This is a genomic window from Muriicola sp. SD30 (genome assembly GCF_041205185.1).
Classification (GTDB): domain Bacteria; phylum Bacteroidota; class Bacteroidia; order Flavobacteriales; family Flavobacteriaceae; genus Muriicola.
On record NZ_JBGEWB010000001.1, the window covers coordinates 230,483 to 461,168 of the forward strand.

The 230,686-nt window shown below is 42.5% G+C and carries 191 protein-coding genes, 4 tRNA genes and 2 riboswitches (2 of these 197 cut by a window edge); of the genes, 140 read left to right on the forward strand and 55 right to left on the reverse strand.

Going from position 1 to position 230,686, the window contains the following annotated elements; all coding sequences use genetic code 11:
* The 3 genes from AB8P51_RS01045 to AB8P51_RS01055 form a co-directional block, all read left to right on the forward strand.
* Positions 1-354 carry the 3' portion of an ExbD/TolR family protein gene (locus AB8P51_RS01045; protein ID WP_369746916.1) on the forward strand. The gene continues 255 nt to the left of window position 1, outside the view, so the window shows 354 of its 609 coding nt (coding positions 256-609); its start codon lies off the left edge, out of view; the stop codon is at positions 352-354.
* Between the two features lie 18 nt (positions 355-372).
* Entirely contained in the window at positions 373-855 is a 483-nt protein-coding gene (locus AB8P51_RS01050) for an ExbD/TolR family protein (RefSeq protein WP_369746917.1), read from the forward strand.
* Positions 856-951: 96 nt separating this feature from the next.
* A complete protein-coding gene (locus tag AB8P51_RS01055; RefSeq protein ID WP_369746918.1) occupies positions 952-1,638 on the forward strand; it encodes a porin family protein in 687 nt (228 codons plus the stop codon).
* Positions 1,639-1,657: 19 nt separating this feature from the next.
* On the opposite strand, the gene AB8P51_RS01060 is transcribed toward AB8P51_RS01055, so the two are convergent.
* From AB8P51_RS01060 to pyrH, 6 genes are all read right to left on the reverse strand, one after another.
* Positions 1,658-2,263: a hypothetical protein gene (locus tag AB8P51_RS01060; RefSeq protein WP_369746919.1), complete on the reverse strand. Its 606-nt coding sequence runs from the start codon at positions 2,261-2,263 to the stop codon at positions 1,658-1,660.
* Positions 2,263-3,720, reverse strand: coding sequence for an RNA polymerase factor sigma-54 (gene rpoN, locus AB8P51_RS01065; protein ID WP_369746920.1), 1,458 nt, complete (start codon positions 3,718-3,720; stop codon positions 2,263-2,265). Before rpoN ends, AB8P51_RS01060 begins: the two co-directional genes overlap by 1 nt.
* Positions 3,721-3,764: 44 nt before the next feature.
* Positions 3,765-5,192 (reverse strand): asparagine--tRNA ligase, encoded by a 1,428-nt coding sequence (gene asnS, locus AB8P51_RS01070; RefSeq protein ID WP_369746921.1) that lies wholly within the window; start codon positions 5,190-5,192, stop codon positions 3,765-3,767.
* Positions 5,193-5,286: 94 nt separating this feature from the next.
* Positions 5,287-7,686 carry an RND family transporter gene (locus AB8P51_RS01075; protein WP_369746922.1) on the reverse strand — a complete coding sequence of 800 codons (2,400 nt, stop codon included), beginning with the start codon at positions 7,684-7,686 and terminating at the stop codon, positions 5,287-5,289.
* A 363-nt stretch (positions 7,687-8,049) separates the two neighbouring features.
* Positions 8,050-8,604, reverse strand: coding sequence for a ribosome recycling factor (gene frr, locus AB8P51_RS01080; protein WP_369746923.1), 555 nt, complete (start codon positions 8,602-8,604; stop codon positions 8,050-8,052).
* A 41-nt stretch (positions 8,605-8,645) separates the two neighbouring features.
* Positions 8,646-9,353, reverse strand: a complete 708-nt coding sequence (gene pyrH, locus AB8P51_RS01085) for a UMP kinase (protein WP_369746924.1) — start codon at positions 9,351-9,353, stop codon at positions 8,646-8,648.
* Between the two features lie 101 nt (positions 9,354-9,454).
* Here pyrH and AB8P51_RS01090 point away from each other — a divergent pair, with 101 nt between their 5' ends.
* Positions 9,455-11,326: a peptidase M61 gene (locus tag AB8P51_RS01090; RefSeq protein ID WP_369746925.1), complete on the forward strand. Its 1,872-nt coding sequence runs from the start codon at positions 9,455-9,457 to the stop codon at positions 11,324-11,326.
* 49 nt (positions 11,327-11,375) lie between these two features.
* Here the strand turns inward: AB8P51_RS01090 and tsf are convergent, their stop codons facing one another.
* The 4 genes from tsf to rplM all read right to left on the reverse strand — a co-directional run bounded on the left by tsf (position 11,376) and on the right by rplM (position 14,429).
* The gene (gene tsf / locus AB8P51_RS01095; protein WP_369747678.1) at positions 11,376-12,200 is read right to left on the reverse strand and encodes a translation elongation factor Ts; all 825 of its coding nucleotides are present in this window, start codon (positions 12,198-12,200) and stop codon (positions 11,376-11,378) included.
* 56 nt (positions 12,201-12,256) lie between these two features.
* The gene (gene rpsB / locus AB8P51_RS01100; RefSeq protein ID WP_369746926.1) at positions 12,257-13,372 is read right to left on the reverse strand and encodes a 30S ribosomal protein S2; all 1,116 of its coding nucleotides are present in this window, start codon (positions 13,370-13,372) and stop codon (positions 12,257-12,259) included.
* Between the two features lie 215 nt (positions 13,373-13,587).
* Positions 13,588-13,974 (reverse strand): 30S ribosomal protein S9, encoded by a 387-nt coding sequence (gene rpsI, locus AB8P51_RS01105; protein WP_369746927.1) that lies wholly within the window; start codon positions 13,972-13,974, stop codon positions 13,588-13,590.
* A gap of 2 nt (positions 13,975-13,976) precedes the next feature.
* Entirely contained in the window at positions 13,977-14,429 is a 453-nt protein-coding gene (rplM, locus tag AB8P51_RS01110) for a 50S ribosomal protein L13 (RefSeq protein WP_369746928.1), read from the reverse strand.
* Positions 14,430-14,667: 238 nt separating this feature from the next.
* On the opposite strand from rplM, the gene AB8P51_RS01115 reads away from it, so the two are divergent.
* A complete protein-coding gene (locus AB8P51_RS01115) occupies positions 14,668-15,165 on the forward strand; it encodes a hypothetical protein (protein ID WP_369746929.1) in 498 nt (165 codons plus the stop codon).
* 72 nt (positions 15,166-15,237) lie between these two features.
* On the opposite strand, the gene polA is transcribed toward AB8P51_RS01115, so the two are convergent.
* Both polA and AB8P51_RS01125 read right to left on the reverse strand, forming a co-directional pair.
* Positions 15,238-18,072: a DNA polymerase I gene (gene polA, locus AB8P51_RS01120; RefSeq protein WP_369746930.1), complete on the reverse strand. Its 2,835-nt coding sequence runs from the start codon at positions 18,070-18,072 to the stop codon at positions 15,238-15,240.
* Positions 18,073-18,129: 57 nt separating this feature from the next.
* Positions 18,130-19,122: an isoaspartyl peptidase/L-asparaginase family protein gene (locus tag AB8P51_RS01125; RefSeq protein ID WP_369746931.1), complete on the reverse strand. Its 993-nt coding sequence runs from the start codon at positions 19,120-19,122 to the stop codon at positions 18,130-18,132.
* A 42-nt stretch (positions 19,123-19,164) separates the two neighbouring features.
* Between AB8P51_RS01125 and AB8P51_RS01130 the strand changes: the two genes are divergently transcribed.
* From AB8P51_RS01130 to AB8P51_RS01140, 3 genes are all read left to right on the forward strand, one after another.
* Positions 19,165-19,887 carry a copper homeostasis protein CutC gene (locus AB8P51_RS01130; protein WP_369746932.1) on the forward strand — a complete coding sequence of 241 codons (723 nt, stop codon included), beginning with the start codon at positions 19,165-19,167 and terminating at the stop codon, positions 19,885-19,887.
* Between the two features lie 55 nt (positions 19,888-19,942).
* Positions 19,943-21,172 (forward strand): metallophosphoesterase, encoded by a 1,230-nt coding sequence (locus AB8P51_RS01135; protein ID WP_369746933.1) that lies wholly within the window; start codon positions 19,943-19,945, stop codon positions 21,170-21,172.
* A 90-nt stretch (positions 21,173-21,262) separates the two neighbouring features.
* Positions 21,263-21,559, forward strand: coding sequence for a co-chaperone YbbN (locus AB8P51_RS01140; RefSeq protein ID WP_163691579.1), 297 nt, complete (start codon positions 21,263-21,265; stop codon positions 21,557-21,559).
* A gap of 47 nt (positions 21,560-21,606) precedes the next feature.
* Here AB8P51_RS01140 and AB8P51_RS01145 read toward each other — a convergent pair whose 3' ends face one another.
* Positions 21,607-24,933 (reverse strand): DUF2723 domain-containing protein, encoded by a 3,327-nt coding sequence (locus AB8P51_RS01145; protein ID WP_369746934.1) that lies wholly within the window; start codon positions 24,931-24,933, stop codon positions 21,607-21,609.
* Positions 24,934-25,102: 169 nt separating this feature from the next.
* Between AB8P51_RS01145 and AB8P51_RS01150 the strand changes: the two genes are divergently transcribed.
* A tRNA-Gln gene (locus tag AB8P51_RS01150) sits at positions 25,103-25,174 on the forward strand.
* Positions 25,175-25,213: 39 nt separating this feature from the next.
* Here AB8P51_RS01150 and AB8P51_RS01155 read toward each other — a convergent pair.
* Positions 25,214-26,533 (reverse strand): cation:proton antiporter, encoded by a 1,320-nt coding sequence (locus AB8P51_RS01155; RefSeq protein WP_369746935.1) that lies wholly within the window; start codon positions 26,531-26,533, stop codon positions 25,214-25,216.
* A 208-nt stretch (positions 26,534-26,741) separates the two neighbouring features.
* Between AB8P51_RS01155 and rimP the strand changes: the two genes are divergently transcribed.
* Genes rimP through infB form a run of 3 tightly spaced genes read left to right on the forward strand, consistent with a single transcriptional unit; the run spans position 26,742 to position 31,166 of the window.
* Positions 26,742-27,203: a ribosome assembly cofactor RimP gene (gene rimP, locus AB8P51_RS01160; RefSeq protein ID WP_369746936.1), complete on the forward strand. Its 462-nt coding sequence runs from the start codon at positions 26,742-26,744 to the stop codon at positions 27,201-27,203.
* Between the two features lie 12 nt (positions 27,204-27,215).
* Positions 27,216-28,448 (forward strand): transcription termination factor NusA, encoded by a 1,233-nt coding sequence (gene nusA / locus AB8P51_RS01165; RefSeq protein ID WP_369746937.1) that lies wholly within the window; start codon positions 27,216-27,218, stop codon positions 28,446-28,448.
* A 42-nt stretch (positions 28,449-28,490) separates the two neighbouring features.
* Positions 28,491-31,166, forward strand: a complete 2,676-nt coding sequence (gene infB / locus AB8P51_RS01170) for a translation initiation factor IF-2 (RefSeq protein WP_369746938.1) — start codon at positions 28,491-28,493, stop codon at positions 31,164-31,166.
* 72 nt (positions 31,167-31,238) lie between these two features.
* Here infB and AB8P51_RS01175 read toward each other — a convergent pair whose 3' ends face one another.
* Positions 31,239-31,607, reverse strand: a complete 369-nt coding sequence (locus AB8P51_RS01175) for an SPOR domain-containing protein (RefSeq protein WP_369746939.1) — start codon at positions 31,605-31,607, stop codon at positions 31,239-31,241.
* Positions 31,608-31,839: 232 nt separating this feature from the next.
* Between AB8P51_RS01175 and AB8P51_RS01180 the strand changes: the two genes are divergently transcribed.
* The 9 genes from AB8P51_RS01180 (at position 31,840) to AB8P51_RS01220 (ending at position 44,477) form a co-directional block, all read left to right on the forward strand.
* Entirely contained in the window at positions 31,840-33,216 is a 1,377-nt protein-coding gene (locus AB8P51_RS01180) for a c-type cytochrome (protein ID WP_369746940.1), read from the forward strand.
* Between the two features lie 34 nt (positions 33,217-33,250).
* A complete protein-coding gene (locus AB8P51_RS01185; protein WP_369746941.1) occupies positions 33,251-36,340 on the forward strand; it encodes a TAT-variant-translocated molybdopterin oxidoreductase in 3,090 nt (1,029 codons plus the stop codon).
* Positions 36,341-36,376: 36 nt separating this feature from the next.
* Positions 36,377-38,107, forward strand: coding sequence for an NrfD/PsrC family molybdoenzyme membrane anchor subunit (gene nrfD / locus AB8P51_RS01190; RefSeq protein WP_369746942.1), 1,731 nt, complete (start codon positions 36,377-36,379; stop codon positions 38,105-38,107).
* Between the two features lie 2 nt (positions 38,108-38,109).
* Positions 38,110-38,631 carry a DUF3341 domain-containing protein gene (locus AB8P51_RS01195; RefSeq protein WP_369746943.1) on the forward strand — a complete coding sequence of 174 codons (522 nt, stop codon included), beginning with the start codon at positions 38,110-38,112 and terminating at the stop codon, positions 38,629-38,631.
* Positions 38,632-38,641: 10 nt separating this feature from the next.
* Positions 38,642-39,202, forward strand: coding sequence for a cytochrome c (locus tag AB8P51_RS01200; RefSeq protein WP_369746944.1), 561 nt, complete (start codon positions 38,642-38,644; stop codon positions 39,200-39,202).
* Between the two features lie 16 nt (positions 39,203-39,218).
* Positions 39,219-40,541: a quinol:cytochrome C oxidoreductase gene (locus tag AB8P51_RS01205; protein WP_369746945.1), complete on the forward strand. Its 1,323-nt coding sequence runs from the start codon at positions 39,219-39,221 to the stop codon at positions 40,539-40,541.
* 28 nt (positions 40,542-40,569) lie between these two features.
* Positions 40,570-41,628 carry a cytochrome c oxidase subunit II gene (locus tag AB8P51_RS01210; RefSeq protein WP_369746946.1) on the forward strand — a complete coding sequence of 353 codons (1,059 nt, stop codon included), beginning with the start codon at positions 40,570-40,572 and terminating at the stop codon, positions 41,626-41,628.
* Between the two features lie 49 nt (positions 41,629-41,677).
* The gene (locus AB8P51_RS01215; RefSeq protein WP_369746947.1) at positions 41,678-43,498 is read left to right on the forward strand and encodes a cbb3-type cytochrome c oxidase subunit I; all 1,821 of its coding nucleotides are present in this window, start codon (positions 41,678-41,680) and stop codon (positions 43,496-43,498) included.
* Positions 43,499-43,637: 139 nt separating this feature from the next.
* Positions 43,638-44,477, forward strand: a complete 840-nt coding sequence (locus tag AB8P51_RS01220) for a GIN domain-containing protein (protein WP_369746948.1) — start codon at positions 43,638-43,640, stop codon at positions 44,475-44,477.
* Between the two features lie 61 nt (positions 44,478-44,538).
* Here the strand turns inward: AB8P51_RS01220 and pckA are convergent, their stop codons facing one another.
* Positions 44,539-46,140 carry a phosphoenolpyruvate carboxykinase (ATP) gene (gene pckA, locus AB8P51_RS01225; RefSeq protein WP_369746949.1) on the reverse strand — a complete coding sequence of 534 codons (1,602 nt, stop codon included), beginning with the start codon at positions 46,138-46,140 and terminating at the stop codon, positions 44,539-44,541.
* Between the two features lie 160 nt (positions 46,141-46,300).
* Here pckA and ruvB point away from each other — a divergent pair, with 160 nt between their 5' ends.
* From ruvB to tsaB, 27 genes are all read left to right on the forward strand, one after another.
* Entirely contained in the window at positions 46,301-47,323 is a 1,023-nt protein-coding gene (gene ruvB / locus AB8P51_RS01230) for a Holliday junction branch migration DNA helicase RuvB (RefSeq protein ID WP_369746950.1), read from the forward strand.
* Positions 47,324-48,652, forward strand: a complete 1,329-nt coding sequence (locus AB8P51_RS01235) for a cytochrome P450 (protein ID WP_369746951.1) — start codon at positions 47,324-47,326, stop codon at positions 48,650-48,652.
* Between the two features lie 3 nt (positions 48,653-48,655).
* Positions 48,656-49,576: a tRNA epoxyqueuosine(34) reductase QueG gene (gene queG, locus AB8P51_RS01240; protein WP_369746952.1), complete on the forward strand. Its 921-nt coding sequence runs from the start codon at positions 48,656-48,658 to the stop codon at positions 49,574-49,576.
* A gap of 145 nt (positions 49,577-49,721) precedes the next feature.
* Positions 49,722-51,035: an MFS transporter gene (locus tag AB8P51_RS01245; protein WP_369746953.1), complete on the forward strand. Its 1,314-nt coding sequence runs from the start codon at positions 49,722-49,724 to the stop codon at positions 51,033-51,035.
* A gap of 118 nt (positions 51,036-51,153) precedes the next feature.
* Entirely contained in the window at positions 51,154-53,457 is a 2,304-nt protein-coding gene (locus AB8P51_RS01250; protein ID WP_369746954.1) for an NADP-dependent malic enzyme, read from the forward strand.
* Positions 53,458-53,493: 36 nt separating this feature from the next.
* Positions 53,494-54,075 carry a Holliday junction branch migration protein RuvA gene (gene ruvA / locus AB8P51_RS01255; RefSeq protein ID WP_369746955.1) on the forward strand — a complete coding sequence of 194 codons (582 nt, stop codon included), beginning with the start codon at positions 53,494-53,496 and terminating at the stop codon, positions 54,073-54,075.
* A gap of 5 nt (positions 54,076-54,080) precedes the next feature.
* Positions 54,081-61,187 carry a cell surface protein SprA gene (gene sprA / locus AB8P51_RS01260; protein ID WP_369746956.1) on the forward strand — a complete coding sequence of 2,369 codons (7,107 nt, stop codon included), beginning with the start codon at positions 54,081-54,083 and terminating at the stop codon, positions 61,185-61,187.
* Positions 61,188-61,256: 69 nt separating this feature from the next.
* The gene (gene gcvH / locus AB8P51_RS01265) at positions 61,257-61,637 is read left to right on the forward strand and encodes a glycine cleavage system protein GcvH (RefSeq protein ID WP_369746957.1); all 381 of its coding nucleotides are present in this window, start codon (positions 61,257-61,259) and stop codon (positions 61,635-61,637) included.
* The gene (locus AB8P51_RS01270; protein ID WP_369746958.1) at positions 61,630-62,031 is read left to right on the forward strand and encodes a VanZ family protein; all 402 of its coding nucleotides are present in this window, start codon (positions 61,630-61,632) and stop codon (positions 62,029-62,031) included. Before gcvH ends, AB8P51_RS01270 begins: the two co-directional genes overlap by 8 nt.
* A 53-nt stretch (positions 62,032-62,084) precedes the next feature.
* Positions 62,085-62,789, forward strand: a complete 705-nt coding sequence (locus AB8P51_RS01275) for an energy transducer TonB (RefSeq protein WP_369746959.1) — start codon at positions 62,085-62,087, stop codon at positions 62,787-62,789.
* A 187-nt stretch (positions 62,790-62,976) separates the two neighbouring features.
* The gene (gene cyoE / locus AB8P51_RS01280) at positions 62,977-63,891 is read left to right on the forward strand and encodes a heme o synthase (protein ID WP_369747679.1); all 915 of its coding nucleotides are present in this window, start codon (positions 62,977-62,979) and stop codon (positions 63,889-63,891) included.
* Positions 63,882-64,460 (forward strand): heme-copper oxidase subunit III, encoded by a 579-nt coding sequence (locus tag AB8P51_RS01285; protein ID WP_369746960.1) that lies wholly within the window; start codon positions 63,882-63,884, stop codon positions 64,458-64,460. Before cyoE ends, AB8P51_RS01285 begins: the two co-directional genes overlap by 10 nt.
* Positions 64,461-64,559: 99 nt before the next feature.
* Complete coding sequence (locus AB8P51_RS01290; protein WP_369746961.1) at positions 64,560-65,537, forward strand: cytochrome c oxidase subunit 3; 978 nt, start codon at positions 64,560-64,562, stop codon at positions 65,535-65,537.
* Between the two features lie 32 nt (positions 65,538-65,569).
* Positions 65,570-65,953, forward strand: a complete 384-nt coding sequence (locus tag AB8P51_RS01295; RefSeq protein ID WP_369746962.1) for a cytochrome C oxidase subunit IV family protein — start codon at positions 65,570-65,572, stop codon at positions 65,951-65,953.
* A 71-nt stretch (positions 65,954-66,024) separates the two neighbouring features.
* Complete coding sequence (locus AB8P51_RS01300; RefSeq protein WP_369746963.1) at positions 66,025-66,657, forward strand: hypothetical protein; 633 nt, start codon at positions 66,025-66,027, stop codon at positions 66,655-66,657.
* Positions 66,657-67,385 (forward strand): SCO family protein, encoded by a 729-nt coding sequence (locus AB8P51_RS01305; protein ID WP_369746964.1) that lies wholly within the window; start codon positions 66,657-66,659, stop codon positions 67,383-67,385. The genes AB8P51_RS01300 and AB8P51_RS01305 overlap by 1 nt, the downstream gene beginning before the upstream one ends.
* Position 67,386: 1 nt before the next feature.
* Entirely contained in the window at positions 67,387-67,920 is a 534-nt protein-coding gene (locus AB8P51_RS01310; protein ID WP_369746965.1) for a DUF420 domain-containing protein, read from the forward strand.
* 8 nt (positions 67,921-67,928) lie between these two features.
* The gene (locus AB8P51_RS01315) at positions 67,929-68,168 is read left to right on the forward strand and encodes a hypothetical protein (RefSeq protein WP_369747702.1); all 240 of its coding nucleotides are present in this window, start codon (positions 67,929-67,931) and stop codon (positions 68,166-68,168) included.
* A gap of 95 nt (positions 68,169-68,263) precedes the next feature.
* Complete coding sequence (locus AB8P51_RS01320) at positions 68,264-69,508, forward strand: ABC transporter permease (protein WP_369746966.1); 1,245 nt, start codon at positions 68,264-68,266, stop codon at positions 69,506-69,508.
* A gap of 20 nt (positions 69,509-69,528) precedes the next feature.
* Positions 69,529-70,788 carry an ABC transporter permease gene (locus AB8P51_RS01325; RefSeq protein ID WP_369746967.1) on the forward strand — a complete coding sequence of 420 codons (1,260 nt, stop codon included), beginning with the start codon at positions 69,529-69,531 and terminating at the stop codon, positions 70,786-70,788.
* 26 nt (positions 70,789-70,814) lie between these two features.
* Positions 70,815-71,927 (forward strand): efflux RND transporter periplasmic adaptor subunit, encoded by a 1,113-nt coding sequence (locus tag AB8P51_RS01330; protein ID WP_369746968.1) that lies wholly within the window; start codon positions 70,815-70,817, stop codon positions 71,925-71,927.
* Between the two features lie 97 nt (positions 71,928-72,024).
* Complete coding sequence (locus AB8P51_RS01335; RefSeq protein WP_369746969.1) at positions 72,025-72,726, forward strand: ABC transporter ATP-binding protein; 702 nt, start codon at positions 72,025-72,027, stop codon at positions 72,724-72,726.
* Positions 72,719-73,951: an ABC transporter permease gene (locus AB8P51_RS01340; protein WP_369746970.1), complete on the forward strand. Its 1,233-nt coding sequence runs from the start codon at positions 72,719-72,721 to the stop codon at positions 73,949-73,951. The genes AB8P51_RS01335 and AB8P51_RS01340 overlap by 8 nt, the downstream gene beginning before the upstream one ends.
* A gap of 1 nt (position 73,952) precedes the next feature.
* Positions 73,953-75,215: an ABC transporter permease gene (locus tag AB8P51_RS01345; RefSeq protein ID WP_369746971.1), complete on the forward strand. Its 1,263-nt coding sequence runs from the start codon at positions 73,953-73,955 to the stop codon at positions 75,213-75,215.
* A 37-nt stretch (positions 75,216-75,252) separates the two neighbouring features.
* Positions 75,253-76,389, forward strand: coding sequence for an efflux RND transporter periplasmic adaptor subunit (locus AB8P51_RS01350; RefSeq protein ID WP_369746972.1), 1,137 nt, complete (start codon positions 75,253-75,255; stop codon positions 76,387-76,389).
* A 47-nt stretch (positions 76,390-76,436) separates the two neighbouring features.
* Positions 76,437-77,777, forward strand: a complete 1,341-nt coding sequence (locus AB8P51_RS01355) for a TolC family protein (protein WP_369746973.1) — start codon at positions 76,437-76,439, stop codon at positions 77,775-77,777.
* 17 nt (positions 77,778-77,794) lie between these two features.
* Positions 77,795-78,469, forward strand: a complete 675-nt coding sequence (tsaB, locus tag AB8P51_RS01360) for a tRNA (adenosine(37)-N6)-threonylcarbamoyltransferase complex dimerization subunit type 1 TsaB (RefSeq protein ID WP_369746974.1) — start codon at positions 77,795-77,797, stop codon at positions 78,467-78,469.
* A gap of 24 nt (positions 78,470-78,493) precedes the next feature.
* Here the strand turns inward: tsaB and AB8P51_RS01365 are convergent, their stop codons facing one another.
* From AB8P51_RS01365 to AB8P51_RS01380, 4 genes are all read right to left on the reverse strand, one after another.
* A complete protein-coding gene (locus tag AB8P51_RS01365; protein ID WP_369746975.1) occupies positions 78,494-79,315 on the reverse strand; it encodes a mechanosensitive ion channel family protein in 822 nt (273 codons plus the stop codon).
* A gap of 73 nt (positions 79,316-79,388) precedes the next feature.
* Positions 79,389-81,437, reverse strand: a complete 2,049-nt coding sequence (locus AB8P51_RS01370; protein ID WP_369746976.1) for a thioredoxin domain-containing protein — start codon at positions 81,435-81,437, stop codon at positions 79,389-79,391.
* A 70-nt stretch (positions 81,438-81,507) separates the two neighbouring features.
* On the reverse strand, positions 81,508-81,708 hold the full coding sequence (locus tag AB8P51_RS01375) for a dodecin family protein (RefSeq protein ID WP_369746977.1): 201 nt from the start codon (positions 81,706-81,708) through the stop codon (positions 81,508-81,510).
* 69 nt (positions 81,709-81,777) lie between these two features.
* A complete protein-coding gene (locus AB8P51_RS01380) occupies positions 81,778-82,677 on the reverse strand; it encodes a NifU family protein (protein WP_369746978.1) in 900 nt (299 codons plus the stop codon).
* Positions 82,678-82,798: 121 nt separating this feature from the next.
* Between AB8P51_RS01380 and AB8P51_RS01385 the strand changes: the two genes are divergently transcribed.
* Positions 82,799-83,794 carry a type IX secretion system membrane protein PorP/SprF gene (locus tag AB8P51_RS01385; RefSeq protein WP_369746979.1) on the forward strand — a complete coding sequence of 332 codons (996 nt, stop codon included), beginning with the start codon at positions 82,799-82,801 and terminating at the stop codon, positions 83,792-83,794.
* A 55-nt stretch (positions 83,795-83,849) separates the two neighbouring features.
* Here AB8P51_RS01385 and AB8P51_RS01390 read toward each other — a convergent pair whose 3' ends face one another.
* The gene (locus AB8P51_RS01390; RefSeq protein WP_369746980.1) at positions 83,850-85,025 is read right to left on the reverse strand and encodes a VWA domain-containing protein; all 1,176 of its coding nucleotides are present in this window, start codon (positions 85,023-85,025) and stop codon (positions 83,850-83,852) included.
* Between the two features lie 295 nt (positions 85,026-85,320).
* Here AB8P51_RS01390 and AB8P51_RS01395 point away from each other — a divergent pair, with 295 nt between their 5' ends.
* From AB8P51_RS01395 to AB8P51_RS01425, 7 genes are all read left to right on the forward strand, one after another.
* Positions 85,321-87,195, forward strand: coding sequence for a tetratricopeptide repeat protein (locus AB8P51_RS01395; RefSeq protein WP_369746981.1), 1,875 nt, complete (start codon positions 85,321-85,323; stop codon positions 87,193-87,195).
* Positions 87,192-87,923, forward strand: a complete 732-nt coding sequence (locus AB8P51_RS01400; protein WP_369746982.1) for a LytR/AlgR family response regulator transcription factor — start codon at positions 87,192-87,194, stop codon at positions 87,921-87,923. Before AB8P51_RS01395 ends, AB8P51_RS01400 begins: the two co-directional genes overlap by 4 nt.
* Positions 87,924-87,963: 40 nt before the next feature.
* The gene (locus AB8P51_RS01405; RefSeq protein ID WP_369746983.1) at positions 87,964-88,482 is read left to right on the forward strand and encodes a gamma carbonic anhydrase family protein; all 519 of its coding nucleotides are present in this window, start codon (positions 87,964-87,966) and stop codon (positions 88,480-88,482) included.
* Between the two features lie 46 nt (positions 88,483-88,528).
* The gene (gene fabD / locus AB8P51_RS01410; RefSeq protein WP_369746984.1) at positions 88,529-89,419 is read left to right on the forward strand and encodes an ACP S-malonyltransferase; all 891 of its coding nucleotides are present in this window, start codon (positions 88,529-88,531) and stop codon (positions 89,417-89,419) included.
* Positions 89,420-89,618: 199 nt separating this feature from the next.
* Entirely contained in the window at positions 89,619-92,354 is a 2,736-nt protein-coding gene (locus AB8P51_RS01415) for a gliding motility-associated C-terminal domain-containing protein (RefSeq protein WP_369746985.1), read from the forward strand.
* A complete protein-coding gene (locus tag AB8P51_RS01420; RefSeq protein WP_369746986.1) occupies positions 92,354-93,337 on the forward strand; it encodes a type IX secretion system membrane protein PorP/SprF in 984 nt (327 codons plus the stop codon). Before AB8P51_RS01415 ends, AB8P51_RS01420 begins: the two co-directional genes overlap by 1 nt.
* Positions 93,338-93,341: 4 nt before the next feature.
* Complete coding sequence (locus tag AB8P51_RS01425; protein WP_369746987.1) at positions 93,342-95,282, forward strand: OmpA family protein; 1,941 nt, start codon at positions 93,342-93,344, stop codon at positions 95,280-95,282.
* Here the strand turns inward: AB8P51_RS01425 and AB8P51_RS01430 are convergent.
* From AB8P51_RS01430 to AB8P51_RS01445, 4 genes are all read right to left on the reverse strand, one after another.
* Positions 95,279-96,532: an NRAMP family divalent metal transporter gene (locus AB8P51_RS01430; protein WP_369746988.1), complete on the reverse strand. Its 1,254-nt coding sequence runs from the start codon at positions 96,530-96,532 to the stop codon at positions 95,279-95,281. The genes AB8P51_RS01425 and AB8P51_RS01430 overlap by 4 nt on opposite strands.
* A 57-nt stretch (positions 96,533-96,589) precedes the next feature.
* Positions 96,590-97,210, reverse strand: coding sequence for a vancomycin high temperature exclusion protein (locus AB8P51_RS01435; RefSeq protein ID WP_369746989.1), 621 nt, complete (start codon positions 97,208-97,210; stop codon positions 96,590-96,592).
* 165 nt (positions 97,211-97,375) lie between these two features.
* Positions 97,376-98,584 carry an OmpP1/FadL family transporter gene (locus tag AB8P51_RS01440; RefSeq protein WP_369746990.1) on the reverse strand — a complete coding sequence of 403 codons (1,209 nt, stop codon included), beginning with the start codon at positions 98,582-98,584 and terminating at the stop codon, positions 97,376-97,378.
* Between the two features lie 303 nt (positions 98,585-98,887).
* Complete coding sequence (locus AB8P51_RS01445; protein WP_369746991.1) at positions 98,888-99,148, reverse strand: hypothetical protein; 261 nt, start codon at positions 99,146-99,148, stop codon at positions 98,888-98,890.
* A gap of 115 nt (positions 99,149-99,263) precedes the next feature.
* Between AB8P51_RS01445 and AB8P51_RS01450 the strand changes: the two genes are divergently transcribed.
* The 5 genes from AB8P51_RS01450 to AB8P51_RS01470 all read left to right on the forward strand — a co-directional run bounded on the left by AB8P51_RS01450 (position 99,264) and on the right by AB8P51_RS01470 (position 106,325).
* Positions 99,264-99,971: a DUF6090 family protein gene (locus AB8P51_RS01450; RefSeq protein WP_369746992.1), complete on the forward strand. Its 708-nt coding sequence runs from the start codon at positions 99,264-99,266 to the stop codon at positions 99,969-99,971.
* A 123-nt stretch (positions 99,972-100,094) separates the two neighbouring features.
* On the forward strand, positions 100,095-101,042 hold the full coding sequence (locus AB8P51_RS01455) for a DUF1080 domain-containing protein (protein WP_369746993.1): 948 nt from the start codon (positions 100,095-100,097) through the stop codon (positions 101,040-101,042).
* 53 nt (positions 101,043-101,095) lie between these two features.
* Positions 101,096-101,605, forward strand: coding sequence for a DUF3124 domain-containing protein (locus AB8P51_RS01460; RefSeq protein ID WP_369746994.1), 510 nt, complete (start codon positions 101,096-101,098; stop codon positions 101,603-101,605).
* A 96-nt stretch (positions 101,606-101,701) separates the two neighbouring features.
* The gene (locus AB8P51_RS01465; RefSeq protein WP_369746995.1) at positions 101,702-104,095 is read left to right on the forward strand and encodes a glycogen debranching protein; all 2,394 of its coding nucleotides are present in this window, start codon (positions 101,702-101,704) and stop codon (positions 104,093-104,095) included.
* A gap of 85 nt (positions 104,096-104,180) precedes the next feature.
* Positions 104,181-106,325, forward strand: coding sequence for a glycoside hydrolase family 97 protein (locus tag AB8P51_RS01470; RefSeq protein WP_369746996.1), 2,145 nt, complete (start codon positions 104,181-104,183; stop codon positions 106,323-106,325).
* Positions 106,326-106,658: 333 nt separating this feature from the next.
* Here AB8P51_RS01470 and AB8P51_RS01475 read toward each other — a convergent pair whose 3' ends face one another.
* Positions 106,659-108,548, reverse strand: a complete 1,890-nt coding sequence (locus tag AB8P51_RS01475; protein WP_369746997.1) for a restriction endonuclease — start codon at positions 108,546-108,548, stop codon at positions 106,659-106,661.
* Between the two features lie 377 nt (positions 108,549-108,925).
* Here AB8P51_RS01475 and AB8P51_RS01480 point away from each other — a divergent pair, with 377 nt between their 5' ends.
* Entirely contained in the window at positions 108,926-109,285 is a 360-nt protein-coding gene (locus tag AB8P51_RS01480; RefSeq protein ID WP_369746998.1) for a hypothetical protein, read from the forward strand.
* Positions 109,286-110,140: 855 nt separating this feature from the next.
* On the opposite strand, the gene AB8P51_RS01485 is transcribed toward AB8P51_RS01480, so the two are convergent.
* From AB8P51_RS01485 to mutS, 3 genes are all read right to left on the reverse strand, one after another.
* Positions 110,141-110,225: transfer RNA gene (locus AB8P51_RS01485), tRNA-Leu, on the reverse strand.
* Between the two features lie 62 nt (positions 110,226-110,287).
* Positions 110,288-110,360 (reverse strand) — tRNA-Gly (locus AB8P51_RS01490).
* 110 nt (positions 110,361-110,470) lie between these two features.
* Positions 110,471-113,083 (reverse strand): DNA mismatch repair protein MutS, encoded by a 2,613-nt coding sequence (gene mutS / locus AB8P51_RS01495; protein ID WP_369746999.1) that lies wholly within the window; start codon positions 113,081-113,083, stop codon positions 110,471-110,473.
* Positions 113,084-113,215: 132 nt separating this feature from the next.
* On the opposite strand from mutS, the gene AB8P51_RS01500 reads away from it, so the two are divergent.
* Positions 113,216-113,761 carry an RNA methyltransferase gene (locus AB8P51_RS01500; RefSeq protein WP_369747000.1) on the forward strand — a complete coding sequence of 182 codons (546 nt, stop codon included), beginning with the start codon at positions 113,216-113,218 and terminating at the stop codon, positions 113,759-113,761.
* Here the strand turns inward: AB8P51_RS01500 and folK are convergent.
* Positions 113,758-114,906, reverse strand: coding sequence for a 2-amino-4-hydroxy-6-hydroxymethyldihydropteridine diphosphokinase (gene folK, locus AB8P51_RS01505; protein ID WP_369747001.1), 1,149 nt, complete (start codon positions 114,904-114,906; stop codon positions 113,758-113,760). The two genes, AB8P51_RS01500 and folK, sit on opposite strands and share 4 nt — an antisense overlap.
* 191 nt (positions 114,907-115,097) lie before the next feature.
* Between folK and sppA the strand changes: the two genes are divergently transcribed.
* The 3 genes from sppA to AB8P51_RS01520 are packed head-to-tail and all read left to right on the forward strand — an operon-like array spanning position 115,098 to position 120,316.
* Positions 115,098-116,855, forward strand: a complete 1,758-nt coding sequence (sppA, locus tag AB8P51_RS01510; protein ID WP_369747002.1) for a signal peptide peptidase SppA — start codon at positions 115,098-115,100, stop codon at positions 116,853-116,855.
* A 4-nt stretch (positions 116,856-116,859) separates the two neighbouring features.
* Positions 116,860-117,570: a queuosine precursor transporter gene (locus AB8P51_RS01515; RefSeq protein ID WP_369747003.1), complete on the forward strand. Its 711-nt coding sequence runs from the start codon at positions 116,860-116,862 to the stop codon at positions 117,568-117,570.
* A 28-nt stretch (positions 117,571-117,598) separates the two neighbouring features.
* Positions 117,599-120,316: an AsmA-like C-terminal region-containing protein gene (locus AB8P51_RS01520; RefSeq protein WP_369747004.1), complete on the forward strand. Its 2,718-nt coding sequence runs from the start codon at positions 117,599-117,601 to the stop codon at positions 120,314-120,316.
* Here AB8P51_RS01520 and AB8P51_RS01525 read toward each other — a convergent pair.
* Positions 120,309-121,103, reverse strand: coding sequence for a DUF2797 domain-containing protein (locus AB8P51_RS01525; RefSeq protein WP_369747005.1), 795 nt, complete (start codon positions 121,101-121,103; stop codon positions 120,309-120,311). The two genes, AB8P51_RS01520 and AB8P51_RS01525, sit on opposite strands and share 8 nt — an antisense overlap.
* A 78-nt stretch (positions 121,104-121,181) precedes the next feature.
* Here AB8P51_RS01525 and AB8P51_RS01530 point away from each other — a divergent pair, with 78 nt between their 5' ends.
* Together AB8P51_RS01530 and AB8P51_RS01535 are read left to right on the forward strand one after the other, a co-directional pair.
* Positions 121,182-122,696 carry a GH3 auxin-responsive promoter family protein gene (locus AB8P51_RS01530; RefSeq protein ID WP_369747006.1) on the forward strand — a complete coding sequence of 505 codons (1,515 nt, stop codon included), beginning with the start codon at positions 121,182-121,184 and terminating at the stop codon, positions 122,694-122,696.
* Positions 122,697-122,829: 133 nt separating this feature from the next.
* Complete coding sequence (locus AB8P51_RS01535; RefSeq protein ID WP_369747007.1) at positions 122,830-123,375, forward strand: hypothetical protein; 546 nt, start codon at positions 122,830-122,832, stop codon at positions 123,373-123,375.
* On the opposite strand, the gene clpX is transcribed toward AB8P51_RS01535, so the two are convergent.
* The 7 genes from clpX to AB8P51_RS01570 form a co-directional block, all read right to left on the reverse strand.
* The gene (clpX, locus tag AB8P51_RS01540) at positions 123,372-124,607 is read right to left on the reverse strand and encodes an ATP-dependent Clp protease ATP-binding subunit ClpX (RefSeq protein WP_369747008.1); all 1,236 of its coding nucleotides are present in this window, start codon (positions 124,605-124,607) and stop codon (positions 123,372-123,374) included. The genes AB8P51_RS01535 and clpX overlap by 4 nt on opposite strands.
* Before the next feature lie 99 nt (positions 124,608-124,706).
* Positions 124,707-125,387, reverse strand: a complete 681-nt coding sequence (gene clpP, locus AB8P51_RS01545) for an ATP-dependent Clp endopeptidase proteolytic subunit ClpP (RefSeq protein WP_369747009.1) — start codon at positions 125,385-125,387, stop codon at positions 124,707-124,709.
* 171 nt (positions 125,388-125,558) lie between these two features.
* Positions 125,559-126,881, reverse strand: coding sequence for a trigger factor (gene tig, locus AB8P51_RS01550; protein ID WP_369747010.1), 1,323 nt, complete (start codon positions 126,879-126,881; stop codon positions 125,559-125,561).
* Between the two features lie 92 nt (positions 126,882-126,973).
* Positions 126,974-127,327 carry a phage holin family protein gene (locus AB8P51_RS01555; RefSeq protein WP_369747011.1) on the reverse strand — a complete coding sequence of 118 codons (354 nt, stop codon included), beginning with the start codon at positions 127,325-127,327 and terminating at the stop codon, positions 126,974-126,976.
* Positions 127,328-127,396: 69 nt separating this feature from the next.
* Positions 127,397-128,914, reverse strand: coding sequence for a G-D-S-L family lipolytic protein (locus tag AB8P51_RS01560; protein WP_369747012.1), 1,518 nt, complete (start codon positions 128,912-128,914; stop codon positions 127,397-127,399).
* Positions 128,915-129,036: 122 nt separating this feature from the next.
* Entirely contained in the window at positions 129,037-129,807 is a 771-nt protein-coding gene (locus tag AB8P51_RS01565; RefSeq protein ID WP_369747680.1) for an alpha/beta fold hydrolase, read from the reverse strand.
* Positions 129,807-130,520 carry a pyridoxine 5'-phosphate synthase gene (locus tag AB8P51_RS01570; RefSeq protein ID WP_369747681.1) on the reverse strand — a complete coding sequence of 238 codons (714 nt, stop codon included), beginning with the start codon at positions 130,518-130,520 and terminating at the stop codon, positions 129,807-129,809. The genes AB8P51_RS01565 and AB8P51_RS01570 overlap by 1 nt, the downstream gene beginning before the upstream one ends.
* Positions 130,521-130,612: 92 nt before the next feature.
* Between AB8P51_RS01570 and AB8P51_RS01575 the strand changes: the two genes are divergently transcribed.
* The 8 genes from AB8P51_RS01575 (at position 130,613) to murI (ending at position 138,671) form a co-directional block, all read left to right on the forward strand.
* On the forward strand, positions 130,613-131,269 hold the full coding sequence (locus AB8P51_RS01575) for an acetoin utilization protein acuB (RefSeq protein ID WP_369747013.1): 657 nt from the start codon (positions 130,613-130,615) through the stop codon (positions 131,267-131,269).
* The gene (locus AB8P51_RS01580; RefSeq protein ID WP_369747014.1) at positions 131,266-132,147 is read left to right on the forward strand and encodes an NAD kinase; all 882 of its coding nucleotides are present in this window, start codon (positions 131,266-131,268) and stop codon (positions 132,145-132,147) included. Before AB8P51_RS01575 ends, AB8P51_RS01580 begins: the two co-directional genes overlap by 4 nt.
* A gap of 110 nt (positions 132,148-132,257) precedes the next feature.
* Positions 132,258-132,944 carry a DUF6089 family protein gene (locus tag AB8P51_RS01585; RefSeq protein ID WP_369747015.1) on the forward strand — a complete coding sequence of 229 codons (687 nt, stop codon included), beginning with the start codon at positions 132,258-132,260 and terminating at the stop codon, positions 132,942-132,944.
* A gap of 8 nt (positions 132,945-132,952) precedes the next feature.
* Positions 132,953-133,693 (forward strand): isoprenyl transferase, encoded by a 741-nt coding sequence (locus AB8P51_RS01590; RefSeq protein WP_369747016.1) that lies wholly within the window; start codon positions 132,953-132,955, stop codon positions 133,691-133,693.
* A 4-nt stretch (positions 133,694-133,697) separates the two neighbouring features.
* Positions 133,698-136,319, forward strand: coding sequence for an outer membrane protein assembly factor (locus AB8P51_RS01595; RefSeq protein WP_369747017.1), 2,622 nt, complete (start codon positions 133,698-133,700; stop codon positions 136,317-136,319).
* 93 nt (positions 136,320-136,412) lie between these two features.
* Positions 136,413-137,246 (forward strand): OmpH family outer membrane protein, encoded by an 834-nt coding sequence (locus tag AB8P51_RS01600; protein WP_369747018.1) that lies wholly within the window; start codon positions 136,413-136,415, stop codon positions 137,244-137,246.
* Between the two features lie 42 nt (positions 137,247-137,288).
* On the forward strand, positions 137,289-137,798 hold the full coding sequence (locus AB8P51_RS01605) for an OmpH family outer membrane protein (protein ID WP_369747019.1): 510 nt from the start codon (positions 137,289-137,291) through the stop codon (positions 137,796-137,798).
* Between the two features lie 84 nt (positions 137,799-137,882).
* Complete coding sequence (gene murI, locus AB8P51_RS01610) at positions 137,883-138,671, forward strand: glutamate racemase (protein ID WP_369747020.1); 789 nt, start codon at positions 137,883-137,885, stop codon at positions 138,669-138,671.
* On the opposite strand, the gene AB8P51_RS01615 is transcribed toward murI, so the two are convergent.
* Positions 138,668-139,162, reverse strand: coding sequence for a dihydrofolate reductase (locus AB8P51_RS01615; RefSeq protein ID WP_369747021.1), 495 nt, complete (start codon positions 139,160-139,162; stop codon positions 138,668-138,670). The two genes, murI and AB8P51_RS01615, sit on opposite strands and share 4 nt — an antisense overlap.
* On the reverse strand, positions 139,159-139,548 hold the full coding sequence (locus AB8P51_RS01620; RefSeq protein ID WP_369747022.1) for a 2TM domain-containing protein: 390 nt from the start codon (positions 139,546-139,548) through the stop codon (positions 139,159-139,161). The genes AB8P51_RS01615 and AB8P51_RS01620 overlap by 4 nt, the downstream gene beginning before the upstream one ends.
* Positions 139,549-139,687: 139 nt before the next feature.
* Between AB8P51_RS01620 and AB8P51_RS01625 the strand changes: the two genes are divergently transcribed.
* Positions 139,688-140,803 (forward strand): aminotransferase class V-fold PLP-dependent enzyme, encoded by a 1,116-nt coding sequence (locus AB8P51_RS01625; protein WP_369747023.1) that lies wholly within the window; start codon positions 139,688-139,690, stop codon positions 140,801-140,803.
* Positions 140,804-140,928: 125 nt separating this feature from the next.
* Positions 140,929-141,225, forward strand: a complete 297-nt coding sequence (locus tag AB8P51_RS01630; RefSeq protein ID WP_369747024.1) for an isoamylase early set domain-containing protein — start codon at positions 140,929-140,931, stop codon at positions 141,223-141,225.
* 93 nt (positions 141,226-141,318) lie between these two features.
* On the opposite strand, the gene AB8P51_RS01635 is transcribed toward AB8P51_RS01630, so the two are convergent.
* From AB8P51_RS01635 to AB8P51_RS01660, 6 genes are all read right to left on the reverse strand, one after another.
* The gene (locus AB8P51_RS01635) at positions 141,319-142,176 is read right to left on the reverse strand and encodes an energy transducer TonB (RefSeq protein ID WP_369747025.1); all 858 of its coding nucleotides are present in this window, start codon (positions 142,174-142,176) and stop codon (positions 141,319-141,321) included.
* 64 nt (positions 142,177-142,240) lie between these two features.
* Positions 142,241-143,065 carry a thymidylate synthase gene (locus AB8P51_RS01640; RefSeq protein ID WP_369747026.1) on the reverse strand — a complete coding sequence of 275 codons (825 nt, stop codon included), beginning with the start codon at positions 143,063-143,065 and terminating at the stop codon, positions 142,241-142,243.
* A gap of 107 nt (positions 143,066-143,172) precedes the next feature.
* Positions 143,173-144,648 carry a NupC/NupG family nucleoside CNT transporter gene (locus tag AB8P51_RS01645; protein WP_369747027.1) on the reverse strand — a complete coding sequence of 492 codons (1,476 nt, stop codon included), beginning with the start codon at positions 144,646-144,648 and terminating at the stop codon, positions 143,173-143,175.
* Positions 144,649-144,666: 18 nt separating this feature from the next.
* Positions 144,667-145,296, reverse strand: a complete 630-nt coding sequence (locus tag AB8P51_RS01650; protein WP_369747028.1) for a bifunctional nuclease domain-containing protein — start codon at positions 145,294-145,296, stop codon at positions 144,667-144,669.
* Positions 145,297-145,385: 89 nt separating this feature from the next.
* The gene (locus AB8P51_RS01655; RefSeq protein ID WP_369747029.1) at positions 145,386-146,354 is read right to left on the reverse strand and encodes an electron transfer flavoprotein subunit alpha/FixB family protein; all 969 of its coding nucleotides are present in this window, start codon (positions 146,352-146,354) and stop codon (positions 145,386-145,388) included.
* 27 nt (positions 146,355-146,381) lie between these two features.
* Positions 146,382-147,128: an electron transfer flavoprotein beta subunit/FixA family protein gene (locus tag AB8P51_RS01660; protein ID WP_369747030.1), complete on the reverse strand. Its 747-nt coding sequence runs from the start codon at positions 147,126-147,128 to the stop codon at positions 146,382-146,384.
* A 175-nt stretch (positions 147,129-147,303) separates the two neighbouring features.
* Here AB8P51_RS01660 and AB8P51_RS01665 point away from each other — a divergent pair, with 175 nt between their 5' ends.
* From AB8P51_RS01665 to AB8P51_RS01675, 3 genes are all read left to right on the forward strand, one after another.
* Positions 147,304-148,281, forward strand: coding sequence for a pyruvate dehydrogenase complex E1 component subunit beta (locus tag AB8P51_RS01665; RefSeq protein WP_369747031.1), 978 nt, complete (start codon positions 147,304-147,306; stop codon positions 148,279-148,281).
* A 151-nt stretch (positions 148,282-148,432) separates the two neighbouring features.
* On the forward strand, positions 148,433-150,925 hold the full coding sequence (locus AB8P51_RS01670) for a DUF5686 family protein (RefSeq protein WP_369747032.1): 2,493 nt from the start codon (positions 148,433-148,435) through the stop codon (positions 150,923-150,925).
* A gap of 116 nt (positions 150,926-151,041) precedes the next feature.
* Positions 151,042-153,468, forward strand: coding sequence for a sodium-translocating pyrophosphatase (locus AB8P51_RS01675; protein ID WP_369747033.1), 2,427 nt, complete (start codon positions 151,042-151,044; stop codon positions 153,466-153,468).
* Between the two features lie 68 nt (positions 153,469-153,536).
* Here the strand turns inward: AB8P51_RS01675 and AB8P51_RS01680 are convergent, their stop codons facing one another.
* Positions 153,537-154,151, reverse strand: a complete 615-nt coding sequence (locus tag AB8P51_RS01680) for a deoxynucleoside kinase (protein ID WP_369747034.1) — start codon at positions 154,149-154,151, stop codon at positions 153,537-153,539.
* Positions 154,152-154,435: 284 nt separating this feature from the next.
* Between AB8P51_RS01680 and metK the strand changes: the two genes are divergently transcribed.
* From metK to AB8P51_RS01750, 14 genes are all read left to right on the forward strand, one after another.
* Complete coding sequence (gene metK, locus AB8P51_RS01685; RefSeq protein WP_369747035.1) at positions 154,436-155,692, forward strand: methionine adenosyltransferase; 1,257 nt, start codon at positions 154,436-154,438, stop codon at positions 155,690-155,692.
* Between the two features lie 75 nt (positions 155,693-155,767).
* Positions 155,768-155,879: riboswitch (SAM riboswitch) on the forward strand.
* Positions 155,880-156,003: 124 nt separating this feature from the next.
* Positions 156,004-157,296 (forward strand): O-acetylhomoserine aminocarboxypropyltransferase/cysteine synthase family protein, encoded by a 1,293-nt coding sequence (locus AB8P51_RS01690; protein WP_369747036.1) that lies wholly within the window; start codon positions 156,004-156,006, stop codon positions 157,294-157,296.
* A gap of 55 nt (positions 157,297-157,351) precedes the next feature.
* Positions 157,352-160,753: a bifunctional aspartate kinase/homoserine dehydrogenase I gene (gene thrA / locus AB8P51_RS01695; RefSeq protein WP_369747037.1), complete on the forward strand. Its 3,402-nt coding sequence runs from the start codon at positions 157,352-157,354 to the stop codon at positions 160,751-160,753.
* A gap of 18 nt (positions 160,754-160,771) precedes the next feature.
* The gene (locus AB8P51_RS01700) at positions 160,772-161,953 is read left to right on the forward strand and encodes a PLP-dependent aspartate aminotransferase family protein (protein WP_369747038.1); all 1,182 of its coding nucleotides are present in this window, start codon (positions 160,772-160,774) and stop codon (positions 161,951-161,953) included.
* 35 nt (positions 161,954-161,988) lie between these two features.
* Positions 161,989-162,399: an Rrf2 family transcriptional regulator gene (locus AB8P51_RS01705; RefSeq protein WP_369747039.1), complete on the forward strand. Its 411-nt coding sequence runs from the start codon at positions 161,989-161,991 to the stop codon at positions 162,397-162,399.
* A 196-nt stretch (positions 162,400-162,595) separates the two neighbouring features.
* On the forward strand, positions 162,596-163,219 hold the full coding sequence (locus AB8P51_RS01710) for a phosphoadenosine phosphosulfate reductase family protein (protein ID WP_369747040.1): 624 nt from the start codon (positions 162,596-162,598) through the stop codon (positions 163,217-163,219).
* Positions 163,220-163,315: 96 nt separating this feature from the next.
* Positions 163,316-163,423: riboswitch (SAM riboswitch) on the forward strand.
* A gap of 96 nt (positions 163,424-163,519) precedes the next feature.
* On the forward strand, positions 163,520-164,521 hold the full coding sequence (locus AB8P51_RS01715) for a homocysteine S-methyltransferase family protein (RefSeq protein WP_369747041.1): 1,002 nt from the start codon (positions 163,520-163,522) through the stop codon (positions 164,519-164,521).
* On the forward strand, positions 164,518-167,256 hold the full coding sequence (gene metH / locus AB8P51_RS01720) for a methionine synthase (protein WP_369747042.1): 2,739 nt from the start codon (positions 164,518-164,520) through the stop codon (positions 167,254-167,256). The genes AB8P51_RS01715 and metH overlap by 4 nt, the downstream gene beginning before the upstream one ends.
* A gap of 15 nt (positions 167,257-167,271) precedes the next feature.
* The gene (gene metF / locus AB8P51_RS01725; protein ID WP_369747043.1) at positions 167,272-168,225 is read left to right on the forward strand and encodes a methylenetetrahydrofolate reductase [NAD(P)H]; all 954 of its coding nucleotides are present in this window, start codon (positions 167,272-167,274) and stop codon (positions 168,223-168,225) included.
* Positions 168,226-168,282: 57 nt separating this feature from the next.
* Complete coding sequence (locus tag AB8P51_RS01730) at positions 168,283-169,380, forward strand: acyloxyacyl hydrolase (RefSeq protein WP_369747044.1); 1,098 nt, start codon at positions 168,283-168,285, stop codon at positions 169,378-169,380.
* The gene (locus AB8P51_RS01735) at positions 169,377-170,144 is read left to right on the forward strand and encodes a head GIN domain-containing protein (RefSeq protein WP_369747045.1); all 768 of its coding nucleotides are present in this window, start codon (positions 169,377-169,379) and stop codon (positions 170,142-170,144) included. Before AB8P51_RS01730 ends, AB8P51_RS01735 begins: the two co-directional genes overlap by 4 nt.
* A 2-nt stretch (positions 170,145-170,146) precedes the next feature.
* A complete protein-coding gene (locus AB8P51_RS01740; RefSeq protein WP_369747046.1) occupies positions 170,147-171,229 on the forward strand; it encodes a serine hydrolase domain-containing protein in 1,083 nt (360 codons plus the stop codon).
* Between the two features lie 109 nt (positions 171,230-171,338).
* Positions 171,339-172,676: a Gfo/Idh/MocA family protein gene (locus AB8P51_RS01745; RefSeq protein ID WP_369747047.1), complete on the forward strand. Its 1,338-nt coding sequence runs from the start codon at positions 171,339-171,341 to the stop codon at positions 172,674-172,676.
* Between the two features lie 54 nt (positions 172,677-172,730).
* Positions 172,731-173,108 (forward strand): hypothetical protein, encoded by a 378-nt coding sequence (locus tag AB8P51_RS01750; RefSeq protein ID WP_369747048.1) that lies wholly within the window; start codon positions 172,731-172,733, stop codon positions 173,106-173,108.
* A gap of 7 nt (positions 173,109-173,115) precedes the next feature.
* On the opposite strand, the gene AB8P51_RS01755 is transcribed toward AB8P51_RS01750, so the two are convergent.
* Positions 173,116-175,779, reverse strand: a complete 2,664-nt coding sequence (locus AB8P51_RS01755; protein ID WP_369747049.1) for a DUF5916 domain-containing protein — start codon at positions 175,777-175,779, stop codon at positions 173,116-173,118.
* 196 nt (positions 175,780-175,975) lie between these two features.
* Between AB8P51_RS01755 and AB8P51_RS01760 the strand changes: the two genes are divergently transcribed.
* From AB8P51_RS01760 to AB8P51_RS01800, 9 genes are all read left to right on the forward strand, one after another.
* Positions 175,976-176,773, forward strand: coding sequence for a hypothetical protein (locus tag AB8P51_RS01760; protein WP_369747050.1), 798 nt, complete (start codon positions 175,976-175,978; stop codon positions 176,771-176,773).
* 83 nt (positions 176,774-176,856) lie between these two features.
* On the forward strand, positions 176,857-177,207 hold the full coding sequence (locus AB8P51_RS01765; RefSeq protein WP_369747051.1) for a DUF3052 domain-containing protein: 351 nt from the start codon (positions 176,857-176,859) through the stop codon (positions 177,205-177,207).
* Positions 177,208-177,224: 17 nt separating this feature from the next.
* Positions 177,225-178,205: an NAD(P)-dependent alcohol dehydrogenase gene (locus AB8P51_RS01770; RefSeq protein WP_369747052.1), complete on the forward strand. Its 981-nt coding sequence runs from the start codon at positions 177,225-177,227 to the stop codon at positions 178,203-178,205.
* Complete coding sequence (locus AB8P51_RS01775) at positions 178,202-178,927, forward strand: sulfite exporter TauE/SafE family protein (RefSeq protein ID WP_369747053.1); 726 nt, start codon at positions 178,202-178,204, stop codon at positions 178,925-178,927. Before AB8P51_RS01770 ends, AB8P51_RS01775 begins: the two co-directional genes overlap by 4 nt.
* 80 nt (positions 178,928-179,007) lie before the next feature.
* Positions 179,008-180,864 carry a mucoidy inhibitor MuiA family protein gene (locus AB8P51_RS01780; RefSeq protein ID WP_369747054.1) on the forward strand — a complete coding sequence of 619 codons (1,857 nt, stop codon included), beginning with the start codon at positions 179,008-179,010 and terminating at the stop codon, positions 180,862-180,864.
* A 229-nt stretch (positions 180,865-181,093) separates the two neighbouring features.
* On the forward strand, positions 181,094-181,951 hold the full coding sequence (locus AB8P51_RS01785; protein ID WP_369747055.1) for a DPP IV N-terminal domain-containing protein: 858 nt from the start codon (positions 181,094-181,096) through the stop codon (positions 181,949-181,951).
* 238 nt (positions 181,952-182,189) lie between these two features.
* Positions 182,190-183,857, forward strand: coding sequence for a formate--tetrahydrofolate ligase (locus tag AB8P51_RS01790; protein ID WP_369747056.1), 1,668 nt, complete (start codon positions 182,190-182,192; stop codon positions 183,855-183,857).
* 13 nt (positions 183,858-183,870) lie between these two features.
* Positions 183,871-184,809, forward strand: coding sequence for an alpha/beta hydrolase (locus AB8P51_RS01795; protein ID WP_369747057.1), 939 nt, complete (start codon positions 183,871-183,873; stop codon positions 184,807-184,809).
* A gap of 92 nt (positions 184,810-184,901) precedes the next feature.
* Positions 184,902-187,340, forward strand: coding sequence for a penicillin acylase family protein (locus AB8P51_RS01800; protein ID WP_369747058.1), 2,439 nt, complete (start codon positions 184,902-184,904; stop codon positions 187,338-187,340).
* Positions 187,341-187,349: 9 nt separating this feature from the next.
* Here the strand turns inward: AB8P51_RS01800 and gldA are convergent, their stop codons facing one another.
* Positions 187,350-188,246 (reverse strand): gliding motility-associated ABC transporter ATP-binding subunit GldA, encoded by an 897-nt coding sequence (gene gldA, locus AB8P51_RS01805; protein WP_369747059.1) that lies wholly within the window; start codon positions 188,244-188,246, stop codon positions 187,350-187,352.
* Between the two features lie 400 nt (positions 188,247-188,646).
* Between gldA and AB8P51_RS01810 the strand changes: the two genes are divergently transcribed.
* The 5 genes from AB8P51_RS01810 (at position 188,647) to AB8P51_RS01830 (ending at position 193,315) form a co-directional block, all read left to right on the forward strand.
* Positions 188,647-189,474: a prephenate dehydratase gene (locus tag AB8P51_RS01810; RefSeq protein WP_369747060.1), complete on the forward strand. Its 828-nt coding sequence runs from the start codon at positions 188,647-188,649 to the stop codon at positions 189,472-189,474.
* Positions 189,471-190,628, forward strand: coding sequence for a pyridoxal phosphate-dependent aminotransferase (locus tag AB8P51_RS01815; RefSeq protein ID WP_369747061.1), 1,158 nt, complete (start codon positions 189,471-189,473; stop codon positions 190,626-190,628). The genes AB8P51_RS01810 and AB8P51_RS01815 overlap by 4 nt, the downstream gene beginning before the upstream one ends.
* Entirely contained in the window at positions 190,625-191,491 is an 867-nt protein-coding gene (locus tag AB8P51_RS01820) for a prephenate dehydrogenase (protein WP_369747062.1), read from the forward strand. Before AB8P51_RS01815 ends, AB8P51_RS01820 begins: the two co-directional genes overlap by 4 nt.
* 1 nt (position 191,492) lies before the next feature.
* Positions 191,493-192,575 carry a chorismate mutase gene (locus AB8P51_RS01825; RefSeq protein ID WP_369747063.1) on the forward strand — a complete coding sequence of 361 codons (1,083 nt, stop codon included), beginning with the start codon at positions 191,493-191,495 and terminating at the stop codon, positions 192,573-192,575.
* 65 nt (positions 192,576-192,640) lie between these two features.
* Complete coding sequence (locus tag AB8P51_RS01830; protein WP_369747064.1) at positions 192,641-193,315, forward strand: head GIN domain-containing protein; 675 nt, start codon at positions 192,641-192,643, stop codon at positions 193,313-193,315.
* A gap of 51 nt (positions 193,316-193,366) precedes the next feature.
* On the opposite strand, the gene AB8P51_RS01835 is transcribed toward AB8P51_RS01830, so the two are convergent.
* On the reverse strand, positions 193,367-194,179 hold the full coding sequence (locus tag AB8P51_RS01835) for a hypothetical protein (RefSeq protein ID WP_369747065.1): 813 nt from the start codon (positions 194,177-194,179) through the stop codon (positions 193,367-193,369).
* A 119-nt stretch (positions 194,180-194,298) separates the two neighbouring features.
* The gene (locus AB8P51_RS01840) at positions 194,299-194,739 is read right to left on the reverse strand and encodes a hypothetical protein (protein WP_369747066.1); all 441 of its coding nucleotides are present in this window, start codon (positions 194,737-194,739) and stop codon (positions 194,299-194,301) included.
* 97 nt (positions 194,740-194,836) lie between these two features.
* On the opposite strand from AB8P51_RS01840, the gene rsgA reads away from it, so the two are divergent.
* The 11 genes from rsgA to dnaG all read left to right on the forward strand — a co-directional run bounded on the left by rsgA (position 194,837) and on the right by dnaG (position 205,996).
* A complete protein-coding gene (rsgA, locus tag AB8P51_RS01845) occupies positions 194,837-195,784 on the forward strand; it encodes a ribosome small subunit-dependent GTPase A (protein ID WP_369747067.1) in 948 nt (315 codons plus the stop codon).
* Between the two features lie 31 nt (positions 195,785-195,815).
* Positions 195,816-196,271 carry a D-aminoacyl-tRNA deacylase gene (gene dtd / locus AB8P51_RS01850; RefSeq protein ID WP_369747068.1) on the forward strand — a complete coding sequence of 152 codons (456 nt, stop codon included), beginning with the start codon at positions 195,816-195,818 and terminating at the stop codon, positions 196,269-196,271.
* Positions 196,268-196,594 (forward strand): nucleotide pyrophosphohydrolase, encoded by a 327-nt coding sequence (locus tag AB8P51_RS01855; protein ID WP_369747069.1) that lies wholly within the window; start codon positions 196,268-196,270, stop codon positions 196,592-196,594. Before dtd ends, AB8P51_RS01855 begins: the two co-directional genes overlap by 4 nt.
* Before the next feature lie 65 nt (positions 196,595-196,659).
* Positions 196,660-197,913: a 3-phosphoshikimate 1-carboxyvinyltransferase gene (locus tag AB8P51_RS01860; RefSeq protein WP_369747070.1), complete on the forward strand. Its 1,254-nt coding sequence runs from the start codon at positions 196,660-196,662 to the stop codon at positions 197,911-197,913.
* A gap of 146 nt (positions 197,914-198,059) precedes the next feature.
* Positions 198,060-199,109, forward strand: a complete 1,050-nt coding sequence (gene queA, locus AB8P51_RS01865) for a tRNA preQ1(34) S-adenosylmethionine ribosyltransferase-isomerase QueA (RefSeq protein ID WP_369747071.1) — start codon at positions 198,060-198,062, stop codon at positions 199,107-199,109.
* A gap of 68 nt (positions 199,110-199,177) precedes the next feature.
* Entirely contained in the window at positions 199,178-200,221 is a 1,044-nt protein-coding gene (gene rlmN, locus AB8P51_RS01870; protein WP_369747072.1) for a 23S rRNA (adenine(2503)-C(2))-methyltransferase RlmN, read from the forward strand.
* A gap of 123 nt (positions 200,222-200,344) precedes the next feature.
* Complete coding sequence (locus AB8P51_RS01875; protein WP_369747073.1) at positions 200,345-201,322, forward strand: polyprenyl synthetase family protein; 978 nt, start codon at positions 200,345-200,347, stop codon at positions 201,320-201,322.
* A 95-nt stretch (positions 201,323-201,417) separates the two neighbouring features.
* Positions 201,418-201,981, forward strand: a complete 564-nt coding sequence (locus AB8P51_RS01880; protein WP_369747074.1) for an RNA polymerase sigma factor — start codon at positions 201,418-201,420, stop codon at positions 201,979-201,981.
* A gap of 10 nt (positions 201,982-201,991) precedes the next feature.
* Positions 201,992-202,720 (forward strand): hypothetical protein, encoded by a 729-nt coding sequence (locus tag AB8P51_RS01885; protein ID WP_369747075.1) that lies wholly within the window; start codon positions 201,992-201,994, stop codon positions 202,718-202,720.
* Positions 202,721-202,809: 89 nt separating this feature from the next.
* Complete coding sequence (locus tag AB8P51_RS01890) at positions 202,810-203,895, forward strand: hypothetical protein (protein WP_369747076.1); 1,086 nt, start codon at positions 202,810-202,812, stop codon at positions 203,893-203,895.
* A 121-nt stretch (positions 203,896-204,016) separates the two neighbouring features.
* Complete coding sequence (dnaG, locus tag AB8P51_RS01895) at positions 204,017-205,996, forward strand: DNA primase (RefSeq protein WP_369747077.1); 1,980 nt, start codon at positions 204,017-204,019, stop codon at positions 205,994-205,996.
* Between the two features lie 87 nt (positions 205,997-206,083).
* Here dnaG and AB8P51_RS01900 read toward each other — a convergent pair whose 3' ends face one another.
* Both AB8P51_RS01900 and nadE read right to left on the reverse strand, forming a co-directional pair.
* The gene (locus tag AB8P51_RS01900; RefSeq protein WP_369747078.1) at positions 206,084-206,713 is read right to left on the reverse strand and encodes a response regulator; all 630 of its coding nucleotides are present in this window, start codon (positions 206,711-206,713) and stop codon (positions 206,084-206,086) included.
* A gap of 152 nt (positions 206,714-206,865) precedes the next feature.
* Positions 206,866-207,666 carry an NAD(+) synthase gene (gene nadE, locus AB8P51_RS01905; RefSeq protein ID WP_369747079.1) on the reverse strand — a complete coding sequence of 267 codons (801 nt, stop codon included), beginning with the start codon at positions 207,664-207,666 and terminating at the stop codon, positions 206,866-206,868.
* A 92-nt stretch (positions 207,667-207,758) separates the two neighbouring features.
* Between nadE and gldB the strand changes: the two genes are divergently transcribed.
* From gldB to AB8P51_RS01920, 3 genes are all read left to right on the forward strand, one after another.
* Positions 207,759-208,721, forward strand: coding sequence for a gliding motility lipoprotein GldB (gldB, locus tag AB8P51_RS01910; RefSeq protein ID WP_369747080.1), 963 nt, complete (start codon positions 207,759-207,761; stop codon positions 208,719-208,721).
* A gap of 4 nt (positions 208,722-208,725) precedes the next feature.
* Positions 208,726-209,061, forward strand: coding sequence for a gliding motility protein GldC (gene gldC, locus AB8P51_RS01915; protein WP_369747081.1), 336 nt, complete (start codon positions 208,726-208,728; stop codon positions 209,059-209,061).
* 188 nt (positions 209,062-209,249) lie between these two features.
* Positions 209,250-209,627, forward strand: a complete 378-nt coding sequence (locus AB8P51_RS01920; RefSeq protein WP_369747082.1) for a GTPase — start codon at positions 209,250-209,252, stop codon at positions 209,625-209,627.
* A gap of 41 nt (positions 209,628-209,668) precedes the next feature.
* On the opposite strand, the gene yihA is transcribed toward AB8P51_RS01920, so the two are convergent.
* Both yihA and AB8P51_RS01930 read right to left on the reverse strand, forming a co-directional pair.
* Positions 209,669-210,283 carry a ribosome biogenesis GTP-binding protein YihA/YsxC gene (gene yihA / locus AB8P51_RS01925; protein WP_369747083.1) on the reverse strand — a complete coding sequence of 205 codons (615 nt, stop codon included), beginning with the start codon at positions 210,281-210,283 and terminating at the stop codon, positions 209,669-209,671.
* 11 nt (positions 210,284-210,294) lie between these two features.
* Complete coding sequence (locus tag AB8P51_RS01930; RefSeq protein WP_369747084.1) at positions 210,295-211,059, reverse strand: alpha/beta fold hydrolase; 765 nt, start codon at positions 211,057-211,059, stop codon at positions 210,295-210,297.
* Between the two features lie 262 nt (positions 211,060-211,321).
* On the opposite strand from AB8P51_RS01930, the gene mraZ reads away from it, so the two are divergent.
* The 17 genes from mraZ to AB8P51_RS02015 all read left to right on the forward strand — a co-directional run.
* A complete protein-coding gene (gene mraZ / locus AB8P51_RS01935; RefSeq protein ID WP_369747085.1) occupies positions 211,322-211,786 on the forward strand; it encodes a division/cell wall cluster transcriptional repressor MraZ in 465 nt (154 codons plus the stop codon).
* Complete coding sequence (gene rsmH, locus AB8P51_RS01940; RefSeq protein ID WP_369747086.1) at positions 211,773-212,669, forward strand: 16S rRNA (cytosine(1402)-N(4))-methyltransferase RsmH; 897 nt, start codon at positions 211,773-211,775, stop codon at positions 212,667-212,669. Before mraZ ends, rsmH begins: the two co-directional genes overlap by 14 nt.
* A 17-nt stretch (positions 212,670-212,686) precedes the next feature.
* Positions 212,687-213,007 carry an FtsL-like putative cell division protein gene (locus tag AB8P51_RS01945; RefSeq protein WP_369747087.1) on the forward strand — a complete coding sequence of 107 codons (321 nt, stop codon included), beginning with the start codon at positions 212,687-212,689 and terminating at the stop codon, positions 213,005-213,007.
* Entirely contained in the window at positions 213,008-215,014 is a 2,007-nt protein-coding gene (locus AB8P51_RS01950) for a penicillin-binding protein (protein ID WP_369747088.1), read from the forward strand.
* Positions 215,011-216,474, forward strand: coding sequence for a UDP-N-acetylmuramoyl-L-alanyl-D-glutamate--2,6-diaminopimelate ligase (locus AB8P51_RS01955; protein WP_369747089.1), 1,464 nt, complete (start codon positions 215,011-215,013; stop codon positions 216,472-216,474). Before AB8P51_RS01950 ends, AB8P51_RS01955 begins: the two co-directional genes overlap by 4 nt.
* A gap of 12 nt (positions 216,475-216,486) precedes the next feature.
* Complete coding sequence (gene mraY / locus AB8P51_RS01960; protein WP_369747090.1) at positions 216,487-217,707, forward strand: phospho-N-acetylmuramoyl-pentapeptide-transferase; 1,221 nt, start codon at positions 216,487-216,489, stop codon at positions 217,705-217,707.
* Positions 217,708-219,042, forward strand: coding sequence for a UDP-N-acetylmuramoyl-L-alanine--D-glutamate ligase (gene murD, locus AB8P51_RS01965; protein ID WP_369747091.1), 1,335 nt, complete (start codon positions 217,708-217,710; stop codon positions 219,040-219,042). It begins immediately after the preceding gene.
* Positions 219,043-220,239: an FtsW/RodA/SpoVE family cell cycle protein gene (locus AB8P51_RS01970; protein ID WP_369747682.1), complete on the forward strand. Its 1,197-nt coding sequence runs from the start codon at positions 219,043-219,045 to the stop codon at positions 220,237-220,239. It begins immediately after the preceding gene.
* Positions 220,226-221,323 (forward strand): undecaprenyldiphospho-muramoylpentapeptide beta-N-acetylglucosaminyltransferase, encoded by a 1,098-nt coding sequence (murG, locus tag AB8P51_RS01975; protein ID WP_369747092.1) that lies wholly within the window; start codon positions 220,226-220,228, stop codon positions 221,321-221,323. Before AB8P51_RS01970 ends, murG begins: the two co-directional genes overlap by 14 nt.
* Positions 221,320-222,672, forward strand: coding sequence for a UDP-N-acetylmuramate--L-alanine ligase (murC, locus tag AB8P51_RS01980; RefSeq protein WP_369747093.1), 1,353 nt, complete (start codon positions 221,320-221,322; stop codon positions 222,670-222,672). Before murG ends, murC begins: the two co-directional genes overlap by 4 nt.
* A 94-nt stretch (positions 222,673-222,766) precedes the next feature.
* Positions 222,767-223,381, forward strand: coding sequence for a cell division protein FtsQ/DivIB (locus AB8P51_RS01985; RefSeq protein ID WP_369747094.1), 615 nt, complete (start codon positions 222,767-222,769; stop codon positions 223,379-223,381).
* A gap of 4 nt (positions 223,382-223,385) precedes the next feature.
* Positions 223,386-224,708, forward strand: a complete 1,323-nt coding sequence (gene ftsA / locus AB8P51_RS01990) for a cell division protein FtsA (protein ID WP_369747095.1) — start codon at positions 223,386-223,388, stop codon at positions 224,706-224,708.
* A 36-nt stretch (positions 224,709-224,744) separates the two neighbouring features.
* Positions 224,745-226,673 carry a cell division protein FtsZ gene (ftsZ, locus tag AB8P51_RS01995; RefSeq protein ID WP_369747096.1) on the forward strand — a complete coding sequence of 643 codons (1,929 nt, stop codon included), beginning with the start codon at positions 224,745-224,747 and terminating at the stop codon, positions 226,671-226,673.
* Between the two features lie 98 nt (positions 226,674-226,771).
* Positions 226,772-227,221, forward strand: a complete 450-nt coding sequence (locus AB8P51_RS02000; protein WP_369747097.1) for a GatB/YqeY domain-containing protein — start codon at positions 226,772-226,774, stop codon at positions 227,219-227,221.
* A gap of 11 nt (positions 227,222-227,232) precedes the next feature.
* Positions 227,233-227,556 carry a TraR/DksA family transcriptional regulator gene (locus AB8P51_RS02005; protein ID WP_369747098.1) on the forward strand — a complete coding sequence of 108 codons (324 nt, stop codon included), beginning with the start codon at positions 227,233-227,235 and terminating at the stop codon, positions 227,554-227,556.
* Between the two features lie 16 nt (positions 227,557-227,572).
* Positions 227,573-227,646 (forward strand) — tRNA-Arg (locus AB8P51_RS02010).
* Positions 227,647-228,492: 846 nt separating this feature from the next.
* Positions 228,493-230,686 carry the 5' portion of a TonB-dependent receptor domain-containing protein gene (locus AB8P51_RS02015; RefSeq protein WP_369747099.1) on the forward strand. 185 nt of this gene lie beyond the right edge of the window, so 2,194 of the gene's 2,379 nt are visible here — the first part of the coding sequence; its start codon is at positions 228,493-228,495; the stop codon falls past the right edge of the window.

Consider the following 230,686-nt stretch of genomic DNA (forward strand, 5'->3'; position numbering starts at 1 on the left):
GCCATGGCCTTTCTTGACAATGGCGGAGACGGTAGTTGTAACTACTGCAAAGGACGTAGAGATGAGTCTTCTTCCGATAACCCTACTAAGGCTATTATTTCCCTTAAGAATGACCGGGAAACAAAATACGGCACATATATTACCGTACAGAATGAATTGGTAGGCGCTTATAACGAGTTGCGGAACAGGGAAGCTCAGCGTTTATTCGGCAGGGATTTTACCGATATGGAAGCTGAATTCCTCAATCCGGAAACACCATCCAGTATTCGGGATGAACTGAAGGAAAAAGTTCAGAAAATTCAGGAATTATTTCCACAAAAACTCTCGGAAGCAGAAACCTCTACTTCAAACTAATTTAAGGAACAACAGATTATGGCTAAATTCACAAAGAAAAAAGACGGGGATCTTCCGGCTGTATCAACAGCCTCCCTTCCTGATATTGTATTTATGCTCTTGTTCTTTTTCATGACTGTAACTACCATGAAAGACAGTTCGCTAATGGTAGAGAATGTTCTGCCAAATGCAAGTGAGGTAAAAAAGCTGGAGAAAAAAGACAGAGTATTGTATATCTATGTCGGGAAACCTACCAGAGATTATCAGAAAGTCTTCGGTACAGAGCCTAAGATCCAGCTCAATGATAAGTTTGCCAATGTTACTGATGTTGGTGATTTTATCCTGGAAGAAAGAGCAAAGAAACCACAGGAATTACAAAATGTACTTACTACCGCTTTAAAAGTTGATAAGGATGCCAGTATGGGACTTATCTCAGATATAAAGCAGGAGTTGAGAAAGGTAAACGCCCTAAAGGTAAATTATACAACTTATGAAGGGGATGCCTTCAGGAACGTACAGTAATATCCTAAAGAATATATTTTTAAAACGCTCCATAAAAAGGGGCGTTTTTTTATTTCTGTATATGTCTTTTTATGTAAATATTCTACCTTTAGGAATATGCGAATACGCCTGATTTTACTTGCTGCCTTCCTGTTTGCCTCTCCCTTGTTGGCACAGGAGATAATTCCGGATGGAGACCCGGATTATCTCGAGGATCAATTCTATGTAGGTCTTACGTACAATTTAATTCTGAATAAGCCTGAAAGTGTTAATCAGCAAAATCTGTCCTATGGTTTACAATTGGGATTTATTAAAGACCTCCCTTTAAATTCCAAAAGAAATATGGGACTGGGAATAGGATTGGGATATGCTGTTAATTCCTATTACAGTAACCTGCAAGTGAGCGAACTCGCCGACAGCTTTGAATACAGTCTGCTCAGCAGCGATCTTAATACAAAACGCAATAAGTTAGAAACACATCTGATTGAGCTACCTATTGAAATTCGCTTTCGGAATTCTACGCCCACAGAATATAAATTCTGGCGGTTTTACGCCGGGGCGAAATTAGGTTACGTCGTTGGTGCCAGATCTAAATTAGTTACCACGGAATACAAGGATTCATTTTACGTCACTGATATCGAGAACTTCAGATACGGACTTACGGCAAATTTTGGGTATAATACGTTTAATATCCACATTTATTATGCCCTCAACAACCTATTTAAAGACGGTTTGCAACTTGATTCCGGTGAAGACCTGACCTTTACTCCACTGAGGATCGGATTTATTTTCTATATCCTCTGACAAGGGCGGATATCCTTATTTACAGCCAGAATTTCAAGGTAAGCAGCTGGGAAACCATACCTACCATAAAACCAATTAAAAGCTCAGTACGGCTATGTGCTTTAAGGAAAAGCCTAGAAGAGGCCACCAGGCCGGAGGCAAAGATCATAAGACTTATCCCCACCACAATATTGCGTTCAAAATGTATGCTTAAAGCAATCAGGAACATCAGAATACTTCCCACGCCCATCATATGGAGACTGGTTTTAAAAGGGATCAGCAGCAATAAAAGGCTGGTGCTGGTTGCGGCGATCAGCCCTAAAAAGAAAAAGTACAACTCCAGGGTATAATGGTCCGGAATCACCTTTAGGAGGATCATCAGTAAGAGGATCAGGCTGATCATCAATGGGTACTTACGTTCCTCAGCTCGCGAAAGGAAAATCGTCTTGACGATTCCTAGATTTTTCAGGATAAAAAAACAAAGAATGGGAATTATTATTGTCAGGATAAATATGGGCAGAATATTCCCGCTTCTCATCTCCAGAGTAGTGTACTTGGGTGTTATCAGAAAATAAGATATAGTGCCAGCTAGGGGCACAAAAATAGGATGGAAGATATAAGACACCAATTGGGAGAGCAATCGCATCAGATCTCTTTTCTTAATCGGGCAACCGGAATTCCCAGCTGTTCCCTGTATTTCGCTACTGTCCGCCTGGCGATGGGATAGCCCTTTTCCTTGAGAATTTTAGCCAGTTTATCATCAGTAAGGGGTTTTCGTTTCGACTCATCCCTGATCACTGTTTCCAGAATCTTTTTTATTTCTCTGGTTGAGACATCTTCCCCCTGAACATTCTTCATAGATTCGGAAAAGAACTCCTTGATGAGCTTTGTGCCATAAGGCGTGTCAACATATTTGCTATTTGCCACCCTCGAAACAGTAGATACATCCATGTCGATGGTATCAGCAATATCCTTCAGGATCATCGGGCGTAATTTTCGCTCGTCCCCGCTTAAAAAATATTCCCTCTGGTACTCCATGATGGCGTTCATGGTTATAAAAAGCGTCTGTTGTCGTTGTCTTATGGCATCGATAAACCACTTGGCCGCATCGAGTTTTTGTTTGATAAAAAGAACGGCATCCTTTTGAGACTTAGAACGCTTTTTAGCACTCTTATAACCTGCCAGCATATTGCTGTATTCCTTGGAAACATGAAGTTCCGGTGCGTTCCTGCTGTTCAGGCTCAAATCGAGTTCCCCTTCGACGATACGTATGGAGAAATCCGGAACAATATGCTCAATGATTCTGTTATTTCCCGAATAAGAACCTCCGGGTTTGGGATTGAGTTTTTCAATTTCCGATATGGCTTCTCTCAGGTCCTCTTCTGAAATGTTGTGCTTCTGCAGGAGTTTTTTATAGTGCTTTTTGGTAAAATGATCAAAGGATTTTTCGAGAATAAGAATGGCCAGATCAATAGCCGGACTTGGTTCTTTTCTTCTCAGCTGAATGAGCAGGCATTCGTCCAGAGAACGAGCAGCCACACCGGGAGGATCGAGCTCCTGCACAATTTTTAGTACTTTTTCAATGGTCTTCTCATCGGTGTATATATTCTGAGTAAAAGCGAGGTCGTCCAAAATATCGCTCACCGGACGTCTTATATATCCACTTTCATCTACACTTCCTACCAAAAACTCGGCGATGGACCATTCTTCATCGCTTAAGTAAAAAGTATTAAGCTGATTGATCAGGTATTGGTTAAAGGAGATGCCGGCGGCGTAGGGTACAGATTTCTCCTCATCATCAGCACTGTAATTACTGGTTCTGGTACGGTATTCAGGAATCTCATCATCGCTCAGATAGTCATCAATATTGATATCTTCAGTATTGATGGTGTCATTGTCATTTTCCCCATCGTAAGCCTCTTCAAACTCATCTTCGTAGGTACTCGACTCCTCTTTTCCTGATTCCAGTGCCGGATTTTCCTCTAATTCCTGTTTTAGCCTTTGTTCAAAGGCCTGGGTGGGTAATTGAATAAGCTTCATCAGCTGAATCTGCTGAGGAGATAGCTTTTGCGAAAGTTTGAATTGTAAGTGTTGCTTTAGCATTAGGGGCACAAAATTCTCGTTACATAAAAGTAACGAATTTACCTTTAGAACTCCGCATTCTGCGGTGTTCTAGGAAACGGAATTACATCCCGAATGTTGCCCATTCCGGTAGCAAATTGAACAAGCCTTTCAAACCCAAGGCCAAATCCACTATGCACTGCTGTACCGTATTTTCTAAGGTCGAGATACCACCAGAGTTCCTTCTCATCTATACCCAGGGTTTTAATCTTCTCTAACAGTACATCTAAGCGCTCCTCTCTCTGAGAACCGCCTACGATCTCACCAATCCCAGGAAATAGGATGTCCATGGCCCTTACAGTTTTTCCATCCTCGTTCAGCCGCATGTAAAAAGCCTTTATTTTGGCCGGGTAATCGTAGAGAATGACAGGGCACTTGAAGTGCTTTTCGACAAGGAATCGCTCGTGTTCACTTTGAAGATCAGCCCCCCATTCCTCAATGAGATATTGAAATTTTTTCTTTTTGTTAGGTTTGCTGTTCTTTAATATCTCTATGGCTTCGGTATAGGTAATCCTCACGAATTCGTTGTCGATTACAAAACGCAACTTGTCAAGCAGGGAAAGTTCGCTTCGTTCAGCCTGGGGCTTTGTCTTTTCTTCATCGAGTAGTCGTTTTTCCAGAAAGTTGAGATCCTCGGCACAATGTGCTACAATATACTTCAGTACTTCTTTTATAAAGTCTTCCGCCAGGTCCATATTGTCTTTCAGATCGTAAAAGGCCATTTCCGGCTCTATCATCCAGAACTCAGCCAGGTGCCTTGAGGTATTCGAATTCTCAGCACGGAAAGTAGGACCAAAAGTGTAAACCTTTCCAAGACCCATGGCATAGGCTTCTGCCTCTAATTGACCTGAAACCGTAAGATTGGTCTCTTTGCCAAAAAAGTCTTCTTTAAAATCCACTTCGCCTTCTTCAGTGAGGGGTGGGTTCTTTAGATCCAAAGTAGTAACGCGAAATATTTCTCCCGCACCTTCCGCATCAGAACCGGTGATGATGGGCGCGTGCATGCAATAAAATCCATTTTGTGTAAAATACTGATGAACAGCAAATGACAGGGCAGATTGTACCCTCATTACAGCGGCAAAGGTGTTGGTTCGCACTCTTAAATGCGCTTGTTCGCGCAGAAATTCCATGGAGTGTTTCTTGGGTTGTATAGGATAAGTCTCGGCATCTGCCGTACCGTGGATATGGAGTTCGGTGACCTGGATCTCAACGGCCTGACCTCTGCCCTGACTGGCAACCAACTTCCCTTTCACCTTCAAAGCTGCCCCCGTGGCAACTTGTTTTAACAAAGCCTCGTCAAAATTTTCAAAATCAACTACACACTGAATATTGTGCAGTGTTGATCCATCATTCAAAGCGATAAATCTATTACTTCTAAAGGTTTTTACCCAACCATTGACTTCAACGATTTGTTCCTCAGGGGATTCTTTTAATAGCTCTTTGATATGCTTCATTACCAGGTAATTCTATTTCGACGCAAAGATAATCCTTTGGTGAAAACTATATACCCCGAACATTCGCTATTATTTACCAGTTTTGCTGTTAAACCTATATACTTTCACTCTCCGGCAATTCATCTTTAGGAAGGATATCAATCTGTGGTTTTTTCAATACCTCTTTGTTGGCAATGCTGCGTTCAAGAGAAAGTAATAAAGAGGGTAGGAGGATAAGATTGGCCAGCATGGCAAAAAGCAGGGTGGCCGAAACAAGAGCACCCAGGGCAACGGTCCCACCAAAGCTGGAGAGTACAAAGACAGAAAACCCAAAGAAAAGTACAATTGAGGTGTAGAACATACTTACCCCGGTTTCTCTGAGGGCGGCATAGACAGATTTTTGAATTCTCCAGTGGTTGGCTGTTAATTCCTGTCTGTACTTTGCCAGGAAATGTATAGTGTCATCCACGGAAATCCCAAATGCAATACTAAAGACCAGGATAGTAGAGGGCTTAATGGGTACCCCTACAAATCCCATCACTCCGGCAGTAATTACAAGGGGTAGCAGGTTGGGGATCAGTGAGATCACGATCATCCTGAACGAACGGAACAAATAGGCCATAAAAAGTGCAATAAGGCCAATGGCCAGGGTAAGGGATAGTATCAGGTTTTTTACCAGATATTTCGTTCCCTTTAGAAACAGTAGCGCCTTTCCTGTCATGGAAGTTTTATATCGCTCTTCGGGAAAGATCTTTTCAAGATTTTCCAGTAATCTGGCTTCAATCTCTTCCATCCTTTCGGTCTTTACATCTTTAATAAATGTTGTAATCCTTGCAACCTGCCCGGTACTGTCGACGAAATTCTTCAGTAAATCGCCATTACCTTCCGACTTCCTGGCTACTTCCATGATAAAAGTATTCTCCTGGGAAGTGGGCAACTGATAATACTTTGGTATCCCGTTGTAAAAGGCTTGTTTGGAATATTTAACCAGTTCAACTATAGATGTGGGATTTGACAATTCGGGGAACTCCCTTATCCTTTCGCCCAGCTCATCCATCTTTCGCAGGTTTACCGGTCTTAGAACCCCATTCTTCCTATCGGTATCGATCACAATCTCAACGGGCATAATGCCGTCGAACTCTTCTTCAAAAAACCGGATGTCTTTGTAAAACTGTGCACTTTTCGGCATATCCTCTATTGGACTGCCCGAAATCCGAATTTGATAAATACCAATGATACTTGTAACAAGCAATAGCACTGAAACCACGTATACACCTATTCTTCTTTCCCGAACAATCCGCTCCATCCAATTGACAAAGGCGTCTATCCATCGCTTGTTGAGATGTTTCAGATGCTTTGTTTTAGGAAGGGCCATAAAACTATATATGATAGGAATGATCAGCAGGGAAAGGATAAAAATACAGATGATATTTATTGAAGCTACGATACCAAACTCGGTCAGCAGTTTACTATCAGTTATGATAAAGGTTGCAAAACCGGAAGCTGTTGTGATATTGGTCATCAGGGTGGCATTCCCGATTTTGGAAATTACTCTTTGCAGTGAGAGCGCCTGGTTGCCGTGTTTTTTAACTTCCTGCTGGTATTTGTTGATCAGGAAGATGCAGTTGGGGATACCAATTACAATAATCAAAGGCGGGATCAGAGCCGTAAGCACTGTAATTTCATATTGCAGTAAGCCAAGTATACCAAACGCCCACATCACCCCAATGATCACCACACACATGGAAATTAGTGTGGCACGGAAACTCCTGAAAAAGAAAAAGAAAATCAGAGATGTAACTACCAGAGCTGCGGTGATAAACATCCCGATCTCATCGATAATGTTCTGGGCATTCATCGTTCGGATATAGGGCATGCCGGAAACCCGTACGTCTAATCCCGTTTCCATCTCGAAATTGTAAACCAGAGTAGTAAAATCGTTGAGGATAAAATCCTTCCTGACCGAAGTATTCACAATATCCTTATCGAGGTAGGCAATGGTTCTGATGGTTTCACTCTCCTTATTGAAAAGCAACTTATCGTAAAAAGGAAGATTGTTAAACAAGTGTTGTTTTAGGCTATCAATGGTCTGCTGGTCTTCAGGCTCCTCTTTGAGAAACGGGGTTAATAGAAACTCCTGACTCTCATTGTCCTTAACCAGCTCCTGTAGATTGTCGGTAGAAATAACGAATTCTACCTCAGGGAAAGCAACAAGCTGCTTGCTTAAGACATTCCAGCGATTAAAATTTTCGGGAGTAAAAAGGGTGGTATCTCTGATGGCTAGTACAATGGCGTTTCCTTCTTCTCCAAATTGTTTCAGAAATTCCTCGTATTCAAGATTGATGGGGTGGTCATCGGGAAGGAGATTGGCCTCCGTATTGGAAAAACGCATGTTTTGCCACTGAAAGCCAAAGAATACAGTAATGGAGGCAATAATCACCAAAATCAGGATCCGGTTTCTCAGGATGATCCTTGCGGTCCTCGGCCAAAAATTTTGTGAGAGCTTAGCTACCATATTGTATGTAAAAAGGCCCGGTACTGTTTGTGGAGTCTCTTGTATTGAATTCTAAATACGGGATAAATCCTATTCCTGACCTAGGCTTTTCAAACGCCGTCAAAGGTAGAAAATGCGTGGCAGTGTTCCTAGTTTCCCAATAGGAAATACCACTAAAGGGAATATGCCAAGAAGCTGTACATTTATAGATTTGAAAGGAAGTAATATAGCAGAAAAGAAATGTCGCAGCACAAAAAGTTCTGGAAGTTTGAACGGAAAATCTACAGGTTCCTAATTATACTTTGCACTATAGCCCTTGTGCTGGCTATTCTGGCTATGTACTTTTTTGAGGACGGGTCGAGTCTTTAATTGGGGATTCCGAACCTACACCTTCATGATCTCGACTTCTTTAAGGTCGAGGATCTCGTCGATTTTAGTTACGTAGCTATCGGTTAGTTCCTGAATATCGATGATGGCGTTTTTTTCCAAATCTTCTGAAACATCGAGATTTTTAATGTCCTTATTGGCTTCCTGTCTGGCACTCCTGACACTTACTTTGGCATCTTCTGCTTCGGCTTTTGCCTGTTTAACCAATTGAATCCTTCTCTCTTCTGTAAGGGGGGGAACATTGATAATCACAAAGTCGCCATTGTTCATAGGGTTAAATCCAAGATTCGCATTCATAATCGCCGTTTCGATTACCTGCAACATGCTTTTTTCCCAGGGCTGAACTGATATGGTACGTGCGTCCGGGGTATTGATATTGGAAACCTGTGAGAGCGGAGTCTGGGAGCCGTAATAGTCGACCATGACAGATGAGAGCATGGCAGGGCTTGCTTTTCCCGCCCGGATCTTTACCAGTTCTTTTTCAAGGTGGGAGATGGCACTATCCATACTTTCCTTGGCTGTATCTATGACAAAATTTACCTCTTCGTTCATAAAATCAATTTAAAAACAAAGTAACACAATTTTTTGAAAAATTAAAGATTTACGACTGTACCAATATTTTGTCCTGACACGATCTTTAAAAGATTGCCCTTTTTGTTCATGTCGAAGACTACGATCGGCAATTCGTTTTCCTGACTTAAAGTAAAAGCTGTGGTATCCATCACTTTCAGCCCTTTGCTCAGTACATCGTTAAACGAGATCGTATCGAACTTAGTAGCAGTCTTGTCCTTTTCCGGGTCGCTGGTATAAATCCCGTCTACCCGGGTTCCTTTTAGGATCACATCGGCCTCCACTTCAATAGCCCTTAAAACGGCCGCAGAGTCGGTAGTGAAATACGGGTTGCCTGTTCCTCCTCCAAAGATGACCACTCTTCCTTTTTCAAGGTGACGCATAGCGCGCCTGCGGATAAAAGGCTCGGCCACTTCATTGATTTTTATAGCCGATTGTAGTCGGGTTTGAACCCCTTTGTCCTCAAGAGCACTCTGAAGAGCAAGACCATTAATTACGGTGGCAAGCATCCCCATGTGATCTCCCTGAACCCGATCCATTCCGTTGCTGGCTCCTGCGAGACCTCTGAAGATATTTCCACCTCCTATTACTATGGCTACTTCAATTCCCTTATCTACAACCTCTTTAATTTCTTCGGCATAAGTTGCTAGTCGGGCGGGATCAATACCATATTGTTTATCGCCCATTAAGGCTTCCCCGCTAAGTTTGAGAAGAATCCGTTTGTATGCCATCCTTTTGTGTTGATTTGGAGACAAAAATAGTTAAAATATTCGAGGCGAATCTGTTGGCCTTCGTCGGATTTTCCAGAACTTGCACATTAAATAGTTATCAGATGTACAAAAACCTGTGTGTATTACCACTGTTAGCCTTGCTCCTGGGATGTGGAGCAGCAAAACTTCCTTCCCCCGAAGCGACAATGCCGATAAAAGCACAGATCGATCTTGTGGAAGTTGTGGATGATAAAGTAAAGGTAGTGGTTGATCCGGCCCAGATAACCGATGATGAAATTCTTTTTCTGATTCCCAGGATTATTCCGGGAACTTATAGTGAAGACAATTTTGGAACTTATGTGGAAGATTTTGTAGCTCTCGATTACGATGGTGAGCCTCTGAATATCAGCAGGAAAGATATCAATAGCTGGCTGATCTCAGACGCGAGAAAACTCGACAAGGTACAATACTATGTCAATGATACCTTTGATACCGAATTGGAAGTGGAGGAAGCCGTTTTTTCACCTGCCGGCACAAATATTGCTGCAGGAGAGAATTTCCTGCTCAACCTCCACGGATTTGTTGGGTATTTTGAAGGCCTTAAGGAAGTTCCTTATGAGCTCAATATTGTTTCCCCTTCTGCCCTGGAACCTGCAACTTCCCTGGATGAGATCAGTGCAGATATTACGGATAAAGGTCAATACAGCTTTTCAGCGAAAAGGTACTTCGATCTCGTTGATAACCCTATTTTATTCGCCAGGTCTAATTCAGAGACTTTTCAGGTTTCTGACATAAGCGTGACCCTGAGTGTATATTCCCCTACAGGGAGATACACTGCCAGGGACTTTCGACCTGAAATGGAGGCCATGATGAAGGCTCAGAAAGCCTTCCTGGGGGAAGTCAGTGGAACAAAAACCTATACCATACTTTTATACCTTGCTCAGATCTCCGATTCAGATGCTACCGGATACGGGGCCCTGGAACATCACACTTCAACTGTGGTGGTTCTGCCTGAAGCATTGCCAAAGCAAGTACTTGACGAATCTATGGTAGATGTTGTCTCTCATGAATTTTTTCACACCCTTACCCCCTTGTCTGTACATTCGAGAGAAATACAATTTTTTAACTTTAATGAACCCGATATGTCGATGCATTTGTGGATGTATGAGGGTACAACCGAATATTTTGCCAACCTTTTTCAAGTTCAGGAAGGACTTATTGAAATTGAAGAATTCTATGAAAGGATGGCAAAAAAAATATCGAATTCCAGGGTGTACGATGACACCATGTCCTTTACCACTATGAGTGAGAGGATTCTGGAGGCGCCTTTTAAGGAAAATTACCTGAATGTATATGAAAAAGGAGCTTTGATCAATATGTGTCTCGACATACTTCTTCGCGAACTAAGTAATGGTGAAAAAGGTGTATTATGGTTAATGAAAGAACTTTCGGCAATCTATAACGAAGATACCCCGTTTGATGATCCCGAATTGATTGGTGAGATTGTTGAGATGACTTACCCGGAAATAGGATCATTTTTTAAAAGGCACGTTCAGGGAAATGAGCCGATACCTTATCCGATCTACCTTGAAAAGGTAGGGTTAAAACTGGAAATGGGCCAAAAACCTGCCTCGTATTTCTTTTTGGGTCAGATACCTTACATAGATGCAGATCCCGGTGATCTGGATACTATATTTATACAAAAGGGTATGGAATTGAATTCCTTTTTTCAGGACCTGGGGGCAAAAGGAGGGGATATAATCGTAAAAATAAATGACACGAAAATCACGCTTGACAGCATGAGGACAATAGTTGGGGAGAGTTTTGGCTGGGATGCAGAGAAAGATATCCGGATGACCATAATGAGAGATGGAGAGCTCATTGAATTGAAGGGCAAAACAGGAACTCCTACTTATATAGAAAGAAAAATAGTTGAGATGGAAGAGGTTCCAGAGCAGGTAATTTCCTTAAGACGGGCCTGGTTAGGACAATAAAAAAACCGCCTTCGAAAAGAGAGGCGGTTTAAAATGTAAAATGTACTATTTATCCTAGTGCAACCCGCTCAAATCCGATTACCTCCAAGCTGGAGTCAACAGATTTCACATATTGAGCAACACTTTTTTTACTGTCTTTGATAAAGTCCTGATTTACCAGTGTATTGTCTTTAAAGAATCGCTTAAGTTTTCCTTGTGCGATCTTATCCAACATCTCTTCTGGCTTACCTTCCTGCCTTAATTGATCTTTGGCAATCTCAATCTCCTTATCAATTGTTTCCTGATCAACACCACTCTGATCCAGAGCAACAGGATTCATAGCCGCCGCCTGCATAGCAACGTCTTTGGCAGCTTCTTCAACTCCTTCTACAGCAGCAGACAGTCCAACCAGGGTTGCGATCTTGTTTCCTGCGTGGATGTAAGATCCAACGAATGGAGCAGATAACTTTCTGAATCCACCTATTTCAATCTTCTCCCCAATAACTCCGGTTTGTTCAGTAAGTTTCTCCTGTACTGTAATTCCATTGTAATTGGCCTGCAGGAAAGCTTCTTTGTTATCATACTGAAGTGCTAATTCTGCCAGCTCTGTTGCCAGACTAACAAAAGTCTCGTTCTTGGCTACAAAGTCGGTTTCACAATTCAGAGAGATGATTACTCCTGCTGTTTTGTCGTCATTAACTTTGGCAATTGCGGCACCTTCAGAAGAATCCCTGTCTGCTCTTTTAGCAGCCACTTTCTGTCCTTTTTTTCGAAGGATCTCGATTGCTTTGTCGAAATCACCTTCAGCTTCAACTAATGCATTTTTACAATCCATCATACCGGCTCCGGTAGTTTTTCTCAATGTATTTACATCAGCGGCGGTAATTTTTACCATCATAATATTATTTTTTTCAGATGCCGGAAATTGGCAATCTGCATGTTAATTTTAATTTATTCTACTCCTGCTTTGGTATTATCCTGCCATTCCTTTAGTTCGTCCCATTTTCCTTCAGCAGCCATCTTTGCCTGCTTTGGCCACGATGCGGGATTTTTTGAAGCATAGCGAGATCCTGCATCGGCCAGGATAGCTTTAAGGTCATCTTCCGACTTTCCAGCTAATTCAGCAAAAGAGTTGATGCCTGCTTTATTAAAAACCTCTGAAATTTTAGGGCCAATTCCTTCCACTTTGGTCAGGTCATCAGCGGCGGTTTTCTCAGCCTTCTTGGGCGCTTCTTTTTTAGCAACTGTTTCTTTTTCTTCTGCTTTTGGAGCTGCCTTGGCCTTTGGAGCTTTCTCTTCTTTTACTTCTTCAGTTTCTTTCTTTTTGGCTTTTGGTGCCTTTGCATCCTGTCCTTCTGTAGCGGCTTGTTTCTCAGATTTGCGCTCTGTTAATCCTTCAGCGACAGCATTGGTTACATGTGTCATGATGATTTCAATCGACTTTGATGCGTCGTCGTTCGAAGGAATGACAAAATCGATCGGACGTGGATCAGAATTTGTATCTACCATGGCGAAGATCGGAATGTTGAGCTTCTGGGCTTCTTTTACTGCGATATGCTCACGCATTGTATCGACAATAAAAAGCGCACCAGGCAGTCTGGTCATTTCCGAAATTGAGCCGAGGTTTTTTTCAAGCTTCGCACGTAAGCGATCAACCTGTAAACGTTCTTTCTTAGAGAGCGTAAGGAAGGTGCCATCTTTTTTCATCCGGTCAATGGAAGCCATTTTTTTAACAGCCTTACGGATAGTAACAAAGTTGGTTAACATTCCACCAGGCCACCGTTCTGTGATGTAAGGCATATTAACATTAGCTACTTTTTCCGCAACAATGTCTTTCGCCTGCTTTTTAGTTGCAACAAATAAGATTTTCCTTCCGGAAGCCGCAATTTTCTTCAAAGCCTCAGAGGCTTCTTCAAGTTTTGCTGCTGTTTTGTAGAGGTTGATAACGTGGATCCCGTTGCGCTCCATATAAATATACGGGGCCATATTGGGATTCCATTTTCTTGTGAGGTGACCGAAGTGTACACCTGCTTCTAAAAGATCTTTTACTTCTGCTTTTTTTGCCATTTTAATTAGTTTACGTTCTTATGAATTAGCAATGACCGAGTGGTATTCTGAAACAGAACGCCTCAACCATTTAGATGCTAAACTAAATTTTTCCAAATCTGCCCCGGTCTGATATAGACGTTGCTTCAATTCAGAATTTTAATTGTCCCATGACAAGGGACTTTCAATGAACCTGGGTTACTATATGTGTGCCCAAAAGAGCACGATTTAAAAAATTATCGTTTGGAGAACTGGAATTTCTTACGGGCTTTTTTCTGTCCGAATTTCTTACGCTCTACCATTCTTGGATCTCTGGTTAAGAGGCCTTCTGGTTTTAAGGTCAGTCTGTGCTCAGCATCAATTTCGCAAAGAGCTCTTGATAATGCCAGTCTGATAGCCTCTGCCTGCCCTGTAATTCCCCCACCATAGACATTTACATTAACGTCATAGCTGTCCTCATTGTTCGTAATAGCGAAAGGCTGCTTTACTTTGTATTGAAGAGTAGCGGTTGGGAAGTACTCGGCAAGTTCTCTTTTATTGATGGTAATGGCTCCTTTACCCTTAGAAAGATAAACACGGGCTACGGCTGTTTTCCTTCTGCCAATTTTATGAACTACTTCCATTATTAAAGATCGTTAAGATTAATAGTTTTTGGTTTCTGAGCTTCCTGCTGATGTTCTGCTCCTGCATACACTTTCAGGTTTCTGAACAATTCAGCACCTAATTTATTTTTAGGAAGCATTCCTTTTACAGCCCTTTCAACCACCGCAGCAGGATTTTTTGCTTTCAGTTCTTCAGCAGTAAGAGAACGCTGTCCACCGGGATATCCTGTGTGTCGGATATAGGTTTTGTCTTCCCATTTATTACCTGACAACTGTACTTTTTCAGCGTTTATAATAATTACATTATCCCCGCAATCCACATGAGGTGTGAAGTTAGGTTTGTTCTTCCCTCTCAGAATAATAGCCACTTTAGAGGCCATTCTTCCAAGTGTTTGTCCATCCGCATCTACAAGCAACCATTCTTTCTGAACAGTAGCTTTATTAGCTGAAACAGTCTTGTAGCTCAATGTATCCACTACGATTTTATTTAAGAATTATACTTTTCATTCCCGTTTAACGGGCTGCAAATGTACAATTATTAAGTTGAATTACAAATGGTTGTTTTCTACTTTTTCATTTTTTTCTCGACATTTTTTAAAGCTGGAAAGCAGGCGTAATCCCAACGGCATCACTCATTATATATATTGTCTGACACTATTCTTATACTTTTCCCGTTATTTGTGCGTTTTTAGAAATAGATAAATTAAAGTCATTATGAGAAATACGTATGTGCTTTTCCTTCTTATAGTTTTGCTTTTTAGCGCGTGTTCAACAGACAAAATGGACGATGGTTCTTCTGATAGTATCCTGGGAACCTGGGATCTGACAGCTCTTGATATTGACCAACAAACTGCGACTGATGAAGAAGAATTCGGACAGGTAATACTGAGTGAACTCACATCAGAAGATTGTTTTCTTGTGAGCCTGACTTTTAATCAGGACCTTAGTTTGGTTACGGAAGACGCATCTAACTACCTGGAGATTGGAGTCAACGCCGGAGGAACCGGATTGGAAGTGCCTTGTCCTGCCCAAAGGGATACACAAACAACTACTTATACCTATTCTGAAGGGGTATTAACTTTTGTGGATGAAAATCAGGTTACGGTATCACTAGATGTTCTTATAGAAGGAAATGAAATGGTTGTTTCTGCTCAGGAATTGGATGTTGAGAATTTTAATGCAGGAGGCGATCTGATTTTTACAAGAAGATAAAGTCAATAAAAACACTAATAAAAAGCCCTTCTCATTACTGAAGGGCTTTTTTTATTTCTGGATAGTACTTTTTTAATGGGCTTCGAGCCAGTTTTCACCTACTCCAAGTTCCACATCCAGTGGGACCTTTAGTTTATATGCCGATTCCATAGCAGCCTTGATCATCTTCTTTGCTTTTTCCAATTCCGGTTTGTAGACATCGAAAACCAATTCATCGTGTACCTGTAGCAGCATTTTCGTCCTGTATTCCCCTTCCTTTAATTTTTTATGGATGTCGATCATGGCAATCTTTATGATATCTGCTGCACTGCCCTGTATTGGAGCGTTGATGGCATTCCTTTCTGCTGCCCCACGAACCACTGCGTTGCTGCCATTGATATCCTTCAGATATCGGCGCCTGCCCAGTACGGTTTGTACATAGCCGTGTTCCCGGGCAAAATCAACCTGATCAGCCATATACCTGCGCAATTTAGGATAGGTCTTATAATAGGTATCGATAAGTTCCTTGGCTTCGGTTCTTGAAAGATCTGTCTGATTGCTCAAACCAAAAGCCGATACCCCGTAAATGATTCCAAAATTCACCGTTTTTGCATTTCCTCTCTGTTCCCGGGTCACCTGGTCTAATGGGATATTAAACACCCTTGAGGCAGTAGAAGCATGAATATCTTCTCCATTTTCAAAAGCTTCTATCATAGTATCCTCTTCACTGAGAGCAGCGATAATCCTCAATTCTATTTGGGAGTAATCCGCCGCAAGAAGCACATAGTCCTTGTCCCTCGAGACGAATGCCTTTCGGACTTGCCTCCCCCGTTCTGTACGGATCGGGATGTTCTGAAGATTAGGATTATTACTACTGAGTCTGCCGGTAGCTGCCACGGTCTGCATATAGTCTGTATGCACCCTTCCGGTACTTGGCTCTACCTGGTTCGGCAAAGCGTCTACATATGTGCTCTTTAATTTAGCAAGGCCGCGGTATTCCAGCACATCTTTGATGATCTGGTGATCTTTAGCCAGATAAGACAATACATCCTCAGCAGTAGAGTACTGCCCGGTTTTCGTCTTCTTTGGCTTATCAACCAATTTGAGTTTGTCAAAGAGGATCTCGCCTAACTGCTTGGGAGAACCAATATTAAATGTCTCCCCTGCCTCATCATAGATCTTTTCTTCCAGGGATTTAATATCTGAGTCGAGTTGCGCTGATAGACTATTGAGGAACTCATAATCCAGATTTATTCCTTCTAATTCCATATCGGCCAGAACCCTTAAAAGTGGGATCTCAATTTCGCGGAACAAGTCCATCGTTTTAGCCTCTTTCAATTCTTTTTCAAAATGCTCGGCCAGTTGCAGGGTGATATCAGCATCTTCTACAGCGTATTCTGTCTGCTGGTCAAGCGGGACCTCCCTCATGCTAAGCTGGTTTTTTCCTTTCTTACCAATAAGTTCAGTGATTGAAATGGGAGTGTAATTCAGATAGGTCTCTGAAAGCACGTCCATATTGTGACGCATATCGGGATTGATCAGATAGTGGGCAAGCATAGTATCAAAGAGCGACCCTTTAACTTCTACTCCGTATTTATTTAAGACTTTGATGTCATATTTGAGATTCTGCCCCACTTTTTCAATTTCTGTCGATGAAAAAAATGGGTGAAGTTTCTCCAGAAGAGAAGCCACTTCGGTTTTATCTTCCGGGAAAGGCAGATAAAACCCCTTCCCGGCTTCCCAGGAAAATGCAATACCGACTAATTCGGCCTGTAGCGGATTCAGAGAGGTAGTTTCTGTGTCGAAACACACCTTTTTTTGTTTGAGCAAATTTGTGAGAAACAAATCAAGTGCCATCCCGGGCTGAATGCTCTGGTAGACATGGGGCACATCTTTGATGGTTTTTCTCCCGGAAACCACTTCCAGCGTGGCTGGAGCTGCCCCATTGTTGCCAAAGAGAGAAAATTGCCCGCTACCTGCAGCCTGAGCTTCTTTTTTCCCAGTTTCGGTACTGGTAACCATGGTAGGTGTTCCTTCGGTCTCATCAGAGAAAATTTTAATGAATTGATCTCTGAGACGTCTGAATTCTAATTCTTCAAAAATCTCCTGTACCTTTTCATTGTCGGGAGGGGAAAGCTCGTAGTCAGTGGCGTCAAAATTGACGTTGCAGGTAATACAAATAGTAGCCAGTTGTTTGGAGAGTCGTCCGAGTTCTGCATTTTCCTCCACCTTCTCCTTCATTTTACCTTTGAGCTGGTCCGTGTTTTTCAGGAGGTCTTCCATTGATCCGAACTCTGCGATAAATTTCTTCGCTGTTTTTTCACCTACTCCTGGTAATCCCGGAATATTGTCACTGGCGTCTCCCATCATACCCAGGTAGTCTATGACCTGTTCAGGGCGCTCTACCCCAAATCTTTTCTGTACTTCGGGAATTCCCCAAATTTCAATGCCATTGCCCATCCTTGAAGGCTTGTACATAAAAATATTTTCAGAAACGAGCTGCCCGAAATCCTTATCAGGAGTAACCATAAAAACCTTGTATCCTTCCTTCTCAGCCTGTTTGGCAAGGGTGCCAATAATATCATCTGCTTCCAGGCCTGAGACTTCCACAACCGGGATATGCATGGCTTTGAGGATTTTCTGAATGTAGGGAATTGCAATCCTTATTGCATCGGGGGTTTCGTCCCTGTTGGCCTTATATTCCGGGAATAATTCAGTTCGTTCTGCACTACCGTCCTTATCAAAACACACGGCGAGATGATCCGGTTTTTCCCTTCTGATTACATCGAAAAGAGAATTCATAAAACCCATGATGGCAGAGGTGTCCATGCCTTTTGAGTTGATTCGTGGATTTTTGATCAAGGCGTAATAGCCACGAAAAATTAAGGCGTAGGCATCCAGTAAAAAAAGTCGTTTCTGATCAGACATACATCAATTATTTGACAAGAAATCAAAACTACAAAGAATCTAAGTCAACTTAAAGGATCAGCTTTTAATATAACTTGCAGCCGGGATATTTTCATGGCCCTCTCCTGTGTACTTTCGATAAGAAAATCCGGGATGGATACAATAAGCTCCGGTTTCACCAGCTTTGTTGATGGCAATAAAACCTATTTGGATATCCTTGTAATTCTCTTTTTTGGCAATAATTCTCTTTACCCCTTCCTCACAGGCTTGCTGTGGAGTCTTGCCCTGTCTCATTAATTCAACAATCAGGAAGCTACCAACGGTACGCACCACTTCTTCCCCCATCCCGGTAGCTGTTGCTCCGCCAATTTCATTATCCACAAAGAGTCCGGCACCAATAATTGGAGAATCACCCACTCTCCCGGCCATTTTGTATGCCATACCACTGGTTGTGCAGGCCCCGGCTATATCTCCATTTGAATCGATAGCAAGCATCCCGATGGTATCGTGATTTTCGATATTGATCACCGGTTCGTACTGGGAAGTTTTCTTCCATTCGAGCCATTCTTGTTTCGATTTTTCTGTCAGCAGATCGACTTCCTCAAACCCCATTTCCACAGCAAATTGCCTGGCACCTTCGCCGGCGAGCATCACATGGGGAGTTTCTTCCATCACCTTCCGGGCTACCGAAACGGCATGAACAATATTCTGAAGGTAGACTACGGCACCACATCTGCTATCTTTATCCATAATACAAGCATCGAGGGTTACATTGCCGTCCCTGTCTGGTCTGCCTCCTTTCCCAACAGATTGATTTGCCACATCGGCTTCTTCGACCATAACACCTTGTTCAACAGCATCAAGAGAATTTCCTTCCCTGGTAAGTACATCAAAGGCGCTTGCTGTGGCATTGGGGACGTCCCAGGTAGCAATTACTATAGGTTTTATGGATTCGGTATTCTCCCCGGCCTTTTCTGCAGTGTCTTTTTCGGCGCAGGCCGCCGCCAGAGAACCACCCAGAATGGCTGCGCTTCCCAGTCCGGAGTTTTTTATGAATTTTCTTCTTTCCATACTTTAAGGTTGATTATTTTTATAAGCTTAAAGATAGGGATTATGATAGTAGAAGCATGTGTAAATTCACTGGAGTCGGCCCTGAATGCAGAGCAGGCAGGAGCGCAGAGAATTGAACTTTGTGCAGAGCTAACTGCCGGCGGAATTACACCTTCTTACGGACTTATCAAAAGTGTAAGGGAAGCCCTTCAGATTCCCGTGCATGTCCTTATCAGGCCAAGGAGTGGTGACTTTACCTATTCAGACAAAGAATTTAAGACTATGCTTGAGGATATTAAAGCTTGCAGAGCTTTACAGGCAGACGGAATCGTGTCTGGTATTTTGGATGGTAACTTTGAAGTGGATTGGGAGCGGACACAGGAACTAATAAAACATTGTGGCGACTGTTCTTTTACATTTCACAGGGCATTCGATTGGGTGAAAGAACCCCTGGAGACCCATCTTAGATTACAGGAAATGGGGGTTAACACAATACTGTCATCAGGACAGGCTCCTACGGCAGTAGAAGGAATTGATCTATTGGATAAACTAAATCAAAAGGCAGGGCATTGTATAATTATGCCGGGTGCTGGAATACGTCATGACAATGTTCATTTGTTTAAATCGAAGGGATTTAAAGCGATCCACCTGTCTGCATCTAAAGTCATAAAGAATTCAGATTCTGAACCTCCTTTATCCATGCAGGCACCACGTCTAATGAAAGAGAATGAGGTACTGGTCACGGATGTGGAATTATTGAGAAAAGTTATTCAAATCGTTAATTAAGTCTAAAACAGGAACTCAGGGCTGGGTTAAAGAAATATATTTGTAAAAAAGAACTATGCTACGATGGATCGTATTTATCGCCATTTATATTATGCTGGGATATTATTCCCTGCAGGCTATAAAAACGGCATCGAGATTTCCCTGGGTCTATTATTCCTTTATGGCTTTGGGTTTGCTGGTGTTGGGAAATTTCATTTACCAGTTTACGTTCGGGGATAACGATGGCAGTGTACTTAACAGACCCAGGAGTTATGCTTTTGGCTTTCTCATTGCCATGCTCACCTTCGAAATAATCACCATAATTTTCCTGTTTTCTGAAGATATTTTCAGGCTGATCTCAGCCGGAATCCAGAAAGTCTTTGGTTCTTCTACCGAATTTAGTCTGCCAGCAAGAAGGAGATTTCTAAGTGTGATGGCCATGGGGATCGCTGCCATTCCATTTAGTGCTTTGCTATATGGGATGTATCGGGGGAAATACAATTTTCAGGTACTGACTTACGATCTGGAGTTTGAGGATCTGCCTGATGCTTTTCACAATTATCAGATCACACAGATTTCAGACATCCATAGTGGTAGTTTTGACAATCGGAAAAAAATTGAATATGCAGTCAATCTTATCAACGAGCAGGAAAGTGATGTAATACTTTTTACGGGCGATATGGTCAATAATATGGCTCTTGAAATGGAACCATGGAAAGCACTTTTCTCAACCCTCAGGGCTAAGGATGGCAAATTTTCAATCCTCGGGAATCATGACTACGGGGATTATGTTCAATGGGAGACACCCAGTCTTAAGGAGCAGAATCTGAATGATCTCAAGGATATGCAGGCAGAAATGGGTTTTGATCTGCTTCTTAACGAACATCGATATCTTCAGAAAGGAAAGGATAAACTGGCTTTGCTGGGAGTGGAGAACTGGGGTAGAGGTGGCTTTAAAAAGGCAGGAGACCTAAAAAAGGCAGTTGAAGGAATAGAAAAGAACGATTTTAAAATTCTGATGAGCCATGATCCTTCACATTGGGAAGATGTGGTGATTCATGATGATTATCATTATCATCTTACACTGAGTGGTCATACCCACGGGATGCAATTTGGAATTGAAATTCCGGGCTGGGTGAAATGGAGTCCGGTAAAATGGCGCTATAAATACTGGGCAGGAATTTATGAAGAACTCGGACAGTATATTAATGTAAACCGAGGTTTTGGCTTTTTAGGATATCCGGGAAGGGTTGGGATCTGGCCTGAAATTTCGGTAATCCGACTAAAAAAGAAAGGTCTGGTGTGAATGTTACGTTAAAGAATTCATACAAAACCTTTGTTTTCTTAGCTTTTTAACATTTTTTCTTACATTTGATTTGTAACCCAACTTGAAACTATGTCTAAATTCGGTGAACTGATAGACCTCAACGTGCCGGTGCTACTTGATTTCTATGCTGAATGGAACGAACAATCTACAGCTATGCATCCGGTTTTAAGGGATGTAGCCGCCGCTCTGGGCGACAAAGGCAAAGTCATTAAAATTGATGTAGATAAGAATAAAGAGCTATCCCAGGCCCTGAGGGTAAAAGGTTTACCCACCTTAATGATCTACAAAAAGGGAGAAATGGTCTGGCGCCAAAGTGGAGAGCAGGATGCGAATACACTGATTGGTATCCTAAACGAATATATTTAGCCTTCCTTTCTTGCTATAGTTAAGGCAATACTATTCCGTTTCGGGGATCAGTTTCCGACATTCTCTACCTCTGTAGCATCCTCTAAAATTGTATCGGATACCGGCATAGTGTCTATCAATTCATCCATCGGCATATCTTCATCAGGCAATTCCTCCAGAATGTCCTCCTGATAGAAATGACTAAACTGGTCAATATGATCATTAAAGATTTCGGTTTCCTTTTCTGCCATTTCCCTGTCGTTATTCTCGATCAGAATGTCAATGATCCTTCGGTAACCTTCCATATCTCCTATAATATCTTCTAAATTATTATACTGTTCATCCAGAGGAGTACCCTGGTAGTAGTTTAATCGACTTTGGTAGATCGATTTTAATTCCCCGAATAAATCCCTCGCTTTTTGCGTATCACCCACCTTGTAATATCCGTCAAGGAAAGGTTCCACAAAAGTATAGAAGCCGTAATAGGCCACTGGCAGGTTATCCATTGTAAGGTCTATGATCTCACGGGCTTTGTCTATTTTATTTTCATTAATGAGGGCCTCTACCAACCTGGCCAGGTTGCTTCTCAGGGATAATCCCTGGGTTCGGGTCTGGGTGTCGTGGTAGATATCCGAACTGCCTGAATTTCCCCATTCCCATCCTTTAACAATTCTGTACATCTCGTCAGTATCGATACGTCCCATTTCGTAGGAACTCGGATTCTGAGTTTTAATGGGCACCAATTTATAAGCCATTCCCTCCAGCTGTAAATAGTCTTTCATCCATATGTACTCTGCTTTGTCAAAGCTTCCCCCTGAGAAATAAATGGGTCTTTTCCAATCGTTGTTGGCCATGATATCCAACATCATAATGCGGTTTTTTGGCAAGGCTTGTGGCAGGTCAATATCGATGTAATCCACAATAAGGGCGGAGTCTTTTTCCTTCACCAGGCCGGATTCCAGAACATTCTTCTTATTTACCGGGATCCTGATCTTGTTGGTTGGGTAGTACACCAGATCAAGAGTGCTTTCCGAATACCCGCTGAGATCTGCCCCTTGCTTTTCGAGCAGAGAACCTAGTTTGGTCTGTGGGTTGTTACTGCCTACCCAGGTCATAAAATCTTTGATGTCCCAGCGTTTGTCAGTGATTCCCTGATAATAAATAACATCCCTGTTTCCGTAGCGATATAAATCGTGGGTGAGCTGTGAAGGAATAGGATCACTACGGTAAGCTTTCCTTTTCATTTGATCCACATACCAATCTGTGGCAAAAAGGCTGGTGCAGATGACTCTTACATCATTTCGGTATCCTTCTATTTCCTGTACATACCAGAGCGGGAAGGTGTCGTTATCTCCTATAGTAAACAACATGGCTCCTGCTTCTTCCTGACAGGAATCGAGATAGGCTTTTGCGGCTGCCCGCGCAGTGTATCTCCCAGATCGGTCATGGTCATCCCAGTTTTGATACGCCATAACTCCCGGAACACTGAGCAGGCATATCAGCGTGATGAGCGGAGCCCAGACTTTGGGTTTGATCAGCTTGCTGAATTCTTCGTAGAGGCCGTAAACCCCAATCCCAATCCAGATTGCGAAAATATAAAATGAGCCTACAAGGGAATAATCTCTTTCCCGGGGTTGAAAAATATAGGGGTTGGTGTAAAACTGAATGGCAATTCCCGTGAAAATAAAAAATACAAAAAGCACCCAGAATTGTTTGGGATCCTTGGAAATCTGAAATACCAGGCCGATGATTCCCAGTAATAGCGGCAGGAAAAAGTAGGTATTTCTCCCTTTGTTTTCCAATACATCCTTAGGAAGGTTTTCCTGACTGCCAAGTCGGAGGCTGTCTATAAACCCTATTCCACTTAACCATTCTCCGTTTCCGTTATAGCGTCCCTGAACATCGTCTTGTTTCCCGACAAAATTCCACATAAAATAACGCCAGTACATATATCCAAACTGGAATTGTACCATGTATTTGATGTTCTCCCAAACAGAGGGAGGCTGTACTTCGAGGTATTCTCCAAATTGTCTCAGGAAACTGATATACTGAGCTTCATCAATTTCCCCATTTGCATAACCTACCTTGATTTGTCTAACCGCTTTTTGCAATTCTTCATTGCTGGTAGTCATCCGAAAATCGAGCGGCCCAAAAAATTTCATGTAATTCTCCGCGTGCTGATCACTCCACATCCTGGGAAGTATGCCCTGATGATCCTCATTGGGACCCTGGATGGCGCCTTTGTATTTGTTGACAATAATGTATTTACCAAGGGCTTCATCCTTCTCGTATTTGGGTTTGTCGTCCCTGTCATCTCCGGGAGGCGCAAAGGCATCGGAATAATAGGTACCGTAAACAGGACTATCCACTCCAGGATATTGTTCCCTGTTGTAATATGCCAACAGGGACCTTGCGTCAGAAGGGTTATTCTCATTGATCACGACGTTGGCATTTGCCCTGATTGGGAGCATCAGCCAGGAAGAGAATCCAAGTAAGAGGAACATCCCGCATAAGACGAGTGTATTCGCCCTGATATAATTGTTCTTGCGTGTATACCTCAGGGCATAATAAAATACCCCGATAAAAATCAAGCCCATGATAATAGTACCCGAATTGAAAGGGAGTCCTATACTGTTGATAAAGAAAACTTCACTCCAGCCAAAAAGTTTAAGGACATAGGTAAGTGAGAATTTATAAACGAGCATCAGCACAGCTACTACGGCAAGGTTGGCTAAGAGAAAATTTTTGACAGTTGTCTTTTTGTATTTCTTAAAGTAATAAAGTAGTCCGATTGAGGGGATAGCCAGGAAACCCATGAATTGTATCCCGAAGGTGAGTCCGACTACAAAAGAAATGAGCACAAGGTATTTATTTCCACGGGGATGATCGAGATTGTCTGTCCATTTTAACCCTAACCACAGCAGGAGCGACATTATGAAACTCGCCATGGCATACACCTCGGTTTCCACAGCATTAAACCAGAAACTGTCTGCAAAAGTAAGTGCCATTGAGCCTACCAGGCCACTTCCCAGAATTGCGATCGCCTTTGCGTTAGACAAAGGTTCTGAATTAGAAAGCAGTTTTCTAGTGAGATTGGTAATGGTCCAGAACATAAATAGAATAGTAAATGCACTGGAAACGCCCGACATATAATTGACCATTCTGGCTACCTGATCTGCTTCAAAGGCAAACATGGCAAAAAATGCACCGATAATTTGAAATAGAGGAGCACCCGGGGGATGAGCTACCTGCAATTTGGCAGAAGTTGTTATGTATTCACCGGCATCCCACCAACTACCTGTAGGTTCTACCGTAAGGCCATATACAATAAGGGCTATAAAAAAGACCCCCCATCCTGTAAGGGAGTCCCATTTATTAAAGTTTTTCGCTATCATCAGGTCTTACTTTTACCAATAGAGGCGAAATTACTAATTAAAATATTTATTGGGATTATTAATTGTCAAACCTTTAACGCCAGACACTTTTGAGGATAGGGTATATTGTAATTAAAAATATTTGTGCAAACGAAACTTTGTCTTAAATTTGCACGCTCTTTAGCATCATTGGCCTATGGTGTAATTGGCAACACAGCTGGTTTTGGTCCAGTCGTTCTAGGTTCGAGTCCTAGTAGGCCAACAGCAGAGCTCTATAACCCATCGTGAAAGCGATGGGTTTTTATATTTCAGGATCTTCTGATTCCAGATTTTCTGAAGGATTTTCCAAGGGGGTTGCATCCAACCCCTCCACAGCAGCTTCTGTTTTCATTTCGAGATTTTCCTTTTCCTTATCAGCAAGGTCTAACAAGGTTTCCGTTTTCTTCTTGTCTTTGATCATAGCCCAGGTCATGACAAGACTGGTCCCTATGATGACAAACAACAGAATCCCGGGTTCAAAGGTGGCTATTTGTGCTTCTGCCGGGATAGCGTAAAAAAGCAACACAGTGATCAAGCCTCTTGGGGCGATAAAAAGTTGAGGCAGAATATCGCTGCCGTAAAATGTCCTGAGAAGCACAAAGCGCACTACATATATAGACAGGATGATCAGCAAGCTGATCAGCGCAACGGTAAAGCTGAATAAGGAAGCGATTGCAATGGTAAGTCCGAAAATGACAAAGAAAAATGTTCGGACCACAAAGGCTGTTTCCAATGTTACAATATGTAGTTCGTGATAAATGCGATGTGCCTTTTCATGATCCAGAAAAGTAGCGAGCTTTCCTTTAAAGAACAATTTCATATTGGCAATGACCAGACCAAAGATCAATATGATCAGGAGGGAGGATAAATGCAGTTGTTTCCCAATGGCATAGAGGAGGAGCAAAACGGCGATGAGCAGAAATAGCTTGGCCTGACTCTTAATAGTCTGGAATACGAGGATGATGGCATAACTCGCAATAATAGATATGACAATGGTAAGAACAATGTTGAGGGCAAAACCAACCGCACCTCCCTGTGAGGCCGGGTTCATTTCACCTACTAGAAAATAGAACATCATAATTCCCATGATATCCGAGAAAGTACTTTCGTAAATATGGAATTCTTTTTTAGAGGGAACCAGACTACTTACACTTGGTATGATGATCGCACTGGATAATATCGACAAGGGTGTTGCGTATAGCCAGGCAGACTGCATACTCATATCCGGAACAAATTGATGAAGAATAAGAGCCGCCAGATAGGCCGATCCGAGCAGTCCAATGAGAGCAACCGCCATTGACTTTAGAATGGGAACCAGCTTTTCTCTTTTAAGTTCAAGTTCAAGGGCTGCTTCCAGAACGATCATGATCAGACCAATGATTCCCAGTACTTCAAGAGCCGGAAAAAAATCAACTTCATCTGAAGAAAAGTAGGAGAGGACAAATTGTAGTACAACACCAAGAAAAATTAGCAAGAGAACAGAAGGGATATTTGTCCTCTTTGAAATTCCATTGAATATAAAAGATAGGATGAGGATCACCGACGCCTCAATTATAATATTATAAGAAGAGAATACATCCATGGGTGGAAGCTGATTAGGGAGTTTATAGGTGAAATAAAAGTACAATTTAATCTAGAATACAGATGCAACTTATGACTTAATTATAATTCTTGCCGACTTCCTTTTGGTGTATAAGGATTAAGAAAAATTATGTATATTTGCACCACTGAAAGGATATTAAAGTATTCATGAGGGGACAATTTAGTCCCCTCTTTTGTTACTTGTATTTATGTTGAAGGAACAGGCAGAGGTACTTTTAAACCAGGTATTGAAAGAGAACCCGGAACTATTTCTTATTGATTTTTCGGTTAGTCCGGCAAATCAGATAAGGATTATTATTGACGGAGACAAAGGGGTAACCCTCGAAGACTGTATGACTGTGAGCAGGGCAATTGAACATAATCTGGACAGGGAAACCACAGATTTTTCACTGGAGGTGACCTCTCCCGGTGCTACAGAACCCATGACGATGCCACGGCAGTATCAGAAGAATATAGGAAGAAAACTAAAAGTTAAGACCTCCGAGTCAACCTTAGAAGGTACATTAATTGAAGCCTCTGAAGAGGGAGTGACACTGGAGTGGAAAGCAAGGGAGCCTAAACCAGTTGGGAAGGGCAAGACCACAGTTGTAAAAACAAAAGCGGTCCCCTATTCAGAAATAATAAAAGCGAACGTAGTACTTAAATTTTAATTTTAGATCAGAATGGAAAATATCGCATTGATCGAATCGTTCTCGGAATTCAAAGATGATAAATTCATCGACCGGGTAACCCTGATGGCAATTTTGGAAGATGTATTCAGAAATGCCCTCAAGAAAAAATTTGGATCAGATGACAACTTTGATATCATTATCAATCCGGATAAAGGGGATTTGGAAATTTGGAGAAATCGCGTCGTTGTTGAAGATGGGGAGGTAGAAGAACCAAATGAACAAATATCGTTAACTGAAGCCAGGAAAATTGAACCCGATTTTGAAGTAGGGGAAGATGTTTCTGAAGAAGTAAAACTGATCGACCTGGGGAGAAGGGCTATTCTGGCACTTAGGCAAAATCTGATCTCTAAGATACACGAGCACGACAATACTACTATTTACAAGCAATTCAAAGATCTTGAAGGCGAGATTTACACTGCAGAGGTTCACCACATAAGGCATAAGGCCATCATCCTCCTGGACGATGAAGGAAATGAAATTATCCTGCCTAAGGACAAGCAGATTCCCTCTGATTTTTTCAGAAAAGGGGATAACGTAAGGGGAATCATTGAAAGTGTCGAGCTGAAAGGGAACAAGCCAATGATCATTATGTCTAGGACTTCTCCGATATTTCTTGAGCAGCTGTTCTTCCAGGAGATCCCTGAGGTTTTCGACGGCCTTATCACTATAAAGAAAGCTGTACGAATCCCTGGAGAGAAAGCAAAGGTTGCGGTTGATTCCTATGATGATAGAATTGATCCCGTTGGTGCGTGCGTTGGAATGAAAGGATCTCGTATTCACGGTATTGTAAGAGAACTGGGGAATGAGAATATAGATGTGATTAACTGGACGAATAATCCTCAGCTTATGGTTACCAGGTCACTGAGCCCTGCCCGTGTGTCGACAGTAAAGCTGAATGATGAAAACATGACGGCACAAGTATATCTGAAACCGGAAGAGGTTTCCAAGGCAATTGGTCGCGGAGGACACAATATTCGATTGGCAGGACAGCTCACTGGCTATGAGATCGATGTATTCAGAGAAGGTGTTGAAGAGGATGTGGAACTCACAGAATTTTCAGATGAAATTGAAAGCTGGGTCATTGAAGAATTAAAGAAAATAGGCCTGGATACGGCCAGAAGTGTTTTGGAACAGGATGTGGATGATTTGGTAAAAAGGACCGATCTTGAAGAAGAAACGATACTCGATGTGGTGCGTATCCTAAAGGCCGAGTTTGAAGATTAAGCTATATATTAGCGAAAAAAAATAAGAGAGTAAATAGTATTTATGGCAGACAATGCAAAAATAAGGCTTAATAAAGTTCTGAGAGAACTGAACATTTCCCTCGACAGGGCGGTCGATTTTCTTGCCACCAAAGGGCACAAAATCGATGCGCGTCCTACCACGAAGATTTCTGAGGAGGTGCACCAGGTTCTCTTAGATGAATTCCAGACTGATATGAGCAAAAAAGTTGCTTCTATCGAGGTCGGGGAGGAAAAGCGCAAGGAGAAGGAGGCTATAAGACTACAACTCGAACAAGAACAGGAAGAAAGGCGTCTGGCTCGCGAAAAAAGAGCCGCGGCTTCTGAAGTGGTAAAAGCTAAAGCAGATCTTTCCGGCCCCAAAATGGTGGGTAAGATCGATCTTGAAAGCGACAAAAAACCGAAAGAGGAAGAAAAAGTTGTTGAGCCCGAGGCTGCTGCTGAACCTGAAGTAAAAAAAGAAGCTGCTCCCGCTGCAAAACCTGTAAAAAAGAAAGAGAAAGTAGTAAAAGCTACTGAGAAAAAAACTAAAGAAGAGCCGAAAGAAGAAGAAGAGCCTGAGGCCATCGAGACAAAGTATCAGAAACTATCCGGGCCCAAGATTATGGGCGATAAGATAGATCTTACCAAGTTTGAAAAGCCCAAGAAGAAAAAAGAGGCAGCTGCTAAGCCTGATCCAAAAGACAGAAAGAAAAGAAGAAAACGTATTATTAGTGACTCCGGTCCCCGTGGAGGTAGACGTGGAAGGACAGACGATAAAAGAGGGTCAAGAGCTGGGGTAAGCTCTAAAGTAGAGCCCACAGAGGAAGAAGTACAAAAACAGGTTAGAGAAACCCTTGAAAAATTACAGGGTAAGTCAAAAAAAGGCAAAGGCGCAAAATACCGAAGAGACAAAAGAGATCAGCACAGGCAACAATCTGAAAAGGACCTGGAACAACAGGAATTGGATAACAAAGTCCTTAAGGTTACGGAGTTTGTTACAGTGGGGGAGGTGGCAACCATGATGGATGTGCCCACCACCCAGATCATCTCCGCATGTATGTCACTGGGGATCATGGTAACCATGAATCAGCGACTCGATGCAGAAACCTTATCAATTGTAGCCGACGAATTCGGTTATGAAGTGGAATTCGTTACTGCTGATATAGAAGAATCTATAGAAGAAGAAGTAGATGCGCCCGAAGATCTTCAGCCAAGGGCACCTATCGTCACAGTTATGGGACATGTCGATCACGGTAAGACATCGCTTCTGGATTACATCCGACAGGAAAATGTAATTGCCGGAGAGAGTGGTGGAATCACCCAGCATATTGGTGCTTATGGTGTCGAATTGGAGAATGGACAAAAAATAGCCTTCCTCGATACACCGGGTCACGAAGCCTTTACGGCGATGAGGGCAAGAGGTGCTCAGGTGACCGATATTGCCATCATCGTAATTGCTGCTGACGACGATATCATGCCCCAGACCAAGGAAGCAATTAGTCATGCCCAGGCAGCAGGAGTACCTATTGTTTTTGCGATCAATAAAATAGACAGACCCAGTGCTAACCCTGATAAAATTAAGGAAGGACTGGCAGCTATGAATCTCCTGGTTGAAGACTGGGGAGGGAAAATACAATCGCATGATATTTCCGCCAAAACCGGAGAAGGGGTTAAAGAATTACTGGAGAAGGTTATTCTGGAAGCGGAATTACTCGAATTGAAAGCTAATCCGGACAAATTAGCTACCGGAACGGTGGTGGAAGCTTTTCTCGACAAGGGAAGGGGTTATGTTTCTACTGTTTTGGTCCTGGCAGGAACACTGAAAATTGGAGACTATGTTCTCGCAGGAACCTGCAGCGGTAAAGTCAAGGCAATGCAGGATGAGCGGGGTAAATCTGTAGAAAAAGCAGGTCCCTCCACGCCAATTTCAATTCTTGGATTAGATGGAGCTCCTCAGGCCGGGGATAAATTCAATGTCCTTCAGGATGAGCGTGAAGCCAAGCAAATCGCAGCCAAAAGGAGTCAGTTACTCCGAGAGCAATCCGTTAGGACACAACGACATATCACCCTTGATGAGATCGGACGAAGAATCGCTCTTGGTGATTTCAAAGAGCTGAACATAATCCTCAAAGGGGATGTGGATGGTTCTGTAGAAGCACTTACTGATAGCTTCCAGAAATTGTCAACGGATGAGATCCAGGTAAATATCATTCACAAAGGAGTGGGTGCCATCACAGAATCTGATGTGCTCCTGGCTTCTGCTTCCGATGCGATTGTGATCGGATTTAATGTAAGGCCCATGGGCAACGCGCGAGACATTGCGGATAAGGAAGAGATCGATATCAGGATGTATTCAATTATCTACGATGCGATCAACGACCTTAAAGATGCCATGGAAGGTATGTTGTCACCAGAGATAAAAGAAGAAATTACCGGAACCGCGGAGATCAGGGAAACTTTCAAAATTTCCAAGATCGGTACTATTGCCGGTTGTATGGTGACCAGCGGTAAGATATTTAGGAATTCGAATATCCGACTCATCAGAGACGGGGTGGTGATTTATACAGGAGTCCTTGCGTCCCTGAAACGATTTAAAGATGACGTGAAAGAGGTGAGCAAAGGATATGATTGTGGTCTCCAGATTAAGAATTACAATGACATCAAAGAAAGTGATATCGTTGAAGCCTTTCAGGAAGTTGCGGTCAAAAAGACCTTGTAAGAAGATAAATAATCAAAGTAAAAAACCCTTGCTGAATGGCAAGGGTTTTTTTATTTCGAGTCGTAATAATTATCAGTTGTTGGTGATGGGTTTCAGGATAATAGATTGCGGATATTTCTTTCGAACTTCGGCAAAGGTTCTCTCAACATCCAGTTTGTTTTTAAACCGGCCCAAATGAACCCTGTAGGTAGGGGAATCAAATATTATTTTCGCCCCGTATTGAGGAAAATCCACTGAAGCATCATCTTTCAGGATCGATGCCTCAGCATAGGAACCAAAACCGATCTGTATAGTGTAGTATTCCGTTTTGGAATTCTTCTTTTTATATATATCCAGCAGTCTGGTGATCTCCGGATCTTGTTCAACCATGACGACCCCTTTCTGGGCCTGACCCACAAAAGGTAAAAAGAGTATAAACAGCGTGTATATTGCGTTTTTCATAGGGTGAGGCAATTGAAATTATCAGTTGTTTGCAAAGGTAATTTATTAGAGCTTAAACAGAATAAGGAAAGCTTATTTAGAATAGGTATAAATTATCAATTATCAATAGTTAAGGATTTCCCAAATAAAGTCAATGTCGTATTTTTGACCCCAATTAAATTGGCGATAAACTTCTTTATTAGCTAACTTAGAGAAATTATCGTGCCAATATTTCGATAGAAATAATTTTAATATGAAAAAGGTTCCGTACCGCGCTCAGATTTCTACATTTTTCGGTATTTTTTTGGTAGTTTTTCTACTTACTTCCAACATTATATTAGCTCAGGAACAGGCTGTTGCTCCTGCTGAGGCTACCGAGGAGGCTGCTGATGCCACCGCCGGGGGAGATGCCGTAAAAGGGAAGCAACTATTCAATCAGAATTGTGCTGCCTGTCATGCGTTAAACCGGAAAATGACCGGTCCCGCACTTGCAAATGTGGAAACCAGATTGGCAGAAGAAGAAGGCCTGGATAAAGAATGGTTGTACACATGGATTAAAAACAGCGCCGGGATGATCTCCTCAGGTGATGCCTACGCCAACAAAATCTACGAGGAATACAATCAGGCGGCAATGACTGCTTTTCCAACGCTGAGCAACACCGATATCGATGATATTTTAGCATATACTGCGGCTCCACCACCTGCACCAGTTCAGGCAGTAGCTACAGCAGCAGAGCCTGGCGGGGGAGCACCTACATCAGGAATTACCAACGAAGTAATCCTTGGGGCGCTGGTTCTTGTTTTCGGACTTCTCGTGATGATGCTATACCTTGTGAATGCAACCCTTAGAAGGATAGCAGAAGCCAATGGGGTGGTCGTTGAGAAAGCCAAGGCTGAAAAGAGAATGCCCATATGGAAGGCTTTTGCAAAAAATCAATTCCTGGTACTGGTTTCTGTAATATTTCTTTTATTGGCTAGTGCATATTACGCCTATGGATGGATGATGCAGATCGGAATAGATCAGGGATATCAGCCTATACAACCCATACATTACTCCCATAAAATCCATGCAGGAGACAACAAAATAGAGTGTAAATACTGTCACTCTTCTGCCCGGGTATCCAAGCATTCAGGTATACCGTCACTCAATGTTTGTATGAATTGTCACAAATCGATTTACGAGTACATAGGTAATCCTGAAGGTCCTACCCAGGAAGACCTGGCTAATGGGTATACCAATGAGTTCTATACTGCTGAAATCAAAAAACTATACAAAGCGGTAGGTTGGAATGAGGAAGAACAAAGGTATACCGGGGAATCTCAACCTGTTGAATGGGTTCGGATTCACAACTTACCCGACCTTGCCTATTTCAATCATTCCCAGCATGTATCTGTAGCGGGAATTGAATGCCAGACCTGCCATGGTCCTGTGGAGGAGATGGAGATTATGTATCAGTATGCACCACTGACTATGGGCTGGTGTATTAATTGTCACCGGGAGACCAATGTCAATGTGGAAGACAATGCTTACTACGAAAAGATACACAAGGCATTATCAGAGAAATATGAGGTAGAGAATCTGACGGCCGCCCAGCTAGGTGGACTCGAGTGCGGAAAATGTCACTATTAAGAAAAATTAAAGAAGCTAATTACAGATAGATCGTATGGCATCAAATAAAATATACTGGAAAAACGAAGCGGACCTGATTCCCTCTGATTCCAATATTCAGAAGCTAAGAGATAACGAGTTTCCTGAAGAAATTCCGGTTGATGAATTTCTGGGGGATAAGGAACGTCTGTCGGAATCTAAAACTAACCGTAGAGACTTCCTTAAATATGTAGGCTTCAGTACAGCGGCAGCTTCACTTGCGGCATGTGAAGGACCAGTGATCAAGTCGATTCCCTACGTAGTGCAACCAGAACAGATTATTCCTGGAGTGGCTAACTATTATGCCACCACCATGGCAAATGGATATGATTTTGCCAGTGTTCTGATCAAAACCAGAGAAGGACGACCAATAAAAGTTGAAAATAACAAAGAAGCTGCTACCCACGGTGGAGCTAACGCCAGAGTGCAGGCTTCAGTGCTTTCGCTTTATGACAGTACCAGATTACAGGGCCCCTTGTCTAACGGAGAGGCGGTTGATTGGGCACTGCTCGATGCTTCGGTTAAATCAAAACTCGGTGCAATTAACGGAACTGCTAAACAGGCAGTTTTACTCACCCAGACCTACGCAAGTCCTTCTACAGAAAAGCTTGTTGCAGATTTTATTGCAGCCAATCCCAATGCAAAGCATATTACTTATGATGCCATATCTGAGAGTGCTGCATTAGATGCTTTTGAAATGGCTTACGGGGAAAGAGGACTGGCTGATTACAATTTTGAAAAAGCAGATCTAATCGTCTCTTTCAGTGCTGATTTTCTTGCCGACTGGCAGGGAGGCGGCTACGATGCCGGATATTCCAAAGGGCGTGTGCCCAAAGCAGGTAAGATGTCGAGGCATGTGCAGTTTGAAGCCAATATGTCCCTTACCGGTGCCAATGCCGACCAAAGGGTGCCTCTGAAACCATCAGAGCAGAAAAAGGCCCTGGCAGCTCTTTATGGGAAACTGAATAACAGCAGAGTAAGCACCGATCTTAGTGAAGGTGCTTTGGCAATGGTAGATAGTGTTGCAACTGAAATCAGGAGCAAGGGAAGTAAAGCAGTTGTTGTGAGCGGTTTGGATGATGTTAATGTCCAAAGGGTGGTTCTCGCCATCAATGAAATGCTGGGCAGTGAAGCATTCGATGCACAAGCACCAAAATATATCAGGAAAGGCAAGAATGCTGAGGTACAGCAGTTGATCAATGATATGAAAGCAGGAAACGTTGGCCTGCTGGTTATGGATGGGGTAAATCCCATGTACACTTTGGCAAATGCTTCAGATTTTGCTGAAGGACTTGAAAAAGTAGAGCTGTCAGTTACTTTCTCTACCAATTGGAATGAAACTACCGAACGTACCCAGTTTACTGCTGCTGCGAATCACTATCTGGAGTCATGGGGTGATACACAGATAAAGAAAGGACATTACAGCCTGATGCAGCCCACAATCAAGGAGCTATTTGACACACGTCAATTCCAGCAGTCGTTGCTGATCTGGATGGGAAGTGATCAGAGCTATTACGATTATATCAAAGGAAATTGGACCGAGTCTATTCTTGGAACCGATTCCTGGAACAAAGCGCTTCACGATGGAGTGTACTCGGCGTCTGCGCCTGAAGCGGCAACACAACAGCTGTCTTCTGAGGCTATGCCGATGAATGATGCTTTATCACAGGCAGTGCAAAACATGGCTTCCACTGCCACATCAGGAATGGAGCTTACCTTGTATTCCAAAGTGGGAATGGGAGACGGGCAACAAGCCGGTAATCCATGGCTACAGGAATTCCCTGACCCTATTACAAGGGTAACCTGGGATAATTACATCACCCTTTCAAAAGCTGATGCCGGTGAATTAGGACTTATCAATGAGAATGCAGCTAATGGTGGTTTAGACGGAAGTTATGCCAATATCACTGTCAACGGGGTAACACTTAATAATGTTCCTGTGATCATTCAACCGGGACAGGCTAGAAACACAGCCGGTTTATCCTTTGGTTACGGCCGAAAAGTGGGAATGAAAGAGGAGATGCAAACCGGAATAAATGCTTTCTCAGTCTACACCGATTTTAATTCTATTCAATCTGTCCAGATTGAAAAGGCCAGTGGAATGCATGAATTTGCCTGTATTCAGTTGCAGAATACGCTTATGGGAAGGGGTGAGATCATAAAAGAAACCACCCTTGAAAAATATAATACCGAAGATTCACATGAGTGGAATGCGGTACCTGAAGTTTCTTTAAACCATCAGGAAGTACCGGCCACCACGGTTGATCTTTGGGAGTCATTTGACCGATCTATAGGGCACCACTTTAATATGTCGATAGACCTCAACGCCTGTACAGGCTGTGGGGCTTGTGTTATTGCCTGCAATGCAGAAAATAATATCCCGGTAGTAGGGAAGAGTGAAGTGCGTAAATCCAGAGACATGCACTGGTTGCGAATCGACCGATACTATTCTTCAGAAGACACCTTTGAAGATGACAATATTAAGAAGGATGAGTTTTCAGGAGCTTTCGAATCCAAATCGGGCTTTGAAGAAATGGAACGTGCAGCAGAAAATCCGCAGGTAGCATTTCAGCCTGTGATGTGCCAGCATTGTAATCACGCTCCTTGTGAAACAGTTTGTCCGGTAGCGGCAACATCGCATAGTCGTCAGGGACAAAATCACATGGCGTATAACAGATGTGTGGGAACAAGATATTGTGCCAACAACTGTCCTTATAAAGTAAGACGATTTAACTGGTTCCTTTATAACAATAATGACGAGTTCGATTTCCATATGAACAATGATCTTGGGAAAATGGTGATCAACCCTGACGTAACTGTCAGGTCGAGAGGTGTGATCGAGAAGTGTTCACTCTGTATACAGATGACACAGAAGACAATTCTCGACGCCAAAAGAGAGGGCCGTGAAGTTAAGGATGGAGAATTTCAGACTGCTTGTTCCAATGCATGTAGCAATGGGGCCATAATCTTCGGCGATATCAATGATAAGGAGAGTCAGGTCGCAGCCCTGAAAAAAGATGAGAGGATGTACCACCTGCTTGAAGCAGTGGGGACAAAACCTAATGTATTCTACCACGTTAAAGTGAGGAATACCAACGAAGCGTAATTAAGAAATAGAAAAACCTAACTATAACAAATATCTATGGCGTCGCATTACGAAGCACCTATAAGAAAACCCCTTGTTATTGGAGACAAAAGCTACCACGACGTATCGGTAGATATCGCGGCTCCTATAGAAGGAAGGGCCAACAGGCAATGGTGGATTGTATTTTCCATAGCCCTGGCAGCACTCCTTTGGGGGATTGGTGCTATTATTTATACAATTTCCACGGGTATTGGTACTTGGGGACTTAACAAAACGGTAAACTGGGCATGGGACATTACCAACTTTGTATGGTGGGTAGGTATCGGGCATGCAGGAACGCTTATTTCCGCGGTACTACTTCTCTTCCGTCAGAAATGGAGAATGGCGATCAACCGCTCGGCTGAGGCCATGACCATCTTTTCGGTGATCCAGGCGGGATTGTTTCCCATCATCCACATGGGTAGGCCATGGCTTGTTTATTGGATGGTACCTATTCCTAACCAGTTTGGTTCCCTATGGGTGAACTTTAACTCTCCCCTGCTATGGGACGTTTTTGCGATCTCCACCTATTTGTCCGTATCCCTGGTGTTCTGGTGGACGGGACTATTACCAGACTTTGCGATGATCCGCGACAGGGCCGTTAAGCCATTCCAGAAGAAAATCTACAGCCTTGTGAGTTTCGGATGGACGGGAAGGGCCAAGGACTGGCAGCGATTTGAAGAGGTTTCCCTTGTCCTTGCGGGACTGGCAACACCTCTTGTTCTCTCCGTACACACCATTGTATCTTTTGACTTTGCCACCTCCGTCATTCCGGGATGGCATACCACGATCTTCCCGCCATACTTTGTTGCCGGAGCGATCTTCTCGGGCTTTGCCATGGTGCAGACGCTTCTGATCATCATGAGAAAGGTGTCTAACCTTGAAGCTTATATTACGGTTCAGCACATAGAATTGATGAACATCATCATCATGGTGACGGGTTCTATTGTGGGTTGTGCCTATATCACGGAATTATTCATCGCCTGGTACTCAGGTGTGGAATACGAGCAATACGCCTTCCTCAACAGGGCCACAGGTCCTTACTGGTGGGCCTACCTGCTCATGATGAGCTGCAACGTGGTCTCCCCTCAGGTTATGTGGTTTAAAAAGATCAGAACCAGTATTGTTATCTCCTTTGTAATTTCAATTGTAGTAAACATAGGAATGTGGTTCGAGCGATTTGTAATTATCGTGACTTCTTTGCACCGCGATTACCTTCCATCTTCCTGGACGATGTTTTCGCCCACTTTTGTGGATATCGGGATATTTATCGGTACAATCGGATTTTTCTTTGTCCTTTTCCTTCTTTATGCCAGGACTTTCCCGGTGATTGCTCAGGCAGAGGTAAAATCGATTCTGAAATCCTCAGGATCCAGGTATAAGAAATTAAGGGATGCAGGAAAACCATTATATCAAATGCCTTCGGGTATCGCTGCTGCCCCTCGGGAGGAAGTTAAAATAGCTGATACGTCGTCGCCAAAAGAAGAAACAAAAGCGGCTGACCTTCTATCCAAATTGGGATCTTTTGACCCTAGCAAGGATAAGGCAGATGATTTGAAGAAAGTAAAAGGGATCGGACCTAAAATGGAACAGACCCTTAATCAGATAGGTATTTACACCTTTGCTCAGGTGAGCAGGATGACGAATGTTGAGTACGATATGCTCGACGAAATAACCGGGGCATTCCCCGGAAGGGCACAACGTGACGACTGGGCAGGACAGGCAAAGAAATTAAACAAGAATTCGTAATTATGGCCTCTAAAGTTATACATGCTTATTACAACGATGATGACATCCTGATGCAGGCTGTCAAAAAGGTAAAAGCGACCAAGCATCATATTGAGGAAGTTTATTGTCCTTTTCCTGTGCACGGGCTCGATAAAGCTATGGGTCTGGCACCCACAAGGATTGCGATAACATCCTTTATGTATGGCTGCCTCGGACTGATAGTGGCCATCGTAATGATGAATTATATCATGATAGAAGACTGGCCACAGGATATTGGTGGAAAACCTAGTTTTACCTATATAGAGAACATGCCGGCTTTTGTGCCCATCATGTTTGAGCTTACTGTATTCTTCGCAGCACATTTAATGGTGATTACTTTTTATTTGCGAAGCAGATTATGGCCATTTAAAAAGGCAGAAAATCCCGATGTGAGAACCACTGATGATCATTTTGTGATGGAAATAGAGGTTCATGGGGATGAGAACGGACTAATGACGATGTTGCAGGAATCAGGTGCCGTTGAGATAAATAAGGTAGAAAAGTAGTACTGGACATATGAAGAAAATACTTAACATAGGAATTTTATTCACGGCTGTTTTAGCAATGGTTTCCTGCGCTGATAAAGATAGCCCAAACTATCAGTACATGCCCAATATGTATTTTCCTGTAGGGTATGAAACCTATCAGCAGGTAGATTTTTTACCTGCCGGCACTGAGGCAATGACTCCCGCCGAAAATTCCATATCGAGAGGTTGGCTCCCTTATGAATTTGCCAATGACCTTGCAGGTAAAGATATGGCCAGGTTACAACCCAGTCCGCTCGATTCCCTCAATACGGAGGAGAATCTTGCTGTGGGGAAGGAATTATACGATATCTATTGTGCCATTTGTCACGGACCGAAAGGAGCAGGACAGGGTACTTTGGTGAAAAGGGAGAAGATCCTTGGTGTTCCCTCTTATGCCGATGCCGCCAGAAATATCAGTGTAGGCTCAACCTATCATACGATCTATTACGGACTTAATTCCATGGGTTCCTACGCAGGGCAATTGAATTACAAAGAGCGCTGGCAGGTATCAGAATACGTGATGAAACTGAAGCAGGACCTAACTAAATAAGACACAGACTTAAACTATGTATACGTTTTCTAACAGACTTAAAATCGGAGCAATTGTCCTTATGGCCCTGGGAATCGTCGGAATGGGCGTAGGATTCGTTTCTGTCCCTTCTACTCCTGAAGAAGCCAAGGCGATGGTAGCAGCTCATGATGATGGCCACGGAGATTCTCATGCGGAAGAAGGTGAACATCTGGCAGAGGATACTGCCCACGCTGGAACTGCCGATCACGATGCAGCTCATGACGAACACTTGATGCATCAATTACAGAACAGACCCTGGTCTGCCGTATACGTTGCAGCCTTCTTTTTCTTTATGATCGCCCTGGGAGTTCTGGCATTTTATGCAATCCAGCGGGCAGCACAGGCAGGTTGGTCTCCTTTGCTTTTCCGGGTGATGGAAGGAATTACTGCCTATCTGGTACCCGGGGGTATCGCTGTTTTTGTACTTCTTGTACTCTCCGTTATGCACTTTAATCATATGTTTGTCTGGATGGATGCTGATGTGGTGGCAGAAGATGCCTTATTGCAGGGCAAGGCCGGATACCTTAACCCGACCTTCTTCCTGATTAGAGCTGCGATATTTCTGGGTGGATGGATCTTGTACAGGGAAGTTTCTAGAAGGTTATCCCTGGCCCAGGATGAGGCAAGTGACAACCGAAATTTTGTAAAGAATTTCAGATGGTCTGCAGGGTTCCTGGTTTTTTACCTGGTTACCGAATCTATGATGTCATGGGACTGGATAATGAGTGTAGATCCACATTGGTTTAGCACCCTCTTTGGATGGTATGTTTTTGCGAGTATGATGGTATCTGGTATCACAGTAATTGCTTTGATCACCATTTACTTAAAATCAAAAGGATACCTCCCGGACGTCAATGACAGTCATATCCACGATTTGGCGAAATTCATGTTTGGATTCAGTATTTTCTGGACGTACCTTTGGTTCAGTCAGTTTATGCTGATCTGGTATGCCAATATACCTGAAGAAGTGACCTATTTTGTCACCAGGATAGAAGATTATAAATTACCCTTTTTCGGAATGGTTGCATTGAATTTTGTTTTCCCGTTGCTCCTTCTGATGAACAGCGATTACAAAAGGATTAACTGGTTTGTGGTAATGACGGGAATAGTTATTCTGGCAGGACACTATATTGATGTTTTCAACATGGTGATGCCCGCAACGGTTGGAGACCAGTGGTCAATTGGCATCCCTGAATTAGGAGCTGTTTGTTTCTTTGCCGGTGCATTTATTCTCTGGGTCTTCAGAGCACTTACCAAAGTGCCTTTGCAACCCAAACGAAATCCGTTTATTGAGGAGAGCAGACATTTTCACTATTAATGATTACAGAAACCTATTAGTTTAGATAATGACGACATTACTTACGATATTTGTTTTAGTTCTAGTGGCAATTGCGATCTGGCAAATGACCAAGATCTTTGAATTGTCGCAGATCAAAGCAGATAATTCACAGGTGGCCAATGATAAGGATAACAAGAATAACGGTTATCTGATGTTTGCCTTTTTGATCTTTATTTATGCGATTACCATCTTCAGTTTCTGGAAGTATACCAAGGTATTACTTCCAGAAGCAGCTTCTGAACACGGGAGTAGTTATGATGAATTGATGCTCTGGTCCTTTGTCATCATCTTTATTGTTCAGACTATAACACAGGCTCTTCTGCATTACTTCTCTTATAAATACAGGGGAGAAAAAGGTAAGAAAGCCCTGTTCTATGCTGATAATGACCGTCTGGAATTTATCTGGACCATCATTCCGGTTGTTGTTCTTGCGGGACTCATCCTTTGGGGACTTTACACCTGGACCAATATTATGGATGTCAATGATGAGGACGACCCATTGATAGTTGAACTATATGCCCAGCAATTTAACTGGACGGCAAGATACGGTGGCGGGGACAATGTACTTGGAGGAGCCAATGTCAGGATGATTGATATCGATCGGGCTAACGTACTTGGATTGGATGAATCAGATCCTTATTCAGGAGATGATGTAATTGTAAAGGAATTGCACCTGCCGGTTGGCCGAAAAGTCAATTTCAGATTTCGCTCTCAGGACGTATTACATTCGGCTTATATGCCGCATTTCAGAGCACAAATGAACTGTGTGCCGGGAATGATCACCGAGTTCTCTTTTACTCCAACTATTACCACTGAGGAAATGCGTCTCAAACCCGACGTAATTGATAAAGTTAAAAGAACCAATGCCATCAGAGCCGAAAGAGCTGCCAATGGCGAGCCGAATTCAGATCCATGGGAATTCGACTATGTCTTGCTCTGTAACAAGATTTGTGGTAAATCTCATTACAATATGCAGATGAAGATCATCGTGGAGAGCGAAGAGGATTACAATGCATGGATGGAAAGTCAGCAAACATTTTCTCAGTTGATGGCTTCCATGAATTAAAATAAAAATTAGGCTAGAAAAGAAAATTAATATAAAATTAAATTAGATTATGTCTGCTACAGCACATGCACAAGTTGATGATCACGCAGATGATCATGGACATCATCACAAAGAGACTTTTGTTACCAAATATATCTTTAGTCAGGATCACAAAATGATCTCCAAACAATACCTGGTAACAGGTTTGATTATGGGGATTATTGGTATAGCCATGTCACTCCTTTTTAGGATGCAACTAGCCTGGCCCGGAGAATCCTTCCCCATTTTTGAGGCCTTACTTGGAAAGTGGGCACCCGATGGGGTGATGGATGCTGACGTATACCTGGCACTTGTTACCATACACGGTACTATCATGGTATTCTTTGTCCTTACAGCAGGACTGAGTGGTACGTTTAGTAACCTTCTTATTCCCCTTCAGATTGGTGCAAGAGATATGGCATCAGGGTTTTTAAATATGTTGTCTTACTGGATGTTTTTTACTTCCAGTGTAATTATGGTGATCTCACTTTTTGTTGAAGCCGGTCCTGCTGCTGCGGGATGGACCATCTATCCTCCCCTTAGCGCCTTGCCAATGGCACAGCCCGGTTCGGGTATGGGAATGACCCTGTGGTTGGTTTCTATGGCCATTTTTATTGCGTCATCTTTGTTGGGATCATTAAATTATATTGTTACAGTAATCAACCTCAGGACAAAAGGTATGTCAATGACCCGACTACCATTGACGATCTGGGCGTTTTTCGTTACAGCGATCATCGGAGTTGTTTCTTTCCCGGTTCTTTTGTCAGCAGCATTATTGCTGATCATGGACAGAAGTTTCGGTACATCATTCTTCCTTTCTGATATCTTTATTCAGGGAGAAGTATTGCATTACCAGGGAGGCTCTCCGGTATTGTACGAACACCTGTTTTGGTTCCTGGGCCACCCGGAAGTATACATTGTATTATTACCAGCCCTCGGAATCACTTCTGAAGTGATGTCTACAAATGCCAGAAAACCGATCTTTGGTTACAGGGCGATGGTAGCTTCTATTTTAGCGATCGCATTCCTTTCAACAATCGTATGGGGTCACCATATGTTTATTTCAGGAATGAATCCCTTCCTGGGATCTGTCTTTACCTTCACTACATTATTGATCGCCATACCATCAGCGGTAAAGGCCTTCAACTATATAACAACACTTTGGAAAGGGAATCTGCAATTGAATCCCGCTATGCTATTCTCAATCGGATTGGTTTCTACTTTTATCACAGGAGGTCTTACCGGTATCATTTTAGGAGATAGCACACTGGATATCAACGTACACGATACGTACTTCGTTGTGGCTCACTTTCACCTGGTGATGGGTATCTCAGCCTTATATGGTTTGTTTGCCGGGGTTTATCACTGGTTCCCAAAGATGTACAAACGCATGATGAACAAAAACCTGGGATATGTACATTTCTGGGTAACGGCCATCTGTGCCTATGGAGTTTTCTTTCCCATGCATTTTGTGGGAATGGCAGGAGTGCCGAGAAGGTATTACCAGAATACAGCATTCCCTATGTTCGATGAACTTACCGATGTGAATATTTTAATCACAGTCTTTGCACTAATAGCGGGAGCAGCTCAATTGGTATTCCTTTACAACTTTATACACAGTATGTTCTATGGTAAACCCACTGAACAGAATCCATGGAAATCGAATACTCTTGAATGGACCGCACCAATTGAACATATCCACGGAAACTGGGAAGGTGAAATCCCACACGTACATCGCTGGGCATACGACTACAGTAAGACTATGCCGAATGGGGACTACGTAATTAAAGACCAGGATTTTGTCCCTCAGAATGTTCCTTTACAGGAAGAAGAAGAGGAATTACAACACTAGCGCTTTTTGCGAAATTATACAGACCCATCCCCTGGTATATTCAGTGGATGGGTTTTTTGATTTTAAGAGGGTCTGATGTACTACTTACACATTTTGTAATATCTTTAATTGATATTAAAGACCGAAAATTGATCCTCTTATGAAAATTATACTCAAATCCCTTATCCTCATTTTTATATGCCATAGTATAGGGATTCAGGCACAGCGCAAACCCAAAATTAAAGGGAACAGAGATGTTGTCGAAGTCAGGGAATCTTTACCCCCTTTCTCTGCTATTGAGCTCAGGGATGATCTGGATATCGTCCTGAAAAGAGCCCCCGGGGAATCGTATCAGATCACAGCCGATGACAATCTGATTGATGTGCTAAAGTTTGAAGTTGAGAATGGAGTATTAGTTGTTTCCTCCTTTTACCAGATCACGGCAAAAAAGGAATTGTCAATTCAAATTTCATATGTACAGCTTAATCAGGTTTCGCTTCTTGACGGACGTATTTCAACGGCCGAAGGAGAGCGGATCAATTCGGAAGAATTAATTATTCAGGCTGAGGGATTATCCCGTATCAAACTGGATGCCGATGCAGGACAACTTAGTCTTAACATGCAGGATAACAGCAGGGGTAACTTTACTCTGACTGCCGATTCCCTTTCCCTTCAGTTAAAACACAAATCGGAAGCGACGGTATATGCCAACGCCTTCTCAGGTAAAATTTACTTGAAGGATAACGCTCTTTTACAGATAGATGGGACTTCAAATAGCCTGGAACTGATGAGTAAAGACAACGCCAGAATTCGGGCAGTAGATCTTGCAGCTGATCGTCTTTCAGCCACACTTGCAGGTACTTCGGATGCAAGGATTATGGCTCTGGAACATATCGAACTCAATCTTACGGAGAAGGCCAGATGTTATCTCTTTGGGGATCCTGAGATTTCACTTCTCACTTTTAAGGACAGCGCCGAATTATTCAAAAGAAATAAATAAGGTCCCCTTTCCTTGACGAAAAGAGGACCTTTATTAAATAATTGTTTGATAGCTTCCTTCCTTAGGACTGCATAGACATGGAACTCTTAGGTCCTGCATTTACGATGTCCTGATTTACATTCTCCTCAAACTTTTTAAAATTTTCGTTAAAGAGATTCACTAATTTATCCTTTACCTCTTCGTAGCGCGATTTGTCATCCCAGGTATTTTTTGGGATCAATACCTCTGGTGGTACACCGGGGCAGGATTCCGGAATCATAAAGCCAAACTCTTCATCTTTGATATAGTTTACATTCTCAAAATCTTTATGATGGATCGCATCGATCATCGCTCTTGTATACTTGAGTTTAATCCTTGATCCTACTCCATGGGCACCTCCTGTCCATCCTGTATTTACAAGCCAGGCTGTAGCCTTGTGTTCCTTGATTTTTTGTGCAAGGAGTTCAGCGTACTTGTTGGGATGCCACATCATAAAGGCTGCACCGAAGCAAGCGCTGAAGGTGGCCTGTGGTTCAGTAACACCCATTTCAGTTCCGGCAACTTTAGCTGTATATCCTGAAATAAAGTGGTAACTGGCCTGTTCCGGCGTGAGTTTGCTCACAGGGGGCAGAACACCAAAAGCATCACAGGTAAGGAAAATGATATTTTCCGGATGTCCGGCAACACATGGAATCTGCACATTTTCGATAAAATCAATAGGATACGAAGCCCTTGTATTCTGGGTGATTGAAGTATCCGTGTAATCAACTTCGCGTGTGGCCTTATCATAAACTACATTTTCGAGCACAGTCCCGAATTTGATTGCATTAAAGATATCCGGTTCATTTTCCGCAGAAAGGTTGATGGCTTTCGCATAACATCCTCCTTCTATATTAAAGGTGCCTTCGTCTGTCCAGCAGTGTTCGTCGTCCCCGATGAGTTTTCGTTTTGGATCGGCACTCAAGGTTGTTTTTCCGGTTCCGGAAAGACCAAATAATATACTTACATCCCCCTCATTCCCTACATTGGCCGAACAGTGCATAGGAAGTACTTCTTCCAATGGCATCAGATAGTTCATAATAGAGAAAATACCCTTTTTCATTTCTCCGGCGTACTGGGTTCCCAGGATGACAACCTCTTTCTCTTCCAGGTTGAGATCAACGCTGGTTTTGGATGTCATTTCTGATGTGTACCGGTTTGCAGGGAAGCCACCGCCGTTAAAGATCACATAATTAGGTTCGCCAAAATTGGCGAGCTCCTCGGCAGTGGGCATGATCAGCATATTCTGCATAAACAAAGCGTGGTACGCCCGCGTACAGATAATCCTCACCTTAAGACGATACTTTGGATCCCAGCCTGCAAAGGCATCAACCACGTATATTCTGGGTCGTGTATTGAGGTAGTCCAGTGCCCGCTCTCTGTTAACCATATAGGTGTGTTCGTCCAGACCTATATTAATATCTCCCCAGTCGATATTCTTCTCAGAATCGGGATTTCTCACGATCCGCTTGTCTTTTGGGCTCCTTCCTGTCTTTTCCCCTGAGTAAACCAAAAGGGCTCCTACATCGGAGATGGCGGTACCTTTTTCCTGTCTCAGACCTAATTCATATAGTACAGGAACACTACTATTCCTGTATATCTCTTCTACTTCTATTCCGTACTTTTTCAGATCAAATGTTCCCATGAAATGTGATTTAAATAATTGGTTGAATTTCTACTGCAAAATAGCGAATTAATAAATTGTAAAAAGATGATTTTTATCATGATAAGGATTTCTTAATAAATGCAATGGCGTAGTCTTACGGGGCCGAAAATCCGACTCGATTTTCACTATCTTTGATTTTATGAACGAGCATCTCGATCCCACGGCTGAAAATTTCTCTCAGGAAGAACTCGATATTGAAAGGGCATTAAGGCCCATTTCTTTTGATGATTTCACAGGGCAGGAATCGGTTTTAGAAAACCTCCAGATCTTTGTACAGGCTGCAAATTTAAGGGATGAGGCCCTAGATCATACTTTGTTCCACGGACCACCTGGCCTGGGAAAAACTACTTTGGCTCATATCCTTGCGAACGAATTAGGTGTCGGGATAAAAGTGACCTCCGGACCGGTTCTCGACAAGCCGGGAGATCTCGCAGGCCTATTGACTAACCTGGAAGAGCGGGATGTTTTGTTTATTGATGAAATTCATCGCCTGAGTCCGATTGTGGAAGAGTATCTCTATTCGGCCATGGAGGATTACAAAATCGATATCATGATTGAAACCGGGCCCAATGCAAGGTCGGTTCAAATCAATTTACATCCCTTCACCCTGATAGGCGCAACAACGAGATCAGGCTTATTAACCGCTCCGATGCGGGCCCGATTTGGGATTCAGAGCAGATTGCAATATTACAGCACCGAACTCCTTTCTACCATTGTGGAACGTAGTGCTGAAATCCTCAAGGTTCCTATTACCCATGAGGCTGCCATTGAGATCGCCGGCAGGAGCAGAGGTACTCCGAGGATATGCAATGCCTTGCTGAGAAGAATTCGAGATTTTGCACAGATCAAGGGAAATGGCAAAATCGATATTGAAATTTCAAAATACGGCCTAAAAGCGCTGAATGTGGATACTCACGGCCTTGATGAAATGGACAATAAGATATTACTGACTATAATTGACAAATTTAAAGGTGGTCCTGTGGGGATTTCAACCCTGGCTACAGCCGTTTCTGAAAGTGCTGAGACCATTGAGGAAGTATATGAACCCTTTCTAATTCAACAAGGCTTTATCATGAGGACTCCGAGAGGAAGAGAGGTCACAGAACTGGCGTATAAACATCTGGGGAGGATCAAAGGAGGTACTCAGCCCGGACTTTTTTAAATGCGTGAACTCAAGACAGTTTCCCAATTAGAAGTACTGCGGAATCGCAAGCGTATTCTGGCAAATCCCCTGCCATTTCATTCAGAAAATTTTCAAAAATACGGTGATACCTTCAGGGTGAAGGTCGGACCCCACCAGACCATTATTTTTACCCGCGATCCAGAGATAGTCCGGCAAGTTCTTCAAAAGCAACATAAAAAATTCAAAAAATCAACCCTGCAAACAAAAGATCTGGCAAAGTATATCGGCCATGGTTTACTAACGGCAGAAGGAGATCATTGGAGAAGACAACGCCGGATGATTCAGCCCGCCTTTCACAAGAAAAAGCTGGCCGGTTTAATTTCTACAATGCACAGGGCTATTAAGGAAGAGTTGGGCCGTATCCAACTTAATGAAGAGGGTGATATCTTTCCCCTGATGGGAGACCTGGCTTTTCAGGTCGTTGCCAAATCGCTATTCAGTAAGATGGATATCCGCGAGAAAATGCGGGAATTGCAGCATATCACAGAGACCAATCAAAAAATGTTGATTCGGGAAATGAGGCAACCCTATCTGGTTTGGTGGTTTAAGTTGAGTGGACAATTGAGAAAACATCTCAATTATTCCGAAGATAGCAGAGTCTTGCTCAATGAACTCATTGAGGACAGAGTTCGCCAAGGGGGAGAAGAAGACGATCTGTTGGATATGCTTCTTAATGCTACCTACGAGGACGGCACACACATGGAAAGGAAGCAGCTTATCGATGAAGTTTTGATCCTTTTTACAGCGGGACATGAAACCACAGCCAATGCCTTGAGTTTTGCCCTTTTCCTTCTGGCCAGACATCCGGAAATACAAGAACAGGTCTATCAAGAGGTGTCTGTTAATGAGATCACCGATGATGACTATCTTTCCTGGTTATCAAAATTAATTTTTGCGCAGCAGTGCATCGAAGAAGCCATGAGATTGTATCCCCCGGTGTACGTGATCGATCGTATGGCAAAAGAGGATATTGAAATCTCAGGATACAAGTTTAAAAAAGGAAGTATGCTCTTGATGTCGGTTTACGAATTACACCGGTATAGTGCATTCTGGAATTCTCCGAAATCATTTCAACCAGAACGATTCGAGAAGGAAAAGAAAAAAGAGATGGGACCGTATTACTACCCATTTGGAGCCGGGCCCCGAATGTGTATTGGCAATAATTTTGCTATGTATGAGATGATTATGACCATCAGTGAAATAGTAAAGAAATACAGAATTACATCTCCTGACTCCAGCGTGGAGTTGGTACCTCTGATTTCCCTAAAGCCCAAGGAAGTCAGGTTGAAATTTGAAAAACGTCACTAATTATTGAGTTCCAGAAGTGAAAATACTCGCCTTATCAAGGAAGAAGCCAAAAGACTTGGATTTCTTTCCTGTGGGATATCCAAAGCTGAATTTCTGGAGGAAGAAGCCCCGCGATTAGAACGGTGGCTCAAGAATAATATGCACGGGGAAATGGCCTATATGGAAAACCATTTTGATAAAAGGCTCGATCCTAGAAAATTGGTGGAAGGCTCTAAATCCGTCATTTCATTAATCCTCAATTATTTTCCGGAGAGAGAACAAAAGGAAGACACATATAAAATTTCAAAATACGCCTATGGCAAGGACTATCATCATGTCATCAAAGCGAAACTCAAAGAACTTCACAACTTTATTGAAGAAGAAATAGGAGATGTTGATGGCCGTGCATTTGTAGATTCTGCACCGGTTCTGGATAAAGCCTGGGCGGCAAAGAGTGGACTGGGCTGGATAGGGAAGCACAGTAATCTGCTAACTCAGCAAGTAGGGTCGTTCTACTTTATCGCGGAACTTATTGTCGATCTGGAGCTCGAGTATGATCATCCGGTTGCCGATCATTGTGGCAGTTGTACCGCCTGTATTGATGCCTGTCCGACAGAAGCAATAATTCAGCCTTATGTGGTAGATGGAAGCAGGTGTATCTCTTACCTCACCATAGAATTAAAAAATGAGATTCCGACGTCTTTTAAAGGGAAGATGGACGATTGGATATTTGGCTGCGATGTTTGTCAGGATGTATGTCCATGGAATCGTTTTTCAAAAGCTCATTCAGAGCCACTTTTTAATCCCCATCCCAACATATTGGAGATGAACAGAAAGGATTGGGAAGAGATTACCGAAGAAGTATTTAAAGATGTATTTCGCGGTTCTGCCGTAAAACGGACAAAATTTAGCGGACTTAAAAGAAATATCGAATTTCTTAAATAAATCTCCCGCAACTACATTGATTTTGTTTAAATACTCTTTTTTACCACTGTGACTTTGACAAAAACAATGATAAAACCCTATATTGAGAACTTGTTATTTGAAGAATAAATTAGTGCATTAATCTAATTCGTAAACAGGGAACACTATGAGGATTGGTAAACCGGAGTTAAGTTTTTGGCAGATCTTTAATATGAACGTTGGATTCTTAGGAATTCAATACAGTTTTGGATTACAACAAACAGCAATTAACCCTATATTTCTTTATTTGGGTGCGCCTGAAGAAATGCTTCCCATTTTAAATATCGCAGGGCCAGTTACGGGATTAGTGATACAACCCATTATTGGAGCAATATCAGATAAAACCTGGTCACCAAAATGGGGTAGGCGGAAACCCTTCTTTTTGATAGGAGCAATAATTGGTAGTATCTGTCTCTTTGCTTTCCCAACGAGTCCGGTATTATGGTTTGCCGTGGGTTTACTGTGGATCTTAGATGTAGGAAACAATATGGCGATGGAGCCATACAGGGCGTTTGTCGGGGATAAGCTTCCGGAAAAGCAACTCAGTTTAGGCTATCAAATGCAAAGTCTTTTTGTGGGCGCGGGTATCTTATTGGCGATGGGCTCAATAGTTTTATTTCAAAAATTATTTGGGGCTGAAACTGTTTCGGGAGACGGTGTCATTCCTACCTGGATGTATTATTCCTTTAGCCTGGGAGGAATATTATCCGTGGCTACGGTTTTATGGTCGGTTTTAAAAACTCCGGAAATCCCACCATCAGAGGAAGAATTAGCAGAAATTAATGAAGCGAAAAATAAGCCTTTTATAAAAAAAGTGACTCAGCCTTTTAATGAAATAGCTATTGCGATAAAAGAAATGCCAAAATTTATGTGGAAACTTTCCCTGGTATATCTTTTTCAATGGTATGCGCTATTTGTTTATTGGCAGTATATAACCCCATTATTTATGAAAACAATGGGTTTTGGTATTTCTGAAGCTGCATCACAATCTGCTCAAATGAGTTTAACATATAATATCGTAACTATGGTAGTGGCCCTGGGATTAGTCCCATTAACTCTTAAATACGGTAGTAAAAAAGTTTATGCCTTTAGTTTAGTAGGTACAGCAATCGCCTTATTCTCAATTCCATTTATTGATAATATGATACTTGTTTTAGCTCCAATGGTCTTATTTGGGATTGGCTGGGCAGCGATGATGGGTATTCCATATACTATGGTTTCAAAAGTAGTTCCTCAGGAACGACGCGGGGTTTATATGGGTATTTTAAATATGATGATCGTAATCCCTATGGGGATAGAAACCTTAACTTTTGGGCCCATTTATAAGTATTTATTAGGAGGTAATGCTGTAAACGCCATCCTTTTTGGCGGTGTGTTTTTTGTGATTGCAGCAGTACTGGCCTTACGACTTAATGTAGCTGAGGCTAAAATCAAAAACTAAATTGACATACATCATGAATTCCAATACTTTCTGGGTGACAAAGATGCTGTGATTTTGTATTTCCTGATAAGTTCAATTCAAAGGAAATACCCTTAAATTTGAAATCTAAATTAACTTGATGGCCAAAGACAAAAAAAAACGGGAAGCACTTATTTACCACGCAAAACCCACTCCTGGTAAAATCAAAATTGTTCCTACAAAACCCTATGCAACCCAAAGAGATCTGGCCCTGGCTTATTCCCCCGGGGTTGCTGAACCTTGCCTGGAAATTGCCAAGAATATAGAGAATGTTTACAAGTACACGGCCAAGGGAAATTTTGTAGCCGTCATCTCTAATGGTACCGCCGTTTTAGGCCTGGGCGATATAGGCCCGGAAGCTTCTAAGCCAGTGATGGAAGGGAAATGTCTATTATTTAAAATATTCGCAGACATAGACGCGATCGACATTGAGCTCGATACCAAGGACATCGATAAGTTTGTGGAAACGGTGAAAACCATAGCGCCTTCCTTCGGAGGAATAAATTTAGAGGATATCAAGGCTCCTGAAGCCTTTGAAATTGAGCGCCGTTTAAAAGAAGAGCTCAATATCCCGGTGATGCATGATGACCAGCACGGCACGGCCATCATCTCCTCCGCAGCCCTGATCAATGCCCTGGAACTCGCAGAGAAAAAAATAGGGGATGTGCGGATTGTGATCAGCGGTGCCGGTGCCGCTGCAATATCTTGTACCCGACTCTACAAGGCATTCGGTGCGAAAGAAGATAATATTATCATGGTAGACAGCAAAGGAGTGATCCGAAAAGACCGGGAATCACTTACGGCTGAAAAACAGGAGTTTGCAACTGAAAGGGATTTCCATACTCTGGAAGATGCGCTTAAAGATGCAGACGTTTTTATAGGGTTATCAATAGCCGATACCATGAGTCCGGCCATGCTTAAATCCATGGCGGATAATCCCGTTGTTTTCGCCATGGCGAATCCAGATCCGGAGATCAAGTACAATTTGGCGATTAAAACAAGGAAGGATGTTATTATGGCTACGGGTCGTTCTGATCATCCCAACCAGGTGAACAATGTCCTTGGGTTCCCTTTTATCTTCAGGGGCGCATTAGACGTTCGGGCAACAAAGATCAATGAAGAAATGAAGATGGCAGCGGTGAAAGCCCTCGCCAGTCTGGCCAAACAGCCTGTTCCCGAACAGGTGAACATAGCCTATGGGGAAACTCGCTTAACTTTTGGAAAGGATTATATCATTCCAAAACCGTTTGATCCCCGCCTAATTGCTGAAATTCCACCAGCTGTTGCCAAAGCGGCCATTGAAAGTGGGGTGGCTAAATTTCCGATCACAGATTGGGAAAAGTACAGGGAAGACCTACTACAGCGATCCGGGGAAGATAATAAGGTGATGCGACTCCTGATGAGCAGGGCGAAAAGCAACCCCAAAAAAATAGTATTTGCAGAAGCAGATCAGCTCGATGTGCTAAAAGCAGCTCAGATAGCCTACGAAGAGGGTATTGCCCATCCAATTTTGTTGGGGAATACGGAAATTATCCAGGAGCTTAAAAAGGAACTGGAATTCGATGCAGATGTACCTATTATTGACTATCAGGCAAAGAGTTCTTATGAGAAAAGGAATCACTATGCCCAGAAATACTGGGAAGCGAGAAGGCGAAATGGGGCTACTTTATACAGTGCAAAGAGCAGAATGCGTCAAAGAAATTATTTTGCTTCGATGATGATACTCGAAGGTGATGCCGATGGAATGATTTCAGGCTATTCAAGATCCTACGCATCTTCCATCAAACCCGTTTTTGAAGTCATAGGCCGGGCTGCCAATGTTTCTAAAGCAGCTACTGTCCATATTATGATAACAAATCGGGGTCCTATTTTTCTGGCCGACACCTCCATCAATATAGATCCAACATCAGAAGAGCTTGCGGAAATCTCAATGATGACCGCTAACCTGGCTTTGGCCTTTGGATTTAATCCTGTGATGGCACTGTTGTCTTACTCCAATTTTGGATCATCTAACCACCCCCATGCAAGGAAAGTGAAAGAAGCGGTAAGGATACTGCATGAAAATCACCCTGAACTTGTAGTGGATGGAGAAATACAAACCGATTTTGCCCTGAACAAGGATTTACATCAAAGTCAGTTTCCATTCTCAAAAATAGCCGGAAAAAAGGTTAACACCCTGATTTTTCCAAACCTGGAGGCTGCGAACATTACCTATAAGCTTTTGAAGGAGTTGCATGCTGCAGACACAATAGGTCCGGTTATGCTTGGTTTGAAAAGGCCTGTACATATTCTTCAATTGGGAGCCAGTGTGGAAGAAATGGTAAATATTACGGCCGTTGCAGTTATCGATGCCCAGGAAAGGGAAAAACGGAGGAAGGCAAAAAAAGGAAATACAAAACACTGAGATTGAAGTGCCAGACAAATAATATAATACCTTAAAATGATCACTCACCTTCAAGGCCGACTTGTAGAGAAACACCCAACGCATGTAGTTATTGATTGCGGAGGGATAGGATATTTTGTAAATATTTCTCTCCACACCTATTCTCAAATTCCGGATGATGAAAATATCCGACTTTTTACTCATTTACAGGTAAAGGAAGATTCACATACACTTTTCGGATTTATAGAGGCTTCTGAACGTGAAATATTTCGTTTACTACTGTCGGTTTCAGGCATTGGATCGAGTACTGCAAGGACTATGCTTTCTTCCATGACCCCCCATCAGACAAGAGATGCCATCGCACAGGGTGATGTTCCCGCCATACAGGCGATAAAGGGTATCGGAGCAAAGACCGCACAAAGGGTTATCCTCGACCTGAAAGACAAAGTTTTAAAAATTTACGATCTGGACGAAGTTTACCCAAATTCAAACAATACAAAGAAAGATGAAGCGTTATCTGCTTTAGAGGTTCTTGGCTTTCAACGAAAGCAAGCCGAAAAGGCAGTTGACAAGGTTTTAGGCCAGGATACTTCACTAAGCGTAGAGAACATTATCAAACATGCGCTGAAAAATTTGTAAAAAGTTTGAAAACAGGGGCTAAAACTTTACTTAAATTTTCATTTAAGCTATTTTTCCTATCCTTTATTTTCCTTTCCTCCGGACATCTGCAGTCTCAGGAAACGGAAGAACAAGTTGTCGACTCTGTTCAAACAGGAGTAGCGCTGGGTAGTATTAAAATGCCCAACCCCAATAGCATAGTTTCCAAATACACTTATGATCCACAGCTAGACAGATATATTTACACTGAAACTGTAGGCGACTACGATATTAATTACCCCGTAATCCTCACCCCTGCCCAGTATCTGGAACTGGTCCGCAAAGAGAGTATCAAATCCTATTTCAAGGACAAAATAGATGCTTTTTCAGGGAAGAAAGAGGGGAGTGAAGAGGCCCGGAGAAATCTACTTCCCAATTTTTATGTCAATAATAATTTCTTCGAATCGGTTTTTGGGGGGAACACTATCGAGGTAATTCCACAGGGTTCAGTGGCCATGGATCTGGGAGTTATCTGGCAAAAAAATGACAATCCTGCACTCTCACCCAGGAACAGGACCAATCTGTCTTTCGATTTTGACCAGCGTATCAGCCTTAGTATGCTGGGGAAAGTAGGGGAACGACTGCAGGTTACGGCAAATTATGATACAGAAGCAACCTTCGATTTTCAAAACCTTGTAAAACTCGATTATACCCCAACCGAAGACGATATCATTCAAAAAATTGAAGTGGGTAATGTAAATATGCCCCTGAATAGTTCCCTGGTTACCGGAGCACAAAGTTTGTTTGGGGTAAAAACTCAGCTACAATTTGGAAAAACCACCGTAACAGCGGTGTTTTCAGAACAGCGATCACAAAACAATACGGTGGTTGCTCAGGGTGGGGGAACAATAAATGATTTTGAACTTACAGCTTTGGACTACGATGAAGACAGGCACTTTTTCCTTGCTCAATATTTCAGGGATCAGTACGATGAAGCCCTGTCGAATTATCCATACATACGAAGCCAGGTGCAGATTACCCGTCTCGAAGTCTGGGTGACCAACCGAAGTCAGCAAACACTAAATGTCCGTAATGTGGTGGCACTTCAGGATCTGGGGGAAGCACTGGAGGAGAAAACCAGGATCGGGAGAGCCAATGGGGATCCTGCCGGATTTTTCAATTTTTCTGCTACCAATCCGGATTTGCCCAGGAACGGGGCAAATGATTTTGATCCTGCCCTTATAAATAATGGAGGGGCATTAACTTCAGACATCAGGGATATCGCTACGGTTGAAAGTGGCTTCAATATTCCCGGGGGATATCAGATCAATCAGGGATTTGATTACGCCATACTCGAAAATGCGAGGAAATTAGAACCTACCCGTGATTATCAGTACAATACTCAGCTGGGCTATATCTCTCTGAACCAACGTCTTAGTAATGATGAGGTTCTTGCAGTTGCCTTTCAATATACCTTTAATGGCGAAGTGTATCAGGTAGGGGAATTTGCCAATGGAGGCCTAGACGCCACTACTGTTGCAGGGGGAGTAACGCCCGAAATTACCAACAATACTCTCGTATTGAAATTGTTGAAGAGTAACATTACCAATGTTAATGACCCTATCTGGGATTTGATGATGAAAAACATCTATGCCACAGGGGCTTTTCAATTGAGTGAAGAAGATTTTAAACTCAATATTCTGTATTCAGATCCCACACCCAGGAATTACATCACGCCAGTAGATCCAAATGACGGATGGCCTTCAACACCCAAACCCCTTGAAGATCGAATTCTGCTGGATGTTTTTAACCTTGACCGACTCAATGTATACCGGGATGTGCAGCCAGGAGGGGATGGTTTTTTCGACTTTGTTCCTGGAATAACTGTAAATACCCAGGGCGGTCAGATCATTTTCACTAAAGTTGAACCCTTTGGGGAATACCTGTTTAATATTCTGGGAGGGGGTACTTACGAAGTGGATAACGATCAGGGATATAATGTGAATCAGCAGAAGTACGTATTCAGGAATATGTATGCCAACACAAAGGCCGCATCCCTGCAGGATGCCGAGAAAAACAGATTCAGGCTAAAAGGAAGGTATAAGTCGGAAGGAAGTAACGGAATCCCGATCGGGGCATTCAACGTTCCAAGAGGATCGGTTCGTGTTACCGCCGGAGGAAGACAGCTTCAGGAGGGGATAGACTATACTGTAAACTACCAGGCAGGTACCGTTCAAATCCTCGACCCAAGCCTTCAGGCTTCCAATACTCCTATCAATATATCGGTAGAGAACAATGCTGTTTTCGGGCAGCAAACCCGAAGATTTACCGGAGTGAACATAGAACATCAGTTTAATGAGAACTTTGTCCTTGGCGGAACCTTGCTCAACTTAAATGAGCGTCCGCTGACACAAAAATCGAATTACGGAATTGAACCGGTAAATAATACCATCTTCGGCCTGAATGGTAATTTTTCAACTGAGGTTCCTTTTCTTACCCGTCTGGCAAATAAATTGCCGAATATAGATACGGATGTGCCATCTAATATTTCCCTCAGGGGAGAAGTGGCTTATCTTATTCCAAATTCACCAAAAAATGCCGACTTCCGGGGAGAGACAACAACGTATCTCGATGATTTTGAAGGGGCGCAGGCTCTTATAGATATCCGTTCATCACTGGGCTGGTCGCTGGCAAGTACTCCGCTGGAGTTCCTCGATGAGGGAGAAACCGATCTTGAGGTAGGATACGAACGTGCTAAAATGGCCTGGTATACCATCGACCCGATCTTTTTTACCAATCAGAGGCCTGCGGGAATCTCAGACAATGATCTTTCAACTAATGCAACCCGAAGGGTATTTATCGATGAGGTATTCCCGCAAATAGATATCGCCCAGGGACAGACCACGGTACAGAATACGCTCGATCTTGCCTATTACCCATCGGTAAAAGGACCCTATAACGCAAACCCTGCTTTTGGTTCAGAGCTGCCTACAGAGAAATGGGCAGGGATCATGCGCTCCCTCAGCAGCACAAATTTTGAACAGTCGAATGTGGAATTCGTTCAGTTCTGGGTGATGGATCCCTACGTAGATGGGATTGCCACGGGCCCCGGAGAACTGGTTATCAACCTTGGAAATATCTCTGAAGATATCCTGGCGGATGGAAGGAAGCAATATGAAAACGGATTACCCGGAGTGGACAGCAACGACTTAACAACGAATACAATCTGGGGTAAGGTTCCGGCTACCCAGTCACTGGTCTACGCCTTTGATGCCGATGAAACCAACCGAGCGTTGCAGGATCTCGGTTTCGACGGCCTCACAGATAGTGAAGAGGCTGCCCAGGGATATAATGGTCCGGCAGAAGATCCTGCCCTGGACAACTACCAGTATTACCTCAATCGGGAGGGAAATATCCTCGAACGATATCTCGATTTTAACAACGTGGATGGAAATTCACCGGTAACGGTAACCAACACCAACCGCGGATCCACAACCCTCCCCGACGTGGAAGACGTAGACAGGGACCTTACCATGAATACCATAAATAGTTATTACGAATATCGCATTGAGATCAAGCCCAATACCACGGTTAATGATCTTTATGTAACCGATATCAAAGAGGGGATAACGCCTGACCTTCCTAATGGTACTCAATTAAACAGGAGATGGATCCAGTATAAGATTCCCTTGAGCGATTTTACAAATGCCGTTGGAGGGATATCCGATTTCAGGTCGATCAGTTTTATGCGGATGTACCTTACAGGCTTTACTGATGATGTAGTGCTGAGGTTTGCTACCCTTGATCTTGTTCGGGGCGACTGGCGGAATTACACAAAGAGCCTGGAGGCAGATAATGATGACCCTTCGGATGACGGAACCATCGTTGATGTAAATACAGTAAATATTGAGGAGAACAATTCCAGGATTCCTATTCCCTATGTATTGCCTCCGGGTGTGATCAGGGAGCAGCTCAATAATAATAATACCATTATCAGGCAGAACGAACAATCCCTTTCCTTCCTGCTGGAAAACCTTCAACCCGAAGATTCAAGGGGTGTATTTAAAAATGTAAATATTGATGTTAGGCAGTATGAGAGGTTGAAGATGTTTATGCATGCGGAGAAGCTGCTGAATTCAGATTATCTTGATGACGATGTGCCTTTGGTTGGATTCCTGAGGATTGGGACCGACTTTTCAGAAAACTACTATCAAATTGAAGTTCCATTGCAGTTTACTTCATTTGGGGCCAGTGCTGCTGAAGACATCTGGCCTGCAGTTAATGAACTCGACATTGCCCTGGACGATTTGAAAAAAGTAAAATCTCAGGGAATAGCAGACCAGACCCTGGGAGACATTACCTATTATGAAGTGGTGAATGGGGAGGTGACTCCGGTTGCGGAATTTGCACCCCGGACCCTAGGGCAGATCAGGATCGGAATCAGAGGTAATCCTTCTTTGGGGAGTATCAGGAGCATGATGGTTGGGGTAAAAAACATAGATAATACACCAGCCAGAGGAGAAGTATGGTTTAACGAACTCAGGCTCGCAGGACTCGATAACGAGGGAGGATGGGCTGCCATAGCGGCCTTTGATGGAAACATGGCAGATTTTGCCAATGTTTCGGCTACGGGAAGTAAAAGTACTTCAGGATTTGGTGCCATTGATCAGATGCCAAATGAAAGGGCTCGTGAGGATGCTATTTCCTATGACGTGGTAACCAACGTGGAACTGGGTAAGCTGCTCCCCGAAAAATGGAATCTGCAGATCCCTTTTAATTATGGTATTTCGGAACAACTCATTACCCCTGAATTCGATCCGGTCTATGATGACCTGAAACTCGAAGATCGCATTACGGCGGCAGACACAGCCCAGGAGGCCGATGAGATCAGGGAACAGGCAGAAGATTACACCAAAAGAACCAGTATTAACTTTATAGGGGTACGAAAAAACAGAGGGGAAGAAGCAGAAGCCAATTTCTATGATGTAGAAAATTTCACCTTCAATTATTCCTATAACGAGACGGAACACCGCGATTTTGAAATAGCAAACCTCAGGGATCAGAATGTAAGAACGGGCTTTGTGTATAACCACAATTTTAATCCCGTATCTGTGGCACCTTTTGCCAAAAAGGATTCTCTTTTTACAGGCAACTACTGGAAATGGCTTAAAGACCTCAACTTAAATTTACTTCCTACCAGTATTTCGCTTCAATCGGATATCAACAGACAATTTAATCAGCAGCGCTTCAGGGATGTCTTGGAGCCGGGCGTTGAACGCCTTGAACTTCCACTCCTGCAACAGCGCAATTACCTTTTCAACTGGCAATATGCTCTTAATTACAGCATTACCAAGTCGCTCCGACTCAATTTGACATCTTCTAACAACAATATCGTCAGGAATTATTTTGAGGAGGAAGGAAATCCGAATTCACTGATCAATCAGGAATTAAATGTATGGGATGGATTTTTTGATATAGGAGAACCCAACCGCCATGCTCAGCAGATGCAGTTGAATTACGAAATACCCCTGAACAAGATCCCAATTTTTGATTTTATCAATGCGCAGTATACCTATACCAGTAATTTCGACTGGCAAAGGGGAGGTGACGCCATAAGGGAAGTGACAGGAGAGGATATCAATACCATTCAGAATGCCAATACACACAATCTGACAGCCACCCTGAACATGCAGCGATTTTACGATCAGATAGGTCTGAAAAAGGAAACTGGCAAGGGTGTGGCAACCACTGTAAGAAGGGATAAAGCAGGGAATTTACCCACCGGTGCAGAAGCAAGTGCACCTAATAAAACCAGCGGACTCTGGAACACGGCAGTGGATGTGATTACCATGGTGAAAAGGTTAAATGTAAATTACAATGAAAACAACGGCCAGGTATTGCCGGGCTATACACAATCAATAGGATTTATCGGAACCACCAGGCCAACTCTCGGGTTTGTATTCGGAAGTCAGTCTGATGTTCGCTTTGAGGCTGCCAGAAACGGCTGGCTAACAGTTTTCCCTGAATTCAATGAGCAGTTTATCAAAAGGACCAACAAACAACTCAATATCACTGCCACTGCACAACCGGTTCAGGATCTTACTATCGATTTAGTAGCTGACCGCCAATTTTCGAGCAGTCTGCAGGAAAATTTCAAGGTAGAGGATGGAGAGTATATAGTTCAGACCCCTAATACTTTCGGTAATTTCAGCATATCAACTTTAATGCTTGGCACTTTCTTTTCTAAAAGTGATGAGTTCACTTCCGATAATTTCGAAACATTTAAAGAAAACCGTATTGTCATTGCCAACCGCCTCCTCTCAGACCGGGGTGGGGCAGATGAAGGGGTAGATACCGATGGATTTCCCATCCGTTACGGAAATACGAGTCAGGATGTCCTGCTTCCTGCCTTTTTCGCCGCTTATACGGGTCAGGATGTAAACAGGGTAAATCTGGATGCCTTCAGGGATATTCCTATTCCCAACTGGAATGTGAAGTATACGGGACTGATGAGGAACAAATGGTTTAAGAGCAAGTTCAAACGATTCTCACTTAGTCATGGTTACAGGGCAGCTTATAGTATCAATAGTTTCCAGACCAACCTGAAAAGGCAGAACGGACAGATTGATCCTGAAAACCAGGATTTCCTTCCGGAAAACATTATTAACAATGTGGTTCTGACGGATCAGTTCAACCCCCTGATGCGGGTAGATTTTGAAATGAAAAATTCCCTGAGTGTGGTAGCTGAGGTAAGAGCCGATCGTACCCTGTCGCTGAGTTTCGACAATAATCTGCTTACAGAGATCAACGGAAAGGAATATACACTGGGACTGGGGTATCGATTTAAGGACGTGACCTTTGTCACTAATATCGGTGGCGAAAAACAAAGGCTAAAAGGCGATCTGAATTTAAAGGCAGACGTAAGCCTTCGGGATAATATTACAATCATCCGCAATCTCGATCTCGACAATAACCAGATCACCTCCGGGCAAAATCTTTTGTCAGTAAAATTTACGGCAGACTACGCGCTCAGTAAAAGCTTGAATGCCCTTTTCTTTTACGACCATTCTTTCTCGCAATTTGCGGTCTCTACTGCCTTTCCCCAGACTACTATAAACACAGGGTTTACCTTACGTTATAATTTTGGAAATTAAGGGTGAAAAGGTTTTTTGAAAACCTTGGCAGAATCCGTTACATTTGCCTTCGTAACTAATTCAAAAAACATGAATATACCATCCGAATTGAAATATACCAAAGATCACGAATGGGTGAGAATTGAAGGCGATACCGCAACCGTGGGAATCACCGATTTTGCCCAGGGTGAGTTGGGAGATATCGTTTACGTGGAAGTAGAGACCCTTGACGAGACCCTTGAGAAGGAAGAGGTCTTCGGCACTGTTGAGGCTGTTAAAACGGTCTCTGATCTCTTTCTCCCTTTAAGTGGAGAGATCATCGCTTTTAACGAATCTCTGGAAGATGAACCCGAGAAAGTGAATTCAGATCCCTACGGTGAAGGATGGATGATTAAAATTAAGTTCAGCAATGAAGCTGAACTGGAGGAATTAATGAGCGACACAGCCTATAAGGAACTCGTAGGTGCTTAAACGCTATGCCTTTGGTGCCGGATTTGTTGCCTGGATGATTACCATTACTGTCCTAAGTCTGGTGTCATTTGAAGACGACTTATCTCTTGACATTGAAGTCCCTTATCTTGACAAAGTAGTCCATTTTAGTTTTTATTTTATTGCAGCCGTTCTGGGGATGTTGTTTATTTATGTCCAAAACCAGCAGTTTTTATCCGCTAGAAAAAGAACGCTGATTTTACTGAGCGGCCTGCTGATATATGGTATAATTATTGAGGTATTACAACAGAGCCTAACGACCTACAGAAGTGGGGAAATACTGGATGTTCTGGCAAATTCTATCGGAGCACTATTAGGAACTTTATTGATGTGGGCGATATTTTCCGAGAAAACCGGGTTAAAATGGAAAAATTAATTACGGTTTTTATAAATTAATAGTTAAATTAGCAAACGTTTAAATCAAGAAATATGGAACTTAAGAAGAATCCTAAAGCCGATTTAAGAAAGAATAGTGGCCTCTATTTTGTTCTTGGGTTAGTTGTTGTAATGCTGTTGGTATTTATCGCCTTTGAGTGGAAGACCTATGATAAAGTAGCTGATTATGATATCTCTCTCAACGTAGAAGATGCCCTTGATGAAGAGGTTCCAATGACGGAACAGATCAAAACACCTCCGCCCCCACCACCTCCTGCTGCACCTGAAGTGATTGAAGTGGTTGAAGATGAAGAGGAAGTAGAGGAAACCGTAATTGAGTCTACAGAAACCAGTCAGGAAGAAGAGATTATTGAAGTGGAGGATGTTGAAGTAGAAGAAGATGACCTCGACGTTGATGTTCCTTTTGCAGTTATCGAAGATGTACCAGTATTTCCGGGTTGTGAAGGAGCAAGTGATAAAAGAGCTTGTTTTAATGAAATGATGCAAAAGCATATTATTAAGAATTTCCGCTATCCCGAAATTGCTCAGGAAATGGGCGTTCAGGGAAGAGTAAGTGTAATGTTTACCATTCAGAAAGACGGAAGTATTGGAAATATACGTTATAGAGGTCCAGACAAAAACCTTGAAGCAGAAGCTTTGAGGATTATCCAGAAATTGCCAAAAATGACACCTGGAAAACAAAGAGGAAGACCTGTAAGGGTACCCTTTAGTATTCCGATTGTATTCAAGTTGCAATAAAAGATTAATAAAATATATAACCCCGTCTGAAATGACGGGGTTTTTTTATGCTGTACACTCAATGTATGGTTTTATCATCCGCTGCAGGAGGTTCGATGTTAATAATTCCTAAACTTAGAACAAACAGTATCAATTCGTTGCAAAAATATACTCCGGACCGTATCTTTGCACCCTTATAAATTCGATGATGAAGTCGGCTGTAAGCACGGTAAAAACACATTCCTGGACATTGACATTTTCTGACTTTAAAGAGATTACCAAGGCAAGGCTTGCCCTTAGTGTTGTGTTTTCCTCCGTAGCCGGCTATTTTTTAGGAGCCGATCAGGTAGAATGGACATCTGTCCTCATGCTTGCCGTTGGTGGATATTGTATGGTAGGTGCGTCAAATGCGTTTAATCAGGTTATAGAAAAAGATCTGGACGCATTGATGTCAAGGACAAAGAACCGACCTGTACCTTCAGGTAGAATAACTCCTTCTGCAGCTTTGACTATTGCAGTAATAATGACCTTGCTCGGAATCGGGATTCTCTACTTTTTGAATCCAAAAACGGCCATGTTCGGGGCAATTGCCATCTTTTTGTACACCAGTGTATACACTCCCTTAAAGACAATTACTCCTTTATCTGTTTTTGTAGGTGCTATCCCAGGTGCAATACCGTTTATGCTGGGATGGGTGGCAGCGACCAACGATTTTGGAATAGAACCAGGAACCCTTTTTATGATTCAGTTTTTCTGGCAATTCCCACATTTCTGGGCCCTGGCATGGATGCTGGATGAGGACTATAAAAAAGCAGGGTTTAAAATGCTCCCTACCGGGGAAAAAGATAAGGGAACTGCCGTACAAATTATAATGTACACCGTATGGATGATTGTCATTTCTGTCATCCCGGTTTTTGGAATCACAGGCCGCCTGCATCTCTCTGTAACCGGAGCGATTATCATTTTACTAATGGGGTTGATCATGCTGGTTTTCGCCTTAAAATTATTTGAAAAAAGAAACAATGCTACCGCCAGAAAATTAATGCTGGCCAGCGTGACTTACATAAGCCTTATGCAACTGGTTTATGTAGCAGATAAATTTATTACGCAAATATGGATTTAACACAGGGGACACAAAAGGAGAAGAATGCCAGGGCAAAAAAGATGATGCTTTGGTTTGGGATTGTGAGCCTGCTAATGGGATTTGCCGGGTGGACCAGTGCTTTTATAGTGAGTAGCTCAAGAGAAGACTGGTTAAATGATTTTCAGTTGCCAACGGCTTTTTTCTATAGTACAGCTGTAATCATCCTCAGTAGTCTTACTTATATTCAGGCCAAACGCCTAGTAAAAAAGGATGCTCAGAAAGCAGCAACGAGTTGGTTATACGGAACCCTGCTGTTGGGAATCATATTTATCATTCTTCAGTTTACGGGCTTTAATGAAATTATTGCACAGGGGTATTATTTCACAGGTCCCACAAGTAATATAACCATGTCCTATATCTTCCTGATTGCTGCAGTCCATATCGTGCATGTGATAGCGGGGATGATTTCACTGATTGTGGTCCTGGTAAGGCAGCGGCAGGGTAAATACTCCTCAGCTAATATGCTGGGGATGGAACTGGGTGCTACCTTCTGGCATTTTCTCGATCTTTTATGGGTCTATTTAATGCTGTTTTTCTATTTCTTTTAAAGCAGGAGAAAAAATCTCTTCCATTCAGCATGGAATCGCTTTTCTTTAGCCTAAAAAAATGTATTTTTGCTAAAATTATCTTAATAAGATCATAAGTATATGGATTCGACGATCTCAACAGGAGCAGAAGAAGAAAGTGTATGGGGTGGCGGTAACCAGCCATTAGGTGCAAGTTACGGCAAATTGATGATGTGGTTCTTCATCGTTTCTGATGCCCTCACCTTTTCAGGATTTTTAGCTTCTTACGGATTTTCCAGATTCAAATTTATTGAGACCTGGCCAATTGCCGATGAGGTATTTACGCACGTACCTTTTATTCACGGGAATTTCCCCATGTACTACGTGGCGTTTATGACTTTTATCCTGATCATGTCCTCTGTAACCATGGTGCTTGCAGTAGACGCCGGTCACAGAATGATGAAAAACAGGGTGATCCTCTATATGTTTCTTACGATCATCGGAGGTGCAATTTTCGTTGGTTCACAGGCCTGGGAATGGGCAACTTTTATCAAAGGAGATTACGGTGCCCTTGAGACCAAAGGTGGACGCATCCTGCAGTTTGTTAAAGCAGATACCGGAGAACGGGCTGCCCTGGCAGATTTTGCTGAACAGATAGAAACGGAAAGAGTGACCCAACAAAAGAATGTTGGGATCTGGTACTCAGATGAAACTTCTCTTCCTTCCTATTCCCTGGAAGAAGTCACTCAGGGATTCTTAACTAATCCAAATATCCTGATCCGTACCGAAACGATTAATGAAGAAGGAGAGAAAACTCTTCTAACCCGGGAAGAATCTCTGACCAAAATTAAAGATGCTAAACTAGTAGTGGAAGGGGCTAATCTCGTCAGAAATGAATACGGAAGCCGACTTTTCGCTGATTTCTTTTTCTTTATTACCGGTTTTCACGGATTCCACGTGTTTTCAGGAGTAGTGATCAACGTCATCATCTTCTTTAATATCATCCTGGGTACTTACGAAAGGAGAGGGCATTACGAAATGGTTGAAAAGGTCGGTCTCTACTGGCACTTTGTAGATCTTGTATGGGTATTTGTCTTTACCTTCTTTTACCTTGTATAATTGTCTGATTAATAGTAATAAACGACTTCAATATGTCACACGAACATAAATTAGCAATCTTCAGAGGGACTTTGAAATTCAAGTCGAATACCCAGAAAATATGGGGTGTCCTGATCTTTTTATCTATAGTTACAACCGTTGAGGTAGCCCTGGGTATTACCAAACCAGAAATTCTTGTGGCTAATACTTTTATAGGAATGAAATTGCTCAACTGGATATTCATCATCCTGACCCTGGTGAAGGCCTATTATATAGCCTGGGATTTTATGCACCTCCGCGATGAGAAAAGCTCCCTGAGAAGGGCAATCGTATGGACACCTATCTTCCTGGTGAGCTACCTGATATTTATTCTGTTGTTCGAAGCCGATTACATATACAACGTCTTTAAAGACGGATATATACAATGGAATTTCTAACACGGAATTAACAACTTTAAAAGACGGTATAAGAACCGTCTTTTTTATTTTTGTACTGTTTCTTGTCGCCCATGAAAAAGACCTTTGTCTTAGTTGTTTTATTTATCCTGCCTTTAGTTGCATATCTCTTTTTTGCCTCAGGGGTAAATAATTTTGGACGCCTTCCCACCCTCACTGAAGAAGTAGAAGATATCCTTGCAATAAACCCGGAGGTTAGTCTTCAGGATAAGATCACTATTTTGGGATTTTTAGGGAAAGATGCCGATTTGAGAAAGGGGAACGCTTTTAACCTCAATCAAAAAATCTATAAACGTTTTTACGAGTTTCACGATTTCCAGATGGTCATGGTGATGCCGTACGGGACAGAAGATGTCGTTGAAAGTATCCGTCAGGAACTCAATGAGCTTACAGATGCCTCAAACTGGAAATTCGTCTTTGCAAAAGACGAAGAGATTGAAAGGATTTTTTCTTCACTCCAAACCGATCTAAAACTGGATGAAGGTTTGGGAACCCCTTATGTATTTATCATTGATAAAGACCGCAACTTAAGGGGCAGAACAGACGATGAAGATGAAGGCACTAAGTTTGGCTTCAATACCAATTCCGTAGCTGAACTCAACAATAAGATGGAGGATGATATAAAGATCATTCTGGCCGAATACCGCCTCGCCCTGAAGAGAAATAACGCCCAAAGAAGCAACTGATGAAAAAGAAATACACTTATATCTGGGTATCGCTGATCGTACTGGTTTTCGGAATTATCTTTATTCCAAGGATCGTAGAAAGGATTAAGTCGGGAAACATAGTAGAAAACACAAGGATGAATATCGCAGAGGGGGTAGAGCGACCTCTGGAATACATCACCCTGAACGATAAAAAACGCAGGGTTCCTCCATTTAGTTTTCTTAATCAGGACAGTTTGCTGATCACAAATGAAGATTACAAAGGCAAGGTTTATGTAGTAGAGTTCTTCTTTACCACCTGCCCCACCATCTGCCCGGTTATGAATCAGAATCTTGTGGAGATTCAGAACGAATTCAGGGAATTTGAAAATTTTGGGATAGCCTCATTTACCATCAATCCGGATTACGATACTCCCATGGTTTTAAAGGAATATGCCGAGAAGTATGGAATCACCGATATGGACTGGAACCTGCTTACAGGCAACTCTGAAGAAGTGATGAAGCTGGCCAATGAAGGCTTTAATATTTTTGCAGCCAGTTCTCCGGATGTGCCCGGGGGTTTTGAGCATTCAGGCCTCTTTGCCCTCGTAGATAAAAACGGATACTTGCGTTCAAGAAGAGATGCCTACGGTAACCCGCTGATTTATTATCGCGGAACGATAAAAGAATCGCAGGGAGAGAATTTTGAAGGGGAGCAGGAGCAAATCAGTATTCTAAAAGAGGACATAAAAAAATTATTGCAGGAATAGAATGAGCACGCTAAGCTTAAATGAAAAGCAGGTAAACAGATGGATAACTATCATATCCATACTTATCCCTCTTGTAGTAGCCGCATTGTTTGGGGTGCGTCTTCCCGATGTGGAACCCCTCAGTTTTCTGCCTCCGATCTACGCAGGCATCAATGGTCTTACAGCAGTTTTACTAGTCGCTGCCGTCTGGGCAATAAAAAATGGGAAACAACAACTACATCAACGCCTTATGACCACTTGTATAGCGCTGTCATTCGTTTTCCTGGTGATGTATGTTGCCTACCATATGACTTCAGATTCTACACCTTTTGGGGGCGAAGGTTGGGTGAGGGGAGTATATTATTTTATCCTGATTACACATATCCTGCTTTCCATTGCCATAATTCCTCTTGTACTCCATACCTATGCTCGTGCTTATTTAAAGAATTTTGAGCGACATAAAAAACTAGCAAGGATTACTTTTCCTGTCTGGTTATATGTGGCCCTAACAGGTGTAATTGTTTATCTTATGATATCACCATATTATTCCTATTAAAAGATCAGATGATGCAAAAACCTTCTTCTTTGTCGGCTCGATATCGCTTAGTTCTAACCATTGGACTTTTTATGCTGCTTCCTATTATGTCTGAAGCACAATGTGCCATGTGCAGGGCCGTACTGGAGAGTGAAGGCAATACTTCCGTCGCTGAAGGAATCAATAATGGCATCGTTTACCTGATGGCCATCCCCTATATTCTGATTGGAGCGTTATTTTTCTTTATTTACCGCAAGTTAAAATCCTGAACTTTTCAAATTTAACATTGATTTAAGGAAGATTGTTGTAACAATACAGACCTTGAGGAGTCTATTTTATACTGCATTGTTTAAACACTGACCCAATGTTCGATCTTGAGAGATGGCAAGAGATCTTTGATACCATCAGGAAAAATAAGTTGCGTACTTTTCTGACCGGGGTTTCTGTGGCCTCTGGTATCTTTATATTGGTCATCCTTTTAGGATTTGGTCAGGGAATGCAAAATGGGATTAGCTACGAGTTTGAACAGGATGCCACCACCATAGTAGAGGTCTGGCCAGGTGTAACTACAAAGGAATACAAAGGATTAAATCCAGGCAGGAGGATTCAATTACGCAATGAGAATTACGAAACTGCTAATTCACTCTTTGGCGAGGAAGTTGAATATAAATCACCCCTTATTTTTGTTAGAAATGTCAATGTAAACTACGGAAAAGAAGCCTTGGTCTACAGCGTCAGGGGGGTCTCCTATGATTACCAGTTTATTGATAACGCCAAATTACACGAAGGAAGATTCTTTAATTATCAGGATATAGCCGGGACAGGGAAATTAGCTCTTATCGGAAAAAAAATCAAAGAGGATGTCTTTAAAAACCTGGATACTCCAATAGGGGAGCACATCAATATTTCCGGTGTTCTGTTTAAGATTATCGGGGTATTTGATGAGCGGGAGCAGAGAGAAGAAGAACGCATCTATATTCCGGTGACAACCGCGCAAAAGGTATTTAACGGGGCAGACTATATCAACAACATTTCGTATACCCTGCCTAAGGTTGAAAATTTTGATGAAGCCGTTGCACAGGCTGTCTTGTTTAAAGATAATTTACGGTCCTATCTCCAGCAGGCCCATACTGTAGCCCCGGATGATACCAGTGCCATCCAGGTCTGGAGCGCCCTGGAAGAGGCCAAACGATATTTCAGCCTTATTAACAACATTAAATTCTTCTTCTGGTTCGTAGGGATATGTACCATCATTGCCGGTGTCGTAGGAGTGAGTAATATCATGCTGATTGTAGTCAAGGAGCGCACAAGAGAAATCGGGATACGTAAGGCCCTGGGAGCAAAACCATGGTCGATCATTTTGATGATTTTACACGAAGCAATCTTTGTTACGGCCATTTCGGGTTTTGCCGGACTCATATTTAGTATGGGGATATTGGAAATTGTAGGCCCTTATATTGAAGTAGATTATGTAGTGAATCCCTCAGTAAATTTTAATGTAGCCCTGGCTACAGTTTTTGTCCTAATAGTTGCAGGAACCATTGCGGGATTTTTCCCGGCCTGGAGAGCAGCACATATACATACCATTGACGCTTTGCGCGATGAATAATAAGCTAAGTAGAATACACAATGTTTAACAGAGATCGTTGGAAAGAAATTTTGGAGGTACTTACCACCAATTGGTTCCGTACGGTCCTGACGGCTTTTGGTGTTTTTTGGGGCATCCTGATCCTTATTATCCTACTTTCTGCAGGAAAAGGTCTTGAGAATGGCATAAGGGCAGATTTCGGGGATATAGCTACCAATACTATGTTTATGTGGACCCGTAGTACTACAAAGGCACATATGGGTATGCCAATTGGCAGAAACTTCAGGTTTAAGACAGAAGATGTAAAAACACTGCGAGAAAAATTCCCCCAATTGCGATTTATATCACCCCGAAATCAACTCGGGGGATTCCGTGGAAATAATAATGTGGTCAGAGGAATCAAGACAGGGGCGTATAATGTCTATGGCGATTATCCCGAAATCATACAACAGGAACCTATGGCTATCACTGCAGGCCGTTTTATCAATCAGAACGATATTGATAACAAACGAAAAGTTGCGGTAGTAGGATTAGGGGTTCGCAATGAGCTTTACGACGCGGGAGAAGAGGTTTTAGGCTCCTATATAAAAATCCAGGGGGTTAATTTTATGGTCGTAGGAACATATAAGAAAAGATCAGGCAATGGAAATGGAGAGGAAGGTCAGAAAGAGATCTACGTTCCTTTTACTGCATTTTCCCAGGCCTTCAATCAGGGGAACAACGTAGGATGGATGGCCATTACGGCAAAAGATGGCTTTCCTATTACAGATTTAAAAACGGGTATAGTGAATGAGATGAAAAGAGTTCATAAGGTACATCCTGAAGATTCCAGGGCCGTTGGCTTTTTTGATCTATACGAAGAGTTCAACAGGGTTGAAAGCTTGTTTGGAGCCATGAGTTTTATAGGGTATTTCGTTGGGATCCTTGTCCTTTTATCAGGAATCATCGGCGTAAGCAATATTATGCTGATCGTGGTAAAAGAAAGAACCAAAGAGATAGGGATTCGACGTGCCCTGGGAGAAGATCCATGGTCAATCAGGAAACAGATACTGCTCGAATCTATTTTTCTGACAATTATTTCAGGTATGGCGGGAATAGTAATAGGCGCATTGTTTATTTATGGAGTAAATGCCCTGTTGGCGGCAAATGGACCTGTGGATATGTTTATGAATCCCAGTGTAAATCTCGGAGTTGTTTCGGCGGCTTTGGTAATTCTGATTATTTCTGGTCTGCTTGCTGGCTTTATCCCGGCGCAGAGCGCGATCAAAATACGTCCGATTGATGCCTTGAGAACTGAATAAGATTAACCGATCAAACTAAAATAAAAATGAAAAAATCAGTTACCGTAATTATCCTCTTAATCATAGTAATCACTTTTGGGGGTGCAATGGTCTACCTGTATCAAAAAAATGCGGAAGATCCTGTTGTCTATGAAACTGAACAGGCAGAAAAACGCACCATCATCAAGAAGACAGTAGCAACCGGGAGTATTCTGCCGCTTGAAGAGGTATTGATAAAACCGAACATCTCAGGAGTAATTGAAGAGGTCTATGTAGAAGGGGGCGACTATGTGAAATCCGGAGATCTTATTGCACGAATTAAGGTGGTTCCAAATCTCAATGCCCTGAACGATGCAAAAAATGCAATTGAAGATGCACGGATTAATCTGGAGGATCAGCGACGAAATTTCGACAGGCAGAGTGAACTTTTCTCTAAAGGAGTGGTTTCCAAAGTCGACCTGGAAAGGGCACAGGTAACATATGATCAGGCCAAACAAGCATATTCGGCTGCCAATAAACGATATGATATTGTACAAACCGGTACTACAAGGGGCTTGAGCAACGCAGCAAATACCCTGATAAAAGCTACCGTAAGCGGGATGGTGTTGGAAGTTCCGGTGGAGGTCGGAAATCAGGTGATTGAAAGCAATAATTTTAATGAAGGGACCACTATTGCCGCCATAGCCGATGTAAATAAAATGATCTTTGAAGGAAAAGTGGACGAATCTGAAGTAGGTAAAATTAAAGAAGACCTTCCTCTCGAAATTACTGTTGGTGCTATAGAGAATAAAATATTTAATGCGGTCCTGGATTATATCGCACCGAAAGGGAAGGCCGAGAACGGAGCCATTCAGTTTGAGATCAAAGGAACTTTAAATAAAGGCGATACGGTATTTATCAGGGCTGGTCTCAGTGCTAATGCCTCTATCATCCTCGCCAGAGCAGACAGCGTCCTGGCTATTAAAGAAGCCCTGGTGCAATTCGACCCTGAAACTAAAAAACCATTTGTTGAAGTAGCTACAGGAGATCAGCAATTTACCCGAAAAGATATCGAATTAGGGGTGAGTGATGGAATTTATGTGGAAGTCCAGTCGGGCCTTTCATTTGAAGATAAAATAAAGGTCTGGAACGCTCTACAGCCTGAAACCCTTGGCGGATAGGTTTTTTTAACATTATTTTTCAACAATTTTTGTAACAAATCCACATCTTGTAAGTCCTATCACAAGATTGGAATCCAACTAAGAAAATGCACCAACGATGATTGAAATTAAGGATCTGCACAAATCGTATAAAATGGGAAGTAATTCCCTTCATGTTCTCAAAGGGATCAATTTTTCCGTTGAGGAAGGGGAATTGGTCGCTATCATGGGTTCCTCGGGATCAGGGAAGTCGACCCTCCTGAACATCCTTGGAATGTTAGATGAAGCTGATGAAGGAGAATACTTGCTCGATGGCATCCCGATTAAAAATCTCAATGAGACAAAAGCGGCAAATTACAGGAATAAATTTTTAGGATTTATCTTTCAATCTTTTAACCTCATTAATTATAAGACTGCACTGGAAAATGTCGCCCTACCGCTTTACTACCAGAAAATGCCCCGAAAGCAAAGACAGGAAAAGGCATTAAAGTATTTAGACCAGGTAGGTCTTAAAGAGTGGTCGCATCATTTACCCAGTGAACTCTCAGGGGGGCAAAAACAACGTGTGGCTGTTGCGAGAGCCATGGTAGCAGAACCTAAGGTTTTATTAGCTGATGAGCTTACCGGTGCTTTGGACAGTACAACCTCTTATGAGGTGATGGATTTGATACAGAAGATCAATGACCAGGGAAATACCATTCTGGTGGTTACTCACGAACCCGATATAGCCCAGATGTGCAAGCGCATCGTTCATCTTAAGGATGGGGTAATCGTCAAAGACGAAAAAGTAAAACAAGTAAAAGCCCTCGCCAATGTTTAGCAGGGATACCTGGCAGGAAATATTTCTCACTATCCGGAAGAACAAACTCAGAACTGTTCTTTCGGGCTTCACCGTATCTCTGGGAATTCTCATTTTTGTGGGGCTTGTCGGGTTGACAAACGGACTTCAGAATACTTTCGAGTACTTTTTCTCCCAGGATGCAACAAATGTGATGTATATCTTCCCGGGAAGGACATCCATGCCCTACAAGGGGTACAAATCGCTTCGGCGCATAGAACTTGATAATAGCGATCTCACAGATATCAAAGAAGATTTCCCGATGTTCGTGGACTACATTTCTCCGAGAATATTCAGGAGTGCCCTGGTTAAGTACAAGGAAGAATCAAATAATTACACGACAATAGGGGTCGATTGGGGGCAGCAATTTGCCGAGAAGACCATTATGATGAAAGGTCGATATATCAACCAGGAAGATGTTAAAAATAGAACCAAAAATGTAGCCATAGGAAGATTGGTTGAACAGGATCTTTTTGGCAATAGTAATTCAATTGGTGAGTTCATAGATGTTGGAGGTAGTATGTTCAGGGTTGTAGGCGTCTTTCAGGATGACGGGGGAGACAACGAAGAACGACAGCTCTATATGCCTTATACCACTAGACAGCTCATTGAAAAGAATACGGATGAAATCGGGCAGATTGTCATCGGGTTTAAAGAGGAGATAGGCTATACAGGAGCCATGGCCTTCCAGCGCAGTCTGGAAAAATATCTGAAACAGAAAAAATTTATTCATCCCGAAGATGAGAATGGCTTTTTCGTGAGAAATGTTGCGGATCAGCTCAAACAGAACCAGGATTTCGCAGGAGTACTTGCCATTATAGCAGCCCTTGTGGCTTTCGGAACAATTATAGCAGGAATTATAGGGATTAGCAATATCATGGTCTATGTAGTAAAAGAGCGGACTAAGGAAATAGGCATTCGAAAGGCTATCGGTGCAACCCCGAGATCTGTGATCTCCGTAATACTTCTTGAATCTATTTTTATTACCACCATTTCAGGCTTTTTAGGAATGTTCCTGGGTATAGCTCTTTTAAGTACCCTGGGCGATACGCTGATGGATGATTACTTTATCCGAAACCCGGGTATAGGTACGGGATTGGCAGTTTTTGCCACGCTGCTTCTTATCATTTTTGGAACCCTGGCAGGATATGTACCAGCCAAAAGGGCAGCGAGAATAAAACCCATTGAAGCTCTAAACGACGAATAGTATGAGATTTCTATTTGATAAAAATACATGGCAGGAGATCTTCGGTTCTATAGGCAAGAACAAGACAAGAACTATCATTACGGTGATCGGGGTTTTATGGGGGATATTTATCTATATCGTTCTGGCAGGAGCCTCCAAAGGTTTGGATAACGGCTTTGAAAGAAATTTTGAAACCGTGGCTAAGAACAGCATTTTTACCTGGTCTCAATCAACCAGTATGCCCTATGCTGGATATAAAACGGGAAGGCGGTTGAATTTAAAAGTACAGGATGCTGTCACTTTGCAAAACAGAGTCCCGGAAATTCAGTATATCGCTCCGGTAAATACTAAAGGGGTTTTCGGAGGACAAGCTGCCTTGGGTGTCAGAGGATTAAAGTCTAACAGCTATCCTGTCTATGGCTACTTTCCTGTCATAGCAAAAATGGCAACCCAAAGGATATACGATAACGGCCGGTTTATCAATGATGAAGATGAGGAACAGGCAAGGAAGGTTTGTGTAATTGGGGAAAGAACCGAGCAGGAATTATTTGACAAGGATGAAGATCCAATTGGGGCTTACGTCAGATTGGATGGTATATATTTTCAGGTAGTAGGTGTTGCAAAATTAACCCAAAACACACCTTTTGCCACAGATGGTGACATATTTATACCCTTTAGTACTTTCAAAAAACTATACAATACAGGGGATAATGCACAGTATTTTACCATTGCTGCCTATGACGATGCGGATGTGGTTCAGGTGGAAAAAGATATTAAGTCGGTCCTGAAAAGTATTCACAACGTGCACCCCGATGACGAACGTGCATTTGGGGCTTTCAACCTGGGCGAAATCTTCAGTAAGATCATGGGCTTTGCTAACGGACTCACCTTTGTTTCGCTTATAGTTGGCCTGGCAACTATCCTGGCTGGTGTAATTGGGATTGGAAATATACTGCTGATCTCCGTGAAGGAAAGGACCAAGGAACTGGGAATAAGGCGTGCCCTTGGGGCAACTCCCCGGGAAGTGAGATCCCTTATCATCCTGGAATCCGTTTTCCTCACTACGATCGCGGGAATTATTGGCATAATTATGGGTGCCGGAGTCCTAAGCCTGATCAATTCATGGACAGAAGGCATAGATTTCCCTTATACCAACCCTACCGTGCCCATTCCATTAGTAATCGGGGCCTTGCTTGTCATGGTTATTCTGGGGACCCTCATCGGGTTGATCCCGGCGCAAAGAGCGGTCAGTATTAAACCTATTGATGCATTAAGAGAAGAATAAAATAATAACTAACAACTTTAAATAACACGCAGAGAAGATGAATAAATATGTAAAATTCGGACTAATAGGGGTCCTGGTCTTAGGTGCATTATGGGCAGCGGCTTTCTTTATCAAGTCGAATAGCAAAGGAGCCATCGAATACGATACTAAAAATCCCTTTATAGCGAATATAGAGAAAAAGACGGTGGCCACCGGAAAGGTTGTCCCGCAGGATGAGGTAGAGATTAAACCTCAGATTTCAGGGATCATTGATAAGATTTACATGGAGGAAGGGGATGATGTAAGAGCAGGCGATCTGATTGCTGTGATCAAAGTGGTTCCCAATGAACAGGCGCTGAATTCAGCACGAGGTAGAGTTAGGAATGCGGAAGCAGCTTTGAATAATATTAAGATTGAATATGACAGGAACAAACAACTCTTCGACCGGGGAGTAATTTCCAGTCAGGATTTTAATAACCTGAAATTACGTTATGATCAGGCGGTTCTGGAACTGGAAAATTCAAGGGCAGATTATCAGATTATACGTATGGGATCGGCCGGAGGTTCTTCCAGCGCCAACACTAACATCAGGGCAACCGTAAATGGAACGATCCTGGAGATCCCTGTGGAAGAGGGAGATCAGGTAATCCAGAGTAATAACTTCAATGACGGAACAACCATTGCCACCATTGCAGACCTTACACAAATGATATTTGAAGGGCAGGTAGATGAAGGGGAAGTAGGGAAGCTAAAGGTTGGCATGCCACTGGAAATAAGTCTGGGTGCCATTGAAGACCAGAAGCTCGAAGCCAAGTTGAAATTTATTGCACCAAAAGGTGTGGAGGAAGCCGGTGCCGTTCAGTTTAAAATTGAAGGGGATGTAGCCACCAATGATTCCATCTTTATCAGGGCAGGATACAGTGCCAATGCGTCATTGGTCCTTGAGAAGAAAGACAGTATTATGGTTATCCCGGAAGCCTTGTTGCAATTCGATAAAGAAAATGATAAACCCTATGTTGAGATCGCGACAGGCGACCAGCAATTTGAGCGTAGAGATATTGAGATAGGAATTTCAGATGGAGTCAATGTAGAAATTATTTCAGGTCTTACTGAAGAAGATAAAGTAAAGATTTGGAACAAGACGGAGCCTATTAAGAGAGGTGAGGATGATGAAGAAGAGGAAGCTAATTCCTGATAAGTCGAATAAAAAATCAACTAAATAAGCAATCAAAAAACGCGAACATGAGATTTAGAATATCCATCCTATTATTCCTGCTTACCATTGGGACCCTCACAGCACAGATGAGAAAGTGGACGCTGGAGGAATGTGTGACCTACGCGGTAGATAATAATATAACTATAGAACAGTTTGAACTCGATCTTGAAAATGCCAGAATCGATAAATCGGACGCCCTTGGGAACTTTTTACCCAGCCTGAATTCACAGATGAATACTTCAGGGAGTACCGGACTCATCCTGGATCCTACGACTAACGGCTTTGTCTCTGCCACGATCTTTTCGGCCAGCGCAAGTGCCACATCGGGACTTACCCTTTTCGACGGATTGAGGAATGTACACCGGATGAACCGGGCAAAGTTGAATGAACTGTCTAATCAATATCGTCTTGATAACCTAGTGGATGATATTAGGCTCAACGTTGCAAATAGTTATCTGAGTATACTTTCCAACAAGGAAACCTTAAAAGTAGCAGAGGCCCAGTATGCCGTTACTTTACAGGATTTAAAAAGGACCAAGGAGCTGGTAGAATCAGGTGTTGTACCCAGGGGAGACCTTTTGGAAGTAGAGGCGACCGCCGCAACTCAGGAACAGACCATCATCAACAACCAGAATTTGGTTTTACTCTCCAGAATCGCGCTGGCGCAACTTTTACAGATTACGGATTACGAGAACTTTGACATTGCCGATGAGGAATTTAATGTACCTCCCTCTGATATTTTAAAGTACTCCCCCAAGGTGATCTTTGACAAGGCACTTACATTCAGAAACGACATCAAATTCTCCGAATCTGGGGTGGCTCTTGCCGAGAAGGATCTTCAAATTGCAAAAGGGGCAGTATATCCAACCGTTGGAGCATTTTTTAACTACAACACCAGGTATTCCGATCAAACCCGGGACCCATTTACAGGGGAAAAGATCGCATTTAAGGACCAGCTATGGATCAATGATGGTATATCTTATGGAGCACAGCTTACAATTCCAATTTTCAATGGTTTCAGTACCAGGAATAATATAAGACGTTCTCAAATAAATGTTGAACAGGCCAAGCTGCAATTAGAGCAAACCAAACTTGACTTAGAGACAACCATCAATCAGGCGTATGTTGATGTGCAAAACTCGGCCAAAGCCTATGAAGCTTCTCAGAAAACCCTGGAAGCCAGAAGGCTGGCATACGACTATTCAAAAGATCGCTTTGATGTGGGATTAATGAATGCATTCGACTTTAGTCAGGCACAGTCCCGAGTAGACAATGCCGAAGCTGAGGTGGTACGGAATAAATACAACTACATTTTCAGGATCAAGGTGCTGGAATTCTTTTACGGCCTTCCTATTGTCCTGAACTAAACTATCTTTGTGGCCTGATGGCCTTGATTTTACAATTAGAAACCGCTAGTACGAATTGCTCCGTTTCGCTTTCACGGGACGGAGTTTTAGTTGCCAGTAAGGAGCATAACAGCGCTTCTTACTCGCACTCAGAACAACTTCATGTCTTTATCAGGGAAGTATTGGAAGAAGCCGGGGTAACTATGCCCGAATTACAGGCTATTGCTGTAAGTAAAGGGCCCGGTTCTTACACAGGCCTGCGTATAGGAGTATCAACAGCCAAAGGACTTTGCTATGCCCTGGATATTCCACTGATTTCAACCCGGACTCTGAGGGGAATGGCCCTTCAAAAGAATATCGATAGCGGGGTGATCATTCCTATGCTGGATGCCCGACGGATGGAGGTTTATATGGCTATCTTCGACTCTGATCATAAGGAAGTATCACCAACCAAAGCGTTGGTGATAACGGCTGATGCCTTCCAGGAATATTCAGAAAAAGGCCCTGTCTATCTCATAGGAAGCGGCGCAACAAAGTGCAAAGAGATCCTGGAGCACCCGAATCTATATTTTGATGACAGGGTAATCCCATCTTCCAAAACCATGTGTAAAGTGGCCTATCAAAAGTTTAAAAAAGGGGATTTTGAGGATGTCGCCTATTTTGAACCTTATTACCTGAAAGATTTCATCCTTCAGACCAAAACCAAATCATAGTTTTTGGTAGACTACAGAAGTTTTTTACCCTTTCTGATGTACGTCGAGTTGTGGGAAAGGAATCTCAATTCCAGCCTCGTCAAACCTTAATTTTGTCTCTTCGATTACTGCAAAATGGGCATCCCAGAAATCCTCGTTTTTCGCCCAGAATCTCAGGGTTAAATTCACAGAACTATCGGCTAATTCCCCAACGAAAACTGCAGGAGCAGGATCTTTGAGGATGCCTGTCTGGTCTGCACAGATCTCAAGCAAAATCTCTTTTGCTTTTTTAATATTGGAACCGTAGCCAATCCCAATATCGATTTTGTCTCTTCGAGTTTCTTCCGCATTATAATTAATGATATTGTTATTGGAGAGCTGACCATTGGGTAATATGGCGAGCTGGTTCCCAAAGGTGTTGAGCTTGGTTGTAAAAATGGTGATTTCCTTTACCGTGCCGTCAACTCCCTGAGCTGAAATGAAATCTCCTACTTTAAAAGGTTTAAAAATTAGAATCAGTACGCCTCCTGCAAAATTGGCCAATGATCCTTGCAAGGCAAGCCCCACGGCAAGTCCGGCCGCACCTACTAAGGCAACCAGGGAGGATGATTTAACACCCAATTGAGTGATAACCAAAACAAAAAGCAGGAGTTTTAAGGCTATACTGATAAAACTCTGAAGAAAAGATTCCAGAGCGAGGTCGTAGTCCTTCTTCTGGAAGAATTTATGAACCAGTCTGTTGATGAATTTTACGATCCACCAACCTACTACGAGGATGATCGTTGCAGTAATGAGGTTTGGCAGGATGTCCATTATCCAATCAATTCCCTGGTCTATATATTCCTGATATTCCGAAAAGGAGGCCATATGCTTAAATTTTGGTGCAAAACAAGCAAAAATTCACGGTCTATTCAAATTTAAACCACTAAAGTCTTGTTAACTACAGACCATTTAAAAGCAGAGATAAGGCTTCTTCGGGAGTAGTGACCGGTAATTTGCAAGCTCCGTTTTCACAGATAAAGATCTGAGATTTCTCAGCATGGATTCTCCCTTTGAGCAAACTAAGTGATCCATCGCTGACAGCCCCTGCAAATAAGGTATTTGGTTGATATTGTGATAAGAGGAAAGTAGCAAACTTCGCAGTAGAAGGGCCGGTAATCACCACCTCCCTGAAAGGAAAAACTTTATACAAAGGATAGTGCATCCAGTTGGCATGGCTGTTCGGGTTTTCTAGTATACTTTCCCTCATTTGCAACAGCATTTTATCCACTATCCCTCCAAATGGTTTTTCCGGGAAAAGCAGGGAGAGTTTATATAAATTGAGGGCCATAACAGAATTTGAAGCCGGAATGACATTATCTGCGGTTTCGAGAGATCTCCTGACCGTTATTTCTTCCTTGTCGGAAGTAAAATAAAATAAGCCACTTTTGTCATTCAAAAAATGAAGGAGACAATACTCGGAAAGTTTACTAGCCTTTTTTGCCCAGGACTCTTCAAAAGTAACTTCATATAGTTCTAAATATGCACCTATCAGGCTGGCGTAATCCTCCAGAAATCCCTCAATGGTGCTTTTTCCCTCCTTGTGATTGTGAAACAGACTACCTTTCTCAGTCAGGACAGTGTTCTCGAGAAATGTAATTGCTTCTTCAGCCATGACGAGGTATTCTTTCTTGCCCAGGTAGCGATATGCTTCTGTCAATGCTTTTATCATAAGGGCGTTCCAGGAAGTCAGGATTTTATCGTCAAGACGTGGTCTGGGACGAAGTTCCCTCTTCGCTAGTAGAATTTTTTTACAGTGATTAATCCTGGATCTTAGGTCTTTTACTGACAGCTTGTATTTCTTTGCTACTTCTTCATCAGTTTTATCCCTGATTAATACATAGTTGTCTTCTTCCCAGTGACCATAAGAGTTGATATTGTAATAATCACTGAAAATTTGATAATCCTTCCCTAATTCGTCAGCTAATTCTTTTTCTGTCCATACGTAATATGCTCCTTCTTTCAGATTGCCCTGCTTGTCCAGACTGTCTGCATCCAGAGAGGAGTAAAAGCCCCCATCGGGATGCATTAATTCACGGGTGACGAAATCAATGGATTCCTCCACTATATTTTTATAAAGAGGATCAATTACTGCGGCATACGCCTTGGCGTAGAGCGATATCAACTGGGCATTGTCATAAAGCATTTTCTCAAAGTGAGGAATATGCCATTTAACATCCACGGAATAGCGTGAAAATCCACCACCCAGATGGTCATAGATTCCTCCGTAAGCCATTCGACGAAGTGTGGTATGTAGGTATTTCTCAGTTTCGGGATCCTGAAATAGGGTGCTGTAATGCAACAGGAAATCGAGATTGACAGGCATCATGAATTTCGGTGCCCTTTTATAACCCCCCAGGAAAGTGTCAAAATACTGCGACCAATTTTTTACAATGGATGTGAGGTCTTTTTGGGTTATATGCCCTTCCTTCTCTGGTGCAGGTATTAGATTAATCGTATGTAATCCTTCCTCCAATTGTGCAGCATACTCCAAAACTTTGGATGGATTGGTTTGATAAAGGGTGGAAAGCTGTTCCAGGACCTTTATCCAGTCCTGTTTACGAACAAAGGTAGCTCCCCAGAAGGGTCGTCCGTCGGGTAAAGTCACAACATTGAGTGGCCATCCCCCGCTTCCGGTCATCATTTGCAGGGCATCCATGTAGATATGGTCAATGTCAGGTCGTTCTTCCCGGTCAATCTTAATATTTATAAAGTGCCGGTTCATTACTTCGGCAACTTCCTGATCTTCAAAGCATTCACTTTCCATGACATGGCACCAGTGACAGGCAGCATAGCCGATACTTATTAATAGAAGTTTGTTTTCTTTCCTGGCCTTTTTGAGTACCTCAGGTTTCCACGGGTACCAGTTTACCGGGTTGTGTGCGTGCTGCAGCAAATACGGGCTGGTTTCGTGGATTAAGGAATTTGTATGTTCAGGGGTTGATTTCAAAACTGCTGTTTTCAGATACTAATGCAAAAAAAAAGCACCTCGAAAGGTGCTTCATAAATTGTAAGACAACCTATTTGACTTCGAAGGTGATCTTCACATTCACACGGAAGTCATCGACCTTCCCATCCTTAACGGTTGCACTTTGTTCATTTACATAAACCGATCGGATATTCTTAACGGATTTGGATGCCTGAGAAACTGCTTTCTGTGTGGCGTCTTCCCAACTTTCACCGGAATTTGCCAGTACTTCTATAACTTTTAAAATAGCCATGTTGTATTAATTTTAGGTTCTATTAAAGGTCTGAAGAATTTAAGCAAAAAGCAAATAAAACTGGGCCTTTTACCCGTTTATGGCCACCACTTCAGCAACTTTATCTCCCAACATATTTTTCAACATAGTTTCTATTCCGTTCTTAAGGGTATAAGTAGAAGAAGGACAGCCACTGCAAGCCCCCTGAAGTATCACATTAACGGTTTTGTCCTTTTCGTCATAGGACTGAAATAGGATATTTCCACCATCACTGGCAACTGCTGGCTTAACGTATTCTTCTAGGATTTGGATGATCTGTTGGGAAGTTTCATCATCAGGGTTTACCTTACCTCTGCCTTCCTGTTGTCTGAGCTGCGTGTTTTCAGCATCGGAAGAAACGATTTCTTTTCCTTCGGCGATATGGGTACGGATCATCTCGCGAAGCTCCATGGTAATCTCATTCCAGTCGGCCATTTCAAATTTGGTCACAGAAATGTAATTCTCATCCATAAAGACTTCTTTTACAAACGGCAGGTGGAAAAGTGCCCTGGCAAGCTCAGAATCTTTCGCTTCATCAATATTCTTAAACTCGAAGGTAGCGGGGACCAGTTTTTTATTTGCAACAAATTTCATTACCGCCGGGTTGGGGGTTACTTCGGCATATAAAGTGACGGCAACGGTCGATGCAGGTTCTTCTTCAACTAGTATTGGAGCCCCTGAATTGAGATATTCTACAAGTTGTTGGGCTACTTCATCCTTCACATCTTCCCATTCTAGGATGTCAAATCGTTCGATGGCGATAAAATTTCCCGAGATGTACACTGTTTTTACAAATGGCAGATAAAAGAGTTGCTGGGCAAGGGGGGAAGATTTGGCCTCATCGATGTTCTTGAACTCGTAATTTTTGTTAGTAGTAAGAAACTGATTCGCTTCAAACTTTAGTATGGCTTTGTTGCTGGTTTCCTTAACTGTAATTACATACTCACTCATCCTTGTTTCTTTTTCGCAAAAATACAACCATTTTTCCAGCCCCGGAACATATAATAATGTTCTATTTAAGCCGTTATACATTATATTTGAACACCTGGCTATACACCTTGTCCCATCCTAGATGAGAAAAATCCTTTTTATTTTGTTTGCTTACCTCAGTTGTATTGGTCTAGCCAATGCGCAGGAAGGTATTCCGGTTTATTTCGATTATCTATCCGATAATTATTACCTGGTACATCCTTCTATGGCAGGTATTGGTGCAGGAGGAAAGATCAGGCTTACAGCCCGTAAACAATGGTTTAATGTGGATGAGGCTCCCAATTTACAAACCCTGAGTGTGAATTACCGCCTTGGGGAAAGTCCAAGTGGGGTAGGAGCCATCCTATTCAATGATGCTAACGGCTATCATTCCCAAACCGGTTTTAAAGCGACATACGCCCATCACCTGCAGTTTGGAGGGGATATACGTTTACTGAATCAACTGTCCTTTGGCCTAAGTGCAGGTTTTATTCTGAGCAGCCTTGATGAGACTGAATTCAGATCGGTAATACCCGATCCCATTATTTCCGGTGCCCGTAACAGCGTTGGGTACTTTAATGTAGATTTTGGAATGTCTTATAGCTATATGGAGTTTTATGCTCACGCTACTTTGCTCAATGCATTGGGAAGTGGACGGGATCTTTACACGGCCATTGAATTTGACAATCTGAGAAGATATCTTTTCTCTGTAGGTTATATTTTTGGAAAGAGTGAATGGCGTGTTGAACCTTCTGTGTTATTTCAACTTACCGAATTTACAGAAGAGGAAACCATAGATATCAATGCTAAGGTTTACCGGGATGTTTCTTTTGGAACAGTGTGGGCAGGATTGTCATACAGAAGGAGTTTTGACGGGGCGCAATACCAGGCCAATGGCCAGTTTGGGGAGCAGCGTTTGCAACTTTTCACTCCAATTGTCGGATTTAATTACAACCGATTTATGTTCTCCTATAATTACTCCTATCAGAATGGGGATATCCGATTCGACAATGGCGGATTCCACCAGATCACCCTGGGCTACGATTTCGGGCCGGAAAGAGAGAACAGGTACGACTGTTTTTGTCCCGCGGCCAATTAAAAAAAGGACCCCGAAAATTAATTCGGAGTCCCTGCTTTCCTGTCAATTCATTTCTTTATTCCCAGTACAGATTTTTATTTGACGCTTGTTTTTTAATAGCTTGTAGCATAGCCTTTTCCAATTCTCCGGCTTCACTCTTTTGTTGTTTGGCAATATATTCTTCCCGTTTTGCATTCGCCTCTTGTATTTCCTTCTGAATGCTATTTCTTTCTGCCTTCTTTTCTGCCAGGAATTTTTCTATTTCAGCCTCGGATTTCCCCCTTAGAGGTGGGGGCAACATTTCCTTTTTATAATTTTTCAAGTCAAAATCATCTTCTTTGGAGGCGTCTACCATGTCCCATTCAGCATTGTTGTAATAAGCAGAACTTTTACTTACTGCTCGCTTTACCACTACTGCTTCTTCCAAAGCCATGGCTTCCTGATCCTGCACTTCCTGAAGTGCTCTCCTGCTCGCACCTTTCGGACCGTAAGAGACATAGGTATTATTTAAGCGAGTGTTTAATTTTATGATAATGTCATCGTAAGGCGTTTTAATATGGACGACCTGTCTGTTATGGTCAATTGCCATGTATTCTCCTCCGGTTAACATGGCCCCTTCCTGCCACCTGGTGTTAACACCTTCTGAGTAGTTACCACAAAATATTGTGTTTATAATGACATCTTTTTCTTTGGCATTAACAGCAGAATCCCTGAAGTTTTTACTCCCCTGCGTAAAAGGTTCATTCCCAGCAATGAATATCATTTTCAGATCATCAGGATTTTTACCCCAATCTAATTGTTTTAGGGATTTATGAATAACATGCCCGCAATATTCTTCCCCTCCATTGGTGGTTAATGAAAACAGCTTTTCTGAAATTTTATCCAAATCGCTGCTAAAACCGAGTACCTGCTGAATATAACCTTCCTGAGCCGACAGGTCGTCATTTCCATATTGATAAAGAGCAATTTGTAAATCAGGCCTGCTCTTGTCGCCGCATCTGGCAAAGGCAAATTGATTTACAATGTCCCAGAGTTGCGATTTAGCCTGATTGATAAGTCCGTCCATACTATTGCTGGTATCCAGCAGTAAAGCAATTTTAACGGTTTGCCTTTTGTATGGTTTTTTCGATTCAGGACTGATCTGCAGTGCTGGAGTGTCGAATTGTTTGGGAAGTTCTTCACCATGAGCAAAGCTCTTGCCAATAAATATAACGGCGAGGAGTATTAGTGTTTTGTTGACAATCTTTTTCATAACATTTTGTTTTAAGGATTATAATAATGGTGGCAAACTAGGACGATACTTTTTTTTAAAAAACCGCCAATGAGGGAACTGCCCCTTTGAATGAGTGAAAGGGTATGATGTTTTATGGAAGTAGAATTAAAGGCCCGTTTTTAGGCACAAACTCCTAAATAGCCATTTTTTAATACCGTTCAAATGGACTAAGTTTATCCTGATGATACGGTTTCCTCACACATTAATTCTGGTATTGGTCTCGGTTATGATAACCTCTGGAGTCTTTGCTCAAACAAAACTCGAGAGTAAGTATATGACCGATACTGAGGCTGATTTGGCAAGGCATAGGAGCCTTCTGGATTCAGCCCGGCTGTACAAGCAAACCGATATAGAAAAGAGCATAGATTATATCGCCCGATCCATATCAGAATTAGGAACCCAGGGTAATAAACAGGAACTAGCGGCCTCATTGGTGCTTCTGGCAGAGGTATATAGTTACTACAGGCAATTCGACCTTGCTATTACTAATTACGAGGATGCACTTGAATTAAATTACAGTAGTTCTACCGCCCTGGCATTGGGAAAGGTTTATGTCCTGAACCGCCAATGGGAAGAAGCGATATCTATTCTGACTCCTGTTGAAAAAAACAAAGCGCTGGTCCCTTATCAACGCGTGGAAACATATGAAAATCTTGGGGACGCCTACGCCGGATCTGGTGATATAAACAAGGCGGTGGCCTTTTACCAGGAGGGTTTAAATATTGCCAGGAAAAATCAGATAAGCCCTAAAATTCCTGATCTGAATTCTAAAATTGCTGATGCCTATGCCAGTGTAAATCGGATGGAGGAGGCAAAAGCATATTATGACAATTCTCTGAGTGAAGCTAAAAAACAGGCTCCACAACGGGCCATCCGGGAAAAGGAAAAAGTTGCCGATTTTTTAAATAAAACAAATCGATTTGACGATGAAATTCAGCTGCGAAAGAGCAGTTTGCGCGAACTTGAAGAGATACCAGAGGCGATTACGAAAGAACCCGGAGTATCTAAAAGTCCTGATAGCATAACCCAACAGCGAATCAATTATAAAATAGCCAATGCATATATAGCCCAGGATAAATATGAGGAAGCCATCCCTTATTTAGAACGAAGTATAGCCACAGCCGACCTGGAGGAAGATCTCGTGGTTCAAAAGGATGCTACTCGCAAGTTATCTGAAGTTTACAAGCAACAGGGAGATTTTAACAAAGCCCTTGAAACTTATCAAAAATACGTAGCGGTAGTCGACACTTTGTATATCCGCAAAGAACAGGAAATATCCAGGGCAGCCAGATTGAACCGGGAAATTGCAGCCTCCCAGAATCGAATCACCGGACTGGAGCAGGAGCGGGAATTATCTCAGAGTAAATACGACCTGGCCCTGGCTGAACAGCGATTAACGGAAGAGAGCAACAAAAGGCAACAATGGATAATTTATTCCTTGTTATTTGGGATGTTGCTTATGTCATTAGCCGCCTTTTTCTTCTACAGGAGCACTCAGAAGCAGAAATTAGCAAACCATTTGCTGGCCTTAAAATCCCTGCGTTCCCAGATGAATCCACATTTTATATTCAATGCCCTTAATTCGGTGAATAACTATATCTCTAAAAATGATGAGCGCAGTACAAACCGCTATTTGAGTGATTTTTCAAGGCTGATGCGAGCTGTTCTGGAAAATTCTGAAGAGGATTTTATTTCACTTAATAAGGAAATTGAATTGTTGGAACTTTATCTGAAACTGGAACATTCCAGGTTTCCGGATAAATTTCAGTACAGCCTTGAAGTAGATGATGCTTTAGACAGAGAAGCCTATACCATACCCCCAATGATATTACAGCCCTATGTAGAAAATGCTATTTGGCACGGACTTCGCTATAGAGAATCGCAGGGGCGTCTGAAAATACGTATGTCGGAAGTAAACAATAATAGCCTTCAGATAAGTATAGAGGATAACGGTATTGGCAGGCTTAAGTCGGCTACACTCAAAACGCAGCATCAAAAAAAACAGCGTTCCACCGCCATGGGTAACATACAAAGGCGAATCGCGATACTGAATGATATGTATAAAAGTAATATCGGGGTGACAGTCACGGATTTACAGGAAGACGGAACAGGGACAAGGGTTGTATTAAAAATAGATAGGGAAAGATGAAATTAAAGGCTGTAATCATCGATGATGAAATTACCGGTAGGGAAATTCTCAGGAATTATCTCAGGGATTATTGTAATCAGGTAGATGTGTTGGGGGAAGCAGGGTCTGTTAGTGAGGGGGTCGAACTTATCGAGAAAAATACACCTGATTTGGTTTTTCTGGATGTTGAAATGCCTTTTGGAAATGCTTTTGACCTGCTTGAAAAAATGCCTGACAGGACTTTTGAAACGGTCTTTGTGACAGCCTATGACCAGTATGCGAAGGATGCTTTGAATCAGCATGCGGCTTATTACCTTATGAAGCCAATAAACATTGATGAGCTCATCAATGCTGTGTCCTATGTTGAGGAGATTGTCTCGAAAGAAGAACTATTACATGATAGAATACTATCGTCATCAGTCAGGAAAGTAGAAGGGAAGATTACAGTGCCTCAATTAGATGGCTTTCAGGTGCTCAACGTGTCGGAGATACTCTATTGTACAGCAGATGACAATTATACTGAGATTTATACCGGGGATAGAAAGATAGTGGCTAGTAAAACTTTAAAGTTTTTTGAAGAATCTCTTGGGGCGTATTACTTTGTTCGCATTCACAAGTCATTTCTTGTGAATATCAATGAAGTAGTAAAGTATCGGAAGGGCAAGGGGGGAAGTGTGGTCATTTCGAACGGGAAGGAACTCCTTGTGTCGGCGTCCAGGAAAAAGGAATTACTTTCGTATTTCGAATGAGACTGGATTTACAAGAATTATTAATCTTCAAAGTTACAGGGTGATCATAAAATCGGTAAAGGGGATATCCCCTAAAATAGGTGAGAATTGTTATATCGCTGAAAATGCGACCATTGTGGGTGATGTGGTGATGGGGGAGGAGTGCAGTGTTTGGTTTAATGCGGTCGTTAGAGGTGATGTGCATTACATTAAAATGGGGAATAAGGTTAATGTACAGGATGGTGCTGTCATTCACTGTACCTACCAAAAATCCCCGACTACCATTGGGAACAATGTTTCCATAGGGCATAATGCCATCGTGCACGGATGTACGGTAGAGGATGATGTACTGATAGGGATGGGAAGTATTATAATGGATGATTGTGTAGTGGGGTCGAACAGTATTATTGCGGCTGGTGCGGTCCTTACCAAGGGTACCCGGGTGCCACCGGGAAGTGTATATGCCGGGATGCCGGCCAGGAAGATCAAGGAAGTGAGCAAGGATTTGAGCGAGGGGGAAATCCGGCGGATCGCAAATTCTTACGTGAAATACGCCAGTTGGTTTAAAGAGCCCGGCTAGGATCTCTTCGAATTGTTTATTTTTGAAGCCTAAATAGAATTTAAGGATGAAAGCATATGTATTTCCCGGACAGGGAGCACAATTCAGTGGAATGGGCCTCGATCTTTATGAGAAATATCCAGCGGCACAGGAGTTGTTCGAACAAGCCAATGACATATTAGGTTTTACAATTACCGATGTTATGTTTGAAGGATCGGCTGATGCGCTAAAAGAGACTAAGGTGACTCAACCTGCAATTTTTTTACATTCTGTTATTCTAAGCAAAGTGATGGGGGATGCTTTCCATCCGGATATGGTTGCCGGACATTCTTTAGGAGAATTTTCTGCCCTGGTGGCCAATGGAGCCTTAAAATTTGAAGATGGTTTAAGCCTCGTTTCAAAACGTGCAATGGCCATGCAAAAAGCCTGTGAAAAGGCACCAAGTACGATGGCTGCAGTTTTGGGATTGGAGGATAGTGTAGTGGAGCGGATTTGTTCATCCATTGAAGGGGTAGTTGTACCCGCAAACTATAATTGCCCCGGCCAATTGGTAATTTCCGGGGAGATAAGTGCTGTTGAAGAGGCTTGTGAGAAATTGAAGGATGCAGGTGCCAGAAGGGCTTTAATGCTTCCCGTAGGCGGGGCATTTCATTCCCCAATGATGGAGCCGGCCCGGGAAGAATTGGCAGCAGCCATCGAGAACACCTCCTTTTCTGAACCGAGCTGCCCAATTTATCAGAATGTAACTGCTAAGGCTGTAAAGAGTGCCTCGGATATACAAAAAAACCTGATCGCCCAGCTCACCGCACCTGTTCGCTGGACACAGAGTGTGCAACAGATGATCAGTGACGGCGCGACAGGATTTATCGAAGTTGGCCCGGGTAAGGTCTTACAGGGCCTGGTAAAGAAAATCGACCCAAATGCCGTAGCTTCTTCAGCGGAACTTCCCGAAAGTTAAATTCTGAATTTCTGTAGCGTAAATTACCATACATCTGAAAAAAGGTTAATTAGGCCTTATTATTAGTCTGGAGGTTCAATTTTTCTTAATATTGAATCCCTGTTTTATTTTTGCAGTTTGTCGATCAGGGTGCAGATTTAAAGCCTATTTGGGATTGCCTATGGAAAGATATCTATTAGCTGGCCTCATAAAATCACTTTTGAAGAACCTCTTATCGAACTCCTCGTTTTTAGCAGGGCTCTTTATGTTTTTTGGGCTTTTTGGATATGGACAGAATATTACGATTAATGATAATTCCCAAACGGAAGGCACGAATTTAGTATTTACAGTTTCCCTTGATTTACCCTCTCTTTCCGATATTACGATCGATTTTACTACCAATGATGGCACGGCCACGATCCTCGATAATGATTACACGGCCAATACTGATCAATTAACCATCCCAGCTTTATCCTTAAGTGGAACTATCACCGTTGTAACCGGAGCTGACACAAAAGTTGAAAGTGATGAGACCATAACAGTTGTTTTATCGAATCCCAGCCAGGGCAACCTCACAGATGACACAGGAATAGGTACTCTACTTAATGATGACAGTGCAACAGTTACTATCGCCGACATAAGCGGAGATGAAGATTCAGGTGCGATTACAGTAACAGCAACTCTGAACAATGAAGTGCAGGGAGGTTTTTCGGTTGACGTTTCTACGGCTGACGGAAGTGCTACCCTTGCCGATAGTGATTACACGGCTATCGTAAGTCAGACCCTCACATTCGCCGGAACAGCAGGAGAGGTAGAGACTTTTACAGTTAGTCCTACCGCAGACGCAACAGTTGAGACAGATGAAACTGTAATTGTCTCAATGGACAATTTAGTGCCGGTCGAAGTGGCTATTTCAGATATAAATATTTCCGACACCGCTACAGTTACAATTACCAATGACGATATAGATGCAATTAGTATCGATGATGTTACTCAGGTGGAGCTCGATGCGGGCACATCACTTTTTACTTTCACGGTAAGTGTTGACGGCGGCGGCAATGCAGCCAACAATATTGGTTTTACATGGAATACAGGGGATGGTACTGCAAATGTTGCCGGAGGGGATTACGTTCAGGTAGTAGGAGCAACTGGAACAATATCAGCGGGAAGTAACAGCACAACTCTTGATGTCACTGTAAATGGGGATGTCAACACAGAAACGGACGAGACCTTCTTTGTGATTCTAAGCAATCCCGTGAATGCCGTTTTAAACGATAATTTAGGTCAGGGTACCATTATCAATGATGACGTTCCTCCTGTCTGTGATGCCGGTGATACGCCCCCGGCACCTACAGGGATTTCTACGCTCTTTTGTGACGTTATCAACCAGGATTTGAATGAATATACCAACAGTACTCCTCCTGCGGGAACAAGCCTGACCTGGAGTGCAAATCCTGATCCACTGGTAACAAATGCTCATATATCAAATACGGTGGTTTCTATACCCGGAACATATTATGGTTTTTTCTATGACGACGTCAATGACTGTGCGAGCCCTTTGTTAGAAATTACCCTTGTATTAAATCAGACTCCTGTTTTCGACTCTCTGGTTCCCGATGCTATTTGCGGTTCGGGATCATTAACGCTCCAGGCTTTTGCATCGACTCCAGATTCCAGTGATCCGGATATAAATTGGTACGATGCTTCAACCGGGGGAAACCTTATTGCTACGGGAGATACCTTTGTGACACCTGTAATTAATACAACAACAACTTATTACGTTGAAGCAACAGCAAATGGTTGTACCTCTGAACGGGAAGCCGTGACAGCCACTGTAAACAATGTACCAAATACAGGTGTCCCTTCTAATGGATTTTCCTGCAATGATGCAATCAATGGTCCCACTACCCTTGACTTAGACAACCAGCTAGACGGTGAAGATGAGGGCTTCTGGACGATTACAACTGATCCATCCGGAGGCGCTATCGTAATCAACGGTCAGAATAGTGTTGATTTTCAAGGGCAACCTGCAGGAGACTATGAATTTACTTTTACCACCACAGGGGCACAGCCGCCCTGCCCTAATGATTCGGTAACAATTACAATTACAGTTACAGATTGTGCGGTGGATAGTGACAATGACGGCCTTACAGATGGGCAGGAAGGAGTACTCGGAACCGATCCTAATGATCCTGATACCGATGATGACGGCCTTGAAGATGGCGAAGAAGTTTTAAATGGCAGTGATCCTCTGGATCCATGTGACCCTGTTCTGTCCTTAGATTGTAATCCTGATCCTATAGATCTGGAGATTGTTAAAACAGCAGACCGCACGGAAGCATTATCAGGGGAACAGGTAGTATTTACTATAGAAGTGAACAACCTTACATCAGACCGGGTGATTGATATTGAGGCGGAAGATCTCATCGACATTAATAGCGGATTTGTCTATGTGTCTCATACCGAATCTACAGGAACATATGATCCGGGTACAGGTATTTGGCAGATTTCTGAACTCCTCGACAGCGAAAGTGCAACCCTTATAATTATTGTGACAATATCAGAGGAACTGTCCACTTTTGTTACTTTAAGAAATACAGCTTCGATCATTACATCTGTGCCACTTGACAACAATCCGGATAATGATAGCTCATTTGTTGAGATCGAGGCAAGTCCGGAAATCCCTGATAACTGCGGACTGGAATTTAATCAGTTTTCTCCCAACGGAGATGGTGTAAATGACTTTCTTGTTGTCAATTGTATCGAATTATTTCCTAATAATACACTCGAGATATTTGACCGATACGGGAACATGGTATTCAATGCCGCTCGATATGATAATAGCTGGGACGGAACAGGAAAGGATGGTGATTTACCCAAAGGGACTTATTTCTATGTCCTCACCTTTGGAGAAGAGCAGGAAGTTCTCAAAGGTTGGATTCAAATTATTAGATAATGGGCAGAAAGGCTGAGATGACATATAAACGCATTATTTTATTCAGTCTTGCCGGCCTGTGTACTTTATTCAGCTATTCACAGCTCGAGCCACAGTATACCCAATACATGTATAACATTGGCAGTTTTAATCCTGCCTATGTAGGTTCAGTTGACAGGGCAGAAATTACAGCCTTGTATCGGGCCCAGTGGATAGATATCGATGGTGCTCCTCGTACTCTACGGTTTGGGTCTAACATACCAATGTCTAATGGAAGAAATGGACTGGGTTTCAATGTGGTGAGTGATCAGTTTGGCCCTACAAGTCAGACATTTTTTGATATAGCCTATTCCTTTCAGGTAAACCTGTCCTCTGATACTTATTTGTCATTTGGTGTTGATGCCGGGGGCGGCATATTGGATATCGACTTTACGAAGGGGAATTTCGAGGATCCAAATGAACCTCTTTTGAACACCACTGTATTTAATAAATTTTACCCTACTGTTGGAGCTGGGTTATTTTTGTACTCCGAAGATTGGTATCTGGGAGCTTCAGTTCCTAACTTCCTCACAGGGCTCACCAAGGACGAAGAGGTAGAAGCTTTTTTTAATGACCGGGTACAAGTCAATATGATCGGTGGGGTCGTTTTTGAACTGGGGGATAATTTAAAGTTTAAACCAGCGTTTTTAGCCAGCTATTTTGAAGGATTGCCTTTTCGATTTGATTTCTCTGCTAATTTTTTAATTAGTGATGTAGTCACTGCCGGTGTAGGCTATCGAATCGATAACGCAGTGAGTGGATTGGCCGGTTTTCAGATTTCGAATGGCGTATTTTTGGGCTACTCTTATGATTATAACACAAACTCCCTGGGCCAGTACAATCAGGGTTCGCATGAAGTAATAATGAAGTTTAGTCTAGGGGAAGGTGGTAATAGGAAAAGACCTGAAAAAACGAAAAGTAGAAAAGGTAAACCTAAACAGATTGATAGTCCGAGATTCTTTTAATTTAATGGATACGAAAGTGAAGCGTTTAATTCTCTTTATAACTGTTCTATTCTCCGTGATGTCTGCGGCGCAGGACAGCATGTCCAGAGCCGATATTCTGTTTTATGAATATCGATATCAGTCGGCAATTCAGCAGTATCTCAGAGAAATGAGAGAGGGGCCATTGTCGGTTAAGCAATATTTAAATTTAGCAGAGTCCTATCAAAAAATAGGGCAGAATGACCGTGCTACCAGTACTTACTTAGAGGTTTATGAAAAAGATTCTGTACTGTCAGGTTACCACCTGAATAAAATGTTGCAGAGTATGGGGCAGTCAAGAGGGCTCGAAGAGGTTAAATCCTTTCTGAATTCTAATGCCTCCTCATTTACCCCGGAAGTATATGAAAATGCCCGGTTTAATTTTGATCTGCAGGCTGAGGTACAGGATCAGGGTGATCTGGCCCAGGTGTTCAATTTAAACGAGAATAGCCCACAAGCCGATTTTGCACCTTCGTTTTACAGAGATCAATTACTCTTCACAAGTGCCCGTAGCCTTGATTCAAAAAAAACTTATGAACCTTCGGGAGAATCTTACCTGGATATTTTCGTAGCCAGGCTTAATCCCAAAGGCGATATTGTTGCAACACGACCTTTTAGGGGAATACCGGTTTTCGATTACCATCAGGGTACGCCTTACTATTCTGAAGAGTTGGATATGGTATTTTACATCCGCTCTAATGAGGAGAATGGTAATTTAGTGTTCGACGAAAATGGGAGGAATGCCTTGTCTGTGGGATCCACAGATAGAGGAGGAAATTTCCGATTTCTATTAAAGGACCTCAGTACTTCTTTCTATTATCCATTCTATGATTCGACTAGCGGAAAACTCTATTTTGCTGCAAATTTTGAGGATAGCCTGGGAGGAACAGATCTTTATTACGTGTATACCAATAATGGGCAGATTATGTCATCGCCAGTGAATCTGGGACCACGAATAAACACTCCGGGGAATGAAATTGCCCCCTATATATTTGAAGGCAGTCTGTACTTTTCCTCAGATGTATTTTACGGTATGGGTGGGATGGATAACTACAAATCAGAAATACTGGAAGATAATGTATTTAGTATTCCCGTAAACCTGGGAAAAGGATTGAATTCGGAGCAGGACGACTTTGGATTTATCCTCAAAAATTATCAGGATAACAGTCTTATTGGGTATTTCGCATCCAATCGTCCCGGAGGAAAAGGAAATGATGATCTGTATGGTTTTATTATCGAAGAGAAACCCGGGATAAAAACCTTTACACTTAATGGTAGTGTATTGAATCTGAAAACAAACGACCGGATTCCGGAGGCAGAAATCAGATTGCTCGATCAGGAAGGAAATGTAATCAAGCAGGAGATTACAGATGAGAAAGGGATGTTTAGAATTGAAATTCCCTGGCAGGAAACGATCACCATACAGGCCACTAAAAATCGTCATTCTATCTTTTCAGATACCTACACCGGAGCTGCCCTGGAGCAGATTCAGGAATCCGCTTATAACATGGGTATTGTAAGTATTGACGACCTGGTGGAGGAAACCGAAGATCAAACGGTTTTAAAGCTGAATAAATTTTATTTTGATAAAGGACAGAGCACCATTACCCCGGCCATCGCAACAGAACTGGATAAGGTAATTGATGCCGTTTCCCGTTTCCCTCAAATGCAACTCCGTATTGAATCCCATACCGACAGTAGGGGAGGCTCAACAACCAACTTCAGGATTTCTCAGAGCCGGGCCGATGCAATTAAAAATTACCTCGAGAGTAACGGAGTGTCTTCTTCCAATATATTATACTCCATTGGTTATGGAGAGGATAAACTTTTGAACGACTGTACCAACGGAGTATTTTGCCTTGATACCTTTCACAAAAAGAACGAAAGGCAGCTGATCGTTGTCCTGAATTACGATTTACTTTTCTAGAAAAAGACCATCCAGCAATAGTATAAGGCAAAGAGTGAGAGGAATAGAATACCTGCATAGGTGAGATACTGTAATCCCTTGCCCGGGTGGAATTTTCCCGGCAGGTCCTTACTCATTACGTTTTTCAAATTCATATACCCAACTACAGGCGCCATGACAAATGAAATAAAGGTGGCCAGGGCGACCAGCGTACCCATATTGGCGCTAAAAGCGGTTAGGACTATATAATTAACTATTGCCAGGCCAATAATTCCTATGGCAAAATACTTTTTCCCCGAATAATCCTTATGCTCAGGAGTGAGGTGCTTTAAAATGTCAAGACTCACCCTGGCTATGGCGTCATGCGCAGTCATACAGGTGCTGAACATTGTAGCAAAGGCTGAAACTGCGATAAAAATATATGCCCATTTTCCAATATGAGTAGTAAAAAGTTGTACTACCTGATCTGCAAAGGTCACTGCGTTGTCACTAAGTTCGGTTTGGGTTCCGTAAAGCGTCATCCAGCCAATAACAAGAAAGAAAATGGCCAGTAAAGCGGTCATGTAGTAACCCGAATTAAATTCCTGCAATGCTTCATTCAGGGGTAATCGGCGCTTTGTAACTTTTTGTTTCTCGAGGGTCCAAAGACTTATCCAGCTACTAGCTTCAACCGCTGTAGGCATCCATCCCACCAGACCGATCAGAAATAATATACCAACTTCATTAAAGATAGGTGACGGAGTAAACCCGGGCGCAGGATCTACCTGTCCTTTAAATAAGACCAGGATAGTAGTAACCAAAAGTGCCAGAAATAAAATAGAAACGACAAACTTGAGGGATAATTCAAGAAATCGGTATCGCCCTATGATCAGGACAGCAGATATAAAGGTGAACAGCCCCAGCGCAACGGTAGCTACCGATAATTCATCAATCTTAAATAGGTTGATGAATAAACCGGCGGTTACCACATATAAAGCCGCCAGGATAGTAAAAGTCGTAACAAGGGTAATTATGGTGTAAATCCACAAATAGGATTTCCCCCGGTTTTTGTACCCTTCAATCAGGGACGTATTGGTCACCGCAGTATAGCGTATGCCAAATTCAAAAAACGGATACTTCAGGATGTTCGCCAGAATAATTGGAATTACCATAACCCAGCCATACTGGGCACCTGCTTTGGTAGACAAAACCAAATGTGAAGTACCAATAGCCATACTGGCAAACAGCAGGCCCGGCCCTAAATTTTTGATCAATGTTTTTACGCTTGGCATAAGCAGTGTACTGCTCTAAAGTAGGATTTTTTGTGCAATTTTATTCCTTTCTGTGCATTAAGACTCTTTGGAACGTGGCTGAGTGTTTAGAAGAAGGTCTACAAACACCTTCACCCTGGCAAAGTATTCGCGTACCTGGACTTTTAACCCCTCGGAACCCTCCAGGTCCTGAGCGTTGTATCCTATAGCGTACAAACCTTTCTTTTCGGCGAGATACACGGCTCTTTCATTCTGAAATTTTTGAGAGATGACAGTCACACTGTCAAGTCCGAAAACTTCCTTAGCCCGCACCATGGAATCCAAAGTTCGGAATCCTGATGGATCAAGCATGATGCTGTCCTCGGGTATGCCTCCTTTAATAAGGTCCTTTTTAAATGTATCAGGTTCATTATAATACTTAGTGGCATTATCGCCACTCACAAGTACCCGATCTATCTTTCCGGCTTTATAAAGGGAAATAGTTGCGCTTATACGATGGGTGTAATAAGGATTATTACCCCCGGCAATAAGCCTGCTTGACGTTCCGAGAACAATACCTACTTTGTTTTTAGGGACAGATTGTACACTGTAAAATGTCTTCCCTTTTGCCCCGCGATCAATAATGGCATCACAGATTAACAAAGTGGATAAAGGAAGGATAAATAAAAGAAGAAAAACAGTGCGCAATCTTTTTTTCATAAGGCGTATTGAGGTTGATAAAGGTAAGGAAATGCGCCAATTGGAAAGCATCGGGCAGACAAATCTTCCAATAGATTTTCGATATTTTTCATAATCAATAAAAGCGGTACTCTCGTAAGAATACCGCTTTGTCCTGAATTAACCAATAATAAATCTACATCTGAATCATTTTCCTAAATTAAAACTTGCACCTACCATAATCATTGACGTAGTCATATCATAAGAAACTTCGCTTCCAGGGATAGCACCGTAAGGAGGGAAGTTCTCGATAAATTGAGGATTTAATAAGGGACCTGAAGTTGCATCACCACTAGAACCATAATGATAGACGGCATCCAGTGAAACTTTGTCACTCAACTCATAACTCAATCCAAATTGGAAGGCATTTTTTATTATAGCCGTTGCAGGAACGCTGTAAAAAGCGAGATCACTGTTGATGGGGTTAGAGCTATACGTATATCCTAAGCGTAAAGGAAGCTTGTTTACACCTTTGTACTGGATACCTGCTGAAATGATACTGATATTCTCCCATCCAAATCCGGCAACGGAAAATGTATTGGTCCATCCCCTTTCCTGGAACCCTTCCGTATTCTCATAATCTACCAGGCGGTAGTCTAAAGCAAGATCTACATTGCCCAGAGAATAACCAAGACCCAGCGAATAGATGGCGGGATAATTGATCTTAAAGTCATTGCTGGATGTTGAATTATCAAGGTAGGTATTATCCAGACTGAAATCGTTGAATACTTGTTTAGTTTTATAGGAAGCACCTGCTTTAAAGCCGGTCGGACTTTGATAAAATAGTCCAAACTGGGCTCCAAAACCTATGGCACTGGCCTTGTCTGTGGAGGGATAACCCGCCCCTGTAGGATTGGCTGTTGGGTTGGGAATCAACTCCAGGGTAGCAAAATTGAAATTAGGTTCAACACCTATTGAGAATTCTTCAGATATCTCATACGCCCAGGTAAATCCAACTTGTAACAGGCTGTAATCCGACTCAACCCTGCCGAAGCCTCCCATACTTTGAGGCATATTTATGGGGTTAGAAGCACTTTCAGGAAAAGTAACCCCAAAGCCACTGATCCCGAAAGCAGAAAGTCCAAAAGTATGCTTGCTTTCAGGTTTACTCCAGACATAGGCAACTGCCGGAAGAGGGGATACACCACGGTCGTCTTCCGTAGTTCCGCTAAAGAAATTTCCGGTTGGTTGTCCGTTACTATCAAATTCCGGAACTGTAGAACTCAGCTCGGGGGAGGAGAAAAAGAAACCAATATCAAGCTTTAGTTGATTTTCATCAAAAACAGAAATTGCCGCGGGGTTCCATTGCAGTGCTCCGGAGATATCAAGAGGTTGACCGGTGGCAGCCCCACCCATGGACATGTTTACAGAACCCACTCCCTACATGACGTGTCCGGCTTGTGAAAATGCCGCCGATGCAAGAATGGAAAAGGCGAAAGTAAGCAGATAGTTTTTCATCGAATTGTGAATTTAGCAACCCTTCAATTCACAGGGGTAAAACTTTCGTGAATTTACGGGCTTGTGTTACTTAAATTGGGATAAAGGTATACCTAAGAAAGCCTGAAAATACTGATGAAAATCATAGTTTGGTACTTGTGTAACCTGAGTTACAAAAGCCTTAAAATACTGATAATAAGCATGTTTTAGTTCATGAATCTATCAGGTGACAAATAACCTGGATTTTAATGACTCTGGGGGCAGATTCCCGGTAAGTTCAGTGAGTTTTTTGTGGACATTAAAATACTCTATGTCGAAACGATGTGCCTCCCGGGTTCCTTCCAGTTTTCGTTTGATAGTATTGATACCTTCGAGCCGACCTTCCAGGTGCACAATATTCATCAATAACCTGAACTGGGTATCGCTCATATTCGGCCGGCCGTATTGGGCAATCAAACCACTAAAATATTTTGTATATATCATGGAAATAATCCAAATAATAGGAATATATCCAAAAGTACAAAGCTTTGTAGTAATAAAAAATTATTTCTTGGAAAGTGTTATCTTGAAAACTAATGCTTGCTTCTAATTACAATCTATGTTCCGATTTTTTCGTCAAATCCGTCAACAACTCCTCGGGGATGGAAAGAATACAAAATACCTGAGATACGCTTTGGGAGAAATTATCCTGGTTGTGATTGGAATTCTCCTTGCTTTACAGATCAATAATTGGAATGAAGACCGGAAAAGTAGAAATTTCGAAGTGGAGATGCTACAGCAGATCCGGGTAAATTTATTACAGGATAGAATTGCTTTGAGCCAGATCGCAGAAAATGGGAAAAGAGCCCTGCGAGCTGCTGATTCAATTTTGAGTGTCACCAAAGAGCATGACAGTTTACCATTTTGGTTGGCTCGATTTATGCATTTCAGTCGATTCCAGCCGCTGACCAATGGCTACGAAGTTCTTAAATCTAAAGGACTCGACCAGATTCACAACAAGGAATTGAGATTTATGTTAGGGACCTACTACGATGATCGCATCAAGTTTATCGGACAGGCAATAAAAGATATCGAATGGGAATTTATGAATGAGTGGTTGCCAATACTGAAAAGGAATGTGGTTAGCTTTACTTTTGGCGAAAGTGCAGTGCTTAAGGATTATAGCATCTTTACCAATGAAGGATTAGAAAGGAATAATATTGTGATGAATAAAGATAATTATCGGGGCAGCGTGGTCTACATTGAAGAAGGACTTCTACTAATTGATTCTCTCTTGGAAATTATCGATCAGGAATTAAAAAAGTAGAAGCTGGTAATTGCGGGAAGGAAGCAATTAGGGTAATTCATCTGCTGTGGTTCTGGCTATAAAACAAACTAAAGACCCCGATTTTATTTTCTATATTTACGTGAAGTTCTTAAATCCTTTCCAATGCAATATTCAATTAAAAATTATAAGACATTCACCTTTCTTTTAGCAGCTCTACTTGGTTTTAACCTTAACGCCCAGGATGTTCCCGAAGTCATAGGGCAGTGGGACCTTGAGGTACAATTGGGGGACCAATGGGTTCCCTCCTGGCTGGAAGTCAAGCAATCTGGATCAAAAGCCCTGGTTGGGTATTATGTTAGCTATGCGGGAAGTGCCAGACCTATTTCCGAAGTTCATTTTAAAGACAAGCTGGTCAGTTTCAGTATTCCTCCCCAGTGGATCGGATCACAGTATATGATGTTTACAGGAACTGTGAACGGAGATGCCATGGAAGGAAATCTTCTCGATCATACAGGAACGCCGCATGCCTTCAGGGGAGTAAGAGCTCCAAAATTACTTTATGCAGAACCTGAAAAATGGTCTAAACCTAAACCCCTCTTAAAGGAAAATGCCCTGGATGGGTGGATGGTAGCTGCAGGAAGTGATACCAATCAGTGGTTTGTTAAAGACGGTGTATTGACAAGTCCTGCTTCCGGAGCTAACCTATTGACTGAGGAAAAATTTATGGACTTTAAACTGCACATCGAATTCAAGTATCCGGAACATTCAAATTCCGGCGTCTACCTCCGCGGGCGTTACGAAGTGCAGGTAGAGGACAGTTATGGGAAAGAACCCTCTTCGGTATATCTGGGAGGGGTATATGGCTTCCTGACACCGAATGAGAATGTCGCAAAGAAAGCCGGTGAATGGCAAATCTATGACATTACCCTGGTGGGAAGGCGGGTAACTGTAGTGGCCAACGGCAAAACAATTATCCACAGGCAGATCATCCCGGGGATTACAGGCGGCGCTCTCGATAGTAAGGAAGGTGAACCAGGACCAATTTATCTTCAGGGAGATCACGGACCCGTGGAATATCGCAATATCACTATTGCAATCCCTGAGAAATAAAATATAAAAGACAAAACAAGATTGAATTTAGTAAACATGTTATATTCTGTCATATGAAATACCTGCTGGCCTTCTTTATGGTTTCCCTTTTTATTCTGAGTTGTAAGGAGGAAAAACAGTACAGTTCCATTGACCCGGTGAACTGGGAAAAAAGGACGATTGCACCATCAGGATCAGATTCTATGATAGTGGGAAGTACATATTTGTCTGTGTATTCTCAGATTTACAGTCAGACCGAACATGTAACGCACGACCTTACAGCGACGGTGAGTATGCGGAATATCAATCGTGCCGACACCGTCTACCTAACCAGAGCTCAGTATTTTGATACTAAAGGAAACCTTATCCGGACGTATTTTAACCGAACCATATATATTGCTCCCATGGAGACAATAGAAATTGTGATCGATGAGAATGACAAAGAAGGAGGTACGGGGGCGAATTTTCTGTTCGACTGGACAGCGGCTACTGACTCACAGGAACCGCATTTTGAAGCAGTTATGATTTCAACATCAGGTCAGCAAGGACTTTCCTTTGCTTCTCAGGGGATTCGACTGGAATAAAATTTAACCAGGACTATTATAGAATTTCACCGTTATTCTCGGGTTGTAAGCAATTAGAATTACAGGGTCGGTATTCACTTTAAAAATGAATAAATCATGAGACACTTTCTGCTTGTTATCTTACTCCTCTTATTGGGCTGCACCTCCTCTCAGCCTGAAACCTTTGGTACTTTATTTAAAGATAGTCCTTCTATTGAGGGCAAGTCGGCCTACCTCAATTCACCATTTGTAACAGCAGGGAATCGTGTTTACCTGGTGGGTCATCAGGATGGAAGCTTTCCTGAGCTGGGCTGGCATATACAAAATGAAATGGGAGGCCTGTGGGACCATCCCATCAAGCTAATGGATGGCTTTGAGATTCAGCTGCAGTTGGAAGAAAAGAAATTAAGCCTTAATAAAGCCGATACCTTTACAAATTATCCCTTCGCCAACAAACACTCATATAATTTTGAGAATGATGGATTAAAGATTGATCGATGGCAGTTTGTTCCCGATGATAAGGAAGGGATTCTGGTTCAACTTGCACTTACCAATGAAACAAATAAAGCCAGGGAACTCGATATATCCTTTACAGGACATGCTGATCTCCGACCTACTTGGTTGGGGGACAGAACCGGGATGAATGACAGCAAGGACGAGGCTTATTTCAGGGAAAATGCGGATGCATGGGTTATGAAAGATATCGAGAATCCATGGTTTGTGGCCTTTGGGGCCGATATTGCCTCAGAATCACAAAAGCAGCTGATGAGCCCTTATGGTGGGCAGGGGATTAGCGGCAGTCTTACATATCCCTTTTCTCTTGACGCAGGTGAAACCAGGACAATAACATTTGCCCTTGCAGGTTCTTATGTTTCCGAAGAAGCTGCAATAGATACCTATAAATCGCTACATGATAATTCGATCACACTCCTGAAAGAAAAACAGGCGAGATATGCTCAAATAGCTGAAATGTCAAAACTGACGATTCCGGACAAGCATTTACAGCAAACCTTTGAATGGCTGAAATACAATTGCGACTGGCTGGTACGCGAAGTGCCTGAGATAGGAAGTGGTATAACCGCAGGTATCCCGGACTACCCCTGGTGGTTTGGCGTAGACAGTGAATATGCCTTAAAAGGCTATATGGCTGTGGGACAGACGGAAGCTGTATACAACACTATAGCCTTGTTAGACAGCCTCTCGGAGGTGACCAATGGAAATGGACGGATCGTTCACGAGGTTTCCACTAACGGAGCCGTTTTTAATGAAGGGAATATCAATGAAACTCCACAATTTGCTTCTCTAATCTGGGAAGTCTATCAATGGAATGGAGATAAAGCTTTCCTGAAACGATACTTTCCAACGATTAAAAAAGGTTTGCATTGGCTGATGTCTGAAAAAGATTCAGACGGCAATAGTTTTCCCGATGGCTTTGGGATGATGGAAATACATGGGCTCGACAGCGAGATGATTGATGTGGCAGTTTATACCCAAAGGGCCTTCGCCGACGCTTCAAAAATAGCAGCAGAACTCGAGGAGGCAGATCTGGAGAATGAATACCGGGAAACTGCGGAGGCTCTCAAAGAAAAGATCAATTCAGAATTCTGGTCGGAAGAATTTAATTCTTATGCCGATTTTATTGGCACAGACCAACAGGCACTCCACCTTATTGAAGATGCTATCGTTAGGGCAGATACGCTTAACAAACCCTGGGCAGTAGAAGAATTAAAAGCCACTAAGAAGGCAATTTTGGAGAATCCATTCCAGGGTACACGGCCTTTTGTACTGCATCATAACTGGGTAGTCAATACCCCTATGGAAATGAAGATAGCCGATCCCGAGAAGGCGATTCGGGCTTTAGAGACTGCAGAAACATTTGTCAATCCTTTTGGTGTATTTGTTACGGGCATCGACAGGGACGAATCTGCAGGTTCTGATGATGGTTCCTTTAAAGGATCTAAAATATTCTCCTATACCGGAGCAGTGATGACCTTGCCTACCGGGGTTCAGGCAGTAGCTGAGAACAACTATGGCAGATCGGATAAAGCCCTGAATTATCTTGAACGAATGGCCCGTACCTTTAGCTATGCCCTGCCGGGAAGTATGTATGAAGTGTCCCCGGATTATGGGATGATGACGCAAGCCTGGAACATCTATAGTTTTGCCATCCCCATCGTTCAGCAGTTTTTTGGAATACAACCTCTTGCCTCTGAAAAGAAAGTAGTAATAAGTCCGCAAATGCCCGATGCATGGCCTGTGGCATCACTGGAGAACGTGGTCATTGCCGATAATGCCGTTTCTGTCTTTTACGAAACTATTGATAAGGGGTATAAAATTAAGGTCACTAAAGAGAATCCGGGATGGGAAATAGTTTTGAAAATGAGGGACGAAAGCGAGGAAAAAGGATTTATGGTTATGACCTCTGAGGTAGGCGCGGAACAGCAAGATGGAAGTTATCTTTTCCAAACAAATGAAAATACCCTTGAGGTCACTGTTACTTTTGAACCTTAATTTATATTCGCATATATCCATCCTTAATACTACATATGCCTCGTGTTTTCTTTCTTTATAGACTTTCACATTAAACCAATAAATAATGATTTCCTATTTTAAACGCATTTCAACTTATATTTTTATTCTGGTTATGGCTCTTGGAGTTGTAAACTGTTCTGAAAACCTGACACCTGTCCTCAGTTCCCCCGATAATAACATTAAAGTGAGCTTTTCTCTTACTGATTCCGGGATGCCCGAATACAAAGTTTCCTATCGGGATAAGGCTGTGATTTTACCCTCAACCATGGGGTTCGAATTTAAAGACCAGGCGCCATTGAAAGACAGCTTCCGGCTTGCTGAAATCAATTACAGAATGGAAGACGAGACATGGCCCATGCCCTGGGGAGAACAGGACAGTGTGCGGAATCATTACAATGAGATGAGCATAGTCCTCGAAGAGGTAAAGTCGCCTAACAGGAAATGGAACATCGTTTTCAGGGCCTATGACGATGGGATTGGCTTTCGGTATGAATTTCCTGAACAACCTAATTTTAAAACTGCCCTTATCACCGATGAACATACACAATTCAATCTTAGCGGAGATCACCAGGTGTGGTGGCAACCGGGCGACTGGGATATTTACGAGCACCTCTACAGTCATACCAAATTCTCTGAAATAGATGCGCTGAAATACAAGGACAATCCCAATCTGGCTGCAACATATATTCCAGAGAATGCGGTGAATACGCCTGTAACAATGAAGACAGAAGACGGGATTTACCTCAGCTTCCACGAAGCCGATTTGACAGACTATTCTGGGATGACCCTTAAGGTAGACACTTCAAACAACAGCATGGTCAGTGAATTGGTAGGCTCTGAACGTCTTCAGGGGAAGGCCGAGATCACAGCCCCTTTTAATACACCATGGCGCACTGTCCAGATCGCAGACCGGGCCGGTGACCTTATCGAATCAAAACTGGTACTCAATCTCAACGACCCGAATGCTATTGGAGATGTAAGTTATTTCACCCCCATGAAGTACGTGGGGATCTGGTGGGAGATGCACCTTGGCAAATCTACCTGGGACATGGAAGGCAGTCAGAGTATGAACACCTTTACCAATTCAGGCGAGATCAGGCCCAACCACGGGGCAACCACGGAAAATGCGATGCGGTATATCGACTTTGCAGCAGAGAACGGAATAAAAGGCTTGTTGGTGGAAGGCTGGAATACGGGCTGGGATAAATGGATTAATACAGAGGACAGGGAAGGTGTCTTCGATTTTATGACTCCCTATGCCGATTACGATTTTGACAAGGTGATGGCTTATGCCAAAGAAAAAGGAGTGGAGGTCATCATGCACCACGAAACTTCTGCTGCACCCCTTACTTATGAAAAGCAGATGGATGTGGCCTATAAATTTATGAAGGACAATGGGATGAATAGTGTGAAGACGGGTTATGTAGGCAAGATCATTCCCAAAGGTGAATACCATCACGGGCAATGGATGGTAAGGCATTACCACAAGGTACTTGAAAAGGCCGCGAAGATGAAAATCGCAATAAACGCACATGAGCCGATTAAAGCCACAGGGAAACGAAGGACCTATCCCAATGCTATCGCCAGGGAAGGGCTGAGGGGGCAGGAATTCAACGCCTGGGCTGAAGATGGAGGGAATCCTCCTGATCACTTGCCTACGGTAGCTTTTACACGGATGCTGTCTGGACCCATAGATTTTACCCCGGGTATCTTTAATATCAAATTTGAAGAGTACAAACCTGATAACCAGGTGAGCACTACCCTGGCACATCAGCTGGCCTTGTATGTGGTGATTTACAGCCCTATCCAGATGCTTGCCGACCTGCCGGAACACTACACTGAGAATGGTAAACCCCACCCGGCCCTGCAATTTATCAGGGATGTTGGGGTCGACTGGAGTGAGAGTAAGGTACTCGACGGAGAAGTAGGAGAATATGTCACCATTGCCAGAAAAGAGCGAGGCAGCGGAAATTGGTTTGTCGGTGGGATTACGGGGGATGAAGGCAGGACAGAAACTATTACCCTGGATTTCCTGGAACCCGGTAAAACCTATGAGGCTATTCTCTATAAAGACGCCCCTGATTCGCATTGGGACACCAATCCCCAGGCATATGAAATTGAATCAATGGAAGTCACCTCCGGGGATAAAGTTGAGGTAAGCCTGGCCCCCGGTGGAGGGTTTGCGTTGAGTTTGATTGAAAAAAAATAGGTCAGACCGATGGCTGGTATCATATTTTTTTCTTCTTACATTTCACTTGTGCTATAACATTTATTATGTCAAATATAGTCGTAACTAATTGATAATCAACATACAAAAAGTGGAAGATGGCCCTCAAATTCAAGTATTTCTGTTAAAATCGACAAATCACTGAGAATACTGTAATTAGACACCCCCTCAAAAGCATCCCCCCCTCAGAGGAGAATACCTGGTTTGGGCCGTTTATATCGTCTGAATAATTTTTCTGGAATGAGATTGGAAAAAAAATTAGTTGGCTTATGTGGAATAGGTTTTTCCGATTAAATTATCAAAGATTATTTATGATCAGCTTTCATCTTCGCTATTTATTCGTCCTTCCTCAATTTCAAGTTTAGCTTGAGCAATATCAATTTTTGCATTGTAATTATGAGAATGTAGTAATGAAAGTAAGTTTGCCCCATTTAACAATGTAAGTGGTTTGTCTTTTGCAAAATCATACGCATCTTTTCCATAATCTGATGTCGTAACTATTATCCCTTTCATGGCACCTTCATCCTGTAAAATACCATATAATTCTCGTACAGAATTAACACCTACTGTATTAGTATATCTTTTCGCTTGGATCACAATCTTACCACCCTTTATTGGATCAGGATCATGGGCGATTGCATCAACTCCTCCATCCCTACTTGATTGTGTCACTCGAACTTCCCCACCATTTACAGTAAATTCTTTTTCAAATATCTCCCTAATTAAATGTTCAAAGTCCTTCCAATCCATGGATGCCAAATTTGTTCTAGAATCAACTTCAATGTATTCACCAATTACGAACCTTTTATCATCCTTATTCAAAATTTGGATTGGTTTGATAGGAACTAAATCGGTCAAATTGGGGGCGGAAATTCCCTTTAATTTCTTAAAACAGTCTTTAGGATAAACTTTGTCTAATTCAATTTCTAGAAACTCCTTTTTATTACAATGAACTGTCATTATACATGCCCATCTTCTTTTTCCTATTGATCTATCTATACTATTGCTTACTCCATTAAAAACAATAGATTCAATTGCGTCAATTTCATCCGATTTAAATAAGTAATAGATTAAGCTTAAACATATTTTATATAAAGTTTCATCATACAATTCTTTAAGTTCTTTTTGTGTGAGATGAATATTTTTATACTCATTTTTTGTTTTTAAAAACCTGACTTCCTTTACTACCGGAAAATCCTCTATGTCAGGTAATAAATACTCAACTAGAAGTATTTTATTAATGTCATTATAACCAACATTGTTTGATTTTTCAAACTTTTCATAGTATTCGATTTTGTCTAATATTTTTTCACAATAAAACTCTATGGCCTTGATATTGTTATCAAAATAATCTATTCGGATATTTTCTATTTTTTCATTATACACTCTTCGTTTGTTATAAAAATCTTCTTTGCTTTTGTCGTATTTGGTTTGTAATTGACTTAACAAATCAAGACTTGATTTTTTTTTGGACTTAAGTAACTCTAAACGATCATTATAGAGTTTTTCAATCCTTTCGTTTCCTTCTGAAACATTACTCTTAATTTGATCCTGAAACTGATTAATAGGATCAATCATATATTTTTTGGGTAGCGTTAGTTCTTTAAATGATTGACTATAATCTGGTTCGGAAGGTTTATCAATTAAATCAATTTTTAATATGCTTTTCTTATATCTAATTTCAGGACTTCTACCTTCAAATTTATTTTTATCCTTTAGATCATCCCAAATTTTAAAAGACTTAGAATCAATATCCTGAAGAATGTTTTTTATTCTAATAATATTTTCTGGGGAATCATTGATTTCATTTTGACTGTTTTCTGTTTCATTATAGGACAACCCTGAAATCAATTGGGAATTAATTTCCTGATTTATTTGATCTAGTTTTAATAATTGTTCTTGAAGAGAATATTCAATTAACGCTATGGATTTTTCCAAATATTTAACATATGATTTCTCCAACGATTTTCTTTTTTTAGCTAATTCAATAGTAAAATCATTTTTCTCATCCATTTCTTTTTTCAATCTTTTGAATATTATAGCAAGTACAACTGTTACAAGTACCACAGGTAACCATATATACCAGGATTGATAAAGGGCGTCTAATATCATTAATAGACCTTCAAATATTTTAAGTAATATGGCTCCTATAATCCCTATCACAAATAGTAAAACGATAGCACCGTCTTTTTGCCTTCTTCCCATAGTATTACATAATTAAGAAAAAATATCCATTGTCTCTTTTCCAGTCCCGAGTGCCTGTAAACAAATCATTCTTTTTAATTGTTAAATTGCTATTACAAGTATATGGGTTTCCTTTTTTCAAAAAAATACGAACTTTTGTCTTTCTAAGATTGTTTATGGAAATAGTTTTTAATTCATTTCAATAGGCGCGATTATCGTTGAGGTGGAATAGAATATTGAAAACGATTAGATTGTTGGTAGAGGAGAGTTTAAATGTGGTACTACCTTGGATAGAAATAGGAATATTGCTATGGAGATTTGAATTAATTAATATTTAATCAAATATTTAATAGGATTCTGATTAATTGAATCGTTCAATTAAAAGTAATTTCAACGTTATGACAAATTTATTACCAGATAGAAAGCAAAATATATATCCAAGAAACAAAGAAAATATTAGAGCAATTCTAAATTATTATTTTGACATACCGGATGGGCAGATTGAATGGTTGTTTGAAGATGAATGGCTTTCAATTAATCAAATTGAATACATAGCAGAGCAAGTTTCAATCCATTATGATTTTCTTGAAAGTGTAATCGGTAACAGGGTTGGCATAACCATTTCAAATTTTATGCATTATGGTAAAGATGCACTTGAAGGTCGTGAAGAAGCTATGACTGGCAAAGGAAATGCACCTAGAAAAAAAATAACGAAAAATCTAAGAGAAAGAATTATTAATTCTAACTTGAAAACTTGAATAATCAAGTCTTATAATTAGACACTATAAAAAGAGGGATTAATCTTAACCAATATTATTTGATTTAGTCCGATTACAATTCTCCCTGCTGCAGCAAGTCTGCGACTTGAGGCATTATCCTTATCGGATTGTAAACTATTTGCAGGTAATAAGTTCATCTTTTCAGGATGATCTAATTGTTCATGAAATTGATGATATAGGGTTTTGGGATAAATTGCGGTATCACCAGTCTGATGACTGACGGTAAAGGTGGTGGCGGAGTTTATTTGATAAGTAAGCCTTTATCGGCAGCAAAGGAGGAACACTCCGTTAAGAATTGTTGAAGCCTTGGAAACAATTTAGGAGGGTTACTCCGGTTTTAATGCGACGCATTAAAATTGCCTCTCGATAAAGTGTCTTTTTCTTTGCTTCGTTTCTTTTAGACAAGTAAAAGAAATGAAGAAGAAAGGCGGGAATTACTCGTCCTGTCGGACTTCGTGAGTCCCGTGGCGTCATTTTGAACAAGAAAAAGCCGGCATAAAATGCCGGGTTTACCTGGTTTAAGGAGTGTAAAAGAAATAGTAATGGCGGGAATTAACTCCTTCGTCGTTGAGTCCCGCCCGAACATTTTGAACAAGAAAAAGCCGGCATTTCATGCAGATTTTACTCGGAAACAGATTGTCATCAGAAAAGTTAAGGTTAGGAGGGAATTACTCGTCCTGTCGGACTTCGTGAGTCCCGTGGCGTCATTTTGAACAAGAAAAAGCCGGCATTTCATGCCGCTTTTTTATTTCAGCCACCTTCGCTCAAGCGAGCTTGGCTTGGCGTCCTGAAATAAAAAAACCAGCGCTTTGCGCTGGCTTTTTCTTGCATCTGTACTCGAGGCGGGACTTGAACCCGCACGGCCATAATGGCCATTGGATTTTAAGTCCAACGTGTCTACCAATTCCACCACTCGAGCATGTCCTCCGTAGCTTTAGCGAAGGGGGACAGAACAAAAAAACGCTGGCAAGCAGCGTTTCGAGCGAAAAACGGGATTCGAACCCGCGACCTCCACCTTGGCAAGGTGGCGCTCTACCAACTGAGCTATTTTCGCGTTTATAATGAACGTCACATCCCGTAAAGATGCGGACGCAAATTTAATACAATTCTATAAAACGCAAAGAACTTTAAGGGAAAAAGAACGTCGGGAATACCAAAGATCTACTATGAAGTTGCTTTCTTGTTTTTAGTGAGCAATCGCTTGATTTCGTTGAGTTTCATAAGCGCTTCTACCGGAGTGAGAGTATTGATATCCAGGGTAAGGATCTCCTCCTTAATTTCCTCCAGTAAAGGATCATCAAGATGGAAAAAACTCAATTGCATCTCAGATGCCGCTGCCTGTAGCTTTCCGGTAAGCTCCTCGCTGGAATGGCTTTGCTCCAGTTTCTTCAGGACTTTATTGGCCCGGTTCAATACCTGTTGTGGCATCCCGGCCATCTTGGCTACATGGATCCCAAAACTATGGGCACTTCCGCCCGGACTAAGTGTCCTGAGGAAAAGGACCCGGTCTTTTAATTCCTTTACTGTTACATTGTAATTTTTAATACGCTCAAAGGTGGCCGCCATCTCATTGAGTTCGTGATAATGAGTGGCAAAAAGGGTCTTGGCCCTGCTGGGATGTTCGTGTAAATATTCAGAAATTGCCCATGCTATGGATATTCCGTCATAAGTGCTGGTGCCGCGGCCTATCTCATCTAACAAGACAAGACTGCGTTCAGAAAGGTTGTTGAGGATTGAAGCAGTCTCGTTCATCTCAACCATAAAGGTAGACTCCCCCTGGGAAATATTATCACTGGCACCCACCCGCGTAAAGATCTTGTCTACCACTCCTATACTGGCTGCTTCTGCAGGCACAAAACTTCCTGTCTGAGCCAGAAGCACAATAAGTGCGGTCTGCCTTAAAATAGCCGATTTTCCACTCATATTGGGCCCCGTTATCATAATGATTTGCTGGGTTTCCCGGTTCAGGATAATGTCATTCGGAATATACAATTCTCCCGGCCGGAGCTGTTTTTCAATAACCGGGTGTCTTCCTTTAGTGATATTCAGTTCTGTGGAATCATTCATAGAAGGAGCCACATAGTGGTTCTCTATGGAAAGCTGTGCAAATCCACAAAGGCAATCGAGATTTGCAATGGTCTGAGCCGTATTCTGTATGGGAGAAATATAGGCCTGCATCCATAAGATAAGTTGTGAGAACAATTGCTGTTCCAGATCGAGGATTCTCTCTTCTGCCCCCAGGATCTTGGCTTCGTATTCTTTAAGTTCTTCAGTAATATATCGCTCTGCATTGACCAGCGTCTGTTTTCTGATCCATTCTTCCGGCACCTTGTCTTTATGTGTATTCCTGACCTCAATATAATATCCAAAAACATTATTGGAAGCAATCTTCAGGCTGCTTATTCCAGTTCGATCGGTTTCCCTGGCCAGCATCTGGTCTAAGTATTCCTTCCCTGAGGAGGCCAACCCACGAAGCTCATCCAGTTCTGCAGAAAATCCCGGGGCAATAGTAGAACCTTTCTGTACGTTAACTGGGGCTTCTTCGCATAAGACTTCCTTGATTCTGTTCCTTAATTCTTCACAACTGTCCAGGGTATCTCCCAGTTGATCAACGGCTTTGTTGCCCGTATCGGAAACCATTTGTTTTATCGGAACAATGGCCTCCATAGAATTCTTAAGCTGTACTGTTTCCCTGGGATTAATCCTGCCCGTGGCAATTTTGGCTACAAGCCGCTCAAGGTCTCCCATTTTCTTAAGCCCTTGCAGCAGACCATTCAACAGTTTTTCATGCTCTGTAAAAAAACTGATAACCCGGTGTCTGTCTCTTATCTTCTCGAGATCTTTAAGAGGAAAGGCCAGCCAACGCTTTAACAATCGCCCTCCCATAGGCGATTTGGTCTTATCTATTATATCGAGCAGGGTAACCGCTTCCGGATGAGGTGAATGATAAAGTTCCAGATTTCGGATCGTAAAGCGATCCATCCAGACATGATCATTATTCCCTATACGGACTAATTTATTAATGTGCTGTAATCGTTTGTGCTCAGTCTCCGAGAGGTAGTGCAGAACAGCACCGGCAGCTATAATTCCCAGTGTTAGATTGGAAACCCCAAATCCTTTGAGCGAGGCTGTTTTAAAATGAGCGCGAAGCGATTCTCTGGCGTAATCCTCCTGATAGACCCAGTCTTCAAGAAAAAAGCTGTGATATTGTGTACCAAAGGATTCCGAGAAATCGGTTCGGTGTTTTTTTGAAATCAAGACCTCGGTGGGGTCAAAATGTTGTAGAAGTGTATCAATTTCTTCCCGGTTGCCTTCTGCGGTAAGGAATTCCCCGGTGGAGATATCTACCAGAGCTATACCATAAGATTCTGAACCAAAATGCAGGGCACAGAGGAAATTGTTGCTCTTGGAAGTCAGGATGTCATCGTTAAGGGCGACACCCGGAGTTACGAGTTCGGTAACACCCCTTTTTACAATAGTTTTGGTTTGCTTTGGGTCTTCCAGCTGATCGCATATCGCCACACGCTGCCCCGCCTTAACCAATTTAGGTAAATAGGTATTGAGTGAATGGTGGGGGAAACCGGCGAGTTCTGTCCTGTCTCCTCCATTGTTGCGCTGGGTAAGTATAATACCCAGTATTCTGGCAGCTTTTACCGCATCTTCCCCGAAGGTCTCGTAAAAATCCCCCACACGAAACAATAACAGCGCATCAGGATACTTGGTCTTGATGGTGTTGTATTGTTTCATTAAAGGTGTTACCTTCTTCGGTTTCTTCATGCGGAGCTATTGGATTTAGTGAGTTCAACCTATCTTTACAGCAGAAAACGAAGATACCGAATTGCTTCTGGAATTTAAATAGTTGTTGATATTTTGGGATAACTTCAAACCAAATGCAATCTGCTCAAACAGATGAAAAGAAAACTCTTAAATAAGGAATTAAACCGCCTCGATGTCAAGGCTTTTAAAGATGCTCCTAAAACACCCTTAATTCTGGTTTTGGAAAATATCAGAAGCCTTCACAACATCGGATCCGTATTCAGGACTGCTGATGCCTTTCTCCTCGAAAAAATATATCTCTGTGGTATTACAGCTACCCCGCCTCATAAGGACATTCGTAAAACGGCTTTGGGAGCCACCGAAAGTGTGACATGGGAATATGAGAAAGACAGCCTCTCTCTTATCAACAGAATAAAAAAGACACATCATTGTATGGCGGTAGAGCAGGCCGAAGGCGCAGAGCGACTCGATACTTTCATTCCTTTACCAGACAAGCCTTACGTATTTGTTTTTGGCAATGAAGTTAAAGGAGTTTCCCAGGAAGTGGTTAACGCGTGTGACGGGGTACTGGAGATTCCTCAGTTGGGAACCAAACATTCGCTTAACATTGCCGTCAGTGCAGGTGTGGTCGTCTGGGATTTCTGGACGAAATTAAACAGGCAGAAGAAAATGTTTTAGGGTTGCTGAACCCGGGAGGTAAAATCTAGGATACGATCCAGCACAAAGTGATAATCCTCAGTACTGTGTACAAAGTCGATTGAACTCACATCAAGAATCAGTGTTTTTTGTTCCGGATAGCTTTTAATAAAATCAAAATACCCCTTGTTGATCTTCTCCAGATAGTCCGGTTCAATCTGCTGTTCATAACTCCTTCCCCTTTTTTTGATATTTTCCAGTAACCGATCCGTAGTCTGGTACAGATAAATATAGAGATTGGGTTTTCGTACTTCCCTGTACATCAGGCTGAAGACCTTTCGGTATAGCAAATATTCGTCAGGCTGCAAAGTAATCTTAGCAAAAATCAAGCTCTTATAGACGTCGTAATCGCTCACCATAAATTTCTTAAACAGGTCGAATTGAGTAGTATCCTCAGTGAATTGCTGATAGCGATCTGCCATAAAAGACATCTCAAGGGGAAAGGCGTATCTCGCCTGGTCTTCATAAAATTTTGGCAGAAAAGGATTGTCGGCAAAGCGTTCCAATACCAGTTTTGCCTTGTAGTCTTCTGATATTTTTTGTGCCAGTGTAGTCTTCCCTGCCCCTATATTTCCTTCAATGGTGACAAAATTAAGGGCTGCAAACTTCTCTTCCCAGTGGGCATGTAAACTTATATTTGTTTTCCGAAGCTCCGATTTGTCCCTGCATTCCTGCAGCAGATTTCGCGTGTCTTTTTCCAGTACAGGATGGTAGAATTGCGGTGCGATGTCTGCCAATGGACGAAGCACGAATCGCCTTTTTGCAATTCCGGGATGAGGCAAAATCAATATGTCATCTTCCTGAATTACATTGTCGAAGTACAAAATGTCTATGTCCAGCGTTCTCGACTGATACCCTTCTTCAGATGACCGTTTCCTGCCTAGAATATGCTCTATTTGAAGTACTTTTTCAAGCAATTCTTCTGGACTCAGACTGGTTTCAAGTTCGATGCAGATATTTAGAAAATCGCCGGCTTCAAACCCCCAGGACGGGGATTCATAGACCGGGGAGATTTTTATTATGATCCCCGCTTTTTCCTGAAGCAGAAACAAGCCTTTCTGAAGGAAGTAAACCCGATTCCCTTCATTGCTGCCAAGGGATAAATAAGTAGTGTGAGAGGCCGCCATAACTTTGGCAAATTAATGAAAAAGAAATGGAATAAGGGGTCTATATCACCGTGCTTATTGAGAGGGCTATCCAGCTAAAAGCGACGTCCAGACACATAGGGGATTCCTATTTCTTTATATCCTTAAAATATTAGCCATAGACTCAGGGAGATATGCACTTTCACTATCTTTGACGCTGTTAAACATCAGATATGAAATTTTTACGAAATCTTTTAGCTGCAATCCTCGGGACGCTGATCGCCATGGGAATACTCTTTTTTATGTTTCTCATCTTTATCAGTCTGGCTAATGTGGAAGAAGGTGTGGTTATAAAACGTAACTCAGTATTAGAACTTGAGTTTGAAGATCCTATCAATGACTATACAGGAAGCAATGAAGCCGATCCCTTCGCCGGACTCTTTGAAGAGGCCGTTGGCCTTGATGATATCTTGCACGCCATTGAAGTAGCCAGAGAAGATGACAAGATAGAAGGGATAAGTATTAAGAGTCAGTTTGTCATGGCAGGTTGGTCTCAGGTCAAGGCCATCAGGGATGCCCTCCGCGATTTCAGGGAGTCGGGTAAGTTTGTCTATACCTATGCCGATCTCCTCATGCAAAAGGATTATTTCCTGGCAAGTGTGGCCGACAGCGTATTTCTTAACCCAGTGGGAAATCTCGATTTCAGGGGCTTATCAGCCGAAATTTTATTTTTTAAGGAACTGCAGGAAAAGACAGGGGTAAAAATGGAGGTGGTAAGGCATGGAAAATACAAAAGTGCGGTTGAACCCTTCCTGCAAAATGAAATGAGTGATGAGAACCGGACACAGATCAAAGAGCTGCTCGAATCATTGTGGGGGAGCATGCTTGAAGACATGTCTGCCGATCGTAACTTAAGTGTTGAAGATCTAAATGCCATTGCTGATTCGCTGGGGGGAAGGACACCCGAACTGGCTAAAAGGGCAGGCCTGATTGATGAAACCCTTTATTGGGACCAATATGAGGCGAAACTAAAACGGGCCTTGGGCAAATCTGATGATCAGCGGATAAATTATGTGGAGCTTTCTGATTATCTGAAAGAGGCCAGGAAAAAATCGATCTATAAAGGCAGTGATCGTATTGCTGTGATTTTTGCTCAGGGTGAAATTCTTTACGGGGAAGGCGGTCCTAACTACATAGGGCAGGGCCTGATCAACAGGGCACTCATTCGCGCCAGGGAAGATGACAGGGTTAAGGCAGTTGTGCTACGTGTTAATTCTCCCGGGGGCAGTGCCCTTACTTCGGATTTGATCTGGAGAGAAGTTGTCCTCACAAAAAAAGAAAAACCAGTAGTGGTCTCAATGGGTGACGTAGCAGCCTCAGGTGGTTACTATATTGCTGCGGGAGCGGATAAAATCTTCGCTGAATCCACTACGATCACAGGTTCTATTGGCGTATTCGGAACCATTCCAAATATTAGTGAACTGGCCGGCGACATAGGTATTAACGCCGAACAGGTGGAAACCAATAGCAATGCAACCGAGTACTCCCTTTTCGAACCCATGACCCCCGAATTCAGAAGTGTTATTACAGAGAGTATTGAAGCAACGTACCAAACCTTCCTGACACGTGTCTCTGAAGGAAGGAACATATCTATGGAGAGAGCAGACAGCCTGGCACAGGGGAGGGTCTGGAGTGGGGCGGAAGCCCTGAGAATCGGCCTGATTGATGAATTGGGCGGACTGGAAGATGCTATTGAAGAGGCAGCTGATTTGGCAGAAATATCTTCTTACAGCATCCGTAGATATCCCAGGTACAAGTCGAATTTCGAAATGCTCATGGAAGATCTTTCAGGAACGAAAACCAGGGTAAAGGAAGATGTTCTTAAAGGAGAACTGGGATCTGAAGCTTACAGCCTCTACAAGGAAGTTAAAAGGGCCACTCAACAACGTGGTGTTCAGGCCAGAATGCCATTCAGCATAACCATCAAATAGGCTCATGACGGATAAGGATAGGAAAGTAGCGTACAAGATTTATTTGTACCTGGGAGCACTTTTTATTACCTCTCTCGTTGTATCAAATTTAATCTTTCAGAAGTTCTTTTACTGGAAGCCTTTTGGGGAAGTTTCTGTTTACGGCGCGTCACTCTTTGAAATCTCTGTAGGGATTTTACCTTATCCAATAACCTTCCTGATTACCGATCTCATTTCTGAGGTCTACGGAAAGAAGAAAGCCAATCAGATAGTTACGGCTGGAATATTTGCCTCTTTTTTTTCCATGGGGATTATTCTACTTGCTGAAATGGCACCGGCAATTCCCGAATCACCAATAGGAGATGATCTTTTCAGTAAAGTATTTGCCCTTTCACCCATCGCAGTTCTCGCCTCCATGATCGCCTATCTTTGTGCGCAGTACGTGGATATTGCTATCTATCACTTCTGGAAACGTATAACTAAGGGAAAGTATCTGTGGGTTAGGAATAACTTTTCAACTTTTCTCTCACAGTTCATAGACACCTTCACCGTAGTTGGCTTATTGTGTGTATTCGGAGTGCTACCCTGGTCCCTGTTTACGGGTCTTGTTATAAGTGGTTTTCTTTTTAAGGTTTTTATAGCACTTATCGACACCCCTTTCCTCTATTTTTTCGTATATATTTTCAGAAAGCGATTTAATTTAAAAATAGGGGAAGAGATCGTTTTGGATATCTGATCCATCTTCCATTCTCAAATCTAAGTTCATGAAGAAAAAAATTGTCAAAATAGTGGCGGGCATCTTTATCCTATTTCTGGGAATTGCCATCGCCCTTCCATTTTTCCTCGAAGGAAAAATAGGAACCATCATAAAGAATAAAGTAAATAATAGTATAACGGGTTCGTTCGACTTTGCTGATGCCGATCTGAGCCTGATCAGGAGCTTTCCCAATGCCGAATTACGCATTACTGAGGCGGTATTGCTTACGGCTGCACCTTTTGAGGGGGATACGCTTTTTGCTGCGGGTGAAATCGACCTGACGCTATCGATTTTTGAACTTTTTAAAGATGCATCAGAGCCTATTCAGCTGAAGGAGCTGAACCTCAACAAAGCACTGATCAATATAAAATTCGATGAAGAGGAACGGGCGAATTATGACATCGCCAAAAGTGAAGAAGGGCAGGGGGATAGCCAGGCTGAACAAAGTAATTTTACCCTTGATCTCCAGGAATATACTATTAACGAGTCCCGACTGAATTACGAGGATTTGTCCTCAGGCCTTTACGTTGAGGTAACCGATATAGAGCACAGCGGATCGGGAGATCTTTCTCTGAAGGAGTCGAAGCTTCAGACGATTTCCGAGGCACTGGTTAGTTTAAGTATGGACGGGACGAAATATTTAAACGGGCAAAAAGTTTCTATGGAAGCCTTGTTAGGAATAGATATGGAAACAAACACCTATACCTTTTTGGAAAACCAAGGTTTTATCAATCAACTCCCCCTCATTTTTAATGGCTATGTTCGGGTAGAAGAAGAATTCAACGAGCTCGACATCAATTTTAAAACACCTTCATCCGACTTTAAAAACTTCCTGGCGCTATTTCCGGAAAAGTATTCCAAAGATATCGCCGGGGTATCAACTTCGGGAGATTTTATTGTTGAAGGCGAGATCAAAGGAAAAATGGACGACACACATATTCCTCAGTTCAGGGTGAATATCAGTTCAGATAAAGCTGCCTTTAAATATCCCGATCTGCCCAAAGGAGTTGATAATATCGTGATTTCTACGGAGGTGATCAATAAGACGGGCCTTGCTGAGGATACCTATGTAAATATAGAAAGGGCTTCTTTTAATATTGATCAGGATCGATTTGCGATGGAAGCCAGAATATCAGAGCTTAGCGGGAATACCAAAGTCACTGCCCGGATCGATGCCGATATGAATCTGGCCAACCTCGCAAAGGCCTATCCCTATGCAGCTGAACAGGACCTGAAAGGACTCTTGAAGGCGAATGTTTCCACGGCTTTTGATATGGCAGCTTTGGAGAAGAAACAATACGCAAAGACCCGTTCATCCGGACAGATTAAGGTTGATGGATTTGAATACAGCAATGAAGAACTCTCAGCTCCTGTTCAATTCAAGACGATAGCACTCGACTTTAAACCGGAAAGAATCACTCTTAACCGCATGCAAGGCAATTTGGGAAAAACCGATTTCGATGTCTCGGGGACACTCAATAACCTACTGGGTTTTATGTTTAACCAGGAAGAGGTGGAAGGAAATTTTAACCTCACTTCCAATACTTTTTCTCTGAATGACTTTATGACTGAAAAAGTACAGGAAGAGGGAGCGGAGGATCAGGATGCCTCTGGAATTAAAATTCCATCTTTCCTCAATTGTACGATCAATGCAAAGGCGCAAACCGTACTCTACGATAATCTGACATTGCAAAATGTGGAAGGAACACTTAGAATCAATAATGAATCGGCAACTCTTAGCAATTTCTCTTCCTCACTTTTCAATGGTAAGCTAACCCTGGACGGTCTGGTCTCCACTAAAACGGAAACCCCCACCTTTGAAATGAAGCTGGGTGCCGACCAATTTCAATTGGGCGAAGCCTTTAATAATCTCGACTTGTTAAAAACCCTGGCTCCTATTGCCTCTGCCTTGCAGGGAAAACTCAATTCAAAAATTACGATCTCAGGAAATCTAAGTCCGGAATTTACACCCAATCTGGAAAGTATTACAGGGAATATACTTGCGGAGATCCTCGAGACTAAGATCAACAAGGAGAGAGCGAACGTACTCAATGCCGTAGCTTCCCAACTTCAGTTTATCGACCTTGAAAAACTCAACTTAAGTGGGTTAAAGACAGCCCTTTCTTTTAAAGAAGGGATAGTGTCTGTAAAACCTATGACTTTTAATTACCAGGATATCGCTATTACCGTCGACGGCAGTCATAGCTTTGACAGAAAACTGAATTACACGGCAAGACTTGATGTGCCGGCAAAATATCTGGGTTCGGAGGTTAATAGCCTGATCGCTAAAATAAATGACAATAGCCTTCAAAACCTGACGGTACCTGTAGGCGTTACCATAGGAGGGGAATACAATAACCCACAAGTTAAAACTGATCTGACCTCAGGCGTAAAAAACCTTACAGCCAGCCTGGTAGAGGTTCAGAAACAAAAACTCCTCAATCAGGGAAAAGAAAAGGCCTCTACCCTGCTGGAAGGCCTTTTGGCGGGTAAGCAAGGAAAAGACAGCACTACAACTAAAACAAGCACAACGGAAGAAGTGAAAAAAACGCTGGGGAATATCCTGACATCCGGAACAAAAAGGACAGATTCAGTAAATAAGGATTCTGCAGCAGCTGCTTCTCCCAACCAGGCTGTTAAAGAGGCTGCAAAATCTGTTTTAGGTGGCCTGCTAAAGAAAAAGAAAAAAGATACGACCTCGGTTCTGAAGGATACTGTTAATTGATGATAAGGGATATGTAGTAGCCTTCACTCCCCCGGATATTAAAGACTGTATTGTCCTCAAAAAGGAGGTATTGACCTTTAATCCCCATCAGTTTGCCCTGGTATTGAGGGGTCTTTTCCAGATTGAGACTTTTTACTTTTTCGGGATAGCGTAAAACAGGAAAGACTAATTCGGTTTCTTTGTTATTTTCTATAAAATAGGGAGAAGCCTCTTCAGGAATAAAGGGACGTAATCGATTCCGCCAGCTCTCCAGATTTTCATCGTCCACCTTGTTGGTGAGCATTTTTCTCCAATTGGTTTTATCTGCGACATGTTCCTTTAAAGCAACTTCCGTTATTCCAGCCAGGTATCTGTTGGGCACCTCTACAATTTCAATGGCTTCGTGTGCTCCCTGGTCGATCCATCGTGTAGGTACCTGTGATTTCCTTGTGACTCCAACTTTTACATTACTCGAATTGGCCAGATAGACGATATGGGGCTGTAATTGTACTTTTTTTTCATATTCCAGATCCCTGTCTTCTTTTCCAAGGTGTGCAGTACTTAACTCAGGATGCATAATCCAATCGCCCGCAGAGGGGATCTCATAAAAACAGCTCCGGCAGAATCCCTGTCTGAAAATAGGTCGTTCAAGACCACAATTAAGACATTGATACTTTAAAAATGTGATTTGCAGATTCTTATTCAGAACCTGATTGACATTGAGGAAATCTGCATCGAATAGTAAATAATACTGAATAGGACTTCCTATTTCAGTTTTCATTTTTCGTAAAACCCCTTCGTACTGCATATGCGCTTATTTGTAGAATATCCGCTAAATTTTGCTACCTTTCCTTTCAGTTTTTTAGCATGCCAAAGATACCGAAAAATGCCTATTCCACTATTTAACTCCATAGCTTCTTGGCTGCTTAAAAAGCGGTATCACCAGATAGAGCTCTTCCTTAAATATCCTGCTGAGGTGCAACAGGAAGTATTAGACCAATTGCTGGAAATAGCTGAAGACACTGAGTTCGGCAAGAAATACGATTTTGAATCCATTGAAAACTACAGAATTTTCAGAGAACGTGTACCAATAGTATCGTACGAGGAAGCAGAGCCCTTTATTGAAAGAAGCAGGAAAGGGGAACAGAATATATTTTGGCCCACTACAATAAAATGGTTCGCCAAGAGTAGCGGTACCACCAATGCAAAAAGTAAATTTATTCCTGTAAGCACAGAAGCCCTTGAAGACTGCCACTACAAGTCGGGAAAAGACCTCCTTTGCCTTTATTTAAACAATAACGAAAATTCTCAGCTATTTACAGGAAAAAGTCTGCGGTTAGGTGGCAGTAAGGAATTATATGAAGACAACGGGACCTTTTTTGGAGATCTCTCAGCCATATTGATTGACAACATGCCCTTCTGGGCCGAATTGAGTAGTACTCCCAGCAACAGGGTGTCTCTGATGAGCGAATGGGAAACTAAAATGAATGCAATCATTCAGGAAAGTATACAGGAGAATGTCACCAGCCTGGCGGGGGTGCCATCCTGGATGCTTGTTTTGCTAAATAATGTCCTCGAAGAAACCGGGAAACAACATCTTTTTGAGATTTGGGAAAATCTGGAGGTTTATTTTCACGGAGGGGTAAGTTTTAACCCGTACAGAGAACAGTATGATAAGTTGTTACCCCGCAAGAGATTTAAGTATTACGAAATCTACAATGCCTCAGAAGGTTTTTTTGCGATCCAGGACAGGAACAACGCTGATGATCTACTCCTGATGCTGGATTACGGGATTTTCTATGAGTTTATCCCGATGGATAACTATGGCACTGAAAGTCAGCAGGCCATCCCTTTATGGGAGGTAGAAATCGGTAAGAACTACGCCATCATAATTACGACCAATGCGGGATTATGGCGATATAAAATTGGAGATACGGTAAGGTTCACTTCTACAGATCCCTATAGAATAAAGATTACGGGAAGGACAAAGCACCATATTAATGTCTTCGGGGAGGAACTCATCATTGAGAATGCTGAAAAGGCCCTGGAAGAGATATGCCAGAAGACAGGAGCCCAGATAAAGGATTATACGGTAGCGCCCATTTTTATGTCGGGGAAGGAAAAGGGAGCGCATGAATGGATGATCGAATTCAGAAGGGCTCCCGAAAAACTAACTGTGTTTACGGAATCCCTCGACAGGGCACTAAAAGCCCTGAATTCGGATTACGAAGCCAAGCGCTATAACAATATGACCTTAAACATGCCGAAGGTCCATGTGGCTAGGGAAAACCTTTTCTACGACTGGTTAAAATCGAAAGATAAACTGGGCGGACAGCATAAAATCCCCCGATTATCAAACGACAGGGCCTATCTCGATGAGTTGCTGCAGATGAATAATTAGGAAAATTACTACTTCTTATCCTCCATTTTTTGAAACTACATCGATAAAATACCTACGCTTGTCAAAAAAATAGCAGATTTTCCTCGATTATACTCAAATTGAGGCTCCTAACTTAACCGACAACCTTAAAATCATGGCAGAAAAACTCGTTATCCTTTCCGATATGTGGGGCGCTAAGAAGGGTCTTTGGATCACTTCTTACCTCGGATACCTCCAACAATATTTTGATATTCAGTTTCACGATACTCAGCAACTCGCCGATGTAGATCTGGTTGTATGTACCTCCGAAAAGCTCTACGATGCATTTAAAAGTGGGGGAAGAGATTACGCCGTGTCACAATTGCTGAATAAACAAAAAGAGCCCTGTCACTATCTTACCTTCTGTGCCGGAGGTACTGTAGCCTGGCTTGCAGCTCAAAAAGGGTTGCCTATGAAGTCACTTTACGCGGTGTCTCCCATAGAATTACCCATGGACGGATCTATGCCCGATTGCCCAGTAAGATTGCTCTACGGAGGAAACGATAAGGATATTCCTTGCAGTGATTGGGCTGACAAAAAGGGGGTTTCGCTGGAAGTTATGCCACAATACGGGCATGAATTGTATTCAGATGAAATGATCATCCAGAAAGTTTGTTTGTCGCTTCTGGAATCCGTAATTCACAAAAAATTTCAACTTTAGGAGACCGCCTTCAGTTTCTTGATGGTCTCATAGGATAGTTTTTCCTGAGCATAAGGTTTCGATACCTTGAATTCTGTTTCTTCACTGCTGGGAAGTTCAAACATAGCATCGGTAAACACAGCTTCGCACAGAGAACGAAGGCCCCTGGCTCCAAGCTTGTATTCAATCGCCTTGTCCACAATATAGTCCAGTGCCTGATCTGTGATCTCAAAACTGATACCGTCCATAGCAAATAATTTCTCGTATTGCTTTATGATGGCATTCTTCGGTTCTGTAAGGATAGCCCTGAGGGTTTTCTTGTCTAAAGGATTCATATGAGTAAGAACTGGCAATCGCCCAATAATCTCGGGGATGAGGCCAAATTCCTTCAGATCCTTCGGAATAATATACTGCAGTACATTGTCCTGGTCGATGTGCTCTTCCTTGCGGGAGGCACTGTATCCGATGGCCTGCATATTCAGCCGTTTGGTAATAATACGCTCTATTCCGTCAAACGCCCCACCGGCAACAAAAAGGATGTTTTCAGTATTTACTTCAATAAATTTCTGATCAGGATGTTTTCTTCCTCCTTTTGGGGGAACATTAACAACGGTTCCTTCAAGTAGCTTTAGCAAGCCCTGCTGCACCCCCTCGCCTGAAACATCGCGGGTGATGGACGGATTGTCACTTTTACGCGCAATCTTGTCTATTTCATCTATAAATACGATTCCTCGCTCTGCTTTTTCTAGATTGTAATCTGCCGCTTGCAAAAGCCTTGTCAGGATGCTTTCAACATCTTCTCCTACATATCCGGCTTCAGTAAGTACAGTTGCATCTACAATGGCCAAAGGAACATTAAGCATTTTAGCAATAGTTCTTGCCATCAGGGTTTTACCTGTACCGGTTTGACCCACCATGATGATATTGCTCTTCTGGATTTCAATTTCGTCTTCCTTGGAACTGGGCTGTAAGAGGCGTTTATAATGGTTGTAAACCGCGACGGAAAGAACTTTTTTTGTTCGTCCCTGCCCTATGATAAAGGTGTCCAGGAAATCTTTTATCTCTCTGGGCTTTTTCAGGGTCAGTTCTGAGGAGAGGTCATCGGTTTTAGACTGCTTCGACTCTTCCGCTACGATACCATGCGCCTGTTCGATACATCGATCACAGATATGAGCATCCAATCCTGCAATAAGCAGATTAGTTTCCGGCTTTTTTCGACCGCAAAAAGAACATTCTAAATTTTCCTTCGCCATATTTCTTGGTACTATCGGCTATTATAACGAAATAATTCCGGTTTTGGTTTATTTCACAGACTATTGACCCACTTTTACGAAAAAGTGTAAAAATGAGACTTAGGCCTTATCCCTTTCTAAAATTTCATCAATCATACCATATGAGAGTGCCTCTTCGGCTTTCATCCAGTAATCCCGGTCACTGTCTTCGTAAACCTTATCGAACGACTGGCCTGAATGCTCTGAGATGATATTGTAGAGTTCGTCTTTTATCTTAAGTACTTCCTTAGCTGCAATTTCAATATCACTTGCCTGTCCCTGTGCCCCCGACATAGGTTGATGGATCATCACCCTGGAGTGTTTTAGTCCGCTTCGTTTACCTTTTTCGCCTGCACAAAGCAGCACAGCTCCCATAGAGGCTGCCATACCCGTACAAATAGTGGCCACGTCGGGTTTGATGAATTGCATGGTATCGTAGATTCCCAGGCCGGCGTAAACACTTCCCCCCGGGGAATTGATATATATCTGGATGTCCTTTGAAGAATCAGCACTGGCCAGAAATAATAGCTGTGCCTGAACAATGTTTGCTACCTGATCACTTATGCCTGTGCCGAGGAATATAATCCTGTCCATCATAAGACGTGAAAACACGTCCATGGCAATGGCATTGAGTTGTCGTTCCTCGATAATATTAGGAGTCATATTTACAGGATACATACTGCGTAGAACTTCATCGTAGTACATACTATTCAATCCCTGATCCTTTATTGCGAAGTTTTTGAATTCTTTTCCGTAATCCATTATGTCAATATCGTTGTTTAAAAAAAAGGAGCCGAATCATAATCATTCGGCTCCGTAAAGATACTTATTTTTAATGAAAATTGATGGCGGGAAAATGCGTGTTATCAATTTTACAATAGTCTTAACACTCCCACTACAAAGGCTCTAAAAAAGAGCAATCATTCAGCAAACCTACCCGTATACTTCTTTTACAAAGTTCTCGTAAGTTACTTCTTTGACCTTTAAGTTTGCCTTTTCCTTGTACAGGCTGAGGAGTTTCTGACTCATCAATTGTTCAGAAAGACGTTTTACTTCCTCCTGATTGCTCATTACCCTGCCGGCAATAGCTTCCAGTTCCTCTTCCTGTGGATTCATCTGTCCGTATTGAGCCATTTGCGATTTGATAAATCCTTTGGCGAATTCTTTTAATTCATCATAGGTGATTTCAATATTGTGATCTTTGATAATCTTACCTTCAATCAACTGGTACCTCAATCCCTTTTCTGATTTCTCATATTCATCATTTGCCTCTTCCTCAGAAAGCGGTTTTTCTCCCGTCATCTGAATCCACTTCTTTAAAAAGGCAGTGGGAAGTTCAAATTTTGTAGTGTCTATGAGTCGTTCCGTAACATCATTCAGTAACTTTTGGTCCGACTGCTGCTCAAATTGTTTTTCAGCATCTGTTTTAAGACGTTCTTTTAACTCCTTTTCAGAAGTGATGGCATCCTTCCCAAAAAGTTTGTCAAAAAGCTCCTGGTTTAACTCGGCAGGCTCCCTTTCATTGATCTCCTCGATGGCGAATTCAACTTCGATGTTTAATTTGTCTGCCTTATCCCTGTTAATTCCAAGGGCGCCTGAAAGCAGGTAGTCCTCTTTGAATAAACCTTTGGTTTTCAGTATTACTTTATCACCAGGTTTTTTACCCAAAAGGGATTCAAGAGCCTTTTTGCTTTTGATTTTGTCTAATTCTACAGTGGATTTATGCTCAATTTCTTCCGCTTCGTTGATAAAGGTTCCTGTTACCTCATCTTTTTTTCCCGCCTCTTTCTTTGAAATTAATTTACCGTACTGCTTTTGAATCCTCTCCAGCTGTTCCTCGATCATCTTCTTGTCGGCAACGATTTTGTACTGGGTCACAGGCTTCTTTGTTTTCAGATTGGCATCAAATTCAGGGGCAAGGCCCAGCTCAAATTCGAAGGAGAATTCCTCTTTATCCCAATCGAAACTATCCTGCTGCTTGGGCAAAGGATTGCCTAAAACGTCGAGTTTTTCTTCGTTGAGGTACTTGTTCAGATTGTCCTGTAGCAATTTATTTACTTCATCAACCAATACGGCACGACCGTATTGTTTTTTGATAAGTCCCATAGGAACTTGTCCTTTCCTGAATCCCGGTATATTCGCTTGTCTGCGATAATCCTTCAGGATCTTTTCAACCTTGTCCTGGTAGTCTTCTTTGCTGATATCGACCTTAACTACTGCGTTGAGGTCATCGATCTGCTCCTTGCTAATGTTCATGTATAATTGTGATTTACTTCCCTAAAAGGGAGGCAAAAGTAGTACATTTTACACTGAGGAACAAGTTTTTAGAAGGTTGTGTACCTGGTCATTTACCTCGACTTCTCAGGGTCCTTTAAAACCGAGAAAAATATGGATTGCAGGAAGGATAGCAATAAGCTAAACAAAAGTGCCCACCAGATATTATCAACACTAAATCCGCCCACTAATTGATCAGCCAGAAGGATAATAATGGCGTTGATAACCAGCAGGAACAGCCCCAAGGTTAGGATGGTTACAGGTAAGGTTAGTATAACGAGGATAGGCTTGACGATAAAATTGAGCAAACTCAAAACAACGGCCACAATAATTGCGGTGACATATGAGTCGACCTGAACACCGCCCAGGAGGTTAGCTAGAAGGACAACGGCTAATGCGGAAAGTAATACCCTGAGAATTAGTTTCATAAACGAGGAATTAAATGAATAAAAAAGGCACGCCTTTTAAGCGTGCCATTAAAATAGTGATTTTATAGTTTATTGCAGATATAGACCTGTAAAATTCAACGGATCCACTCCTGGAAGATTAGAGCCGTATTTGGTATTGATAGCTTCTACCATAAGGTTAGCCAACAAGGCATAACCTCTGGGAGATGGGTGAACTCCATCTAAGGAGAACCCGCCTCCGGTACCATAAGTAGCCGATACAGTACTTCCGTCGCTTAAAGGGAAACCGGTTTCGGCAAAAGTGGTTAAAAATGCATTCGCATCCACAAGGGCAACATCATATGCCTGTGCAAGGGCGGATATAGTTTGGTTATAAGATGTCTGTGCCGCAATTACTGATGCTTGTTCTTCTGGTGTTAATACCCACTGGTCAGTGAGTGGTACTGCTACACCATTGATAGAGGTAGGATCGTTAGGATTAGCCAGGGTGCCAAGAAAACTAAGATTGCCCAATACCAGGAGATCTTCAGGAGTTGCCTGTCGGTATTTCGGCAATCCGGCAAAAGCAGGGTTTATAGCTCCCAGATCAGTAAGATCCTCGTCAATAATAACCACTGCGTTCGGACCCGCAGAAAAGTTGATTGTCCTTCTCGCAGCCTCTTCGGCCGTGAATAAACCAGTTCCGTCAAGGGCAGCAAGTGCTTGCTGAATACCCCCGTTGTAAGGTAAATATGCCTGATTGACAACTCCTGCGGTGGCTTCATCTAATGGTATAGCATTATATGGTACCGTTGTAAAATAAGGAATTGAGGTTACATCCGGGATATTCATCATAATTCCATCAGCTCCATTTGCCGTAAGTGTTTGAAGTAAACCATCTAATACACCTGCAAAAACATTGGGATCTGTAATATCATTACTTCCATAAGTAGTTGGATCGAGATTTCCGGTCTGATCTACTCCTAAACCACCCGAAGTGGCGAAACTCAGAATATCGTTATTCCCTATCCAAAGGGAAAAAAATGTTGGGTTTTGAACAGCAGCATCTCCTATGACAGTTGCTGAGGCCGAAGTTGCAAAACGGGCATAATAAGGATTTGCAGCTCCTAAAGGTACGCCGGCAACATTCCCATATCCCGCGGCTGCTAAATGGAAACTCTTAGCTCCCGGCACTCCCATATTGTTAAAGGGACCTGTGAGTGTATTGCTGATCTCTGTTGCACCTTGTCCGGAAACAGGTACAGGTGCAGGAGATCCACTGGCAAAGGATAGAATCAATCTATTGCCAAGGATAGTCTGACCTCCCAGGGTTGCACCACCAAGGTTATCAGCCATAAAAGGAATCGTAAAAGCTCCACCACCGGCCAGGGCAAAATTCTCTGCCAGCATATTGGGAAAGGAAGCCGTTTGTCCGTCGATGAAAAGCGCAGCATCTGAATATCCGGCAGTAAGAGAATTCCCTACGGCTACATAATTTGAAAAATCGGCGGATCCGCTGGTGTAATTAACAGGATCTGGTGGTGGCGTTGTTGTCATAGTAGTGTCGTCATCACTACAGGAGATCAAAAGAACACCGGTAAACGCAAGGAGGGCGAAAAACTTTTTCATGAAGAAATTTTTGAGTTGATAGTACAAATTGAATGTCAGTGGTCTCAAAATTAATATAATTTATGACACACGCAATTTTACCCCCTTATAAATGGGGTTCTTGCAGAAAAAATACCCGGATATTATCGATTTAAAAATAAGAGGGAATATTTTAAAAACTCCCTGGGGTTTTCCGCATGCAACCAATGGCCCGAATCTGATACAGTTTCGAGAAGGGCAGAAGGAAAGTGCTGTTTAATCATAGGCAGGTCCTGGTCAGTTATATACTCAGATCTGCTGCCTCTTAAAAACAAAGTGGGCCCTTCAAAGGATTTGGTGCCAGAAATCGAATCTCCGATTTCTTCCATCTTTTCAGCTAAAACGTCCAGATTAAACCGAAAAGCGAGTCGTCCTTTTTCAACCCAGTGAAGGCTTTTTAATAAAAACTGCCTTATTCCCCAGTCGTGCAGGTGTTTTGCCAGAAGGAAGTCGGCCTCACTCCTTGATTTTACCTTATCTAACGGTAGGGCCTTTAGGGCATCTATGATGTATTGATGATGCGGAGGGTAGTATTTTGGAGAAATATCTGCTACGAGAAGGTGCGTTACCCTTTCCGGGTTGTTGCATGCAAATTCCATTACCGTTTTACCCCCCATGGAATGACCCAGTAGTGCCGCTTTCTCGATATTGTGGTGATCCATATAATTACCGAGGTCGCCGGCAAGCAGACTGTAGTCGAATTCTTCAGACCAGAAACTTTTCCCGTGATTACGCTGATCAAGCAGGTGTACTTCGTACCCTCTTTCTGCGAATTGGCTTCCCAGGGTTTTCCAATTATCAGACATACCCAGAAATCCGTGTAAAATTAGAAAAGGTTCTCCTTTTCCTATTATGTTAGAATATAAGACAGGCATCATTTCAGACGGTGTAAATACATGTTGACTACGTTTTCCAGACCCAGGTAAATCGCCTCGCATATAAGGGCATGTCCAATAGAAACTTCCTCGAGATGAGCTATACCTTTACTGAAATATGCTATATTTTCCAGACTTAGATCGTGCCCTGCATTAATGCCCAAACCAAGGGAATGGGCCACTTTGGCTGCTTCAGCATAAGGTTTGATCGCCTTCTCCGGATCTTTAGGATATATTTTGGCGTATTCTTCCGTATAGAGCTCAATACGATCTGTCCCGGTCTCTGCTGCTCCTTCCACCATTGCCGGATCCGGATCCACAAAAATGGAAGTACGAATTCCCTTATCCTTAAAGGTGTTAATCATTTCCTTTAGGTAGGTTTTGTGCTTTAAGGTATCCCAGCCGGCGTTTGATGTGATCGCATCCACAGCATCCGGGACAAGGGTAACCTGTGCGGGACATACTTCCAGTACCATCTCGGTGAATCTGGGATTGGGGTTCCCTTCAATGTTGAATTCTGTTTTTAATACCTCTTTAAGGGCGTAAACATCGGCGTACCTGATATGGCGTTCATCAGGTCTGGGATGCACAGTGATCCCATCTGCCCCAAATTCCTCTATATCCTTTGCCACTGAGATGAGATCGGGCATATTCCCGCCCCTGGCATTTCTCAAAGTGGCAATTTTGTTAATATTTACACTGAGTTTCGTCATTTGGACTATATCATCGTTCATTCGTCGCAAAAATACAAATTAGGCATGCCTTTTGATCTTTTTAATTATTAATTTGCGGTAATTTAAAGATCATGTCTATAGAATCACATATCATCCATTCAATCCCTGTATTTGACGTTCAGGATATGCTGGCGGAACCTATTCATTTTTTTAAGAATAGTACCTACTCCCATGTGGCTATCACTGAAGACCAAAAATTATTGGGTTTGTTATCAGAGAATGATCTCGAAGCATTTGAGGAAGATCAGAAGATCACCAGCTTTAAAACAAATCTGGAATCCTTCTTTGCTGTAAGAGAAACTTCCTGGCTTGATGTGCTTGAACTTTTTTCCAGAAATGAAGCAAACCTTCTGCCAGTCCTGGATGAAGAAGCTCATGTGATGGGATACTACGATCTGAATGATTTTGTGGGCGTATTTATCGACACTCCCTTTTTTAAGGAACCGGGAGCCATTCTGGTCGTGGCTAAAGGGATTAAAGACTATTCATTCAGTGAGATTGCACAGATTGTCGAAAGCAATAACACAAAACTTATCGGTGCTTTTATTACTGATTCGAGGAGCGAGGTAGTGCAGATTACCATTAAAATCGGCATGAATAACTTTAATGAAGTGGTGAACACTTTTCGCCGCTACAACTACTCCATACTCTTTGGCAATAAGGCCGATCAATTTCTTGAAGACCTCAAAGAACGTTCAGATTATCTGGACAAATTTCTCAATGTATGAGGGTAGCCATTTATGGTCAGGCCTTTAAGGAAAACGGACTCAATTACGTCTTTGAGCTGCTTGAAGAACTGAAATTACTCAAGGCCGATATTTTCATAGAAGAAGATTTTTATAAACTCCTGCGTGTAGAAGAACCGGATTTATACTGCCAGACATTTGATCACAACCACGGTCTGGATAAGGATTTCGATCTTTTTGTAAGTTTTGGGGGAGACGGAACCATTTTGAGGGCGGTAACTTATGTCGGGAATCTTGGTATTCCTATTGTAGGTGTCAATACCGGGCGTCTGGGGTTTCTCTCTACCTACAAAAAAGAAAAAGTCAGGCGATTGATACACGATTTTATCAAAGGAGACTATATTGTGGTTGAACGCAGTTTGGTGTCTGTAACTTCTGAGCCTGAAATAGAGGAATTCAAAGAGCTGAATTTTGCTCTCAATGAGGTTACGGTGAGCAGGAAGGATACCACCTCCATGATTACTATTGAAACACATCTCAATGATGAATACCTCACATCTTACTGGGCCGATGGCCTGATTATCTCAACCCCTACGGGTTCTACGGGATATTCCCTGAGTTGCGGAGGACCGGTGATGACACCCACCGCTCAGTCATTGGTGATTACTCCCATAGCTCCTCATAACCTGAATGCCAGGCCCCTGGTGATTTCGGATGACACTGAAATCAGGATCAAGGTCTCCGGAAGGGAAGATCAGCACATGGTTTCCCTTGATTCCAGACTGGCTACCATAGATAATGGAAAGGAATTGGTGATTAAAAAGACCGACTTCAGTATTAAAATGATAGAATACGCTTCCGAGAGTTTTTTAAAGACCATTCGAAACAAATTACTATGGGGTCAGGACAAACGCAATTGATCCTGGAAACAATAATTACAACATTTCCCTGTTTATTGAGAAAGCGAAAGTTCTTGAGTTCATCCAAACAATATAGCCTTAAGGAGTATATTTGCCCATTTTTGATAAAAATGAAAGCAATTCCTTATATCATCTTCCTTCTGCTGTTTATGCAGTCCAGAGCCCAAACCTATGAAGTTGGTTTTATGGGCGGTGGGCTCAACAATATAGGGGATGTAGGGAGCATGAATTTTATTTCCCCCACAGGACCGGCATTTGGAGGAGTATTTAAATGGAACAAAAGTAAAAGATACGCCTGGCGCGCCAGTGCTTTCTATGGTAGTTTTACCGCTGATGATTCAAAATCGGACATGGCATCCAGACAACAGAGGGGCTATGTCCTTGATCATAATCTTTTGGAGATATCTGCCGGACTCGAGCTCAATTTCGTAGAGTATAACCTTCATTCACTTTCTCAGGCGTTTACACCTTATCTTTATTCAGGAATTGCGTATTTTCGCTATGATTTTAATTATTTCGATGCAGGATCATTGCAGGAAACCGGGCAAAAAGATGGTTCATTTGCCATTCCTATGACCGTAGGGGCCAAGATCAGGTTGAATCAATTCCTGATCCTCGGTGCCGAAGTAGGAGCGCGGTATACCTTTACGGATAACCTGGATGCGAGTAACCCAACGGGATCAAATTTTGAGCAATTCCGTTTTGGGAACATTTTAAGTGACGATTGGTATGTTTTTTCAGGGATTACCCTCACCTACACCTTTGGTAGGGTGGTCTGTTCCGATTGTTTCGAGTAAAAAGTAGGATGAACACTATAGAAGAATTAAAAAAGGGCCCTTTGCCCAGGCATCTGGCTATCATCATGGATGGTAATGGCCGGTGGGCCAAACAACGTGGTAAACTGCGTATTTTCGGTCACGAGAATGGTGTAAAAGCCGTGAGAGAGACCGTGGAGAACTGCGCTAAAATTGGGATCGACTATCTTACCCTCTATGCCTTTTCTACTGAAAACTGGCAACGTCCTAAAAAGGAAGTGGACACCTTAATGAAACTTCTTGTCTCTTCTTTAAAAAGAGAACTTAAAACGCTCGATAAAAACAATATCAGGCTTAATGCGATAGGAAACATCTCCTCATTGCCCCCTAAGGCTTATTCAGAATTACAGGAAGTGATTGAAAAAACTTCGAAAAACACTGCTATGGTGCTTACGCTTGCGCTCAGCTATGGAGCGCGGGAAGAAATCAAACATGCAGTGCGGGAAATTAGTGTCAAAGTTAAAAATAATATAATTTCGCCGGAGAATATTGATGATGCCATTATTAATGGTCATCTTTACACGCATAATTTACCAGATGTAGACTTGCTTGTTCGAACCAGTGGAGAGCACCGGATAAGCAATTTTTTACTTTGGCAGATTGCTTATGCCGAATTGTATTTTATGGAAGTATTCTGGCCCGATTTCCGGGTGGAACATTTAGCAGAAGCACTAAAGAATTACCAGAACAGAGAACGACGATTTGGAAAAACAAGCGAACAACTTAACTAGTAGTGTGAACGGACTCATATTGCGAATCTTCCTTACTACCTTCCTTTTTCTTTTAACCACAAGTTCAGTACTGTCGCAGGATATTCCGTATGATAGTGGGAAGAAGTACGTTCTTAAAGGACTGGAAATTTCTGGCTTGCAAAGTTATAATGAGCAGACCGTAAAAACATATACCGGACTCAGGGAAGGGCAGATCATTACCGTGCCAGGAGATGAGATCAGTGACGTCCTTAAAAAGCTCTGGGGCCTTGAATTGTTCAGTGATATTGCCTTTTACATAACTAACATAGAAGGGGAGGATATCTACCTCGAACTCAATATTAAAGAAAGACCCACTCTTTCCAAGGTCACCATCTATGGTGTTAAAAAAAGAAAGGTGGATGAAATCATTGACGACACGGATCTTAAAAAGGGGAAGAAAATCACTGAAAGCCTCATTGCCAATACCAGGAATTATCTTCAGAACAAGTATAAAAAACAGGGTTATCTAAATGCCAGGGCTACCATTGTAACCTCACAGGACACCTCCGAAACCAATGCGGAAAGCATGGTGATAAACGTAAGCAAGGGGAATAAAGTAAAAATATCCAATATTGTTTTTGAGGGGAATGAGGAAATATCTGATGGGAAATTGCGTAAATCCCTAAAAAATACCAAGCGTAAGAAACTCGGAAGGTTCTGGAAGAAATCAAAATATATCCCGGAAGATTACAAGGAAGATCTCTCCTCTTTGATCGACAAATATGCGGAAAACGGTTTTCGCGATGCCCGTGTAATTTCAGATACCATCGAAAAGGTGAATGATGAAAATATTAAGATCACCATCAATGTAGAAGAAGGAAATAAATACTACTTCGGAGATATCAACTTTGTTGGAAACACAGTATATACCGATCGCCAGCTAACACAGGTTCTGGGAATAAAGAAGGGATCTACTTATAATGGCGTCTTGTTAAGGGAGCGAATTGCAGATGATACCAAACCTGATGCAGATGATCTTACCAACCTATATCAGAACAATGGTTATTTATTTTCGCAGATCAACCCTGTGGAAGTTTCTGCAGAAAATGACACTATTAACTTTGAGATCCGAATCATTGAAGGGAAAGAGACCTTCTTAAATCACGTTACAGTAACTGGGAATGATAAGACCAATGATCACGTTATATTCAGGGAGATCAGAACACGGCCCGGACAGAAATACAGTAAAGAAAACATTATCCGAAGTGTCCGCGAACTCGGACAATTAGGATTCTTTGATGCAGAACAAATTGCTCCCGACATTCAAAACCCCGATCCTAATTCCGGAACGGTAGACCTGGCTTACAGCCTGGTAGAATCAGGATCGAGCCAGATAGAACTTCAGGGAGGTTATGGTGGCGGAGGATTCATCGGAACGCTGGGACTTTCATTCAGTAATTTCTCCATTCAGAATCTTTTTAATGGAGAAGCCTATAAACCGGTGCCTATGGGGGACGGTCAAACCTTTGCCCTCCGATTACAAGCCAGTAGAACCTTCAGGGTCTATAGCCTGAACTTTTCAGAACCCTGGTTAGGAGGTAAAAAACCGGTTAGATTCAATATGTCGCTCTCCAGAACTCAGCAGTTCCTGGCGTCATTCGGTACTAACGGTAGGGTAGAAGTAGATAAAGATCAGCAATTTTCTATTACAGGGGTTTCTCTTGGGCTTGCCAAGAGGGTGCAGTGGCCTGACGACTTTTTTACGCTTTCCCATTCCCTGAGTTATCAGCTATACGACTTCAGGAATTACCGAACAGGCCTCTTTAATTTCGGAAACGGGCAGTCAAATTCCCTTGCTTACACCTTCGGAATTTCGAGGAGTTCTGCAGGTCCAGGCCGAATTTATCCTATTACAGGGTCGATCTTTGAGGTAACCGCAAAGTTTACACCTCCGTATTCCCTCTTCAGCGATAAGGATTTTGCTGCCTTAAAAGATAGAAGCGAAGAGCTTACAGAATTACAAACTGAAAGGAACCAGGTGGGAAGTGACCTTACAACGGCCGAAAGAAATGAATTGGAAAGCGTGGATCAGGAGCGATTTCGCTGGCTTGAATACTACAAGATCAAATTCAAAGGCGACTGGTATACCAGATTAGTAGATAAATTAGTTCTCAGGACCAATGTTGAATTTGGATTCCTCGGGAATTACAACAGTGATGTAGGCCAGGTACCTTTTGAGAGATTCTTTCTGGGGGGCGACGGTCTTGGCAGAAACTTCACCCTTGATGGCCGCGAGACTATACAGTTAAGGGGATACGAAAATAACTCTCTTACCCCTGTAGATCCTATTACCTTCGATCAGGAAGGTGGAATTGTCTATAACAAATACTCTCTGGAGCTCAGATATCCTCTAACCCTGAAGCCTTCTGCCTCCATTTACGGCTTAACTTTTTTAGAAGCAGGAAACTCATTTAACAATTTTAATGAGTTTAATCCGTTTCAACTTAAAAGATCGGCCGGAGTAGGCTTAAGAATATTTATGCCTGCCTTTGGTTTACTGGGGATAGATTTTGGCTACGGATTTGACGAAGACCTAAGACCTCAATCTGCGGGTAATGGTCCGAGCGGATGGCAGACACATTTTATTATAGGTCAGCAATTCTAGAATTTCAACTTCCCGGAACAAAAGGTAAAGCACTCATTCTAAAAGTTTTAGTAATTTTGGCACGATATTTTCTATGTACTAAACCTGAGTAACATGAATACAAAAGTTCTTTTAATAACTGTAGTGTTTCTGACCACACTGAATTCCTTCGCCCAACGGGGAGTTAGGATAGGATATGTGGACATGGAATATATCCTTGAAAATGTAGAAGAATACAGGGAAGCCAATGAGCAACTTGAGAATAAAGTGCAAAGGTGGAAACTGGAGATTGAGGAAAAGAAGGGGGTCATAGACCAGATGAAGCAAGACTTGATGGCAGAAAAAGTACTGTTGACTGATGAGTTGATTTCAGAGCGAACAGAGGAAATTCAGATTCTTGAAAGGGAAATGCTCGAATATCAGCAGGACAGATTCGGACCGAACGGAGATCTGGTGCTACAAAAGCGAAGGTTGATTCAACCTATCCAGGACCAGGTGTTCAATGAAGTACAGGCGATTGGAGCTAATAAAAAGTACGATTTTATTTTCGATAAATCTGCGGATGTCGTAATGTTGTACTCCGAAAAAAGGCACGATATCAGCGAATTAGTATTGAGGGGTATCGCCAGAACAAGGAGGGTTAGCAAGCCCAATAAAGCAGCTGAAAAAGCCCGATTGGCAGCATTTGAAAAAGCAGCAGCGGAGGAAGAGGAAGAAATGACCGATGCGCTTAAAGAGCGACTGGAGAAAGCTGAGGAAGCCGAGAATGTGCGAAAGCAATCAGCAGAGGAAAAAAGAGCAGAGCAAATAAAGCTTCGGGAAGAACGCAGAAAGGCATATGAAGAACGCAGAAAGAAATTATTAGAAGAGCGCGAGGCCAAACGCAAAGAAAAAGAAGCCGAAAGAGCTAAGCAAACTGAAAAGAAAAAAGACACAATAGATCAATAATTTAGAATTCAATAATAACACTCAAATAGTAAATTTAAAGTCATGAAACACGTGAAGAAAGTAGCAGTAGCCCTAGTATTGTTCGTTGCCGCTACAGGGTTTGTAAATGCACAGAGCTCAGTAGCTCATATCAATGTAACCGAACTTTTATCGGATATGCCGGAGATGAAGGCTGCCCAGGCTGAATTAAAGAAATTACAGGAGACCTACAAGGCCGATATAGAAAGCTCAATGACCGAGTTGCGAAACAAGTATACACAGTATCAAAGTGAAGCATCGGCAAAAACCAAAGAAGAAAACGAAAAAAGAGCCGTTGAACTTCAGGGATTTGAAAGGAATATTGGAGAAGCCCAGCAGGCTGCTCAACAGGAACTTGCCAAAAAACAGGCCGAATTGTTCCAGCCTATTTCCGAAAAAGCCATGGCCGCTATTGAAAAAGTAGCTGCTGCACAAGGAATAGAATACGTAATGGATTCTACCCAGGGAGGCGGACTTATCGTAGCAAAGGGTAAAGACCTGCTGCCGGAAGTTAAAAAGGAATTGGGATTTTAATCTGAAATAAATCCTTATAAAAAACCGTCCTCACAAGGACGGTTTTTTTATTTTTATACACCTTTACATTAAAATAAAAACGCATTGGATCGCAGGCCGATTGGAATTTTTGACTCGGGAGTTGGTGGGATTTCCATCTGGAAAGAGCTCAGAAACAAGATGCCCTTGGAAGATACCATCTACCTTGCCGATAGTAAGAATGCGCCCTATGGGGAAAAATCACCGGAAGCCATCCTCCAACTCAGTATCAAGAATACTGAATTGCTTTTACAAAATCATTGTAAGCTCATCGTCGTAGCCTGCAACACTGCTACTACTAACGCTATAGACTACCTCAGAAAGAATTATGCCGTTCCCTTTATTGGGATAGAACCAGCTATCAAACCAGCCGCCTTGCAATCTGTTTCTGGAAAAGTAGGGGTGCTGGCAACGCGGGGAACGCTTACCAGTGCTTTGTTTCACAGTACTGCAAAAAATCACGCAGCAAATATTGAAATTCTTGAGCAGGTGGGTACCGGACTCGTGGAACTAATAGAGAAAGGGCAGGCACAATCCCCGGAAGCAAGGAACTTACTGCAAAAGTATATTCAACCCATGACAGCCGCAGGAATTGATCATCTCGTGCTGGGATGTACTCATTATCCTTTTCTTATTCCTGTCCTGAAGGATGAACTGCCTGTGCATGTAAAGATCATCGATTGCGGTGAAGCCGTGGCTAAACAAACACATAAGGTACTACAGCAGCATCAATTGTTGAATACAGATCAAAGAGAACCCTCATACAAATTCCTTAGCAATACTGAGGCGGAAATGTTATCCCGTTTTTTAAAGGATGAACCAGGGGAACTACAAATTAAGTTTCTCGATTTTTAACGTCGTTTATAGGTAAGGTAACTAAAGGATACTTTGTGCTTCTCATCCGCCGGATGGAATTCTTCTCTTAGGAGTTCCCATTCTTTCATGTCGATTTCCGGAAAATAGGTATCCGCTTCATACTTTCCGTGCACGCGGGTAAGCTCAATCACATCTGCGTATTCCATGGCCTGGGCGTAAATCTCTCCTCCGCCAATAATATAGGCTTCTTTGTCTTTATCCACCACTGAAAGTGCCTCCTTCAAAGAATGAACAACTTTACAATTACCGTGCGAAGTGGAATAAGATGTATCCCGGGTGATGATGATATGAAATCTGTTGGGAAGGGGCTTTGGAAAACTTTCAAAAGTTTTTCTTCCCATGATAATCGGATGACCGGTAGTGATCGCTTTAAATCGTTTAAAATCATCGGGCAAATGCCACAGAAGTTGGTTGTCTTTTCCCAGCGCGTTGTTTTCCGCGGCTGCTGCAATGATGATAAGAGTACTCAATCCACTTTTTTTTTTGGAGGTCCGGGATAAGGAAATTCTTTTTCCAACTGTTTTTGGAGCTCTGCTATTTTTTCTTTTTGTTTGAGAACCAACTTCTCACGTTGTTCTCTTTCCCAGTCGCGACCCATAAACGTACTAAGTATAAAGACATTGGCCAGATGTACTAAAAGGAGCAGACTCCATAATCCTATCGCCCAGTAGGCCCAATCATAGGCTTCTCCGTACTTAAAAACTTTGTTCATCAATACAAGTCCCACGCTGCCGATCAGGAACCACACAAAATGACGATACAGATTCTTTTTCTGCTTTATTCGTTCCTGGGCGTATTCAATTTGCTCGTGCTGTTCGAGGTTTATTCCGGAGTCCTTTTTCGTTTTGGAGAACATCTGAATCCTTATCTTTAACTACAAAGATAGATGAAATCGGATTTTAAGAGCCTGAGAATCGAAGGCAAAATAATCAAATATTTTGTAGACAGGGAATCCACTGTATATCCTCAGTATATGCATAAAAAAATATGAAGTAATGGACATAAATAAAATCCGGAAATCATTCCCGCTTGTAAAACAATCTCTTTATGTGAATACTGCCGCTATAGGGTTGATGTCTGAAGAACTCCAGGAATGGAGACAGGAACACGATCTCGACTTTTTAATCGGAGGTAGTGAGATGAAAATGGATAGTTTTCATATGATCTCCGGCATCAGGGATACACTTGGAAAATTCCTTGGATGTGATCGCAACAGAATTGCACTTAGCCCTAATTTTTCTCTGGCATTAAATACAGTACTTGAAGGCTTGCCAAAAGAAAATAATGTCCTCTTGTTACAGAGTGATTACCCTTCTGTAAACTGGCCTTTTGAGAGCAGGGACTTTAACTTGACCTATGCAAAAATCGATGATAAGGTAGAAAGCCATATTGAGGAGAAACTGCAAAGTGGAAAAATTGACGTTTTTGCTTTTAGCCTTGTACAATGGGAGAATGGACTAATGATTTCCGGTGATTTTATCAGGTACATAAGGGAACAGTATCCCGATCTGTTGATGATAGCTGATGGAACTCAGTATTGCGGAGCCTTTGATTTTAACTTCGATAATTCAGGGCTCGACATCATGGGCGGTAGTGGTTATAAATGGCTGTTGGCGGGAACGGGGAACGGGTATATGCTATTTTCCGAACGGGCCTCGGAACGTCTTTCTCTAAAATCGACCGGCTTTAATTCAGTGAATGGGAATATGGAGGCAAAGAAAGATATTCGACTCGCCAAACGATTAGAACCGGGCCATCTGGACAGCACGTGTTTCGGAAGTCTCGATTTTTCGATTAAAAAACTCATGGAATGGGATATCAAGAACATTGAAAAGCACAACAAAGCTTTGATAGAAAAGGCCAGAGAATCATTGCTCGGGCTCGACATGCTGGAGGAAACGGTGGCAAAGCGGAAGAATCATGGTGCCATCCTGAACATCAGGGGAGGAGATAAGCTGTTTTCTTATTTAAGCGATAATAATGTATGTTGTTCTCAGCGTGGTGGAGGAATCCGACTTAGTTTTCATCTATACAACTCAGAATCTGATTTAAACACCATTGTGGATATCCTGAAATCAGCCCCATCCTCCTTAGGTTCTTATAAAAATTAAGGGGGTAAAATTACTAATGTCGATATTTTTTACTGAATAATTATGAATTTGATAATAATGTGTTAAACGTTGTAAATGAGATATTTAATACATTAATTTTGCCTCGAATTTTAAAACCTAGTAAGATGGCAATTTCTAAACAATACTTAAAAACTAAACCTGTAGTTAAAGTAACTTTTACTGTACCTGCAGAAGATGCAAAAAAAGTAGCCGTAGTTGGCGACTTTAACAACTGGAACCCAAAAGGGAGCATGTTGAAAAAACTTAAAAACGGAAACTTCAAAGGGACTTTTGATCTTCCAAAAGAGAACTCTTATGAATTCCGTTACCTCGTTGATGGGGCTTATGTAAACGAAGCAGAAGCTGATCGTTATCAGTGGAACGACTTCGCCGGTGCTGAGAACGCCGTAATAGAGCTTTAATCCAGAAGGTTAGAAAAAATTAGAATCCGGAGTCTGTAAAAGGCTCCGGATTTTTTTGTCTTCTGATTTTGATTAATCAGATTATAATCTTTTTTAATTTCGAGTTTTTACCGACCTTCTAATTCCTGCTAATGAAAGGTCATAATTGAAATAGGAATCGATTGCGCTACCTTGAGCATTTTTTGCTGCTGAAATAGCAATGTCCCCACTGTATAAATATTTGGTAAGTATTTCAATCACTTTTTTGTTTTCTGAAACTACAATAGGGTTGACGATTTCCCCTTTTTTATTTATTTCAAAATAGACCTTAGCCTTTATATGTATATTCCCATAAGGACGAATAGAAGTGGTTATTTGTTTTATAAAATTTTCTTCCATTTTAGCATTAAAACAGGCAGACCAATCTTTTTCCCTTTCACATCCTTGAAACAAAGGTGGTACCGGAGCGGCATTATAAGAAACTATATCTGTTGAACCGACTGCTGCATCGGCATCTACCAATAGGGTAGTTGGTTTTTGAGCTATTTCATCATTTAGTATAAGATTGAATTCTATTGGGTACGAATAGATCATCGCCACCGGATTGCCGTCTAATATAGCAGGTTGAAGTTTGGGGATCGCTTCAACAATTCGCAGACCTTCATTCTCAAAAACCTTTTCCAATGATCGTGTTCGGATATTGCTAATTACACCTGTTGAGTCAACAACAAATTGAACATACACAATCCCCGTAAGTTGATTTTCCAGAGCACTTTTTGGGTAGTCAAAATTTGCAACGGTATGTGCTTTTATCTGATTATTGAAGCATTCTTCAGTCCCTTTAGTGGCACAAGGCAGTTCCTCAAAATACGGTGCAGAAGACACCTCTTTAAAATTATAAGTATTAGCCTCCTGACCATAGAAAGAAGGGAAAATGCAGAGAAAGAGAATAAACCGAATTACCTGGATCATGCACTAATTTAATACTTAGATAGCTATGTGCTTTATGATAGGTTTAAATTTCCTTTTTATTGTATTAAACAGCTACCATCCCTTTGATGTGTGGATGGGGGTCATAATCGAGAAGGGTAAAGTCCTCAAATTTAAAATCGAAAATATCTTTTACCTCCGGATTCAGGACCATTTTAGGAAGTGGCCTGGGGTCCCTGCTCAGTTGTAATTCGATCTGCTCCATATGATTGTTGTAGATATGGGCATCCCCAAAGGTGTGGATGAATTCTCCTGGTTTGTAACCGCAGACCTGGGCAACCATCAATGTGAACAATGCATAGGAGGCAATATTAAAAGGTACTCCCAGGAAAATATCTGCGCTTCGTTGGTAGAGTTGACAGGAAAGTTTTCCATCGGCCACATAGAACTGAAAAAAGGCGTGACAGGGCGGAAGAGCCGCCTTGCCTTCTGCTACATTCTCAGCAAAGGACTTTGAGGAATCTGGCATAACACTGGGGTTCCAGGCAGCGACCATCATCCTGCGGCTGTCAGGAGTGTTTTTTAGCTTGTCGATAAGGTCCTGGATCTGATCGATTCCATCTCCGTTCCAGTTCCGCCATTGATATCCGTAGACGGGACCCAGATCTCCATTTTCATCCGCCCATTCATTCCATATCCGAACGCCGTTCTCCTGGAGGTATTTCACATTGGTATCCCCTTTCAGGAACCAAAGCAACTCGTGAACAATGGATTTTAAGTGCAGTTTTTTTGTGGTGACCATAGGGAATCCCTCACTGAGGTCGAATCGCATCTGGTAGCCAAAAACAGAAATGGTCCCTGTCCCCGTACGGTCACTTTTTTTATTTCCTTTCTCCAGGACGTGTTTTAGCAGGTCGTGATATTGTTTCATAAATATGTCAAATATGATATTGTCGTAAAATTAGAAAATCCCTGCCTTAGAATAAATCAGTGGAGCATGCTTCTTTTTAAAACTTATCAACGAAAGCAGGGCCGACACTACCCGAGGATCATTCCGGCAAATGTGGCGGAGAGAAGTGATGCCAGGGTTCCCCCTAAAACGGCCTTCATCCCAAATTCAGAGAGCGTCTTACGCTGTCCCGGCGCCAGGGAGCCAATCCCACCGATCTGAATACCGATAGAAGCAAAGTTGGCAAACCCGCATAGCATATATGTCGCCATGATGATCGACTTGTTAAAGGAGAAATGGGTGCCACTGCTGAAGTCCTTGAGTTCGGCCAGCTGTATATACCCAACAAATTCACTTGCGGCCAGTTTTACTCCCAACAATTGTCCCATGAGTAATACGTCCTGTGAATTAACCCCTATCAACCACATCAAGGGCGCAAAAATTACACCGAGAATTGCTTCCAGAGAAAGCTGGTCATAAACCGAATTTTCACTAATCCAGCTGTTGATGGCAGTAAGATCGCCTGCCCAGCCCAGAATGCCATTAATCATGGCAATAAAGGCAACAAAGACTAATAACATGGCCCCAACATTAACTGCCAGTTTCAGGCCTTCTGTTGTTCCGTTTGCAATGGCATCGAGGATATTTGCACCAATTTTTTCCGTGGAGACCTGGATTTCTCTGTTTACATTCTCCGTTTGGGGATAGAGGATTTTTGAGATCACAATAGCCCCCGGGGCAGCCATAACGGATGCGGCGATAAGGTGCCGGGCAAATTCGAGTCGAAGCTGTTCGTCATTTCCTCCCAGGAAACCGATATAGGCTGCAAGTACACCCCCTGCAACGGTAGCCATTCCACCGATCATCACCAAAAGGATTTCAGATTTATTCATCTTCTCCAGATAAGCCTTGATCAATAAGGGGGCTTCTGTCTGACCTAAAAAGATATTTCCTGAGACGCTCAGACTTTCAGCTCCCGAGATACCCAGAAATCGGGAAAGCAACCAGGCGAGGCCTTTTACAATCTTTTGGATGATGCCGAGATAATAAAGAACTGACGTCAGGGCAGAAAAGAAAATGATTGTCGGCAGGATCTGAAAGGCAAAAATATAGCCTATGTTGGGATTGTCGAGATTGAGAAGGCCACCGAATATAAACTCACTGCCTGCCATTGTATATTTCAGAATCTCATTGAAGAATTGCCCCAGTTTATTAAAGAACCATTGAATTGCAGGGACTTTAAGAATTCCTATAGCAAGGGACAATTGTATCCCAAGGCCTATGGCTGTTGTTTTCCAGTTTATCGCCCTTCGGTTAGAAGAGAACAGATATGCGATCAGGAGCAGAGCCAGCATCCCCAGAGCCCCACGCCATAGACTATCGAGGGAAAAGCCCTGATTGGCAATGATCGGACTCACTATTTCCGGGGTGACTTGCTGTACGGGCCAAACAGAAACTTCAGCGGTACTGTCCAATTCCACGCTGTCTTTTGTGGGAATCTCTTGACCAAAGCCATGGAAAAACAGCAACATAAAAAGGGAAAGGATCCAAATTCCTGGCTTCATACGGAGGGGTCTAGTAAATCATTTGCGTTTGGAAATTTCGTCCCGTAGTCTGGCCGCCTTTTCATAGTCTTCATTGGCAACCGCTTTGTCGAGCTCCTTGTGAAGTTCATCCATGCTCAATTCCTTATATGGGGCAGTTGAACCCGGATCAATCTCCACGGTTTCACCTTCCTGCAAAATCTCATCTACTACTATACTGTCATCTACTTCGTCCTTATCCTTTTCCTTGGAAGAGAATTTGAGGAAAATACCCGCTTTGTCAAGAATAGTTTTATATGTAAAAATGGGAGCGTTAAACCGAAGAGCAAGGGCGATGGCATCGGAAGTACGCGCATCGATTATTTCTTCCACCTTCTCCCGCTCGCAGATGATACTTGAATAAAAAACGCCATCAACAAGCTTGTGAATGATCACTTGTTTGACAATGATATCAAACCTGTCGGCAAAATTTTTAAAAAGGTCATGAGTGAGAGGCCTTGGGGGTTTGATCTCTTTTTCAAGAGCAATGGCAATGGATTGTGCCTCAAAAGCTCCAATCACAATGGGAAGTTTTCGATCTCCGTCAACCTCATTTAAAATAAGGGCATATGCCCCATTTTGTGTTTGACTGTAAGATATTCCTTTAATTTTTAATCTAACTAGACTCATAATCACTCAAATACCATAAAGGGCTGTATAAATAATAAGGATTGTCCCTGGTATTTAAACAGCCCTTCAAAGGCACAAATTAACAAAAATTAGGCGTTCTGGGCCTTAAATTCCTTTAATTTTTCGATGAGTTTCGGGACAACTTCAAAGGCATCCCCTACGATTCCGTAATCTGCCGCTTTAAAGAAGGGAGCTTCCGGATCGGTGTTGATCACTACTTTGACTTTGGAGGCACTTACCCCGGCAAGGTGTTGAATTGCACCTGAAATACCAATCGCAATATAAAGATTGCTGGCTACGGGTTTCCCAGTCTGCCCAACGTGTTCCCCATGCGATCTCCATCCCATATCGCTAACTGGTTTTGAGCATGCTGTTGCGGCTCCGAGTACTTCAGCCAATTCTTCTATCATACCCCAGTTTTCAGGTCCTTTGAGGCCACGACCTGCAGATACCACAATGTCGGCATCGGCAATAGTCACTTCCCCAACCACTTTATCTACTTCTACTGACCTGGTTGCGAAGTCCTTTTCACCCGCTTCCGGACTAAAGGATTCTTCTTGTAGACTGCTAGAATTTTCAATTATGCCAAAGGCATTGTTAGACACACCGATAATTTTAATATCTGTATTGATTTCGGTATGAGCAAAACCTTTATTACTAAAGGCCATTCTCTTAACTACCATAGGTTGAACGCTGTCAGGTGCGGCAACTGCATTTGGTACATATCCGGCCTTAAGCATCCCGGCAAGCAAACCTCCCAGATATTTAGAATCGGTACTGGAGCTGAGGATCACCACTTGTGCTCCTACTTTATTAACCGCTTCGGCAATCGCACTAGCGTATGCTCTGGCATGAAAAGTCTTTAATTTTTCATCCTCTACTTTTAAAACCTTGCTTACTCCGTAATTCCCAAGGGCTGAATTATCAGAGACATTAAAACTGATAGCTGTTACCTCTGTTCCCATTTCCCCCGCCACTTTATAGGCGTAAGAGGCAGCTTCAAAGGCATTTTTCTTAAATTTTCCGCTCTCGGCTTCTGTATAAACTAATATGGACATATTCTTTATATTTTTTAAGGAGTACTATTAAATTACTTTAGCCTCGTTGTGTAACAAATCAATCAATTCTTCTACATTTTCAGCGTCAACAAGTTTAACCGGTCCTTTCGGAGCAGGCTTGTCGAACGACTTATCAGTAGTGGCATGATCAGAGTCGACAGGCTCCAGAACATTCAATTTTTTCTGCCGCGCCATCATAATACCCCTCATATTTGGAATTCTCAGGTCACTTTCCTCTACAAGGCCTTTCTGCCCGCCAATGATAAGGGGTAAAGATGTTTCCAGGGTCTCCTTTCCCCCGTCTATTTCCCTTATGGCTTTTACTTTATCACCGTCGACTTCTAAGCCGATGCAGGTATTGACAAAATTTATGTCGAGAGTGGCAGCGATAATTCCCGGGACCATTCCGCCGTTGTAGTCGATGGATTCCCTGCCGGCAATGATAAGGTCATACCCACCGTTTTTTATCACTTCGGCGAGTTGCTGAGCCACAAAATAACCGTCGGTAGGCTCGGCATTGATTCTAATTCCTTCATCGGCACCAATCGCCAGGGCCTTTCTCATGGTAGATTCTACACCGGGGCCTCCCACAGTGGCCACATGCACAGTAGCCCCCTGTTTTTCTTTAAACCACATAGCGCGGGTAAGTCCAAATTCGTCATTGGGGTTGATCACAAATTGAACACCCGTAGTATCGAATTTAGTATTGTCCTGGGTAAAATTGATCTTGGAGGTCGTATCGGGAACATTACTGATACAAACTAATATATTCATATGAGGTATTTTTTGAAATAATAAGGCCTCAAAGATAACCAATAAAAATCAAAAATACTATGCATGCATAATAAAAATTTAATTTGATTTTCCTTTTTTGTAAGGTCTTTTTGAAGGATATTTTCCTATTTTTGTTGGCATTTTGATCACAATTCAGGATGAGAAATACAAGCATATGAAGACAATTCAATTTCGGGAAGCTATTGCAGAAGCCATGTCTGAAGAAATGAGGAGGGACGAGTCGATTTACCTGATGGGGGAGGAAGTGGCTGAATACAATGGTGCCTATAAGGCATCAAAAGGGATGCTGGATGAATTTGGCCCTGACCGGGTTATTGATACTCCTATTTCAGAATTAGGATTTTCTGGTGTAGGTGTCGGTTCTGCCATGATAGGTAACCGCCCTATCATTGAATTTATGACCTTCAATTTTGCCCTTGTCGGAATTGATCAGATAATTAATAATGCAGCTAAAATCAGGCAAATGTCTGGAGGGCAGTTCAATTGTCCTATCGTCTTCAGAGGACCTACGGCCTCTGCGGGTCAGCTGGCCGCTACCCATTCACAGGCCTTTGAAAGTTGGTATGCCAACTGCCCCGGCCTTAAGGTGGTAGTGCCATCAAATCCTAAAGATGCAAAAGGATTGCTCAAAGCATCTATTCGTGATGACGACCCGGTAATTTTTATGGAATCTGAGCAGATGTATGGAGATAAAGGAGAAGTGCCTGAAGGTGATTTCACTATTCCTCTGGGTGTTGCTGAAATTAAAAGAGAAGGAAAAGACGTCACCATAGTTTCATTTGGCAAGATTATCAAAGAAGCTTATAAAGCTGCCGAAGAACTTGAAAAGGAAGGAATTCAATGTGAGATTATCGACCTCCGGACAGTAAAACCAATGGACAGTGAAGCTATCCTGAAATCAGTAAAAAAGACCAATCGCCTGGTGATTCTCGAAGAGGCGTGGCCCTTTGGGAATGTAGCAACAGAGATCACCTACCAGGTGCAGTCCAAAGCTTTTGACTACCTGGACGCACCCATAGTAAAGATCAATACAGCAGATACTCCAGCCCCGTATTCGCCGGGATTACTGGAAGAGTGGTTACCCAATCACCAGGATGTTATCAATGCAGTTAAAAAGGTGATGTACAAATAATTGTGACCTTATTAAAACTTAATAAAACTTCGTCACTCCGGTGCTGGCGAAGTTTTTTTTATCCGTATTTTTTCCGGAAGATTTAAAACCCATTTAAGAAGGGAATTAAGTATAGAATTAAAAATAGTTCCAGGGATCACGCGCTTTATCTATGAGGATAATCCTGATTAGCTTATTATTTTTTATCACAACCCTTTGTTTTTCACAAACGAAGGTAAGTGGTATTGTTGTAGATGAAAATGGAGATCCAGTAGCCTTTGCCAATGTCATTTTTCCAAACTCAACGGAAGGGACGATTACGAATGACAACGGTAGATTCTATCTCGAATCAGACCAAAACTACAATGCCATTCAAGTATCATTTATCGGGTATCAAACCAGGGATATTGAACTTCTCTCTACCGTAAACTACGACCTGAGAATTGTATTGTCTGAAGGAGAACAGCTCGATGAGGTGGTGGTCTATGTAGGAAAACGGTCTAAAAAGGACAATCCGGCCATCGATATCCTCAGAAAGATATGGGCCAAGAAAAGGATCAATGGACTTCGGAAATTCAAACAATACGAATACGACAAATATGAGAAGGTAGAATTTGATCTCAATACTATAGACAGTGCCCTGATCAAAAGCAGGGTGTTCAAGGGACTCGAATTTGTCTTTGCAGACCTCGACACTTCACGAATAACCGGAAAGACCTATTTGCCCATTTTCCTCAATGAGGTTTTTTCAAAGGTATACGGGAACAACGAGATCCAGAAGGAAAGGGTTGATGTACTGGGGAATAAAAATTCCGGATTTACAAACAACCAGGCGATAACCGCCTTTGTTCAGGACCTGTATTCCGATTATGATGTTTATGCCAACTACCTTAAGTTTTTTGATAAGAGTTTTACCAGTCCGCTGTCACGCACCGGAATCGATGTATACAATTACGTCCTTTCAGACAGTGCCTATATCGACAATAAATGGTGCTACCATATCATCTACTATCCGAGGCGAAAGAATGAACTCACTTTCAAAGGCGATTTCTGGGTGAACGACACCACCTACGCCCTGAAGAAGATCAACCTGGAAGTAACAAAAAGCGCCAATATAAATTGGGTAAAGGAAATTTACATAGAGCAGGATTTTGAAGTGGTAAGTGATTCGGTTTTTCTCCTGAAAAGGGATTATATGTTATCCGACTTTGCCCTGAATAAAAAGGAATCGTCTAAAGGAGTTTACGGGAAGCGAACCACGGTCTATGACAATTATAAATTTGACCAGGCAAAACCCGAGGAATTTTACAGAACAGCTTCTGATCCCTTCGATCCACAGGTCTTTCAGCGCGACAGTGTTTTCTGGAGCAATAACAGGCTGGAATCCCTGAATAAAGACGAAAGTGGAATTTACGCTTTGCTGGATACTCTTAAAACGGTCCCGAAATTTAAGACGTATTACAATCTGGTTAGCATCCTCAGTTCGGGATATGTGGAGATCGACAAATGGAACATGGATATCGGAAGCATCTACAGCACTTTTGGATATAACGATGCAGAGGGTATACGTCTACGGGGAGGGATGCGTACCTATTTTGGACAGAACGATCCCTGGCGGCTGGAAGGGTACATGGCTTATGGCTTTATGGACAAAAAGTTTAAACACGGTTTTTCGGCCAAATTCCTGTTAGATAAGAAAAGCAGACTGATTATTTCCGGTGGAAACCGACGCGATATTGAACAGTTGGGCTTAAGTCTCACAGCAACGAACGATGTTTTGGGAAGGAGTGTAGCCTCCTCATCGGTCCTGACGGTTGGGAATAATGACCGCCTTACCAGTATAAATCTCAGCACGCTCAACCTAGAAGCCGAACCCTTAAAGAATTTCAGAATGAGATTCGGTGGTTCCTTCCGAACCCTGAGATCTGCCCTTCCTCAGGCCTTTAATCTGGATTATATTGACCTGGAATCCCCCACAGGGATATCTTCAGAGATAAAACAATTTGATCTTACAACTACCCTTATTTATACGCCGGGGAAACGGACCATAGGTTATGGAGTGGAACGGCGGAATGTCAACGATGAATACGCAACCCTGCTATTTAATTATACCAGGGGGTTAGAGGGCTTTCTCGAAAGCGATTTCAGTTATGCCAAATATCAGTTTTCCTACACTCAACCCTGGCAAATTGGTGGATTTGGCCGACTCCTGAGTACCGTGGAAATGGGAAAGACTACAGAGGCCGTACCTCTTAGTCTGCTCAACGTAATCCCCGGGAATCAAACATTATTTACCTTGTACAATACCTTTCCCAACCTGGATTTTTATGAATTTGTTACAGATACCTATATCGCCCTCCATCTGGAACAGAATTTTAACGGCCGGCTTTTTTCGCGCATACCTATTATTCGCGACTGGAATCTAAGGGAAATTGTAGGTCTTCGTGGTGCCTGGGGACAACTTTCAGATGAGAACATAGCCCTTAATAGTCCGACCAACATTCCCCTTGTCGCGCCTTCAGACAAGATCTATTGGGAATACTCTTTTGGGATTAGTAACATCTTCAAGATTTTCCGGGTCGATTTTAACTTCAGGGGAAATTACCTTGAAGGCCCTGATGCCAGGCCCTTTAGCGTAACAGGGACCTTTGGCTTTAATTTCTGATTTAGGTTGACACTTTGCTGTTCTACGTATAAAGTATTGAGGTCAATTATTGCTTTTATATTCAGATCGGTTTTACTACTTTTGCAGCCGTTTTAACAGATAAATAACAAATCAATATGGAACTAATCGTAACCCTATTACCAGCATTTGGTGTACTAGCCTTGCTGTTTGTCTTTATTAAAAACATGTGGGTCTCCAAACAGGAAGTAGGAGACGAGAAAATGGCAAGAATTGCAAAAAACATTGCAGATGGCGCCATGTCTTTTCTTAAGGCAGAATACAAAATACTGTCAATCTTTGTTTTTGCCGTTGCTATACTTCTCTATTTCAAGGGTGAAAACGAAGCTGGATCTAATGGAATGGTGGCACTCTCTTTCGGTGTAGGCGCCATTTGTTCAGCCCTGGCAGGATTTATAGGGATGCGTGTTGCCACTAAAGCCAATGTAAGAACAACACAGGCAGCTAGAACTTCCCTGGGGAAAGCTTTGGAAGTTGCGTTTGCAGGAGGTTCCGTAATGGGACTTGGTGTAGTTGGTTTAGGAGTATTGGGCCTTAGTGGTCTCTTTATGATCTATCAGAACATCTGGCCAGGCGCAGATAATGTTTCATTAGTATTAAATGTATTATCCGGATTTTCTTTAGGGGCATCATCTATCGCCCTTTTTGCACGTGTAGGAGGAGGAATTTATACCAAAGCAGCAGATGTTGGTGCTGACCTGGTTGGAAAAGTGGAAGCGGGAATTCCCGAAGATCACCCATTGAACCCTGCTACTATTGCCGATAACGTAGGAGATAATGTTGGGGATGTTGCAGGGATGGGAGCCGACCTTTTTGAATCCTATGTGGGCTCAATCATCGGAACAATGGTATTGGGAGCATATATATTTACTCCTGATTTAGATGGTCTTGGTGCTGTCTATTTACCTTTAGTGTTGGCAGCAGTTGGAATTATTATGTCTATCATAGGAACCTTCTTTGTAAAAGTGAAAGAGGGAGGTAATCCGCAAACAGCTTTGAATATAGGTGAGTTTGGATCTGCCGGTTTAATGGTGATTGCATCTTATTTTATTATCAACGCCATGATCCCTGATACAGTTGAAGGCCTGCCATTTGGAGCCTGGGGTGTATTTCTTGCAACCATTGCTGGTTTAGTGGCCGGATTGGGAGTAGGGAAGATCACCGAATACTACACAGGAACCGGAACAAAACCGGTAAGTGCTATTGTTCGGCAATCTGAAACCGGTGCTGCAACCAACATTATTTCCGGATTAGGAGTTGGGATGATGTCTACAGCAGTTCCGATTTTACTGATTGCTGGAGCCATTTTGGTTTCCCATCATTTTGCAGGATTATACGGAATTGCTATCGCAGCCGTGGGGATGCTTGCAAATACTGGAATTCAGCTGGCAGTTGATGCCTACGGACCAATTTCAGACAATGCCGGGGGTATTGCCGAAATGGCGGAATTACCCGGAGAAGTTCGTGAACGTACCGATAAATTAGATGCTGTTGGAAATACCACAGCCGCTATTGGAAAAGGATTTGCGATTGCCTCTGCGGCATTAACGGCATTAGCTTTATTTGCCGCCTTTATGAAGGTAGCAAACGTAAACACTATTGATGTTTCCAGACCTGATATTATGGCCGGCTTATTAGTAGGAGCTATGTTGCCTTTTGTTTTCTCTGCCTTGTCTATGAATGCAGTAGGACGTGCTGCGATGGCTATGATTGAGGAAGTTCGTCGTCAGTTCAGGGATATCCCTCAATTAAAAGCGGCCCTGGAGGTGATGCGTAAGTACGATTCGGATATGTCTAAAGCTTCTGAAGCTGACCGGGCTATTTTTGATGCTGCAGATGGATATGCAGAATATGATAAATGTGTTGATATTTCTACCAAAGCCTCCATCAAGGAAATGGTATTGCCAGGTCTGTTGGCCATTGCCGTGCCGGTTATAGTTGGTTTTGGAGGTAAATTGTTTGGTATTGGTGGAGCAGAAATGTTGGGCGGACTATTGGCAGGTGTAACTTCTGCAGGTGTTTTAATGGCCATCTTCCAGTCGAATGCCGGAGGTGCCTGGGATAATGCCAAGAAGATGATAGAAGCTGATGGCCGTAAAGGCTCTGATGCCCATAAGGCTGCAGTTGTTGGAGATACTGTTGGAGATCCGTTTAAAGATACTTCAGGACCTTCGCTGAACATCCTTTTAAAGTTAATGTCTGTTGTTGCCCTGGTAATTGCGCCGAGTATCGCTTTGTCTTCAGATGCAATATCGGCATATAATTCAGACAAATCTGAAACAGGTTTTGCTCAGGTTCTTGAGGAAAAATTTGTTCAAGTAAAAATGGAAGAGAATGAAGATGGCACAGTTACCGCTAAAGTAATAACCACAACTACCAAAGATGGGGAAGAAAATGTAGATGAAAAGACATTTTCGGGGACTATGGAAGAGGTGGAAGCTCAAATTGAGGCCATGAATATGAAGGAAGATGGAGCCAAGGTGAAGATCAAAAAGATCGTTGAAAAAGAAGTAGAGGAGAACTAGACTTTACTTTTATCTGATAAAAAAAGGCCGCTTTTTAAAAGCGGCCTTTTTTGTGTTTTATAATTAGCTTAGAATAAACCGTGGATCTCTGCATCGATTTTATTGATGACCTCTCCAAGGTGTTCCGGTTCATCAACAAAATCCAATTGATCGACATCGATCACCAGAAGATTACCTTTTTCATAGCCATGGACCCAGGCTTCGTAGCGTTCGTTTAACCTGCTTAAATAGTCTATGGATATTGTGTTTTCGTAATCCCTGCCTCTTTTGTGGATCTGATTGACAAGGTTTGGGATAGAACTGCGAAGGTAGATAAGCAAGTCCGGGGGTTGCACCAGACTTTCCATAAGTTCGAATAAACTGGTATAGTTTGTAAAATCCCTGTTCGTCATCAGGCCCATGGCGTGAAGGTTGGGGGCGAATATATGTGCGTCTTCGTAAATGGTCCTGTCCTGAATAACGTTTTTCCCACTCTCCCGGATTTTGAGGATCTGCCGGTAACGACTGTTCAGGAAATAGATCTGGAGGTTAAAACTCCATCGTTCCATCTGAGTATAGAAATCATCCAGATAGGGATTGTCTACCACATCTTCAAAATGCGCTTCCCACTTATAATGTTTTGAAAGTAATTCGGTCAGTGTTGTCTTTCCTGCCCCGATGTTTCCGGCAACGGCGATGTGCATAGGATCCTTTTATTTGGCTTTTGATGTATTTTTGAAAGGATAGCAATATACAAAGTATCTTGGCTATCGAAAAAAATAGTGGATGAAATACTATCTGTAAATAGACATCATAAAATTTTTATTTCAAACCCAAATATGTACTTTTGTGCCCATTAACAAAGAGGACGGATTTGACTGATTGCAACCTCTGTAAAAATGCTAAAGCAGTTTCTGCCGATTTCCGTGCATTGTAAACTTCTCCCTGGCATTATTTCGAATCCCTTCTCACAAGCTAAGAAAATGGTATGCCATATTTATTTACTTCCGAATCTGTAAGTGAGGGACACCCCGATAAGATCGCCGATCAGATCAGCGATGCCCTGCTTGATAATTTCCTGGCTTTTGACCCCGAAAGCAAAGTGGCCTGTGAGACACTGGTTACCACCGGGCAGGTTGTTCTTGCCGGGGAAGTGAAAAGTCATACCTATGTTGATCTGCAGCAGATAACCCGTGAAGTGATCAATAAGATTGGGTATACCAAAGGTGCATACCAGTTCAGTGGGGATTCCTGTGGTATTATTTCTTTGATACATGAGCAATCTAAAGAGATCAACCAGGGGGTAGATCGGGGGACCAAGGAAGAGCAGGGAGCAGGTGACCAGGGGATGATGTTTGGATACGCCACCAAAGAAACTGAAAATTATATGCCGCTTGCGCTGGATATTTCTCATAAGATCCTCCAGGAACTAGCCGCACTTCGGAAAGAAAATGACGACATTACCTATTTACGCCCTGATGCCAAAGCACAGGTAACCATTGAATATTCTGATAACAATGTGCCATTGCGAATTGACACTATTGTCATATCTACCCAGCACGACCCCTTTGATGAGGACGATCAGAAAATGCTAAAGACTATCAAAAGTCATCTTCTGGCCATTCTGATCCCAAGGGTAAAAAAGAGGTTGCCGGAGAAAACCAGAGAACTTTTTACCGACGACATCAAGTACCATATCAATCCGACAGGGAAATTTGTCATTGGAGGGCCACATGGGGATACCGGACTCACAGGTAGAAAGATTATTGTGGATACCTATGGGGGCAAAGGAGCACATGGAGGAGGTGCCTTCAGCGGAAAAGATCCGAGTAAGGTAGACAGAAGTGCTGCCTATGCTGCACGTCATGCAGCTAAGAACCTGGTGGCCGCTGGCGTTGCCGAAGAAATACTCGTTCAGATCAGTTACGCCATTGGGGTAGTACAGCCCACTTCCGTTTTTGTGGATACCTATGGCACGGCGAAAATAAATATGACCGATGGGGAGATTGCAAAAATAGTGGCTGATTTGTTCGATTTCAGACCCTTTGCGATTGAAGAACGCCTGAAATTAAGAAATCCAATATATCTCGAAACTGCTGCTTACGGTCATATGGGGAAGGAACCTAAAATGGTGACCAAGGTCTTTGAGTCCCCTTATAACGGGCGTATCAAACGGGAAGTAGAGTTGTTTACCTGGGAAAAACTGGATATGATTGAACTGGTACAGGAAGCATTTAACATATAATTTTAGTAGGATAATTAGGAATTTTTAAAATTCCGTTCCTATATTTGACAATTCAAAGTTCAAACTCTTATTGAATAGTTATCAAGAAAGGTGGAGGGACTAGACCCTTTGAAGCCTTAGCAACCCTTTGTGTCAGAAGCAAAGAAGGTGCTACATTCTATCCTGCATACGGCAGGACAGATAACACAGACCTATTACCATCGGTAATTTCTCTTTCTTTTTAACTTTTTTGATTTGTACTCCGGCTAACAGTAGCCGTAGTGTGGTTTGGCTTTTTTATTTCATGTTTAACAAATAAAAAAACTAAAATCATGAGCGATCAAAATTTTTCGACCAAAGCATTGCATGCTGGTCATGACACCAAATTGCACGGGGGGACAAGAGCCATCCCGATTTATCAGAGTACAGCTTATGTGTTCGACAATTCGGACCATGCGGCAAATTTGTTTTCCCTTGCGGAATTCGGGAATATCTATACCCGGATCAACAACCCTACCAACGACATTCTGGAGCAGCGCCTGGCAGCGCTCGAAGGAGGTATCGCATCGGTAGTAACAGCTTCCGGTACAGGCGCAATCAATACTGCCTTGTTGGTTTTACTAAAGGCAGGTGACCATATTGTTGCATCCAACAGCTTGTACGGCGGCACCTACAACTTACTTAGTGTTACCCTGCCACGCCTTGGAATCACTACCACATTTGTGGATCCTGAAGATCCCGCCAATTTCGGCAAGGCCGTCAAAGAAAATACCAGGGCTATTTTTGTTGAATCCCTGGGAAATCCAAAACTGGATGTACTTGATCTGAAGGCGATTTCAGCTGAGGCGAAAAAGGCGAGGATTCCTTTTATTGTAGACAATACAGTTGCCACTCCCGCCTTATTAAACCCCATAGAACATGGGGCTAATATCGTGATCCACTCCCTTACCAAATACATTAACGGCAATGGAACCGCTTTAGGGGGTGCCATTATTGATGCAGGAACATTCGACTGGTCTAGTGGGAAGTTTCCCGAGTTTACAGAGCCTTCTCCCGGGTATCACGGGTTGGTATACCACGATGCTCTTGGCCCGGCTGCCTTTATAGCCAAGGTCAGAATAGAAGGCCTTCGCGATCACGGTGCCTGCCTGAGTCCGTTTAATGCGTTCCAGATTATTCAGGGGCTTGAAACACTTGAGGTAAGGATCAGAAAGCACAGCGAAAATGCCCTCGCCCTTGCCAAATGGCTGGAAAACCGAAAGGAAGTTTCCTGGGTAAATTATCCCGGGCTGGAAAGTAGTAAGTACTTTCCTCTGGCCAAGGCATACCTGCCCAAAGGCCAGAGTGGTATTGTCACTTTTGGAGTGAAAGGCGGTTATGAATCAGCCAAAAAAATCGCAGATGAAACCGAAGTATTTTCGCTTTTGGCAAATATTGGAGATACCAAGTCGCTCATCATTCATCCGGCAAGTACAACTCATCAGCAATTAGATGATGAAGCCCAACTTACCACAGGTGTAACCAAGGACCTCATCAGGTTGTCTGTTGGACTGGAAGATCTGTCGGATTTGACAGCCGACCTTGAACAGGCATTTGCGAAAATTGAAAAATCGGTTTTAGCTTAACAAGCAAGGTATATTAGCACCTTCTTATAGTACAATGAGTCTGAAAGTCAAAGAGATGAAGGCAGTAGCAGGATTAAAACAACTGAATATTCCCGGATATACAACCTTAAGTGGGGTTACCGGGGATATTCAGCTTTCCTATCAGGTATTTGGAAAGCCGTTGAATTCTGCGCCAGTTGTTTTAGTGAATCACGCTCTAACAGGCAATTCTAATATCTGTGGTCCTGATGGGTGGTGGAATGACCTGGTCGGGAAACAGAAATGTATTGATACGGACAGATATACTGTTCTCTCATTCAACATTCCCGGAAATGGTTATGATGGCTTTGTCATTGATAACTACAGGGATTTCGTCGCCGGGGATATTGCGAGGATCTTTTTAATCGGACTTGAATTACTGAAGATTTCCAGGGTGTATGCCATTATTGGGGGGTCTCTCGGAGGGGGAATTGCCTGGGAAATGGCGGCTCTCAACCCCGAAATAACAACGCACCTGATTCCTGTGGCATCCGACTGGAAGTCGACAGACTGGCTAATTGCCAATTGCCAGATACAGGAACAGTTTTTAGTGAATTCGAAAAATCCTGTACACGATGCAAGGATGCACGCCATGCTGTGCTACCGTACCCCCGAATCTTTTAAAGAACGTTTTAAAAGGAGTACCAATGAAGAATTGAACGTTTTTAATGTGGAAAGTTGGTTATTACACCACGGAAGGAAATTACAGGAACGCTTTCAACTGTCAGCTTACAAACTAACCAACCAGCTTCTTAAGACTATAGATATCACCCGTAGCGGGGATGAAGCGTTTAAAAACTTGCGACAGAGTGAAACGAACATTCATATCATAGGGGTGGATTCTGATCTCTTTTTTTCAGCTAGTGAGAATAAAGATACTTACAAGCAAATGGCTCAGGCCAGGAGTAATGTTACCTATGGGGAGATAAAATCCCTGCACGGACACGATGCCTTTTTGATGGAATTTGAGCAAATGCATCAGCTTCTTGATCCTATTTTTAATAAGAACCAGCGTTCCCACCGATATAAGATTCTCAAATTTGGGGGGAAATCTCTCGCTAACGGGGAAGGTATAGAAAGAGTACTGGAGATCATTGTTTCGGGGGTGAAGGCCGGGGAGAAACTTGCCGTTGTAGTGTCGGCCAGGGAAATGGCTACTGACCAGTTGGGCACTATCCTTGAACTTGCAGCCAAGGGGGAGGATTACAAAAAAGAATTTGAAAGGTTTGAAAGCTATCAAAGGCATAGTTTTAAAAATGTCGATTTGTCCGATCAATTCAGGGAACTGGCACAGCTCTTAGAAGGAGTAGCTCTGCTGGGAGATTACAGTCCCAAAATCCGGGATCAGGTATTGGCAATTGGAGAGCTTATTTCCACCAAGCTGATCACCAAATTACTTATAGGAAAAGGAATTGGGGCAAAATGGATAGATTCACGGGAGTTGATCATTACTGACGAAAACTTTGGCAATGCTAATGTGAAGGACGAAGTGTCGAGAAGCAGGGTCCTGGAACTTTTTCATTCGTTTGAGGCCGGGGTAACCCCCGTAATTGCAGGCTTTATTGGAGCTACAGAAAAAGGGGAGACAACTACACTGGGCAGGAATGGAAGTAATTATACAGCTTCACTTCTGGCCAATTTCCTCGACGCAGAAGAATTACAGAATTACACCCACGTAGACGGCATTTATACCGCCGATCCGAAATGGGTGCCAGAGGCGAGACGAATAGATAAACTCTCTTATGCAGAAGCCAATGAGCTGGCCAATTTTGGTGCAACCATCCTGCATGCCAAAACCATTATCCCCCTTCTGGAGAAAAATATTCCTCTTCGAATCCTCAATACTTTTAATAAAGAGAACAAGGGGACACTGATTAGCGCCACCTCAGAAGCGGAAGGAATACGTTCTCTTTCAGTGCTCGATAATGAAGCGCTCATCAACCTGGAAGGAAGGGGTCTTCTTGGTAAAGTAGGGGTAGATGCCCGGATATTCCGAGCCCTGAGCAGGAACAATATCAGTGTTAGTATTATATCTCAGGGCTCCTCAGAGAGGGGTATCGGACTTCTGGTGAATGCAGACAAGGCGGAAATTGCCCGTAGGGCGTTGAAAGAAGAATTTGAATCCGATTTTGAATCAAAGGATATCAATACCATCAATATCGTCGATGATGTTTCTGTGATCTCTATTGTTGGTCAGGATCTGAGCACTTTTCATAAGCCTTACAATGCATTGATTAAAAACCAGGTTATCCCCTTACTTTTTAATAATACAGTAACTGGGAAAAATATCAGCCTTGTAGTAAAACGAGAGGATCTCCATAAGGCATTAAATGTGATGCACGGGCAGATCTTTGGCGTGAGTAAGCGAATTAATCTCGCGGTTTTTGGTCATGGAAATGTGGGAGGCACGCTTCTCGATCAGATTCTGCATGCAAGTGAGTCGATTGAAAAAAGGAAGGGTATTCAACTCAGGGTTTTTGCCTTGAGTAACTCCAAAACCCTGCTGCTAAACAGGGACGGAATTGGAAACGACTGGAGGAAAGAGATCGAGGAAAATGGGAATGCCTATGCACTTTCGGAGGTTTTTGATTTTGCCCGGCAACATCACCTGGAAAATCTGATAGCTGTAGATAATACTGCCAGCGAAGATTTTGTAGCTCATTACTTCGATTTTGTTGAAAATGGATTTGACCTCATTTCGTCAAACAAAATTGCCAATACCTTGGGTTACGATTATTATCAGCTGCTGCGGGAGGAGTTAGGAAGGTTTCAAAAACAATATTTATACGAGACGAATGTAGGGGCAGGTCTGCCGCTGATCGATACCATAAAATTGCTTCATTTATCGGGAGAAAATATTACCAGGATAAAAGGTGTATTTTCTGGTTCCCTCTCCTATATTTTTAATACGTTTTCCGAAAAAAATGTCCCATTTTCTGAAGTAGTTCTGGAGGCGATGAGTCTTGGTTATACAGAACCCGATCCCCGGGAGGACCTATCGGGAATGGATGTGGGGCGTAAATTGCTGATCCTTGCCCGTGAGCTTCAGCTGCAAAATGAGATTGATGACGTTAAGGTGGAAAACCTCATCCCCAGGGAATTACAAGGCCTGACGGTAGAAGAATTTGCTGAACGTATCGAAATTCTAAATCCGCTTATGGAAAAGAAAAAAGAGGAGTTGCAGAAGGGGCAGGTTCTGCGCTATGTTGGAGATCTTCATGGAAATTTGCAGAAGGATAAAGGGATACTGGAGGTAAAGTTAATTGCTGTCTCGGAAGAAAGCAGCCTTGGGAAGGTGCGGGGTTCAGATTCAATCATCGAAATCTATACTGAATCGTATGGTAAACACCCCCTTGTCATCCAGGGAGCAGGGGCAGGAGCTGCTGTTACCGCAAGAGGGGTTTTTGGCGATATATTGAGAATCGCAGAAAAAATATAATCAAATTTATAGGTTGTCATGAATAAGGAGCAGAATCAGTTTGAGACAGATGCGATTAGGATACAAATGGAACGTTCTTCATTTCTGGAGCATTCGAGTCCTATTTACATGACATCGAGTTTTGTGTTTGAGGATGCCGAGGATATGCGTGCATCTTTTGCCGAGGAAAAGGACAGAAATATTTATTCCAGATATGCCAATCCCAATAGTTCTGAGCTGATAGAGAAGGTGTGTGCTATGGAAGGTGCACCCGCGGGTTTTGCCTTCGCTTCGGGAATGGCCGCTGTCTTTTCAACATTTGCTGCCCTTTTAGAAAGCGGAGACCACATTTTGTCGGCCCGAAGGATTTTTGGTTCAACACATTCCCTGTTTACACAGTTTTTTCCAAAATGGCAGATTTCTCACAGCTATTTTGAGCTGGAGGACCTCGATTCCCTTAAGGACTTGATTACCCCTGCTACAAAAGTAATTTATGCCGAATCCCCAACAAATCCAGGAGTAGACCTGGTGGATTTGGCGCGACTTGGAGAGATCGCCCGAAAACACAATTTGCTGTTTATTGTAGATAATTGCTTTGCCACACCTTATTTACAACAGCCAATGAAATTTGGAGCGGACCTGGTGATTCATTCGGGTACGAAGCTCATGGATGGGCAGGGCAGGGTGCTGGCCGGTATTACTGTGGGGCGATCAGATCTCGTCGATACCATCTATCGCTTTGCGCGAATATCAGGCCCGGCACTTTCGCCTTTTAATGCCTGGTTATTATCACGAAGTCTGGAAACCCTGTCTGTACGGATTGACAGGCATTGCAGTAATGCGCTTGAGCTTGCTGAGTACCTTGAAAAGCACAAACGAGTTGCCAGGGTAAAATATCCTTTCCTTCCTTCCCACCCCCAATATGCTCTGGCGAGGAAACAAATGAAAGCCGGAGGTTGTGTAGTGGCATTTGAGATAGAAGGAGGTTCAGAGGCAGGGAAACGATTCTTCGATGCTATTCAGTTACTTTCCCTTTCTGCCAATTTGGGCGATTCGAGGAGCATAGTCACCCATCCGGCATCCACAACCCATAGTAAGCTAACAGAAGAAGAGCGGCAGGCTAGCGGAATCAGTCCGGGTCTTGTAAGAATCTCTGTTGGACTGGAGCATATTGACGATATCATCAGGGATATTTCCCAGGCTTTGGAAAAGTCGTACTGACAATATATTTCAGCACTTTTCGCTATCTTAGCTTTATGCTTTCCAAAAAGACCAAGTATGGCTTGAAGGCCCTTACCTTCCTTGCCAAACAAGATAAAAAGGAGCCCATCCCGATTGCTGATATCGCCGCACAAGAAAATATTTCTCAGAAATTTTTAGAGAGCATTTTACTGACGCTCAGGCGAACCGGTTACCTCGGATCCAAGAAAGGAAAAGGAGGAGGGTATTATCTGATCAAAGATCCCTCTGAAATACCCATGACTACGGTGATGCGGGTTTTAGAAGGTCCGATAGCCATGGTGTCCTGTGTAAGCCTCAATTTTTATGAGCAATGTGAGGATTGCCCCGATGAACAAAGCTGTTCTGTTCATAAACTAATGCTTAAGGTGAGGGATAGTGCTCTTGAGGTTTATCGAAATACAACCCTTGCGGATCTATTGCCCTGAAGAAAATACTCCAACTCTTCAGAATTTCTGCGGATTTATTAAAAATCACCCACTGTTCTTATTAATCTAGTAAAATAGTAGGATAATACTATTTTTTATATTAGCATCTATTGTAAAGTACGATGAAAAATGTATTTTTGAATTTCCTATTAAAACAGTAGGGTTAATAATAAAGTCGATCAAATTACCTATCTGCATGATTTTTACAGACAAACATCTGGAACATCTCAATGCTCAATTCAGGGGTATTCCTACGGAAGAAATTATAGCCTGGGCCCTTGAATATTCAAGAAGACCTGTACTTACTACAAACTTTGGGCCTTATTCTTCTTCTATTCTTCATGCCGTTACGGAAATAAAAAATGATGTACCTGTCATCTGGTGCGATACGGGATACAATACAGAAGCAACGTATAGACATGCTGAAGAGGTAATGGGGCAGTTAGACCTCAATATGAAAATTTATGTACCCAGGCAAACCCGCGCCAGGCGTGAAATACTCATAGGTCAGCCATCGCTTGATAACCCAGAGCATCAGCAATTCACGGAAGAGGTAAAACTGGAACCCTTCAGGCGTGCAATGCAGGAGCATCGGCCTGATGTGTGGTTTACCAATATCAGAAAAGGTCAGACAGCACTTCGCGATTCACTGGATATACTTAGCATCAATAAAGAAGGGATTTTAAAAGTGAGTCCGTTTTATTACTGGACAGATCTGGAATTGAAAGGGTATTTGAAACAACATCAGCTCCCTAACGAAATGGATTATTTTGATCCCACCAAGGTTTTACAACATAGGGAGTGTGGCATACACCTTTAGAATTTGGGCAATTTACTTCTTTAAAAAGTCTATATTTTCTTGTTTATAATTACGGAGTAGCCTTTCTTTGTTATAGTTCATTAACACACTGAAAATTAGTTATCAAGAAAGGTGGAGGGACTAGACCCGCTGAAACCTTAGCAACCCTTTATCCATTAAAGAAGGTGCTACATTCTATCCCGCTGAAGGCGGGACAGATAACAAACATTTAAGGCACAACCCTTTTCCTTCTACTTGATATTTTATTTTTGATTTTCGGTAATGATTACCGAAGATTTTAGGTGTACTATTAATTTTTCTATGGCTCGGATCGAAGACATTTTACAAGAGCGGATTCTCATTTTAGATGGGGCAATGGGCACCATGCTTCAACAGTACAATTTTACGGAATCAGATTTCCGAGGTGATCGGTTCAAGGAATGGACACATCCCCTGCAGGGAAATAACGACCTGCTTTCCCTTACTCAGCCTGCTGCGATTGCAGAAATACACAGGAAATACTTTGCCGCCGGAGCGGATATAGTAGAGACAAATACATTTTCTTCCACATCAGTTGCCATGGCAGATTACCATATGCAGGAACTGGTGTATGAACTGAATTATGAATCGGCTCGTATAGCAAAAGAAGTTGCCGAAGAATTTACCCGGGCGGAACCCCACAAACCGCGATTTGTAGCAGGTAGTATGGGCCCTACTAATAAAACGGCAAGCATGTCTCCGGATGTAAACGACCCCGGTTTTCGAGCCATTTCATTTGAGGCTCTCAGAAAGGCGTATCACGAGCAGGCTTCAGCCCTTTTGGATGGAGGAGTGGATCTCCTTCTGGTGGAAACAATTTTTGATACGCTTAATGCCAAAGCAGCATTATTTGCAATAGAAGAGATCAAAGAAGAGCGTGGGATTGCCATTCCGGTGATGATAAGTGGCACCATCACTGATGCCTCAGGACGTACCTTATCAGGTCAGACAGCCGAATCTTTTTTAATATCAGTATCACACATTCCCTTTTTGTCGGTAGGTTTTAATTGCGCTCTGGGAGCGAGTCAGTTGGTTCCACACCTCCAGATCTTAGCCGCAAAGACACCATACCCGGTTTCGGCTCATCCCAATGCCGGTCTGCCCAATGCATTCGGAGAATACGACCAGAGTCCGGAGGAAATGGCTGCTCAGATCAGGGAGTATCTCGAAAAAAACCTTGTAAATATCGTAGGGGGATGTTGTGGAACAACCCCTGCACATATCAAGGCGATAGCACGATTGGCGTCTGAATATAAGCCGAGAAAATCCCCTTTAGAGGTATGACAAGTGATCAACTCCATAACCAAAAGGATCCCTCCTCCTTTCAGCTCCCATCAGAAAAGAGGAGAGAAATCAGGCCGCTAAAACTCTCAGGCCTGGAGCCCCTGGTAATTACCCCTGAAAGCAATTTTATCAATATTGGGGAACGAACCAATGTAGCCGGATCCCGTAAGTTTCTTCGCTTAATAAAGGAAAGAAAATTTGAGGAAGCCGTTGAAATTGCCAGACACCAGGTAGAAGGCGGAGCCCAGATCATCGATGTGAATATGGATGATGGCCTGATCGACGGGAAGGAAGCAATGGTAAAATTTCTCAATCTGATCCTGGCAGAACCTGATATCGCCAGAGTGCCGCTGATGATTGACAGTTCAAAATGGGAAATCCTCGAGGCCGGACTGCAAGTGGCTCAGGGAAAATGCGTGGTGAATTCCATCAGCCTTAAAGAAGGGGAGAAAGAGTTTATCCGCCAGGCGAAACTCATAAGACGATATGGGGCGGCCGTAATTATCATGGCCTTTGATGAACAGGGGCAAGCCGACACCTATGAACGCAGGATTGAGATTGCAGGAAGATCGTATGATATCCTTGTGCATCAACTTAATTTTCCTCCTGAAGACATCATTTTCGACCTTAATGTATTTCCGGTGGCTACGGGGATGGAAGAACACAAGCGCAATGCTGTCGATTTTATTGAGGCTACCCGGTGGGTGAGAGAAAACCTGCCTCACTGCAGCGTGAGTGGGGGTGTGAGCAATGTATCCTTTAGTTTTAGAGGGAATACTACGGTACGGGAAGCTATGCATTCGGTCTTCCTGTACCATGCCATCAGGGCTGGCATGAATATGGGCATTGTGAACCCTGCACTGCTGGAAGTATACGATGATATTCCGGAGGACCTGCTTGAATATGTGGAGGATGTAATCCTGAACAGACGCCATGATGCCACTGAAAGGCTACTGGATTTTGCAGAAAAGGTGGTAGGCAAAACCAGGCAGAATAAAAAAGATCTCAGCTGGCGGGAAGAATCCATTCAGGACAGAATTACTAGGGCACTGGTAAAAGGAATAGACGAGTATATCATTGAAGATGTTGAGGAAGCCAGAAAAAGCGCCGAAAAACCTATTGAAGTGATCGAAGGGCATCTGATGAATGGGATGAATGTAGTTGGTGATCTCTTTGGAAGTGGTAAAATGTTCCTTCCCCAGGTGGTGAAATCGGCCAGGGTTATGAAAAAGGCCGTGGCTTACCTCACGCCCTTTATCGAAGCATCTCAGGAGGAGTCTGCACGTGGATCGGCCGGGAAGATACTTATGGCAACAGTAAAAGGGGATGTACACGATATAGGTAAAAACATTGTAAGTGTGGTCCTTGCATGTAATAACTACGAAATCATTGATTTAGGTGTCATGGTCCCACCGGAAAAGATCATTCAGAAAGCTGTAGAACACCAGGTGGATATTGTTGGGTTAAGCGGACTCATCACACCCTCCCTCGATGAAATGGTATTTCTGGCAAAAGAGATGGAACTGCAGAATTTTAAAGTCCCATTACTAATCGGTGGTGCTACAACGAGCAAAGCCCATACGGCCGTTAAGATAGACCCTCAGTACAAAGCTGCTGTAGTTCATGTAAATGATGCTTCCAGAGCTGTTACGGTAGTTGGGGATCTTCTTCAGCCAGACCGCTCAGTAGAATACATAAAAGAACTAAAACTAAACTACGCCGATTTTCGTGACAAATTTCTCGATCGGGGGAAACAAAAAGAGTATCTCAGTATTGGGGAAGCAAGAAAGAACAAATTGGCCTTGTCCTGGAATAATTCAGAAATTACAGCGCCTAAACAAATAGGAACGCATGTCCTTAAAGAGGTAGACCTCAATCTCCTGGAACCTTTTATAGACTGGACACCCTTTTTTCGAAGCTGGGATCTTCATGGCAAATACCCCCATATTTTGAATGATGAGGTAGTAGGGGAGCAGGCAACCGGCTTGTTCGACGATGCAAAGGAGATGTTGAATACCATAATGGAAAAAAGACTATTAAAAGCCAAGGCAGTCTTTGGCCTTTTTCCTGCGAATTCCATAAATGACGATGATATTGAAGTGCTGCCCAAACAGGATAAGCCACCTTATGTCTTTCGTACTTTAAGGCAGCAGCTGAGAAAAAAGAAAGGAGCGCAACACCTGGCACTTGCCGATTTTGTCGCTCCCAGGTCATCGGGGATACAGGATTATATCGGGTGTTTCTGCGTAACTGCAGGTTTTGGTACGGAAGAACTAGCCAGGAAATATGAAGCAGAACTAGATGATTATAGTGCTATCATGGTGAAGGCTTTGGCCGATCGGCTGGCAGAGGCTTTTGCCGAGTATCTGCACCGGGAGGTCAGAACAGATTATTGGGGATATGCTAGTAGTGAATCACTTTCCAATGAAGATCTGATCCGAGAGGCATACAAGGGAATCAGGCCTGCCCCGGGATATCCTGCCTGCCCCGATCATCTTGAAAAGAAAACCATCTGGGAGATTCTGGATGTAGAAGAGACTATTGGAGTTACCTTAACCGAAAGTCTTGCGATGTGGCCTGCAGCCAGTGTCAGTGGCTACTATTTTGCTCACCCTCAGGCCCGTTATTTTGGAGTTGGAAAAATTGCTGAGGATCAATTAGAGGACTATGCAAATCGCAAAGGAATTACATTGAAAGAGGCTCGTAAATGGCTGGCACCGAATCTGGCAGATTAAACAACAGCAAAAAGAATGAAAGTAACCGAACATATAGAGAGGGCTAAAGGGGAAACCCTCTTTTCCTTTGAGATCATCCCGCCGGTAAAAGGGAGGAGTATACAGGAACTCTATGACAATATAGACCCTTTGATGGAGTTTAAGCCTCCATTTATTGACGTGACTACCTCACGGGAGGAATACGTCTACATAGACCGCGATGGCCTGCTAGACAAGAAACTAACAAGGATGCGCCCCGGAACCGTTGGAATTTGTGCTTCAATAAAACACAAATACGATGTAGATACCATTCCTCATGTGCTCTGTGGCGGATTTACAAAAGAAGAGACTGAATACCTGTTGGTAGATTGTCACTATCTGGGAATTGACAATATCATGGCATTAAGGGGAGACGCTATGAAAGGAGAGCAGTATTTTGAACCTACAAAGGGAGGTCATAAATACGCTTCAGAACTGGTTAGTCAAATCAGAAACCTGAATTCCGGACAGTATCTTCACGAAGTGATCGAAACTGATAATTGTTCCGACTTTTGTATTGGTGTGGCAGGATATCCTGAGAAACATATGGAAGCTCCTTCCATGAAGACCGACCTGAAATGGCTTAAGAAAAAGGTTGATCTCGGAGCTCAATACATCGTAACTCAGATGTTTTTTGACAACCAGAAATACTTTGATTTTGTTACCGCAGCACGGGAAGCAGGAATTGATGTGCCCATCATACCGGGAATTAAACCTATCGCAGTAAAAAGGCACCTCCAATTATTACCTCAGGTATTCCGGATCGATTTGCCCCAGGATCTTATCGAGGAAGTAGAGAAATGCAGGAATAATACAGAAGTAAGGCAGGTAGGAATTGAATGGGCTATCGCTCAGTCAAAAGAACTCAAAGCAGCAGGAGCCCCAGTGCTACACTATTACTCTATGGGTAAAAGTGACAATATCTGGGAAATAGCCAATGCAGTATTTTAATCCCTGGGGTATCAATACCCGTTTACACCAGCCGAATAATTGCTATTTTTACGCCCCATGAAAATCCGGATCTTACTTTTATGCCTGCTGTGCTTCTCCCTGGGATATGCCCAACAGGAGGATACCCCTGTCTACTGGAATATGGATGTAACCCCCTTTTACGGCTCCATCCTGTTGCACAATACAGACATATCTCATCTTATCAGAGAGCATCCTTCGGGAGTTATCTTCGGCTTTAACAAGCAGACTTTCGGACATGAAGGGTGGGAGGCCCCTTTCAATTTTCCCGACACCGGTGTTTCATTGGTGTATCAGGATATGAAGAACAGTACTCTTGGACATAATCTGGGCGTTTATCTGCATTATAATTTTTATTTGTTGAAGCGCAAGCTGCAATTCCGTATCGGTCAGGGAATAGCGTACAATACCAACCCCTACAATAAAGAGGAGAATTTCAGGAACAATGCCTATGGCTCCCATCTAATGAGTTCTACTTTCCTGGTCTTCAATTATCACAGGCCACGTCTCTATAAAAACCTGGGTGTAAAGGCCGGTATTTCCCTGATCCATTATTCCAATGCCAACGTAAAAGCCCCAAATACCTCCACCAATACATTTGCTTTTAATGCAGGTCTGATCTACGACCTCAAGGGTGGTACTAATGAGGAGTTTATACGGAAAGAACAACCCGAAATAAGGGAGTCAGTTAAGATGAACCTGGTTTTCAGAAGTGGAATTAATGAAAGTGATATAATTAATTCAGGACAATATCCCTTTTATATTTTCTCGGCCTATGCCGATAAACGCCTTGGAAAGTTTAGCGCTATTCAGTTGGGATCGGACGTATTTTACTCTAATTTTCTGAAAGAATTGATCCGGTTTCAGTCGATCTCCTTCCCTGAACTCGAGGTGGATCCTGCAACCGACTTTAAGAGAGTTGGAATTTTCGTTGGGCATGAATTGTTTATAAATAAGCTCAGTGTTATTACCCAACTGGGTTACTATGTGTACTATCCTTTCGACTTTGAAGGACAGGTGTACAATCGGGTAGGAGTCAAACGATATTTTGGGGATAAATGGTTTGCGGCCCTCAGCCTTAAATCACATGCCGCAAAGGCTGAAGCTGTAGAATTGGGAATAGGAATAAGACTATGAAAAGAGTAAAAACACTAAAATATATAACCGTTTTTGCTGCCCTGTTTTTATCTGGCTGCAACGGAGATAACGTTCCCGATTGTTTCCAGAATGCAGGTGATTTGGTGCAGGAGGAGGTAACCCTGCCCATTTTTGAAAAAATTACCGTTTTTGAAGGAGTTCAGCTCGTTGTAAAATCGGGCCCCCAACAGCAAGTGATCATAGAAACAGGAGAGTATCTGAGGGAAGAGGTCAGTGCTAAGGTGGAAGATAATACCCTGAGTTTGCGAAATACCAATAATTGTAATCTCTTCCGGGAATACGGGATAACTAAGGTTTTTGTAACCTCCCCCAATATCAATGAAATCAGAAGTAGTACAGGTTGGCCGGTTAGAAGTGATGGTATCCTGGATTTTCCAAATCTCACCCTGATTACAGAGAGCTTTAATAACCCTGAAACGGAAACTACAGACGGATCTTTTGACATGACCGTAGATGTACAGAATTTGCAACTGGTTGCCAATGGAATTGCCTATTTTAAAGTAGCAGGGAATGCCGAGCGATTCAACACTACTATAGCAGCAGGAGATTCAAGGATTGAAGCCGAATCCTTGCTTGCTGAGGAAGTCATCGTCAGCCACAGAGGGAGTAATGACATCCTGGTAAACCCACAGCAGATTCTAAGTGGGGTAATTAGAGGAACAGGTGACGTTGTTAGTTTTAATCGTCCTGACTCAGTTTCCGTGGAAGTGCTGTACCGTGGGAAGTTGATATACAACGACTAATAATGGGATTTTTTTCGAACATTCTCAAAGTGTTTTCCAGACAGAGGTCTGAGAAAGATCTGGAAGATTTATCAGCACCGTTTTACCTGCCTTTTAATACCTGGGTGGATGAATCAAAAGTACCCGGCATGGCTGTTACCATACTGCACCGGGGGAAGAAAGTAATTCAAAAGGGTTTTGGATGGGCCGACATAGACCGACGAATTCCGGTAGACCCGCAAAAAACCATTTTTAGAATCGCGAGTGCATCCAAACCCATCGCTTCCATGGCCCTTGCAATAATGGTAATAGAGAAAAAGATAGATCTCGACAAGTCGTTTTATTCTTATGTTCCCTATTTTCCCAGAAAGGAGTTCGACTTTAGCATACGGCAACTGGCGTCTCATACTGCGGGAATCAGGGGATATAAAGGGAAGGAATACGCCTTAAACAAACCGTACACGATTAAAGAGAGCCTGGAATTGTTTAAAAATGATCCCCTGCAGTTCCGCCCCGGGACAGATTACCTCTACAACAGTTTTGACTGGGTGCTTATCTCTCTCGCTATGGAGGAAGTCAGTGGTATACCTTTTTCAGACTATGTGCAGAAGGAAATCCTGAATCCTCTTGGCATGACAAATACCCTTGTAGAGGTTCCAGAAGAAAATCCCGAAGGGAAGGCCATCCCTTATACCCGAACACTAACAGGATTCCGCCCGGCTATACCTGTGGATAACCGCTATAAACTCGCAGGAGGCGGATATCTTTCCACAACCGAAGATCTTGCCAAACTTGGACAGGCGTATCTGGAAAACAGTCTGGTTTCCTCAGAGATCATGGCGGATTTTCTTACGCCACAAATGGTTAAAGGTAGTTCTACCTACTACGGCCTGGGATGGCAGGTAAGTATGGACAATGCCGGTCGTCCATTTATAGGACATGTCGGCAATGGAATAGGGGGATACAGTAACTTTTTTGTGTATCCTGAAGATGAGGTTGTGATATCCCTTTTGATTAATTGTACAGATCCAAAGGTGCAGCCCTTACTTGACGAAATAGTTCTTCCTTCTATCCTGGACTATCTTTCCTCAGGATCACTTATTTGATATGTAGTTTTATTGGGTTCAATCTAATTCGTTACCTTTAATTCGATAAAGGAATATCAATTAATCAGTTTACAATCTTTAAATATAACTCTCTAACTCTTTTTTAGTTATGAAAAGGCGCGACTTCCTAAAAAATACCGCGGTAGCTTCCTCCGTATCATTGCTTCCTTCTGCTGTTTGGCCCGCTTCTCAGGATAAGGTTTTACGAACTGCTCATATCGGGGTCGGTGGAATGGGGGCTGAAGATCTAAAGTCTATCACTGCACATAAGCAAGTTAAAGTAGTTGCCCTGTGCGATGTGGATTCTAAAAACCTCGAAGCTGCCCTGCAAATGCATCCCGAAGCAAAAGGATTTGCGGATTATCGCCTGCTCTTTTCCCAAATGGCCGATGAGATCGATGCCGTGATTGTTTCAACCCCCGATCATACCCACGCGCCGGCTTCCATGCTGGCCATGCAACTCGATAAACCGGTCTATTGCCAGAAACCCCTTGCCCATCACGTTTCTGAAGTCAGGGCAATGCGAAAACTGGCCGAGGAAAAAAACCTGATTACCCAGATGGGAATACAGGTGCATTCCTTTTACGATTATAAACTGGCAACCCTATTAATTCAATCCGGAATCATTGGCAAAGTATCCTGTGTCCGGGCTTGGTCCCCAAAGAACTGGGGCTACGACGGGCCCATTCCCACAGGGGCAGACCCAGTACCTTCACACTTAGACTGGAATCTTTGGTTAGGAACTTCGGATTCAAGACCTTATAAAGACCAGGTATATCATCCGGCGAACTGGCGTAAGCTGGTCGACTTTGGTTGCGGGACGCTTGGGGATATGGGAGTGCATATATTTGACACTCCGTATAATGCCCTGGAACTTGATGTTCCTTTTACAGTAAAAAATCAATGCCGGAGACCGAATGGTTTCGGATATCCGGAAAAGAATTCCGTGACTTACGAGTTCCCGGGAACGCCATATACCACTGAGACATTAAAATGGGTATGGTACGATGGGAAAGGGGCGCCTCACAGCCATAAAGACCTTAAACTTCCTAACAAGGATAAATTACCCCTGCAGGGGGCTATGTTTATAGGCGAAAAAGGAAAATTACTGCTACCTCACTTTATGGAATTGCCCCGACACATTGTCGATGGAGAATACAAGGAGATCGATGTCTCTCCTTTTGTAAATTCCGGACAAATAGGTGAACCTGTTCGTGATTATGCCCTGGAAGGGAATATGCACTACCACCAGTTTGTTGATGCCTGTTTGGGTACAGATAGCTGTACCGCTCCTTTTTCCTATTCAGCGCGACTTACAGAGACAATATTACTGGGGGTAATAGCCGGCAGGTTTCCTAACAAAAAGCTCCATTGGGATAGCGAAAAAGCAAGGTTCAGGGAAGAGAAAGCAAATCGCTATCTATCAGGGGAATACCGAGACTTCTGATTGAGTAATTCCAAAAATATTTATATTTTAATAAAGAATTAAAAAAGCAGTTCCATGCCGTTTACTACTATTTGGGAAGATGATGGAATAAAATGGGAATTTTATGGCCATGTAACTGCAGACGAAATTGAAGAAGCCAATGAACTCTTTTTCAATGACCCCAGATCTGAAACCGCTAAGTATCAAATCGTACATACGCTGCAAACCGACAGTGTGGAATGGAAACCCGCGGAAATCGTTGATATCACTTTCCTGGATGTAGCTGCCAGTCAGTCGGGACTCCAGCTCAAAATTGCCTATATCGCAGACAAGGAAAAGATTAGGAAAAAGATTGAGAAATATATTGAAATGTCGCAGCATTTAAATACCAACTGGCAGTTCAAGGGCTTCAAGAATGAGGAAAAAGCCAGAAAATGGTTGAATTCCTATTGAGGAATTATTACAAATTAAAGCGATAGGTTGCTTTTAAAAGAAATGTATTATTTGCTTTCTGGTTAAGCAGCTGGTCTTCAATGATAGACCCGAAACTGCTGTTCACATCGCCACTTCCGGTAATTCCCTGCGACCATACCAGAAATATTTCCGACCCGGGAATGTACTCCCATCTCAAAACGAGATTTGAACGAAACTGCACAAAAGTAAAATCGGGATCGCTAAAACTGTAATCCACAGACCCGTTTCTATCTTCATCAACTTCATAAACACCGTTGTTTAATTGAATCTGATCTTCCCCGTATAAATTAATTCGTTCCTCCAGGTTCGAAGCTGTAGAATTCATCACATAGTTAAAGTCGGAGAAATCTGCCTTAAAAATAAAAGGCTGCGCATAGTATTGCAGACTGAGGTCGGGGTTGAGGTTGTAGTTAATTCTTAAGGTGGTACTGAGGGTTTCCTGATCGATAGCACCGAGAATATATCTGGGCTGTCCGTTAAAACTCTGTTCGTCGACGTATTGGGTTCGACTTGGATTTTGAGAATATTCGGTATTCAGTGATATACTCATGGCGTTAATGGGTTGATATCTAAAACTCAACCGATAGCGGTAAAAGGAAAAATTATCCTGAGTGGCCTGAGAATTTACCGTCCCGGCGACAATGCTTAATTTTTTCCTCTGGTCTGTTCCGACAAACAAATACCAGAAATTCTCTTCGTTGTATCGCCATCGGGGTCCACCCCTCAGGAAGGTATTGACAAAAATCCTGGGCTTATGGGCTGCTCCGAAATCGAGAAAATAGTTGTTGGTGAAATTAACAAAGCCGAATAATTCATATTGAATTCTATTGTAATTTCCTTCAAAATCAAATGCAGTAGACATTTCCCCTCCAAAACTGGCCTGCCTGAACCAGGATGTTGGCTTGTTAAATACCCTTCTCACATTGGCATATTGTCTAAAATCATCAGCCTGTCGTAAAAAACCGATATCATTGAGTTCCAGCTCAGGGGATTTCCAAAATCCACCTAAGTTGTATCGCCAGTTTCCTCCCCCGCTTTTTCCTATCTCAATTCTACCCCCGGTTCCACTGAGAGAAGTCCTGGTGGTATCAACGCTTACATGGCTGGCATCTGTTCGCTGGAACAGATGTGTAAGGGATTGCTGCGTCTGGGTTATCGCATCCTCACTTCCTATTACTTTGCTAAAAGAAAAGACGCCTTCAACATAATAGGTTCTGTTCTTCCAGTTATGTTTAAAGTCGAGCCCCCCACTGTAGGCCGCCTTATGCAAAAAATCGAGATTTCCTTCCAGGTTTCTGTTAGTAGCTGTGAATATCCCTCCTATGTAGGAATTTCTATCATTAAAGTCTTTTTGCAATCTGCCTACGAGGTAGTTCGTCATCGGTTCAACAATCTCTCTTCGCTCGGTACCCAGAACCGGCAAGTCATTGATGACAGATGGACGGTTATCCAGCTTAATTTCTCCGTATTCCTTGGCGGTTACACTTTCCAATAAACCTATAGACCAGCCGTTTGCCGTTTTACCGCTAAACTTGGCAGCGCCCAGAATGGTCGTAAAGTTGGGAATATCTTCATACTCCCCCAATTCAGAATTAACGGTCGTATAGCCCTGAGGGGTTCTCCCTATCCGCCTTGAGAAGAACAAATTATCAGGACCTCCTCCCAGTCTGAAATCAAATACATTTTTATTCTCTACGAAAAAAGGTCTCCTTTCCTGAAAGAAGATTTCAAAGCCGTCAAGTGCAATGGCTCCGGGATCAGCATCTACCTGCCCAAAATCGGGATTGATTGTAAGATCAAGGGTTAAATCGTTGGTGATTCCGATCTTGGCATCGAGTCCGCCCGCAAACTTTGAATCACTACCGTCACGGAACGGATTTCCAGGTTCAGCCTCATAGGTATCCAACTGACTTAGACTATAGGGTTGTATTTCCAGTTGTTTTTGCGGGATCAGCCCTATTAATCCGTGCAATTCACCAAATTCACTCACCCAACCAGGTGGATTAGCATCCACTTCTTGCCATACAGACCTTTCTTCATTGTTAAAATAGCGCCGGGTTGCCTGTAGTCCCCAAACCTGGTCCTGCGACTTGCTAAATCGCAACTGACTCAAAGGTATCCGAATTTCCGCGGTCCACCCGTCCTTATTGATCTTTGTACTGAGATACCAGATGGGATTCCAGCTGCTGTCAAAGTTGTCATTATTTGAAACAAATTCGTCACTTTTCACCCCGGAGGACGAGGCTGTAAAAGAAAATGCCGTGCGGTCATCGTTGTAACTGTCAATATTTATTTCAACCCAGTCTCCGGGAAAGGTATCGCGACGGCCCAGGCGCCGTTCAATTGTTGCCGGATCTTCCTGAAAACACTTAAAAGCAACATAGAGATTCTTGTCATCATACAGGATCTTCATCAGGGTCTGTTCTGTTGGTGGAGTACCTGTGTCAGGTCTGAACTCAATAAAATCACCGGACCATTCTACGAGTTCCCAGGCTTTTTCATCGAGGTCTCCATCAATTTTAGGTGCAAGAACATCCTTGACAGGTTTCGTAGTGTATATTCTCTTTACAATGGTACTGTCTCCATCCTGGCCAAAAGTTGGAATATAAATGCCAGCCACAAAACTGAGACACAGCAGCAGATTTCGCATTGGTTAGTAGTTGTGGTTAAAAGACGTCCAAAAAAACCGATTGTTACAGGAAGATTCGTTTTTTTTAGTGAATTGATTGTAAATTAAGAAATAGAAATTTCTCTGATGACGTTGTTTAACCAGCATACTCCATAATCACGCGCTATCCGGAAGGTTTGTAAATATTCAGTACTTTTAATAACAAAATGAATTTTTAGTGACACTGCAGATTTACATCAGAACTGTACTCAATTGTATAAGGAAAGGGATGTTCCTAATGATATTATTAAGTCTCATTGGTCTCAAGGTTAATAAAGCTTATAGTCAGGATCAAAATTCGAGAACAGCAACTTACAAACTACAACAAACCTGGTTAAAAACGCTACAGAAACAACAAGGATCTGAATTGCCCTATACTGAGATCAGTGGCCTTATTGTTAATGAAACCCTGCATATAGGTAAGCCGTCCATCAAAGCAGCATGGAATGAACTTACTGGATCAGACCAAATAACAAAATATGATACACTGGCCTATTTTCAACTATATCCCGGACAATTATTTGTTCATGGGATATATACAACGGATAAAGGAACGGCCTTTCACAGTATTATTGGCTGGAAGAAAAGTGAAAGTTGGGTAAAGGTCTTTGAGGCGATCGCACCAAAATCGGGCGTAACAGAAAATAGTAAAACGGAAATCGGGCTATTGCGCTCTTCCTGGGAATTATATTCTAACCAGCACCGGCCAGATCTGATCGCAAAAAATGTTTTTGCCGGCGAAGGGCGTTATTTTTATAAAGGGGTAGAGTATGTTGGTATGCAAATTGCCGACGCCTATGGCTACATGAAAAACGATTCGTATAGCATTGACCTCACTCCACAGAAGATCATCCAGGTCAATAATCAGATTGTTTACGAAGTCGGTATTTACGATACCGGTGGCCAGGGACTTTATTTTCTGCTTTGGGTTAAGAAAGGGGAGGAATGGAAGTTGTGGCTCGACTTTAATTTCTAGGGTAAGAAATTATGGGTATTAAGTCACAATCGGGATATTCAGGGACATCCCTAGTACGCAAACTTGGACTTAAAACGGGATTTGTGATCAGAATTCTCCATCAACCATCTCCATATGAAGATTTCTTTTTCGATTTGCCAAATGATGTCGAATATGCTCAAGATGAGACTGTTTTAGTTGATTTTGTTCATTATTTCGCAACCGATGCCATGACTTTGGATAAAGAACTTCCGGGTTTAAGGGATCAGCTGAAGCAAAAAGGAATGATATGGATCTCCTGGCCTAAAAAGGCGGCCAGGCGTAAAACCGACCTTGATGGGAATGCAGTTCGCAAAATTGGAATAAAGCATGGTTTGGTCGATATTAAAGTGTGTTCAGTAAATGAGGTCTGGTCCGGACTTAAATTTGTGATTCCTCTGAAGGACAGGAAATAAGTTGGATAAGAAAAGAAATGAAAGCCTTTCTATATAGAAAATACGGTCCACTTGATGTATTGCAGCTTGAGGAGATCCCCAGACCAGTCCCAAATTCCAGGGAGCTACTGATAAAAGTGATTGCCACTTCAGTTAACAGGACAGACTGCGCCAATATAAGGGCCAAACCAGCTATTATGCGCTTGTCCATGGGTCTGTTTAAACCAAGAAACCCAATTCTTGGAACGGAATTTTCAGGAGAAGTTATTGAAACAGGTAATGAGGTCACCTACTATAAACCGGGGGACAAGGTCTTCGGGTTTGCTGATTCCGGACTAAGATCCTATGCTGAATACTTGCTCCTTCAGCCCTCTATCGCTTTTGCCAAGGTGCCACAGAGTATTAATATGCAACAAGCTGCAGGGTGTATAGAAGGCATGCATTACGCTTATAATATAATCAACAAGATCACTCTGAATCCCGGAGACCAGGTGCTGGTAAATGGAGCGACAGGGGGAATAGGTACAGCAGCCTTACAACTATTGCAGTATTTGGGCATGAAAATTACGGCTGTATGCAATACAGAAAACATTGAATTGGCCCGATCATTAGGGGCAATAGAGGTTATAGACTGGCAAAAGGAAGACTTTACACAATCGGATAAAACATATCACGCCGTATTTGACGTTGCCGGAAAAAGTACCTTCGGCAAATGCAAACACCTTCTTTTGCCCGACGGTGCCTATATTTCGTCTGAACTTGGACCCTGGAGTCAAAATGTTGGATATTCCCTTTTGACTGCAATTTTCAAAAGTGTACCTTTTAACAAGGGTAGGAAAGTCAAATTTCCATATCCACCAAATATCATGAGAAGCTTACGGCTATTGGTAAATTTGATAGAAGAAGGGCATTTCACGCCAGTTATAGACAGGATCTACCCTTTTGAACAAATTCCAGAGGCCTTCCGCTATGTGGAAAAAGGACATAAAACCGGGAATGTGATAATCTCACTTTCATGAAGATCAATACCCTTTTCTTGTTTCTCGCGCTTCTGGCTGAAATTCTCGGAACGATAGGAGGATTTGGCTCCTCAGTATTTTTTGTTCCCCTTGGGAATTTCTATTTTGATTTTTACAGTGTTCTAGGGCTGACCGCTATTTTCCACCTCTCCAGTAATCTGAGTAAGATCTTTCTATTTAAAAAGGGACTTAACAAGTCTTTAATTCTTTATCTCGGAATCCCATCAGTCTTATTTGTGGTGTTTGGCGGAATACTTTCTAATTTTTTGAAGACCTTCCTTCTTGAATTGCTACTGGGAATATTTCTGATAGGTCTTAGTTTACTTTTTCTGATCAAAAGAGAATTGATCATTTCCCCAACTAAAAAAAATTCAATTCTTGGAGGTGCTATTTCCGGTTTCTCTGCAGGCCTGCTGGGAACAGGCGGGGCGATCAGGGGACTTACTATGGCAGCCTTCAACATGGAGAAAAGCGTTTTTATCGCTACCTCCGCCTTTATTGATTTTATGATCGATTTTACCCGAACCCTGGTCTACTACAATAATGGATATATCCATAACCACGATCTCAAATATGTGCCCTTTTTACTCCTTATAGGAATTCTGGGAACCTATATTGGAAAAAAAATACTGGTGTATATTCCACAAAGCAAGTTTAAACGATTATCGCTGATCCTTGTCCTTCTTATAGGAATGATCACCTGTGCCCGACTACTCACATGACAACCGTAAATTAAATGCGAAGTAAAATTAATTGGCCCGATATTTGAAAAATTGAAAAAGCAATCAATAAACAGAATTACATGAATTTAAAATGGACAATAAGGATATCCTTTCTCTTATTTATGGGAATGGTATTTGCCCAGGAACCCAGGGAAATTGAAGTCAAAACCACCGTTAAAGATGTCACCGTATTTATAGAAGGGGCACAGATCACCAGAAAGAAAGCTGTGGATATCCCTTCGGGGACCAGTATATTGAAATTTACTGATCTTTCACCCTTTATCAATGGCAAAAGCCTGCAACTCAAAGCCGATGGTAATGTGACAGTACTCTCGGTTAACCAGCAACAGAACTACCTGGAGAAATTAGATAAAAGCAAAGAACTCAAAACCCTTGAAACCCAGCTGGAGCTAGTGCGGAACAAAATTAAAAGAGAACGCACTTATCTTGATATCCTTACCGAGGAGATCGTTTTTCTTCAAGCCAACAAGAACATAGGTGGAAATCAGACCCTAACTGCAGCCACATTAAAGTCGGCTGCGGACTATTACAGCACCCAACTCACGGCCATAAAACTAAAGGAACTGGATAGGAAAGCGACCTTAGACGATTTATACGTGCAAGAACGGGATCTGCAAAATCAGATCAATACACTTACCGGAAAGAAGGAATATGCCAACGGGGAGGTTCTTGTAAAAATGGAGGCAAAAAGGGCCACACGGTCTAATCTTGAACTGACCTATGTAGTTAACAATGCAGGCTGGTTCCCTTCTTACGATATACGATCTACCAATGTAAACGAAGCTGTATCTCTGGTATACAAAGCCAATGTAAAGCAGGATACCAAAATAGACTGGAAGTATGTGAATCTCCGCCTGTCTTCTGCAAATCCGAATATTTCCGGTACCGCCCCGGAAATGCAAACCTATTTCCTGGATTATAATACCCGTCCTCCGGTGTATAATCTATCCGTAAATGAGGTGTCGGGAGTTGTCCGCGATAGCCAAAATCAGCCTTTACCGGGAGTAATGGTGATAGTGCAGGGAAGTTCTATTGGAACGACTACTGATTTTAATGGGTACTTTTCTCTGGCATTGCCCTCTAATGCAAATAGTCTGGAGTTTTCATATTTAGGTTTTGAAAGAAAAACATTGCCCATCAGCAGGTCTGTAATGAATGTCACTTTAGTCGAAGATGCACAAACCTTAGAAGAAGTAGTAGTGGTCGGGTACAGCGGGAAGGAAAAAAGAGCCATGCGAAATGAGATGGTTGCCGATGCCAGCATGGAGCCCCAGATTAAATCAGTTCCCTTGCAGCAGGTGGAGAACCAGACTACGGTCGACTTTTTGATAGATCTACCATATACGGTGAACTCGGATAATAAGATGTACACAGTAACCATGGCAGACTATGCGTTGCCGGCTACTTACCAGTACTTCAGCATCCCAAAAATCGAAAAAGAGGCCTACCTGATCAGCAGCATCAAGGATTGGGAGAAGTACAACCTGCTTGAAGGGGAAGCCAATATATTTTTCGAGAATACTTTTGTGGGCAAGACCGTGCTAGATGTTCGTTATGCCTCTGATACTCTCGATATATCCCTGGGGAGAGATAAGAGTGTTTCGGTGAATCGGGAAAAGATCACTGATTTTAGCTCCAAGAAATTTGTGGGAACCAGAAAGGAAGAATCCAGGGCCTGGAAGATCACAGTTAAGAACAACAAATCACAGTCCATCAACATGCTGTTGCTAGATCAGGTACCTGTTTCAGTACGTGACGAGATCAAAGTGGAGGTCGATGAACTTTCAGGAGGCAAGCACAATACCCAAACGGGGGAGATCAAATGGGAACTCAGGCTTAATCCCAATGAGGAAAGAGTCTTTACTTTAAAGTATGTTGTAAAATATCCGAGGAACAGGAATTTGGTCATTGAATAACTCTCTTAAATAAGAACTATTCTATTGAGTACAGGGAAGATTAAACTCACTTCCCTAAGTATTTTATTCCTCTGTCCGTCCTTTTTTTATATTTTAAGGGAAATTTCGACATATGAATCCAGGGTCTACTCATTGGTCTAAAGTGATATCCTTTTTGTTTTATCGATCGGTCTTTTTTTACTTGTTCGGGTTGATTGTTCTGTCGTCCTGTAAAACGGAAGAAAAGAAAATGAAAATACCCGATAATAAACCCTCAGGCACCATTGCTTTTAATACGAATCGAGACGGGAACAACGAGATCTATCTGATGGATGTGAAAGGCAGTAATCTTAGGAATATTACTAATAATCCTGCCATGGAGTACGGTCCTTCCTGGTTCCCTGACGGAAGTAAGATCATCGCCTATTCCAACAGAGATGGAAATCCTGAGCTTTATGTCTTTGATCTGAAAAAGGACACAGCAATCCGGATGACGGACCATCAAGGCGAGGATGTGCTGCCCGTAGTTTCTCCAGACGGATCTCAAATCGTATTTATGAGCAATCGAAACGAGAAGAGTCGTTCTGTCTATAAAATGAAGATAGACGGCAGCGATTTAACAGCACTTACAGATAATGCAGATTATGAAGAAAGTCCGGCATGGTCTCCTGATGGACAACATCTTCTTTTTACCCGGCAGTTGCGCGATTTAAATGATACTACCCATGCAGCAAACGGGGAGATCTTCAGGATGAAAGCAGATGGGAGTGAGGTAACTCGAATAACCGATAAACCGGGATACGATTCCGGTGCTGTATATTCTCCTGATGGAAATCAAATTGCCTTTTACGGTCCTGAGGGGGATAGTTTTGAAATTTTTGTGATGGATGCAGAAGGAAAAGATATCAGGAATATTACCCAAGATACCCTCGACTGTTATTCGCCTTCCTGGTCGCCGGATGGAAAGTGGATCGCCTATACCGCGGGAACGGGTAATAACTACGATATTTATATCATCAATATAGAAAACAATGAAAAAAGGCGATTAACCAACACAAAGATTAGAAATGAATCGCCGGCCTGGGCACCTGTATCATTGGAGGAATAAGAGTACGATCTCGATAATAACCAGAATGTGATGAAATTGCTATCGATCTACGCTTATACCACAAACCAATACTCCAGAAGTTGTTATTAGTTTTTGGGTAGGATTATAAAGACTTGTAATCGGTTCAAAACGATTTGGTCCAGTTTATTTGTAGTGAATAAAACAAAATTAAATAGCTAAAAGTGATTTACGATTTACTAAATGCTACGCTCAATAGAATCAATAACTAAAACTCAAAATGACTGACATACAAATCGCACAAAGTGTTGAGGAAAAACACATCAGGGAAATTGCAGCTTTTTTAAACATCCCGGAAGATAAACTGGAATATTACGGTTCTAACAAGGCTAAATTGCCCTTGAATCTTATAAAGGAAGATGCTGTGGATAAGGGTAACCTGATCCTGGTTACGGCGATAACCCCAACCCCTGCAGGAGAGGGAAAGACCACTACTTCCATTGGTCTGGGAGATGCACTCAATCTCAGGAAGAAGAAAGCAGTAATTGTGCTGCGTGAACCCAGCCTGGGTCCGGTTTTTGGTATTAAAGGAGGTGCAGCCGGAGGAGGATGGAGTCAGGTGATACCCATGGTGGATATCAACCTTCATTTTACCGGCGATTTCCATGCCATTGAAAAGGCGAACAATTTACTCGCAGCACTTATCGACAATAATATTCAGAGCAAGTCCCGCAATCTGGGTATAGATCCCAGAACTGTGCTCTGGAAACGCTGTATGGATATGAATGACAGGGGACTGCGTAATATTATTGCCGCTCTGGGAGGGAAAGCCGGAGGTATACCCAGGGAAACAGGGTTTAACATCACTGCCGCTTCTGAGATTATGGCCATCCTTTGTCTTAGCAGGAGCCTGGAAGATTTACAGGAGAAATGCGCTAATATCTATATAGGGAATACCTGGGTAGGAAAGCCTGTTTATGCAAGGGACCTTAACGCACAGGGAGCAATGGCGGTCTTATTGAAGGATGCAATAAAACCAAATCTCGTTCAGACCTTGGAGGGAAATCCGGCCATTATTCATGGGGGTCCTTTTGCTAATATAGCCCAGGGGACCAATTCTATTCTGGCTACTAAAATGGGATTGAGTTTAGGGGATTATGTAGTCACTGAAGCCGGCTTTGGTGCCGACCTGGGAGCGGAGAAATTTCTCAATATTAAATGTCGGCAGGCAGAGCTATCGCCCAGGGCAGTAGTACTTGTGGCAACGATCAGGGCTTTAAAATACCACGGGGGTATGCCCCTCGACCAGTTAACTCAGGAAGATGTTAAAGCATTGCAAGCAGGTATGCCCAACCTTGAAAGACATGTAAAGAGTTTGCAAAGCTTTGGAATTCCGATAGTTGTTTCTATCAACGCATTTAGTAGCGATACCGAGGCAGAGAAAATAACACTCCTAGAGCATTGCCGTAAACTTGGGGTTCCGGCAGCCCTTAGCTATGGCTGGGCCGAAGGGGGAAAAGGCTGTGTGGATCTGGCTGATCTGGTTGTTGAGGCGGCAGAAAGCTGTAAAACCAAGTTTACCCCCACCTACAGCCTGAACGATTCTATCCGTGAAAAAATGGAGAAAATCTGCAGTACTATTTATGGGGCAAAAAACGTAATCCTGACAAACAAGGCTAAGGCACAAATGAAGCGCTATGAGAACATGGGGTATGGGACACTCCCGGTATGTATCGCCAAGACTCAGAAAAGCCTGAGTGATGACGAGAAGAAACTGGGGAGACCTGAGAATTTCAACATAAATATCCGTGAGTTCGAAATAGCAACCGGGGCAGGATTTATTATTCCCATTGCGGGAAATATCCTCAGAATGCCGGGCTTACCTGCTACACCTTCTGCTGAATATATTTCTATCGATACTAACGAGACCATCACCGGTCTTTTCTAATCGTTTAATAAAAATGAATACACGACTCCTCTTATTTTCCTTGATTTTCTTTACAAGCACAATTCTTTTGGCACAGGCTGAAGAAGAAATTGAAATTAAAACTGAAACTGGTACGCTTAACGGTACCTTGATAGTACCCGAAGGCCAGGGTGAATTTCCTGTAGTACTTATTATCGCGGGTTCAGGGCCTACAGATCGCAATGGCAATAACGCCATGATGACCAATAATTCACTTAAAATGCTGGCAGAAGGTTTTTTAGAAAACGGAATTGCCAGTTTGCGTTTTGACAAGAGAGGGATAGGAGCAAGTGCATCAGCTATGACTGCGGAAAAGGATCTCCGGTTCGAAACGTATATTGAGGATGCTCAGGCCTGGAGTACCCAACTCAAAAACGATCCCAGGTTTGACGAACTGGTTATTTTGGGGCATAGTGAAGGATCACTTATCGGAATGATCGCTGCAAATGGAGTTAAGGCGGATAAATTTATCTCTCTTGCCGGTGTCGGTAGACCTGCTGCCGATATTCTCAGGGAACAATTAAGTCCGCAACCTCCTGCGGTTACTGCCATGACCGATCCTATAATAACAACACTTGAACAGGGCCAGACCGTAGACAGCATCAATCCTATGCTAAATTCACTTTTCAGGCCAAGCGTACAACCTTATCTGATCTCCTGGTTTAAGTACAATCCGGCAGAAGAGATTGCTAAACTCGATTGCCCTGTCCTTGTTCTCCAGGGAACCACTGACATTCAGGTAAAAGTTAAGGACGCCGAAATGCTGGTCAGTGCAAAACCAGAAGCAAAGAAGGTCATAATTGATGGAATGAATCATGTTTTAAAAGAGGCACCTATGGATCGGATGGAAAATATTGAGTCGTATAATAATCCCACTCTGCCTCTTATGAGTGGCCTGATAGAGGCCATTGTCTCCTTTATTATGGTGGAATAACCGTTGTAAAAAGATCATTTCCCGGATAGTGAAACTGAGGAATGAGGAATTAACTTTAATATTTATTCACCATTCCATTACAAAACATAGCAATGAATAAATCAGCAAACCACAAATTGTCTTGTGCATCATGGTATTTCAGGGTTTTCCCAATTCTCATGTTTTTTGTTATTTCAGGAATCATCCTTTCCTGTAAATCTAACCCTTCAGAACAAGTACTTCTCGAGGGTCTTCAGGAACCTGTTGAAATTGTCCGGGATCAATGGGGAATCAACCATATCTATGCGGCTAATGAACACGACTTGTTTTTTGCACAGGGCTATGCCGCGGCCAAAGACCGACTCTTTCAGTTTGAGATCTGGCGGAGGCAGGCTACGGGGACCGTAGCAGAAATACTGGGAGAACGTGAACTAAAGAGGGATATCGGAACCCGACTCTTTAAATACCGTGGGGATTTAACCCGTGAATTTAATCATTATCACGATCGGGGCGCAGAGATTATCACAGCTTATACAGATGGGGTTAATGCCTATATTGAAGAGGCCCTGGATAATCCTGACTCCCTGCCTATCGAGTTTAAGATGCTCAACATTCTTCCCCAAAGATGGACCCCTGAGGTGGTTATATCACGTCATCAGGGACTGTTGGGCAACATTGGAGCCGAACTTGAAGTAGGTATGGCTGTTGATAAAATTGGGGTGGATGCAGTTAAAGATTTGTACTGGTTTCATCCGAAAGATCCAATTTTGGAAATGGACCCTGCCATAAATACTTCCCTGCTCAGTGAGGAAATCCTGGAATTGTACTTCGCCTACCGGAGATCTGTCCGGTTCTTACCGGAAGATATTGATCCTGCTTACAGGAGATCTGGTGCTACAGCCTTTTTTGAAGAAGAAAAAGTTGATGTTTATGATTCCTTATCAATTGGTAGCAATAACTGGGTTTTAAGTGAATCAATGACGGCTGATGGGCATACCCTGATGGCCAACGATCCCCACCGAACCATAGCCGTGCCTTCGCTCAGATATATGACGCATTTGGTGGCCCCCGGCTGGAACGTAATCGGGGGTGGGGAGCCGGAAATTCCCGGTATTTCCATAGGTCACAATGAGCATGGAGCCTGGGGCCTTACGGTCTTTCGGACGGATGGGGAAGATCTTTACGTTTATGACCTCAACCCGGAAAACCTAAATGAGTACAGGTATCAGGGAAAATGGGAGGCCATGGAGACTATTACAGAATCCATCCCCGTAAAAGGTAGACAGGCTGAAGAAGTGCAATTGAATTATACACGCCACGGACCTGTGGCCTTTGTAGACAGTCTCAACTATAAAGCTTACGCTGTGAGATGTGCCTGGTTAGAACCGGGGGGCTCACCCTATTTGGCATCCCTACGTATGGATCAGGCGAAGACCTGGGAAGAATTCCGGGAAGCCTGCGACTACAGTCATATTCCCGGGGAAAATATGATTTGGGCTGATAAGGAAGGAAATATTGGATGGCAGGCCGTAGGAATTGCTCCTGTGCGAAGAAATTTCAGTGGCCTGGTTCCTGTGCCCGGAGACGGGAGATACGAATGGGATGGATATCTGCCCATCATTGAGAAACCTCATGAGGTCAATCCGGAACGCGGTTATATAGCTACGGCAAACCAGAATGTGACTCCCGATGATTATAAACATTGGGACGCCATCGGCTATTCATGGTCTGATCCCTATCGCGGCGACCGCATAGAAGAAGTTCTCAGTTCAGGTAAAAAATTTACTATGCAGGAGATGCAGGCTCTTCAGGTAGACTATGTTTCCTTACCGGCCAGGATGCTTGTCCCACTTTTGTCTGACCTGGAGTTAGAAGAGAAATCAGCAGAAGCACGTCAACGATTGTCCACATGGGATCACCAGCTCTTGCCAGGGAGCATTGAAGCCGGAATATACGTTGCCTTTGAAAAGGAATTGAAACGAATGGCAGAAGAAAGGTTCATCCCATCAAAGGCAAAAGGAGTGATTGAAGACCTGCAAATGAAACGAGTCATAGACTGGATGCTAAATCCTGCCACAAAGTTTGGACCCCAGGCTGAAGAGGCCAGAGATCAATTCCTTGCAAAGGCATTCTCATCAGGTATTGAATTACTGCAAAAAGACCTGGGAGATAAAATTGAGAATTGGAAATACGGGCAGGCGAATTATAAACATACCTATATGACACATCCTCTGGCGAGAGCGGTGAATCAGTCCTGGGCAGATTCCCTCAACCTGGGGCCGCTTCCACGTGGGGGGAATGGGTATACCCCCGGATCTACAGGAAACAAAAACAGGCAGAGCAGCGGTGCCTCATTCAGAATGATCGTAAACACAGGTGACTGGGACGAAGCGGTAGGTACTAATAGCCCAGGTCAGTCCGGGGATCCAAACAGCCCCTTCTACGACAACCTTTTTGAGCCATGGGCAAAGGATCAGTATTTTCCAGTCTATTTTTCTCGAAAAAAAATAGATTCCGTAGCAGCGGAAAAGGTCACATATATCCCTGAATAGGGAAGAAATTCACGCTCCGGTAAGTTCCGTAAAAAGACTTTCCAGGTTTTTGTTCTTCCGGCTAAGTTGAAGCGTTTTCAGCTTGTTGTCATGTGCAAAGTCGAATACTACCGCTCTCATGTCCTTTTCGTGACTAAAGGTGATCTCATAGACAAAACCGACTGTATTTTTAACATGGGTAACATGCGGAAGTTTCATCAAAAAGGCTTCTTCAACCCTGTAATCAAATTCAACTTCAATGATCTGCTCGGTTCCTTCCCTGAGAGCCGACAATTTCTGATCGGCAACAAGTTCCCCTTTATTAATAATCAAAACCCGGTCACAAACCGCCTCCACTTCTTTCATGATATGGGTGGATAGGAATATTGTTCTGTCCTTTCCAATTTCCCTGATAAGTTTTCGGATTTCGAGTAGTTGGTTGGGATCTAAACCGGTAGTAGGCTCATCGAGAATAAGGACCTCAGGTTGATAGACCAGGGCCGCCGCAAGTCCTACCCTCTGCCTGTAACCTTTGGAAAGTTGTCCGATCTTCTTATGGGCCTCTTTGTCGAGGCCTACCTGGGTAATAACGTCCTTAACCGAATCCCGGGAAACCGAGTGCAGCTCAGCAATAAAATAAAGATATTCCCTTACATACATTTCCAGATAGAGCGGGTTATTTTCGGGTAGATACCCTATGCTTTTCTGTACTTGTTTCGCCTCCGAGATGACATGATATCCGTTTACCTGTGCTTCACCCTCATCGGCGTTGAGATAGGTTGTGAGGATTTTCATCAGAGTCGACTTACCAGCACCGTTTGGGCCAAGAAAACCAACTATTTCGCCTTTCTCAATACTGAAAGAAACATTTTTTAGAGCAACCTGCCCTTTATATGATTTACTGAGGTTTTCGACTACGATCGACATATCTTGCTCTTTGGTATTGTAAAAGTAAAGAATGTGTCCTAAAATTGAATACTACCTAAGGCCTATTTACTCGCCCATCGCATTCTTAATACTCGAATTGTTATTTCCACCAAGAATTTAATATTTAAAGAATCCTCAGAATATGACTTAGTTTGAAAAATTATTCGCAGTTTTCCTTTAAATATTGCAGACATCAAAAAAAATACTGGCCAAAGGATCTATTTTTCATTTTAATAATTACCTTAGCCTCAGTTTTATAAGAAAATGACGCATAACAATTTCTGGAATGGTTTCTATTTTTACTTCTTTTATCAAAGGGGCAAGGGACTATTGTAGATAAGTGTTAAACCATATAAAAGCAAGTCCCGTTAAAGTCGGGGCTTTTTTTTTGAACAAAAAGGTGAGAAAACGAATTGCTATTCAGGGGATCAAGGGTTCTAACCACTATCAGGTGGCAAGGGAATATTTTGGTGACCAAATTGATTTGGTAGAATGCCTCTCCTTCCATGGATTGGTAGATGAGCTTTTGGAAGGAAAGGCAGATAAAGGGGTCATGGCTATTGAGAATTCCATAGCGGGATCAATAATACCCAATTACGCCCTGGTTTATGAAAATAAACTACATATTATAGGGGAACATTACCTGAATATTCATCACCATCTTATGGGGCTTAAAGGGCAGTCACTTGCCGATATACGCGAAGTGCGATCACATCCTATGGCACTGCTGCAATGCAGGGAATACCTTAAAACCCAACCCCATATTAAAATGGTGGAAGATGTTGATACAGCCGAGACGGCCCTACGGATCCAGGAAGACCAATTGTCGGGGATAGCCGCAATTGCCCCAAGGGTAGCGGCGGAACTTTATGATCTAGAGATTATTGCTCCGGAGATTCAGACCATTAAAAACAATGCTACACGGTTCATCATCGTAAAAACAGTAAATAAGGAATTACCAAGGGAAGAAATTAACAAAGCATCCTTGCGATTTATTACAGACCACAAAAGGGGTAGTCTGGCAACAGTACTCAATGTAATGAGTGATTGTAATTTAAATCTGACCAAAATTCAGAGTTTACCCATCATTGAAACGCCCTGGAAGTATGCTTTTTTTGTTGATGTCACCTTTGAAGACTACGAGCAATTTGCAAAAGCCAAGTCGCTGCTACAGATCATGTCAGAGGATTTTAACGTGCTAGGAGAATATAAAAATGTAAGGGTATGATAGCTACGGCAGACAGACTCAAAACGATAGAAGAATACTACTTCTCCAGAAAATTAAAGGAAGTACGTAAATTGATGGCTGATGGAAGACCTATCATTAATATGGGTATTGGCAGTCCCGACCTGTCTCCTTCCCCTGAAGTACTCCGGACATTAACAGAAGCCATTTCTGAAAATGGGGCCCATCAGTATCAGAGTTACCAGGGCTTAGCTGAGCTTCGGCAGGCTATAGCCGATTTCTACTTGGAGAAATTCAATGTAAAAGCCGATCCCGATACTGATATCCTTCCATTAATGGGGTCCAAGGAAGGGATTATGCATATTAGCATGGCATTCCTCAATCCCGGTGATGAGGTACTGATTCCCAATCCCGGATATCCTACATACATGGCTGTGACCCGTCTCGTAGGGGCCACTCCCGTAACTTATGACCTGAAAGAAGACCAGAATTGGTTTCCCGATCTGGAACAGCTTGCCAGGGAAGACTTAAGCAAAGTAAAACTTATGTGGGTAAGTTATCCACACATGCCTACAGGGGCAGTCGCTTCGGAAAAACAATGGAAGGCACTGGTTGATTTTGCCAGAGAAAAGCAAATTCTGATGGTCAATGACAATCCGTACAGTTTCGTATTGGGGACCAACCCTAAAAGCATTCTTCAAATAGAAGGAGCCACAGAGGTCGCTTTAGAGTTGAACTCTCTGAGTAAAACCTTTAATATGGCAGGATGGCGAGTAGGGATGGTGCTTGGAAAGGCAGATCATATCAATGCCATATTAAAAGTGAAGAGCAATATGGATTCCGGGATGTTTTACGGAATTCAGAAAGGAGCAATTGCCGCATTGAAAAGCGGTAGAAACTGGTTTGAAAAACTCGACGAGATCTATGAAGCAAGAAGGCAGCACATGTTTGAACTGGCGAGACTCTTAAACTGCACCTTCGATCCCCGGGCAGTAGGCATGTTCGTATGGGCAAAATTGCCCCCTGGGGCTCCACCTGCCGAGGAATTTATAGACCAAATTCTATACGAAAAGGATATTTTTATTGCCCCCGGGACCATTTTTGGGAGCAATGGCGAAGGTTATATCCGATTTTCCCTGTGCGTAAAAACCGAAAAGATCGAAGAGGCTATTACACGATTTAAACATCAGAAATGAAAATAGGAATCATAGGTATTGGTTTGATAGGAGGTTCAATGTCTAAAGACTTGAAAAAGGCATTACCCGAAGCAGAGGTCTTTGGTCTGGATCATAACCCGGAGCATCTGGAGACTGCCTTGAAACTCAACATTATTGATAAGATCGGAGAGGAATCTATGCTGGCGGGGGCAGATCTGATTTTTCTTGCGATCCCCGTTGATGCCGCTGTAAAAATCCTTCCTGATCTCCTCAACAAGATAAAGGATGATGCGCTTGTCATTGATGCGGGTTCAACTAAATCCCTGATTTGCTCGTCTGTTTCACAACATCAGAAAAGAAGAAATTTCCTTGCTTGTCATCCTATAGCAGGTACGGAGTTCTCAGGCCCTGAAGCCGCTATTGAAGGTCTTTATCAGGGGAAGACAAACATTATTTGTGAAGTAGAAAAGACGGCTTTTAAGCTACAGGAAAAGGCCCTCGATCTTTTTTCCAGGATTGGGATGAGGATAAGGTATATGAACCCGGAAGCTCATGATAAACATATAGCTTACGTATCACACCTATCCCACATCAGTTCCTTTATGCTGGGTAAAACCGTAATAGAGAAGGAGAAGAATGAACGCGATATCTTTGATATGGCCGGGAGTGGTTTTGAAAGCACGGTGAGGTTAGCAAAAAGCTCCCCTGACATGTGGACTCCCATATTTGAGCAGAATAAGGTAAATGTAATCGAAACCCTCGAGGAATACATACAGAACCTGGAGGCATTCAAAGAAAAATTACTCGACAATGACATGGAAGGGATTTATAAAGAGATGGAGAATACCAATAAAATAAAAGAGATATTAAAAGGAATACCACTGAATAAAATACAAGGATAATATGGAGAATTCAAAAGAATTAAGAGGCTGGTTAGATGATTTGGGGCTCTCTCACCCCCTGGTGATAGCCGGTCCCTGTAGTGCAGAAACCGAAAAGCAGGTCTTAGAGATTGCTCATGAACTCAAGGATACAGATGTCAATTACTACAGAGCAGGAATTTGGAAACCGCGAACACGCCCCGGTAACTTTGAAGGTGTTGGGGCTATAGGCCTTAAATGGCTGCAGCAGGTAAAAAATGAAACGGGCTTAAAAACAGCTACAGAAGTGGCCAACCGGACACATGTGGAACTGGCCCTGGAACACGATATTGACCTTTTGTGGATAGGGGCGCGATCTACTGTGAGTCCGTTTATCGTGCAGGAAATAGCAGATGCCCTCGAGGGAACCGATAAGATCGTTTTGGTAAAAAACCCGGTAAATCCTGATCTTTCTCTATGGCTGGGTGCTGTAGAGCGACTTCATTCGGCCAACATAGGGAAGTTAGGAGTAATTCACAGAGGATTTTCTACCTACGAAAAATCGAAGTACAGAAATATACCGGAGTGGCAGCTGGCCATCGAGTTGCAGACCAGATTTCCAGATCTGCCTTTGATCAATGATCCTTCACATATCACCGGGAAGCGGGATATGATTTTTGACGTCTCTCAGACTGCCCTTGATCTCAACTTTGACGGACTGATGATTGAGACGCATTGCGACCCTGACAACGCCTGGAGCGATGCAGCCCAGCAAGTAACCCCTAAACGACTTATACAGATCATGGAAGACCTGAAGATCAGAAAGGAAACAGATGAAGAAGCAGATTATAAAAACAAATTGAGTAACCTGCGGGCACAAATCGATATCATCGATAACCAGCTCATCGATATGCTGGGAAAAAGGATGCAGGTTTCTGATGGCATCGGGGATTTGAAAAAACAACGCAACGTGGCTGTTTTGCAAACCAACCGATGGAACGCCATCCTGGGTAAGATGATCCTGGAAGGGGAGGCCAAAGGATTAAGCGAGGAATTCGTCCTTAAGATGTTTAAAGCCATCCATCAGGAATCCATCAACCACCAGGAAAAGATCATTAATTCATAAAAGTGTTTTGATACTGTAACAAATGAGACTATGGTGAGTCTTTATGAAAACACTAAAACTGAATTATGAAAAGAGTTATTTTACTTACTGCCCTGCTCATCTCTACAATGAGTTTTTCGCAACGGATCGTCGACAAAGAAGTTGGGGAATTTGATGAAATTAAGGTGTACGACCTGATCGAGGTAAACCTGATCAAATCAAATGAAAACCGTATTCTGATTAAGGGTAAAAATGTGGATGACATCAAATTTGTAAACAAAGACGGCGTCTTGAAACTCCGGATGCAACTCGAAAAGAAATTTCAGGGAGAGGATACTTTCATTGAGGTGTATTATACTGATATCGATATAATTGACGGGAATGAAGGGGCTAAGATTGTATGCAATGAAACAGTCGAAAAGGACAGAATTACAATAAAAGCACAGGAAGGAGCTCAGATAAAGGTCGGATTGGAAGTCGATCATGTAGATATTCGGGCCGTTACCGGTGGAATAATTGAAGCGTCCGGACTTGCCAGAAACCAGTTTATTGTTCTCACTACTGGAGGTATTTTTGAAGGACAGGAACTTAAAACATCAACAACTTCTGTCAAGATTCTTGCCGGTGGAGAAGCTTCACTTAGTGCTTCAGATGAAGTGGACATCAACGTTAGAGCCGGGGGCGACGTATATGTTTACGGCAATCCAAAAAATGTGAATAAAAATACCCTGGCCGGAGGCCGAATTTATATAAAGGATTAGCTCACTTAATAATCATAAAAAAAGCCCTGTCATGACAGGGCTTTTGTAATGCTATTGAATGGAAAAGTCGAAAACCGACTGGTTATCCCTTCCCTGTGGTACCGCCCCCTGATAGATAAAGCAGTACTCTCCGGGTTCTAAGGCATCCGGAGTTACTTTAAATTTGTGCCCCTCCAGAGTCTCTATGTTAAAATTTAATGCGTATTTCGGATCAATTCCACTACTACTAGAGATCCAACTATTTTTACCAGTCACTACTTCGCGTAAATTCTTTCTATCTTTTACGGTAAGCCTTACCAAAACAAATTCATTTGGGCTGCTGGCTGTTCTGAACCACCAATTAAATATTCCCGTATCCGCTCCCTGATTGTTTTGCATATTATCAACATCGCTGGAACTGGGATCGAAGATAAATGTAAATTCAGGAGAGCTGGTAGATAAGACATTGTTGGAATGAATCCCCGGGAGTTGGGCCTTTTCCTTTGAATTGATAAGGCCTGATACTAACTTTTGGGCAGCTGCATTTGAATTGGACCCTGAAAATACACTGGGTTGAATGAGTTCCTGATCCCCTTGTGAATTGGTGTAATAAATTCCTGTTTTTGATTTGGTGTTCTGTCTCGATTTGGCCATGATAAGAGAAAGTACTTCTGAAGAGACACCGGCTTCTTTCATTTTACCCAGCGCTGAGATGGAGGCATCAAATTTCACATCAGAATTGTTAATCTTGTCAATGATCATAAAGTCGTCGAAGCCCAATTCTACCATCTGAATCACAGATTCATTGGTGATAGTTTCCTGAGCACTAACCTGGGTGAAGAAGACAAGGCAGAGGCTCAGAATCAATAGTTTTAGTTTTTTCATTTTGCGGTTTTTGGTTATTGATTATTTTATAATAAGGGTATCTAATTTACAGAATTTTTACCAAATAAATACATTGAATACTGATAGAATCCTGTAATTGAAAAACTCTGAACGAGGACTTATCTCTTAAAGATATATCGGGTGATAAAAATTCCCTGTCCGTCATCTTTTCCACTGTCGCTTTCCACTGCACTGGTTACAAAAGCCAAATCCCAGCCATCGGCGATCATGGAATTAATCATTGAGGTAATCATAGAGTCATTGGCAGCAATATTCTGAAACCGTATCCCTCCGAGATTATAAAAGTTGAGGAGTTTGGTCTCCTCGAAATTCTTTACTCTTATATCGCGGCGGTCCGACTTGTTTCTGGTGTTGTCTTCATCTGTTTGTACACTGGTAAACTCGTTGTAATCCTTGTCTTCAAGCGAATTTATAATTCTCGACCTGCCCAGACCATTAGGGACAATAGATTCTACACTGGTAATTACATGATATTCCTGGGCCTGCAGTGCAGTTCCAAGGAAGAAGGCTAAACAAAATAAAAAAATACTTTTCTTCATGGTATTTAAGTTTTATTAAGGATTAAAAATTAGCACAGTAAAGATAATTTAATGTCTCATTGGTTTATCGTTTCTTTGCAGGGAGATATGAACAACAATGAAGGGTACGGTTTATAAATCCACCGGGAGTTGGTACACTGTTAAATCCACTGAGGGTAAGATTTATGACTGCCGCATCAAGGGCAGGTTTAGGATGAAGGGTATTAAGAGTACCAATCCGATTGCCGTCGGGGATGTGGTTAATTTTGATCTTGAACAAACCGGGGACGCCACTTTAGGGGTAATCTATGATATTGAGGAGAGAACCAATTATATCATCAGGAAATCCGTTAAGCTTTCAAAACAAACCCATATAATTGCGGCAAATATTGATCTGGTATTTCTGATGATTACGCTCAATAAACCCAAAACCTACACCATTTTTATAGACCGGTTTCTGGCAACCTCAGAGGCTTACGATATAAAAACGGTACTGCTCTTTAACAAAATCGATTCCTATGACAAGGATGAGCTCGCTGAAGTTAAATACCTAGCAGCACTATACAGAAAAATTGGGTATACCTGCCTTGGGATTTCTGCCAAAACAGGCAGAAATGTAGATCAGGTCAAAGAAATGATGATTGGTAGGACCAGCATGTTCGCGGGGCATTCAGGAGTAGGTAAAACGACCCTGATCAATGCAATAGAACCTTCTATGGAATTAAAAACAGCTGAGATATCAGAACAACACCTACAGGGACAACATACAACCACTTTTGCAGAGATGTACGATCTTAGTTTCGACGCCAGTATTATTGACACGCCTGGTATCAAGGGCTTTGGTCTTGTAGATATGGAGAAAGAGGAAATCGGCGATTATTTTCCTGAATTCTTTGCCCTGAAACAGGATTGTAAGTTTAACAATTGCTTGCATATTGATGAGCCTCAATGTGCTGTAAAAAAAGCTTTGGAAGCTGATGAGGTTTCCTGGAGCAGGTACAAAAGTTACCTGCAAATGGTGAGTGGTGAAGAGGATACTTATCGTTTTGATGATTATGATGGGTAGGATGGAGGAGAACCTGGAAATATAGTAAAGAATGAGAGCAGTAATACAAAGGGTGGCCTGGGCACATATTACAGTAGATGGGGAAAGGACTGCAGAAATTGAAGAGGGACTTCTTATTCTGTTAGGTATTGAAGATGCCGACGCCCGGGAAGATATCACCTGGCTTTCAAATAAAATCTCCAATTTACGTATCTTCAACGATGAGGATGGGGTGATGAACCGATCTTTGAAGGAGGTAGATGGAGATGCTATCGTGGTTAGTCAGTTTACCCTTCATGCGAGTACAAAAAAAGGAAACAGGCCTTCTTATATCAGAGCCTCAAAACCTGAGGTGGCCATTCCTTTATACAAGAATTTTGTAAAGCAGCTTGAACTCGACCTCGGGAAAGATGTAGGAACCGGGATTTTCGGTGCTGATATGAAAGTTGCCTTACTGAACGACGGTCCTGTGACCATCGTGATTGATACTAAAATGAAAGATCTATGAATATAAGCCATGCACAAAGAGCCGTAGACGAATGGATCAAAGCCCACGGAGTTCGTTATTTTAATGAACTTACCAATATGGCTCAACTAACTGAGGAAGTAGGAGAAGTTGCCAGGATTATTGCGCGCAGGTACGGAGAGCAGAGTGAAAAACCTTCAGACAAGGATAAAGATCTCGGAGAAGAATTGGCCGATGTACTTTTCGTAGTCCTCTGCCTGGCGAATCAAACTGGAATTAACCTGCAGGATGCATTTGACAAAAAACTGGAATTGAAAACCAGGCGAGATCACAAAAGACACCAGGACAATAAAAAACTCAAATAAGAGTACCTTTGTAAATCCTGTGAAAAACGGCGGGTACATAAAGGAAAAATCAAAATATTATCTCATTGACACTTCATCTTTCAGGGCCGCCAGCTCCAGTTAAGCATTCCAGGATCAGTATCACAGGTTCCAAAAGTGAGTCGAACAGATTACTCCTCCTCCAGGCACTTTATCCACAACTCAAAATAGAAAACATTTCCAATGCAGATGATGTAAAAGTAATGAGGAAAGGACTGAAGGTCAGGACTGGAACCGTGGATATTCATCACGCGGGTACGGCCATGAGGTTTCTTACCGCTTACTTCGCTACACGCGAAGGAGTTGAGGTTACCCTGACGGGATCTTCACGCATGCAGGAAAGGCCCATTAAGGTGCTGGTTGATGCACTCCGCCAATTAGGGGCCGACATCGAATATGAGAAAAATAAAGGTTATCCGCCCTTGCGTATCCGAGGAAAAAAGCTTGAGAAATCAAATGTGAGTTTGCCTGCCAATATCAGCAGTCAGTACATTTCTGCATTACTCCTGGTAGCACCTGGTATGAAGGAGGGCCTGGAACTGGAACTCATAGGGGAGATTACTTCAGTGCCTTATATTAAAATGACGCTTTCACTTTTAAAAGAAATTGGAATCCGCAGTTCATTTTCCAGAAATAAAATCCGTGTAGAGCCGGCGGATACTGTTTTACCTAAAAGTGTACGCGTGGAATCTGACTGGAGTTCTGCTTCCTATTTTTACAGCATTGCGGCCTTCAGTGAAATAGGAACCCATCTGGAACTCACTTCATATAGTGCCGAAAGTTTGCAAGGGGATCGGGTACTGGCAGATTTATACCGTAGCTTTGGGGTAGAATCCCAATTCGAAGATCAGACCTTGCACCTAAGAAAACTAGCCAATCCTGTTAAATCAGAGAAGGATAAAAATACCTTATTGAAATTTCATCTGGCCGATGCGCCTGATATTGCACAGACCATTGCAGTAAACTGCTTTGGCCTGGGTATGGGTTGCCATATAACAGGGCTCCACACCTTAAAAATCAAGGAAACTGACCGGCTGGAAGCTCTAAAGACGGAGCTTTCTAAACTTGGGGCACGCATTGAGGTTTCAGATCACCACCTTGAACTGGCTCCTGGGGATTCGATCAAATCTGACGTATCTATAGCGACATACAATGATCATCGGATGGCTATGGCCTTTGCGCCACTGGCCCTAAAAACAGATATATTTATAGAAGATGCCGCCGTGGTTTCCAAGTCGTATCCAGACTTCTGGGATGATCTGAAAAGACTTAATTTTCAAATTCGCCATGTAGCCGGTTGATTTAATCATCTATTTACTTGACAAGGCCTGTTGCCAGGTCGTATATTTGCAGCTTTTAAATCAATCCTGCATACCAGAATCCCGGTGAAAATTCGGCATACTGTTTTAAAGCCTACAGGATTTTTTAATAGACTAAACATTCTTCTATGAAATTATCACATTTTAATTTTGAACTTCCAAATGAATTATTGGCCGAGTATCCTTCAGAGCACAGGGATGAATCCAAATTGATGGTCGTTCACAAGGAAACAGGAAAGATCGAACATAAGATGTTTAAAGATCTTATCAGCTATTTTGACGAGGATGATGTGATGGTGTTAAACAATACCAAGGTATTTCCGGCAAGATTGTTTGGGAACAAAGAAAAAACCGGGGCGAGGATTGAAGTGTTTCTATTACGTGAACTGAATGAAGAACAGCGGCTGTGGGACGTGCTGGTTGATCCTGCCCGAAAGATACGTATTGGAAATAAACTCTATTTTGGAGAAGATGAAAGCCTGGTAGCTGAGGTTATAGACAATACCACTTCTCGTGGGCGTACGCTTCGTTTTCTTTATGATGGTGCCTACATAGATTTCAGAAGAAAACTCAGAGAATTAGGTGAGACACCTTTGCCAAAATACATAAAAAGGGACGTTGAACCCGAGGACGAAAAGCGTTACCAGACTATTTATGCCAAGCATGAAGGCGCAGTAGCTGCTCCTACTGCCGGACTTCATTTTTCAAAGCACCTGCTGAAACGTCTTGAGATTAAAGGGATCAAGTTTGCTGAAATTACACTGCATGTAGGATTGGGAACATTCAACCCCGTAGAAGTAGAAGATTTATCCAAACATAAAATGGACAGCGAAGAGCTGGTCATTGATGAACGTGCTACCGAAATTGTCAATACAGCGAAGAACAGGAAGAGAAGAATATGTGCCGTGGGAACTACCGCAATGAGGGGTCTCGAAAGTGCAGTCTCATCCGAACATATGCTCAATACTTTTGATGGATGGACAAATAAATTTATTTTCCCACCCTATGAGTTCAGCATTGCCAACGCTATGGTCACCAATTTCCACCTGCCGAAATCTACATTGCTGATGATGGTTTCAGCCTTTATGGGTCATGATCTTATGAAACGGGCTTATAAGGAGGCCATCCTCGAAGGGTACCGCTTTTACTCCTATGGAGATGCGATGCTGATTATATAAGCAATCCTGATAAACAGACCCTTTATCCTCTTCTTGAGGAGCAAACCAAGGAACAGTTAATTCAAACAATGGAGGCTATCCAAAAGAAAGACATCAGAGCTTTAACAAGGGAAGAGTTGAGGTCTTTTTTCCTGGAGAGGGGGGATCAGGCTTACCGTGGCGATCAGGTATTTGAATGGCTGTGGAAAAAAGGAGCCCATTCGTTTGAGGATATGACCAACCTCTCAAAGAGTGTCAGGTCCATGCTGATGGAGCAATACGTGATTAACCATATTGAGGTCGACCAAATGCAGCGCAGTAAGGATGGTACTATTAAAAATGCTGTTCGCCTCCACGATGGATTAATAGTTGAGTCGGTCTTAATCCCCACTTCAAAAAGAACAACCGCCTGTGTTTCTAGTCAGGTGGGATGCAGCCTGGACTGTAAATTCTGTGCAACGGCCCGCTTGAAAAGAATGCGAAACCTGAATCCGGATGAGATTTACGATCAGGTAGTTGCCATTGACCGTCAAAGTCGTTTATACCACAACCGCCCTCTCAGCAATATAGTTTTTATGGGAATGGGCGAGCCATTGATGAATTATAGAAATGTCCTTAAGGCTATTGATAAAATAACCGGGGATGAAGGACTGGGGATGTCTCCAAAGAGAATCACAGTTTCTACCTCCGGCGTTCCCAAGATCATACGTAAGATGGCAGATGAAGAGGTGAGATTTAATCTTGCCGTTTCCCTTCACTCGGCCATTGATGAGGTCCGGACTTCTATAATGCCCTTCAATGCTACTTTTACTCTTTCCGATCTTCGGGAAGCCCTGGAATACTGGTATCAGAAAACTAAAAGCAGGATTACCTATGAGTACGTGGTCTGGGAGGGTGTTAACGACCGTCAGAAGGATGTGGATGCTCTGGTAGAATTTTGCAGGTTTGCTCCCTCCAAGGTGAATCTCATTGAGTATAACCCTATTGATGACGGGGAATTCAAACAAGCTGATGACATCGCCATAGATATGTATGTCGATGCACTTGAAGCAGCAGGAATTACAGTTACCGTAAGGCGTTCACGGGGTAAGGATATAGACGCCGCCTGCGGGCAACTGGCCAATAAATCCTGAATATGCTCAACGTTGGAACACAGTCTTATATTCTAAATTGAAGAAAAACGTTTGCCGGGCAAGGCCTGCATATTTTTTGCCTAATTTTAAAACTCACAAAGATCTAGTAACAATCCTCCGGAATTGAAAGTAGTCTCGCAAATAAAAGAACCCGTAAGCAGGGAAATGGAATTATTTGAACAGAAGTTCTTTGATTCTATGTCCTCCAAAGTGGCTCTGCTAAATCGAATCACCTATTACATCGTCAATAGGAAAGGTAAGCAGATGCGACCCATGTTTGTCTTCCTGACGGCAAAAATGGTCAATGACGGGGAGGTAAACGAGCGCACCTACAGGGGAGCATCGGTTATCGAACTTATCCATACAGCCTCCCTGGTTCACGATGATGTTGTGGATGAAAGTTATAAAAGAAGGGGTTTCTTCTCCATCAATGCCTTGTGGAAAAATAAGATTGCTGTCCTGGTGGGGGATTATTTACTCTCCAAAGGAATGCTGCTATCAGTAGAGCACGGGGATTTTGACCTGCTCAGGATAATCTCTGTCGCCATAAGAGAGATCAGCGAAGGGGAATTACTGCAACTGGAGAAAGCAAGACGTCTAGATATCGATGAAGAAGTCTATTACGATATCATCAGGCAAAAAACAGCCACACTTATTGCTGCCTGCTGCAGCCTGGGGGCCTGTTCCGTAAAGCCCGATTCTCCACATGTGGAAACCTTTCGCAAGTTTGGCGAACTATGTGGGATGGCCTTTCAGATAAAAGACGACCTTTTTGATTACGGAGAAACGAAAATAGGCAAGCCCACGGGGATTGACATCAAGGAACAAAAAATGACTCTTCCTCTTATCTATGCCCTGAACAAAGCATCGGAAAAAGATAAACGCTGGCTTATCAATTCGGTAAAAAATCACAACAAGGACAAGAAGCGTGTAAAAGAGGTAATTCAGTTTGTGAAAGATCAGGGCGGGCTGGAGTATGCCGAATCAAAAATGCACGAATACCAGGAAAAAGCGCTTGAATTGCTGGACACTTACCCGGCCTCACCTTATAAAGAAGCCCTGCAACTGATGGTTAACTATGTGGTTGATCGCAAGAAGTAGTATTCAGGAATTTAATAAGGATTCATTCTTTTTTTTCATATCCAGGCAACGTTTTTGATGTTTGTCTCGTCTATTAAAACAGAAGGACTAACTACATGAAGATTATTTCATTGTACGAGAACGAAAAGGTAACCCTTAGAAAAGCCATAAAGGGAAACCGGAATGCGCAGCGCATCCTCTATGAAAAACACTCACCTAAAATGCTTTCGGTGTGCAGGCAATACATCAAGGATGTTCATTTTGCGGAGGATGTAATGATAAGCGGATTTGTAAAAGTCTTTAAGGGCTTGCATTCCTTCAGGTTTGAAGGGAGCTTCGAAGGCTGGATACGGCGAATAATGGTTCGTGAGGCCGTTTCGTATCTGCGGAAAAACCAGTTTGTGGTATTCGACTCTGAAAAAATTGAAAGTTATACGGAGGAAGTGATGTATCACGAATCCCTCCTGCAGGTTGAAGAAGTCCAGAAGCTGATCGATACCCTGCCAGAAGGCTATAAAATGGTATTTGTTCTATACGCAGTGGAAGGATATAAACACAGGGAAATTGCCGAATTACTTCAGATTTCTGAAAGCACTTCTAAATCGCAGTTATTTAAGGCAAGGCAATTTCTGCAACAACGTATCAGTAGTTTGGAAATTAAGAAGAAGACAAAATCTTAAGAAAAAAATTATGGAAAAGAACCGCTTCGATAATAAAATTAGAGAGGTACTGGAGGAACGAACAATAAATCCTTCCAAGCGTTCCTGGTCTGTTATTGAAACTCAACTGGGATCTGCCGCGGCTACGAATAGGGGAGCATATTGGAAATATGGGATTGCGGCAGGATTTATAGGGATTGTATTTATTTCGGGTTTTCTTTTATCTCCAAAAGCTGACGAACCTATTCCGGGCAATGAGGTAGTTAATTCCACGAACGAAACTAAGCGGGATGTACCCGCGATAATGGAAGAAGAACCCTCCGAATTAAAATCGGTAATTGCTGTACAGTCTGAATCAGAGAATGAGTCCAGTTACAAGCCGGAGCAGCAGATGGGAAGGAATTCGGAAATAGCTGAGGTCTTGCAGGAAGATAAAGAAGAAGACATGCAGCAATCGGCGAAGGAAATTTTGCAGACTGAGAAATTGGATATCAAGATTGCTGAAGTTGTGGCACAGGTTGCTATTCTGGAAAAGTCACAGGGTATTGTGTCTGATGAAGTGATTGATTCCCTGCTGATGGAAGCTCAGGCAGAATTGTTGAATGAGAGACCTGTTCAGGATTATGCTAGGGTCGATGCCCTGGCTCTTTTAGCTGATGTGGAAGAGGAAGTTAATCGCTCCTTCAGAGACCAGTTATTTGAGAAACTAAAGGACGGCTATTTAAAAGTAAGAACGGCTATAGCCTACAGAAACGAATAATTACAATTTAATAATAATAAATACTTTCTTCATAGCTCACCTATGAGGCCGGGAAGAGTTTGTTCATCAATCAAATAAAATCAAAAATCATGACAACATTAACAAGAGTAACCCTGACCTTTATTATTTTTCTTCTCATTCAGAGTCTGAATGCTCAGACAGAAGTTCAGCAGAAAATAGATTCACTTCAGCAGCAGAAGCAGCGGGTTGCCTTACAGGAGAAAGAAGCCCTGAAGAAAGAAGTGGAAGCTATCGTTATGAGGCAAAAGAGCGGAGAGATAACTGCGGAGGAAGCCCGGGAATTAAAAGAGGAGGCGGCGCGAAAAAGGGCGCTTAATATTGAAAATAAACTGGCAATTCTAGATAATACAATTGCGCTGATGCAGCGGAATGGAGGAGTGACAGATACTGAACAGGACAGTACGGCGTATGTGACCAAGATAGAAATTGGCTGGGGTCACCGGGATACAGAGAACAGCAGGATTTTTGGGATCCGGTATTTGGATAACAATGAACCAAAACCAGTAGTTTACGACCGGAGAACGTATTCGGATCTGGTGCTGGCCTTCGGGATCAATAACGCCATCATCGACGGTCAGTCGCTGGGGGACTCTCCCTATGAGTTAGGCGGCAGCCGATTTTTCGAACTAGGGGTATCATGGAGGACAAGGGTCTTTAAGAACACTAATTTTATGCGTATTAATTACGGATTGTCTTTACAATTTAATGGTCTGCAACCCAAGGATAATCAATACTTTGTCGCCGACGGGCCGGAGACGACCCTGGAAACCTTTGACGTTGACCTTAGAAAGTCAAAACTCCGTATGGACAACCTCGTAGTCCCTGTCTATTTTGAATTTGGACCTTCAAAGTTTACAGAAACGGAGACGAAGATAAGGTACTCGATAAGGAACCAGTTTCGCATTGGTTTCGGAGGTTTTGCAGGATTTAATATGGGAACCCGTCAAAAACTTAAGTACGACAGAAATGGGGAAAGGGTAAAAGATAAATTAAAACGAGGGTACAATAGCAGTGATTTTGTTTATGGGATAGGGGCATATGTGGGCATAGACGGCGTATTGTTGTATACCAAATACGACCTTAACCCAATATTTCAGGATGCCAGCATAGAACAGAGAAATATTTCTTTTGGCCTGAGATTCGATATGGATTAAGAAATAATTAGCGTATCCATAGCAGTGTTGCATCGCAATTGCAGTATACTTCAGAAAACAGGGATTTGTTTTTATAACCGTCCCTGTTTGTGTATTTTTACTCCTCTTTAATAATTCTCATTTGATCTCAAAATCGACCATTGACCAGGTTTATGAAACTGCCCGTGTAGAGGAGGTTATAGGTGATTTTGTAAGCCTGAAAAAATCCGGTTCTAATTTTAAAGGCCTTAGCCCTTTTACAGATGAACGGACTCCCAGTTTTATGGTGTCTCCGGTAAAACAGATCTGGAAGGATTTTAGTAGCGGTAAAGGGGGTAATGTTGTTGCGTTCTTAATGGAACACGAACACTTTACATATCCTGAGGCGATTAAATACCTTGCCAAAAAATACCAGATTGAAATAGAGGAAACCGAACAATCAGATGAACAAAAAGAGCAGGCCAATGAACGCGAGAGCTTATATCTCGTCTCTGAATTCGCCCAGGAGTACTACCAGAACATATTATGGGATACAGAACCCGGGAAGGCAGTTGGTCTCAGCTATTTTAAAGAGAGGGGGTTTACAGAAGAAACCATACGTCATTTTGGCCTGGGATATGGCCTTGATGAATGGGATGCCTTTACCTCACATGCCCTGGAAAAAGGATATCAACTCGATTATCTCGAAAAAACAGGCCTGACCATCGTAAAGGACGATCCCAGAAATCCGGGGATTAAAAGAAAATTTGACCGGTTTAAAGGAAGGGTTCTCTTTCCTATACATTCATTAAGTGGCAGAGTACTGGGCTTTGGAGGTCGTATATTAGGGAACGATAAAAAAGCAGCGAAATACCTCAATTCGCCGGAAAGCGAAATCTACCATAAAAGTAAGGTTCTTTACGGGATTTACTATGCAAAACAAGCCATAGCCAAAGAGGACAATTGCTATCTGGTGGAGGGTTATACAGATGTTATTCAAATGTATCAGAGGGGAATCCACAACGTTGTGGCTTCCAGCGGGACGGCCCTGACGCCCGATCAGATACGCATTATCAACCGATTAACCAGGAATATTACAGTGCTGTTCGACGGGGATGCCGCCGGTGTACGGGCTTCGCTACGGGGGGTAGACCTTATTCTTGAACAGGGTATGAATGTGCGTATCTGTACATTTCCGGAGGGAGAAGACCCCGACAGTTTTGCCAAGAATAATGCCTATGAAGATGTCCTTGCCTATCTGGAAGAACATGCCAAGGATTTTATTCAGTTTAAAACATCCCTTCTTGCAGAGGAAGCAGCAAATGATCCCATTAAAAAAGCGGATACTATTCGGGATATAGTAAATAGCATCTCCAAAATTCCGGATCGCATCAAACGTGAAATATACATACAGCAATGTGCTGCGATGATGAATATTTCAGAAGAGGTACTTTTTAACACCCTCGCACAGATCAGCAGGAAAGAAAATACCGAGGCCAGGAAACAAGAAAGGCAGCAGCAAAAGGCGTTTGAAGTAGTCAGAGAGCACCCTAAAGAAGCCAAGGTAGATGTGCAATTTGAGCTGGAGCGCAAGATAATTGAGATCCTCCTTCTTTACGGAAAGGAAGAACAGCAATTCGAGGATCTGGTTCTTAAAGAAAATGAAGAAGGAGAATTGGTCCTTGAACCTGAAAAGGTTGAAGCCAAGGTTTACGAAAAGATTTACCTCGACCTGCAGGAAGATGAGATCGAACTTACTCATGATCAATTCAAGATTATCTATTACAAGCTCATGGAATCTCTGAATGAGAAAGAAGATTTCCAACTCTCAGCATTTTTAAACGACCTGGATCAGGAATTGGTGAATAACATCTCTTCCATTCTGATGGAGGAGGAGAAGTACAACCTCCACAACTGGGAACGAAAAGATATTTATCCCAAAGAGAAATCCGGAACCATTGCTCAGCTTGTAAGCGAAACCATCCTTACTCTGAGGTGCTACCTGATAAAAAAGAGGATCTACAGTCTCCAACAGAACACCGAGGAAGAATCGGAGGATAATAATGAGGTGCTGGAAGAAATCGTCAATTATCTCCAGCTCAATAAATTACTCAATAATAAATTAAACCGGGTCCTGTCTTAATACCCGGATTTCCGGCACGATAGACAGGAAAAGAACATAAAAAAAGCCCCCATCAAGAAACGGGAGCTTTCATCTTGTCTAAAATGTTTAATACAATTCCAAAGCTTTTGCCTGCTGCAGTAAATCCACAAGGTTGTCTACATTGAGTTTTTTCATCAAACGAGACTTGTAGGTGCTTACCGTTTTTTCATTCAGGTTCAGGCCTTCTGCCACATCCTTATTTCGTTTACCACTCGCAAGAAGCTTTAAAACTTCTACTTCCCTGGTAGATAATTTCCTGAAGAATCTTCGCTGTTTTTGTGTTCCTTCATCAAACGCCAGACGCTGAGCCAGTTCGTTAGTGATGAACATCTTTGCACTACCTACCTTTTTTACGGCAGTAATAATATAGTCCAATTCTGAGGTTTTCGACAGATATCCGAATGCTCCAGCTCTTATTGTACTTAAGGCGTATACGTCTTCCGACTGTCCGCTGTAGATGAGTACCTTTACGTCGGGATACTCTTTTTTCATCTTCCTTAAAGTAGCAATTCCATTGATTTCAGGAATATCCATTTCTAATATAACCACGTCTGGTTTAACTTTTTCTAAAGTGCTAAAAAGTTCAGTGGTTGTTGAAACGTCTCCTAAAACTTCGAATTCCGGAACAGTGTTAAGGACTTCTTTGATTCCCAATCGGACAATAGGATGATTGTCTGCAATTAAAATATTGATCATTGTTGGTTTTTTCTGAATACTATACGTACATCTTACGTATAACCCTAACACGCAATGTAAGGTTTTAATATCATATTTCTAAGGCAAAACTGTAATAATTTTATGGTTTTACTACAATTTGCGACCAACAATTCGTCTTAATAGCTTGATTCTTAGGTGATCGGTTGTTTTAGTGTATCAGGAATCTCACAAATTGGTATAGGAATCATCTTATGTTTATTGGCAGAATTGTACTTCTTATAAATGGCAAAAACTTCTGCTTCACGATTTTTGAAGTCCTCAATGCTTTTCCCTTCATCATCCATTTTCATGGCCCACTCCAATTCGGGGTAGGAAGCTCCAATCTGATCCTCATCGGTTCTGTCGTCTCCCCAGAGTCCATCTGTCGGAGGTGCCATTAGTATTTCTTTACTTACACCTAGGAATGAACCAATCTCGTACACTTCTGTTTTCAGCAGGTCTGCAATAGGACTGAGGTCTACCCCTCCATCTCCGTATTTTGTGTAGAATCCAATCCCAAAATCTTCTACCTTATTACCTGTACCTGCTACCAGGTACCCCAATAAAGCTGCGAAGTAATAAAGAGTGGTCATTCGTAGTCGCGCACGGGTATTGGCAAGTGACATAAATCGTTCTTCCTCGTTATCTACTTTTGGCAAGGAACCTACCAGCTGATCAAAGACCGGGGTGAGGTTTACCGGTTGCCTGCTGACATTAGGATATTTTTCCATCAGCCAGTCTATATGCCTGTCGGCTCTGGTAACCTGACTTTCCCCCTGGTGTATGGGCATTTCAACGCATAATACCTTCAGGCCCGTACGGGCACAGAGTGCAGACGTGACCGCAGAATCTATTCCACCTGAAACCCCTACTACAAATCCTTTCATTCCGGCATTCAGGGTATAATCCTTCAACCATTCTACAATATGATCTACTACTTTGTCTGTTTGCATAATGCGCTTTTTTAAATTCAAATACTGTAACTTTGGCCCCGTAAAAATAACCCCTGTAAACCGAATATTAAAACAGATAAGGCTTTACTTTTATGCAAAAGACAACAGTATGGGTTTTAGTAATTCTTATTCTATTCTCGGCTTGTAGGGAGGAAAAAGGAATTCCGGAAGCAATTGCAAACAGACCAGTAGCTCTGAATGTGCTCAGATTCGACAAGGAGTTTGCCGGGGCCACTCCGGCTACACTTCCACAGATCAAACAAAAATACCCTTACTTTTTTCCTCCTCAGTATTCAGATAGCGTCTGGATCGCAAAACTGCAGGACAGTATTCAGATGGAGTTAAGGCAGGCTGTAGATAGTACTTTTACAGATTTTAAAGAGCAGGAGGAAGAATTAACACTGCTTTTTAAACATATTACGTATTACTTCCCGAATTATCAGGTGCCGACCCTGATTACGCTTACTACAGATGTCGATTATGAAAACCGTATCATCCTTACGGATAGCCTGCTCCTGATAGGGTTGGATAATTATCTCGGGAAGGATCATAGGTTTTATGCGGGGATTGACCGGTATATTGCCAAGGGGCTGGAGAAAGAATACCTCCAAAGTGACATTGTAAGTGCACTTTCGAAAAAAATTATTCCTTATCCCGAGAATCGAAGTTTTTTGGCTCAAATGGTGTACTATGGAAAAGAACTTTATTTGAAAGACCTTCTTCTTTCATGGCAGTCTGATGAACAAAAGATAGGATACGAGCCAAATGAGTTAGTATGGGCGGAGGCGAACGAAGAACAAATCTGGCGATACTTCATTGAACGGGAGTTGCTTTTTAGTACCGACACCAAGTTGGGTCCCCGATTTCTGGATCCTGCACCTTTCTCAAAATTCAGACTTGAACTGGACAACGAATCCCCGGGACGTCTTGGAAGGTATATGGGGTGGAAAATCGTCAGAGCATTTATGGAAAGAACGAGTACTCCTGTTTCGGAATTGTGGAATTTACCCGCGGAAACCATCTTTAAACAATCAAATTATAAACCTCAGAAGTAAGAAAATGGCAAAAGAAGAGTCTTCAGAAATCACTTTAAGAATTACTCTTGATGAGAATCGGATTCCTGAAAAATTAAACTGGTCTGCAGAAGACGGAGGTATTGTAGATGAGGAAGCCAAGGCAATGTTGCTTTCCGTCTGGGATAGTAAAAATAAGGAGTCGCTTAAGATCGACCTCTGGACGAAAGACATGCCTCTCGATGAAATGAAGGTCTTTTTTCACCAAACATTAGTGGCCCTCTCTGATACCTTTATGAAGGCAACTCAGGACGAGAAGATGACGGCCACTATGAAGGACTTTTGTTCATATTTTGCTGAAAAGCTCGAATTGAATTCCTGAGCAACATGAGAGCCTGATTAGATTTGCGTAGATCCCTGGTTGGCAAATACACTTGTGTTTGCTTTATAGAGCATTTTCTTCATTATAGGTGATGTATTAATTCCTGTTAAAGTAGTAAGGAAGTCTGTTGTGTTTCGTCTACGATGTTTGAATCCCAAACTCGTAAAGAATTTTTAAAATCATTATTTGTGCCCGGAGATCCAATTAAGAAATTACTTTTTGTGTACAATGCAGATTCAGGGCTGATGAATGGCTTCTTTGATGCCGCGCATAAGGCCTTAAATCCAGACACCTATCAATGCAGGCTTTGCGAACTGACTTATGGGAAATTCAGAGAGAAATCGATCTGGAAAAGGTTTCGAAAGGAACATAACATCCCGATGGAATTTCTACATAAGGATGAGTTTTTAGCGCAATATTCCTCCAAATTCATGCCTCGGTACTCTTTCCCGGTTGTTCTTGAGCTCTCAGACCATGAAATCGGTCTCTTTTTAAGTACTGAAGAAATCAATGAATTACAAAATACCGAAGAATTGATCGGAGCAATCCGGAAAAGATTGGATTGATAAGATGATCCAAGGTGCAAATATCCCCGGCTAAATCTTGATTAGAGCTTCTGCTTGTAAAACTCAATATTTATACCATCTATATAAGCCAGGATCTCATCTCTGCCAATGGCTTTGAGGGAGGAGGTCACAAAATACTGCGGAGCTTCTTCCCACATGTCGTCAGTCATAGTTTTAAGATAGGCCTGAACCTGCCTGTCGATAGCCTTGGGTTTGAGTTTGTCTGCCTTTGTAAAAATGATTGAAAACGGGATCTGATTTTCTCCCAGCCAGGCCATAAAATTGAGGTCTATGGGTTGGGGTTCGTGGCGAATATCGATAAGTACAAATGCACTCAGAAGCTGTGATCTTTTTAAAAAGTACTCGGTAATATATTTTTGAAAGGTTTTTTTGTCTTTTTTAGATACCCTGGCGTAGCCATATCCCGGTAAATCCACCAAAAACCAGTTCTTATTGATTTTAAAATGATTGATCAGCTGGGTCTTGCCTGGTCTGCCTGAGGTCTTAGCCAGGGACTTACGCTGAGTAAGCATATTGATCAGCGAGCTTTTTCCGACATTGGATCGGCCTATAAAGGCGTATTCGGGAATGGGATCAGAAGGGCAATGGGCAACACTGGAATTGCTCATGACAAAGTCGGCCGACTTTATTTTCATGATTTCCGGATTTAGAATTTACGCTTCTCCAGCCATTTGGCAAGAATATCATTGAATTCATCGGGATGTTCCATCATAGGAGCATGCCCGCATTTCTCAATCCAGAATAAATCCGAATCGGGGAGAAGTTCATGAAACTCTTTGGCTACATTGGGAGGTGTTACAGAATCGTTTTCCCCCCATATAATACATGTAGGGGTGAGCATATGAGGCAGGTCTTTGGACATATTATGCCTGATGGCACTTTTGGCGATTGCCAGAGTTTTAACCAGTTTCATCCGATCATTTACAGTGGCAAATACCTCATCGACTATTTCTTTGGTGGCAACTGCAGGATCATAGAATACATCCTGTGCTTTTTTCTTGATAAATTCGTAATCCCCACGTTTGGGATACCCATCTCCCATAGCACTTTCATATAGGCCGGAACTACCGGTGATAACAAGTGCCTTCACCATTTCAGGGTATAGTTTGGTATGCAGTAATCCAATATGTCCGCCTAAAGAGTTTCCCAGAAGAATAACATCTTTTAGCCCTTTATATTCGATAAACTGCTCGAGGTATTTGGCAAAATTCTTAACGTTGGTCTTGAGCATTGGCATGCTGTAGATTGGCAATTCGGGAACTAGTACCTGATACCCTTTTTTAGGAAAGTAATTGGTTACACCTTCAAAATTACTCAGCCCTCCCATCAGGCCGTGAAGTATGATCATAGGCGTGCCTTCACCGACTTCTATATATCGGTATTTCCCATCGGTCTTAATTGAATTCTCCATGCTCGACAGCTTCGGTTGTCAGTTGGCAAATATAGGCATTTCCCTCATATAGGGTCATTTAATTGAGATGACCCTGAATTGTCACTACATCTTAGCGGGAAATACTTTTAGGTATTAGGAACCATTGTATTTAACACAATTACAAAGGTAGTTCCAAAGGTTAAATATTCTAATTTTTATGAACAAAGTGGTAATTTGTGGTAAATAGTGGTAATAATTTCTATATATTTGAGTTTATATACGGTAGACCAACCAGATTTGAATGATCAATTTCATTGGAACATATGAATGCAAGGCCGATGTAAAGGGAAGGGTAATGATACCCGTTACCCTGAAGAATCAAATGGCTCCCGTAATAAATAAGGGTTTTGTAATCAAGCGCTCTGTTTTTCAGCCTTGCCTGGAGCTTTATCCCATGGAAGAATGGAATCTGCTTATGCAGAAAATGAACCGTAAAAATCGATTCAAGAAAAAGAATAACGATTTTATAAGAAGGTTTTCGGCGGGGGTTAAACCTGTTGAAATCGATGCTACTGGCCGATTGTTGATTCCAAAAAACCTTATTGCTATTGCTGGTATTTCCAAGGAAGTGGTGCTGAGTTCGGCAATTAATATAATTGAAATTTGGGATAAAGACAGCTACGAAAAAGTACTGGATGAAACAGCTGAGAATTTTGCAGAATTAGCTGAAGAGGTAATGGGTGAAGATGGTGATGAGTTATCATAATCCGGTATTGCTCGGTCCATCAGTGGACGGGCTCAACATAAAAAAAGATGGTGTCTATGTAGACGTCACGTTTGGAGGGGGAGGTCATTCCAAAGCTATATTGGAAAGGCTGGGAAAAGAAGGAAGGTTGATCGCTTTTGATCAGGATGAAGACGCTCTGGACAATGAGATAAAGGATGACCGATTTACACTGATCAATGAAAATTTCAGGTATCTCGGTCAGTTTTTAAAGTTCTATGGAATTCGGAAAGTGAATGGGATCCTTGCAGATTTCGGTGTTTCCTCGCATCAATTCGACAGTGCAAAGCGGGGTTTTTCTACTCGTTTTGAAGGCGATCTGGATATGAGAATGTCACAAAGAAATGAACTGTCGGCTTACGAAGTGATCAACGAATACTCAGCAAAGGATTTGGGACGGGTTTTAAAGGTCTATGGCGAACTCAGAAATGCCGAAGCTATGGCCAGGAGCCTGGTTGAGGCAAGAGAAAAGAATCCTGTAAAGACCTCGTCAGAACTGAAACATGTTTTAAAAAGGTTTTTACCCGCACATAAAGAGCATAAAATTCTGGCCCAGATTTATCAGGCGGTTAGAATTGAAGTGAATCAGGAATTGGAGGCAATTAAGGAATTTCTGCTTCAGACGCCAGATTTGCTGGTTGAAGGAGGACGCTTGAGTATAATCAGTTACCATTCACTGGAAGACAGATTGGTAAAACGGTTTATCCTAACGGGAAACTTTGAAGGGGAATTGGAAAAGGACTTCTACGGAAAACCGATAAAACCATTCAAAAAAGCAGGAAATCTCGTGGTCCCAACAGAAGAAGAGATTAAACAAAACAACCGGGCACGAAGTGCCAAATTGAGAATTGCAGAACGCATTTAAAAATATTGAGCAACGAAATGAAAAAAGGAATCGTATCCATTTTAAAAGGCAAGTTTCTCGTTAGTGGGGACGCTCCAAAAAACTGGCTGTTCCTGGTATTTGCTTCATTCCTGGCAACAGTAATGATATCGAGCTCCCATAGTGCCGACAGAAAAGTACATCAGCTTGCTGCTCTTAACGAAGAAGTAAAGGAATTGCGTAGTCAATTTGTGGAAATGCGTTCGGATGTACAAAAGCTAAAATTAGAGTCGACTGTACGTTTGACCGTAGCAGAAAAAGGTTTGCTCCCGTCCGAGACACCCCCAAAGAAGATTAAAGTAAAATCAATCACCCCATAAATGGCATTTTCCAGTAAGCACATTTTAACCAGGTTGTATCTCGTTGCCGGAGGACTGTTCGTTTTTGGCGGCCTGGTGCTGTTTAAGCTGGTGAGTATTCAAATGGTGCAGGGTGATAAATACAAAGAACTGGCTTTGCAGCGAACAGAGAAAATGTTCACTATCCCACCTAACCGGGGAAATCTGTATTCTGATGACGGAAGTTTGCTGGCAACTTCTGTTTCCAAATACGCTATCAGATTTGATGCAGTTACCGTAAAAGATGAGGATTTTCAGCGGCATGCCGGGCCGCTTGCCGCCAAACTGGGTGCTTTATTAAATAAGCCTGCATCTCATTTTGAACGCCTCCTTCGCAAAGCTAAAGTCAATAAAAACAGATATGCTCTTATCGCCCGAAACCTGGATTATTCCCAGTATATGAGTATAAAAGAGTTCCCGCTTTTTAATATGGGGCCATACCGGGGTGGACTAATAGTAGATCAGAAAACAGTACGCGAACACCCTTTGGGAAAGATAGCCGAACGAAGCGTGGGATACGAAAGGTTTGATGAAAACGGCTATGTTACCCGAGTAGGTCTTGAAGGTGCTTTTGGCGAATACCTGAGAGGGAAAGAAGGGAAACGACTCAAGCAAAAAATTGCCAAAGGGCAATGGAAGCCTATCGGACTTGACAATATTATAGAACCTCAGGATGGGTACGATGTTATTTCTACCATTGATATCAACATTCAGGACATCGCCCATCATGCCTTGCTCAGGCAGTTGGAAAAATACAAAGCCGACCACGGCTCTGTCATCGTTATGGAGACCCATACAGGGGAGATAAAAGCAATTTCCAATTTGGGCAGGACTGCAGATGACAAATACTACGAAAGACTGAATTATGCTGTTGGAGAATCACATGAACCGGGATCGACATTTAAACTGATGTCACTGGTGGCTGCTCTGGAAGATAAAGTAGTAGATACCAGCAGTATTATAGATACGGAAAAAGGGAGGTGGCGCCTTTACGACCGAATCGTGAGAGATTCAAAACACGGGGGATATGGTAAGATTTCTGTAGCTGAAGCTTTTGAAGTTTCATCCAATACGGCATTTGCCAAAATGATCCACAATAATTATAAGAACAATCCCCAGGCATTCGTCAACCGACTTATGCAGATGGAATTGCATAAAGATCTCGGTCTTCCAATAAAGGGAGAAGGGGTACCGGTGATAAGAAATCCGGGAGATAAAGGCTGGTCTGGAATTTCCCTGGCATGGATGTCTCACGGCTATGAGGTGGCCATGACCCCCCTCCAAATACTTGCTTTTTACAATGCAATTGCCAACGACGGAGAACTTCTTAGGCCGAGACTTATTAAGGAAGTAAAAGAGTGGAATAATACCATTCAGGAATTTGACAAGGAAGTGATTAATCCTGCTATATGTTCTAAGGAAACCGTGCGCAAGGTACAGCAATTACTTAAAAATGTTGTGGAGAAAGAGCATGGAACAGGCCACAAATTATATGCTGAGGACTTTTCAATGGCAGGTAAGACGGGTACGGCCCAAAAGAATTATGTGGGGAAAGATCCGGATAAGCTTAGGTACATTTCCACCTTTGCAGGTTATTTCCCTGCGGATGATCCCAAGTATTCCTGCATAGTGGTCATCCATGAACCCGATAAAAGTGTAGGCTACTATGGAGCCGATGTGTCAGGGCCGGTATTCAAATCCATAGCACAAAAGATTTATTCAAATAATCCGCTGGTCGATGAGGTAGCAAACCTCGAACCCTATAATGAGGCACTTGAACAGGCCTATGAATCTTATTATCAGGAAGCGCAAAAAGAATTGACGATCATGCCCAATTTAAAAGGTATGAGTGGGATGGATGCCATTTCCATCCTGGAAAACCTCGGCCTGCAGGTAGAAGTTAAAGGAAATGGAAAAGTAAAGAAGCAATCGGTTAGTCAGGGAACCCGTCTTAATCAGGTTTCTAAAATAGTTCTCGAACTCTCATGAAGTCATTAAAAGACATATTATATGGAGTTAGCCTTACAGCGGTTAGCGGTACTACCGCCAAACTCGTGAATCAAATATGTTTTGATTCCAGAATGGTTGCTCTTGATGATGTGTTTGTGGCTATAAGGGGAACACAATCCGACGGACACGATTTTATAGAAAAAGCCATTGCTAAAGGAGCTAATGCAATCATTTGTGAGCAGTTACCGGATAAGCTCGTCAATGAGGTGAGCTATATTGAAGTAAGTGATACTAAAAAGGCGCTGGCTATAATGGCCTCAAATTTTTATGAGAATCCCTCTAAAAATTTAAAATTAATAGGGGTCACAGGTACCAACGGGAAAACAACGGTAAGTACCCTTTTATACCAACTCTTTAAAAAAGCCGGATTTAAGGTAGGGTTGCTATCAACCATCAGGATCATGGTTGACGACAAGGAGTACGACACTCTACACACTACCCCTGACGCCCTTACCATAAATTACCATTTATCCCTGATGAGTGAGGAAGGAGTGGAATACTGCTTTATGGAAGCCAGTTCGCATGGTATCGATCAGAAACGCACAGAAGGCCTTGTTTTTGCAGGGGCTATTTTTACGAATCTCTCACATGATCACCTGGATTACCACAAATCTTTTGCTGAATACAGAGATGCAAAAAAGACCTTGTTTGATCACCTGCCTAAAACGGCCTTTGCCTTATCAAATATGGATGATAAGAACGGCCTGGTCATGTTACAGAATACCAAGGCCAGAAAATTTACTTATGCCCTTAAATCCTATGCTGATTACCGGGCACAAATCCTGGAAAATCAATTTAGCGGGCAACTGCTGAAGATTGATAACAATGAATTATGGACTAAGCTCATTGGGAATTTCAATGCTTACAATGTACTGGCGATTTATGCTACCGCTGATTTGCTTGGGTTAGATAAACTCGAAACCCTGAAGTTGCTCAGTGAGCTGGAAAATGTAAGTGGAAGATTTCAATACTATATATCAAAGAATCGCATAACGGCTATTGTTGATTATGCCCATACGCCGGACGCTTTAAAAAATGTACTGGAAACAATCAGTGCATTGAGGACTGGAAATGAAAACGTCATCACCGTAGTGGGGTGTGGTGGTGATCGTGACAAGTCTAAGCGTCCGGTAATGGGGCATATCGCTACCTCCCTTAGTAACAAGGTTATTTTCACCAGCGACAATCCAAGGACGGAACCTCCCGCCAACATTATTTCAGAAATGGAAGCAGGGGTAGAACCCCAGAACACAATGAAGGTACTGTCTATTGAAAACAGGAAACAGGCTATCAAAACAGCCTGCCAACTTGCCGATGCAAAGGATATAATACTCCTGGCCGGGAAAGGACATGAAACCTACCAGGAAACTAATGGCAACAGGACTGATTTTGATGATTTTAAAATCGTCAAACAAGTATTGAAGGATCTAAAAAAATAGTGAGAAAAACGTATGCTGTATTATTTGTTTGAATACTTAGAAAAACAATACCAGTTCCCGGGGGCGACACTCTTCCAGTTTCTCTCCTTCAGGGCAGCCATGGCAGTACTGCTCTCCCTTATTCTGGCCACAACACTTGGAAAGCGCATCATTCTTTTTCTCAGAAAGAAACAAATAGGTGAGACAGTGCGTGATCTCGGACTCGACGGACAACAGCAAAAACAGGGAACACCCACTATGGGCGGACTTATCATTATTATGTCTACACTGGTACCTGTACTTCTCTTCGCCCGACTTGATAATGTTTACGTTGTCCTGTTAATTATAACAACCCTATGGATGGGAATTATCGGATTTATAGATGACTATATAAAAATATTTAGAAAGAATAAACAAGGCCTTAAGGGTCGTTTCAAAATCCTGGGACAAGTAGTCTTAGGCCTGGTCGTGGGAGCTACCCTCTTTTTCCACCCCGAGGTGACCATGAAGGAAAAGAACAGAACAATCATCACAGAGAGTTTTGAAGTGCAGGAGGTAGAAGGCAAGGAATTAAAATCGACCAAGACCAATGTTCCCTTTTTTAAGAACAATGAGCTCGATTACGGGAATTTGATTTCATGGATTGGTGGAGATGTACAAAACTACGCCTGGCTCATCTTTATCCCCATAGTGATATTTATTGTGACCGCGGTTTCTAACGGAGCCAACCTCACTGATGGAATCGATGGCCTGGCTGCAGGTACCTCTGCTATTATAGTCTTAACTCTGGGCATTTTTGCCTGGGTATCGGGTAATATCATTTTCTCAGACTATCTCGATATTTTTTATATCCCCAGAGCAGGAGAGCTGGTGGTGTTTATTTCTGCTTTTGTAGGGGCACTGGTCGGATTCCTTTGGTACAATGCCTTCCCTGCCCAGGTCTTTATGGGGGATACAGGAAGTTTAACCATAGGAGGTGTGATTGCTGTAATTGCGATCATCGTACGAAAGGAATTACTGATACCCCTGCTGTGCGGGATTTTCTTCGCCGAGTCACTCTCAGTCATGATGCAGGTAAGTTATTTCAAATACACAAAGAAAAAATACGGAGAAGGGAAGCGAATATTTCTCATGTCGCCTCTTCACCACCATTATCAAAAAAAAGGATATCACGAAAGCAAGATTGTCACCAGATTCTGGATTATCGGAATCTTACTGGCCATTGTGACCATTGTAACCTTAAAAGTGAGGTAAATGGAGCGATTAGTGATCCTGGGAGGAGGCGAAAGTGGCGTTGGTACGGCCATCCTGGGGAAGCAGAAGGGGTATGAAGTCTTTGTCTCAGACAAAGGCCTGATAAAGAAAAAATATAAAGACGTTCTTATACATGATGGATTGGAATGGGAAGAAGGAGGACATACTGAGACTAAGATTTTGAATGCCGACCTGGTGATGAAAAGTCCCGGAATCCCAGATAGAGTTCCTCTGGTTCAGAAACTGGTTAATAAGGGTATTCCTTTGATATCGGAGATCGAATTTGCATCGAGATATACAAAGGCAACTATCATCGGGATCACAGGTAGTAATGGAAAGACTACCACGACCATGCTCACACATCACATCCTTGAACAAGCTGGCTATTCGGTGGGAATGGCAGGAAATATCGGGGATAGTTTTGCAAGGATGGTAGCTGAAACCGAGAAGGAGTACTATGTACTTGAAATCAGCAGTTTCCAGCTCGACGGAATCACTTCTTTCAGGCCGCATATTGCGATGATAACTAACATCACTCCTGATCATTTAGATCGATACGAAAATGACTTTCTAAAGTATGTCGCTTCTAAATTTAGGATAACCGAAAACCAGAGCAGCAAGGATTTTTTAATCTACGATGCCGAAGACGAAGCAATAATGGCTCACCTCGAAAGTCACCCAATCCAAGCCAATAAACTACCCTTTTCGCTGAAGAAGAAAGGGGATATAGGAACATATATAAAAGACAAACAATTTGTAATAAAGACACAAGAAGACACTATGGAACTAGCATCAGATTCACTTGCATTAGAAGGTCGGCACAACCTTAAAAATACCATGGCTGCCATTACGGCGGCCAAACTGGTGGGGATCCGTAAAGAAACCATCCGTGATAGTATTCAAAACTTTCAGGGTGCTGCACACAGGCTTGAAAAAGTCCTGAAAATTCATCATGTGCAGTATATCAACGATTCAAAAGCGACTAATGTCAATGCAACTTATTATGCACTCGACAGCATGACTACCCCAACCGTATGGATAGTTGGGGGTGTTGATAAGGGAAATGACTATAAGTCCCTTATGCCCCTTGTGCGTGAGAAGGTAAAGGCAATAATTTGCCTTGGGGAAGACAATTCCAAACTCAGACAGACCTTCGTCAATGCTGTGGATATTTTTGTCGAAACCTTTGCCATGTCTGAGGCTGTTAAAGTAGCCTACAAAATTGCAGAACGTGGTGACACGGTGTTGCTCTCCCCTGCATGTGCAAGTTTCGATCTTTTTGATAACTATGAGGACAGGGGAAATCAGTTTAAAGAAGCCATTAAAAATCTATAGATCCTGAAATTTCTAAGACACATACAAGGCGATAAAGTAATTTGGGCAGTAGTAGCACTCCTGGCTCTATTCTCTTTCCTACCGGTATATAGTGCCAGTAGTAACCTGGTTTATGTGGTAGGAAATGGAACCACAATGGGGCACTTGATGAAACACGGCCTCTTACTTTTTTTGGGATTCGGAATAATTTACGGTGTTCATAAGATTCCCGCCCATTATTTCAAAGGCCTTTCTATTATAGCCATGCCCGTAGTCCTCGCCTTACTGGTCTATACGCTTGCTCAGGGAACAACAATTGAAGGAGCCAATGCAAGTCGTTGGATAAGGTTGCCACTGGTAGGGATCACTTTTCAGACATCTACACTGGCTTCAGTGGTACTCATGGTATATATCGCCCGGTATCTATCCAAAACAAAAGATCGGGAAGTAACCTTTAGAGAAAGTATATTGCCCTTATGGGCTCCGGTTTTTCTCATTGTTGTTTTGATTTTACCGGCTAATTTTTCAACGGCAGCTATCCTATTTTTTATGGTGTTGGTTCTATGTTTCCTTGGAGGCTACCCTTTAAAATACTTGTCGGCGATGATAGGCTTTGGGTTGATCGGACTTATGTTCTTTGTTCTTATCGCCAAAGCGGCCCCTGATCTTTTTCCCAACAGAGTAGATACCTGGATGAGTCGGATTGAAAGTTTCTGGGACCCTGCGGATACAGAGGCAGATTATCAGATTGAAAAGGCCAAAATAGCAATTTCCAGTGGCGGACTTGTAGGGAACGGAGCCGGGAAAAGTGTAATGAAGAATTTCCTGCCGCAGAGTTCCTCTGATTTTATTTATGCCATCATCGTTGAGGAATATGGTCTTATAGGAGGCTTTTCCCTGATGTTTTTTTATATGCTGTTACTTTTTAGAATTGTGGTCGTGGCTAATGCCAACGAGTCGGTTTTTGGAAAGTTACTGGTGGTGGGTGTCGGACTTCCTATTGTATTTCAGGCCCTGATAAATATGGCTGTGGCTGTTGAACTGTTTCCGGTTACCGGACAAACGCTGCCTCTGATTAGTTCCGGAGGGACTTCCATCTGGATGACATGCCTGGCGATAGGTATTGTACTGAGTGCAAGTAGAAAGAAAGCAAATGATTTAGATGAATCGGAAGTAGATGAGAATAACCCTTTAGAAGTCTTAAGTGGGCAACTATAAGTTTATCCTCTCCGGCGGAGGTACCGGAGGCCATATATATCCGGCGATTGCAATCGCCAATGAGCTGAAAAAGCGATTTCCGGAAGCTGAGTTTTTGTTTGTGGGGGCGAAAGACAGGATGGAGATGGAGAAGGTCCCTCAGGCTGGTTACCAAATAAAAGGATTATGGATAAGTGGTTTACAGAGAAGACTAACGTGGAAGAATTTGCTTTTCCCATTTAAAGTGATTAGTAGTTTGATTAAAGCGAGAAACATAGTGAGCACTTTTAAACCCGATGTGGTCATTGGAACTGGTGGATTTGCCAGTGGTCCTGTGCTCAGAGTCGCATCCGGGAAGAGGATTCCCTGCCTCCTGCAGGAACAGAATTCCTATGCGGGAATCACCAATAAACTCCTTGCTTCAAGAGTGAGCAAAATATGTGTAGCCTATAAGGGGATGGATAAGTTCTTTCCGAAGGAGAAGATCGTCCTCACCGGAAACCCGGTGAGATCATCTCTGGTTCAGTTGCCCGCAGAGGTGGGACCGTCCTATGGGTATTTCGAGCTGGATCCGACTAAAATGACTTTATTGATTTTGGGGGGGAGCCTGGGATCGCGGAGAATCAATGAACTCATTGAAAAGCATCTGTCGTATTTCGAAGATTCAGGTTTACAGTTGGTTTGGCAATGTGGATCTATGTATTACGAGAAGTACAAACAATACCACAGTGAAAATGTAAAGGTCTACGGATATCTCAATCAAATGGAACACGGTTACAGGATTGCAGATATCATCATCTCCAGGTCGGGAGCAGGCTCGGTATCCGAACTGTGTCTGGTGGGCAAACCCGTGCTTTTTATCCCTTCACCAAATGTGGCCGAAGACCATCAGACCAAAAATGCGCTGGCATTGGTAAACGCGAATGCAGCTGAAATGGTGGCCGAAAATGATCTTGAAACCAAATTTAAATCCTCATTCGAAGAACTATTACAATCAGATCGAAAAAGGGAAGAACTGAGTGAAAATATAAAGAAAATGGCCTTGCCCAGGGCCACCGAACATATTGTGGATGTAATTGAAAAATTAATTGAGTCAGGATCATGAGGAAATTCGATTTTCTTAGGGTGTATTTTATTGGTATCGGTGGGATAGGTATGTCTGCACTGGCCCGGTATTTTACTTTTTTGGGTACATCCGTAGCCGGCTATGACAAGACTTCTACCCCCCTGACCCGGGAATTGGAAGCTCTTGGAATTGATATCCATTACTCGGATGACCTGTCGCTAATCCCCGAATCCTTTTTCATTACCAAAGAAACCCTGGTGGTGTATACGCCGGCAGTACCAGAAGACCTAAAGGAATGGCTCTATTTTACGGAAAAGGGATTTACGGTAAAAAAGAGGTCTGAAGTGCTGGGAATGATTACCCGGGAGACCTTTTGCTTCGCAGTCGCCGGTACTCATGGAAAAACGACCACGTCCAGTATACTGGCTCATCTTCTCAGGGAGACAGGAACACCGCTCACAGCTTTTTTGGGAGGGATATCCGAGGATTTCAATAGTAATTTTATATGGGAAGGTAATCAGTACTCTGTTGTGGAGGCCGATGAATTTGACAGATCTTTTCTTCAGCTAGAGCCCGATGTGGCCTGTATTACTTCCATGGATGCTGATCACCTAGATATATATGGCAATAAGGAAGCCCTGCAAATGTCTTTCAGAGAGTTCGCAGCCAAGCTCAAACCCAATGGGAAATTATTTGTCAGGAATGGTCTCCCCATTCAGGGTATCACCTATGGGATAGATGATAATTCGGATTATTGTATAAAAAACATCAGAATTGAACATGGTACCTACATTTTTGATTTGGGCACCCCTGATACTATTTTGAAAGGGGTGAAATTCAACAAACCAGGCAGGCATAACCTGTTAAACGGTTTGGTGGCTTTCGCAATGGCGATTCAGGCTGGTCCCCCGCTGGATCGCCTTGTAGAAGCTTTGGAAACATTTAAAGGTGTTCAGCGAAGATTCTCCTATAAGATCAAGGAAGAAAATCTGATTTTTATTGATGACTATGCGCATCATCCGACAGAAATTGACGCTGTTTTTGAGGCGATTAAAGAGATGCATCCCAATACTAAGATCCTAACTGTTTTTCAGCCACACCTCTATTCTAGAACTCGTGATTTCCTTGCGGAATTTGCCAGAAGCTTGTCCAGGTTTGACAGTGTTATTCTTCTGGATATTTATCCGGCCCGTGAAAAACCTATTCCCGGAGTAAGCTCGCAGGGGTTACTTGATCTTATTCAAAATCCCAAGAAAAAGTTGATAGCAAAACAAGACTTGGTAAATGAAATAATAGCACAAAAACCACAAGTCCTGGTAACTCTTGGAGCAGGGGATATAGGACTTGAAGTAGAATCATTAAAACAAGCATTGGAATATGAAAATTAATTGGAACTATATTAAGGTCTTGATTCTAATATTCTGCATAACAGGACTTTATGCATTCTCGAATAAAAGAAATCTCAAAAGACCCGTAAAGGAAATGGAGATCATATTTGAAGGAGACAACAATTTATACCTCTCTGAGGAGATGGTTAATAAATTGTTAATACAAAATTATGGTAGTGTCCTCAAGCTGGGCAAAGAAAAATTAGTTTTGAATACTATAGAAAAGGTCATTGAGACCCATGATATGGTAAAAAGCGCCCAGGTATATCTTACTATTGATGACAAACTTACATCTAAAATTTTCCAAAGGCAGCCCATAGGTCGTGTAGAGGGGATTAAAACATTTTACCTTGATGAGGAAGGTAAATCTATGCCTTTATCCAGGCTGCATTCTGCCCGTGTGCCAATAATCACCGGAGAGATTACAGGTAAGAGTCTGGATGATGTTTTTGAAATATTAAAATATATCAACCAGGATGATTTTTTGCGAAAAAACGTAATTGGGATACATGTAGAGGCCGAGGAAAGGTATCAATTGAAGTTTCGCGTAGAGGATTTCATAGTTGACCTGGGAAATGTGGAAGATCTGGAAAAGAAATTTAAAAATTTTAAAGCCTTTTATGCCAAGGCTCTAAAGGATAAATCCCTGAGGGACTACGCAGTAGTGAATTTGGAATTTGACAATCAAGTAGTGTGTACTAAAATTTAAGACCATGGAACAAGAAAATTACTCAGTTGGCCTCGATATCGGAACTACAAAAATAGTAGCGATCATCGGTAAAGAAAATGAATACGGCAAAATAGAAGTACTTGGGATAGGTCGTTCTAAAAGTCTTGGCGTGCATAGGGGCGTGGTGAATAACATCACCCAGACAATTAAATCTATTCAGCAGGCCGTGGAACAGGCCGAAGCTGATGCCGGACTTAAAATAGGATCTGTTGTCGTGGGTATTGCCGGACAACATATTCGCAGTTTGCAGCACAGTGATTATATCACCAGGGCGAATTCTGAAGAAGTTATCAATGAAGACGACCTGGATAAACTTTGTAATCAGGTATACAAGTTAGTTATGTTGCCCGGGGAGGAAATTATCCATGTACTGCCACAGGAATACAAAGTTGACGGGCAGGCTGAAATAAAACAACCTATAGGGATGTACGGTGGACGCCTGGAAGCGAACTTTCATGTAGTAGTGGGCCAGGTATCCTCTATAAAAAATATTGGAAGATGTATTAAAAGTGCAGGCCTAGATTTATACAACATCACCCTGGAGCCTCTGGCATCCTCCGAGGCTGTATTAAGTCAGGAAGAAAAAGAAGCAGGGGTGGCCCTGATCGATATCGGGGGGGGTACCACAGACCTAGCGATTTTTAAAGATGGGATTATAAGGCATACAGCGGTTATTCCTTTTGGAGGTAACGTGATTACCGAAGATATAAAGGAAGGATGCTCAATTATAGAAAAACAGGCTGAGCTTTTGAAAATGAAATTCGGTTCTGCCTGGCCGGGTGAAAACAAGGACAATGAAATTGTTTCTATCCCCGGATTGAGAGGAAGGGAGCCTAAGGAAATCACACTGAAGAATTTGTCAAAGATTATCCACGCCCGTGTGGTTGAGATTGTGGAACAGGTCTATGTTGAGATTAAGAATTACGGCCATGAAGAACAAAAGAAAAAATTAATTGCCGGCATCGTCCTCACCGGTGGAGGTAGCCAGTTGAAACACCTGAAACAACTGGTAGAATACATTACGGGGATGGACACCCGTATCGGATACCCCAATGAGCATCTGGCCGGAGATTCAGATGCAGAGATCGCCAGTCCCCTTTATGCCACCGCAGTAGGATTATTGATGAATGCCGTTGAGAATAAGGATAAACGCAGGTTAAAGACCCTGGAGGAAGAAAAAGAGAGAGAGATGGTTTTGGAAGGGCACGAAGAGGTGGTTGCAAGCGGGTCTGCCAGAAAAGAACGAAAATCAGTATTTGACAGGTGGTCTGAAAAGCTCAAGGATTTTCTAGACAACGCAGAATAAAGTAAAGTATATCATTTAACCAGTAATAAAAGTATCATGAACAAGAACACCGAATTTGAAAGTATTTCCTTTGACCTCCCCAAGAATCAAAGTAATGTAATAAAAGTGATCGGCGTTGGCGGTGGTGGTAGCAATGCCATAAATTATATGTTCCAGGCGGGAATCAATGGAGTAGATTTTGTCATCTGCAATACAGATTCTCAGGCACTTCAAAATAGCCCAGTACCCAATAAGATTCAGCTAGGGGTTTCCCTGACCGAAGGACTGGGAGCAGGGGCCAACCCTGAAGTAGGGGAGCAGGCAGCAGTTGAGAGCATGGAAGAAATAAAACGCATGCTCGATACCACAACAAAAATGATTTTCATTACAGCCGGAATGGGTGGGGGAACAGGTACTGGTGCTGCTCCCGTCATCGCAAAACAGGCTAAGTCAATGGATGTTTTAACTGTGGGAATCGTTACAATGCCCTTCCAGTTTGAAGGTAAAATGAGGTGTCAGCAGGCGCAAAAAGGAATTGAGCGCCTTCGGGAGCACGTAGATTCCCTGATCATCATCAACAATAATAAGCTCAGGGAAGTATATGGGAATCTCGGATTTAAAGCCGGCTTCTCCAAGGCGGATGAAGTTCTGGCGACTGCAGCCCGTGGAATTGCAGAAGTTATTACACACCATTATACACAAAATATAGATTTAAGGGATGCCAAAACAGTGCTTTCGAATAGTGGTACTGCTATTATGGGATCATCCATGGCTTCAGGTTCAGCCAGGGCTCAGGAGGCGATCATGAAAGCGCTCGATTCTCCCCTGCTCAATGACAATAAGATCAACGGAGCGAAAAATGTACTGTTATTAATAGTCTCAGGTACAAAAGAAATTACTATAGATGAGATAGGAGAGATCAATGATCACATTCAAATAGAGGCAGGTCACGGGGCGAATATTATCATGGGGGTAGGAGAGGACGAAACTCTCGGAGATGCTATAGCCGTTACTGTAATTGCGACGGGTTTTAATGTGGACCAGCAGGATGAAATCGTCAATACCGAATCCAAAAAAATCATTCATACTCTGGAAGAAGACCAAAAGGCCGAACAACAGCTTATGGAGTCTGAACAGGTGGTTCATGAGCTGGTCATGGAAGAGGAAGAAACTGAGCCTATTGTAAAGCACGTTTTAGAAATTGAGGAAGAAATGGATTTGATTCCTACTACTAATTTCATTAGAAATTTCAACGTCTTTTATGATGAAGTAGTAGCTGAAGATATCGATGAAGATAGTTTTGTGATTATCGATTCGAAGGAAGCTCTATTTGACATCGAAGTTGTCGATCCTGTAACCGTTTCCTCTAAAGAGAGCAAGGAGCAGATCACCATGAGTTTTGATATGCCCCTATCTAAAGAAGGAGAACCTGAAGAAGAGGAAGATAAAGAGCACGTGATTACTTTTTCCCTTGATGAAGACATCAGTGATATAGATGTAAATGAACATATCGAAGTAATTCCTGTATTAGAGTACAATAAAGAAGGAGAAAAACGGTACAGCCTTGACGATTATATGGAACTTGAATCCAAGTTAACCGGCGCTCGTTCCAAGGCAGAGGATTTCGATCCAAAGATTGTTGAGGATGAACTCGTTTTTGAACACAAAACCGTAAGTGCCTACGAACAGTCAAATAAAGAAACGAATCCGGAGGAGATCGATCCGATGTCTTCACCTATAGAAGAACTATTGAAGGCCAGGGCTGACGAACGCAGAAAAAAGCTTAAGGATTTTAATTATAAGTTTCAGAATAGTATGGGCCATATTGAAGAAATTGAAAAGGAACCCGCTTATAAACGTCAGGGAGTTAATTTGAACGACAACCCTAAGGAGGGAAAGGTTTCCAGGACAACACTGGGTGAGGATAGCAATGATGAAATTCAAATGCGATCTAACAATTCATTTTTACACGATAATGTAGACTAGTTAATTTTGTTTGGTTGTTTCAACCGTTCTAAAACCCGAGATGATTCCCTTCGTTTCGGGTTTATTTTTTAACTTCACATCACTAAAAATAAAGGGTTATGAGCTTACAGGATAAGGTAATGCAGGAAATGAAGACAGCGATGAAAGCGAAGGATACTGTTGCTTTGGAATCGCTTCGGGCCATAAAATCGGCACTTTTGTTAGCCCAAACCGATAAAGGAGGGGGAAAAGGACTCACTGCAGAAGAAGAGATAAAAATGGTTCAGCGTTTAGTGAAGCAGAGGAAAGACAGTGCAGCAATCTTTACTGAACAAGGTCGGAAAGACCTTGCAGAAGCAGAGATGTCTCAGGTCACTGTTATCGAGAAATTTCTTCCAGAACAGTTGGGGGAAGCAGAAATTGAAAAGGTAGTGGTGTCTACAATAGAGGAAATGGGGGCAAGTGGAATGAAAGATATGGGGCCTGTGATGGGTCAGGTATCTAAAAAACTTGCAGGGAAAGCAGATGGAAAGACGATCTCGGGGATTGTCAGAAAGCATTTGAATTAAGCAGTAGCGCTGTGGATACTTCTGAACTCAGGGCACTATTACAATCCGCAATCACAAGGACGGAAAAGCGAATAAAGCAATACAGAGATTTAAGCGGTCCTGTGGCTCCCGACAATGCCATCGGCAGGGTATCGAGGATGGATGCGATTAACAATAGGGGTGTCATGGAAGCGGCCCTGCGCAAGGCTGAAGATCAATTAAAAGGCCTGGAACGCAATTTCTCCCTGCTGGATACCGAAGATTTTGGGAAATGCGTGAAATGCAGGGCAGAGATTCCTATTGAACGTATTTTATTAGCTCCGGAAAGTTCTTTTTGTGTAAATTGCGCTCGCTAAGAAAAAGACAGATAAAGGCCGCGTAGTTCAACTGGATAGAATATCAGATTTCGGCTCTGAGGGTTGGGGGTTCGAATCCTCCCGCGGTCACGAATAAACCAAAAAAAGGTATAAGACAAGCGAGTTCCAAAAAAGGAAGCTCGCTTTCTTTTTTGGAGCGAAGCGAAGTCTTCTTTTTTTGGTTTTCAACGCGGAGCGTTGTGAGGAACAGTGAGCGAAGCGAAGTAATCCTCTAACCTTTTTTTTACTAATAGTTTGATGAAGTAAAAAGGAAGCTTGCTTTCTTTTTTGGAGCGAAGCGAAGTAATCTTTTTTTTAGTTTTCAATGCGCCTGCCTGCCTGAGGCGAACAGCTTGGGAAATTTTTCCTTACCATTTTTCCTGATTCTGATTCTGTTCTGAATTTTAAATAAAAGCTTGATTCAGGTATTTTAGTAAGGATTAATTTCTTCTCGAAAACCGGAATAGGAGCGCGAATAGGTACAATATTAGCATATCCTTAACAGTGCGAAGCAAATCATTATTTAATTTTGAAAATATGGGAGGTAACAGTTTAAAGATCACTTTTTCTTTATTGCTACTAGGTCTATTTCTTTTAGGCAAGGGAATAAGTTATCACCCATTATCCCATAGTGATGAAAGCGACACTGAAAAATGCGAATTGTGCCTGTTTTCAGTTTTAAGTGAATCAGTTCTTTACGATACTCCCGCCCAGGCAGTAAAACCTGCTATCGTATTCAACGTTCCCTCTCAAGGACATTTGGAAAGCAGGGGCGCGTTTTTTAAAGAAGATATTTTCTTTCCATCTCTTTTTAGTCGACCTCCCCCCGCTCTATAGGTCTATACAGACAACTTGAGTAATACTCTTTTGCATTCCTCGGATGCAGTCCATATTAATTTATTATTTCATCTAATGTCCTTCAGACTCTTATACTTTTTGAGCATTTTGCTCCTGCCTTTTATATTGATAGGGCAGAAATGCAACGATAAACTTTCCGGAAAGGTTCTCGATTTTCACAATAAGACCCCCCTGGTTGGTGCAACGCTGGTTATTTCAGATATGAATGTATCGGTTTTTACAGATCTAAACGGGCAATATGTCTTTAAAGATATATGCAGTGGGGAATATGAGATAGAAGTCATGCACCCTGATTGCAGGACCCTTATTTTTCCTGTTAGAATCTCAGGGGATACGGAAAAGGACTTTTTCCTCGAGCATCATCTGGAAGAATTGGATGAGGTACAGGTGGTTGGGGGTGCCGTTTTAAAAAAGACAAATTCGGGGATTGAAGAACGGCTCGATAATGAGACGCTGATCAGGTATAGTGGGGGTAGTTTGGGTGATGCATTAAATGAAATCAGCGGTGTCTCCAGCTTAAATACCGGGGCAACTATAGTGAAGCCTGTAATTCACGGATTAAATGGAAGCAGGGTCCTGGTTCTGAATGATGGAGTACGTATGCAGGATATGGAATGGGGAGATGAACACGCACCCAATGTGGACATCAATTCGGCCAGTGCCATTTCAGTTGTAAAAGGGGCCGCTGCGCTTCAATATGGGGGAGATGCGGTAGGAGGTGTTATCCTGATGGAGCAGGAAATCATGCCGGCAAAAGATACCCTTTATGGAAAGACCATCCTCAACGGGATGTCCAACGGACGTGGGGGCTCAATATCCTCAGAACTGTCGAAGGTCTTCGAAAACCAATGGTTTGCCAAAGTCCAGGGATCGTACAAACGCCTCGGCGATCAGGAAGCCCCGGATTATATTTTATCCAATACGGGTATACGGGAAACCGGTATATCGCTGCAGGCTGGGAAGAAGACTTTTAATTGGGGCATAGACGCCCGTTTTTCCTATTACGACGCGGAAATCGCTATCCTGAGAGCTTCACATATAGGCAATGTCGATGATCTGATCAGAAGTATCAACAGTGGTACTCCCCAGATTATACGCCCTTTTACGTACGACTTGCAAAATCCAAGGCAGCAGGTAACCCATTACCTGGGTAAAATAGCCTTGTATAAACGATTTCAGGGCCTTGGAAAGTGGAGTCTGCAATACGATTTTCAGGATAACCGAAGGCTGGAGTTCGACGTAAGACGTGGCGAACTTGATGACAGAGCCTCTCTCGATCTGCAACTGACGACCCATACGATCAACACTGATTTTAAATGGGATGCCAATGACAGGTTGGAGATGCAGTTGGGCCTTATGGGAAGGTACCAGGATAATTTTCCAAATCCCGATACAGGTGTGCGCAGACTTATCCCGGATTATGAGAAATTCGATTTGGGTATTTTTAGTATTGCTGAGTATAGAATTTCCCAGGATTGGAACCTTGATGCCGGATTTCGATATGATTTTTCCCGTATCGATGCCACCAAGTTTTATCTAACCAGCAGGTGGGAAGAACGGGGATACGATGAGGATTTCAGTGATATCATTATAGAAGACCTGGACACTCAGTTGCTGACCAACCCTGTACTCGATTTCAATAATTTTTCGGGAACAACAGGTGTAAAATATAACAAAGACAACAATACCTTTTTTAGACTTAATTACGCCCTCGCGCAACGAGCACCTAACCCATCTGAACTTTTTAGTGACGGCCTTCATCACTCGGCAGCACGTATCGAATTAGGAGACCTGAGAATCAATAGCGAAACTTCCAGTAAGATTTCACTTTCCTATGAAAAGCGAAATACAAACTGGGGCTTTACCCTTGAACCTTACGCAAATTTTGTTTCAGATTTTGTTGTCCTCGAACCAACCGGGGTTGAGTTCACCATTCGGGGTGCATTTCCCGTTTGGTCGTATCGTCAAACAGACAGTCGACTTATAGGCCTCGATGCATCTGCCTACGTAGATTGGAGTGATCGATGGGAAACCGACCATCAGTTTTCCATAGTGAAAGGAAAGGATACGGAGAACGATATCGCCTTGATCAATATCCCGGCGGCTAACTTCAGGAACCGGATCCGTTTTGTAAAAAGGGAATGGAACGGGCTTGAAGTAGCTCTGATGAGTAATCTGGTATTCCGGCAAAATGAATTCCCTCCGAACATAGTGGTATTCTCCCCTGAGGAGCAACAAGATGTGTTGTTGGAGATTAACACTCCCCCCGATG

Excerpts from the sequence above, each read along its gene's own strand:
- AB8P51_RS01430 (WP_369746988.1), bottom strand. The coding sequence starts at position 96,532 with ATGCCAAGCGTAAAAACATTGATCAAAAATTTAGGGCCGGGCCTGCTG.
- AB8P51_RS01400 (WP_369746982.1), top strand. The coding sequence starts at position 87,192 with ATGAAATTAAAGGCTGTAATCATCGATGATGAAATTACCGGTAGGGAA.
- AB8P51_RS01305 (WP_369746964.1), top strand. The coding sequence starts at position 66,657 with ATGAAAAAGAAATACACTTATATCTGGGTATCGCTGATCGTACTGGTT.
- AB8P51_RS01340 (WP_369746970.1), top strand. The coding sequence starts at position 72,719 with ATGTTTAGCAGGGATACCTGGCAGGAAATATTTCTCACTATCCGGAAG.
- murC (WP_369747093.1), top strand. The coding sequence starts at position 221,320 with ATGAGGAAATTCGATTTTCTTAGGGTGTATTTTATTGGTATCGGTGGG.
- AB8P51_RS01530 (WP_369747006.1), top strand. The coding sequence starts at position 121,182 with ATGCCTATTCCACTATTTAACTCCATAGCTTCTTGGCTGCTTAAAAAG.
- AB8P51_RS01205 (WP_369746945.1), top strand. The coding sequence starts at position 39,219 with ATGTATACGTTTTCTAACAGACTTAAAATCGGAGCAATTGTCCTTATG.
- AB8P51_RS01245 (WP_369746953.1), top strand. The coding sequence starts at position 49,722 with ATGAGGATTGGTAAACCGGAGTTAAGTTTTTGGCAGATCTTTAATATG.
- AB8P51_RS01060 (WP_369746919.1), bottom strand. The coding sequence starts at position 2,263 with ATGCGATTGCTCTCCCAATTGGTGTCTTATATCTTCCATCCTATTTTT.
- AB8P51_RS01800 (WP_369747058.1), top strand. The coding sequence starts at position 184,902 with ATGAATAAATCAGCAAACCACAAATTGTCTTGTGCATCATGGTATTTC.
- pyrH (WP_369746924.1), bottom strand. The coding sequence starts at position 9,353 with ATGGCATACAAACGGATTCTTCTCAAACTTAGCGGGGAAGCCTTAATG.
- nrfD (WP_369746942.1), top strand. The coding sequence starts at position 36,377 with ATGGCGTCGCATTACGAAGCACCTATAAGAAAACCCCTTGTTATTGGA.
- mraY (WP_369747090.1), top strand. The coding sequence starts at position 216,487 with ATGCTGTATTATTTGTTTGAATACTTAGAAAAACAATACCAGTTCCCG.
- gcvH (WP_369746957.1), top strand. The coding sequence starts at position 61,257 with ATGAATATACCATCCGAATTGAAATATACCAAAGATCACGAATGGGTG.
- AB8P51_RS01795 (WP_369747057.1), top strand. The coding sequence starts at position 183,871 with ATGAATACACGACTCCTCTTATTTTCCTTGATTTTCTTTACAAGCACA.
- AB8P51_RS01635 (WP_369747025.1), bottom strand. The coding sequence starts at position 142,176 with ATGATCCAGGTAATTCGGTTTATTCTCTTTCTCTGCATTTTCCCTTCT.
- AB8P51_RS01525 (WP_369747005.1), bottom strand. The coding sequence starts at position 121,103 with ATGCAGTACGAAGGGGTTTTACGAAAAATGAAAACTGAAATAGGAAGT.
- clpP (WP_369747009.1), bottom strand. The coding sequence starts at position 125,387 with ATGGATTACGGAAAAGAATTCAAAAACTTCGCAATAAAGGATCAGGGA.
- rsgA (WP_369747067.1), top strand. The coding sequence starts at position 194,837 with ATGAAGGGTACGGTTTATAAATCCACCGGGAGTTGGTACACTGTTAAA.
- AB8P51_RS01470 (WP_369746996.1), top strand. The coding sequence starts at position 104,181 with ATGATTTCCTATTTTAAACGCATTTCAACTTATATTTTTATTCTGGTT.
- AB8P51_RS01315 (WP_369747702.1), top strand. The coding sequence starts at position 67,929 with ATGATGCAAAAACCTTCTTCTTTGTCGGCTCGATATCGCTTAGTTCTA.
- AB8P51_RS01380 (WP_369746978.1), bottom strand. The coding sequence starts at position 82,677 with ATGAGTGAGTATGTAATTACAGTTAAGGAAACCAGCAACAAAGCCATA.
- nadE (WP_369747079.1), bottom strand. The coding sequence starts at position 207,666 with ATGCAAACAGACAAAGTAGTAGATCATATTGTAGAATGGTTGAAGGAT.
- AB8P51_RS01385 (WP_369746979.1), top strand. The coding sequence starts at position 82,799 with ATGAGAAAAATCCTTTTTATTTTGTTTGCTTACCTCAGTTGTATTGGT.
- AB8P51_RS01235 (WP_369746951.1), top strand. The coding sequence starts at position 47,324 with ATGCGTGAACTCAAGACAGTTTCCCAATTAGAAGTACTGCGGAATCGC.
- AB8P51_RS01590 (WP_369747016.1), top strand. The coding sequence starts at position 132,953 with ATGAACACTATAGAAGAATTAAAAAAGGGCCCTTTGCCCAGGCATCTG.
- AB8P51_RS01955 (WP_369747089.1), top strand. The coding sequence starts at position 215,011 with ATGAAGTCATTAAAAGACATATTATATGGAGTTAGCCTTACAGCGGTT.
- AB8P51_RS01650 (WP_369747028.1), bottom strand. The coding sequence starts at position 145,296 with ATGAGTCTAGTTAGATTAAAAATTAAAGGAATATCTTACAGTCAAACA.
- AB8P51_RS01275 (WP_369746959.1), top strand. The coding sequence starts at position 62,085 with ATGGAACTTAAGAAGAATCCTAAAGCCGATTTAAGAAAGAATAGTGGC.
- AB8P51_RS01390 (WP_369746980.1), bottom strand. The coding sequence starts at position 85,025 with ATGAAAAAGATTGTCAACAAAACACTAATACTCCTCGCCGTTATATTT.
- nusA (WP_369746937.1), top strand. The coding sequence starts at position 27,216 with ATGGAAAATATCGCATTGATCGAATCGTTCTCGGAATTCAAAGATGAT.
- ruvA (WP_369746955.1), top strand. The coding sequence starts at position 53,494 with ATGATCACTCACCTTCAAGGCCGACTTGTAGAGAAACACCCAACGCAT.
- AB8P51_RS01820 (WP_369747062.1), top strand. The coding sequence starts at position 190,625 with ATGAAAATAGGAATCATAGGTATTGGTTTGATAGGAGGTTCAATGTCT.
- AB8P51_RS01730 (WP_369747044.1), top strand. The coding sequence starts at position 168,283 with ATGAAAATCCGGATCTTACTTTTATGCCTGCTGTGCTTCTCCCTGGGA.
- AB8P51_RS01690 (WP_369747036.1), top strand. The coding sequence starts at position 156,004 with ATGAGCGATCAAAATTTTTCGACCAAAGCATTGCATGCTGGTCATGAC.
- AB8P51_RS01620 (WP_369747022.1), bottom strand. The coding sequence starts at position 139,548 with ATGTTCTCCAAAACGAAAAAGGACTCCGGAATAAACCTCGAACAGCAC.
- AB8P51_RS01825 (WP_369747063.1), top strand. The coding sequence starts at position 191,493 with ATGGAGAATTCAAAAGAATTAAGAGGCTGGTTAGATGATTTGGGGCTC.
- AB8P51_RS01200 (WP_369746944.1), top strand. The coding sequence starts at position 38,642 with ATGAAGAAAATACTTAACATAGGAATTTTATTCACGGCTGTTTTAGCA.
- AB8P51_RS01055 (WP_369746918.1), top strand. The coding sequence starts at position 952 with ATGCGAATACGCCTGATTTTACTTGCTGCCTTCCTGTTTGCCTCTCCC.
- rlmN (WP_369747072.1), top strand. The coding sequence starts at position 199,178 with ATGGAGGCTATCCAAAAGAAAGACATCAGAGCTTTAACAAGGGAAGAG.
- AB8P51_RS02000 (WP_369747097.1), top strand. The coding sequence starts at position 226,772 with ATGAGCTTACAGGATAAGGTAATGCAGGAAATGAAGACAGCGATGAAA.
- AB8P51_RS01145 (WP_369746934.1), bottom strand. The coding sequence starts at position 24,933 with ATGATAGCGAAAAACTTTAATAAATGGGACTCCCTTACAGGATGGGGG.
- AB8P51_RS01745 (WP_369747047.1), top strand. The coding sequence starts at position 171,339 with ATGAAAAGGCGCGACTTCCTAAAAAATACCGCGGTAGCTTCCTCCGTA.
- AB8P51_RS01930 (WP_369747084.1), bottom strand. The coding sequence starts at position 211,059 with ATGGAGAATTCAATTAAGACCGATGGGAAATACCGATATATAGAAGTC.
- AB8P51_RS01175 (WP_369746939.1), bottom strand. The coding sequence starts at position 31,607 with ATGAAAAACGCAATATACACGCTGTTTATACTCTTTTTACCTTTTGTG.
- AB8P51_RS01075 (WP_369746922.1), bottom strand. The coding sequence starts at position 7,686 with ATGGTAGCTAAGCTCTCACAAAATTTTTGGCCGAGGACCGCAAGGATC.
- asnS (WP_369746921.1), bottom strand. The coding sequence starts at position 5,192 with ATGAAGCATATCAAAGAGCTATTAAAAGAATCCCCTGAGGAACAAATC.
- AB8P51_RS01375 (WP_369746977.1), bottom strand. The coding sequence starts at position 81,708 with ATGGCTATTTTAAAAGTTATAGAAGTACTGGCAAATTCCGGTGAAAGT.
- AB8P51_RS01735 (WP_369747045.1), top strand. The coding sequence starts at position 169,377 with ATGAAAAGAGTAAAAACACTAAAATATATAACCGTTTTTGCTGCCCTG.
- gldB (WP_369747080.1), top strand. The coding sequence starts at position 207,759 with ATGCAAAAGACAACAGTATGGGTTTTAGTAATTCTTATTCTATTCTCG.
- AB8P51_RS01600 (WP_369747018.1), top strand. The coding sequence starts at position 136,413 with ATGAATACAAAAGTTCTTTTAATAACTGTAGTGTTTCTGACCACACTG.
- AB8P51_RS01830 (WP_369747064.1), top strand. The coding sequence starts at position 192,641 with ATGAAAAGAGTTATTTTACTTACTGCCCTGCTCATCTCTACAATGAGT.
- AB8P51_RS01675 (WP_369747033.1), top strand. The coding sequence starts at position 151,042 with ATGGAACTAATCGTAACCCTATTACCAGCATTTGGTGTACTAGCCTTG.
- AB8P51_RS01455 (WP_369746993.1), top strand. The coding sequence starts at position 100,095 with ATGCAATATTCAATTAAAAATTATAAGACATTCACCTTTCTTTTAGCA.
- AB8P51_RS01565 (WP_369747680.1), bottom strand. The coding sequence starts at position 129,807 with ATGCCTGTCTTATATTCTAACATAATAGGAAAAGGAGAACCTTTTCTA.
- AB8P51_RS01125 (WP_369746931.1), bottom strand. The coding sequence starts at position 19,122 with ATGGAAAGAAGAAAATTCATAAAAAACTCCGGACTGGGAAGCGCAGCC.
- AB8P51_RS01155 (WP_369746935.1), bottom strand. The coding sequence starts at position 26,533 with ATGGATGTATTCTCTTCTTATAATATTATAATTGAGGCGTCGGTGATC.
- AB8P51_RS01660 (WP_369747030.1), bottom strand. The coding sequence starts at position 147,128 with ATGAATATATTAGTTTGTATCAGTAATGTTCCCGATACGACCTCCAAG.
- AB8P51_RS01855 (WP_369747069.1), top strand. The coding sequence starts at position 196,268 with ATGAATATAAGCCATGCACAAAGAGCCGTAGACGAATGGATCAAAGCC.
- AB8P51_RS01790 (WP_369747056.1), top strand. The coding sequence starts at position 182,190 with ATGACTGACATACAAATCGCACAAAGTGTTGAGGAAAAACACATCAGG.
- AB8P51_RS01425 (WP_369746987.1), top strand. The coding sequence starts at position 93,342 with ATGGATACGAAAGTGAAGCGTTTAATTCTCTTTATAACTGTTCTATTC.
- folK (WP_369747001.1), bottom strand. The coding sequence starts at position 114,906 with ATGGCGGCCTCTCACACTACTTATTTATCCCTTGGCAGCAATGAAGGG.
- mutS (WP_369746999.1), bottom strand. The coding sequence starts at position 113,083 with ATGAAGAAACCGAAGAAGGTAACACCTTTAATGAAACAATACAACACC.
- AB8P51_RS01180 (WP_369746940.1), top strand. The coding sequence starts at position 31,840 with ATGAAAAAGGTTCCGTACCGCGCTCAGATTTCTACATTTTTCGGTATT.
- AB8P51_RS01570 (WP_369747681.1), bottom strand. The coding sequence starts at position 130,520 with ATGACGAAACTCAGTGTAAATATTAACAAAATTGCCACTTTGAGAAAT.
- AB8P51_RS01670 (WP_369747032.1), top strand. The coding sequence starts at position 148,433 with ATGAGGATAATCCTGATTAGCTTATTATTTTTTATCACAACCCTTTGT.
- AB8P51_RS01310 (WP_369746965.1), top strand. The coding sequence starts at position 67,387 with ATGAGCACGCTAAGCTTAAATGAAAAGCAGGTAAACAGATGGATAACT.
- dtd (WP_369747068.1), top strand. The coding sequence starts at position 195,816 with ATGAGAGCAGTAATACAAAGGGTGGCCTGGGCACATATTACAGTAGAT.
- rpoN (WP_369746920.1), bottom strand. The coding sequence starts at position 3,720 with ATGCTAAAGCAACACTTACAATTCAAACTTTCGCAAAAGCTATCTCCT.
- AB8P51_RS01445 (WP_369746991.1), bottom strand. The coding sequence starts at position 99,148 with ATGATATATACAAAATATTTTAGTGGTTTGATTGCCCAATACGGCCGG.
- AB8P51_RS01215 (WP_369746947.1), top strand. The coding sequence starts at position 41,678 with ATGTCTGCTACAGCACATGCACAAGTTGATGATCACGCAGATGATCAT.
- AB8P51_RS01220 (WP_369746948.1), top strand. The coding sequence starts at position 43,638 with ATGAAAATTATACTCAAATCCCTTATCCTCATTTTTATATGCCATAGT.
- AB8P51_RS01715 (WP_369747041.1), top strand. The coding sequence starts at position 163,520 with ATGGCTCGGATCGAAGACATTTTACAAGAGCGGATTCTCATTTTAGAT.
- AB8P51_RS01325 (WP_369746967.1), top strand. The coding sequence starts at position 69,529 with ATGTTTAACAGAGATCGTTGGAAAGAAATTTTGGAGGTACTTACCACC.
- AB8P51_RS01355 (WP_369746973.1), top strand. The coding sequence starts at position 76,437 with ATGAGATTTAGAATATCCATCCTATTATTCCTGCTTACCATTGGGACC.
- AB8P51_RS01900 (WP_369747078.1), bottom strand. The coding sequence starts at position 206,713 with ATGATCAATATTTTAATTGCAGACAATCATCCTATTGTCCGATTGGGA.
- AB8P51_RS01985 (WP_369747094.1), top strand. The coding sequence starts at position 222,767 with ATGGAGATCATATTTGAAGGAGACAACAATTTATACCTCTCTGAGGAG.
- AB8P51_RS01520 (WP_369747004.1), top strand. The coding sequence starts at position 117,599 with ATGAAGAAAAAAATTGTCAAAATAGTGGCGGGCATCTTTATCCTATTT.
- AB8P51_RS01645 (WP_369747027.1), bottom strand. The coding sequence starts at position 144,648 with ATGAAGCCAGGAATTTGGATCCTTTCCCTTTTTATGTTGCTGTTTTTC.
- AB8P51_RS01655 (WP_369747029.1), bottom strand. The coding sequence starts at position 146,354 with ATGTCCATATTAGTTTATACAGAAGCCGAGAGCGGAAAATTTAAGAAA.
- polA (WP_369746930.1), bottom strand. The coding sequence starts at position 18,072 with ATGTCTGATCAGAAACGACTTTTTTTACTGGATGCCTACGCCTTAATT.
- rimP (WP_369746936.1), top strand. The coding sequence starts at position 26,742 with ATGTTGAAGGAACAGGCAGAGGTACTTTTAAACCAGGTATTGAAAGAG.
- AB8P51_RS01535 (WP_369747007.1), top strand. The coding sequence starts at position 122,830 with ATGGCAGAAAAACTCGTTATCCTTTCCGATATGTGGGGCGCTAAGAAG.
- pckA (WP_369746949.1), bottom strand. The coding sequence starts at position 46,140 with ATGGGAACATTTGATCTGAAAAAGTACGGAATAGAAGTAGAAGAGATA.
- AB8P51_RS01440 (WP_369746990.1), bottom strand. The coding sequence starts at position 98,584 with ATGGGTGGGGCTGCCACCGGTCAACCTCTTGATATCTCCGGAGCACTG.
- metH (WP_369747042.1), top strand. The coding sequence starts at position 164,518 with ATGACAAGTGATCAACTCCATAACCAAAAGGATCCCTCCTCCTTTCAG.
- AB8P51_RS01335 (WP_369746969.1), top strand. The coding sequence starts at position 72,025 with ATGATTGAAATTAAGGATCTGCACAAATCGTATAAAATGGGAAGTAAT.
- AB8P51_RS01750 (WP_369747048.1), top strand. The coding sequence starts at position 172,731 with ATGCCGTTTACTACTATTTGGGAAGATGATGGAATAAAATGGGAATTT.
- AB8P51_RS01420 (WP_369746986.1), top strand. The coding sequence starts at position 92,354 with ATGGGCAGAAAGGCTGAGATGACATATAAACGCATTATTTTATTCAGT.
- AB8P51_RS01450 (WP_369746992.1), top strand. The coding sequence starts at position 99,264 with ATGTTCCGATTTTTTCGTCAAATCCGTCAACAACTCCTCGGGGATGGA.
- AB8P51_RS01945 (WP_369747087.1), top strand. The coding sequence starts at position 212,687 with ATGAAAAAAGGAATCGTATCCATTTTAAAAGGCAAGTTTCTCGTTAGT.
- AB8P51_RS01195 (WP_369746943.1), top strand. The coding sequence starts at position 38,110 with ATGGCCTCTAAAGTTATACATGCTTATTACAACGATGATGACATCCTG.
- AB8P51_RS01090 (WP_369746925.1), top strand. The coding sequence starts at position 9,455 with ATGTACAAAAACCTGTGTGTATTACCACTGTTAGCCTTGCTCCTGGGA.
- thrA (WP_369747037.1), top strand. The coding sequence starts at position 157,352 with ATGAAGGCAGTAGCAGGATTAAAACAACTGAATATTCCCGGATATACA.
- AB8P51_RS01250 (WP_369746954.1), top strand. The coding sequence starts at position 51,154 with ATGGCCAAAGACAAAAAAAAACGGGAAGCACTTATTTACCACGCAAAA.
- AB8P51_RS01480 (WP_369746998.1), top strand. The coding sequence starts at position 108,926 with ATGACAAATTTATTACCAGATAGAAAGCAAAATATATATCCAAGAAAC.
- AB8P51_RS01500 (WP_369747000.1), top strand. The coding sequence starts at position 113,216 with ATGAAAAGAAAACTCTTAAATAAGGAATTAAACCGCCTCGATGTCAAG.
- AB8P51_RS01890 (WP_369747076.1), top strand. The coding sequence starts at position 202,810 with ATGACAACATTAACAAGAGTAACCCTGACCTTTATTATTTTTCTTCTC.
- AB8P51_RS01680 (WP_369747034.1), bottom strand. The coding sequence starts at position 154,151 with ATGCACATCGCCGTTGCCGGAAACATCGGGGCAGGAAAGACAACACTG.
- AB8P51_RS01950 (WP_369747088.1), top strand. The coding sequence starts at position 213,008 with ATGGCATTTTCCAGTAAGCACATTTTAACCAGGTTGTATCTCGTTGCC.
- AB8P51_RS01640 (WP_369747026.1), bottom strand. The coding sequence starts at position 143,065 with ATGAAACAATATCACGACCTGCTAAAACACGTCCTGGAGAAAGGAAAT.
- AB8P51_RS01665 (WP_369747031.1), top strand. The coding sequence starts at position 147,304 with ATGAAGACAATTCAATTTCGGGAAGCTATTGCAGAAGCCATGTCTGAA.
- AB8P51_RS01605 (WP_369747019.1), top strand. The coding sequence starts at position 137,289 with ATGAAACACGTGAAGAAAGTAGCAGTAGCCCTAGTATTGTTCGTTGCC.
- AB8P51_RS01575 (WP_369747013.1), top strand. The coding sequence starts at position 130,613 with ATGTCTATAGAATCACATATCATCCATTCAATCCCTGTATTTGACGTT.
- AB8P51_RS01815 (WP_369747061.1), top strand. The coding sequence starts at position 189,471 with ATGATAGCTACGGCAGACAGACTCAAAACGATAGAAGAATACTACTTC.
- cyoE (WP_369747679.1), top strand. The coding sequence starts at position 62,977 with ATGAAGTCGGCTGTAAGCACGGTAAAAACACATTCCTGGACATTGACA.
- AB8P51_RS01835 (WP_369747065.1), bottom strand. The coding sequence starts at position 194,179 with ATGAAAAAACTAAAACTATTGATTCTGAGCCTCTGCCTTGTCTTCTTC.
- fabD (WP_369746984.1), top strand. The coding sequence starts at position 88,529 with ATGAAAGCATATGTATTTCCCGGACAGGGAGCACAATTCAGTGGAATG.
- AB8P51_RS01465 (WP_369746995.1), top strand. The coding sequence starts at position 101,702 with ATGAGACACTTTCTGCTTGTTATCTTACTCCTCTTATTGGGCTGCACC.
- mraZ (WP_369747085.1), top strand. The coding sequence starts at position 211,322 with ATGATCAATTTCATTGGAACATATGAATGCAAGGCCGATGTAAAGGGA.
- murD (WP_369747091.1), top strand. The coding sequence starts at position 217,708 with ATGGAGCGATTAGTGATCCTGGGAGGAGGCGAAAGTGGCGTTGGTACG.
- AB8P51_RS01050 (WP_369746917.1), top strand. The coding sequence starts at position 373 with ATGGCTAAATTCACAAAGAAAAAAGACGGGGATCTTCCGGCTGTATCA.
- AB8P51_RS01755 (WP_369747049.1), bottom strand. The coding sequence starts at position 175,779 with ATGCGAAATCTGCTGCTGTGTCTCAGTTTTGTGGCTGGCATTTATATT.
- tsf (WP_369747678.1), bottom strand. The coding sequence starts at position 12,200 with ATGGTAAAAATTACCGCCGCTGATGTAAATACATTGAGAAAAACTACC.
- AB8P51_RS01475 (WP_369746997.1), bottom strand. The coding sequence starts at position 108,548 with ATGGGAAGAAGGCAAAAAGACGGTGCTATCGTTTTACTATTTGTGATA.
- AB8P51_RS01285 (WP_369746960.1), top strand. The coding sequence starts at position 63,882 with ATGGATTTAACACAGGGGACACAAAAGGAGAAGAATGCCAGGGCAAAA.
- AB8P51_RS01740 (WP_369747046.1), top strand. The coding sequence starts at position 170,147 with ATGGGATTTTTTTCGAACATTCTCAAAGTGTTTTCCAGACAGAGGTCT.
- AB8P51_RS01580 (WP_369747014.1), top strand. The coding sequence starts at position 131,266 with ATGAGGGTAGCCATTTATGGTCAGGCCTTTAAGGAAAACGGACTCAAT.
- ruvB (WP_369746950.1), top strand. The coding sequence starts at position 46,301 with ATGAACGAGCATCTCGATCCCACGGCTGAAAATTTCTCTCAGGAAGAA.
- AB8P51_RS01630 (WP_369747024.1), top strand. The coding sequence starts at position 140,929 with ATGGCAATTTCTAAACAATACTTAAAAACTAAACCTGTAGTTAAAGTA.
- frr (WP_369746923.1), bottom strand. The coding sequence starts at position 8,604 with ATGAACGAAGAGGTAAATTTTGTCATAGATACAGCCAAGGAAAGTATG.
- AB8P51_RS01350 (WP_369746972.1), top strand. The coding sequence starts at position 75,253 with ATGAATAAATATGTAAAATTCGGACTAATAGGGGTCCTGGTCTTAGGT.
- AB8P51_RS01345 (WP_369746971.1), top strand. The coding sequence starts at position 73,953 with ATGAGATTTCTATTTGATAAAAATACATGGCAGGAGATCTTCGGTTCT.
- ftsA (WP_369747095.1), top strand. The coding sequence starts at position 223,386 with ATGGAACAAGAAAATTACTCAGTTGGCCTCGATATCGGAACTACAAAA.
- AB8P51_RS01780 (WP_369747054.1), top strand. The coding sequence starts at position 179,008 with ATGAATTTAAAATGGACAATAAGGATATCCTTTCTCTTATTTATGGGA.
- AB8P51_RS01140 (WP_163691579.1), top strand. The coding sequence starts at position 21,263 with ATGTCTAAATTCGGTGAACTGATAGACCTCAACGTGCCGGTGCTACTT.
- AB8P51_RS01330 (WP_369746968.1), top strand. The coding sequence starts at position 70,815 with ATGAAAAAATCAGTTACCGTAATTATCCTCTTAATCATAGTAATCACT.
- gldA (WP_369747059.1), bottom strand. The coding sequence starts at position 188,246 with ATGTCGATCGTAGTCGAAAACCTCAGTAAATCATATAAAGGGCAGGTT.
- AB8P51_RS01130 (WP_369746932.1), top strand. The coding sequence starts at position 19,165 with ATGATAGTAGAAGCATGTGTAAATTCACTGGAGTCGGCCCTGAATGCA.
- rsmH (WP_369747086.1), top strand. The coding sequence starts at position 211,773 with ATGAGTTATCATAATCCGGTATTGCTCGGTCCATCAGTGGACGGGCTC.
- clpX (WP_369747008.1), bottom strand. The coding sequence starts at position 124,607 with ATGGCGAAGGAAAATTTAGAATGTTCTTTTTGCGGTCGAAAAAAGCCG.
- AB8P51_RS01560 (WP_369747012.1), bottom strand. The coding sequence starts at position 128,914 with ATGAAAAAGTTTTTCGCCCTCCTTGCGTTTACCGGTGTTCTTTTGATC.
- AB8P51_RS01395 (WP_369746981.1), top strand. The coding sequence starts at position 85,321 with ATGACCGATACTGAGGCTGATTTGGCAAGGCATAGGAGCCTTCTGGAT.
- AB8P51_RS01295 (WP_369746962.1), top strand. The coding sequence starts at position 65,570 with ATGTCACACGAACATAAATTAGCAATCTTCAGAGGGACTTTGAAATTC.
- AB8P51_RS01515 (WP_369747003.1), top strand. The coding sequence starts at position 116,860 with ATGACGGATAAGGATAGGAAAGTAGCGTACAAGATTTATTTGTACCTG.
- AB8P51_RS01135 (WP_369746933.1), top strand. The coding sequence starts at position 19,943 with ATGCTACGATGGATCGTATTTATCGCCATTTATATTATGCTGGGATAT.
- AB8P51_RS01705 (WP_369747039.1), top strand. The coding sequence starts at position 161,989 with ATGCTTTCCAAAAAGACCAAGTATGGCTTGAAGGCCCTTACCTTCCTT.
- AB8P51_RS01185 (WP_369746941.1), top strand. The coding sequence starts at position 33,251 with ATGGCATCAAATAAAATATACTGGAAAAACGAAGCGGACCTGATTCCC.
- AB8P51_RS01770 (WP_369747052.1), top strand. The coding sequence starts at position 177,225 with ATGAAAGCCTTTCTATATAGAAAATACGGTCCACTTGATGTATTGCAG.
- AB8P51_RS01460 (WP_369746994.1), top strand. The coding sequence starts at position 101,096 with ATGAAATACCTGCTGGCCTTCTTTATGGTTTCCCTTTTTATTCTGAGT.
- tig (WP_369747010.1), bottom strand. The coding sequence starts at position 126,881 with ATGAACATTAGCAAGGAGCAGATCGATGACCTCAACGCAGTAGTTAAG.
- metF (WP_369747043.1), top strand. The coding sequence starts at position 167,272 with ATGAAAGTAACCGAACATATAGAGAGGGCTAAAGGGGAAACCCTCTTT.
- AB8P51_RS01210 (WP_369746946.1), top strand. The coding sequence starts at position 40,570 with ATGACGACATTACTTACGATATTTGTTTTAGTTCTAGTGGCAATTGCG.
- AB8P51_RS01885 (WP_369747075.1), top strand. The coding sequence starts at position 201,992 with ATGGAAAAGAACCGCTTCGATAATAAAATTAGAGAGGTACTGGAGGAA.
- AB8P51_RS01785 (WP_369747055.1), top strand. The coding sequence starts at position 181,094 with ATGAAAATACCCGATAATAAACCCTCAGGCACCATTGCTTTTAATACG.
- rpsB (WP_369746926.1), bottom strand. The coding sequence starts at position 13,372 with ATGGCAAAAAAAGCAGAAGTAAAAGATCTTTTAGAAGCAGGTGTACAC.
- metK (WP_369747035.1), top strand. The coding sequence starts at position 154,436 with ATGCCATATTTATTTACTTCCGAATCTGTAAGTGAGGGACACCCCGAT.
- AB8P51_RS01365 (WP_369746975.1), bottom strand. The coding sequence starts at position 79,315 with ATGGCCTCCTTTTCGGAATATCAGGAATATATAGACCAGGGAATTGAT.
- AB8P51_RS01880 (WP_369747074.1), top strand. The coding sequence starts at position 201,418 with ATGAAGATTATTTCATTGTACGAGAACGAAAAGGTAACCCTTAGAAAA.
- AB8P51_RS01625 (WP_369747023.1), top strand. The coding sequence starts at position 139,688 with ATGGACATAAATAAAATCCGGAAATCATTCCCGCTTGTAAAACAATCT.
- AB8P51_RS01115 (WP_369746929.1), top strand. The coding sequence starts at position 14,668 with ATGAGAAATACGTATGTGCTTTTCCTTCTTATAGTTTTGCTTTTTAGC.
- yihA (WP_369747083.1), bottom strand. The coding sequence starts at position 210,283 with ATGAAAATAAAGTCGGCCGACTTTGTCATGAGCAATTCCAGTGTTGCC.
- infB (WP_369746938.1), top strand. The coding sequence starts at position 28,491 with ATGGCAGACAATGCAAAAATAAGGCTTAATAAAGTTCTGAGAGAACTG.
- ftsZ (WP_369747096.1), top strand. The coding sequence starts at position 224,745 with ATGAACAAGAACACCGAATTTGAAAGTATTTCCTTTGACCTCCCCAAG.
- tsaB (WP_369746974.1), top strand. The coding sequence starts at position 77,795 with ATGGCCTTGATTTTACAATTAGAAACCGCTAGTACGAATTGCTCCGTT.
- AB8P51_RS01290 (WP_369746961.1), top strand. The coding sequence starts at position 64,560 with ATGGATTCGACGATCTCAACAGGAGCAGAAGAAGAAAGTGTATGGGGT.
- AB8P51_RS01775 (WP_369747053.1), top strand. The coding sequence starts at position 178,202 with ATGAAGATCAATACCCTTTTCTTGTTTCTCGCGCTTCTGGCTGAAATT.
- AB8P51_RS01710 (WP_369747040.1), top strand. The coding sequence starts at position 162,596 with ATGATTTTTACAGACAAACATCTGGAACATCTCAATGCTCAATTCAGG.
- sppA (WP_369747002.1), top strand. The coding sequence starts at position 115,098 with ATGAAATTTTTACGAAATCTTTTAGCTGCAATCCTCGGGACGCTGATC.
- AB8P51_RS01585 (WP_369747015.1), top strand. The coding sequence starts at position 132,258 with ATGAAAGCAATTCCTTATATCATCTTCCTTCTGCTGTTTATGCAGTCC.
- gldC (WP_369747081.1), top strand. The coding sequence starts at position 208,726 with ATGGCAAAAGAAGAGTCTTCAGAAATCACTTTAAGAATTACTCTTGAT.
- rpsI (WP_369746927.1), bottom strand. The coding sequence starts at position 13,974 with ATGGAAGTAGTTCATAAAATTGGCAGAAGGAAAACAGCCGTAGCCCGT.
- AB8P51_RS01300 (WP_369746963.1), top strand. The coding sequence starts at position 66,025 with ATGAAAAAGACCTTTGTCTTAGTTGTTTTATTTATCCTGCCTTTAGTT.
- AB8P51_RS01435 (WP_369746989.1), bottom strand. The coding sequence starts at position 97,210 with ATGAAAAAAAGATTGCGCACTGTTTTTCTTCTTTTATTTATCCTTCCT.
- AB8P51_RS01700 (WP_369747038.1), top strand. The coding sequence starts at position 160,772 with ATGAATAAGGAGCAGAATCAGTTTGAGACAGATGCGATTAGGATACAA.
- queA (WP_369747071.1), top strand. The coding sequence starts at position 198,060 with ATGAAATTATCACATTTTAATTTTGAACTTCCAAATGAATTATTGGCC.
- AB8P51_RS01555 (WP_369747011.1), bottom strand. The coding sequence starts at position 127,327 with ATGAAACTAATTCTCAGGGTATTACTTTCCGCATTAGCCGTTGTCCTT.
- AB8P51_RS01840 (WP_369747066.1), bottom strand. The coding sequence starts at position 194,739 with ATGAAGAAAAGTATTTTTTTATTTTGTTTAGCCTTCTTCCTTGGAACT.
- AB8P51_RS01320 (WP_369746966.1), top strand. The coding sequence starts at position 68,264 with ATGTTCGATCTTGAGAGATGGCAAGAGATCTTTGATACCATCAGGAAA.